Consider the following 230686-nt stretch of genomic DNA (forward strand, 5'->3'; position numbering starts at 1 on the left):
TCGCCACCCAGCGGATTCTCGACCTGGGCCTGCAATGGCCGAACACCTTTGGCGTGATCAACAGCGACGGTACGGCGGTCAGCGTTCTTGATCAGCTCAAAGGCATCAACTCCAGCCGGATCACTATCCAGCCGTCGCCACAGGCCAAGATCAACGCCCAGGACAAAGACATCAACACCCTGGCCAGCCCGGTCATTCGCGTCAGCAACCGCGAACAGGCGCGCATCCACATCGGTCAGCGCGTGCCGATCATCAGCGCCACGTCGGTGCCGTCGACCCAGGGACCGGTGATCACCGAAAGCGTGACTTACCTGGACGTCGGTCTGAAACTGGAAGTGCAGCCCACCGTGCACCTGAACAACGAAGTGGCGATCAAGGTGGCGCTGGAAGTCAGCAACGCCACGCCACTGGAACCGACCCGCCAGGGCACGATTCCGGTCCAGGTCGACACCCGCAACGCGCAGACCACCCTGCGCCTGCATGACGGCGAAACGCAGATTCTTGCCGGCCTGATGCGCAACGACCATGGTAGCACCGGCAACAAGATTCCTGGTCTTGGCGACATTCCCGGGCTGGGTCGCCTGTTCGGCAGCAACAAGGACGACGTCAGCAAATCCGAGCTGGTGCTGTCGATCACGCCGCGGATCGTGCGCAACCTGCCGTACCAGAGCCCGTCGGACATGGAATTCGCCACCGGCACCGAAACCAGCATGCACATCCAGGCGCCGGACCGCTCGAAGGTCGAAGTCGAAGAGGTGAAAGTCCGTGGCATGAACGCACCGATCGCTACCACCGTCACCGTCGGGAAGCCTTGATCATGAACGCCTCGCAACGCGGTTTTACCTTGATCGAAGTCGTGGTGACGCTGTCCCTGATCGGCCTGCTGGCCGGCATGGCCGCGCCGCTGACCGAGACCGTGGTGCGCCGGGGCAAAGAGCAGGAACTGCGCACCGCGCTGTACCAGATCCGCGATGCCCTCGACGCCTACAAGCGCGCTTTCGACGCCGGTTATATCGAGAAGTCGCTGAACAGCAGCGGCTACCCGCCGAACCTGCAGGTGCTGGTGGAAGGGGTGCGTGATGTGCGCAGCGCCAAGGGTGCCAAGTTCTATTTCCTGCGGCGCGTGCCCCATGACCCGCTGGCACCGGTCAAGCGCGACGACGAAGGTGGCTGGGGCCTGCGCTCCTACGACAGTACGGCTCAAAACCCGCGGGACGGCGAGGACGTCTTTGACGTTTACTCCAAGGCCCGGGGCAAGGGGCTCAACGGCATCGCCTACCGGGAGTGGTGAGCATATGCGTCGGGAAAAGGGTTTTACCCTGCTGGAACTGATGGTGGTCATGGCAATCATCGCAACCTTGATGACCATCGCCTTGCCACGCTATTTCAACAGCCTGGAGGCCTCCAAGGAGACCACCCTGCGCCAGAGCCTGTCGGCGATGCGCGAAGCCCTGGATCACTACTACGGTGACACCGGACGCTATCCCGACTCCATCGAGCAGCTGGTTGAACAGCGCTACCTGCGCAATCCGCCGATGGACCCGATATCCGAACGCAAGGACGCCTGGGTCATGGTTGCACCGCCTGACGGCGTGGCCGGCGGTGTCGCCGATATCAAGAGTGGTGCCACAGGGAGGGCGCGTGATGGCAGCCTTTATTCCGAGTGGTAAGCCTGCGGCAGAAGACGGCTTCACCTACCTGGGTGTGCTGTTTCTGATCATGGTAATGGGCATGGGCCTGGCCAGTGCCGGCGAGTTGTGGTCCACCGCCTCACGGCGCGACCGCGAACGCCAATTGCTGTGGGTCGGCACCCAGTACGCCCAGGCACTGCGCAGCTATTACCGCAGTTCGCCAGGCCTGGCCCAGTACCCCAAGGAACTCGCCGACCTGGTGCAGGACCAGCGCTTTCCAAATGCCAAACATCATATCCGCCAGCTGTACCCGGACCCGATCGGTGGCGGTGAATGGTTCCTGATGCGCGGCTTCGACGGACGCATCACCGGCATCAGCAGCCCGTCCACGGACCTGCCGCTCAAACAGGCGGATTTCCCCAGTCAATGGTCGGACTTCAACGGCATGGCCAGCTACAAGGACTGGCAGTTCGTGGCCGAAAAAGCTTTCCTCGATGGCGCCTCCGGCCCGGCCAATGGCCCGGCCCAATCGCCCCAGGCGGTGCAGCCATGAAGCGCTTCTGCCTGGCCATGATCCTGCTGGTGAGCACCGCCGTAACCTGGGCCGGTGAAGAGGACGAAATGCTCGGCTTCATCGTCGACGACACGATCTCGCACATCGGCCACGAATTTTACTACTCGTTCAGTGAACGCCTGCGCGCCACCAGCCCGATGGATTTCAACCTGGTGGTACGCGAACGACCTTCGGCTCGCTGGGGCAGCCTGGTGACCGTGGAATTTCAACAACGACTGGTTTACCGGCGCTTCCTGCCGCCGAACACCGTGGAGCTCAAGGACGAGGCCTATGCTGCCGCCGACTGGGTACGCGGGCAGATTGTCCAGCGCAAGCTGGAAGCCTTGTTGCAGGACACCACGGACCTTGAGAGGGACGAACTATGAAAGCGAAAACGTTTTTGCAGCGCGCCGGTGGATGCTTGCTCGGCCTGGGCGCTTGCGCCCTGGCCCAGGGCACGGAGCTGGTCTACACACCGATCAACCCATCGTTCGGCGGTAACCCGTTGAACGGCACCTGGCTGCTCAACAACGCCCAGGCGCAGAACGACTACGACGATCCCGACTTGAAGGATCGTACCTCGGTGGCCGGGACCTCGGCCCTGGAACGCTTCAGCGCCCAGTTGCAATCGCGCTTGCTGGGGCAACTGCTGGACAACATCTCCACCGGCAACACGGGGAGCCTGTCCACAGACGCTTTTATCGTCAACGTCGTCGACGACTCGGGGGCACTGAGCATTGTCGTGACCGATCGGGCGACCGGCGAAGTTTCGGAAATCCAGGTGAATGGCCTGGCCCCTTGATGGGGCGGCGGACATGGGGAGTTAAGGACATGAAAAAAATAATTGCGCTGGGGCTGATGTTGGCGGCATTACAAGGGTGCAGTCTGCGTGAGCCGATGTCGGCCGAGCAGGACTCCAAAACCCCGACCCTGACCCCAAGGGCCTCGACTTACTACGACTTGATCAACATGCCACGACCCAAGGGCCGGTTGATGGCGGTGGTCTACGGCTTCCGCGACCAGACCGGGCAATACAAGCCGACCCCGGCCAGCTCGTTTTCCACCAGTGTCACCCAGGGCGCGGCGAGCATGCTGATGGACGCCTTGCAGGCCAGCGGCTGGTTCGTGGTGCTGGAGCGCGAAGGGCTGCAGAACCTGTTGACCGAGCGCAAGATCATCCGCGCCTCGCAGAAGAAACCGAACACCCCGGTGAACATCCAGGCTGAACTGCCACCGCTGCAAGCGGCGAACATGATGCTCGAGGGCGGGATCATCGCCTACGACACCAACGTGCGCAGCGGCGGCGAAGGCGCGCGCTACCTGGGCATCGACATTTCCCGGGAGTATCGGGTCGATCAGGTCACGGTGAACCTGCGGGCGGTGGACGTGCGCAGCGGGCAGGTGCTGTCCAACGTCATGACCAGCAAGACCATCTACTCCGTGGCCCGCAGTGCCGGGGTGTTCAAGTTCATCGAGTTCAAGAAGTTGCTTGAAGCCGAGGTGGGCTACACCACCAACGAACCGGCGCAGTTGTGTGTGTTGTCGGCGATCGAGGCGGCGGTGGGGCATATGCTGGCGCAGGGGATCGAGCGGCATTTGTGGCAGGTGGCGGGGGATAATTCCGTGCCTGCGCAAAATGAGACGCTGGATCGGTACCTGACGCAGAACAGGGTGGTGCCGGAGGGTGAGGGGGAGGATGAGTGAGCCGAGGCGGCATTGCGACCCAGTTCCTGCAGATGTACCCCGTCCAATCTGCTGGCTTGTCGGGTCGCCGCATCGCAGCGAAGGCGGCCTTATAGCCGACCAGTCGCTCGCGGCTGTACTTGGACAACTGTAGGAGCTGGCTTGCCAGCGATGGCGGCCTCATTTCCGACCTGACTTTGACGGATGTACTCGAATCAACTGTGGGAGCGAGCCTGCTCGCGAAGGCGGCCTGACAGCCGACCTATTGTTTGTTGACGGAGTACATATCCATTCCTGCGGTAACGGCCACCTATGGTTTCGCTTTTACAGCGAGTCACTTGGAAGAGCCCCAAGTAACCAAGGGCTCTTGCCCCTGGCGTTCGGTGCCTCGCTAATGCTCGGCATGCCCTCGCTCCGGTCCTGCTCCGTGGGCCCGCCGCGATGGGCCATCCTTGGCCCAGCGCGGCTAAACCGGCATCCATGCCGGTTTACCCACTGCGCAGAACCTCCACTCGGCCTCTCGATGTGGCAAGAAAATCAAAAGCCAAAGCCAAAGCCAAAGCCAAAGCCAAAGCAAAAGCGAGGCGGCCTACGAGCCGACCTGATTTTGCAGGTGTGCCCGATCCACTGTGGGCCTGCCAGCGATGGCGGCCTTATAGCCGACCAGTCGCTCGCGGATGTACCCGGTCTACTGTAGGAGCGAGCCTGCTCGCGATGGAGGTCAACGATGACGCGGGGAGCCTGACACCCCGAGGTGCTCTCAGGTTTTTCGCGAGCATGCTCGCTCCTACAGGGCCCGCCGCGATCGGCCATCCATGGCCCAGGGCGTGATGGGGCAAGAAGATCAAAAGCCACAGCAAAAGCCAAAGCGAGGCGGCCGACCGGCCGACCTGATTTCGGGTTTACGTGATTTCCTGTAGGAGCCAGGCTTGCCGGCGAAGGCGGCCTGACAGCCGACCAATCTCTCACGGCTGTCCACGATCAAGGCAATATCCGTAGGAACATTCCGAGGCTACATCGTCTTGCGCCGTTGCCTACAACTACGCCAGAATCCGCCGGCTTGTGCGCCTTGCTCCCCTGGCTCTATTGTCACCCGATCGCTGCCAATTCAGCGATCGGGTTTCGCAGCCCGGATTAATCAAGGCGCTCAGCGCCACCGTTTCCTTTCAGTTGGCGCTTTTGTTCGTCTCCTGAATTGCGTTATGGCGGCTGTGCGCGGGAGGCTTTCGAGTCTGCCGGGTTCCTTGATTCCCGGTCTGCGAACCTGCGTACAGCTGCCACCTTCATCGTTTCGCAGCGAATCGTGGCAGCTCCGTCAATCAAGGAGCTTTTCCATGATCAAGCCATCACCCAATCCCCCCGAATCAGAAACTGCAGACACTGCCGCCAGTCCCCACCTCAAGCCCGCCATCTTGAAATCCTCCGCTCCCCACAATCCCAGCTCAATGTTCCTCATCGCCCCAGACATCAGCACTCAAGACCTGCTGGCCCACGCCTGCGAATCCCTGGCATCCGCCAGCATCATGGCCACCGATTTCGCAACGTTCGTAGACGGACCGCAACGGAGCATGGTGCTGGGCATCTAACAGGTGATCATGCTCGCCGACCTGGCGGTGAACCGAGCGCTGGATAACCTCGATCCGCAGGGCTGACCGCGTTTCGTTCTTCGCGAGCAGGCTCACTCCTACAGGGGGTTTGCGTACAGCCATGAAAAAAACCGCGACCCTCCCTCAAGGGCCGCGGATTTTTTTCACCCCGCGCGATTTTTTCTGCAACACAGTTGCACTGTTGCCCGTGCCGCCCTGGGTGACGTAGGCGACGGTCATGATGTCCGCCTGCTTGATGGTGATCATGTAGTCGGCGCCGAACAGCTGCGTGGTGAACGCCGGTTTGTCGTTGCTGCCTTAGTAAACAGTGCAACTATCAGTTCTGCTAGGTCACAACCTTGGCGTGGTCACAGATACTCAAGCGCTCGGACCTTAAAAGCTCGGAGTCCCCAATGCCTTTCCCTCAGCAAACCCTGCTCTGCCTCTACCGCTACGATCCTCTGAATCGTCTGATCAGCCACACCCAATCCCAAGCGTCCCCGCTCCAACGCTTTTACTGCAAAAGTCGCCTGGCCACCGAAATTCAAGGGGCGCTGCTGCACTCCATTGTCCAGCACGACGACCTGCTGTTGGCACAACAACAGCGCCAGGACGATGTGCTCGACACCACGTTACTCGCCACCGATCTACAACGCTCGATACTCCAGACCATCAAGGCCAATCAGCCACGACATTCCATCGCCTATTCACCCTATGGTCATCGCCGCCCTGAAAATGGACTGCTCAGCTTGTTGGGCTTCAACGGCGAACGACCAGACCCAGTGACTGGGCATTATTTATTGGGTAATGGCTATCGGGCGTTCAATCCGGTATTGATGCGGTTTAACAGTCCGGACAGTTGGAGCCCGTTTGAGGCTGGGGGCTTGAATGCGTATGCGTATTGCTTGGGCGATCCAGTTGGCTGGGGCGACAGAAGTGGGCACAGCATATTGTTGGAACTTGCGTTTCAAGCACAAAAACGCCGCTCAGTAACCAATGGTGCAATAAAAAATTCAACGATGCTTAAATCCATAGCTACACCGTCTCCTCCCAATAGATTTCCTAATATGAAAAACGACTATGAGTTTTCCAGGAAGCTCAAGAAATTCATGTCGAGATATTCTCTGGGAAAACCAATCGACTGGCACAACGAGCCGCTGGAGAACGCACTAAAAAAATTTCCTGATCAGTTCTCCGGGAAAGTTGTGCCTTCTCTGTTTGAACAAAGTGGGAGGCAGTTCACGGGGAATCAATTGAATAGCCTTGTTGAAGTCAAAAAATTACCGGATGCTTTAGTGAGGCAGTATGATGAGTTATTTGGTGAGGCAATTTATATGAAAAGTCGTTATAAAAAAGATATGGCGGACGGCATGGATTTCCTCAGGCTTTCCAGGGGTGATGAACCGGGCATACTTCCCCAAAGGGCCGGAAAGCAAATTCGTGAATCGTCGGATTACAAGCGTTACATCGATAAATTTGGTGAGGGTAATAGAAGGATTCCAGATCCTACAGCGTATTATAGTAAATCCTAGGCCTGGCAGTTGACCTATCTCTCGTGGCTGTCCACGATCCAGGCAACATCCGTAGGAAGAATCCGAGGCTACATCGCCTTGCGCCATTGCCTACAACTACGCCAGAATCCGCCGGCTTGTGCGCCTTGGTCTCTGTCTCTATTGTCGCCGCATCGCTGCACATTCAGCGGTCGGGTTTAGCAGCTCGGTCAATTTCAAGGCGCGCCAGTGTCACCCCGTTATGGTGGCTGTGCGTGGGGCACTTCGGTGCGCCGGGTTCCTTGATCCCTGGTCTGCTAACCCGCGTACAGTCGCCACCCATACCGTTTAGCAGCGACGTGTGGCGGCTCCACTGATCAAGGAGCTTCACCATGCCCAAGCCCAGTCCCCCCGAATCAGCATCCGAAAAACCTGCTTCCCACCTTCATCTAAAACCCGCCGTCCTGAAATCCTCCCCTCCGCACAACCCCAGCTCAATGTTCCTCATCGCCCCAGACATCAGCACCGAAGACCTGCTGGCCCACGCCTGCGAATCCCTGGCATCCGCCAGCATCATGGCCACCGATTTCGCAACGTTCGTAGACGGACCCCAGCGCAGCATGTTGCTGGGCATCCAACAGGTGATCATGCTCGCCGACCTGGCGGTGAACCGAACGCTGGATAACCTCGATCCGCAGGGCTGACCGCGCTTTCGTTCATCGCGGGCAGGCTCACTCCCGCATAGATCTTCTGTAGGAGCTGCCGAAGGCTCGGGCCGCGTTCGGACGATCTTTTGATCTTCTTTGCGCGCGACGAGAAAAGATCAAAAGAACGCAGCCTTCGGCAGCTCCTACGTCAAAAGTGCAACTATCTGTTCTGCTAGGTCACAACCTTGGCGGCATCACAGATACTCAAGCGCTCGGACCTTAAAAGCTCGGAGCACCCAATGACCTTCCCTCAGCAAAACCTGCTCTGCCTCTATCGCTACGATCCTCTGGATCGCCTGATCAGCCACACCCAATCGCAAGCGTCCCCGCTTCAACGCTTTTACTGCAAAAGTCGCCTGGCCACCGAAATTCAAGGGGCACTGCAGCACTCCATTGTCCAGCACGACGACCTGCTGTTGGCACAACAACAGCGCCAGGACGATGTGCTCGATACCACGTTACTCGTCACCGATCTACAACGCTCGATACTCCAGACGCTCAAGGCCAATCAGCCCCGACATGCCATCGCCTATTCACCCTATGGTCATCGCCGCCCTGAAAATGGGCTGCTCAGTTTGCTGGGCTTCAACGGCGAACGACCAGACCCTGTGACCGGACATTATTTGTTGGGTAATGGCTATCGGGCGTTTAACCCGGTATTGATGCGCTTCAACAGTCCGGACAGTTGGAGCCCATTTGGGAAGGGAGGGGGGAATCCTTATGCGTATTGTGTGGGGGATCCGATCAATCGGTATGATCCGAATGGACATGCTGATGTTTTAACTATCGCAAAACTGTGGCGAGCGCGTGCGACCACTAAATTGCAGCAAGGGCAGATGCTGTAAAGGAGGTTGTAAGAACCAATGTTATTAAAGTTGATAACAGAATGTACTTTTTAAAGCCTGGGGTGACTCCAGTGAAGGCTGTCAAAGCACGTGACGATTATGATTATTTGCGGAGGTTGGCCCAAGATGCGCCTACTAAAAACGCCAAGTATTATCATGATTTAGAAAGAGCTAGGTTTCAAAGTGCGCACATGGAAAAGCTAACTGGAATCCCTGCAGGTGATAATGAGCATCTTAAGTTTCTTAATTATATAAAAGGGTATGAGCCGGATACGGGGTCAGCTTTTTCGTATAGGAAATTAAGCGGGGCTATGAGGGGGAAGTATGATCCAAGGGTGCCAATTAGTGAGCGTCCAACCCCCGATTCAGCTAATCAGTTTTTTAGGGAAATAATATTGATCAAAAACCCTGATAGCGCCATGCTCAAGGCTGAAGCTAATCGAATCAGAGACTTACACTTTACCGCTGTTTAAATTTGCAGGTGAACATTATTAGTGTAGTAGTTGAGTAGTCAAACCCAACGCACGGTTCTAGATAAAACCGCGACCCTCCCCCAAGAGCCGCGGTTTTTCACGCCATGCAATTACTTCTGCATCACAGTCGCACTGTTAGCCGTACCAAACTGCTGCACATTCGCCGTCTGCGTCATACCACTCTGGTTCACGCTGGCAATGTTGCCAGTCCCCCCCTGGGTCACATAAGCGACGTTCATGGTGTCGGCCTGCTTGATGGTGATCATGTTGTCTTCGCCATACAGCTGCGTGGTGAACGCCTGGTTGCCGGTGCCTTCCTGGTTGAAGTCGGTGGTGTTGTTCGTGCCGTTGCTGCTGCCCTGGGCCAGGTTGTTGGTGCCGCGCTGGTCGGCGATGAGGATGTTGTCGGTGCCGTTCTGGTCGAAGTACAGCTCGTTGTAGGACTCGGCCTGGCTGACCGTGGTTTTGTTGCCAGTGCCGTACTGGTTAGTGGTCATGATGTGGCCGGTGTTTTTCTGGGTGAAGTTGGCGATGTTGCCGTTACCGTTCTGGTTGACGGTGGCGCGCTGGTTGCTGCCGAACTGGCCGCCCATTTGCGTCAGCGGGCCTTTCCAGTTGCTGGCGTAGACCTTGTTGTCGTTGCCCACGGAAGTGGCGTTGAGCACCTGGTCGGTGCCGGTCTGGTAGGTGAAGTGAATGTTGCTGATGCCCTGTTGATTGAGCGTCACGGTCGAGCTCAGGGACTCGAACTGGTCGGCATAGATCGCGTTGAGGTCGCCGACCTGAATCACCTGGGCGACGTTGTTGTCGCCGAAGCTCTGGTCGACGATGGTCTCGTTGGTCTGGCCGTTCTGGTCGATGGTGGTTTTGCTGGCGACCTGGGTGTCCTGCCAGACTTCGCTGCCGTTGCCATCGCCGTACTGGTTGATGGTCAGGTTGCCGCCTTCGCCGTAGCGCTGGTCGCCGTAGGCATAGTTGGTGCCACCGGACTGGTTGATGTCGATCTGGCCGTTCATGTGGTTGATCTGTTCAGCAGTGGCGTAGTTGGCGGTGCCGTACTGGATGATTATCGCGTTGTTGGCCGTGCCCAGCTGGATCTGTTCGATGTTGGCTTCGTTGCCGTCGCCGTACTGGTAGGTTTTGCCGGAGGTGTTTTCCTGGCTGTCCTGGTAGATGAACGAGAAGTTGCCGTTGCCTTCCTGTTGTTGCAGGACCTCGCCACCGCCGACCCCGATCGACTGGCTGGCATGGCTGACGTTGGTGTCACCGCTCTGGTTCTGGATGATGGTGCTGTTGTTTTCGAACAGTTGCTCGGCGTAGCCGGCGTTGTAGTTGCCGGACTGGTTCTGCTCGATGGTGCTGGTGGCGGTGTCCTGCAGGGCGGCCGCGTCGTTGCCCGCGCCGTACTGGTTCTGGGTGGTGGTACTGAGAGGTGCCGAAATCTGCTTCACATCGGCGATGTTGGTCTCGCCGAACTGGTTTTGGATCGACACGCTGTCGTCGGCCAATGCTTGAGCACTGACTATGACCAGGATGGCGGCGGTGAGGGGCGTCAGTTTGAACATGATGAAACCTCCAAGTGGTGCAGTGCTTTAGCGATACTGGGTGACCGATACGCTCATGCCATTACCTGCCTGGGTCACAGCGCTTTGCTGACCCGTGCCGGCCTGGACAATGCTGGCGTCGTTGTTGTTGCCGTTCTGGGATATCTGCGCTCGGTTGTGGCTGCCGCTCTGGGTGATGGACGCGGCGTTGCCGGAACCTTGCTGGTTGATCAATGCCATCAGGTCGCTGCCTTGCTGCAGGATGTACGCTTCCTGATTGCTGCCCGACTGCACGATCTGGCCGAGCAGCGACTGGCCGTTCTGTTGCAACAGCGCGACGTTGGCCTGGCCGTTCTGGTCGATCAGGGCTTGCTGGCCCACCGGAGGTGGCAGTTCGCCGAGGTCGACACCTGGGGCGATGTCGTCGTTCTCCATCAAATCGTCGGCACGCACGCCTGCGCTGCAGCAGAGCAGAAGCAGGCAGAGCAGGGCGGCGGTCGGCGTTTTCATGGCGTAGTCCTTTGGTGAGAGGCTTGCCCCATCAGCCGAGCTGGCCGATGGGGCGAGGGCTCAGTTCGCGATGACCTGCACTGTGCGCACGGTGCCTTGGGACGAGGTGATGGTGGCTGTCGGGTTCGCCGACGGAATCACCGTGGTCGAGTTGCTGACGGTCAGCCTCCAGCGTCCGGTCAGCGGCACCGTGGTGCTACCCAGGGTTACCAGGCCGGTCGGCGTGGTCACCTGGACGGTGATGGTGTTGCCGGTGGTCACCGATGAGGTACCCGTGAAGTCCCAGTTGAAGCGGTTGTTGGAACGGGCCGTCACTGTGGCCGCTGTCACTGCGAAGGTTTCCGCAGCAGGCCGTGGCGAGACTTGCACCGTGACCGTGGCCGGCGCCGTCGACACAGCTCCGAAGCTGTCCCTGACGAAGTAGTTGAAGGTCGTGGTGAACGCCGTGGTGACCGTGGCCGGTGGGTTGTAGGTCAGGACGGTGCCGTTGCTGGTCACCGTGCCGCGACCGGCCGGTGGTGGAGTGAAGCTGGCGACGGCGAGCGGCACGTTGTTTTCCGGATCGGTGTCGTTGGCCAGCACGTTGATCGGCATCGACACACCCAGGGTTGCAATGCTGTCGTTGACGGCTACCGGAGGCTGGTTAGGCGCCACGGTAATGGTCACGGTCGTCGCGGCGGTCGCGGCCAGGCCTTTGGCGTCCTGCGCCTTGTAGGTGAAGGTGGTGGTCAGTGGAGCATTGACCACCGCTGGCGGGGTGTAGACGACGGCCGTGCTGCCGTTCAACGCCACGATGCCCTGGCCGGTGGCCGGTTGGGTCAGTGCGGTGATGGTCAGTGGGGTGTCGCCGTCCGGGTCTTCGTCGTTGGTCAGCAGGTTGAGGGTGATCGGTACGCCGAAAGTGGTGCTGCCGCTGTCGGCGACGCCAACCGGTGCCTGGTTCTCACCGGTATCCGGTGCCGTACCGACTACCACCACGGCCTCGGTATCGCTGCCGCCGGCGGCGGATTTGATGGTGACGGTGGCGGGTGGCTGCATCAGATCGGAGACGGTCAGGCGTTGCAGCGTGCCGGTTTTGGTCAGGCGACCGTAACCCTGGGCGACCATGTCCGGCACCACCACTTCGTCAGACGAGGTGGCTTCGATCAGCAGGCTGTGGTTGCTCCAGCTGTATCGAGCGGTCTGGACTTTCACCACGTCGGTGACTTTGCTCGACGCCGCCGTTGGCCGGGTGGTGCCACTCGGGTTGGTCGCGGTGACCACCACCACGGGTGGAACGGTGGTGCCCGTCAGGCGATGGCCGAAGAACTGGCCGTTGTTGTCGCCGAGCATGTTGATCAGGCATGGCGTCGGTGGTGGTCCAGGAACCAGGGCCACGGTTTCGCGGAAGCACAGGCTCGAACCATTGGCCGATTTGCCAAAGACTTCCACCCGGGTGCTGCTGGTGCCCGGACCTGAAGAGGTGCGACGGTAAGTGGCGCGGCCGATTTCCACCGGGGTCTGCGCACGGTTGTCGAGAACCTTGCCGGATACGGTGAAGAGGTTGGTCTGGATGGTCCCGGCCGGACCCTGGATACGCAGGAAGTTAGTGTTGTTGGGGCTACCGGTGACAGCCTCGGTAAGGTTCGGATCGCCGACAAAAGTCTCGATGGCGCCAGTGTCCGGGTTCACTTCGGTGTACGGGCCGTTGACGCTGCGCAGAAATGGCCCGACCTCGCCGTTGAGGGCACCGGAGAAGTTGCCCGGTGCGCCGATGCCGATGTCACGGGTGATGTTGATTGCCCGACGGCCCGGTGCGGTGACGTTGACCGTTTCCACGCCGTAAGGGTGGGTGATGGTGTAGACCCCGGCCACGGGCACGTTCACCCGCAGCCGAATCCGCGCGAAGCTTGCCTGGTCGCCGTCGACCGGGTTCTCGGACGCGAAAGCCGCTTCGATCCCGGCCACGTAGGCATCCACGCCATAGCCGCCGACATCATTGATGGTGGTCTCGGCGAGGTACCAGAAGGTTTCCGGTGGCCAGTTATCCGGGAACACCATCGGCAGGGTGTCGTCGAAAACTCCGGGTTCCGGATTGAGGATGCACATGTAGGCAGGCGCGCCGGGAGCACCAGGTGACCGCGAACTCGTCGCCCGCGACTGGCACAGTTCCAGCGACAGCAGATTGTTGTCCTGATACCACATGGGGAATTTCCCCGTGGCAAAGGTGTAGGGGCCGGGGTCGACGGCAGCGAGTTGCGCGAATGCACTGCCGGACAACGATAGAGTCAGTCCCAGGGCGTTGAGCGCCAGGCGTGGCAATTTGTTCATGATGCCTCCTGATGAGGATCTGGGCATATGTGCGTTCATTGCACGACGACCACTTCTTCGGTGTCGCTGCCGCCATTGGATGACGTCACTCGAACCTTGGCCGGTGGAATCGGCGTGATGCCGGTCGACAGGGATTTCACCGCACCATCGCCACTGAGAGAGCCGATGGCGACCCCGGTGCCGGAGGTGGCGGTAAGGACCGGTGGCGATGTTTCATCGCTGGTCGAGGCCACGATAGTGATCTGGCCGCTGCTCAGGCTGTACTGGGCCTGTGAAATCACCACCAGGTCGGTCAGCGGCATGGACAGCGTGGTCGGCGTGCTGGTGGGAATGGCCAGGTGGTTGTCGGCGGTTACCACAAGGGTGTTCGGCAACGTCGGGTTGGTCGCGGACTGGGCGTACCAGTGGCCGGTGGTGTCGGCCTCGGTCAGGTTCAGCACCGGGCTGTTGCTGTCCAGGGTGACGGTGGCCGGTGGCGGTGGCGCCATCACGAACACATCCTGTTGCGCCACCGGTGCGCTTTCACCGGCTTTGCGCGAGTACGTGCTGCGCTCGGCAATGATCGGAGTGGGGCGGACCACCGCCGACAACTTGCCGGAAATGGTCATCACCGTCGTGCGCACATCCAGTCCATTAGGGCCTTCAATGCGGATGTAGTTGGTATTGAAAGGGCTGCCGGTGAACGCCTCTGCCAGGTTCGGATCGCCGATGAATTGATCGGCTTGACCCGTGACCGGGTTGATCTCGGTGTAGGGGCCGTTGAGGCTGCGCAGGAACGGACCAATGTCACTTCTGAGCGCGCCGTCGTAGGTTTTCGGCGAGCCGATGCCGATGTCGCGAGTCATGTTGATCGCGCGGTCTCCAGCGGCGGGAACGTCAAATATGTCTACGCCGTAGGGGTGGGTGATGGTGTAGACACCGGCAGTGGGCACGTCCACCCGAATACGGATTCGGCCAAAACTGACCTGGTCGCCTTCGATCGGTTCTTCAGCGGCGAAGGCGGCTTCGATGGCACTGACAAACGTCAGGTCGATGCCTCGGGCTGCATCGACGATTGAGCCCTCGCCGGTGAACCAGAATGTTTCACCGGGAAAGTTGCTTGGGAAAACGATGGGCTGCGTATCGTCGAAAACGCCGGGCTCTGGGTTCAAAACGCACATGTAGGTTGGCGCGCCGGGTGCACTTGGAACCCTGGAACTGACAGCTTTTGACAAGCACAAGTCGAGCGTTCGACCGTGGCTGTCCTGATACCAGGCAGCGAAGCCGCCGGTGGCTGGCAAATAGGGTCCGGGATCTACAGCAAATAGCGCCGCCTGGGCAACGCCTTGGGCCAGAGCGGTCACAGCCAGTGCGATCGCGGTTTTGGACAGTAAAGGGTGCATGAGTATTCCCTCTATCAGAGTACCTGCCCCTTGGATGTGGGTCAGTTGACAGGTCTTCGGCAACTCCCATGCCAACTGCCGAAAATGTCGGTGCGGGCCCCGGTAAACAGGCGTTTGCGACGTGCTCGAAGGTCGAACGGCAAATCCCCGGCCGGGCCTCTTTCCCCAGCATTGGGGGTAGATGGGGGCAGCAGGGGCATGGGGGAGAGAGTGAGAAGGGAATGGGCCCAAGGTCGGGCAAACTGCGAGTAGTGCGCTATAAACCTATAGGGGTTTCGCGGGAACAACGTCCATGACCACGCTTGCAAAGACACTGGCGTCCGACCAGGTCGACATTCGCTTGAGTGCGCACAAACAGGAGTTCAATCTGCTGCGCTGGTTTTCGCTCATCAGCATGGCGGTGATCGGCACCGTGGCGGTGGCGTTAGGCTCGGTGTCGACCAAGTTCGTGATTACTGAAAGCGTGGAGCGCGATGCCCTGCTGACGTCGCAATTCATCCAGGCGATAGCCTCGGCCGAGGTTCGCCATGTGTCGATTCCCAATGTGCGGACCATGGGCGAGTTGCTCGACCCGCGCAAGGACCGGGACTTTCCCGACGTCGACCCGCTGGCCCGCGCCAATGCCCGGGGCGAGTTCCTCGACCACGTTGAACATTTGCCGGATGTGATCCTGGCCAACATCTATGCCCCCGACCGCATGATCATCTGGTCGACCAACCCGGCCCTGATGGGGACCACGATTCACGCCGACGAAGATCTGGACCAGGCCTTCGCCTCGAAGATGCCTGTATCCGCCAGTTATCACGATGTCGATCACGCCCGCATGGAACAGAAGTTCATCACGCCGCCGGAATACATTTTCATCGAAAACTACATTCCGCTGTTCGATGCCGAAGGCAAGAACGTGACGGCGATGGTCGAGATCTACAAGGAACCCAAGGACCTGATCAGCCGGATGGAACGCGGCCTGGTGCTGATATGGATGGCCACGGCCCTGGGCGGCGGCCTGATTTACCTGGGGCTGTACTGGATCGTGCGGCGGGCGGCGACCCTGCTGGCGACGCAACAGAAGCAACTGATCACCAACGAAACCTTTGTGGCCCTGGGCGAGATGTCGTCGGCCGTTGCCCACAGCCTGCGCAACCCCTTGGCGACCATTCGCTCAAGCGCCGAACTGGCACTGGAGTTCGACAGTGGCCCGGCGCACAAGAACATCAACGACATCATCGGCCAGGTCGATCGCATGTCGAAGTGGGTACGGGAGCTGCTGCAATCCCTGCGCCCGCTCAATGACGACGGCGAACCGGTCAACCTGGTGGCGGCGCTGCACGACAGCCTCATGGCTTTCGAGCAGCAGATCGTCAAGGGCCGGGTCAATGTGCTGTTCGAACCCATAGGGACGCCGATGGTGCTGAGCCAGCAGGTGCAGCTGACGCAGATCCTCAACAGTCTGCTGGCCAATGCGCTGGAGGCTATGGACGAAGGCGGTACCTTGGCCATCACCATGGCGCCCATCGATGCGCAACGTGTTCGCGTTGTGGTCAGCGATACCGGCAAAGGCATGACCGAGGAGCAGCGTCTCATGGCCTTCCGGCCGTTTTTCACCACCAAGCGGGGCGGGCTCGGGGTCGGGCTGGTGCTGGTCAAGCGCATCATGGAGCGCTTTGGCGGGGCGGTGGCCCTTGAAAGCCGCGAGGGCGAGGGGACCCGCGTCAGCCTGTCGTTCAAACGGGTCCCCTGAAAATGGGTGTGAACTTTCCCCGGTAGCGGGTGCCATTCCCCAGTCGCTTTCCCCAATTATGGCACATTGATGTTGATAAGCCATTGTTTTGTAGCGTGTAAATGTTTTGTATAAAACAGTTACAAGTTTGGCCTGCTCCTTGCAAAACCCCCATCACCCCCTTCACACATACGAGGCGGCTGGTGATGGATACCGTACGCTCGCAAGCCCTGGGCATGCACTTGGTGCTGATATTGGTGGCTGGCTTGCTGGCCAGCCAGCTGCTGGTCGCCAATCCGTCCCCGTCGACACCCGCTCCTGTCTCCGACTCCCCTTGGGGTGGCGACTATTTCCCCAACACGCTGCTGACCGACCAGGACGGTCGGCAGGTGCATTTTTTCGATGACCTGATCAAGGGCAAGGTGGTGGTGATCAATTTCATCTTCACTTCGTGCAGCGACTCCTGCCCGCTGGAAACCGCCCGCCTGCGTCAGGTGCAGAAACTGCTCGGCGATCGGGTTGGCAAGGACATCTTCTTCTACTCCATCAGCATCGACCCCCTGAGCGATACGCCCGAAGTGCTCAAGGCCTATGCGCAACGCTTCCAGGTCGGGCCGGGCTGGAAGTTCCTCACCGGGGAGTTCGCCGACGTCACCGAGTTGCGGCAAAAACTCGGGTTGTTCATCGAAGGTGTCGACAACGGCCGCAGCAAGGACCACAACCTGAGCCTGATCGTCGGTAACCAGCAAACCGGTCGCTGGATGAAAGCCTCACCCTTCGAGAACCCGTGGATCCTGGCCGATCAACTGGCCAATACCTTGCATAACTGGAAACAACCGAGCATTGGCGAAAGCTACGCCAATGCTCCAGAAATCCGCCCGCCGAGCAACGGCGAAGAATTGTTCCGCACCCGTTGTGCGTCGTGCCACAGCCTCGGTCCGATGGACGGGCAGGGTATCGGCATGCGCAGCATCGGTCCGGACCTGGTCGGCGTAACCCGCCAGCGCGATCCGGCCTGGCTGAGCCGCTGGATCCGCGAGCCCGATCGCATGCTGGCCGAGAAAGACCCGATTGCCATCGCGTTGTTCGAGCGCTACGACAAGATCCCGATGCCCAACCTGCGCCTGGATGAGCGCTCGGCGCAGTCGATCATCGCGTTCCTGCAGGAAGAAACCGACCGCCAGCAGCCATTGCCCGCGCCCCTGACCCTCGGCGCTGAAGAACCGCAACAACATCACACGATCGCGGCGCCAGACAAGGCGCAGGTGCAATAGTGGCGAAATAGATTTATTGGGCAGTCAGTGACGGTCAATGCCACCTACACTGATCGGGAATGCGCTGAAAAACGCTGTATCAGCAACCAGGACGTCCCATGCAGATACTGGAAACACCACAAGGACCTGCGCCGGATACGCCGGCCGCAGAGGCCAAGGATTGGCGGACGCCGTTCAATCTGGTGCGCTGGTTTTCCGTGGCGAGCTTTTTCATCATTGCCGCCGTGGCATTGGGGCTGGGCTACATTTCCACGCGTTTCGTGGTCGAGGAGAGCATCGAGCGCGACTCCATGTTGACCGCGCAATTCGTGCAAGCCATGGGCGCGGCCGAGATTCGCCACGCCGCGATTTCGCCGAACCGAACCATGGGCGAAATGCTTGACCCACGCGCTGACGCTGCCTATCCCGACGTAGACCCGGGCGCCCGTGCCGCTTCCCGTATCGAGTTTCTCGATCATGTCGAACACTTGCCAGACATTCTGCTGGCCACGGTGTACGCCCTGGACCGCACCGTGGTCTGGTCGACCAACCCCGAGCTGATCGGTGTGCGCATCGACAATGACGAGGAACTGGACGAGTCCTTCGAAATGAAGGAATCGGTGTCCACCAGCTACCACGAGATCGACGAGGAGCGCCCCGAGCAACGCTTGCTGCATGAACCCCAATACCTGTTCGTCGAAAACTACATTCCGATGTTCAACGCCGATAAAAGCAAAGTGATTGCCATGGTCGAGATCTACAAGGAACCGGCGGATTTGATAGCGCGCATCCAGCGCGGGTTCAAGGCGATCTGGCTGGCCACCCTGCTCGGCGGTGCGGTCATCTATCTGGGATTGTTCTGGATCGTGCGGCGTGCGGCCTTGCTGTTGCAAAGCCAGCAGAAACAACTGGTCGCCAACGAAACCTTCGTCGCCCTGGGGGAAATGTCCTCGGCCGTCGCTCACAGCCTGCGCAATCCGCTGGCGAATATTCGTTCCAGCGCCGAAACGGCGCAGGACATCGCCAGCCAGACCGCGCAGAAGAACATCGGCGACATCATCAGTCAGGTCGATCGCATGTCGCGTTGGGTCCGTGAGTTGCTGGTGTCCTTGCGGCCGGTCAACGACGACTTTGAACCCGTCGACCTGGTGCTGGCCATCGACGACACCTTGAGCGCCTTCGCCCCACAGATTCAGCGTTCGAACGTCGAGGTGCGCTTCACGCCCAGGACAATTCCACCGGTCGTCAGCCAACAAGTGTTGCTCACGCAGATACTCAATAGTCTGTTCGCCAATGCCCTGGAAGCCATGCCCAAGGGCGGCGTACTGACTATCGACATTGAAACACCGGCACCCGGCCAGGTGTGCATGATTCTCAACGACACCGGCAAGGGCATGACCAAGCAGCAACAGCAAATGGTCTTCAAGCCGTTCTTCACCACCAAACAGGGGGGGTTGGGCGTGGGCCTGGCCCTGGTCAAAAGAATAATGGAGCGATTCGAAGGCTCGGTCGAACTGACCAGCCAAGAGCAGGAAGGAACCCGCGTGTGTCTCAATTTCAAAGTGGCAACGGGAGGGGAATATGGAGCACAGCATATTGCTGGTCGAGGATGATGAGCTGCTCGCCGAAAATATCCAGACCTACCTGGAGCGCAAGGACTTCGAAGTGACCGTCTGCCACTCGGCCGAAGACGCACTGTCGCAGTTGAGTACCTTCGTTCCGGATGTCGTGCTGACCGACAACTCGTTGCCGGGCATGAGTGGTCACGACCTGATCCAGAAGCTGCGCATCAGCGCGCCGGATCTGAAAGTGATCATGATGACCGGCTACGGCAACGTCGAAGACGCCGTGGTGGCGATGAAAGAGGGCGCGTTCCACTACGTGACCAAACCGGTGGCCTTGCCGGAGCTCAAGCTGTTGCTGGACAAGGCCCTGGCCACCGACCGGTTGGAGCGCACACTGTCGTTCTATCAGGAGCGCGAAGCGCAGAAATCCGGGGTGCAGGCATTGATCGGCGAATCGGCACCGATGGTCTACCTCAAGGGCACCATCGCGCAGTTGCTCGACGCTGAGCGGCGCATGGCCAACACCGACTTGCCGCCGGTGCTGGTGGAAGGCGAGACCGGCACCGGCAAGGAACTGGTGGCGCGGGCGCTGCATTTCGACGGTCCGCGCAGCAAAGGGCCGTTCATCGAGTTCAACTGCGCCTCGATTCCTTCCAACCTGGTGGAATCGGAGCTGTTCGGGCACGAGAAGGGCGCCTTCACCGATGCCAAGGACCGTCGCCTGGGGCTGGTGGAAGCGGCCGACGGCGGCACACTGTTTCTCGATGAAATCGGCGAAATGGACCTGCTGCTGCAGGCCAAGCTGCTGAAACTGCTGGAGGACCGGACCATTCGCCGGGTCGGTTCGGTGAAAGAGCGCAAGGTCGACCTGCGGGTGATCAGCGCCACCAATTGCAATCTCGAGCAAATGGTCCAGCAGGGCAAGTTCCGCCGCGACCTGTTTTTCCGCCTGCGCATCATTTCGATCAAGGTGCCGCGCCTGTATGCCCGGGGCGAGGACATCCTGCTGCTGGCCCGGCACTTCCTGGCGACCCATGGCAAACGCTACGGCAAGCCGCACCTGCGGTTCAGCGAGCAGGCCGACGACCTGCTGCTCAACTACACCTGGCCGGGCAATGTGCGCGAACTGCGCAACATGCTCGAGCAGACAGTCTTGCTGGCGCAACACGACACCATTGCCGCGCACCAGTTGAACGTCTGCCTGAGCCTGGTGGACGAGCCGGCGATGTTTACCCACGAGCTGCCGCCGAGCGAACCGCGTGCGTCCTATAACGGCAGCGAGTCGATGAACCTGCCGGAAGTGGAGCGCGACATGGTGCGCAAGATGCTCGACAAGACCGACTGGAACGTCACCAAGTCCGCACGGCTGCTGGGCCTGAGCCGCGACATGCTGCGCTACCGGATAGAGAAACTTGGCCTGGCACGCCCGGACAAGCGCCAGTGGTAGAGGAGCAGTTGCAGGGCAGGCACGAGCTTAATGCTGTTCACTTAAGACAGCAGGCAAGCAAGAAATTTGTGGCGAGGGGATTTAGCGAAACGTCGCACCGCCCCGTTGGGTCGCGAAGCGGCCCTCAGCGTCCATTCAAACAGACCGAGTTGTTCGGAATTACGACTGCTTCGCAGCCGAACGGGGCGGTGCGACGTTTCGCTAAATCCCCTCGCCACAATGTGGGGCCACACGCTTAAGTGAACAGCATTGAGGCACGAGCGGCCTTGTTACAAGGCCGGGTTCTGACCGCTGAGGCAGGCGAGCATGCACGTCGGGTCGAGGACCTCCTGGTTCACATAGACGCCGTGTTCGGCGTCGTAGGTGCGAATGAACACGTGAACGGTGGTATCGGCCACCGTTGGCAATCGGGAATCGGAGAACACGTGCTGGCTCGAAACCGGGGTAAATGTCTGGGGCGATGTCGGGATGTACGATCCCGGTGGCACCGTGCTCATGGTCGGAGGAACCGGATGGGCAAAGGGCTGATCCGCTCCGTAGTAGTTGAATTCACTGCTTGATTCTTCGGTTTGCATCGCACTGTCGTCCGCCTGTGCGCTGCTGGCAGCCAGGCAGAGGGCAAGCAAAAGCGTGGGTACGGTTGTGTTCATGGCAGCACCTGCGGCATCGGTTTTCGCGCATTTCCCCAAGGTCATTAACTATAGCGTTCCCGTGGGCGAGCGTTGGCGAGGCGCGGATTACAGAATTACAACAATGCTCCAATGGGGTGGTTACCAGCCATGGACTAGACTCGGGCCGGTCAAACCAATACCCGATTCTGGAGCGTGCAATGGAAATGCCGTCAAAACAACAAGCCATCACCAGCAACCGCGATGCCTGGAATGATTCCGCCCGTCACCACAAGGACAGCTCTGAATGGCAGGCGCTCTGGCGCGCTGTGGAACGCGCGGATTTTTCCTGCCTGGATGAAACCCTGACCGGGGTACTGAACCAGGTCGGTATCGACGGCAAGGACGTGCTGCAACTGGGCTGCAACAACGGCCGCGAAAGCCTGTCGCTGTTCGCCCTGGGGGCCCGTCATGTCGTGGGGGTCGACCAGTCCGCCGCGTTTCTCGAACAGGCGCGGGAGCTGGCGTCACGCTCGCCCCATGGGCCTGAGTTCATCGAGGCCGACATTCACCACCTGCCACAATCACTGCATGGGCGTTTCGACGTGGCCCTGGTGACCATCGGCGTGTTGAACTGGATGCCGGACATCGGCGAGTTCTTTCGCCATACGGCGCAAACCCTCAAGCCCGGTGGCGCGCTGGTGATATACGAAACCCACCCGTTCCTGGAAATGTTCGACCCCGAGGCAGCCGATCCCTACAGCCTGGCCAGCTCGTACTTTCGCAGCGAACCTTTTGTGCAGAACCAGCCGATCGTCTACGAAGGCAAGGTCGAGCAACAGGCCGCCCCGTCCTACTGGTTTGTCCACACCCTGGGTGCGATCTTCAGCGGCGCCATCGAAGCGGGGCTGCAGATCAGCCATTTTAGGGAGTACCCGCATTCCAACCGCGAGGAACTCTATGATCGCTACGAGGCGCAGGAGGCGCAGTTGCCGATGTGTTTTACCTGGGTGGCAGTGAAGCGTTGAACCGGGGGTTGGCGCGGTGCATCTGCGGCACCGCGTCATCGTTCTTCGCTATTGTGAAAGGGCCAATCGACGACGGATTCAGCCGTCGAGAAGCTTCGCCCCATGTCACTTTTTGCTTCGCAAGACGTTTGGCTTGGAGTTGCTTTAGACCGGCTTCGGCTTCTTAAAATAGCCGGGTGATTTCATTCAAGATCCGATCCTGGGTTTGAGTACTTGGCCTTTTGCGATAAGCCACTGCAAAAAAAGCAACGCCTTCATAGTCGCAGCGAATCGAAAAAGTCATACCTTCGCGCAACCCATAGACTGATCTTTCTCCTGCTTCAACAAAATATCTCGCTTTTGCAAGAGCCGCCCTGGCGTGCTCCAGACAGCCAGTTTGGCTAAATGAGTGTTGTAGCCAACTAGTCGTGACTCGCACAGACGAAGTCTCGCTGTCATCGATAGGTGGTCGAGTTATTTCTTTAGTCGGTGCCATATAGTTTTCGTCGCTGCTGCAAGCGGTCAGCCCCATTGAGATAACACCCAGTAAAAAACCATAACGAACGCTCGAATGCTGCAGTGGATTTCGCATCGTGGGGCGTACCTGTGACGATCTGCAGTGAATGAAGTGGCAGTTACTAACCTAATAGCGGGTTTCTGATCTTTTGCTAGCTATGTTCAGTAATTGCGACACAACCCAGCCGCCCGCGATAAACCCCAGGCGCACACCCCAGCCACCTCAAGCACGCCCGGTTGAAGCTCTGCACGTCGCTGTAGCCCAACCGGTCGGATATCTCGACCAGTTCCAGGTCCGCCTCCCGTAAAAGATCTTCGGCGCGGCAGCGGCGGTACTCGTCCAGCAACTCTGAAAAACTCCAGCCCAGGGTCTTCAAGCGCCGTGCCGCGGTGCGTTCAAGCATGTGGTGGCTGCTGCAGAACTGCTGCCAATGGGCGCCGACGAGGTCGGCGATCACGTAGTCGCTGACCTGCTCGAGCAGGGTCGGCTCACTGTTGCGCCGGGTTTGCTCCAGCAACTCCACGAGGGTCTGTTCCAGCTCATGATTGCCGGGCGTGAGCGCGGTGACGAACAGCTGTGGATCGAGGTGGATCGAATATTGCGCCATCCCCCAGTGTACCGGTACCCGCAACGCTTGCTCGTGGTCCTGAGGATTGGCTGAACAGGCGCCGACCAGGCTGACCGCGAGGATCGGATCACGCTCCAGGCCACTGGCCAGGAATTTTCGCCGCAGCATGCTGCACAGGCTGATGAGGATGTAGTCGGCAGTCGACGCACAGGCCTTGACGCTGCCGCTATCGAGCAGGCGCAGTTCGACACCGCCGTTGTCGCGCACGACCTGTGCCTGGAAATGCCCGTTGAAAAACGGAAAGAAACGCACGAAGTATTGGCAGGCGCTGTCCAGGGACGCCGCCACGTCGAACAGGTAAGTCAGGCCGTTGGTGGCGGTGGACACGAAACGTCGGCCGGCCGCCAGGCCGATCAACGGGTCGCCGGTCTGCTCCAGTGCAAACGCCCAGAAGCGCCGCGACAGGAACAGCGGGACCCGCATGAACGGCGTGCGCAACTCGAACAGGCTGCGACGAAACAGGCCTTCGATACGCTCCCGGGCAACGCCGCGCGCCAGCAGTTCTTCAATGGCTGGCAGTAGGGTCGGGGCGTAGAAGGCATTAAGCAATGCCTGAGGCAGCAATGGCTGATCGCTTTTTGTCATGTAGGGCTCACAGCTTGTGTCTGGACACTGGTTAGGCTGCTCGACGTTAAGCGATTTGCCGGAGCAAGACCATGCTTGATTTACGCCAGCTCGACCTGAACCTGCTGCTCGCCTTCGATGCGATCTACCAGCAGCGCAGTGTCACCCGTGCCGCCGAGGTGATGTGCCTGTCGCAACCGGCCATGAGCAATGCACTGCGCCGCCTGCGTGAGTTGTGTGGCGATCCGCTGTTCATCAAGAGTCGCCTGGGCGTGACACCGACGCTGGTCGCGCACCGCCTGGCCGACTTCGTGCGCGCCGCCCTGGAGTCCTTGCGCGAGGGCTTGCGCATGATCCCCGCCGCACGGCAAAACAATCCGCTGCTGCGCATCAGCTGCCTCGATTGCCTGCAACCGGTGCTGCTCGATGCACTGCTCGAATCGCCCCATGCCGATTGGCAAGTGCGTTACTTCCAGCCGCGACGGCGCGATGCCCTGCAGGAACTGGCGAGCGGCAAACTCGACATCCTGATCGACCTCGACCAACCGCTGGCCGGGCTGGCTGGCCTGCACAAGCAAGTGTTGCCTGCCGATCATTATGTGTTCGCCTTTGGCGCTGCCCTCAAGGACCCGCCGCGCACGCTCGAGGCCTATCTGCAGCAACCGCAGATCCAGATTTCCAGTCGCCGCGACGGCCTCAGCCCGGTGGACCTGCAGCTGGGCTTGAAAGGCCTGCGCCGGACCCTGTCGATGAGTACGCAAAGTACCCTGGCAGCGCGCTTGATTGCCGATCGCCAGCCGTTCGGCATGAGTCTGCCGAGTCGGGTTGCCAGTGCATTGGGCTTGCAGCAAGTGCCGTTGCCGTTGGAGGAACCGGTGGAGCTGAAACTGGCGTTGTACATCGAGTCGCGCTATCGCTTCGAACGCAGCCGCGAGGAGGCGGTGCATTGCCTGCTGCGGGCCCTGGGTGAGCCGCGGGCGTTGCAATCGGTGGCACGCCGCGCGTCGTAGGAGCTGCCGGAGGCTGCGATCTTTTGATCTTGATTTTAAGAGCGAAGATCAAAAGATCGTCCGAACGCGGCCCGAGCCTTCGGCAGCTCCTACATTGACCGCGCCAGCAAACGCTCGTCGACCTGCATAATCGCATCGACCATCGCCAGCGCCGCCGGCGTCAGGGAATAGCCGACGCGACTCACAATGCCGTAATGCAGGAGCAAACCGGGGTCGTCGCTGGGCACATCGACAAAGTCCAGCAGCCGTATCAGCCCCTGGTCGACCTGTTCGGCCAGGGCTTCCATGGTGGCGATGCCCACGGCGTCGGAGCGTCTGACCACGCGGCAGATGGCGTCGAATTGTGCGCATTCGACGCTGGGATTGAAGTCGGGTTCGCCCTGCACATCGGCGAGGATCTTGCGGATCATCGGTGGGATGCGCGTACCGACCACGGCATAGTCGAGCAGGGCACGCAGGGACAGATTCTGGCGGTTGGCCAAGGGGTGATCGACGCGACAAAAGAACCGACCGCGCCGTGGTCGCAGCAGCTGTACCTGGTATTGCGGATCACCGGTGAAGTACCGCGAATCGGCGACCAGGAACTCGATCTGCTGCTCGCGCAGCCACAGTGCCAATTGCTCCCAGTCACCGAGGTGGAAACGGGTGCGGATCGCCGGGTGCGCCTGGATGAATTGTGCCAGGGCTTCGGGCACCAGAAGCTGCGCCGGGTAAGGCCCACTGCCAAATAGCAGTTCGCCGCCGGTCAGGCCGTTGTATTGGGTCAGTTCGTTGTGCAACGCCTGGCTACCGGCGAGCAGACGCCGAGCGTGTTGCAGCACCAGTTCGCCCTGGCCAGTCAGGCGAAATTCGCGACTGCTGCGTTCCACCAGCACGCAATCGAGGTCCCGTTCCAGGGTCTGGATGCTGCGGCTGAAAGCCGGCTGGCTGAGATTGATCGCTTCAGCGGCGCGACCAAAATTGCGGTAATCGGCCAGTGCGACGAGGTGGCGAAGCTGTCGAAGATCCATCATGCGTCTCCTGCATTCAGCGGATACTTTTAATGCATTGGATCGATATCACAGAGGCTGGCATAAGTACACGCCTGTCTCCTTGTTGCAGTGCGCCATGACCAGTCAAACCTTCGCCTCCAGTGCATTCACCCGCACGATTCTCAGCCATGCCCGACGTTCCGGCCTGTGCCAGGAACAGCTGCTGCAACGGACCGGGATTTGTCTATCGCTGCTGGAGGGGCAAGGCTTGCGAGTCCCCGCGCACCTGGTCGAACAGCTGTGGCAAGAATGCGAGCGCCTGGGCGCCGGGGCCACCTTTGGCTGCGAGCTGGTCAATGGCATGGCAACCACCAGCCTGCAAGGCTTGAACATTCTGCTGGATTCCGCCGCGACCCTGCGCGCCAGCCTCGCGTGTTTCACCGAGTTCCTGCCCCGTGTGACCAACTACGTGCAGGCGCAACTGGAGGAGGTCGACGGGCAGGCCCGCTTGCACTTGCGCGGCGCTCACCAGTTGCCGCATTTTTTCGGGTTGGACGCGGCCACCTTGACCCTGGTGCGCAACATCGCCCGGCGACTTGGACGGGCACCAGGAGCGGTGTTTGTTGGCGTGACCTTGACGCCGGAACAGGCGGCTGGCGAATGGTTGCGCAGTGTCGGCATCGAAGTATCACAGGGACCGCATCCGAGCCTTGGCATGCCACTGGCCAGTCTCGATGAACCCCTGCTGGGCGCCAATCCGTTTCTGCATCAGAGCATGTTGCGGCATTGGCAGACTGAAGCGGCGCAACATGTTCGCAGCGACAGCCTGGAACTGGCGCGGCATTGGCTGACGGCGGGGGATCAACCCATAGAGCGGATTGCCGAACGCCTTGGCTATCGGCAGCCGAGTAATTTCATTCGGGCGTTTCGCAAGCAATTCGGGATTACGCCCAAGCAGTTTCGGTTGGGGTTGTAGGGGCTGGACCACATGCCTGCGAAAAGTCAGGCCATGCGGTAGGCCGCCTCGCTCTGGCTCTGGCTCTGGCTCTGGCTTTTGATCTTGCTCTGGCTTTTGATTTTCTTGCCCCCTCACACCGTGAGCCTGTCCGTCAACCTGTGACGACCTTCATCGGAGCCTCTACCAACGTTGATCCATGCCGCGTCGAAGCTTGTGGGAGATTGTTTTCTGAGTACATATCCATTGCTGCGGTAACGGCCACTTATGGTTTCGCCCTTACGGCGAGTCCCTTTTTCAAACGCCAAAAAGGAACCAAAAGGCTTTGCCCCACCACTCGGTGCCTCGCTGTGGCTCGGCATGCCCTCACTCCGGCATTGCTCCGTGGGTCGCCGCGATGGGCCGTCCCTGGCCCAGCGCGGCTAAACCGGCGTCCTGCCGGTTTCCCCACTGCGCAATGCCTGCGTTCGGCCAGCGTGGTTAACGGGGCACCCAAATCCAAAGCCAAAGCGAGGCGGCCTTAAAGCCGACCTGATCTTTGCAGTTACCCCCAATCCCCTGTGGGAGCCAGCCTGCTGGCGATGGACGTCAACGATAACGCGCCCTGTCTGGATGAACGCGTTGCCTGGGAGTCCATGCGAGCAGGCTCGCTCCTACAGGGGAATGAGTACAACCGCGAAATCAGGTCGGCTTTAAGGCCGCCTCGCTTTGGCTGTTGATTTGGCTTTTGATTTTCTTGCCACATCGAGAGGCCGAGTGGAGGTTCTGCGCAGTGGGTAAACCGGCATGGATGCCGGTTTAGCCGCGCTGGGCCAAGGATGGCCCATCGCGGCGGGCCCACGGAGCAGGACCGGAGCGAGGGCATGCCGAGCCACAGCGAGGCACCGAACGTCAGGGGCAAGAGCCCTTGGTTACTTGGGGCTCTTCCAAGTGACTCGCTGTAAGAGCGAAACCCTAAGTGGCCGTTACCGCAGGAACGGATATGTACTCCGTCAACAAAGTCTAGGTCGGCTGTCAGGCCGCCATCGCGAGCAAGCTCGCTCCCACAGTAGATCGGGTACAGCCGCAAGAGATGTGTGGGCTGTCAGGCCGTCTTCGCTGGCAAGCCAGCTCACACAGTAGATCGGGTACCCGATGATTGCTTTTTGTCAGTCATCGCTTGCGTGTAGACGATAAGGCTCAGGCACCGTGATCAGGCTGAGTAATCCTGACCGGAGCCTAATAATGATAAGAAAACGCTCGGCCACAGCCACAGTCCGCCAACGACTGAACCGGCTTGGCCACCCCCGCCCGCAACCCCTTGCGCTGGCGATCCTCGCGGCACTGGCGGGGCCTGTATCCGCTACCACGTTCGACATTAACGAAGACTGGAGCCTGTCGACCAAGACCGCCTTGAGCCTGGGCAGCAGCTGGTCGACGCAAAACCCCGACAAAAGCCTCATGACCCGCGCCAACGCCTTGCAGGCGCAGGGTGTGCAGGCCAACGGCAGCAGCGTCAGCGCCGACGATAACCGGCTGAACTTCGAGAGGGGCGACCCCATCTCGCAGGTCTTCAAGGGCCTCACCGATTTCAGTCTCGATGGCCAGGGCCAGGGCGCATTCCTGCGCTTCAAATACTGGTACGACCACGCCTACGAAACCCGTCAGGCACGGTTCAAGGATTTTGACGATTCGGGTTGGGACGACCTGTCGAAGTTCAAGGGCTTCGAGACGCTCGATGCCTATGTCTGGAAAGACTTCCAGGTGGCCGAGCATCCGTTGAGCGTGAAGGTCGGCAACCAGGTGTTGTCCTGGGGTGAGTCGCTGCTGATCCAGAACGGCATCAACGTGATCAACCCGCTGGACATCTCGGCCTTCAACCGCCCCGGGGTGGAAATCAAGGAAGGCCAGTTGCCGGTGGAAATGGTCTCCTTCAGTTTCGGCCTGACCGATACCACCAACCTCGAAGGCTTCTACCAATACAACTGGCGCCCCAGCGTGCTCGACGGTTGCGGCACGTTTTTCGCCAGCAGCGATGCTATCCAGAAGGGCTGCGGGCCGTTGTACCTGAGCCAGACACTGACCGATCAGCAGATGCAGGCCACCGGTTTGTACGCCACGTCCCGGGGCAACGAATCACCGTCCGACAACGGCCAGTTCGGTTTTGCCCTGCGTCAGATGATCCCGGCGCTGAACGATGCGGAAGCAGCGATCTACTTCATCAACTACCACTCACGGCTGCCGTATTTCACCCTCGATGCGAAGAACACCAGCCTGCGCGGCACGTTCCCCGGCGGCATTCAGGCGCCGAGTTATGCGGCGGCGTTTCCGGAAGATATTCGCCTGTACGGCATCAGCCTCAACGGCGTTGAACCCATCAGCGGGATTTCCCTGGCAGGCGAGTTGAGCTACCGGCCGAACATGCCGTTGGCGATCAACGCGCCGGACGTCAACGTCGCGGTGATTTCCGGTGCGGCGGGCAGTTCCTGGGTGGAGTTGCCAGTCGGGTTCAACATCAACCGTGGCGATCGTTTTGACGCATGGGAGCGCAAGGGGGTCTGGCAGATGACCGCTTCGGCAACTCAAGCCATCGACAACGTGCTGGGTGCCACGCGCCTGAGCCTGTTCGGCGAGGCCGGTGTCGTGCACATCGAAGATATCGGCGATGAGCGTCTGGGCCGCAACGCCGCGTTCGGCCGCAGCTCGACGCGCAACGGCACGCCGTGCAACACCGTTGCCTCGGGTGTGACCAACCAGTACTGCACCGACAAGGGTTTTGCCACCGACTGGTCGTGGGGTTATCGCCTGCGCGCGAGCCTGGAATACAGCGACGTGCTGCCGGGCATCAACCTGATTCCGGCGCTCAACTGGCGGCATGACGTCGAGGGTTATTCCTACGATCCGCAAGGGCCGTTCCAGGAAGGCCAGCAGGCCCTGGGCCTGAGCCTGACCGGCGTCTACATGAACGATTACAGCGTGGAACTGGCCTACAACGCCTTCTTCGGTTCCAACGACTACAGCACCCTCGACGACCGCGACTTCGCATCCGTCAGCTTCAAGGCAGACTTCTAAGGAGAACCGTTATGCGTATGCAATTGTGCGTGCTGGCCCTGGCCTGCACCGTCGGCCTGGCCCAGGCCAAAGGCACCGATTCGGCCGCCCTGGGCAAAACCCTGACACCCATGGGCTCGGAAATGGTGGCCAATGCCGACGGCAGCATTCCGGCCTGGAGCGGCGGCCTGGCGAGCAACGCCGGGACGGTCGACAGCAAGGGCGGCTATAGCGATCCGTACGCCGCCGAAAAGCCGTTGTTCACGGTCACTGCGAAGAACCTGGCGCAGTACGAGAAATTCCTCAGCCCCGGGCAAATCGCCTTGTTCAAGCGCTTTCCCGACAGCTACAAAATGAACATCTACCCGACGCACCGCAGCGCCAACCTGCCCAAGGATGTGCTGGCGGCGAGCCGTGATAACGTCGCCAAGACCAGCATGGCCGATGGTGGCAACGGGTTGCACGACTATGCGCGGGGCATCCCGTTCCCGCTGCCCACCGAAGGGCTGGAGGTGATGTGGAACCACATGACCCGCTATCGTGGCGGCAGCTACGAACGGATCAGCAGCGCCGCACTGGTGCGTGAAAACGGTGCCACCAGCTACGTGCGCAACCAGTCGCTGATCAACTTCGCCGACACCGTGGGCGGTCTGGAGGCGGGCTCGAATGTGTTGTTCATGTTCAAGAGCCGGGTGCTGGAACCGGCGCGTTTATCCGGTGAAGCGGTGCTGGTGCATGAGCCGATCGACCAGGTAGCAGAGCCGCGTTCGGCGTGGCAGTACCTGCCGGGTCAACGCCGCGTGCGCCGCGCGCCGATGATTGCCTACGACAACAGCGCCCGCTACAGCAACGGCCTGATCACCGCCGACAACATCGACGGCTACAACGGCGCACCGGACCGCTTCGACTGGAAACTGGTGGGCAAGCAAGAGCTGTTCATCCCCTACAACAGCTACAAGATCGGCAGCCGTGACATCAAGTACGATGATGTGATCAAGCCCAACCATGTCAACCAGGACCTGGCGCGCTACGAGAAGCATCGGGTGTGGGTGGTCGAGGCCACGCTCAAGCCGGGCGCCCGGCACATCTACGCCAAGCGTCGGTTCTACGTGGACGAGGACAGTTGGCAGATCGCCCAGTCGGACCAGTACGACAGCCGCGGGGAACTGTGGCGCAGCGGTGAGCTGCACGCGATCCAGCAGTACGACCACGGCTTCACCTACAACGTGCTGGAAACCTCCTATGACCTGATTTCCGGGCGCTATTACGCCGGTGGCCTGGCCAACGAAGAGACCGAACCGATGCGCGTCGGCTTCGCCGCCAAGACCGACGACTACACGCCGTCGGATTTGCGGCGCTGGGCCAAGTAACCGCAAGTCACCGCAAATCGATCGTTCCCACGCTCCGCGTGGGAATGCAGCCCGGGACGCTCCGCGTCCCAAAGCGTGACGCAGAGCGTCACAAGAGGCATTCCCACGCAGAGCGTGGGAACGATCATTCACGGGCTGATGTTTATCTGCAAGGAGACCTACCGTGCGCCACTGGATATCCGCACTGGCCCTGGGCGCAAGCCTGGGCTCTGTTCATGCTGCAACCCTCGATCAATCGCAGGCAAAGGCGCTAGCCCAGGAGGCCTATGTGTTTGCCTTCGCCACCGTCGAGCACGACAAGGTGCTCAACGCCATCGCCGCCAAACTGCCATTCAACCGTCTCTACAGCGAGCCGCGGTTGCTCGGCCCGCAGGACAACAAAGTGGTATCGCCCAACAACGACACCTTCTATTCCCGCGCCTTGCTCGATCTGCGCGGCGAACCGCAGGTGCTGCAAGTGCCGGCGGTGCAGGGGCGCTACTACAGCTTTCAACTGGTGGACATGCGCACCGACAACCTCGACTACATCGGCACCCGTGCCACCGGTGATCAGGCCGGGCGTTACCTGATCACCGGGCCGGACTGGGAGGGCGATCTGCCGGCGGGTTTCAGCGGCTTGATTCGCTCGCCGAGTCGCCTGGTGTTTTTGCTCGGGCGCACGGAAGTCAAAGGTGAGGCCGACCAGAAAGAGGCGGCAAAAGTGCTGACGGGTTATGCCTTGCAGCCGCTGTCCAAAGTGATTCTAGGGACATCTCCCGAGGTTCTGCCAGCGCTGCAACTGCCGGCCTATCAGGACACCCGACAAGGTCCGGCCGAGGCACTGTTCGACACCTTCAATGCCCTGGCGCCGTTGCATCAATGGAACCCCAGCGAACAAGAAAAACTCGCCCGATTTGCCGCCATCGGCATTGCGCCCGGTGGAACGTTCGAGCCGCCAACAGGGCTCAGGGAAGCGATTGCCCAAGGCGCAGAAGCCGGCCGTGAGCAGGTGCGCGCCGCCTCCAGCCAAGTCTCGGTGGAGCAGCAAGGCTGGTTTCGCTCACCGACCAATGTCGGAAAATTCGGCGACGACGACCTGACCCGAGCAGCAGTAGCCTGGCGCTATATCTACGCCAACGATCCGCTGGAAGCGGTTTACCCGATGGCCTTGCACGATGTTCAGGGGCAGGTGCTCGATGGCCGCAACAGCTACCGTCTGCATTTCCCTGCCGGGCAATTGCCACCGGTGAATGCCTTCTGGTCGTTGACCTTGTATGACGGCAAGACCCAATTGCTCGTGGCCAACCCGATCCAGCGTTACTCGCTGGGTGATCGCAGCCCCGATCTGCGCTACGACGCTGACGGCGGATTGACCCTGCTCTTGCAAACCCACGCACCGGAGGCAGCGCAGCAGGGCAACTGGCTGCCGACGCCGGAAGGTCCGTTCAACTTGCTGCTGCGTTTGTACCTGCCCAAGGCTGGAGCGCTGGATGACAGTTATCGCTTGCCAACTATCGCGAGGGTCGAGCCATGAACGGGATCTTCACCCGTCGCCGTTTGTTGGGCTGCATGGGCGTGCTGGGAGGCAGTCTGATGTTGCCACGCGGATTGCTCGCCGCCGATTCCGCTGACCTTCGGGCAATTGCCCGGGAGGCCTGGATCTATGCCTACCCGATGCTCATGCATTACCAGACCATGGAAAAACAGGTGCTCAACCCCGCCGCGCCGGAATACGTTGGCGGCTTCAATCGCTTTCGTCACTACAGCGAGCTGTACACGCCGAACAACCGCGAAATCGTCACGCCGAACAACGATACCCCATACTCCTGGGCCTGGCTCGATCTGCGCAGCGAACCGCAGGTGTTGAGCGTGCCGGCGGTCGCTGACGACCGCTACTACGTGCATCAATTGGTCGACCAATACACCCATAATTTTGCCTATGTCGGCGTACTCAGCACCGGTCGCGAGGCGGGCAATTACCTGATCGCCGGGCCGGATTGGCAAGGGCCGACACCGGCCGGGATCAAGGCGGTGCTGCGTAGCGAAACCGAGATCGTCATGCTGCTCGGGCGCACCGGTCTGAAATACGCTGACGACCTGCCGGCCGTGCGCGCGTTGCAGCAGCAGTATCGATTGCGCGCCTTGCATGAATACACCGGCAGTCCCGCGCCCAGTGCCGCGCCTGCGATTGCATGGCCAGCGTGGGACAGTAAAGCCGGGTTGGGACCGGACTTTATCGCGGTGTTGAATCACATCCTCACGCTGTGCCCGACGCAACCATCCGAGCAGGCCTTGCGCGCACGTTTTGCACGGATCGGCATCGTGCCCGGTGAAGATTTTGATGTCAGCGCTTTACCGCAGGAAACCCGCCAGGCATTGACCGCCGGCATCCACGACGCCCAGGCGCAACTGCAAGCGGCAGTGGGGCGGGTACGTACCACCTTCGGCCTGTTTGGCAGCCGCGAGGCGATGCAAGGCAATTATCTCAACCGAGCGGTCGCCGCCCATGTCGGCATCTATGGCAACAGCCTCGAAGAGGCGTTCTACACCGGCACGCGGCAGGACAATCAAGGGCAGCCGTTGCAGGGCGGCCGAAGTTATCGACTGCGCTTTGCACCGGGGCAACTGCCACCGGCCAGCGAGTTCTGGTCGTTGACCCTGTATGACTTGCCGGACCGGCAGTTGGTGGCCAATCCGATCGATCGTTACTGTTTGAGCAGTCGGGATCGTTTGCAGGTGGATGCGGACGGTGGGTTGACCCTGGTGATGCAGGCCTCGGCCCCGCAAGCACAGAGCAACTGGTTGCCGACGCCTGCGAGTGGGGCATTTACCCTGGTTTTGCGTTTGTATGGGCCGGAGCGGCAGGTGATCGAGCAGCAGTGGCAAATGCCGGTGGTTGAGAAGGTTTAAGAGCAAAAGATCGCAGCCTGCGGCAGCTCCTACTTTGGAACGCGATTTCCTGTAGGAGCTGCCGCAGGCTGCGATCTTTTGATGTTTACGGCGTAACGATATTGAACTGCGGCCCAAAGGTGTCGAGGCTGCCCATCAACTCCCCAAGCTTCTTGCCATTCCCCTGTAACTTGATCAAACCCTTCTGCATCGCCGTCGGGAAATCCAGCTGCTTCAGACTGATCTGTTCCAACGTCGCCTTACTCAGAGTGACACTGGCATCCGCCGCCGGATTGAGCCCGGATCGGTGCGTCAGCACGCCGTTGCGCAGGGTCAGGTTGAAGTCCTGGTTTTGATCCTCGAAGGTCCAGTTCAGCGTCAGGTCGTGGCCAGCGGCTTTTTCACTGTCTAGCCGGATCGCCAGGAAATCGAAGAACATATCCGGGGTCATTGCCCGCACCATGTCCACCGACACCGTGCTGCCGGCATGTTGCGGCACGCCATCGCGCAGTTCCATCGCTCCGGTCAGGTACATGTTGCGCCAGGTAGCGTTTTCGCTTTGATAACCCAGTTGCTCCAGCGTCTCGGCCTGCGCCTTGCGGGCGTCGCCGTTGTCCGGATCGCTGAACAGCAACTGATTGCCCAGTTGCGCGGCCCAGCGGTAATCACCCTTGGCCATCGCGGCGCGCATCTTCTCCAGCACCGCGGCATTGCCACCCATCGCCTCGACACTGCGCCTGGCGGTTTCCACTGGCGGCAACGGGTTGAGGTTGGCCGGGTTGCCGTCGTAGAAACCCAGGTAGCGCTGATACACCGCCCGCACGTTGAAACTCAGGGAGCCGTAGTAACCACGGGTGTACCACTTCTGGTCCAGCGCCCCCGGCAGTTTCTTGATGGCGTCGGCGACTTCCAGCGGGGTCAGGCCCTGGTTCAGCAGGTGCAGGGTGCGGTCGTTGAGGAAGGCGTACATGTCGCGCTGGTCGGCAAGGAACGTGCGAATCCGCTCGCCGCCCCAGGTCGGCCAGTTGTGCTGGGCGAACAGCACGTCGCTCTTGTCGCCGTAACGCGCCAGGCTGCTGTCCAGGTATTGCGCCCAGGCCTTGGCATCTCGCACTTGCGCACCGCGCGGGGTGAGGATGTTGTGCATCATTTGCGTGGCGTTTTCCGCCATGCACAGGGCACGCAATTGTGGCAGGTAGAGGTTCATTTCCGCCGGGGCTTCGGTGCCCGGGGTCAACTGGAACTCCACCTCCAGACCGGCAATGGTGCGGGTCTGCAGTTCCTTGTCGATCAGGTCGGTGGGTGGGATCAGGGTGATGGTGCCGCCGCTTGGCGTGCTCTTGCCCAGGCCGGCATCCACCTGGCCCTGTTCACCACGGGGCAGCAGGCTGCCGAACTGGTATTGCGCACGGCGGCTCATGGCGTTGCCGGCGAACACGTTCTCGCTCATCACGTGTTCCATGAACCCGGACGGCGCGAACACCTTGACCTTGCCGGCCTTGACGTCGGCCTCGTCGATCACCCCGCGCACGCCACCGAAGTGGTCGACGTGGGTGTGGCTGTAAATCACGGCCTCCACCGGTTTGCGCGGGCGATTCTGGTAATACAGATCGAGCGCCGCTTTGGCGGTTTCGGCCATGGTCAGCGGGTCGATGATGATCAGCCCGTCTTCACCTTCAATGATCGTCATGTTGGCCACATCGAGGCCACGCACTTGATAGATTTTCGGGCTGACTTCGAACAACCCGGCATGGGCATTGAGCTGGGCCAGGCGCCAGAGGCTCGGGTTGACCGAGTCGGGGGCCTGATCCTTGAGCAGGAAGTCATAGGCCTGGACGTCCCAGATGACCTTGCCGGACGCGTCCTTGACCTGGCCCTTGAACGGCGCGATCAAGCCCCGGCTGACCGACTCGAAATCGGTGCGATCGCTGAAGGGCAGTTGTTGCAACACGGCGCTGTTGCTGGCCGCGGTCTGCGCGCTGGCTGCGACAGGTGCATCGGCGGCGCTCACCGATTGCGCGAGGCACGCGGTGATCAGGCAGGCCAACAGGCCGCGGGGGCTCAAAGTGAAACGAGGCATGGCGTCTCCGTTTTTTATCGTTATGGTTAGACCAGCCTCGAGGGTAGGGCGGTGGCCAGGCAGGGTCGCAATCGGCAACGGACAAAAACCATTCCGGACCGCTATCCTTGGCCCAGGCTTATCGAACGGGTTCTCCCATGCTTGAAGTCCAGGGTGTCTTCAAAAGCTACGCCACCCCGCAAGGCCCATTGCCGGTGCTGCAGGGTGTCGACCTGACCCTCAAACCCGGCAGCAGCCTGGCGTTGATGGGCGAGTCGGGCAGTGGCAAGAGCACTTTGTTGCACTTGATCGCCGGGCTGGACAAGGTCGATCGCGGCAGCATCCGCAGCGGTGAACATCGGCTGGAGCAGATGAACGAAGGGCAACTGGCGAGCTGGCGCCGCAGCGAGATAGGCCTGGTGTTCCAGCAGTTCAACCTGATCGGCAGCTTGCGGGTGGAGGACAACCTGGCGTTTCAGGCGCGTCTGGCCGGCCGCCATGATCCGCGCTGGCAGGCGCATCTGGTGCAGCGCTTGGGCTTGGGCGATTTGCTGCGACGCTATCCCGAACAGCTCTCCGGTGGCCAGCAACAACGGGTTGCCCTCGGCCGGGCTCTGGCGTCGCAACCTAAGCTGCTGTTAGCCGACGAACCCACTGGCAGTCTCGATGAAGCCACCAGCGCCGAAGTGCTGAAGTTGCTCCTGGAACTGCTCGACGATACTTCGACAACCCTGCTGATGGTCACGCACAGCCCCAGCGTTGCGGCACGAATGGCCGAAAAGGTGGTGCTGCACGGCGGTCGACTGGCGGCTGTGGACGAACGCTGAGATGCGCATTTTTCGCGAAACCCTACGCGCGCTGCTCAGTCATTGGCGACAGCACCCGGTACAGTTTTTCAGCGTGCTGACCGGGCTGTGGCTGGCCACCAGTCTGTTGACCGGGGTGCAAGCGCTGAACAGTCAGGCGCGGGACAGCTATGCCCGGGCCAGTCAGCTGATCGGCGGAGAACCTCAGGCCAGCCTGAGTGCGCCCGGCGGGGGGACTTTCTCCCAGCAGTTGTTTGTCGACCTGCGTCGCGCCGGTTGGCCGGTGTCGCCGGTGTTGCAGGGACGGCTGACGCTCAAGGGCCATGAGGATCAGCGTCTGCAACTGATGGGCATTGAGCCCGTGTCGCTGCCGACCGGGTCCGAGGTGGCGGGGCAGGCATTGGCCATCGAGCAGGTCGTCGAGTTTTTCACCCCGCCGGGCAGCACCTGGATTGCGCCGCAGACCCTGCAGGCCTTGGGGTTGGCGCAGGGCGAGAGGCCGCTGGCGTTGAACGGTCAGGCATTGCCACCCTTGCACGCCCAGGCTGACATGGCGCCGGGCGTGTTGCTGGTGGACATCGGTTTTACCCAGCAGATTCTCGGTTTGCCCGATCAGTTATCACGTCTGCTGCTGCCCAGGGATTTCACCGCGACACTGCCCGATCCGTTCAAGGGACAACTTCAGCTCAAGACCAGCGGCGAAGAAAACAATCTGGCGCGCCTGACCGAGAGCTTTCACCTGAACCTGGACGCCTTGGGGTTTCTGTCGTTCGTAGTCGGCCTGTTTATCGTGCATGCCGCGATCGGGCTAGCGCTGGAACAGCGTCGGGGTTTGCTGCGGACCCTGCGCGCCTGCGGCGTCAGCGCGCGGATGCTGATCGTCAGCCTTGCCGTCGAACTGGGCGGCCTGGCCTTGATCGGCGGCGTGGCCGGAGTGGTCAGCGGTTACCTGCTGGCCAGCGTGTTGCTGCCGGATGTCGCCGCCAGCCTGCGCGGCTTGTACGGTGCCGAAGTGGCGGGGCGGTTGAGCTTGAGCCCGCTGTGGTGGCTCAGCGGCGTCGGCTTGAGCCTGCTCGGCGCCGCGCTCGCGGGTGCCAACAGTTTGTGGCGTGCAGCGCGTTTGCCGTTGCTGGCCCTGGCCGATCCGCAGGCCTGGCATCAGGCCCATGCGCGCTGGTTGCGCCGCCAGGGCTGGGTGGCGGCGCTTGCCTTGGGTATTGCGTTGCTGGCATTGCTGCTCGGTGACAGCCTGGCCAGCGGATTCCTGCTGATGGCCGCGCTGTTGCTGGGCGCCGCGTTGGCGTTGCCGGTGGTACTCAATACCGTGCTCAATGGGCTGACGAACCGTACTTCTTCGGTGCTCGGTCAGTGGTTTGTCGCCGATTGCCGCCAGCAACTGCCGGCCTTGAGCCTGGCGCTGATGGCGTTGTTGCTGGCCCTGGCGGCCAACATCGGTGCTGGCAGCATGACCGCCGGTTTTCGCCAGACCTTCAGCAACTGGCTGGAACAACGGCTGACCGCCGAGCTCTACCTCAACCCGCAAAACCCGGCCCAGGCTCGGGAGCTGTACGACTGGCTCAAGCAACAACCGCAGCTTACGGCGGTGTTGCCCAACTGGCAGGTCTCGATTCAGTTGCAAGGCTGGCCGGCGGATGTCTTTGGCGTGATCGATCACCCGACCTATCGTCAGCACTGGCCGTTGCTGGAAGCCCTGGACGACAAGCCCTGGGACAGCCTGGCTGCAGACGACGCGATGATGCTCAGCGAGCAACTGGCGCGGCGCTTGAAGGTCAAGCTCGGCGAGCACTTGACGATTGCCACGCCCAACGGTCCCTGGTCGCCACGCATTGTCGGGATCTACGCCGACTACGGCAATCCCAAGGGTCACCTGCTGGTCAACGTCAATCACTTGCTGCGCGGCTGGCCACAACTGACGCCGAACCGCTTCAACCTGCGCATCGAGCCGGCATTGATCACACCGTTCGTGACCGCGCTGCAAGCACGTTTTGCGCTGGAGGACAGTCGCATCGTCGATCAGGCCCGGCTCAAGGGTTGGTCGACGCAAGTGTTCGAGCGCACCTTCGCCGCCACTGCCGCGCTCAATAGCCTGACCCTTTGCGTGGCGGGCGTGGCGTTGTTCATCAGCCTGTTGACCCAAAGCCAGAGCCGACTTGGGCAACTGGCGCCGCTGTGGGCGCTGGGCGTGACGCGCCGGCAACTGATGCTGCTCAACCTCGGGCAAACCTGGCTGCTGGCGGTGCTGACGCTGGTGTTGGCGTTGCCGCTGGGCATTGCGTTGGCCTGGTGCCTGGACACCGTGATCAACGTCCAGGCTTTTGGCTGGCGCCTGCCGCTGCGGGTGTTTCCCCTGCAATTGCTGCAGTTGATGGGGCTGGCGTTATTGGCGACTTTGCTGGCGTCGGCGTGGCCGTTGTACTCGCTGTATCGCACGCAACCGGCGGACCTGCTGAGGACGTTTGCCCATGAGGATTAAGTTCGGGGTATGGCTGGTCGCAGCGTTGCTCGCCGGTTGTGATCAGTCGGCGCCGGATGAAAAGGGTTTCGCCGGCCTCGGTCATCAAGCGTCCGCTTTTACCCCGGTGGTGCCCGGCCGGGTGTTCAGCTTCCCGGCGGATCACGGCCCTCATGATGGCTTTCGCATCGAATGGTGGTACGTCACCGCCAACCTCAAGGATGAGCAGGGCCGCGAGTTCGGCGCACAGTGGACGCTGTTTCGCAGTGCCTTGAAAGCGACGCCCGAGGCGGCTGGCTGGGGCAACCAGACGATATGGCTGGGCCACGCGGCGGTGACCTCGGCCTCGGTGCATCACGCCGCCGAGCGTTATGCTCGTGGCGGTGTGGGACAGGCCGGCGTGAGCCTGACACCGTTCAATGCGTGGATCGACGACTGGCATTTCAACAGCCAGGCAACGGGCTCTGATCCTCTGGCCGACCTGCAACTCAGCGCCCGCGACAAGGCGTTTAGCTATCAACTGCGGCTGACCTCGAATCGACCGCTGGTGCTGCAAGGGGACAAGGGTTTCAGTCAGAAATCCGAACAGGGCCAGGCGTCGTATTACTACAGCCAGCCGTTTTTCCAGGCCAGTGGCACGCTGGAAATCGACGGCAAGCGATTTCAGGTCAGTGGGCCCGCATGGCTCGACCGTGAGTGGAGCAGCCAACCCCTGACCGCCAACCAGAGCGGTTGGGACTGGTTTTCCCTGCACCTGGACAGCGGCGAGCAGGTGATGCTCTATCGCATGCGGCAAAAGGACGGCGCACCTTACCTGACGGGAACCTGGATCGACGCCCAGGGCCAGACGCAAATGCTCAGCGCCGACGACATCCACCTCACCCCGCAGGACACCGCCAAGGTGGCGGGGCGTTCGATGCCGGTGCGCTGGTCGATCCAGATCCCCGGCAAACACCTCGATATCGTCATCAGCGCCCTGAATCCCGATAGCTGGATGGATCTGCGCATTCCCTATTGGGAGGGGCCGGTGCGCTTGAGTGGCAGTCATGGCGGGCAGGGGTATCTGGAAATGACCGGTTATTAGAATCAAAAGATCGCAGCCTTCGGCAGCTCCTACAATGGAATGCGATTTCCTGTAGGAGCTGCAGGCTGCGATCTTTTGATCTTCATCTTCCTCCAATCAACCGGAACTCCGCCCAACGTCCACCTCTCTACCGTACGAATGCCTCTGTTGGAGCCCCGCCATGCGCGAAGACCTCACACCGCCCGACCTTGACGCGTGGCAGCGCCTGTTTGAAGACGAGACCTACTGGCAGCAGTCTCCCGACTCCTATTACATGGATTTACAACGCCTGGCAGACGATCTGCTGGGACAGGGCGCCATTGATCTCGAACAATGGCAGGAGCTCAAAGCCAGGGCGGAGCAATCTCACAAGGACTCACCGGCGATCAACGTCGCCCGGGAACTCGATGATCCCCAAGCTTGAGGAAAATGCCCATGAAACCCGCACCCGATACAAAGCACCCTGACGAGCCTCGGCCACCCGGAGAAACCGAGCGCGACAACGACGCTTTGCGTCCCACCGATCCGACCCGGCGCAAGGAAAGCGGCAAAGGCACCGCCAGTGGCGAATCGACCGCGCAAGAAACTGCGAAGACTCGCTGATCAGCGTCTATGCTCATCCCACACACGGCGTCGGACCTTGTTGCGGCGCCGTTTGTCGTCATTCATCACAGGGAATGTTCTGCCTATGAAACTTCACGCACTGACCAAAGCCGTCACCCTCGCCACCTTGCTGTCTGCCGCCAGCTTTAGCGCCGTTGCTGCAGATATCCCGTTGTCCGCCGTCGTGGAAGCTGATGAAGTCAGCACCAAAGTCGTTTCGGTCGATGCCGCCAAACATCAAGTAGTGCTTGAGGGGCCGGAAGGTCGTCAGGTCCATGTGCAACTGACCGAGAAGGCGAAAAACCTCGGCCAGCTGAAAGCCGGTGATCAGGTCGACATCAAGGTCACCCGCTCCGTCGCGGCCTACCTTGACACCGATGTCGACAAGGGTTTGCCGGGCAGCTCGGAGCGTGCCGGTGAAGCCCGCAACGCACCCGGTAACGCCCCTGGCGGCGAAGCTTATCGTCAGGTTCAAGTCCAGCTGCAAATCACCGACATCGACCAGAAGAAAAACCAGGTGTCCTTTAAAAACCCGGCGGGGCAGACCAAAACCATCACTGTCGAAGATCCGAAAGTTCAAGCCAAGCTGAAGGACCTTAAAGTCGGGCAAAGCGTCTACGTGACATACACCGACGTACTGCAGGTGACCAGCAAATCCGGAAGTTGAGTGATCTACCCATTGATTGTTCCTGTACAACTTTTGTATAGGAACAATCAAAAATTTTGGTCGAACTAGTGGGTTTAAGTTGTTGGTTTGAATTATATTTTGGCCGGCATCTTATAAACCATGTATCGGCAAATTTCATGTTTAAAGCGCGGACATATTCATAAACATCTATTAAAATACGCCCCGTTCGCCCAGTGTCAGGGTTCTTTACCAGTGCATGGATTGCCGAGGCCATAGCACTGGGCGAACACTTTTTCTCCAAGTACGACTGCACTTTCAATCGAATGAATGGCGCAGTTTGTAGTCTGCTCTGCAATATCCCCCGGGCTTAAACTTGTAACTGACTGTTATGTGTTTTGCCTGCCTCCCCGAGATGGAGTGACGACGACATGAAAATCCTGATGGTTCTAACGTCCCACGATCAATTGGGTAACACCGGCAAGAAAACCGGCTTTTGGCTGGAAGAATTCGCTGCACCCTATTACGCCTTCAAGGACGCTGGCGCTCAACTCACCCTGGCCTCGCCGAAGGGCGGCCAGCCACCGCTGGATCCCAAAAGCGACGAGCCGGATGCACAAACCGATGCCACCGAACGCTTTCGCCAGGACCCTGCGGCTCAATCCGCTTTGGCCTCAACCGTCGTGTTGGGCACGGTGAAGGCCGGGGACTATGACGCAATCTTCTACCCAGGCGGCCATGGTCCCCTCTGGGACCTGGCCGAAGACCGTGATTCGATCGCGCTCATCGAAACGTTCTACAACGCCGGCAAACCGGTCGCGGCCGTCTGCCATGCGCCGGGTGTATTGCGCCATGCCAAAGACGCCGACGGCCAGCCACTGGTCAAGGGCAAGCGGGTGACGGGGTTCACCAACAGCGAAGAAGAAGCGGTACAACTGACCAAGGTTGTGCCGTTTCTGGTGGAGGACGAGCTCAAGGCCAAGGGCGGGATTTATTCCAAAGGGGCTGATTGGGCCAGCTACGTGCTGACCGACGGCCTGCTGCTGACGGGACAGAATCCGGCGTCCTCACAGGCCACGGCTGAAGCCCTGTTGGCAAAACTGAAATGAACACCACACCATTGTAGGAGCCAGGCTTGCCGGCGAACCGGACGCTGCGGTGTTTCTGTTGAACCGCGTTATCGTTCTTCGCGGGCAAGCCTCGCTCCTACAAGGGAGGTATTCAGTAGCCCAAGGCGGCAAGACACTGCTCGATCGAGCGCTGTTGCGTTTGTGCATATAACTGCAATTCATCGATCGTCGAGCGCCCCAGGGCTTTTTCGAACGCCTGCTGGTTAGAGTGCACGCCGTAGTGGGTTTGCGCGGCATCCCCCAGGTTTGACTGGAAAATCCCCGCCGCACTGACCGGCAGGAAATCCTCGTAGACCAGCGGTTCAACTTGCAGATACCCGCCGCTGACCAGATCTTCGAGCGTCAAGGTTTTCAGTTCAGCCGCAGCCAGGCCTTTTTCCGTCACAAAGTAGCGAAAGAACGCCAGCTCCTGTTGGCGCATGCCCTCATAGGTGTCAGGAAATTCGCTGAAATGTTGCGCCATCAACCCGTTGTAGCGGGCGGCGTTGGCTTCATTGGGGAAGTCCTTGAGTTCGTCCCGCGCGGCATTGAGCAAGCGGTCGTACAGCGCCCGGCCTTTGGGCGTCAGTGCGGCGCCGCGTTGTTCGATTTCACCAAACCGGGCGCTGTGGCTGCCGCGCGTGTCGGATTGATCGATGAAGGCGACCGGTTCATCGAGCGCCTTGAAGCTGGTCTGGCGCAGCAGGATAGGGCACTGCCGACGGGGCGGACCTTCGATCACCGCTTTGGGGGTGATACCGTGCGCCGGCATCTGCGCCTGCACGATGTCGATGTCCAGGGTGCGCGGCGTCAGGTGATTGATGTGCGGTCCCTTGAACGCCACCACATCGGCAATCAGGCGATGCTGGGCGCTGAGTTTCTGATATTGCTCGGCGGTCACCGTGGCGCTGTGGTGCCAGCGGAAAGTTTCCAGTGCCTGCTCGACGAATGTCCCGGCTTCCTCCTCAGTCAGGCCGCCTTGGCTCTCGGCGCGATCGATGAGGGCCAGGGCAGTGGGGGTGAAGATCGAACGCCTGTCCAGCACCGACTGGGCAAAGGCTCGCAGTTCCAGGTCTTCGATCAGTTCCAGGCGCAGCAGCGAGGTGAACACCCGGAACGGGCTGACCTGCAAAGACGCTTCATGCACCGCACGGAAAGCGGTCGAATGCACTGGCACTCCGGCCGGGGTCAGGTCGTAATAACCCACCGGCTGCATGCCCATGACCGCGAACAGGCGGGCGAGGGTGGCCAGTTCAGCGGCGGTGCCGACCCGGATTGCACCATGGCGCTCAAGGTCGAGGCGCTCGATTTCTCCGGTGCTGTTCAACCGTTGGGCCACCTGCGGGTCGTTGTCCAGCACGTGGCGGTTGGTCTGTTCCACCAGTTCCATCAGCGCGCCGTACAGCGGCACTTCTTCGCGGTACATGTCGGACATCGCTTTGGAGAAGCGTTGGCGGATCAGGTCGGGGCAGACGAAGCTCGGGTGGCTCATGAATGGAATTCCTGGCGCGTTGACGTGAAGGATGGAGAAAAGATCGCAGCCTTCATCGACGCCGGCAAACGAAGTTTCTGACGAACTTCATTCTGCAAAGGACTGCCAGTTCAGTGCAGTCGTTGATCCTGGGGGCTTTCCGAGCGCAGCGATGCCAAAAACTCCCGATACAGGTGCGCCGAACCGGCAGGCGCTTCGACCATCGGCATGTGCCCGATGCCTTCCCATATTTCCACGCGCAAATCCGCCAGGCCTTTGCTCCAGATGGCCACGCTGCTGACATCGATCAAGCGATCCTTGCGGCCCCACAGCAACAGCGCTGGCGCCTTGATCGCCGGCAGTTTCGGTTCCATGGGCGGGCTTGCGCGAAAGTCGCGGAAAATTTCTTCCAGTTCGTCGCGCGCCTGTTGATAGCGATGGGCGATGGCGTCCAGCACCACGCGCGGCACCCACGGTGGTTCGGCCATGGTCATGCCGTAGAAATACTTGAATTCTTCCCGTGAGTGGATCAGGAACGGGTTGTGGCCCTTGGCCAAATGCCGCTCCAGGTCACTGGGTTCTGGCTCGGCCACCCCGGCAGGGTCGAACAGGGCGAGCGAGGCAATGCGCTCCGGATAGTTGGCCGCCAGCCATGCCGCGATGTAACCGCCCATCGAGTTGCCGATGACATGGACCTTGTCGACCCCGCAGACATCGAGCAGCTGGATCATCCGCTTGGCCTGCAGCGCAATGTCGTAGCCGCCCCCCGCCTTGAAGCCGGTTTCGCCATGCCCGGCGATGTCGGGGATGATCACCCGGTAGTTGCCGACAAAGTGCCGGGCAAAACGCATCCACAGGTTCTTGTCGGCACTGAAGCCGTGGAGCATCAACACATTGCTGGACGCTTCATACGGCCCGCCTTGCCAGGTCGAGACGGTCATTTCGGGGATGGGCACGACGATCTTGTGCAGTTTGTATAACCTGGCCTCGACGGCCACGCTCAAGTCATACACCCAGTATCCAATGGCCGGGTAGCTCAACCAGCTCCAGGCGGCGAAAACCGCGATAGCGACAACCAGTAAAAGCATCAGCGTCTTCCTTCTATCTGATCAGGACACTATGTGATCGGCCGGTTTCAGGGTTCGGGTCAAGCGGTGAAAGCTGAAACTGAACCCGGGAAACATGGCAATCACATGACCGCTCTTGCTTTGATACCAACTGTGGCAGCCTCCTGACTTCCACACTGTGCGTTCCATTTCTCTATGGATCATTTCAGTGTAGGTACGTTCTGCCTCGGAGCGTACTTCGATGCTGCGCAAACCGCGTGCTTTTAACGTGCGAATGCAATCGAGGATGTAGTTCATCTGCGATTCGATGATGAACAGTGCCGATGTGTGGCCGATCCCGGTGTTCGGCCCGGTGACGATAAACAGGTTGGGGAAGGCCGGCAGGCTGGTGCCGAGGTAGGCCCTCGGGTACTGCGCCCAGACGTCTGAGAGGCGGGTGCCGTTCTTTCCCGTTACGGGGTAGGAAATCACCCCGTCGGTGGCGTCGTAACCGGTGGACCAGACGATCAGATCCAGGTCGATGTGCTGGCCGTCCTGCATGACGATACCGGTTTCATCGATGGCTTTGACGCCCTGCTCGCGGCTGTGCAAGGTCACGTTGGGGCGGCCCAGCGCGGGGTAAAGCGTGCTCGACAGAATCACCCGTTTGCAGCCGAGCGTGTAGTCGGGGGTCAATTTTCGCCGCAGTTCGGCATCCGGCACCTGGCGTTTGAGCAAACGTAGCGCTTGCTGCTGGACCAAACGCACTGCAGGCCTTGAGTATTTGAAGGCAATCACCCGGGTTTCAAATTGCCAGTAGATCATCCAGCGCAGCAGTTTGTAGGCCGGTTTGAGCCCGAGCAACCAGCGCTGGAAACGGCCGAAGGTGCGGTCCGCCCGTGGCAGTACCCAATGCGGCGTGCGCTGGAATACATGCAGGTGCTCGACGTCCGCGGCTATCGCCGGAATCACTTGGGCCGCACTGGCGCCACTGCCGACGATGGCCACGCGCTTTTGCCGGTAATCGTAGGAATGATCCCAATTGTTGGTGTGAAAGGCTTTGCCCCCAAAGCGTTCCTGGCCTTCGAAGTGCGGGACCACCGGTTGGCTCAGGGGACCGGTGGCATTAATCAGGAACTGCGCATGAAACGTGCCCTTGGCGGTGTGCACCGCCCAGCGCTTTTGTGCTTCGTCCCATTCGACGCGCTCGACATTGGCCTGCAGTTCCACCCTGTCGAGCAGGCCGAAGTGCTCCACCACGTAACGGGTGTAGCGGTGCAGTTCAGCCTGTTCGGCGAACATCTGCGTCCAGCGGTAGGGGGCGAAAGACAGCGAATAGAGCGGCGAGGGCACGTCGACCGCGGCGCCCGGGTAGGTATTCTGGCACCAGGTGCCGCCGAAGAAATCCCGTCGTTCCAGCAGGCGAAAGTCGGTGATGCCGGCCTTGAGCAAATTGACAGCCGCGCACTGGCCGCCAAAACCGCTGCCGATGATCAGCACTTGAAAGGTCTGCATGGGCCTCCTTTTCAACGTTGTGAATCAATCCTTATCTTCATGTATAGCCGTTTCTGCGGGAGCTCGTCCCGCCAGCCGGTGATGGCTATTTGACGTTGCCCTGTTAGACTTCGGGCACACCCTGCAATCGCGGTGTGAACAGGTTTCGTTCTGTGGTGCAGAGGTCCCAATGGGAAAGATGGGAGGAAAAGGACTTTCACTGGCCAGGAGGCTCTACACATCGCGCATCCTCGGCCTGGTGTTGGGTTTGATCTGCGTGAGTGTGGCGATGTACCCGCTGGACCCGGCTCCCTGGGTGTGGGGGTTGATGCTGTTCAACGGCCTGCTTTGGCCGCACCTGGCCTATCAATGGGCGCGTCGGGGCAAGACGCCCTATCATGCCGAACACCGCAACCTGTTGGTCGACGCGTTTATGGGCGGCTTCTGGGTCGCCGCGATGCAGTTCAATCCGCTGCCCAGTGCAACGACTATTTCCATGATGGCGATGAACAACGTGGCCATCGGCGGACTGCGTTTTCTGCTGGTGGGCACTGTCGCGCAGGTGCTCGGGATCGGCGTCGGCTGGTTGATCTTCACGCCGCTGTTAATCCCTGAAACAACCCGGCTTCAGCTCTACGCCTGCTTGCCCCTGATGTGTTTTTACCCGCTGGCGTTGGGCTTGATCTGCTTCCGCCAGGCGCATACCCTCGGCCAGCAAAAGCGCGAGCTGCTCGCCCTGAGCCGCACAGACAGCCTGACCGGCCTGCTCAATCATGGCGCCTGGAAGGATCAGCTGGAGATCGAATTCCAGCGCTGCCAACGCCAGCATCAGGGCGGGGCCATCGCCCTGATCGACATTGACCACTTCAAAAGCATCAATGACACCTACGGCCACGTTGCCGGTGACATCGTGCTGCGCCAACTGAGCAAGATGCTCAAGCAGAACCTGCGGGCCACCGATGTGGCCGGGCGTTATGGCGGCGACGAATTCTGCGTGATTCTTCCCGACCTTCCCCTGAGCAGCGCCGCTGCGGCCATGGACGCCTTGCGTGATCGTTTCGCGACCCTGGGCTACGAGCAAAACCCGGCACTGAAAGTCAGCTTGAGCATCGGCCTGGCGGCCTTCAACGCACACCACACCGACGCGACCCTGTGGCTCAACGACGCTGACCAGGCGCTGTACGAGGCCAAGACCACGGGACGCAATCGCGTTATCTGCTGCAGCAATGACCGACCTCGTCACGAACTGCTCGACTCGGTCTGACCTGCTTGCAGGCGCCGGCTTGCCGGCGAAGGCGGCCTGACGGTATGACTCACCCACATAGGTACTGAAAATGAACAAAAAAAAGGGCCACCGCAACCCGACGTTGCGGCGACCCGAGGGTGATACATAACTAGCGGTCCACTGGCATGGACCTGAAAAATCAATGCGCCCCGGCAGCCTTGTTCAAATCGCTCTCGGCCCATTCGGTATAGACGCAGGCATCCGCCGTCGCCCAGCGCACACGTACAGGATCACCTGCCTTCATTGGCATGCCGGCGGCTGAGAGTGCTTTGACCGTCATCGACGTACCGCCCGAAGTCACCACGCTGCAAGTCTGGCTTTCACCCAGGAACAACACTTCCACAACCTTGGCCGTCACTTCATTCCAGCCCGCGGCCAAAGATTCCTGAGCGGCTTGCTCGATGCTCAATGCCAGCGCCTTTTCCGGGCGCACCATCAGCAACACATCCTGATTGGTTTGCAAGCCGGCCGTCAGGCGGATCGACAGCGACTGTCCTTCAAACGAAGCCACCGCATTGCCCTGAGCCTTGAGCTTGAGGAAGTTCGAGTTACCGAGGAACGAGGCGACAAAGGCATTCGGCGGATTCTGGTACAGGTCAAAGCCGCTGCCCAGGCCGACGATCTTGCCGTGGCTGAAGATCGCAATGCGCTGGGACAGGCGCATGGCTTCTTCCTGGTCGTGGGTCACGTAGACGATGGTGATGCCCAGGCGCCGATGCAGCTGGCGCAGTTCGTCCTGCAAATCTTCACGCAGTTTTTTGTCCAGTGCGCCCAGTGGTTCATCCATCAGCAGGATGCGTGGTTCGTAGACCAGCGCCCGGGCGATGGCGACGCGTTGCTGCTGGCCGCCGGAGAGTTGCGAAGGTCGGCGATGGGCGAATTGTTCAAGCTGCACCAGCTTGAGCATCGCATCGACCCGGCGTTCACGCTCGGCCGTGGCCAGTTTGCGAATCGCCAACGGGAAGGCGATGTTGTCGCGCACAGAAAGATGCGGGAACAGCGAGTAGCGCTGGAACACCATGCCGATGTCGCGTTTGTGCGGCGGCACGTTCACCAGCGACTGGCCGTTGACCAGGATCTCGCCGCTGCTGGGTGTTTCGAAACCGGCGAGCATCGACAACGTGGTGCTTTTACCGGAGCCGCTGGAGCCGAGGAAGGTCAGGAATTCACCGTCCTTGATGTCCAGCGAGATGTCGTCCACGGCGGCAAAGTCGCCGTAGTATTTGTTCAGGTTGCGCAGGCTCACCAGAGGCTTGTCATTTTGCTGCGCGGAATCTTTGATCACTGCACTCATGTCGTACTCCTGCGCTTAGGCGCTGATTTCATTGCGCCGGCGCAGTGCGGCGGCGATCACCATGACCAATACCGAGAGGCCGATCAGCAGCGTCGAGGCGACGGCAATCACGGGCGTCAGGTCCTGGCGCAGGGTGGTCCACATTTTCACGGGAAGGGTTTGCAGGGTCGGGCTGGCCATCATCACGCTCAATACCACTTCATCCCACGAGACGAGGAAGGCGAAGAGGGCGCCGGCCACCATCCCCGGACGGATCGCCGGGAAGGTCACCTTGAACACCGCTTGCAGGCGCGAGGCACCACAGATCACCGCGGCATCTTCGATCGACTGGTCGAACAGCTTCAGCGAATTGATGATCGAGATGATGGTGAACGGCAAGGCGACGATGACGTGGCTGACCACGAACGCGAACATGGTCCCGGTGTAGCCCAGTTTCAGGAACAGCGCGTACACCGCCACGGCGATGATCACCAGTGGCACGATCATCGGCAGGGTGAACAGACCGTAGAGCATTTCCCGGCCAGGGAAGCGCCCGCGTACCAGGGCGAAAGCAGTGGGCAGGCCAAGGGCCACGGCAAAGAACGTGGTCAGTACCGCGACTTTCAGACTGGCCATGGCCGCGTTCATCCAGTCGGCGTTGGAGAAGAACTGGCCGTACCATTTCAACGTCCAGCCCGGCGGCGGAAACACCAGCCACTGGGACGAGCCGAACGACAGCAGGACGATGAACACGATCGGCAACAACAGGAACAGACCGATCAGCCCGGTGGTGGCATACAGGCCGAAGCGCATCCGGCGGCTCATGGCATTGGGGGTCAGGAGCATGACGGCTTACCTCGCGTTGCTGGCGCCAACCGGGGATTCCGGCTGAAGCTTCAGGTAGAAGTAGAACAGCACCAGCGTGATGACGATCAGCAACGCGGCGCCGGCGCTTGCCAGGCCCCAGTTGAGGAACGACTGCACCTGCTGAATGATGAACTCGGGCAGCATCATGTTCTGCGCACCGCCCAGCAGCGCCGGGGTGACGTAGTAACCGAGGGACATCACAAACACCATCAAGCCGCCGGAGAACAGCCCCGGCCGGCACAGCGGCAGGAACACCCGGAAGAAGTTGGTCCAGGGGCTGGCCCCGCAGATCGAACCGGCCTGCAGGATCATCGGGTCGATGGCCTGCATGGTCGCCTGCAGCGGCAGCACGATGAACGGGATCATGATGTAGCTCATGCCGATCACCACGCCGGTGAGGTTATGCACCATCTCCAGCGGTTGATCGATGATGCCCATGGCCATCAGCGCCTTGTTGATCACCCCGGAGGCTTGCAGCAGCACCAGCCAGGAATAGGTGCGGGCGAGCAGGCTGGTCCACATCGACAACAGCACGATGTTGAGAATCCAGCGACCCCAGCCACGTGGCACCAGAGTGATCGCCCAGGCCAAAGGGAACCCCAGCAGCAGGCTGAACAGCGTCACCAGGCCGGCCACCGAGAAGGTGTTGAGCAAGACCCGGGCATACGCCGAGTTGGCGAACAGCTGCTCGTAGTTGCCCAACCCCGGAGTCGGTTCCAGCACACCGCGCAGCAGAAGGCCGATCAATGGTGCCAGGAAGAACAGGCCGAGGAACAGCAGGGCGGGGATCAGGTTGCTCGATCCGCGCCAGCGTTGCGCAAGGGTAGGGGTTTGCGTCATCGCAGCCGCCTTGCCGGCAGCGCCGGAGGCGCTCCCGACGGGCGTGGATGGACGGGACGCGGTTGCCGTCATTTTCATTTGACCAGCCATTCGTTCCACCGTGTGGCGATAGCAGGACCGTTCTTGGCCCAGTACGCGAAATCAAGAGTGATTTGATCCTTGGCGTAGGCAGTCGGCAGGTTAGGGGCCAGCGCCGAGTCCAGGCGCGCCACGCTGTCGACGTTGACCGGCGCATAGGCGGTCAGGTTGGAGAAGTCGGCCTGGCCTTTGGCACTGCTGGCATTGGCCAGGAACTTCATCGCCGCGTCCTTGTTCTTCGAACCCTTTGGAATGACCAGGATGTCGGCCATGACCAGATTCTGTTTCCAGCTCACACCAACCGGAGCGCCGTCTTCTTGCAGGGCATGGATCCGGCCGTTCCAGAACTGGCCCATGCTCGCTTCACCAGAGGCCAGCAGCTGTTGCGACTGAGCGCCACCGCCCCACCAGACGATGTCTTTCTTGATGGTGTCGAGTTTCTTGAAGGCGCGATCCAGGTCCAGCGGATAGAGCTTGTCGGCGGCGACGCCATCGGCCAGCAGCGCCAGTTCCAGCACACCAGGACTTGGCCATTTATAGAGGGCGCGTTTGCCGGGGAAGGTCTTGGTGTCGAACAGCGAGGACCAGTCCTGGGGTTTGTTGGCACCGAGCTTGCCTTCGTTGTAGCCGAGTACGAAGGAGAAGAAGAACGAGCCGACGCCGTGATCGGAGACGAACCGCGGGTCGATCTTGTCGCGATCGATGACTTTGAAATCGAGGGGTTCGAGCAGGCCTTCGGCGGCAGCGCGCAAGGCGAAGTCGGCTTCGACGTCGACCACATCCCACTGCACGTTGCCGCTTTCGACCATGGCCTTGAGCTTGCCGTAGTCGGTGGGGCCATCCTGGACCACGGTGATGCCGCTGGCCTTGCTGAACGGATCGGCCCAGGCCTGCTTCTGTGCATCCTGGGTGCTACCGCCCCAGCTGACGAAGTTGACGCTTTCAGCCGCCAGGGCCACATGACTGACCGTGGCCAACAAGCCGGCGAACAGTACTGCGGATGCACGTTTGTTCAACACCATTTTCACGCCCTCATTTGTTGTGTTTTTGAGCGGGCTTGGTAATGCCCGCCTATCGGGAGCAGTAGGTCCATCTGGCCTTGAAAGGCGACCGTGCCAAGGGCTGTTGTGGGTGCTTTCCCTTGCGGGCGCCCTTGGTCGAATCGTTCGGTCTATGGAATATCATATTATGGTATTCCAAACTTTGTGCAAGCACTTTGCCTTACCGGCTATCAGCCAAAAATGCTTTTTTAGAGCTGCGGGGCGTACCCGGTACCGCGCAAACGACGCAATCCCTGTGGGAGCGAGCCTGCTCGCGAAGAGGGCGTGTCAGTCGACATACATGTTGCCGGGTACATCGCCTTCGCGAGCAGGCTCGCTCCCACAGGGAATTACGCAAATCCGAGGGTCACTGGGTGAACGGAATACTCTCCACCACTTCCAGGTCGTACCCGGTCAAACCTGCGTATTTCAATGGCGGCCCGAGATGCCGCAGCTTGCCGACGCCAAGGTTCTGCAGGATCTGCGCACCGGTGCCGACTTCCGAATAGATCCGTGACTGCGAACGGCTGAATTGCCGCGGCGCCTGGGTCAATTGCGGCACCCGCTCCAGCAACGCTTGCGACGATTCGTGATTGGCCAGCACCACCACCACGCCGCGACCTTCTTCCGCCACTCGCTGCAACGCGGCCCATAACGTCCAGTTGGAAGGGCCGCTGTATTCGGCACCGACCAGATCGCGCAACGGGTCGATGACATGCACGCGCACCAGCGTCGCTTCATCGCGGCGCAGATCACCCATGACCATTGCCATGTGGACACCGCCTTCGATGCGATCCTCAAAGGTGATCAGACGAAAGGTGCCATGCACGGTCGGCAGCTCGCGCTCGCCGATGCGCACCACCGTGTGCTCGGTACTCAGACGATAGTGGATCAGGTCGGCGATGGTGCCGATCTTGATCCCGTGCTTGCGCGCGAACACTTCCAGGTCGGGGCGGCGAGCCATGGTGCCGTCATCGTTCATCACTTCGACGATCACCGAGGCGGGGGTGAAGCCGGCCAGGCGCGCCAGGTCGCAGCCGGCTTCGGTGTGACCGGCACGGGTCAATACACCGCCCTCCCGGGCGCGCAACGGGAAGATGTGGCCGGGCTGCACGATATCGGCGGCACTCGCGCCTTGGGCGACGGCGGCGGCCACGGTGCGCGCGCGGTCGGCGGCGGAGATGCCGGTGGTCACGCCAACAGCCGCTTCGATCGACACCGTAAACGCGGTGCTGAACACGCTGCCATTGCTCGGCACCATCTGCTCCAGGCCGAGGCGCTGGCAATGCTCGTCGGTCAAGGTCAGGCAGATCAGGCCGCGTGCTTCACGGGCCATGAAGCTGATAGCGTCGGCGCTGCAGCGGTCGGCGGCCAGCAACAGGTCGCCTTCGTTTTCCCGGTCCTCGTCGTCAACCAGGAGCACCATCTTGCCTTGGCGGTAGTCTTCGATGATTTCTTCGATGCTGTTGAAGGCCATGTAGGGATTCTCGGTGTTTGATGGATAGATACTGTGGTATACCATAATACAAAACAAGCAGAGAGGTCACTATGAAGGCGTACTGGATTGCTCACGTGGATATCACCGACCCCGATCAATACAGCCAATACACGCAGCGGGCACCGAAGGCGTTTGCCCAATACGGTGGTCGGATGTTGGCTCGAGGTGGGCGCAGCGAAGCGATGGAAGGTCGGCCGACGCCGCAACGCAGCGTGGTGATCGAGTTCGACTCTTACGAACAGGCGTTGGCCTGTTATCGGTCCGATCTGTATCAGGAGGCGAAAGGGCACCGCGAGGGTGTGGCGCAGGTAGAAATCATCATCGTCGAGGGTGTGGCGCCGCTCTAACAAACGCTACTTTACCCTGTGGGAGCGAGCTTGCTCGCGATGAGGGAGTGTCAGTCGGCATTTATGTTGGTTGATGCGACGCCATCGCGAGCAAGCTCGCTCCCACAGGGGGAGATGCCGCACCCGGAAATTACGCCCAGTGATGATCAATGTAGAGGTGGGGAGTCTTCAGCGGATGAAGTGGATTTTGCCGCTGTCGTCGTTACCGATGTAGATACCGTAGACCCCGGCCTGCCGCTCCTCGATGTAGCGTTCGAGAATCTGCCGGATCGCCGGGTAGTAGATGCTGTCCCAGGGAATGTCCTCGGGCGCGAAGAATTTGTAGTCGAGGGTTTCCGGTCCGTACTGCCCGGTGATCTCCAGGGCGATGGCGCGGAAGATGATGTACACCTCGCTGATCTTCGGCACGCTGAAGATCGAGTAGGGCGAGAGGATTTCCGCGCGCACGCCGCTCTCTTCCCAGACTTCACGCAACGCCGCCTGCTCGGTGGTTTCGCCACCTTCCATGAAGCCCGCCGGCAAGGTCCAGGTGCCGGGGCGCGGCGGGATGGCGCGTTGGCACAGCAGGTACTTGCCGTCCTGCTCGATGATGCAGCCGGCGATGATTTTCGGATTGACGTAGTGGATGTAGCCGCAGCCGCGGCACATCAGGCGCTCGTGCGTATCGCCCGGTGGCAGCTGTGACTTGAGGTCATTGCTGCCGCACTTTGGACAATAGCTCGGGCTGAACATGATCAACGTCCTATACGGGGTTCTTTGAGCGCGATGGGCTGGGTGATCTCGGGGATTGCCCCGGTCTCTTCCTGCTTGCGCTTGAGGTAATCGAGGGCGACGGTAGCGGCGGCGCGGACGTGGTCGACGCAAGCCTGGTGAGCGGCCAGCGGATCACCACTCTTGATCGCTTCGACCATGCGTTCCATTTCCTGGTTGCTGGCGCCACGACGGTTTTCCTGGGACACCGACGTCGCCCGCAGGTAGCTGATGCGCGCCTGCAACTGACGCAACTGGGTAGCGGCGACGTGGTTGCCGGAGCCTTCGAGCAGTACATCGTAGAAACCCTGCACGGAATCGATGACCTGTTGCAGTTCACCTTCCTTCAAGGCCTGGCGGTTTTCTTCCAGGGCCTTTTCCAGGGCCTTGATGTCCTTGGCCTTGGCACGCAGGGTGAACAGTTGAACGATCAGGCCTTCAAGTACGCAACGCAGCTCGTAGATATCGACGGCATCGGCCAGGGTGATGATCGCTACCCGTGGGCCCTTGGCGTCGGCGAACTCCACCAGGCCTTCGGACTCCAGGTGACGCAAGGCTTCGCGCACCGAGGTGCGGCTCACACCCAGGCGATCGCACAGATCGCGTTCGACCAGTCGATCTCCCGGCAGAAGCTGGAAGTTCATGATGGCGCTTCGCAGTTTATCCAGCACGATTTCGCGCAGGGTAACGGGGTTGCGATTGACCTTGAAGCTGTCGTCGAGTGGCAGGCGTTTCATGGGGTCCGCTCTGAATGTGGCTGTCCATGCAAAAAGAGCACTTCGATCGCAATAATCTTAGTGCTCATTCAATCAGACAGCCAAGGGTTAACTGGAGGCCTCGGCATCGGCTTCGGCGAACGCTTCACGGGCGAGCCGGAAACTGTCTACGGCCGCGGGGACACCGCAATAAATACCGACCTGAAGCAGAATTTCGCGTATTTGTTCACGACTCAGCCCGTTACGCAAGGCACCACGCACGTGCAGCTTGAGTTCGTGAGGCCGATTGAGGGCCGAAATCATCGCCAAGTTTATCATGCTGCGCTCTTTAAGCGACAAACCCTCACGGCCCCAGACGTGGCCCCAGCAGTACTCGGTGACCATCTCCTGCAGGGGGCGGGTGAAGTCGTCGGCGTTCTCGATGGAGCGGTTCACATAGGCTTCGCCCAGCACCTGGGTGCGGATCTTCAGGCCTTTTTCGTATTTTTCATTGCTCACTTCAATGATCTCCTGGAAGACTCTGTCCTGTAGGAGCCGGCTTGCTGGCGATGGCGTCCTCAAGTACGCCATCGCCAGCAAGCCGGCTCCTACAGGTATTCATTCACAGCCCGCCCATTAGTGTGTATTTGAGTTCCAGATAGTCCTCGATGCCGTACTTGGAGCCTTCACGGCCCAGGCCTGAAGATTTGATCCCGCCAAAAGGTGCGACTTCGGTGGAAATCAACCCTTCGTTGATCCCGACCATGCCGTACTCCAACGCCTCGCTCATGCGCCAGGCGCGGCCCAGATCGCGGGTGTAGCAGTAGGCAGCCAGACCGAACTCGGTGTCGTTGGCCATCTGCACGGCCTCGGCTTCGCTGTCGAATCGGAACACCGCTGCGAGAGGGCCAAAAGTTTCTTCCTGGGCGACTTTCATTTGCGTGGTGATGCCGGCCAATACCGTTGGCTGGAAGAAACCGTGACCCAGCGCGTGACGCTCGCCGCCACAAAGCAACTGGGCACCTTGCGCCAGTGCGTCCTGCACATGGTCTTCAACCTTGGCCACGGCGCGCTCGTTGATCAGCGGACCCTGGGTGACGCCGTCAGCGAAACCGCTGCCAACCTTGAGTTGCGACACCCGTTCGGCCAGGCGCGCGACAAAGGCGTCGTGAATGCCGTCCTGTACCAGGAAGCGATTGACGCAGACACAGGTCTGGCCGGCATTGCGAAATTTGGCAATCAGCGCGCCGTCCACCGCACGCTCCAGATCGGCATCGTCGAAGACAATGAACGGCGCATTGCCGCCCAGTTCCAGCGAAACCTTTTTCAGCGTCGGCGCGCACTGCGCCATCAGCAACTTGCCAATGGCCGTGGAGCCGGTGAACGACAGTTTGCGCACCAATGGGCTTGAAGTCAGCTCGCCACCGATGGCAATAGCGTCGCCGGTAATCACGTTGAAGATGCCCGCCGGGATGCCGGCTTGCTCGGCCAGCGCAGCCATGGCCAGTGCCGAGAACGGAGTCTCCGGTGCCGGCTTGACGATGCACGGGCACCCGGCGGCCAGTGCCGGGCCGGCCTTGCGGGTGATCATCGCCGCCGGGAAGTTCCATGGGGTGATCGCCGCGACGACACCGATCGGCTCTTTGCTGACGACAATGCGTGCATCGCCCTTGTGGCTGGGAATGGTGTCGCCGTAGATGCGTTTGGCTTCTTCGGCGAACCACTCGATGAAGCTGGCGGCATAGAGAATTTCTCCCTTGGCTTCGGCCAACGGTTTGCCTTGTTCGAGGGTCAGGATTTCGGCGAGGGCATCGGCGTTTTCCAGCATCAGCGCGTGCCAACGCTTGAGTGTGTTGCTGCGTTCCTTGGCGGTCAGGGCACGCCAGGCCGGCCAGGCGTTGTTGGCGGCGACGATGGCCTGCCGGGCTTCGACGGCGCCCAGGTTCGGCACCTGGCCGATCAGTTCGCCGGTGGCCGGGTTGAAGATGTCCTGTTGCGCACCGTCGGGCGCATCCAGCCATTGGCCATTGATGTACGCCTGCTGGCGGAACAGTTGCGAGGCTGCTGGGCTCATGCCGGCTCCTGATGAAAAGAGAAAGTGGCTGCGCTGCTTTACCTGTGGGAGCGAGCCTGCTCGCGATAGCGGTTTGTCAGTCGACATTAATGTTGAATGTCAGTCCGTATTCGCGAGCAGGCTCGCTCCCACAAGGTTTATCCCACAGGGTTTTGTGTGAAGCCGATCAGGCCAGGGCGGGCAGGGGGCCGAGCTTGCCTTTGTGGTAGATCATCGGCGTCACCGGTTGCTCGGGCAGGATCAGGTTCTTCACCGCGCCGACGATGATGGCGTGGTCGCCGCCATCGTATTCACGCCACAGTTCGCACTCGATGATCGCCGTGGCTTTGCGCAGCAACGGGTTGCCCAGTTCGCTCAAGTGCCACTCGATGCCGTTGGCCTTGTCCTTGCCTTTGCCGGCAAACGCATAGGCTTCGGCGGTCTGGTCGGCGGACAGCAGGTGAATCGCGAACCGCTTGCTGTCGCGCAGGATCGGGTAAGTGTCAGAGGCGTAGTTGGGGCAGAACAGCACCAGTGCCGGATCAATCGACAGCGCACTGAAGGCGCTGGCGGTAATGCCGACGATCGCGCCATCCGGGTCGAGGGTGGTGACCACCGTGACCCCGGAAGGAAACGAGCTCATGACGTCTTTGTAAATGCCGGGTTCGATCATTTCTCAGGACTCCTAGCGCATCACAAACGGATCAGGCATCGGTGCCTGGGAAAGATTGATCCACACCGTTTTCAGCTCGGTGTAGGCCAGCACGGAATCGATGCCGCTTTCGCGTCCATAGCCACTGTTCTTGAAGCCGCCGATCGGCGCCATGGCCGACACGGCACGGTAGGTGTTGACCCAGATGATCCCCGAGCGCACGTCCCGGGCCAGGCGATGGGCGCGGCCCAGGTCGCGGGTCCAGATGCCGGCGGCGAGGCCGAACTGCGAGTCGTTGGCGATCGCCAGGGCTTCGGCTTCGTCCTTGAAACGGATGACCGAGGCCACCGGGCCGAACACTTCTTCCTGCATGATCTTCATCGAGTTGCGGTCGCACTCGAACAAGGTCGGCTCATAGAACCAGCCTTCGCCCAGATTCTCTGGACGCTTGCCCCCCAAGCGCAAACGCGCACCTTCGGCAATGGCATCCGCCACCAGACCTTCAACCACGGCCAGTTGCTGCGCAGTGGCCATCGGGCCCATTTCGCTGCTGTCTTCCTGTGGGTTGCCGATGCGGATGCGCTGGGCGCGTTCCACCAGGCGAGCGACGAATTCGTCGTAGATTTCGTCCTGCACCAGCAGACGCGAACCCGACACACAGCTTTGCCCGGACGCGGCATAGATCCCGGCGATAGCACCGTTGATCGCGCTGTCGAGGTCGGCGTCGGCAAAAATGATGTTCGGCGATTTTCCGCCCAGTTCCAGCGACAGCTTGGCGAAGTTTTCGGCGCTGCTGCGCACCACATGCCGCGCCGTGGCCGCGCCGCCGGTGAAGGCGATCTTGCGCACCAGCGGATGGCGGGTGAGGGCGGCGCCGGTGCTCGGGCCGTAACCGGTGACGACGTTGACCACCCCCGGTGGAATCCCGGCTTCCAGTGCCAGTCGCGCCAGTTCGAGAATGGTCGCCGAGGCGTGCTCGGATGGCTTGATCACGATGGTATTGCCAGCCGCCAGGGCCGGCGCCAGCTTGATCGCGGTCAGGTACAGCGGACTGTTCCACGGAATGATCGCGGCGACCACACCCATGGCTTCGTGCACGGTGTAGGCAAACAGGTCCGGTTTATCGAGGGGCAGGGTGCCGCCTTCGAGCTTGTCCGCCAGGCCTGCGGTGTAATGGAAAAACTCTGGCAGGTAGCCGACCTGACCGCGGGTCTCGCGGATCAGCTTGCCGTTGTCGCGGCTTTCCAGCTGCGCCAGTTGTTCCTTGTTTTCGGCGATCAGGTCGCCCAGGCGCCGCAGCAACTTGCCGCGGGCGGTGGCGGTCAGGCCGCGCCAGGCCGGGCTGTCGAAGGCGCTCTGCGCAGCCTGTACGGCGCGCTCGACGTCGGCTTCGTCGGCATCGGGCAGTTCGGCCCAAGGTTCGGCCAGGGCCGGATTGAGGCTTTCAAAAGTCTTGCCGGACAGGGCATCGACCCATTCACCGCCGATGCACATCTGGAAGCGTGCGAGAGTCATGCAACGATCCCCTTAATCTGGTTTTGTCGGGAGTGCGCCGTGTCGAGAAACTCCAGCAACAGCTGGTTGACCAGGCGCGGCGATTCTACGGGCATCATATGCCGCTGCTCGGCGAGTACGGCAACGGTTGCGCCGGGAATGCGCTGGGCCAGTTGCTCGGCCATTTTCGGGGTCGACCCCGGGTCGAGTTCGCCGGTAGCGACCAGCGTCGGCACCTGGATGCTGGCCAGATCCTCGGCGCGGTACATGTCCTGGGTGGCGAACAGTTCATAAGTGGTCAGGTAACCCTGCGGATCATTCTGCGCGAGCGTCTGACGCAAAGCGGCGATCTGCGCCGGATTGGCCGCCTGGTATTCACGGCTGAACCAGCGTGACAGTGCCGCCTCGGCGTTGGCGTCCGGCCCGTGTTCGGCGGCCTGGCTGGTGCGTGCGATCACGCCGGCACGTTGTTCAGCGGTGCGATTGAAGACGCTGTTGAGCACCACCAGGCTTTGCAGGCGTTGCGGGTAATGCAGGGCGAAGGCCCGCGCCACCAGCCCGCCCATGGAGAAACCGATCACTGCCGCCTTGGGCAATTGCAGATGATCGAGCAGCTCCAGCAGCTGGTCGGCATAGCCGAGCAACGGCGTGCCGCTTTCCGGGCGCGGGCTGGCGCCATGACCGAGCATGTCGTAGGCGATGACGCGGTATTTCGTGGCCAGGCCAACGATCTGGCCGCCCCACATTTCTTTATTCAGGCCCACGCCGTGGATCAAGACCACGGGCTGGCCTTGGCCGGTCGCCAGGTAACTGGTGCCAGCCGGGGTACGTTCAGCGGTGAGCCGAATCATGGAGCGCTCCTGCATACCTTTTTGTTGTAGTGACCGACCGGCTTACTGGGCTTTTTCGGCGGCCAGTTCTTCCAGGTCGATATAGCGATTGCCGATGCGTGGGTGCAGGCGGCCGCCATCGGCGCAACCCAGGACCACGACGATTTCGTCGGCACGCGGCGCGTCTTCGATCTGCATTTCCAGGGTGATGTAGTGCGAACGCAGGCCTTCATCGTCCTTGTGCATCATCGGGATCTGGATCGAAGTGCCCGGGCCGCCGCGCTTGTTGGTGAAGCTCAGGTAACTCTTGGCTTTCACCGCTTCGCGGTAGTGGTTGCCGAAGCGCAGGGTGTGGATCACCGCGGACGCGTGTTCGATTTCACCGTCGGCGCCGACCACGGCGGCCTTGCCGTACGCTTCGATCTTCTCGGCACCGCCGATGATGCCCACCAGGCGCTCGACCATCAGTGCGCCGAGGTCGGAGCAGTTGGCGCGGATTTGCGGCTTGAGGTCTTCAACGAAGCCGTTGCCCAGCCAAGGGTTCTTCATCACCACGGCGAGCCCGACCATGGTCACGGGCTTGTCGGTGGCCTTGCCGCCTTCAATGAAGGTTTCTTCGACATAGCTGACGATCTTGCGGATTTCGAAACTCATGAGCTGCTCCGTATCAGGGTGAAAGGTGTTTGTGCGTATGATGGTATACCATAATACCGGATGCGCAATAGCCTGATGGGAGTTTCTGGTCGGACGGTGATAAAAAGAGGGGAGGGCTGTGGTGCTGGCCGTGGCGGCTATTGTTTCTTGACTGTGTACATATCCATTTCTGCGGTAACGGCCACTTATGGTTTCGCCCTTACGGCGAGTCCCTTTTTCAAACGCCGGAGTGCCGGCCCAGCAAAAAGGAACCAAAAGGCTTTGCCCCACCACTCGGTGCCTCGCCTAGGCTCGGCATGCCGTAACGAAGGCATTGCTCCGTGGGTCGCCGCAATGGGCCATCCCTGGCCCAGCGCGGCTAAACCGGCGTCCTGCCGGTTTACCCACTGCGCAATGCCTGCGTTCGGCCATCGTGGTTAACGGGGCGCCCAATCTAAAGCCAAAGCGAGGCGGCCTGACAGCCGACCTGACTTTTACGGCTGTACCTGATCCCCTGTGGGAGCGAGCCTGCTCGCGATGGACGTCAACGATAACGCACCCTGTCTGGATGATCGCGTTGTCTGGACGTTCATCGCGAGCAGGCTCGCTCCCACAATAGGATCGCGGACAAGCCTGCAATCAGGTCGGCTGCCGGGCCGCCTCGCTCTTGCTTTGGCTTTTGATTTTCTTGTCCCATCGAGAGGCTTCGTTTCGGTTCTGCGCAGTGGGCAACCCAGCATGGATGCCGGGTTAGCCGCGCTGGGCCAAGGATGGCCCATCGCGGCGGGCCCTGTAGGAGCATGCTCGCTCCTACAGGCTCTTCAAAGTGACCCGCTGTAAGAGCGGAACCATAGGTGGCCGTTACCGCAGGAATGGATATGTACTCCGACAACAAACAATAGGTCGGCTGTCAGGCCCCTATGGCTGGGCCTCAAAGATGATCCGCATCGATCACCGCCTTGGCGAACGCCTGCGGATCTTCCTGCGGCAAGTTGTGGCCGATGCCGCCGCTGATCAGGCGGAATTCGTACTTGCCGGTAAAGCGCTTGGCGTAATCCTCGGGGGCCGGGTGCGGCGCGCCGTTGGCATCGCCTTCCAGGGTGATGGTCGGCACGCTGATGGAAGGCGCGGTGGCCAGTTTCTGCTCCAGCGCTTCGTATCGGCTCTCGCCCTGCACCAGGCCCAGGCGCCAGCGGTAGTTGAACACGGTGATGTCGACATGGTCGGGGTTGTCCAGCGCCTTGACGCTGCGGTTGAAGGTGGCGTCGTCGAAGGCCCATTTTGGCGAGGCCAGTTGCCAGATCAGCTTGGCGAAGTCATGGGTGTTTTTCTCGTAACCGGCGCGACCGCGGTCGGTGGCGAAGTAGAACTGGTACCACCACTGAAGCTCAGCCTTGGGCGGCAGCGGGTTCTTGCCGGCGGCCTGGTTGCCGATCAGATAGCCACTGACCGAGACCAGTGCCTTGACCCGTTCCGGCCACAGCGCCGACACGATGTCGGCTGAACGCGCGCCCCAATCATAGCCACCGAGCACGGCTTGCTTGATCTTCAGGGCGTCCATGAAGTCGATGACGTCGCTGGCCAGCGCGGCCGGTTGGCCATTGCGCAGGGTCTTGTCGGACAGGAAATGCGTATCGCCGTAGCCTCGCGCATAGGGCATCAACACGCGATAACCCCTGGCTGCCAACAAGGGCGCGACCTCGTCATAGCTGTGGATGTCGTACGGCCAACCGTGCAGCAGAATCACCACCGGTCCATCGGCCGGGCCCGTTTCGGCGTACGCCACGTTCAGCAGGCCGGCGTTGACATGCTTGAGCGGACCGAACGCCGACGTCGCCGCTTGCGTGACGCCAGCCGGGGTCGCGGCAGGCTGCGCGGTAGCGGACGTTTGCCCGTGCGCCGCACCCAGAACGCCAAACAGACTCAGCGCGAGGATCGAAGTGCCGACCAGACTGCGGCGGGGTTTACCGGTTTTGTCGTTCTGCTGTGCCATCTTCATGGTGAGTCTCCTTTGCAAGCCGCTGGCCAGGGGATCCGGCCGATCCCCTTCAAACCCTGCCTGCATTTGAGCGCGGTGACGTATCTGGCCTGTGTCGAAGGGCGGGACGGGTGCAAGCCCCTGTATCCCGCCGTTGTCCAGATACACAGTGATACACAGCGTCGATCAAGCCTGCGCTGCACTCACCTCGCCACTGACCGTGGACTTCCTGCGCACCGATTGATACAGCAGGCTGGACACCATGAAGCCAACGATCGCCAACCCGCTCATCAGGCTGAACACATAGTTATAGCCTTGCTGGCCGGGGAAGTGGTCGAGGATGGCGCCGTAGACCACGTAGGCGAACATGCCCGGTGCATAGCCGATCAGGCAGCCGATGCCGAAGGCCGAGCCGGTGATGTGCTTGGGGATGCCGACTTCACCCATGGGCGCCCAGAACACGCCACGCATGGAAAACACGATCAGCGCGAAGGACAGGGTGGCGGCCATGCCGGCATAGATGAAGCTCGGGCTTTTGGGAATCAGCAGGATGACGCCCATCAGCGGCAGCAGCGCCAGGAACGCCCACTTGAGGTAGCGGCTGGTGCTCTTGAACTGCTTGTCGGCGATGAAGCCGCCGGCAGGGCCGCCGAGGATCTTGAGGAAGTACTGGTTGATGATGCCGTAGGCGCCCACCAGTGCCACGGGCAGGCCGTACATTTCCTTGAGGTAGGGAATGAAATAGGTCAGGCCGCAGTAGACGATGTAGACCATGAACACATTGAGGCTGACCAGCCAGATGCCCGGCACCTTGATGGCTTCGTACAGGTTCGCCAGGCCGTTCCCAGGCTTGGCGGTCGGCTGTGTGCCGCCGCTTTTGAGCAGGAACCAGGTCAGGGTCCCGGCCAGGATGTCGATCACCGAGTAGAACAGGATCGCCGACTTCAAGCCGGCTTCGCCCGAGCCCATGGCGACGAACACGCCCAGGGCGCAGAAGGCCACCAGGGTATCGACGACACCACGCCCGCCTTCCAGCAGGCCGAACAACCGACCCTGTTCCTGATCGTCACCCAGGTTGCGGATGGCCTTGAGCAACGACGGCCAGAAGATGCAGTCGGCACACACCGCCAGCAGGCTGAACACGATCAGCAGGTTGCTGAAGGGCGGAAAGGTCGCCAGGTACAACCCCAGGCCACCGGTGCCGATCAGGCCGATGGGGATCAGCTTGCGGGTGTCATAGCGATCGGCGAGCAGGCCGCCGACCACGAACAGCGCGGTGGCGATGATCGCGTTTGCACTCAGCAACAGGCCGATTTCAGTGTGGCTCAAGCCCATGAATTCCTGCATGGGCACATAGAAGGCGTCCTTGAGGTTGGCCAGCTTGTAGATGGTGCCGCCACCAAGGATGAGTATCAGGAATCTGAGCCATTTGGCCTTGTTTTGAGTTGTCATTATTGTTCTCCGGGCGTAATCGGTTCGTAGCGTCGGGTTCAGGCTTGGGGGTTCTTTGCCAGGATTAGCTAGGCCAGGGTTAGCTCGGCCAGGGTGCGTAACTCGGCCAGCAGGCCGCGGACGTAGGCAACCTGGTTGTTCGCCCAGCGGTGTTCGTCGGCCAGCATTCGCTCCAGCGAGTAGCCGTCGGGCAGTGGCGTTTCACTCATTTCCCGGTAGGCAATGAAAGGGTCGGCCGCCTCGAGGGTCTGCCGGAACGCCGGGGCCACGTAGTGGTTTTCCTGCTCGAGGATGAAGGCGATCACCTGCGGGCTCGTTTCGCCAAGCATCAACAGTTCGAACAGCAGGCGGGCGCTGGGCAGGTCGTCTTCGGCGCTGCCCTGCAGTACGCCGTAATGCCCGAAGCCGTTTTGCTCGGGGACCACGCGCACGCCCTTGAGGTGCGCCTGGCGGATGTGCGGCGCCAGGTTGCGCAGCGCCTGCAGGGGTTGTTCGCAGGCATTGATCATGTTGCCGAAATCAAACAGGGCATGCAGGCGCGGGTGGTTAAGCCGGTTCAGCAGTTGTGCGATCTCGCCGCTCTTGAGCTCTTCATGCTGCTCGAAGTCGAAGTACAGGTCGTGCTCGTCTGCCTGCCGCGCGAGGTAGCGCAGATCGGTTTCGATCACGTCCAAGACCCGCGACAGCGTTCCCTCGTAGCGTGAGTAAACGCGGATGTTGCGCACACCCAGAGCGAGGGCGATGGCGATCACCTGGTCGACATCTTTTTTCAGCGTGCTGCTGATTTCCAGATGCACATCCAGTCCCAAGGCACGGGCCTTGTCGGCAAACACCTGCAGTTGCGCAGGTGTCATCTGGCTCAGGCTGTTGGCCTCGCCGTCGAGCAAGTGCAGGCTCAGGCCTTGCAGCTCGTGGCGATAGGCGAAGTCGAGCAGGTCGGCAGGGGTGACACGGCCGTGGGTGAGGTTGGTCAGTAGCGGGTAGGCGTGGGCAAACAGGCGCAGTTGCGCCAGTCGTTCGAGCAACTGCCGGGCCAGTGCGTCAGTCAGCACGGGCGCGGTGCCGTCCTCGACCACGTTGTGGCCCAGCAGGGCGTTGAATCGTTCCTGGATCTTATTGTTCATTCGAGTCGTTCCTGGTTCAGACACTGGGTCTTGCGACGCAGCCTTTATCGCGCCAGTCAGGAACTCTCGATAGATCCATTATCAGTTAATTGATAAGACCACTTGCCGTGCTTCAAGTGGCCTGCGTCAGGCACCCCATCGCGTCCAGGGCCCGGGCCAGCGCCGCGACGCGTTCCCGGGCCTGGTGTTCGGGGGTGCCGGCAAAACCGATCAGCAGGGCAGGCGGCAGGACGTGATCGATGCAGTAGTCGCTCAGGGCGTAGGTATGGATGTTGTGGTGCGCCAGTTGCTTGGCAATGGCGTCGTCATCGAGCGCCGGGGGTAGCCATGCGATCAGGTGCATGCCGGCGTCCACCGGGGTGACCCGCAAGAAGCCGCCGAGCTGTTGTTGCAGCTGCTCGACCAGGGCCTGCTGGCGAGCTTGGTACAACGCGCGCAGGCGGCGGATGTGCCCCAGGAAATGGCCTTCGACCATGAAGTCCGCCGTTGTCGCCTGCAGTAGGGTGGGCGGGCTGCGATCCATGACCGCGCGCAAGGTGCAGAAGGGTTCGACCAGGGCCTGGGGCAATATCACGTAGCCCAGTCGCAGCGAGGGGAAGAGCACTTTGCTGAACGTTCCGACGTAGATCACCCGGGCCATCTGGTCCATGGCATAGAGCGCGGGAAGGAGGCGGCCGCTGTAGCGCAGTTCACTGTCGCAATCGTCCTCGATGATCCAGCTCTGCTGGCGTGCAGCCCAATCGATCAGTGCCTGGCGTCGCGCATAACTGAGGGTCACGCCCAAGGGATGCTGGCGAGAGGGCGTGGTGAACACCAGCCGCGCATCAGGGCATTGGGCTAGGCCTTGCTGAACATCGATCCCCTGTTCATCGATGCGCAGCGGCACCACTTGCGCGCCCTGGGCCTGCAAGGCGATGCGCGCCGCGATGTGCCCCGGGTCCTCCATCCACACGCTGTCCTGCGGATTGAGCAGCAGCATGCCCAGCAGATTGAAGGCTTGCTGAGCGCCGGAAACGATCACCACTTGCCCGGCGTCACAGTCGATGCCGCGTGCGTCGATGCCGCGTGCGTCGAAGACGTACTCGGCAATGGCCGTGCGCAACGCCTGCAACCCTTGCAGTTCGCCATAACCGAGCATGGCCTTGGTCGGCTTGAGCAGGTGACGATTCATCAGACGCCGCCAGATCGCGTGCGGGAACGCGTCGTAGGTGCTGTGGCTGGGCAGGAACGAGGTCGGTGTCGCCGGGTCCCAGTCGGCATAGGACACCCCGCGAAAATGATCGCTGCGCAGCGATAGCATCGACTGGCTCAGGTCGGACAGGCGAGGGGGCTGGCGCGCTTGCCCGTCGTCGACAGTCGTGCGGCGCTCCCACTCGGTACCGACGTAGGTGCCGGCGCCGGTGCGCGAGGCCAGGAAACCTTCGGCGATCAACTGATCGAAGGCATTGAGGATGGTGATCCGCGACAACGCCAGTTCCTTGCTCAAGGTGCGGGTCGACGGCAGACGCACGCCCCCCTGGATCCGGCCACCGAGGATCTGCTTGCGAATCTGCAGATACAGCTGGCGGTACAAGGGGATGGCGCTGGCACGGTCCAGCTCGATGGCCGACAGCAACAAACCTGCGGGGGATTTCATGAAGCGCTCGTCTGGACGGAGTGTCGTGCTGTGCAGGGTAGCGAGCGGCACTGGATAAGTCATCCACCGCCGAGAGCGCCACGGCGAGCACTGTCATGAAATGAAAAGCCATTGTCGTCTGATGAGAAGCGGCTGTTTGGGCGGCATCCTACAGTCCAATCAGCGCAAATCGACGCAGCAGCCAATATTGCAGACTGGAGAATAAGAAAAATGGCCAAGGCCGTACGCTTCTACGAAACCGGTGGTCCCGAAGTCCTTCGCTATGAGGATGTCGAAGTCGGCGATCCAGGTCCCGGTCAGGTTCGTCTGCGTCATGTGGCGGTCGGCCTGAACTATGCCGACACCTACTTTCGCAACGGCACCTACCCGATCCCGATGCCCAACGGCATGGGGGTCGAGGCGTCCGGTGTGGTCCAGGCCATCGGCGAAGGCGTGAGCAACGTTCAGGTGGGGGACCGCGTTACCTATACCGGTTTCCTCAACACCCTTGGCGCCTACAGCACCGAACGGCTGATCGCGGCCGCGCCGCTGATCAAACTGCCGGAAACCATCAGCTTCGAAACCGCGGCGGCGATGACCATGCGTGGTCTGACGTCGTCGTACCTGATGCGTCGCATCTACGACTTCAAGGAAGGCGACAGCATCCTGTTGCACGCCGCCGCCGGTGGTGTCGGCCTGATCGTCTCGCAGTGGGCCAAGTTGCTCGGCCTGAACGTGATCGGCACCGTATCGACCGAGCAAAAGGCTGAAATCGCTCGGGCTCACGGTTGCGACCATACTATCAATTACAGCCATGAAGACGTCGCCGCGCGGGTTCGCGAATTGACCGACGGCGTCGGCGTCAACGTGGTGTTCGACAGCGTTGGCAAGAACACCTTCATGGGTTCGCTGGATTCGTTGAAACCCCGTGGCCTGATGGTCTGCGTGGGTACCGCATCCGGGCCGATCCCGGCGTTCGACCCGGTGATGCTGGCGATGAAAGGTTCGCTGTACCTGACCCGTCCAGCCCTGGCCAACTACATCAGCGACCCTGCGGAAAAAGCCGCCCTGGCCGGTGAGTTGTTCGACCACGTCGGCAGCGGCCGGATCAAGATCGAGATCAACCAGCACTACGCCTTGCAGGATGCGGTGCAGGCTCATCGCGATCTTGAGTCGCGCAAGACTACCGGCTCGTCGATTTTCGTCATTTAAGGAGCTGCCAGCCATGAAAGTCGAACAATTGACCTGCAGCATCGGCGCCGAACTGATCGGCGTGAACCTCGCCGACGCGGTGCATGACGACGGTCTGTTTGCCGAGATTCGTGCCCAGTTGCTCAAGCACCGCGTGGTGTTCCTGCGTGACCAGGACATCACCCGCGCCGAGCACGTGGCATTCGCCCGTCGCTTCGGCGAGCTGGAAGATCATCCGGTGGCCGGCAGCGATCCGGAGCATCCGGGGCTGGTGCGCATCTACAAGAATCCTGACCAGCCGATGGACCGCTACGAGAATGCCTGGCACACCGACGCCACCTGGCGCGAAGCACCGCCGATGGGTTGCGTGCTGCGCTGCGTGGAATGCCCGCCAGTGGGCGGCGACACCATGTGGACCAACATGGTCCAGGCCTATGCGAACTTGCCGGAAGACGTAAAGCTCAAGATCGCCGACCTGCGCGCCCGCCACAGCATCGAAGCGAGCTTCGGCGCGGCCATGCCGATCGAGAAGCGCCTGGCGCTCAAGGCGATGTACCCGGACGCCGAGCACCCGGTGGTGCGCACCCATCCGGAAACCGGTGAGAAGGTGCTGTTCGTCAACGCTTTCACCACTCACTTCAGCAACTACCACACCCCTGAGCGGGTGCGCTTCGGCCAGGACGCCAACCCTGGCGCCGGCGAGTTGCTGCGCTACCTGATCAGCCAGGCGTACATCCCTGAATATCAGGTGCGCTGGCGCTGGAAGCCCAACAGCATCGCCATCTGGGACAACCGCAGTACCCAGCACTACGCCGTCATGGACTACCCGCCGTGCCATCGCAAGATGGAGCGCGCCGGGATCATCGGCGACAAGACCTACTGATCGACCCTTTCTGCATACGCACTCGTAAACACGTCTGCCCGGCACGATCCCGGGTGGACGGGACAATCATAAGAACTGGAGTAACCCATGCAATTCTTCGACGATTCCCTGCACCCCGAAAACATGGAAAAAGTGGTCATCACCGTGGCCCCGTATGGCCCGGAATGGATGCCGGAAGACTTCCCGGAAGACATCCCGCTGACCATGGACGAGCAAGTCCAGAAAGCGGTCGATTGCTATGAAGCCGGCGCCACGGTCCTGCACCTGCATGTGCGTGAACTGGACGGCAAGGGCTCCAAGCGCCTGTCCAAGTTCAACGAGCTGATTGCCGGCGTGCGCGAAGCCGTGCCGGACATGATCATCCAGGTCGGCGGCTCGATTTCCTTCGCCCCGGAAAGCGATGGTGAAGCGGCCAAGTGGCTGTCCGACGACACTCGCCACATGCTGGCCGAGCTGACGCCGAAACCGGACCAGGTCACGGTGGCGATCAACACCACCCAGATGAACATCATGGAGCTGCTGTATCCGGAATACCTGGAAGGCACTTCCCTGGCTAACCCGATGGTCCAGGCTGCCTACAGCGAAATGACCGTGCCAGCGGGCCCTGCCTGGGTCGCCGAGCACCTCAAGCGCCTGATGGACAACGGTATCCAGCCGCATTTCCAGCTGACCGGCATGCACGCAATGGAAACCCTTGAGCGTCTGGTTCGCAGGGGTATCTACAAGGGCCCGTTGAACCTGACCTGGATCGGCATCGGCGGCGGTTTCGATGGCCCGAACCCGTTCAACTTCTTCAACTTCATCCACCGCGCGCCGGATGGCTGCACCCTGACCTCCGAATCGCTGCTCAAGAACGTCATGCCGTTCAACACCATGTCGATGGCCATGGGCATGCACCCACGCGTGGGCAATGAAGACACTATCATTGATCACAAGGGCGATCGTTTCGGCTCGGTGGCGCAGATCCAGCAAACCGTGCGTATCGCCCATGAACTGGGTCGCGAAATCGCCAGCGGCAAAGAAGCCCGCGAGATTTATCGCATCGGTGTGAAGTACGACAGCATCGAAGAAACCCTGTTGGCCAACGGAATGTCCCCCAACCGCAAGGCTGGGCAGAAGGGTGTGCCGCAACGCGGCTGACCCGTGGTCCGGACGAGAGGCCGTGACCTTTCGTCCGCACTGCAAAACGCTTGATAACAAAAATAAATAAAAGCTTTGAGGAGGCTGCATGGCCTTTCACCCAATCGCCGACGATGACGACTCCGGTTGCGTCAACGTTGCGCGTAAATATGCCTGGATTGTCTTCGCCCTGACGTTCGGCCTGTTGATTTCCGATTACATGTCACGCCAGGTGCTGAACGCGGTGTTCCCGCTGCTCAAGAGCGAATGGGCCCTGAGCGACGGTCAGCTTGGCCTGCTCAGTGGCATTGTCGCCCTGATGGTCGGCCTGCTGACATTTCCGCTGTCGCTGATGGCCGACCGCTTCGGCCGGGTCAAGAGCCTGGCGCTGATGGCGATGCTCTGGAGCGTGGCCACCCTGGGCTGTGCGTTGGCGCAGGATTACCAGCAAATGTTCATCGCGCGATTCATGGTTGGCGTTGGTGAAGCGGCCTACGGCAGCGTCGGCATCGCGGTGGTGATTTCGGTGTTTCCGAAACACATGCGGGCTACCCTGGCCAGCGCCTTCATGGCAGGCGGAATGTTCGGCTCGGTGTTGGGTATGGCGTTGGGCGGTGCTATCGCCGCCAAGCTCGGCTGGCGCTGGTCGTTCGCCGGCATGGCGCTGTTTGGCCTGCTGCTGGCGATGCTTTATCCGATCATCGTCAAGGAAGCGCGCATCGCTCCACAACGGGCTGCCAAGGCTGTCGCGGGGGCCAAGCGCCCGCTGCGTACGCTGTGGTCCAGCCGTTCGGTGGTGGCGACCTACGTCGGTAGCGGCTTGCAGCTGTTCGTCGGCGGCACGGTGATGGTGTGGATTCCCAGTTACCTCAATCGCTATTACGACATGCCCACGGACAAGGCTGGCGGCATGGCCGCGATCATCGTGTTGTGCAGCGGCACCGGGATGATCCTGTGCGGCATGCTCAGCGATCGGCTGTGCCGTAATTCGCCGGAGCGCAAGGTCAGCCTGGCCATCGCGTTTTGCCTGGGCAGTTGCCTGCTGCTGTCGGCGGCGTTCGCGCTATCGGCAGGGCCTTTGCAGCTGGCGCTGATCTGCCTGGGCATGCTGATTGCCACCGGTACCACCGGCCCCGCTGGCGCGATGGTTGCCAACCTGACCCATTACTCGGTCCATGGCACGGCCTTCGCCACGCTGACATTGGCCAACAACATGCTGGGACTGGCGCCGGGGCCGTTTATCACGGGGCGCGTGTCGGACCTGATCGGCCTGCATGCCGCTTTCCAACTGGTGCCACTGGTCAGCCTCGCGGCAGCGGCCGTGTTCTTTTACGCCAAGTGTCATTACCACAAAGATATTGCCCGCCTTCAGGGTCAGAGCGTGCCTGACCCCGTCAGTCAAGCCGGGTTAGAGGTGAAGTTGTGAGTCGTCGTCTACAAATTGATGTGTTTTTCGATTTTATCTGCCCCTGGTGCCTGATCGGCAAACGCCAATTGGAGCATGCGCAGGTACAGTTTCGCAGTCGCCATCCGGATGTGCAGATCAGCACCGTGTGGCATGGCGTGCAGTTGCTGCCTCAGTTGCCGGTAGAAGGGGAGCCCTTCGCCGATTTCTACCGCAAGCGCCTGGGCAATGCCGACGCCATGACCATGCGTCAGGCCCAGGTTCAGCAGGCAGCCGCGGCGGTTGGGCTGACCATCGACCTCAGCCAGATCGAGACGATGCCCAACACCGCAGACGCCCATCGCCTGTTCGAGCGGGCCAGCGCACTGGGCAATGCTGCTCAGCGTGAAATGCTGCTCGAGCGACTGTTCGCCGCTTATTTCCGCAAGCGCGAAAACCTCGGCTGCGGCGAGACCTTGCTCGCCATCGCCCGTTCCTGTGGCATCGATGCGGATGCGTTGCGCGATTGCCTTAAGGGCGACGCCACGCCCTTCAAGGGATCTCCCGGTGCGACCAGTGGCGTGCCGAGCTTTCAGTTCAACGGCCGCATGACGGTGATCGGTGCACAACCTGCCCAGGCGCTGCTCGGGGCCATGCACGAAGCACTCAAGGAACGTGAGCGCGAGCGGCAACCGGCATGACCCGGCGCATTCCCGTACCCGTCGGCAAACACCCGCAGGCCGGTGGCCGGGCGCTGTTCGAGTTCGAAGACAAGAGCCTGGCGTTGTTCAACGTCGACGGGCAGCTGTTTGCCATCGACGACAGCTGCCCGCACCAGGGCGCCTCGCTGTGTGGCGGGCGTCTTGATGGGCGGGTGATTCAATGTTGCGCCCATGGTTTGCGCTTCGATTTGCACAGCGGCTACCTGCTCAATTCCAGGCTGGTCAAAGTCAACAACTACCCGGTCGAGATCATCGACGGCCAGGCGTTCATCGTCATTGTTCCCGAGGAGGCCGCGCCATGAGCGCCATCGCTCTTACCCGCATCCATAGCCGCACGCGCGAATTGGCCCCGGGGTTTATCGTCAGTCTGATCGTCGCGGCCGCCGCGTCGTTTTTGTCCGAGCATTACGGTGCGCCCGTCATGCTGCTTGCCCTGCTGTTGGGCATGGCCCTGAATTTCCTCGCCGGTGACGGCGCCTGCAAGGCCGGCATCGAGTTCACCGCGCGCACCGTGTTGCGTATCGGCGTGGCGCTGCTGGGCATGCGCATCACCCTCGAACAGATGGCGGCGCTGGGCTGGAAACCGGTGGCTCTGGTGGTGATCCTGGTGGTGGTGACCATCGGCGTGTCGGTGATCGCGGCCAAAGCGCTGGGCTTCCAACGGTTGTTCGGCATGCTCACCGGTGGGGCCACGGCGATCTGTGGTGCATCGGCCGCGTTGGCGCTGGCGGCTGCGCTGCCTAACCATCCGCAGAAAGAACGCGCGACGTTGTTTACGGTGATCGGTGTCTCGGCGCTGTCGACGATGGCGATGATTGTCTACCCGATGATCGCCAACTGGCTGGAATTGTCGCCGCAGGTGGCCGGAGTGTTTCTCGGGGCGACCATCCACGACGTGGCCCAGGTGGTCGGCGCCGGCTACAGCATGTCCACCGAAACCGGTGACACGGCCACTGTGGTCAAGCTGATGCGCGTCGCCATGCTGCTGCCGGTGATCGTCACCGCCGCGATGATCACTCGTATGCAGGGCGCCGATCCCACCGGCAAACGACCACCGTTGCTGCCGTGGTTCGCCGTCGGTTTTCTGATACTGGCGTGCATCAACAGCACCGGATGGATAGCCCCGGTGGTGCAGGGTTCGGTCAATGAACTGTCGCGCTGGTGCCTGGTGGTATCCATCAGTGCCCTGGGCATGAAGACCCAGCTCAAGGAGCTGGCGGCGGTGGGTATCAAACCGATCCTGCTGATGGTGGGGGAGACGATGTTCCTCGTCGTGCTGGTGCTGTTGTTGCTGCACTGGGGCCTTTGACACCCGACGCAAAACGCTTTCTGGCAGAGGGCTGCACCGCGGTTGGCTCCTAGCTGCGGTGGTGTTCTCGACCGGTGTGAACAACACCGGTTTTTCACGGCGACTGTACCAGCAGTCGCCGTTTTTTTTGCCAGGGGTGAGCTCGTGCGCGAAGAACTAGAGGTCAGGCTTCCCACGTTATCGTTGATCTCCATCGGCGCCTCTACCAACGGTGATCCATGCCGCGTCAAAGCCTGTGGGAGATTGTTGTCTGAGTACATATCCATTGCTGCGGTAACGGCCACTTAGGGTTTCGCCCTTACGGCGAGTCCCTTTTTCAAACGCCAAAAAGGAACCAAAAGGCTTTGCCCCACCACTCGGTGCCTCGCTAGGGCTCGGCATGCCCTCACTCCGGCATTGCTCCGTGGGTCGCCGCGATGGGCCATCCTTGGCCCAGCGCGGCTAAACCGGCGTCCTGCCGGTTTACCCACTGCGCAATGCCTGCGTTCGGCCATCGTGGTTTAACGGGGCGCCCAAATCTAAAGCCAAAGCGAGGCGGCCTGACAGCCGACCTGATTTTACGGGTGTACCTGATCCCCTGTGGGAGCGCGGACAGACCTGCAATCAGGTCGGCTGTCAGGCCGCCTCGCTTTGGCTGTTGCTTTGGCTTTTGATTTTCTTGCCCCCTCGAGAGGCCGAGTGGAGGTTCTGCGCAGTGGGCAACCCGGCATGGATGCCGGGTTAGCCGCGCTGGGCCAAGGATGGCCCATCGCGGCGGGCTCTGTAGGAGCGAGCATGCTCGCGAAAAACCTGAGAGCACCGCGGGGTGTCAGGCTCCCCGCGTCATCGTTGACCTCCATCGCGAGCATGCTCGCTCCTACAGGCTCTTCCAAGTGACTCGCCGTAAGGGCGAAACCCTAAGTGGCCGTTACCGCAGGAATGGATATGTACACCTGAAAGATAATCATCGGATGCCAGGACGCCTTCGCCGGCAAGCCTGGCTCCTACAGGCTTTTCCAAGTGACTCGCCGTAAGGGCGAAACCCTAAGTGGCCGTTACCGCAGGAATGGATATGTACACCTGAAAGATAATCATCGGATGCCAGGACGCCTTCGCCGGCAAGCCTGGCTCCTACAGGCTTTTCCAAGTGACTCGCTGTAAGAGCGAAACCTTAGGTGGCCGTTACCGCAGGAATGGATATGTACACCTGAAAGAAATTGGTCGGCTGCCAGACCGCCATCGCGAGCAAGCTCGCTCCCACAGTAGATCGGGTACAGCCGCGAGAGATTGGTCGGCTGTAAGATCGCCATCGCGAGCAAGCTCGCTCCCACAGTAGATCGGGTACAGCCGCGAGAGATTGGTCGGCTATAAGATCGCCATCGCGAGCAAGCTCGCTCCCACAGTAGATCGGGTACAGCCGCGAGAGATTGGTCGGCTATAAGATCGCCATCGCGAGCAGGCTCACTCCCACAATAGAAGCGATATCAGTAGGACTTGGGTGGGGCAGCGTCCGTCGGGGCTTTTGCCGAACCCTGCTTTTGCGCGCGCCACGTCGCCGGCGGCATGCCGAACTGGCTGATGAACCACCGCGTAAACGAACTCGCCATTGAGTAGCCAAGCATGTCGGCAATGCGACTGAGCGAGTAATTCGGGTTGTCCAGATAACGCAGCACCAGGTCGCGGCGCACATCGTTGATCACATCGTTGAACGCACAGCCATCATCCTTGAGGCGACGCTGCAAGGTGCGCACGTTCATGCCCTGGCTCTGCGCGACTTGCTCGATGGTGGCGCGGCCCATGGGCAGCAGCAGGTAGATGGCCTTGCGCACTTCGAACAGCATCGAAGTGCCTTGATGGCTTTGCAACGAGTCGAGGTAGCTCTGGGCGTAGCGGGCCATGGCCGGGTCGGCATTGGGGTTGGTCATGTCCAGGCTGGCACCTGCGCAGACGATGCCGTTGAACTCACTGCCGAACTCCAGGGTGCAGCCGAACAGCCGACGGTGCAGCTGCAGGTTGTCGGGGGCCTGGTGGGTGAAATTGACGCTGTAGGGATGCCAGTGTGAGCCGAGGAGGGCGGCGCACAGGCGGAACATCACGCCGATGGCAAGCTCGGTGGCCTGTCGGCTGGGCGTCGGCGATTCGGTGACCACCTCTTCGCGAATGATCACCATCTTGCCGGCTTCTTCGATGAAGATCGCCAGCGAATCATTCATCAAGTGCCGGTAATGCACCACCACCTGCAAGGCATCACGCAGCGTGCGCTGATGGCTGAGCAGCAGGCTGACCACACCGAAGTCCGAGAGCTGGCGTGACTCGGCCATGCTCAGACCGAAGGTCTGGCAGCCACTGGCAGCGGCCGAATCCTCCAGCAGGCGCACGGCTGAATCAATGGGGATGCGGTGCTCAGGAGCCTGCAGCAGGGTCTTGGTCAAGCCGACGCCGGCCAACACATCGCGTGGGTTGAACCCCAGGTATTGAGTGACCTCCAGGTAGTTGGTCAAGACAGCGGCGCGAACAAGCTTGGTCATGCGAAGGTCTTTCCTGGGCCGATTGCGATTCAAAAAAGCGTGGCGACTATATCCAGCACATCAGCAATTGAACAGCTGTGAAGTGATCGAGATCACTCGCCCATTGCTGTCCGATTTACCACTGTTGCACAAGCCTCGTCGAGGCTCACCCATTGATTACAGTGACCCGCACAGAACCTGCATGGATTTTCGACCGGTGGTCGCACCGCGCCACCACCGGAACATTTGTCATGAAAAGAAAAGTGCCTGACGTCCAATGAAAAGCAGCTCGGGTGGGCGCTCTTTAATGTCAGTCCTACAAAAAGCCCCTGGCGACAGAGCCAGTCGAGTCATCGAGAAAGCGTAGGTGTTGAAGTGAACAAACTGCAAACTGCCGCAACCGTTCTGATCGTACCGGGCCTGCGCGAGCACGTTGCCGAACATTGGCAAACGCTGCTTGAAGCCAGGCTGAGCAAGGTACGCAGTGTGCCGCCGCTGGAAGCCGACAAGCTCGACTGCAACAAGCGCGTGCAAGCGATCCAGCACGCGCTGGAGCAGATCGACGGGCCGGTGATCCTGGTTGCCCATAGCGCCGGCGTACTGATGGTCGCGCACTGGGCTGCGCAGCACAGCCGGCCGATCAAGGGCGCGCTGCTGGCCGCTCCACCTGACCTCGATGCCCCTTGGCCGTCCAGCTACCCATCGCCAGAAACCCTGCGCACTCAGGGTTGGGACCCGCTACCCAAAGGCCCGCTGCCGTTTCGCAGCCTGGTGGCCGCCAGCACCAACGACCACCTCGCCAGCCTCGACGCCGTTACGCACATGGCCGACGGCTGGGGCAGCGAGCTGCTCAATCTGGGTGACGTGGGTCATCTCAATCCTGCTGCCGGGTATGGGCACTGGCCGCAAGCCGAAGCCCTCATCCTCGAGCTGGATCGCTAGTTCAGGCGCCGGTTGGCCCGCGCCATCCGGCATTCACCCTCACTCCTGAAAAACGTAAACCCCTGGAACAAGGGGTTACGCGGGGGCTGCTGCGCTTAAAACAAATACAAAAAGGCGGAGACAACGCAATGCACAACAACAAGAGTCACGGGTTCACCGCTTCACGCTACACCTTACTGGCCTCGGCCATTCTCGCGGCAACGGTGCCGATGGCCCATGCGGGCGAGATCGAGACGGGTAACCCGGACTGGAACGTTCGCCTGGATAACACCGTCAAGTACAACTACGGCGTACGCACCGAAAGCGCCGACAAGCGCATGTTGGCCACGCCCAACAACAACGACGGTGACTACAACTTCCGCAAGTCCGGCACCAACATCACCAACCGTGTCGACCTGCTGACCGAGATGGACGTGGTCTACCAGAACCACATGGGCTTTCGCGTCAGCGCCGCCAGCTGGTACGACAAGGCCTACGCGAACACCGGCTCCAATTCCAACCCGTTCGTTAACGGCAACGGTTCGACCTCGGACCTGATCGCCAACGACCCGCGCCTGGCCGGGGTCACCAGTGACAACGTCGGCAACGGCAGCCCGCACCTGAGCAACTATGCCCAGCGTTACTACAGCGGCCCGTCCGGCGAAATTCTCGATGCCTTCGTGTTCTACAGCACCGAAGTGGGCGAGGAGTCGCTGCTGAGCTTCAAGGCTGGCCAGCACAACGTGTTCTGGGGCGAGACCATTCTCAACCCGGTGCATTCGATCAGCTACGGCCAGTCCGGCCTGGACCTGGCCAAACTCGCCGCGTCGCCAGGCACTGAAGCCAAGGAACTATTTGTTCCACGCAACCAGCTGTCGATGACGTTCACCGTCAACCCGGAATTGACCGTGGGTGCCCAGTATTTCCTCGATTGGGATGCCGCGCGCTTGCCAGAAGCGGGCACCTACTACGGTGGTTCCGATCTGATCGGTTTCGGTGCGCAGTCGTTCCTGCTCGGCAACACCAACGGCGTGGTCCCGGGCAGCCCGCTGGGCTGTGGCCTGGCGCCGTGCAACGGCTTGACCAACGTGCGTCGCGGGCATGACCTGACCCCGGACAAGCGCGGCGACTGGGGCATCATGGCCAAGTGGTCGCCAGCCTGGCTGGACGGCACCCTCGGCGTCTACTACCGCGAAACCTCGGAAATCCTCCCGCAAGCCTGGCTGGATGCCCGAGGCCTGAGCTCGGCCAACCCCAACGGCACCCGTCCGGCCGGGCAGGTGCCCGCGGTAATCAATACGCTCAACTCGCTGAGCACCGCCACCTATCAAATGGCCTATGCCGACAACGTCAAGATCGTCGGTCTGAGCCTGTCCAAGGACGTCGGCGGGGTGAGCGTGGGTTCGGACCTGAACGTGCGGCACAACATGCCGCTGGCCAGTATTCCGGCGATCGTCAGCACCAACAGTCCGCTGGGCCTTGGCCAGGGTCTTGGCCTGTTGCCGGCGCGCACGCCCGGCACCGGTGTGATCTATGACACCCCGGAAAAGGGCGACAGCATGGCCGCCACCGGCGACACCCTGCACTGGACGGTCAACGGTCTGATGACCATGCCGAAAACCCCCGTGTTCGATTCGGCGACCCTGCTCGCCGAGTTGTACTACAGCAACTTGCTCAAGCTCGATAGCAAGAACGAGGCGCTCTACAAAGGCAAGGGCACCTACCACGGCATCGATCAGCCGACCCGGGACAACTGGGGCATCGCGGTCAACTTCACACCGACCTGGTACCAGGTGTTTCCCGGTGTCGACCTCAACGCACCGATGTCCATCAACCTCGGTCTCGATGGCGTGTCACCGGTCTCCGGTGGCGGTGCCAAGGACACCGGTAACTACGCAGTCGGCCTCGGGGCCGTTGTGTACAACAAATACTTCGTCGACCTCAAGTACGTGGACTCTTTCGGCAAGGCCGACAAGTGCAACGTCAGTGGTGTGAGCACCGGCCCGACTGGCGGTGACGGCGCTACGCCGAACGCTTTCAGCGGCAACGAAAACTACGCCTGTTACGCCGGTGGCTACTCGTCCTTTTCCGGAGGTGGTGCCACGACTGAGGACCGTGGTGCCGTGTACCTGACGATGAAAACAACCTTTTGATTCACCACTGATTTGCTCGATGCAAGCAGGAGAATAACAAGATGAAATTCGTGAAAACCGTGTTGGCCGCTTCGCTGGCCATGGTCCTTGCCGCCCAGCTACAGGCCGCTGTTTCAACCCAGGACGCTGCCAAATTGGGCAGCAGCCTGACCCTGGTGGGCGCCGAAAAGGCCGGGAACGCTGATGGTTCCATTCCCGCCTACAACGGTGGCCTGACCACCCCGCCGGCCAGTTTCAAATCCGGTGACAGCATGCGCCCGGATCCGTTTGCCAGTGAAAAACCCTTGCTGGTGATCGACGGCAAGAACGTCGATCAGTACAAGGGCTTGCTCAGCGCCACCACGGTGGAATTGGCCAAGCGTTTCCCGACGTTCCGTGTCGACGTGTACCCGACCCACCGCACCGTTTCGCTGCCCAAGGCCATCCTCGATAACGGCGTGAAGAACGCCAGTGGTGCCAAGTCCCTCGAAGGCGGGTTGGCCATCGATAACGTGCTGCCGGGTGTACCGTTCCCGATCCCGCAGTCGGGCAACGAAGCGATGTGGAACTTCCTGCTGCGTTATCAGGGTGTGAGCATCAACTCCAAGTACGACTCGTGGAACGTTGACTCCGCCGGCGTGCCAAGCCTGGCCACCACCGGGCAGGCGTTCATTTCCTACCCGATCTACGAAAACCTCACGCAGCCGATCAGCAGCGCCGACGTGTACTACCAGATGAAGCTGTCGTACACCGGCCCGGCGCGTCGCGCTGGCGAAGCGGTGATGCTCAAGGACGCCGCCAACCCGCTGCAGCAACCGCGCCGCGCCTGGCAATACCTGCCGGGTCAGCGTCGGGTCAAACTGGCGCCGAACCTGGCGTACGACACGCCGAACCCAGGGACCGCAGGCGCAGGCACCTACGACGACGTGTTCGTGTTCAACGGTGCGCTGGATCGCTACGACTGGAAGCTGGTGGGCAAGCAGGAAATGATCGTGCCCTACAACACCTACAAGCTGACCTACGCCCAGGATCCGAAGTCGCTGACCACCGCCAATCACCTGTCTCCGGACTTCGTGCGCTGGGAAAAACACCGCGTCTGGGTCGTGGAAGGCAACCTCAAGGCGGGCGCTCGGCACATCTATGCCAAACGCCGCTTCTACCTCGACGAAGACAGCTGGAGCGCTCTGGCCTCGGATCAATATGACGCCCGTGGTCAGCTCTATCGCGGTTCCTTCGCCTTCCTCAGCCAGAGCTATGACAAGCAGGTTCCGGACTCCACGCCGTTCATGATCTACGACCTGGTGGGCGGCTCCTACAACATCAACGGTGTAGTCGGCCCTTACGGCGGCATCAAGTACATCGAACCGCTCTCCAAGGCCCAGTGGTCCTCGGAATCCCTGGCCGGCAGCGGCATTCGCTAAGCCAACCGCAAGCAGATGCTCGCACGATCCACTGTGGGAGCGAGCCTGCTCGCGATGGACCAGAGGGCGACGCGGGCATCCAGACAGCACGCGTCATCGTTGACGTCCATCGCGAGCAGGCTCGCTCCCACATGACCTGCATGGCGCAAGGTTTGAACGTCAGGCACACCGATGTGTGTCCCGGCGCGGTTTTCCGAAGAGGACGCGGTATGTGTTCATACAAGAATTTCAAGCACGTGGCGTTTGCCCTGGCGCTCGGCCTGTTGCAGGGCGTCACCCACGCGGCCGATTACGTCGATGTGCTGGACCTGCCTGCCAGGGTCAGTGCCTTGGCCATCAACAGCCCGTTGTCCGGCATGGCCCGCACCGGTGATCGCGTGATCGCCGTTGGCCAGCGAGGCCATATCCTGTTTTCCGATGATTCCGGCAAGCACTGGCAACAGGCCGCCGTGCCGGTCAGTGCCGACCTCACCGCCGTGAGTTTTCCTGGCGCCGCCGAAGGCTGGGCGGTGGGCAATGACGGCGTGGTGCTGCACAGCAGCGACGCTGGTGCGACCTGGAATAAGCAACTCGACGGCCGCCAGATCGGCGCTTTGCTGATCAAGCATTACACGGCGTTGGCCAGTGCCGAACCGGGCAACGAACAATGGCCGCTGCTGGTCGCCGAAGGTCAGCGCCTTGTCGAACAGGGCGCCGACAAACCGCTGCTCGGCGTCTGGTTCGCCAATGACAAAGTCGGCTATGTGGTCGGTGTGTTCAACCTGATCCTGCGCACCGAGGATGGCGGCCAGAGCTGGACGCCATTCCAGGATCGCACCGACAACCCGCAAGGCTTGCACCTCAACGCCATCGCTTCCACCGGCGACAGTCTGTACATCGCCGGCGAGCAAGGCCTGTTGCTCAAATGGGATGACCACGCCCAACGCTTCGCCGCCGTGTCGACGCCTTATCAGGGCAGCTTCTTCGGCGTGCTCGGCAAGCCTGGCGAAGTGCTGGTCTACGGCTTGCGCGGCAACGTGCTGCGCAGTAGCGACGGCGGCCAGAACTGGACCGCGCTGGAGACCGGCCTGCACGTCAGTATTACTGCCGGCCTCGTTGATGCCCGTGGCAATTACCGCCTGTTCACACAGGGCGGGCAGATGCTGGTCAGCCAGGGCACTGGCGCGCAATTGCATCTGGTGCAGCAACCGGCACGCACCCCGGTCGCCGGTGCCACCCAGTCCGCCGCTGGCGTGTTGGTAGTTGCGGGCAGCCGTGGCGCCCAGACGCTAGCCGCCGATCCAGCCCTCGAATTCTAAGAGCGAGAACCCAGACATGGGCAATATCAAACAAGACGCCATGCCGGTGATCCGCGAGCTGCGCGACTTCGACCGCCGCTCCGGCAACCTGCTGGAACGGCTGGTGTTCAACTATCGGCCGCTGTTCATGCTGCTGATGGCCCTGGCCACCGTGGTCCTGGGCTACATGGCCGCGACGCGCCTGGAGCTGCGGCCGAGCTTCGAAAAAATGATCCCGCAGAGCCAGCCGTACATCCAGAATTTCCTGGAGAACCGCCAGTCTTTGCGTGGCCTGGGCAACTCGGTACGGGTGGTGGTCGAGAACACCAAGGGCGATATTTTCGACCCTGAGTACCTGGACGTACTCAAGCAGGTCAACGACCAGCTGTTCCTCACCGAAGGTGTCGACCGTGCCTGGATGAAGTCGTTGTGGAGTCCGGCGGTGCGCTGGACCGAAGTCACCGAGCAGGGCTTCCAGGGTGGCCCGGTGATGCCTGATACCTATGAGGGCAAACCCGAGCAAATCGAACAGCTGCGCCAGAACATTTCCCGCGCCGGTATCGTCGGCAGCCTGGTGGCCAGCGACTACAAGTCGAGCATGCTGATCGTACCGCTGCTGGACAAGTCCGCCGCCGGCGGCCAACGCATCAACTACCACGCCTTTTCGCAGATGCTCGAAGAGCAGTTGCGCGACAAGATCGAATTCGCCGGTGACAGCGCGGCGCGAAAATCCGGGGAAGAGGGCAAGGGCCAATACAAGGTGCGGGTGATCGGTTTCGCCAAACTGATGGGCGACCTGATCGACGGCCTGATCCAGGTGATGATGTTTTTCGGCCTGGCTGTGGTCACCTCCCTGATCATCATCTACGCCTATACCCGTTGTGTGCGCAGCACGCTGTTGGTGGTCGGTTGCTCGCTGATCGCGGTGGTCTGGCAACTGGGCATCGTTGCCTGGCTGGGTTACGCCATCGATCCGTACTCGGTGCTGGTGCCGTTCCTGATCTTCGCCATCGGCGTGTCCCACGCGGCGCAGAAGATGAACGGGATCATGCAGGACATCGCCCGTGGCACCCATAAGCTGATCGCGGCTCGCTATACCTTCCGCCGTCTGTTCATTGCCGGGGTCACCGCGTTGCTGGCTGACGCGGTGGGCTTTGCCGTGCTGATGCTGATCGATATCCCGGTGATCCAGGACCTGGCGATCACCGCCAGCATTGGCGTTGCGGTGCTGATCTTCACCTCGCTGTTGCTGATGCCGGTGGCGCTGTCCTACATCGGTGTCGGGCGCAAGGCGGCCGAGCGCGCGCTGAAAATCGACACCCGTGCCGAACACCACAAAGGCTTCGGCAAACTCTGGGACCTGCTCGATCGCTTCACCACACGCAAGTGGGCCACGGGGGCCGTGCTGGTCGCGGTGTTGATGGGCATCGGCGGCTTCATGGTCAGCCTGCAACTGAAAATCGGCGACCTTGAAAGCGGGGCGCCGGAGTTGCGCGCCGACTCGCGCTACAACCGCGACAACGCCTACATCACCAGCCACTACGCGCTGTCCAGCGACCTGTTCGCGGTGATGATCAAGACCGCGCCGGAAGGCTGCCTGAACTACAAGACCTTGATACTCGCCGACCGCCTTGCCTGGGAACTGCAACAGTATCCGGGCGTGCAGGCGACCGCTTCGCTGGTCAACGCGGTACGCCAGATCACCGCCGGCACCTATGAGGGCAACCCCAAGCTCAACAGCATCCAGCGCAACCAGGACGTCTTGAACTACGCCGCGCAACAGGCCTCGGTCAACTCGCCGGAGCTGTTCAACACCGACTGCTCGTTGATGCCGGTGATTGCCTTCCTCAAGGACCATAAAGCCGAGACCCTGGATGCAGTCGTGGCCATCGCCGACCAGTTCGCCCGGGAAAACAGTACCGAGGATCGCCAGTTCCTGCTGGCGGCCGGCAGTGCCGGGATCGAAGCCGCGACCAACATCGTGGTGCGCGAGGCCAACCGCACCATGCTGCTGTACGTCTACCTGGCGGTGACGCTGTTCTGCCTGATCACCTTCCGCAGCTGGCGCGCCACCCTGGTGGCGTTGCTGCCGCTGGTGCTGACTTCGATCCTCTGCGAAGCGCTGATGGTGGCCATGGGCATTGGCGTAAAGGTCGCGACCTTGCCGGTGATCGCCCTGGGTGTCGGGATCGGCGTTGACTACGCCTTGTACCTGCTCAGCGTGCAATTGCACTTCCAGCGCCAGGGCCTGCCGCTGTCCCAGGCCTACCGCAACGCCGTGTCGTTCACCGGCCGGGTGGTCGGGCTGGTGGGCATCACCCTGGCGGCCGGCGTGGTGTGCTGGGTCTGGTCACCGATCAAGTTCCAGGCCGACATGGGCATCCTGCTGACCTTCATGTTCCTGTGGAACATGCTCGGTGCGCTGATCCTGATCCCGGCCCTGTCCTACTTCCTGTTGCGCGAACGGGCACCGCAGCCCGGTTCTGTTGCGGCAGCCGAAATCACTGAATCCACTGAACGTCCCGGCATGCCGCATGCCGTGACCACTTCCGAGTAAGCCAAGATGTCTGATTACAAAGCTCCCCTGCGCGACATGCGCTTCGTACTCAACGAGGTTTTCCAGGTGTCCCGGCTCTGGGCCAGATTGCCTGGCCTGTGCGACGCGATCGATGAAGAAACCGCCGCCGCGATCCTCGAAGAAGCCGGCAAGATCAGTGGCGAAGTCATCGCACCCTTGAACCGCGCCACCGACGAGCAGGGCTGTACCTGGAGCAATGGTTCGGTCACCGCGCCAGACGGTTTTGCCGAGGCCTATCAAGCTTTCGCCGAAGGCGGTTGGGTCGGTGTCGGCGGTGATCCGCAGTACGGCGGCATGGGCATGCCCAAGGCGATTTCGGCGCAGGTCGAAGAGATGGTCAACGCGGCCAGCCTGTCGTTTGGCCTGTACCCGATGCTGACCGCCGGCGCCTGTCTGTCGATCAAGGCTCACGCCAGTGAAGAACTCAAGCAGCGTTACCTGCCCAACATGTACGCCGGCACCTGGACCGGTTCGATGTGCCTGACCGAGGCCCATGCGGGCACCGACCTGGGGCTGATCCGCACCAAGGCCGAGCCCCAGGCCGACGGCAGCTACAAGATCAGCGGCAGCAAGATCTTCATCACCGGCGGCGAGCACGACCTGACCGAAAACATCATCCACCTGGTACTGGCGCGGCTGCCGGATGCACCGGCGGGGCCGAAAGGCATTTCGCTGTTCCTGGTGCCCAAGGTGCTGGTCAATGCCGACGGCTCCCTGGGCGAGCGTAACTCGCTGTCCTGCGGTTCCATCGAACACAAGATGGGCATCAAGGCCTCCGCCACCTGTGTGATGAACTTCGACGGCGCCACCGGCTGGATCTTCGACGCACCGAACAAAGGCCTGGCGGCGATGTTCACCATGATGAACTACGAGCGTCTAGGCGTGGGCATCCAGGGTCTGGCCCAGGGCGAACGTTCCTACCAGAACGCACTGGCGTACGCCCGTGATCGCCTGCAGAGCCGTGCGCCAACCGGTGCGCAGTGCAAGGACAAGGCCGCCGACCCGATCATCGTCCACCCCGACGTGCGGCGCATGCTGTTGACCATGAAGGCCTTGAACGAGGGCGGCCGGGCGTTCTCCAGCTACGTCGCCCTGCAACTGGACATCGCCAAATTCAGTGAAGACCCGACGGAGCGTACCCGCGCCCAGGAACTGGTGGCCTTGTTGACCCCGGTGGCCAAGGCGTTCCTCACCGACATGGGCCTGGAAACTACCCTGCACGGGCAGATGATTTTCGGCGGCCATGGTTACATTCGCGAGTGGGGCCAGGAGCAACTGGTGCGTGATGTGCGCATCACGCAGATCTACGAAGGCACCAACGGCATCCAGTCCCTGGACTTGGCCGGGCGCAAAATCGTCGGCAGCGGCGGGGCGCTCTACCGTTTGTTTGCTTCGGAAATTCGCAACTTCACTGCCAGCGCCAGCGCTGACCTCGGCGAGTTCACCCAGCCGTTGAACGCCGCCGTGGACACCCTCGACGAACTCACGGCCTGGCTGCTGGACCGGGCTCAGGGCAACCCGAATGAAATCGGCGCGGCCTCGGTCGAGTACCTGCAGGTGTTCGGCTACACCGCGTACGCCTACATGTGGGCGCGCATGGCCAAGGCCGTCGTGAGCGGCGATGCCGAGGACGATTTCTACACCAGCAAACTGGCCACCGCGCGTTTCTATTTCGCCCGGTTGCTGCCGCGTATCCACTCGTTGAGCGCATCGGCCAAAGCCGGTAGCGACTGCCTCTACGAGCTGCAAGCCGACCAGTTCTGATCGAAAGGACAAGGAACCTCAATCATGATGGCGACAAAAATAATTCCACCCGCCGACGGCGCCTATGCCTATCCCTTGCTGATCAAGCAATTGCTGCTGTCCGGGGTGCGCTACGAACCGGGCCGGGAAATCGTCTACGCCGACAAACTGCGCTACAGCTACCAGACCCTCAACCAGCGTATCCGCCGCCTGGCCAATGCGCTGACCGCGGCCGGGGTCAAGGCCGGGGACACCGTGGCCCTGCTCGACTGGGACAGCCATCGCTACCTGGAATGCTTCTTTGCCGTGCCGATGATCGGCGCGGTGCTGCACACGGTGAACATTCGCCTGTCGCCGGAGCAGGTGCTGTTCACCATGAACCACGCCGAGGACGACCTGGTGCTGGTGCATGACGATTTCCTGCCGCTGGTGGAGCAGATCCAGGGACGACTGACCACGGTCAAAGGCTTTGTGCAGCTCACCGATGACCAGGCATCCGACACTTCATTGCCGGTACAGGGCGAGTACGAGCAGTTGCTGTCCCAGTGCTCGGACCAGTACGACTTTCCCGATTTCGACGAGAACTCGGTGGCGACGCTGTTCTACACCACCGGCACCACCGGCGACCCCAAGGGCGTGTATTTCACCCATCGCCAATTGGTCCTGCACACCTTGAATGCGGTGGGGACATTGGGCGTTTACCAGGGGACACCCCTGCTGCGTTCCGACGACGTGTACATGCCGATCACGCCGATGTTCCACGTGCATGCATGGGGTGTGCCTTACGTCGCTACCCTGATGGGCATCAAGCAGGTCTATCCCGGCCGCTATGAACCCAACAGCCTGGTCCGGCTTTATCAGGAGGAGAAGGTGACCTTTTCCCACTGTGTGCCGACCATCCTGCAAATGATCCTCAACTGTGAGCAAGGCAAGTCCGCCCGTTTCGACGGCTGGAAAATGCTCCTGGGTGGCAGCGCGCTGCCCTTGGGCATTGCCAGCGAAGCCAGTGCCAAAGGCATGGTGGTGCACGCCGGCTACGGCATGTCGGAAACCTGCCCGCTGCTGTGCCTGACTTACCTGCGCGATGAAGACCGCAAGCTATCCACCCAGGCCCAACTGCCGACGCGCATCAAGACCGGCACCCCGGTGCCGATGGTCGACCTGAAAATCATCGATGCCAGTGGCAACGATGTTGCCCACGACGGCGAATCCCTGGGCGAGATCGTGGTGCGCGCGCCCTGGCTGACCCAAGGCTATTTGAAGGAGCCGCAAAAAGGCGCCGAGCTGTGGCAAGACGGCTGGTTGCACACCGGCGACATGGCTTCGATCGACCCGTTGGGCGGTGTGGAAATCAAGGATCGCATCAAGGACGTGATCAAGACGGGCGGGGAGTGGATCAGCTCTCTGGAGCTGGAAAGCCTGATCAGCGAACACGAGGCGGTGCTGTCGGTCGCGGTGGTGGGCATTGCCGATGAGCAATGGGGCGAACGGCCCATGGCCCTGGTGGTGTGCGAACCGGGGCAATACCTCGACCGCAAGATCCTCGAGGCGCACCTGCAAGGGTTTGTCGAGCTCGGCCGGATCAATAAATGGGCGATCCCCAAGCAGTTCAAGTTCGTCGCCGAGATTCCCAAGACCAGCGTCGGCAAAATCAACAAGAAGCTGATCCGGGAACAGGAGCTTGTCTAAAGTTTTGCGATCGGCTTGAACTGTAGGAGCCAGCGGTGCGGCGATCCGACTTGCCGGCGAAGAGGCCCGAGAGGTCAGCGCAATATTCGAGGGCGCCTTCGCCGGCAAGCCTGGCTCCTACAGGACCACCGCGGATGATCCGCAGGCGTCATGGCACGCCCGATTTCGATGAAAATCCCCCCGATCGTTTTGCAAAAACCATGAGGTTGCGTACCTCATTGCGACAACTCTTATCCCTCTACGGAAATTACTTTCACCTCGTTTGAAAGTCGCGCCTCGAAATGTTCTAAGAGTTTCACAAATATTTCGACGTGACCCTCCCGAGGAGTACCGCATGTTCAAACGAGCAATCCCCACCGCCATCCTGCTGTTCAGCGGTTCGATGGGCGCACAGGCAGCCGAGCCTGGCGCACGCGGCTTTCTGGAAGACAGCAAGGCCAGCCTTTCCATGCGCACCCTGTACTTCAACAGCGATAACCGCGACGGCAGCGCCGACCCTTCCAGGACCGAAGAGGCCGCCCAGGGTTTCGTGCTGCGTTATGAATCGGGGTTCACCCAAGGCACCCTGGGGTTCGGGCTCGATGCTCAGGCGTTGCAAGGGATTACCCTGGACAGCGGCGCCGGTCGCCACGTCGGCAGCGGCATGATTCCCTCGAAGGGCGACGGTGCTGCCGATGCCTGGAGCAGCTTCGGTCCCACGGCGAAGATGCGCATCGCCAGGACGGAATTGCGTTACGGCACGCTGTTGCCGAAGCTGCCGATACTGCTGTCCAACGATGCCCGAGTGCTGCCGCAGTCCTTCACCGGTGGCCAGGTCACGTCCAAAGACATCGATGGCCTGACTCTGACTGGTGGGTTGCTGGAGCACGCGGTCGGTCGTGCCTCGACCGATCGAACCGGCTTGTCGGTTGCTGGCGGAACCCAGGACAGCAACAAGTTCTACTTCGCCGGGGGCGACTACGAGGTGACCAAGGCGCTGAAAGCGCAGTACTACTTCGCGCAACTGGAAGATTTCTACAACCAGAACTTTATCGGCCTGACACACAGCCTGGCCATCGACAGTGCAAGCGCTATCACCACTGACCTGCGTTATTTCCGCACCACCTCGAGCGGTGCCAACAGCTCCGCCGCTGGCCGGGCGCAAGGCTATCGCGTGTCGGGTTATACCGATGACAACAACGGTGAAATCGACAATGACACCTGGGCCGCCATGATCACCTATGCCAACGGTGGACATGCCGTGGCGCTCGGATACCAGCAAGTGGGTGATGGCAGCAACTTTGTCCAGCCCAACCAGGGCAGCCTGGTGGACAAAGGCGCAGGCGGCGGCAGCGTCTACCTGCCCACCGACCGCATGATCCAGAGCTTTGCCCGCGCCGGCGAGCAAACCCGCTTCGGACAGTACACCTATGACTTCGCGCCCTTGGGAATCCCGGGCCTGAAAGCGTCAGTGGCGTATCTCAAGGGCACGGACATCAAGGTGCAAAACGCTGCGGACCAGTCCGAGTGGGAGCGTGATATGACCCTGGACTACGTGATTCAATCGGGTGCGCTCAGGGGGCTTGCCTTTAGTGTGCGCAACGGCAAGTCGAACACCGACGCCGGTCGCAACGTTGACCAGAATCGCTTCATCATCAACTACACCCTGTCGCTGCTGTAACGGCCGTTCCCAGCGAAGACGGCCGTATATCCAACGAGTCGCTTGCGGCTGTACCTGATCTACTGTGGGAGCGAGCCTGCTCGCGAAGGCGGCCTGACAGCCGACCTATGTTTGTTGTCGGAGTACATATCCATGACTGCGGTAACGGCCACCTATGGTTTCGCTTTTACAGCGAGTCACTTGGAAAAGCCCCAAGTAACCAAGGGCTCTTGCCCCTGGCGTTCGGTGCCTCGCTGTGGCTCGGCATGCCCTCGCTCCGGTCCTGCTCCGTGGGCCCGCCGCGATGGGCCATCCTTGGCCCAGCGCGGCTAAACCGGCATCCATGCCGGATTGCCCACTGCGCAGAACCTCCACTCGGCCTCTCGATGTGGCAAGAAAATCAAAAGCCAAAGCAACAGCCAAAGCAACAGCCAAAGCGAGGCGGCCTACCGGCCGGCCTGATTTTGCGGGTGTATCCGATCCCCTGTGGGAGCGAGCTTGCTCGCGATGGACGTCAACGATTACGCGTCCTGTCTGAAGGATCGTTTTTTCCAGACGTTTTTCGTCGGAACGCCACCCGGAGCAATCTCGCTCCTACAATGTGTATGGCGTCCACGCTTAATGAGATGGCCAAACTGACCGTATCAGCGTGACGGCCACTCAGTACACATCCCGCAAGTAACGCTTGTGCTCACTCATCTGGCGCCAGTAGTCCGCAGCGCCTTGCGGGTCCAGTCCACCGTGGTGCTGCGCGACCTGGCGCAGGGCCTGGTCGACGTCCTTGGCCATGCAGCTGGCATCGCCACAGATGTACAACCGGGCGCCGTCCTGCAGCCAGCGCCAGAGTTCGGCGCCTTGTTCGCGGATGCGGTCCTGCACGTAGATTTTCTCGGCCTGGTCACGGGAAAATGCCAGGCTCAGTTGCGTCAGCAGGCCATCGTGTTGCATGCCTTGCAGTTCATCGCGGTAGTAGAAATCGCTGGCGGCGTGCTGTTCACCGAAGAACAGCCAGTTCTTGCCCTGGTCGCCCCGCGCCCGGCGCTCCTGCAGGAATGCGCGGAAGGGCGCTACCCCAGTGCCGGGGCCGATCATGATCATCGGCACATCACCATCGGTTGGCACTCGAAAGTGTTTCGACGGCTGGACGAAAACCGGTACCTCGGCGTCCTGCGCGCGGTCGGCGAGGAAGGTCGAGGACACGCCCTTGCGTTTGCCGTAGCGCACCGCGGCCACGGTGAGATGGACTTCCCGTGGATGCGCCTTGGCGCTCGAAGCGATTGAATACAAGCGCGGTTGCAGGCGTTTGAAGGTGCCCAGGAGCTCGCTCGCCGAGCAGTCCAGCGGATACTCCTGCAGCACGTCCGCCAATTGCCGTCCCCACAACCATTCTTTCAACTGAGCCTTGTGCTCATTGCCCAGCAGCTGTTTCAAGCCGGGGTTGGCGCTGCGCTCGGCGATGAAGGCCAGGGTGTCGCTGTTGGGCCGGGCGATTTCAAAGTGTTCGGTCAGAGCCCGACGCAACGACACCTCGCCGCCTTTATCGACGCTCACCGTCGTCTCGGCATTCAACCGGGTCAGGTCGAGCAACTCGTCGACCAGTTCCGGGCAGTTGCGCGGATAAACGCCCAGCGCGTCACCTGCTTCATAGCCCAGTCCCGAATCCGCCAGGTCCAGGGAAAACATGCGGGTTTCCTTGTGCGGACTCTGGCGGTTCAGGTGCAGATTGGCCAGCAGCCGCGAAGCATGAGGTTTGGTCTTGCCGGGTGTCTTGGCGGCACTGTTGTCATGCACCGGGGCGGCCACCGCAGGCTCGGGCTTGAGGGTCTTCTGTAACTGTGCCAGCCAGGTATCGGCGCGCTCCTCGAATTCGGTGTCGCAGTCGACCCGTTCCAGCAGGCGGGTGGCGCCCAGTTCCTGCAGGCGCTGATCGAGTTGCTTGCCGTGCTTGCAGAACTGGTCGTAGGCCGGGTCACCCAGGGCCAGCACGGCAAAGCGCAGCGATTCCAGGCGCGTCTGGGCGGTGCTGAGGGTGTGCCAGAAACCTTCGCCATTGTCCGGCGGATCGCCATCGCCGAAGGTGCTGCTGATCAGGGCCAGATTCTGCGTGCTGGCCAACTTGCTGGCGGGAAAGTCGGCCATCGCGCTCAGCTCCACGGCGAAACCGCCATCGCGCAGGCGCGCGGCAAGACGCTCGGCCAGGGTTTCGGCATTGCCGGTTTGCGACGCCCAGAGCAAGGTCACGGCGGGGGCGTTTTCTGCGGTGACGGGCAACAAGGTTCCTGCCTGGTCAGCTACACCCGCATCGACCCGACTGAACAAACCACCCAGGAGCCCATCCAGCCACAGCCGAGTCTCGGTAGCCAGCGGCGCGCTGGGTGGCAGCACCGGCACGCCAGCGGCCTGGCGACCGGCCGGGGATTGCAGGCCGCTGAGAAAACCGGCGAGGTAGGTGCGTTCACTGTCGTTCAATTGCGGGGAGGGCAGGCGACGGATGCCCGCGAGATCAGCGAAGGTCTCGATGCTCGACATGGCGAGTTCCTCTGGTAAGGGGGATGAGTCGACGGTGGCAGGCGCTGGCGTTTGCAGGAACTGATGGTCGATCAGTTCGACACGTTGCAGGGCGACCGCACAGAATTTGAATTCAGGCTGCTGCGATATCGGGTCGACGGCATCGTTGGTCACGGCATTGATCGCCAGGTTCTCGCCAAACACATCGTTCCAGTGAAAAGGCGCAAAACAGTTGCCCTGGCGCACGCGGTCGCTCACCACCGCCGGCAACACGGCGCGACCTCGCACTGAGCGTACCTCGACCGGGTCCTTGTCCTTGATGCCCAAGTGGCTTGCATCCTCGGGATGGATCTCGACGAAGGGGCCGGGATTGAGCTTGTTCAGGGTCGCCACCTTGCCGGTCTTGGTCAGGGTGTGCCACTGGTGCTGCAAGCGTCCGGTGTTGAGCACGAAGGGAAAGGCTTCATCCGGCATCTCCGCCGGCGCCATGTGCGGCCGGGCGAGGAAGATGCCCTTGCCGTGCTCGGTGGCAAAGACGATCGCCGGCTGGCTGCCATCGGCTTCGATCTTGAGTGTCTGGCTCACGCCATTGTTGAGGTAGCGAATCGGATTGCGCTCCAGCGCGGCATCGGAGGCGCAGGGCCATTGCAAGGGTTTGTCGCGCAGGCGTGGGTAGCTGGCGCCGCGAATGTCATAACCGGTCTTGGGGTTCCAGGCGCGCTTGATCTCTTCAAATACCTCGTCGGCACTGTTGTAGGTGAACGCCGCGGCGAAGCCCATCTCGCAGGCCACCCGCGCGATGATCTGCCAGTCGGGCAGCGTCTCGCCTGGAGGCTCCACGGCTTTTTGCATCAGCGTCAGGTTACGCTCGGAGTTGATCATCACGCCCTCGGCCTCGGCCCAGAGCGCGCCGGGCAGCAGGATGTCGGCGTAACGGTTGGTTTCGGTGTCGAGGTAGGCATCCTGGGTGATGACCAGTTCGGCCGCCTGCAGGCCGTCGATCACTTTCTGGCGGTTGGGCCCCGACGCCACCGGGTTGGTGCAGATGATCCAGCAGGCCTTGATCCTTCCTGCGCTCATGTCTTCGAACATGGCCACGGTGCCGCCACCGACGTTGCGCGGCAGGCTGTCGCGCGGGATGCTCCACAAGTCCTCGATGAACGTGCGGTCCGCCTCCACCAGCACCGAACGCTGGCCGGGCAGGCCTGGGCCCATGTAGCCCATCTCGCGACCGCCCATGGCGTTCGGTTGCCCGGTCAGGGAAAACGGCCCGCTGCCTGGTCGGCAGATCGCGCCGGTGGCCAGGTGCAGGTTGCACAGGGCATTGGTGTTCCAGGTGCCGTGGGTGCTTTGGTTCAGCCCCATGGTCCAGCAGCTCATCCACTGCGCGGCCTCGCCGATCCATTGCGCGGCCTGGCGAATGTCCGCCTCGGGCAGGCCGGTGATGTGCGCGACAGTGGCTGGCGGATAGTCCTCGAGGAATTCGGGCATGGCGTCCCAGCCTTCGGTGAACGCCGCGATGAAGGCCGGGTCGGTGTGGCCGTTTTTCACCAGCAGGTGCAGCAAGCCATTGAGCAACGCCAGGTCGGTCCCAGGCAGGATCGGCAGGAACAGGTCGGCTTTGTCCGCGGTGGCGCTGCGCCGTGGGTCGACCACGATCAGCTTCGCCCCGGCTTTGACCCGGTCCATCATGCGCAGGAACAGGATCGGGTGACAGTCGGCCATGTTGGCGCCGATGACGAAAAACAGGTCCGCATGATCGAAGTCCTGATACGAACCCGGGGGGCCGTCAGAACCGAGGGAGAGCTTGTAGCCGCTGCCGGCGCTGGCCATGCACAGGCGGGAATTGGACTCTATGTTGTGGGTCCCGACAAAACCCTTGGCCAGTTTGTTGATCAGGTATTGGGCTTCCAGGGACATTTGCCCGGACACGTAGAACGACAACGCATCGGGGCCGTGGCGATCGAGGGTGTCGCGTAGCCGGTTGGCCGTCTCGCTGATGGCCGTGTCCATGGCGATACGCACCGGATCGCGGCGGCGTTCCTGGCGCAGGTAGGCATGCTCCATCCGGCCCGACTCGGCGATGGCCTGGCCGCAGGTCGTGCCTTTGGTGCAGAGTCTGCCGGCGTTGGTCGGGTGCGCCTTGTCGCCGCTGACCTTGACGACCCGGTTGTTTTCGACCTGCATGACGATGCCGCAGCCCACACCACAATAGGGACACACGCTGCGTACGGTTTTGCTTGCCATTCTCGCCCCTCGAATCTCTTGCCGGCCGTTGCCGATGCCGGAAACAAAAAAGGCGCCATGTGACCCACCGTCAGAAAAAACGGGGGACACACGGCGCCTTTGTCGTATGCATGCAATCAGCGTTGACTGCAGGGTTGAGGTGTTCCTAGCAAGTCACGCGCCAGAAATGCCCTACAGGTCGTGATCGTTGCCGATACCAGGGCGGGCGGGGCTGTGCGGGCGGCTTTGCCGGGTGAAAACCGCGGTCTTGTGCGGCTCTTGGGCGAGGGGAATGCAGGTGGGAGATCGTCGACAGGCGGTTTAAATGAAAAGTGCCTGCACTTTTATAAAGCGCCATGTGCACCCGGGTGCACCAGTCGGTGGCGGTGCCGGGACTGGCGCCTGTAGTGCTCCAGTCCCGCCCGCGCTATCACTTGCCCAGCGCTGGGGTACGCGGTGGGATCAAGCGCTTCGAACCTGTGGCCTCGAACGCCGACGCCAGGCGCAGCAGGGTCGAGTCGTCATAGGCGCGACCGGCAAAGGTCAGCCCCACGGGCATGCCGATGTCCGGCATGACACCCATCGGCACGGTGACCGTTGGCACACCCAGATGGCGTATCGCGAGGTTGCCGTTGGCTACCCAGACACCGTTGCTCCAGGCGATGTCCGCCGCTGCCGGATCGACGTCGGCATTGGCCGGGCCGACATCGGCGACCGTCGGGAAGATCACCGCATCGAGCCCCAGCCGATCCATCCACTGCTCAAGATCGAGCTGGCGGGTCTGTTCAAGGCCGCGCAGGCCGTCAGGCACTGTCGGGATCTGGTCCCACGGCGTGATCCCGCGCTCGGCCATGCGCACGTACTCGTCCATGCCAGCGGCAAGGTCGCCCTCGCGGTTGGGCAGGGTGCCCGGGTCATGGGGAAAAATCAGTGGTCCGTCGACATCGACCAGGCGGTTCAATTGCGGATCGCCGTTGGCCTGCAGGAAATCGTCGAACGCCCAGGCCGTCAGGTCCCACAACTCGTGATGCAGGAACTCCTTGGACACGATCCCGCGGTTGAACACGGTCGGCGCACCGGGACGATCGCCCTCGCAGTTGGAGACAAGCGGGAAATCCACCTCGATGACTTCGGCGCCGGCGGCTTGCAAGGCCTGGCGTGCCTGTTCCCAGAGCCCGATCACCGAAGCCCGGGTGTGGATGCGCTGCCCGGTCGGGCCGCCGATGCCAGGGGCTTCGCTGGTGCCGGCTTCGGGATCGGCGTTGATGTACATGCGCGGAACGCCCAGGCGCTTGCCGGCCAATGCCGCGGCATTGGCCGGCAGGTCCTGGTAAGAAGCGGGGCGCACCGAGGCGACAGCCGGAATCGGCACCCAGGGTTGCATGCGCCACAGATCGCCGCGGGTGTCGGGGTCCTCGGCCACCACCACGTCGAGCACCTCGAGCAGGTCCGCCATGGTTCTGGCAAACGGCACGACGACGTCCATGGTCGGCGTCAACGGCCAGTTGCCGCGCACCGAGATCACCCCGCGCGAAGGCGTGTAGGCACACAAGCCATTGTTGGACGCAGGGCCGCGACCGCTCGACCAGGTTTCTTCAGCCAGGCCGAAGGCGGCAAAACTGGCGGCGGTGGCCGTCCCTGCACCGTTCGAAGAGCCCGAGGCGAAGGGGGCGGTGAGATAGTCGGCGTTGTACGGGCTTTCTGCGCGGCCGTATACGCCACGCTGCATGCCGCCGTTGGCCATCGGCGGCATATTGGTCTTGCCCAGGCAGATGGCACCGCCAGCGCGCAAGCGTTCGACGGTGAATGCATCGCGATAGGCAACCAGGTCCTTGAAGGCAGGACTGCCGGAGGCGGCGGTGAGCCCCTTGACCAGATAACTGTCCTTGGCCGTATAGGGAATGCCATCGAGCGGGCCCAGTGCCTGGCCCTTGGCTCGACGGGCATCGCTGGCCTGTGCCTCTTTCAACGCATCGGGGTTGCGCACCACCACCGCGTTGAGCGCGGTAGGCGTCTGGGGCGTGTCGTAGGCATCGATCCTGGCCAGATAGGCCTGGACCAGCTCAACGGCAGTGGTCTGGCCGGATTCGAGCGCAGCGCGCAGTTGGGCAATGGAAACTTCGGTGACTTCGATCATGCGGTGACTGCCGGCTGTTGATGGGGGATGCACAGGGTGAGGCATCCGGGTACGCCCGTCATGTTAGCACCGCGATCGCCGAAGTCAGCTGTCGACTTGAGCAAGCAGGCGCTGGCTCACCGGACTGAAACATGTGCGCAAACGGTCGATGACCTGGTCGATCGAAGGCCCTTCAACGACCGGTGGTTGTGGGCTCTCGCCAAATTCACGCCAGATGAACAGGGTCATTTCCGCGCCATCGGTCAGTGTGTGCGCCATGGCACTGGAGCCGAAGTTTTCCAGCAACCTATAGCGCTCATCCTGCCAGAACAGGTCCTCGACCCACGGATACACCGGTATGTAATGGAAATGGATGGGGAAGCGCGGATCATGGCCGAATCGGCTGATGTAGAGCCACTTGGGCTTCAACTCCGACTGCAGGGTTTTCTGGATCCTGGCGAGCAGCACGCCCATCTCGGCCAGGGCCTGCTCGGGGAGGTCGGACAGCGAATTGGCGTTGTGCCGGGTTCCCAGGACCAGATAGCCGGGGAGCGCCGAAGACATATGGTGGTTGAGGATCCAGTGGGCGGTTTCATGAATGATGAAACGGGGTGCGATGTCCATGGGTCAATGTCCGTTGGCGGAGCTGCCGAAAGGGGCGAGTGGGTTGGCCACGACAGATTCTAAATCCAGCAAAGCTTCGTGCGATACGCTTTTTGCGCTGAAGCCGTGAGCAAGGTCCAAAGGGCTTATGGCACGGTTCCCTTTTGGCGCGGGCAATGTAGGGGCAAACCCTGCCGCCGGCCACTAGACAAGGGTGTGGCAGGTTAACGCTTTGGTATGAGGCCGGGGAACAGGGTAGGCCCGCCGATCATTGCCAAGGCTTTCAGAGGTTCAGGTCAATCACATGGGCGGCGTTGAATTGAGCATTTTCATTGACGCCATCCTTGGCATAGCCCCGGGCGTTGCAAATGACCCGGGTCTTGCCGATCCGGTAATCGAAGCTGCCATGGGTATGGCCATGCAGCCAAAGCGCGGGCTGCCACTGCTTGATCCGCTCTTCAAGGTCTGAAACGAAACTCGAATTGATCGGCGAATCGGCGAACGTCGGACTGATGCTCAGCCGTGTCGGTGCGAAATGGGAAATCACCACCGTGGGGATGCTGCGGTCGGCGGCAAAACATTCTTCCAGCCAGGCGACTGTCTGCATGAAAATAAGCTGGGAAATGGCCGGCGTGAACAGGTCTGGAAAATCAGGCGAAACCCTGATGCGGCTGAAGTCGCGGATGAGCCGGGTGGCCAGTTCGATACCCTGCGCCCGATCTTCTGCTCGATCACAGAGACGGTAATCGGACCACAGGGTACAGCCGAGGAACCGTACGCCGTCGTGAACGTGCACCGTGCGTTCCAGTACGCGGATCGATGTGCCTTGCGTCAACCTGTGCAACTGCTCGTAGGTAGAGATCAGGTCACTGCCATAAAATTCGTGATTGCCGGCCACGTACAGCACCGGTGTCGGGCATGCCCTGGCCCACTCGATGGCGGCGGCCGGCCGGGAAATGTCGCCGGCCAGGACCAGGATATCGGCCTCTACCGCCGGGAAAGGCAGGGCATCGACGGACAAGTGGATATCGGAAAGCAAGGCGATGCGCATGGAACGGTTCCTGGAAGTCATGAATGTTGGTGGCTACTTACTTGAGGGGATGACGCACCAGGATCGATTCGTTGATCTGATCGATCGAGGTGACCCCCGTAAGGGTCATGGCCACGCGCATTTCCTTGGCGAAAATATCCAGCATGTTTTCGACCCCGCGTTGACCATCGGCCGCCAGTGCATAGGCCATGGAGCGTCCCAAGAGTACCCCCTTTGCTCCCAGTGCCAACATGCGCACCACATCCAGCCCCGAGCGGATCCCCGAGTCGACCAGTACCTTGAGGTCATTGCCGACCGCTTGCATGATGGGCGGTAAGGCTTGGGCGGTGGAGAGCACACCGTCCAGCTGCCGGCCGCCGTGGTTGGAGACGATAATGCCGTCCGCGCCAAAACTGATCGCATCTTTGGCGTCCTCGGGGTCGAGAATGCCCTTGATGATCATCGGGCCCTTCCAGAAATCGCGAATCCACTCCAGATCACTCCAGCTGATCGACGGGTCGAAGTTGTTGGCCAGCCAGCCGATGTAATCTTCGAGCGTAACGGCCTTGCCCAGATACTTCGATACATTGCCCAGATCATGGGGGCGGCCCAGGAGGCCGACGTTGAAGGCCCAATCGGGTTTGGTCATGGCCTGCAGCATTCGCCGCGACGATGCGTAGGGGCCGGACATGCCCGAATGGGCATCGCGATAGCGGGCGCCGGGCGTGGGCATATCGACCGTGAACACCAGGTTCTGCACACCGGCGGCCTTGGCGCGTTCCAGGGCATTTCTCATGAAGCCCCGGTCCTTGAGCACGTACAGCTGAAACCAGATGGGTTGTTGAGTGTTGGCGCGGACTTCTTCGATCGAGCACACCGATACGGTGGACAGGCACAGCGGAATGCCTTTGTTTTCGGCGGCTTTGACCGCCTGCACCTCACCCCGGCGGGCGAACATGCCAGTCAGGCCTACCGGCGCCAATACGATGGGCATCGACAGTTTTTGATCGAACAGTGTGGTTTCAAGACTCAACGCTTCGACGTTCTTGAGGATGCGCTGGCGCAGGCTGACGTCCGCCAGATCGGCGCTGTTGGCCCTCAGCGTATGCTCGGCATAGGCTCCGCCATCGATATAGTCGAACAAAAAACGCGGAAGCTTGCGACGTGCTGCCTCGCGATAGTCGGATGCGGACGAAATGATCATATTGCCGATGCCTTGATCTGATGAGGGACGGTGACGCTGTCGAGCCTGAAGGCAGATTAGCCCATGCCATCGCAACCCTGTTGAAAAGCCGTTCAAACCTTTTGTGGCTGCAACATGGACGAAACATAACGCGCCTATGATCCGCCTCAACCAAAACTCAAGGAGCGACCAATGAATCGGCCAACAAGAAGCATGCGCAAACTGCTCGACTCCGTCGCCGCCAACAATGAGGGCGCGGCGCTGGATGTGATGCGCGCAGCTGAACAGCTCAAGGACGAAGTGCTGCGCCAACGCTTGCTCAACCTGATTCATCGTCTCAACCAGGACGCCATCGACTTGCGGATCGCCCGTGACGAGATCCAGGGTGGCAGCATCAAGCTCGCGTGACTGGCGCCCGTCAAACTGCTGAAAGGGCGCCAGGGGGCAGGGGTCTGGGTAAAAGTCGATCCAGGCCCTGTCACTGGGTTTTCGCGCTGGCCAGGTGGTAGGCAACCAGAGCGTTGGCGTGGCCATGACCCAAGCCGTGCTCGGTCTTGAGCCAGGCGACCATTTCCATGTGCTTCTTGCTGCTGACTGTCTTGAGCAGATCAAGCCAGTGGGTGACCGGGTGCCCGTACTTTTTTTCGATTGAAGGGAAGTACGAGGCGGGCCCTTTCGTTTGTGTCTCTTCAGTCACGTTCAAAACTCCTTTTTTGCCGGGTTAGCAGGGGATGTGCCGAGCGCACTGGAAAGTCGGGTAATGCTCCCAACGCAGCACTACGTTACTTTTTAGCCTGCGCTGAATCCGCCGTCCACTCCTGGCGCAAGGAGGGTCCTGCCTTGATAGTCGATGATTGTCTTTCAAGCGTACATATCCATTCCTGCGGTAACGGCCACCTAGGGTTTCGCTCTTACATCTATGGTTACCCCCTTTTCTGCAATACTGTTTTTGATGCGTGTTTGGCTTGCTTTCATCTATTCGGCGTCTGAGTGGGGGTGTCGCCCCGCGCCTCGATGAGAATCGATGCCCAACGATCCTTATTAGCGAGACGGCCTTTCAGCCGTGTAAGAGCCCAGGGTTGTCGTCAGGCCGGTTGGCCGTTCACGTCATCAGTTATCCAGCATCGCAAAACCAGGTGGGTGGTGCTCGGGTGACAGCAGGGTCAGGCGTTCATCGCGCTTGGCCCTGCATCGAATTCAGTATGGTGTGCCGCAATCGCCCAGGCGATCCTCGCCAGCTTGTTGGCCAGCGCGCAAACCACGTGGTTGGAATGATGGCGGGCCAGTAGCTGCCGGACCCAGTCCGCCAGCCAGCCTTTCTGGTGGTCCAGATGCATCAGGTACACCCGGGCGCACTGGACCAGCAAGCGTCGCTGGTTGCGATCTCCGCGCTTGCTGATGCCCAACAACACGCTCTTGCCACCCGTGGAATGCTGCTTGGGCACCAGGCCGATTGAGGCCGAGTAGCCTCGGCCGCATTTGAACTGTTTGCCATCGCCCAACTCGGCGGCCAGGACGGTGGAGGTGATCGGGCCGACGCACGGCATGGTCATCAAGCGAGATGCCAGATCATCTTCAGCGGCCTGGCATTGCAACTCCTTGTCCAGCGACTTGATCTCCTCTTCCAGATTCTTGAAATGTCGATACAGCCTCGTCAGATTTTTTTTGAAGGGCTCAGACATTGAACTCGCCTCAAGCAGCGCCGGCAGAGTGTTGATCGATTTGAAGCCGGGGGCCAGGCTGACGCCAACCTCCAGAAGGGCTGCATGAATCCGATTGGCGGTTGCGGTGCGATCCTTGATGAACGCATCGCGTATCGAGTTGGACATGGCCAGCACCTGCTGGGTCTGGGTTTTGGGCGGCACAAAGCGCATCGTCGGGCGAGTCGCTGCCTCGCAGATCGCTTCGGCATCGGCGAAGTCGTTTTTGTTGCTTTTCACGTAGGGACGTACAAGATGAGGGGCAATGAGCTTGGGTAAATGTCCAAGCTTTGCGACCTCCTGTGCCATGAAATGGGCTCCGCCACAGGCTTCCATCACCACGGTGCAAGGCTCGACATTTGCCAGATGCTGGATGAGCGCGGTACGCGTAAATTTTTTGCGGTAGAGCTCATGCCCGCGATCATCTTGAGCATGCAAATGAAAGGTGTGTTTTCCCAGGTCGATGGCGGCAATAGCTACTTTGTTCATGGCAATGGTCTCCGGTGAGCCCCCGGTGAAAGCTTAGTGGGCGATCACCGGGGGCGGCGGGGGTAGCCATTTCATTAGCGAGTCACTTGGAAAAGCCCCAAGTAACCAAGGGCTCTTGCCCCTGACGTTCGGTGCCTCGCTGTGGCTCGGCATGCCCTCGCTCCGGTCCTGCTCCGTGGGCCCGCCGCGATGGGCCGTCCCTGGCCCAGCGCGGCTAAACCGGCATCCATGCCGGGTTGCCCACTGCGCAGAACCTCCACTCGGCCTCTCGATGGGGCAAGAAAATCAAAGCCAAAGCAAAAGCGAGGCGGCCTTATAGCCGACCTGATTGAAGGTCTGTCCGAGATCCAACTGTGGGAGCGAGCTTGCTCGCGATGGACTTCCAGACAACGCGTTCATCCAGACAGGACGCGTTATCGTTGGCGACCATCGCGAGCAAGCTCGCTCCCACAGGGGATCAGGTACAGCCGTAAAGTCAGGTCGGCTTTAAGGCCGCCTCGCTTTGGCTTTAGATTTGGGCGCCCCGTTAACCACGATGGCCGAACGCAGGCATTGTGCAGTGGGTAAACCGGCAGGACGCCGGTTTAGCCGCGCTGGGCCAGGGATGGCCCATCGCGGCGACCCACGGAGCAATGCCGGAGTGAGGGCATGCCGAGCCCTAGCGAGGCACCGAGTGGTGGGGCAAAGCCTTTTGGTTCCTTTTTGGCGTTTGAAAAAGGGACTCGCCGTAAGGGCGAAACCCTAAGTGGCCGTTACCGCAGCAATGGATATGTACTCAGACAACAAATCTCCCACAGGTTTTGACGCGGCGTGGATCAACGTTGGTAGAGGCGCCGGTGGAGGTAGTCACGGGTTGACGGACTGAGCCCTGTGGAATACAGAACACGATCCGCTGGCTAGCGACAAAGACCGTCCAACATTTGGGGGTCAGTTCAAACGCGTGTCAAAGGCCGTATGATGCTGGCTTCATTGTCGATAAGGACGTCGCCATGTCACCGAACAAGGCTTGCCCCGTCATCCTCTCCAGTACTGCTGGGCCACGCATCCTTCTGTTTCGCCATCCCCTGGCAGGCGTGCAACTGGTCAAAGGCACCATCGAGTCAGGTGAAACACCCGCCGAGGCCGCTCTTCGTGAATTGAGCGAGGAGTCTGGAATTGACGATGCCGCGGTTGTCAGTGATCTGGGTTGCTGGAACGCCGAACATCTCGAGCAAGTATGGTCATTTCAACTGTGCCACGCACAGGCACCGCTGCCGGAGCAATGGACCCACCAGACGCTCGATGACCATGACCATGCCTTCAGCTTTTTCTGGGCCCCGCTCGATGAATTGCCGATGGTCGATTGTCATCCGGTCTTCCGCCGGGCATTACGGTACCTGACGGCCACGCTGTCGGCCTGAAGCACAGGAGCGTTGATGAATGAAACTACCAAGAATTCGCGAGCTGAAAAGTACGGATGCTCAAGCGTTGCTCGCCTTCGAAATCCGCAACCGTGAATGGTTCGAATCTCATATCGATGCGCGCGACCCTGCTTTTTATTCATTTCAGGGTGTCGCCGACCACATTGAAGGCTACTTATCCGATTTCGCCATCGGCGTTTGGCATCCGTTTGTCATTGAAGACTGCAGCGGAACAATAGTGGGACGAGCAAATCTTAAAAGCATCAACCCATCGACGGGTTCCGCGGAGGTTGGCTATCGGGTTGGTCGCGACGCTTGCGGCCAGGGGCTGGCGACACAGGCGCTCAGACATCTGATCCAGGAGGCTCAGGAGCGTTGGCAACTGACGCAACTGGTGGCTTATGTATTCAAGGAAAATGTGGGCTCAAGAAAAGTACTGGACCGGTGCGGATTCGTGCTTGAACAACCCTCCAGCAACGAAGAATCGGGGGCCGAATGCCGATTCGTCCTTTCGGTTTTTCCAGCCACTAATGCACGGTGATCGCCCAGGTGATAAACCCTGCAATTGCCGTTGTACAGGTCAAGGCGGTCAGGAAAAGACCGTCGACCAGTTTTTCCAAAAAATGATTACGGTTCAAGTTGCTGGTGCGCAGCGCCCAGTAGGATAGAAGTGTGGTAATCAAATACAGGATGGCGTTTATCGCAAGAAAGTCGTCACCCAGGGAATCTTCACTTCTGAGCGTGGTAACCACTTGGAAAATACCGATGACCGTAATGCATACGCCCACCATGGCCGCTGAAGCGGTAAAAATATGAACGCAGATATCTTCATTCAAACTGATCGGCGACTTTTTATCGTTCATGTCATGTCCCGTCAGCCAGCGCAGTGACCACCTGTTGCTCTATTTCCTTCTCATCCATCCCTCGCCCGAAGTGCTTGAGGTAGCGACCCTGACTGTCGAGTAAAAACAGGATGGTCGAGTGGTCCATCATGTACTGGTCCGATTTATCGCCGAACGGCACTTTCTTGTAATACACGTGGTAGGCATCCGTGATGTGGGCGATTTCTTGCGCCGAGCCGGTCAAGCCGACGAAATCGCTGGCGAAGTATTTCACGTACGCCTTGAGTTTACCGGGGGTGTCACGCTCCGGGTCGATGGTGACGAAGACCGGCCGCACCTTGATGCCTTGCTGTTGTTGCAATTGGCGGCTGATGCGAGCCATTTTCGCCAGGTCAGTGGGGCAGATGGCCGGGCAGGTCATGAAGCCGAAGTAGAGCAACACCGGCTCGCCGAAACTGCGCTCGTTGACCCGCTGGCCATTCTGATTGGTCAGCTGGAACGGCCCGCCAATGTCGCTGCGAGTGGCGGCGCCGGTACTCATCACCAGCCCCATCAACAGCAGCGCGCCTGCCGCGCATAGCCACTTCATCGATCAATATCCTCCGGAATAAGTCAGCGCCAGGCCGACGAGTTCGGACATCTGGCCATCCTCTTTCTGAGTGCCGGCTGACAGCCCGAGCTTGATCTGCCCGGTGATGTTGTAGGTCAGGCTCAACTCGTTGAGGTAGTCCTGGCGATCCGCGCCCCCCGTCGATTCGCGATGCTTGTCGGTGCGGGTCGCGCCCAGGGCCCAATCGCCGAAATCGAAGGTCAGCGAGGTGGTCAGGTAGCGGGTGTCATTGCCTTGAATCCCGTCTTCGTTGTCGACATCGGCGAACTCGATGAAGGGCACGATATCGAAATAACGCCCGGCCAGTGTCGGCTCCAGATCGGTACTCGGCTCATAGGCCCAGATGTAGCGGGCAGAGGCGATCTTGATGGTTTCATCGTCTTCGCCAGGTGGATTGGCCTGTGTCTCATCTTCGGCCTTTTTGTTGAACATGTAGCCGGCCTGCATTTCCAGATAAGGCACCGCTGGAATGGCTAGCCAGTTCACCGTCACTGCGTAGGAATCGAGCTTGCCGGTATTCGATGGGCCGCCGTCGCTGCGCTGCAGTTTCTCGCCATGGCGCAGATACGGTCGGCCGAGGAATGAATTGTCCGCGGTATAGAGACTCACGTTCGGCTCGATCATGCCCAGGCGCTGGTCGAAAAACCGATACGCCACGGTGCCGCCAAGCATGCCGTCGAGGTCGTAGGTACTGACGAAATCTTCGGTGTATAGGCCGGGCGCCTGGTCCTGGGCGCGGCCGAACGGCACGTGGTATTTGCCGACCGAAAAAGCTGAGTTGGCGTTGTTCTGGTAATAGTTGAGGTCGTTGATCACCAGGCCCACGTCTTCAAAAAAACGCTTCTGCCCGGGTTCAGGCCCGTCGACAGGATTGATCTCGGTGGATAGCTGGATCTGCTGATCATGGGTGAAGCGAAAGTAGAACGTGCTGTTGATGTCCGGGTAGGCGTCCGTGCTGTTGCGATTGCCGCCCTGGGGCAGGTCGCCATGCAAGTGGTCGTATTGAAAGGTCGCGTCGTAATCCATGCCGACATTGGGGTACTGCCCGTCATCGGCCAGCGTCGCCTCGACACCGCACACCGATCCCAGCATCAACACAGCCAAGCGATAGTTGCTCATGGCGCCCCCCCCTTTATTTGATCAACGGGCTGGACGCTTTCGGGTCCTGTCCGGTGTTGCGCAGGTAGGAGCACAACTGGTTGTTTTCACCGTACAGGCCACCCAGGGGTTCGAGCTTGACCGCCTGCTCGTAGTCCTCGGGCTTGACCACCTGGATCGTCTGCATCATGCCGCCGTCCTCGTGTTCGAGGATGTGGCAGTGGTAGACGAACTTGCCGAGGATCACCGGATCGCGAAAAGGGATGCGCACGGTGATCGAACCCGTGGCGGGGATGAACACGTTGTCCCGATAGCCGCTGAATTGCACCGGTTTGCCATTGATCTCGGTGACCTGGAAATCCACCTGGTGAATATGAAACTGGTGCAATTCCTGGGACGGATTGAACAGCCGCCATTCTTCGACGTCACCGAGCTTGACCGTGGTGTTGACCCGGTCCAGCTCGAAGCGTGTGCCGTTGATCAAGAACGCATTGGGGTCGGTGTCCGAGTCCTGAAAGGCGAACTGCCGCGTCTTGTTCACCGCGATCTTGCCGAAATCCTCGGCGGGCGGATAGGCGCTGGTGATTTGCCGGGTCGCGACCCGCTCGCCGCTGGAGCGCAGCACGGCAAGCCTGGCCGCCGGGTAATCATCACCCGCCGGGCCGGTGTTGCCGGAACCCGTTTCGACTTCGTAGGACCCGGCCGGTGGCCCGACCACTAACACACTGAAACGCGCCGACGGCCCGATCAGCACTTGGTCAGCGTCGACCCGGCGCGTAACGGTATTGCCGTCGCGCGACAACACCTGCATCGACTGGCCGTTGATGCGAATCCGGAAGTACTGGTTGGCGGCAATGTTGATGAAGTGCCAGAGCTGGGTCTCGCCGGGCCTGATGTCAATGACGGGCACCTCCTGGCCATTGATCGTGCGAATCGACGGGGCGCTGGTGATGATCTCGCTGGCCACTTTGCCGGTCAGGGTTTTCTGGAAATTGCGCAGGACCAGCACTTGCTCCTTGATGCCCTTGAGTTCGGGAAACGGATCGAGCATGCCATCGACCAGGATCGGTCCGGCAATCCCGGCTGACACCTGGCGCTGCGAACCACCATGAAAATGGCTGTGATACCAATAGGCGCCAGGGCTGTGCTCGAGCGGCAGCTTGACGTTGTACTCACCGACCTGATGAGGCTGGGTCACGCGGAAAATGTTGTCCCCTTGGTCCAGGGGCGACACCTGCATGCCATGGAAATGCAGGTTGGTAATTTCGTCCATGCGGTTATCCAGACGGATCGCCATGGTGCCGCCGGGTCGCGTTCGAATCAGTGGCGAATCGTAATCGCCGTTGAACACCAGGGAGACATAACGTTCGTTGCCCACATTTACCTGCTGCTCGGCCGCCGTCAGCGTGGCGTGGGTCACGCCGCTGGCATCGTAGGTGAATTCGGGATTCTGTCGCAGAGGCTGGGACGCAGGTTCAGCGGAGTGCTGGTTGGCACAACCGCTCAATGCAAGAGCGACTGCGCTTGCGCAGAGTGCAAAGGAACGGACGCTGAAAGCTCTGGGCATGATCGCGACCTTCGGTAGCTTGGCGAGGAACGACCTGTGTGGTCCGCCTGTGCGTTGCCGAAGATGATCAGAAGATACACTGGGCAATGCGCAAGGCCACGTCAGGTGTGGCCCTCAGTGTAATTGCGAACTGTTCGCAGTGTAGAACAGGCCGGGTGGCTCGCAAGTTTTTTGGATCCAGCGTTACGCCAAAGCGATGAAATGCGCTTTTATACCCAGGAAATACCGTCATTCGGCGATTTTCGACCGTCAGAGATGCTTTTTCTCTTCTTTATCCAGATGACGATCTTCCTTGTGACGTTCCTTATCCAGTTCCTTGGCTTCCTTATCAATATCCTTGCCGTCGCGGTCGACATCCTTGTCCACGTCACGAACGCCATCCCTGACGTCTTTAGCAGCATCACCTTCGGCCTGCGCGGTGCCCGTGTAAGCAATCAGCCCTGCGCCCAGCACTACAGTCACGAGAATTGCCTTGAGGATTGGCATGGGTTGGTTCCTGTTTCGTCAACGAGGAGCTGAAAAAATAGGTGCAAAGACCCGGTATTTCCATCCCGCTGGTCGTTTGTCCGGGCCGACTCGGGTCTCACCCTTTGGCCCGGTGACGCAAGCGCGAGTAGGAAATCAGCATGCTGGTCAGTTCCTGTGTCACTTGGGTGAAAGGTGACACTCGGCGGCTGATCAGGCACACCTCACTCGACTCCAAAGGCTCGCGAATCGCAATGCTGACAAGCGACGAGGAAAACAGCTTCATGTCGGCAAGCATGCCGGGCTCAATGGTCAGGTAATCCGTCTCGGAGATGATGTGCAGGATTTCCAGGAGCGATTCGGTCGTGATCGCGATCTTTGGTGGTGGCAAGCCTTGGGCGCTGAACAACTCGAGCAGATGCTTCTCTGCGCTACCTGCAACCCCGGCCGGGCGGACGCTGACCCATTGGCAATCGACCAGGTCGAGTAGCGAGCGGGCATTCGCCAGGGGATGCCCCTTGCGTGCAATGACGCTGGTTTTGGAGCGGTAAAGCCGCTCGATGTGCAGGTCGATATCGCAGACGTTGGGCGTCAGGGGGCACATCACGAAGTCGAGTCGGCCAGCGCGAATCATCTCGATCAGCATCCGCGTCTTGCCACTGGCGACGTGTAGCCGCACCTGGGGAAATCGGCGGGTAAAGCTGCTGAAGACCGGCATCAGGCAAGCCGCCAAGGGTTCCGCCGTGACACCCAATGCGATCTGGCCTTCAGGCATGCCATTGCACTGGCGGACGTCTTGTACCGCGCGATCGCAGTCCAGGATGATCGAGCGGGCCCGGATCAGGAACACCTTGCCGGCGGTGGTCAGGCTGATGCCCTGATTGGAGCGTACCAACAAGGTTGCCCCCAGTTCTTTTTCCAGGCTTTGGATCGACTCAGTCAACGTGCTTTGGGCCGCGTCCAGTTCTCGTGCCGCCGAACGAAAGCTGCCCATGTCGACCACTGAGCAGAAGGCTCGAAGCTGAACCAGCTTCATGCGGCACAGCCTCTGGGACGGTTATAGGGTGCAGTGATCCAGTTGTTGCCGTTGTGGGCAAGGGAAGCGTCGGTAGGGATAAACATTTTGAGTCTGGTGTTCATGGCTGAATTCCCAAAGGGTAAGCGTTGCGATCTGTTTCTACCGCTATCGATAAGATCGCATGCGATGGAGTTATATTCATCCAAAGACTTCATGATGTCAAAGCTAATGTGGCGCGTTGACGACGAGCGGTGGAGCAGCGGTGGTGGGCGGAAAAGGCGAAGGAGATCGGTTTTTCCGTTCTATTCGCGCTGCAGTCGTGACTATAAAATCAATCCAGTCAGTTAGTTAGCTGACGTTGTTAAATTTAAATCTCATTAAAACCTACAACAGTGGCCAATCAAAAGTTGGCGCCTGCGTATCACTTCGCGCCCAGGAATCTTGACGCTATGACCAATACAGACAATACCGCTGCAATACGTCCCTTTCATTTTTACGCCCAGGAAGCCGAACTTGCAGAGTTGCGCAGACGTATTGCAGCAACCCGCTGGCCGGACAAGGAAATAGTCAATGACTCCTCGCAAGGCGTACAAATGGCGACGATCCAGAAACTGGCCAAACACTGGGCAACCCAGTATGACTGGCGCGGCATTGAATCGAAAATAAACGCAGTTCCAAACTTCATCACCCATATTGATGGCCTTGATATCCATTTCATTCATGTCCGCTCGAAACATGAGAACGCGTTGCCACTATTGATGGCGCACGGATGGCCTGGGTCGGTGATCGAGTTGATGAAAGTCATCGGGCCACTCACCGATCCGACGGCGCACGGTGGCACTGCCGCCGATGCGTTCAGCCTGGTGATTCCATCGATGCCTGGTTATGGTTTCTCGCAAAAGCCGACCGAGGCCGGTTGGAATCCTGAGCGAATCGCCGATGCCTACATCGAGCTGATGAAGCGTCTGGGCTACACCCGCTATGGGGCACAAGGCGGTGACTGGGGATCGATTGTCGTTGATCTGATGGCTGTAAAGGCGCCAGCTGGCTTGATCGGCATTCACTCGAACATGCCTGGGGTCATCCCGCCTGAAATCGATGCGGCGTTGTTTCGCGGCGAACCGGTACCCAGTGGTCTTTCCGAGGAGGAGAAGCGCGCGGCCGATCAGCTCGCCTTCACCTACAAGCACATCGGCTACGCAATCATGATGGGGGACAGGCCTCAGTCGCTGACAGGCCTCACGGATTCCCCTGTCGGCTTGGCGGCCTTCATGCTCGATCACGATCCTAAAAGCTACGAGCTGATCGCGCGTTCGATTGACGGACAAGCGGAAGGCCTGACACCCGATGACGTCCTCGACAACATCACGCTGTTCTGGCTGACCAACACGGCCATTTCCTCCGCTCGGTTGTATTGGGAGAACAAGTCGACCTTCTTCGCGGTCAAGGGCGTCAAGATCCCGGTTGCGGTGAGCGTGTTTCCTGATGAACTCTATGCGGCGCCGAAAAGTTGGTCGCAGCAGGCCTATCCCAACCTCGTGCATTACAACGAAGTGCCCAAAGGCGGGCACTTTGCTGCATGGGAGCAGCCGGCGCTTTTCTCACAGGAAGTCCGGGCCGGATTCAAGTCGCTGAGGTAAGCCTGTAGGCGCAAGCTTGCTCGCGATGGACGCCAACGATAACGCGGGAAACCTGACGCCCCGCGGTGCTCTCAGGTTCTTCGCGAGCAGGCTCGCTCCTACAGTAATCGCGGCAAACGCATTCATCGCGATCTTGCCCGGAACCCTGTAGATACTCTGTTCACGGTCAAGCTTTCGCGAGATGTTTTTTGCTAAAAAGCTTGGCCGTATTAAATTCTTCTCCGGAGCGCATGCATGCCCATAACCCGGTTAGGTATTTGCGCATGACCGCGCCGATGGCTTGCATTTTCTTCTTGCCGCGCGCTACCAGTGCCTCGTAGAAGGCCTTCACATTCTCATCACAACGGATTGCCGTCATCGCCGGCATGAACATCGCTGCACGCAAGTAAGCATTACCGCACTTGGACATTCGTCCTGGCCGGTTCACGCTGGTGCCTGACTGGGTCAGTCTGACATCCAGGCCTGCATAGCGGCTTACCTGTGCCGATTTAAGCGTCACTGGAAGGGTCGTCAGCTCAGCCAGTGCGGCGATGGCCGAGGCCTCTCCAACGCCGGGCGCCGCCATCATGCAGCGAAACTGCAAACTCAGATCCGGGCATTTGGCGATGGCCTCACGTGCGGCTTTCTTCAAGCGATCAATCCGGGAGTCCAGTCCTGCAATCGCCTCCTTCTCATCCTCGATCAGCAGCTCCACACTCGTTTCTGTTGCTTGTAGGGCGTGTAATTCGTTTTTGGCTCGTGTTCGATGGCCAATCAGTCGGTTGATGTGGCGACCAATCGCACGCAGCATCATCTGTTCCGCAGTGGGCGGGACCCACAGCCTAGGCCCCATACGCTCGCCGTATTCGGCCAGCAGTTGGGCATCGATCTGGTCAGTCTTGCTGTTTTGCAACATCAGCTTGGCAAAGTTGTGGAAGCTTTTGGGATTGATCACCGAGACCGGCAAGCCGGCGGCGTGCAACTCCATCGCAAGATCCAGGTAGTAAATACCGGTGGCCTCCATGACAACGCTTAGCGGCTTGAGACGTAGCAGCTTTTCCACAGCGGCCTTGCGACCTTTGGGTGTGTGCTGAATGTCTCCATTGCCTGCTGCTTTGCCGTTCTGCCGCCATCCCATGGCTGAACTGCGAGCACTGATATCTATGCCGACATGCGCATTCATTGCTTTTCACTTCCTTGGCTTTAGGTAAGATTGCACCTGGTTCCCCCGACCTCGAACTTCATGCCACTGCAACCTTGTAATGCGAAGTCCGACTTGTCGGCTTCTCGATACTCTTCGTGGTGGGCAATGAGGCGGGGGGGCCTCTCTACAGACAAGGTCAGGAGCAAATCCTGCCTTCAGGAGCGATCGGCCTCCCCCAGAAACGCACTTACTTGTGTGTACGCTGCCGAGCTTAACCTCTCTCGCTGGGTACAGGGACAACATACAAGGAGCAAGCTTGCTCGCGATGGACGCCAACGATAACGCGGGAAATCTGACGCTCCGCGGTGCTCTCAGGTTCTTCGCGAGCAGGCTCGCTCCTACAGTAATCGCGGCAAACGCATTCATCGCGATCTTGCCCGGAACCCTGTAGGAGCAAGCTTGCTCGCGATGGTCGTTAACGATGACGCGCTCAGCCTGACACCCCGTGGTGTGCTCAGGTTTTTCGCGAGCAGGCTCGCTCCTACAGTAATCGCGGCCAACGCATTCATCGCGATCTTGCCCGGAACCCTGTAGGAGCAAGCTTGCTCGCGATGGTCGTTAACGATGACGCGCTCAGCCTGGCACCCCGCGGCGTGCTCAGGTTTTTCGCGAGCATGCTCGCTCCTATAGTGATCGCGGCAAACGCATTCATCGCGATCTTGCCCGGAACCCTGTAGGAGCAAGCTTGCTCGCGATGGTCGTTAACGATAACGCGCTCAGCCTGACACCCCGTGGCGTGCTCAGGTTTTTCGCGAGCAGGCTCGCTCCTACAGTAATCGCGGCAAACGCATTCATCGCGATCTTGCCCAGAACCCTGTAGGAGCAAGCTTGCTCGCGATGGTCGTTAACGATGACGCGCTCAGCCTGACACCCCGTGGCGTGCTCAGGTTTTTCGCGAGCAGGCTCGCTCCTACAGGATTTCAATACAACCCGCGCCAGCGGGTTTGTCAGTAGTCCCAGACCGCCGCTACCCAGCGAAAGGCGTCACCGTTGACGGCCACCCGGCCAACGGAGGGGAAGGGCAGGTGCGTGGCGACCAGCAGTTCACCGCTTGCCGCTGCCTCTTGCATGAGTCGGACTCGAACGCGAACCGACTCCTCAGGGTCATGTTCAAAACCGTTGTGCCAGTCGGGGTGCTCGAAGGCGACGGGGAACAGGGCGTCGCCGGCGAACGTCAACCGCTCACCGCCGGAAGTGACGTAGACCACGCTGTGCCCCGGGGTGTGACCGCCGGTGCGCTTGACGAGCACGCCCGGTGCCACCTCATGCTCCTCATCGAAGGTGCGCAGCTTGCTGTGATATTCCTGCATGAACTGCTCGGCGGTTGCCCGCAGGACATCAGGTACCGGCGACGGCATGGAGGTGAGGGAAAAATCGGGCGAGGCCCAGAACTCGACCTCGGTCGCCGCCACGTGGATCCGCAGGTCCGGGCGCAGCCGGTTCTTCACCTCGTCGACCAGCAGTCCGCCGATGTGGTCCATGTGCATGTGGGTAATCACCACGTCGGTCACGGACGAAAGATCGATACCGGCGGCCTCCAGTCGCTTGGGGAACTGCCCGGCCCGTGGAAAACCAGGGAACTGGCCACCCAGTCCTGCGTCGACGAGAATGGTCTGGTCGCCACTGCGTACCACCAGCACGTTCAACGCCCAATCGAACGCGTCCGGCCCCAGGAACATTTCCTTGAACCAGGCCACGCGGGCGGCTGGGTCGGCATTGGTGGACATGGTAGCGGTCGGCAGCGGCAGGACTCCATCGCTGATCACCAGCACGTCGATCTCGCCGACCCGCAGCGCATAGCGCGAAGGCACCAACTCCTGCGACCCCGATCCAGCGGAGTATGAAGTGTCTGGCAAACTCATGCCTGACGCTGGTTGACCGCTACTTTCCTGATGTGTACCGGCCTTTGGGGTGGGGTAATCCAGATGCGTTGCCATGGTCGTTCACCTGTCGCTAACGGATCGTTCGGGGAATCAGTGTGCAACGCCACACACCGCGCCCGATACCATACCCGCGTATAGTGGGCTTGCACTTTAGCGTGATCCTTTCCAACCAAAAGATACGCGCCTTCTCTGAGGCCAGGCATCACTGAGCGACCTGGCAGCAAGGAACACACCGCCATGATTCAGTGCAAAAGTGCTTATGCTGACGCGACTCAAGGAGACGGAAACCGTGTGCTGGTTGACCGCCTGTGGCCGCGCAATTGTCCAAAGGACAGTCTGCAATTGGCGGCATGGCTCTCCGATGTCGCCCCCTCCACGGAATTACGCCAAGCCTTCACCAGCAAAAAAATGAGTTTTGCGCAGTTCACCCTTGCCTATCGGCGGGAGCTGGCGGCCAATCCACAGAGCTGGTGGCAACTGTTGCTGCTCGCCGAAAGAGGCACGCTTACCTTGATTTTTGCGGCCAAGGATCTGCAGGCAAACAATGCCATTGTCCTGGCTCAATGGCTTGAAGATGAGTTGGATCGGCACGCGGAACCTAACTCGCCAGTGTGTTATCTGGGCGATTTTCCTGATTATTAGACCCGAGTGCTGCCGACGCTTGCCGGAAAGCGATCCCTGCAATGAAATCCTCGGAATTCATAGAGGTTCATCGCTGGCAAAAGTCTGATCGACCAGGCGAATACTGTCTCGCCCGCCACGCTTGGATTGATAGAGCGCCGCATCGCCTTGCTCGATCAGTGCCGCCAGGCTGGCCGGCGGATGGTCGAACAGGTTGGCGCCGATGCTCAGGGTCACCGCTTCGGGTGTAGCGAACGTCTGTGCGGCAGCGTGGTGAAACTGCTCACGCAACGCGCTGCCCAGCCCGACGATTTGCTCATTTGATGCATTGCTCAGCAGGATCACGAACTCGTCACCGCCCAGCCTCGCCGCCAGTGCGCCTTCGGGCAGGACCGAACGAATCATCCCGCTCAGCGTGACGAGCAGGCGGTCGCCAGCGGTATGGCCATACAGATCGTTGACCTGTTTGAAGTTGTCGATATCGATCAACAGTAACGCGCCGGGTCGAGCCGTGGAGACGTCCTCGAGCAGGCGCGTTGCTCGTACTTCGAGGGCACGGCGGTTGTACAGGGCGGTCAACGGGTCACGCGCGGCCAGCCGGGCTATGCGTTTCTCGCGCCTGTAGCGTTCGGTACCGGTCATGGACAAGGCGATCAGCATGATCGCCATCACGCCCTCGACCAGTGAAATCTGAATGATCTCGCCACGAAACGCGGCAAGATCGATCAGCGTGCCGGGAACGACGGCCGTTATCGACTTGGCAAGATAGAACAGTCCATGGACCAGCAACACATAGCGCAGTTGCACCGCCCCCACGCTCAAGGACTTGCCATGGGGACGCAGGAGGAAACTGGCCCTGAGTGTCACCAGGGCCACCAGCAGCGAATTGGCCAATAGAATGACCTTCGACCAGGATGGCTCGTCCGGCAACAACAGCAAGGCCATCCAGGCGATGAAGATCAGGTACCAGGCACGCGACAGACGCGTCTGCGTGAAGCGCGCGACACCCAGCAGGAAACACCAATGGGCCACCACCAGCAGGCCATTGGCAAACCAGATGCCGACCAGCAAGAGGCCGTACCCGCGCAGCAAGGCGAGTGTCGACCCCAGGGTGATCGTTGCGAAACCCGCGCTCCAGAACAACAGCGAGGGCTCGCGAATGCTCCGCCATTCGATCGCCAGGTACAGCGCGGCGGCCGCTGCGAGGGCGATCGAAAGTGTCAACATCGTGGGAGGGTCGAGCGCCATAACCTGTAGAACCTTTCTGATCTGCGGTGAAAGGCGGGATTGTAAAGGCTTGAGCCGGTTTTTTCGCAGATCTCACCGCATTGGAAAAAGGTGCTGCCAGGATCGCGCGCTGCCCATTAATGATTCAGCGGGCCTGCCAATCACGCAACCATTGCAAACCCTCGCTGGTGTTGCCGCGCGGCCGGTACTCGCATCCCACCCAACCGCTGTAGCCCAGCTTATCAATCAGATTGAACAGGTAGGGATAATTCAACTCGTTGCGCATGTCCGGTTCGTGGCGATCCGGCACTCCCGCGATCTGGATATGCCCGATGCCGGCGAAATCCCGACGCAGCTTCGTCGCCACGTCGCCCTCTACGATCTGACAATGGTAGATGTCGAACTGCACCTTGAGATTGGCCTTGCCGACCGCTTTGCAGATGGCCTGTGCCTGATGCTGGTGGTTGAGGAAAAAGCCCGGCATGTCACGGGTGTTGATCGGCTCCAGCAACACGGTGACGCCGACCTTGGCCGCTTGCGTCGCCGCGTGGCTTAGGTTTTCCAGGTAGGTTTCGTGGTGTCGGGCACGGTCTGCTTCGCTCGCCAGCAGCCCGGCCATGACGTGGATGCGGTCATTGCCCAGGATCGCGGCATACTCCAGGGCCTGGTCGAAACCTTCGCGAAACTCCGATTCGCGGCCAGGCAGGGACACGGTGCCTTTTTCGCCCGCCGCAATATTGCCGGGCGGCGCGTTGAACAGGGCCTGGACCAGGCCATTGTCGTCCAACTGCTGTTTAAGCTGTTGCGCGCTGTAGTCGTAGGGGAACATGTATTCCACCGCCTGGAAACCATCGGCGGCGGCCGCGGCGAAGCGGTCAAGAAAATCGTGTTCCGGGTAGAGCATGCTGAGGTTGGCAGCGAAACGAGGCATGGTTACTCCTGAAATCAAAAATACTGTGGGAGCGAGCCTGCTCGCGAAAAACGTCCGGACAACGCGATCATTCAGACAGTGCGCGCCATCGTTATCGTCCATCGCGAGCATGCTCGCTCCTACAAGGACTGCGCGGTACCTGTGGGAGCGAGCCTGCTCGCGAAAAACCTGAGAGCGCTGCGGGGTGTCAGGCTGCCAGCGTTATCGTTGTCGTCCATCGCGAGCAGGCTCGCTCCTACAAGGGTAAGGCCCGGGGGGTTACCACTGCACGCCAAAAACTTCGCGCAGTTCTTCCAGCGCGGCCTGGTCGAGCGGGGCCGGCTTGGGGTTGCTCATCAGCCAGAGGCGCGCCGTTTCTTCCAGCTCTTCCAGGGCATAGCTCGCCCTCGACACCGAGCTTTCCCATACCACCGGACCCAGCCGCTCGAGCATGACCCCGCGCACGCTGTTGGCCAGTTGCGCAACCCGCTCGGCCACCTTCGGCGAGCCGGGACGTTCATAAGCGATCAACGGGATGTGCCCGACCTTCATCACCTGATAGGGGGTCAGCGGCGGCAAGATGTCATCCTCCTGCCAGACCCCGGCCAACGTCAACGCCACCAGATGCGTCGAGTGGGTGTGGACCACGCCGCCGACATCCGGGTTGCGATCATAGACCTGACGATGCAAGGCCAGAGTCTTTGACGGTTTGTCTCCGCTGACCCATTCCCCTGCCAGGTTGACCTTGGACAAGGCGGCCGGATCCAGACGGCCCAGGCAAGCGTCCGTGGGCGTGATCAACCAACCATCGTCGAGCCGGGCGCTGATGTTGCCGGCACTGCCTACCGTGTAGCCACGGCTGTACAACAGGCCGCCGACGTCACAGATTTCTTCGCGCAGGGCGTTTTCGTTGTTCATGCCTGAACTCCCGCCAGATGCTTGAGCGCCTTGGCGAAGAAGTCAGGGCCACCGAAGTTGCCGGACTTGAGCGCCAGGGCCAGTGGTTCCCCGGGCGTGCTGACGCAGGCGGGCACGCCCGGGTCGATTTGCGCACCGATCTGCAAAAGCTGGATATCCAGGGCTTGAACCACGGCCCCGGAGGTTTCCCCGCCGGCGACCACAAAGCGCCGCACACCGGCCTGGTGCAGCCCGCTGGCTATCCGGCCCATGGCCTGCTCGACCATATTCCCCGCGCGCTCGGTACCCAGCTCACGTTGTACGGTCTTGACCTCATCCGGGGAGCTGGTGGCGTAGATCAATACCGTTTCTGCAGTGTCAGCGGCGAAGGCCAGTGCCTGCTCGAGGACCGGCTCTCCCGCAGCCAACGCCAGCGGGTCGATCCGAAAGGCCGGACGACCTGCCTGCAGCCAGCTCGCCACTTGCCCGTTGGTGGCTTGAGAAGCGCTGCCCGCGAGCACCACTTCGCCGCCTTCGACCGCAGGTATCTGAGCGGCGTCCAGGTCACGCAGTTTGCCGGCCCGACGGAAGTTGTCCGGCAAGCCCAACGCCAGCCCCGAACCACCGGTAAGCAGCGCAAAATCGGCGCAGGCTTCGCCCAACAGATGCAGGTCCGCATCGGACACGGCATCGGCGACCGCCATGCGCACACCCTCGGCCCGAAGCTGCGTCATGCGGGTGCGAATGCTCTCGACGCCCTTGGACACAGTGTCATGGCGCAGCAGGCCGACTTTGCCTTGGCTCTGCGCTTGCAGCACCCGAACCAGATTCGCGTCAGTCATCGGTGTCAGCGGGTGATGCTGCATGCCCGACTCGCTGAGCAACTCGTCCTGGACTAACAAATGCCCGCGAAACACCGTGCGCCCGTTTTCCGGGAAGGCGGGGCACGCGAGGGTGAAATCACTGTCCAGCGCGTCCAGCAGGGCTTCGCTGACCGGGCCGATGTTGCCGGCAGCGGTAGAGTCGAACGTCGAGCAGTACTTGAAGAAAATCTGTTCGCAACCACGCTCACGCAGCCAGTGCAGCGCTTCGAGCGACGCTTTCACGGCATCGGCCGCCGGCACCGTCCGGGATTTCAGGGCGATGACGATCGCGTCGGCGTCGAGTCGTTCGGCGACCTCGGCGCCGGGTATGCCGATGCTCTGCACGGTGCGCATACCGCCGCGCACCAGCATGTTGGCAAGGTCTGTCGCACCGGTGAAATCGTCAGCGATGCAACCCAGCAGAGGGCGGGCAGGGGCATTCAACATGTTGAGCTCCTCAATCGGGTTCATCCGGGCAGATATTCAGTCATGAACTGCTTGATCACGGCGCTGAAATCCTCATCCGCGGTGAACCCCAGATCCCGGGAATAGGTGGCGAAAAAGGCCCCTGGCCACGAACCGACGATGCGCTCGATCGCCGGATTGCGCTCCATGCGAATCCGTTCGACCACTTGCGCGCCGGCGATCTGCCGCAGGGCATCGATCATCCGTTCGACGGTAATCGACAGGCCCGGCATGTTGATCACCCGACCCTCGGTCAATTGCTCGCCTGATAGCTCATGACCATGGATCAGGTTTTCAATCGCAAGCCTTGGCGACATCAGCCACAGCCGCGTATCGAGGGCCACTGGACACACGCTGGGCTGACCATTGAGCGGTTCGCGGATGATGCCGCTGGCAAAGCTCGAAGCGGCCAGGTTGGGTTTGCCCGGGCGCACCACGATGGTCGGCATGCGCAGGCTGCGGCCATCGACGAAGCCGCGTCGGCTGTAGTCCGCCAGCAGCAGATCGTTCATGGCTTTCTGCGTGCCGTAGGAGCTCTGCGGCGCCCAGACTTGATCATCCCGGACGCGTTCCGGCAGTTGCCCGCCGAACACCGCAACGGAGCTGGTCATCACCCATTTCGGGCAGGTGCCGAGCAGGCGAATGCGTTCGAGCATATTCTGGGTTGCCGTGAAGTTGATGCGCATGCCCAGTTCGAAGTCGGCCTCCGCCTGGCTGGAAACCACCGCCGCCAAATGGAAGATGCTGTCAGTGGTTTCGTCGATCAAACTGCCCAGCACTTCAGGGTTGGCGATATCGCCACACACCACCGTTAACCGCGGATCATCGATGCCCTCGAGCGCGACCATGTCGAAGGCGACGATTTGCCCGATGGGTCGGGACTGGCCTGCGCGGTCGGTGAGCGAGCCACGCAGCAGCAGGGCTTCGATCAGACGGCGGCCAAGGAAGCCGGCTGCACCGGTCACGAGAATTTTCATGAGTTACTCCAAACGTCAACGGTTGACGAGTTTTCCGGGAATTCTGAAGACCAGCAGGGCGCCGAGGAACAGCGCGCTTGCCATCACATACATGCCGATCGTGGTGCTGTGGGTCGTGTCTTTGAGGAAACCCATCAGGTACGGCGAGACGAAGCCCGCCAGGTTGCCCCAGGAGTTGATCAGGGCAATGCCGGCGGCCGCGGCGGTGCCGCCGAGGAAGGCAGTTGGCAGGCTCCAGAACAGCGGCAGGGTGCTCATCGCTCCCATGGAGCCAAGGGTCAGGCCGATCATCGACACCGTGAAGTTGTCGCTCCAGGTGGCGGAAATGAACAGGCCGATACCGCCCAGCACCGCGGTCAGCGCCAGATGCCAGCGACGTTCGCGCAGCCGGTCCGCGCTACGCGACACCAGGATCATGGTCATTGCGGCGGCGGCATAAGGGATGGCGGTGAGCATGCCGACCTGCAATACATCGCTGACGCCGGCCTGGCGGATCAGCGTCGGCAACCAGAAGCCCACGGTGTAGAAGCCGGCGATCATGCAGAAATAGATGGCCGTCAGCAGCCAGATGCGCGGCTGCAGGAACACCTCTTTCAGGCTGTGTTTCTGGTGGCCGGCGGATTCCGCGTCGATGCGCGTCTGCAGCAGGTTTTTCTCTTCCCGGGTGAGCCAGCCGGCACTGGAGATACGGTCGCTGAGGCAGAAGATCACCAGGATGCCGACGGCGATCGAGGGCAGCCCTTCGAGAAAGAACAGCCACTGCCAGCCGGCAAACCCATGGTCACCGTTGAAGGCGCTCATGATCCAGCCGGACAGGGGCGCACCGATCAGTCCGGACAGCGGCACTGCCGTGGCGAACAGGGCATACATCTTGCCGCGGCGATGGGTCGGGAACCAGTAGGACAGATAGAGGATGACACCCGGGTAGAACCCGGCCTCGGCGATCCCCAGCAGAAAGCGCATGATGTAGAAGGACATTGGCGTACTGACCAGTGCCATGGCCGAGGAGATGATGCCCCAGGTGATCATGATGCGCGCGATCCACAACCGCGCGCCGACGCGATGCAGGATCAGGTTGCTGGGAATTTCCACGAGGAAGTAGGCAATGAAGAAAATCCCTGCGCCAAGACCGTAGACAGCTTCGGAAAATTGCAGATCGTCGGACATCTGCAATTTGGCGAAACCCACGTTCACCCGATCCAGATAGGCGACGAGGTAGCACAGCAATAACAGCGGCAGTATACGCCACGCGACCTTGCGATACGCCAGGTCCTCGAAGCGATCAGCGGGCGCGATGGCACCGGTTTGAATCACTGATTCAGTCATGTGTTTCCCCCATCCTTATTTTTGTAGTGGGTGACGTTATTTTTATCGGACTTACATGAAGATCGGTTTTTTATCATAATACGTCATACGAATTCAAGGAGCATAAACCAAAGAGGACGACGGGTACTAAAATGCAGTACCGTTCACCGATTTGAGCCCAGAGATGCCTATGCCCACTCCTGATAAATCCCCCTGTTCCGCCGAGGCGCTGGCCGTTCTGAAGGATGCAGCCAAGGGCACGCTGTCCGATCAGGTGACGGCGGCCCTGAAGGCCTACATCGCCAATGGCGAAGTGCTGCCGGGCGCGCGCCTGCCCACCGAGCCCGTGCTCTCGGAGCGTTTCGGAGTCAGCAGGACAGTCATCCGCGAGGCGATCTCGCGCCTGAAATCAGCCGGCCTGGTCGAGGTCCGCCAAGGCAGCGGTACCGTCGTCAGCGAAGGCGCGCACATCAAGGCATTCACCATCGACCTGGATGTCAGCGGGTCGATCGAGGCGGTATTGCGCGTTACCGAACTGCGCCGCGGTATCGAAGGGGAGGCGGCGGCACTCGCGGCACAGCGCCATTCGCCAGCGCAGCTGGAGGCCATCCACCAGGCGCTCAAGGCCATCGATGCCGCCGAGCAGGCGGGGCGCGATGGCGTCGAGGAAGACCTGGCGTTCCATCACTCCATTTCCAGGGCAACGGGTAATCCGCTGTACCCGTCACTGCACGAATTTATCGCTCAGTACATCAAGGAGGCGATCCGCATCACCCGCTCCAACGAGGAGCGCCGCCGCGACCTCGCCAAGACGGTGCATGTCGAACACTCTGCCGTGTACGCGGCCATCGCCGCACGAGACCCTGAAGGCGCGCGCCATGCCGCGCTCAACCACATCAACAATGCGGTCGAGCGGCTCAAGAGTGCCGATCCCGCGTTCTGGCAGAATCCGGGGGCGAGAACCTTGTAGCTCCGCGCGCGGTTGCCTGTGCGGATCAGGCATCACCTCGGTCCTGTAGGAGCCCGGCTTGCGGGCGAAGGCGTCCTGGAATATTGCGTTGTCCTTTCGGGCCTTTTCGCCGGCAAGCCTGGCTCCTACGACGTTTTGCGCAGGGCGTGGATGCGTGGTCGCCGCGGACCTGTAGGAGCCCGGCTTGCCGGCGAAGGCGTCCTCGAATAGTGCTTTGATCTTTCGGGTCTCTTCGCCGGCAAGCCTGGCTCCTACGATATTTGCGCAGGGCGTGGATGCATGTTCGCCTCCAGCCTGTAGGAGCCCGGCTTGCCAGCGAAGGCGTCCTGGAATATTGCGTTGTCCTTTCGGGCCTCTTCGCCGGCAAGCCGGGCTCCTACGATATTTGCGCAGGGCGTGGATGTGTGGTCGCCGCGGACCTGTAGGAGCCCGGCTTGCCGGCGAAGGCGGCCTCGAATATTGCGTTGACTTTTCGGGCCTCTTCGCCGGCAAGCCTGGCTCCTACGATATTTGCGCAGGGCGTGGATGCGTGTTCGCCTCGAGCCTGTGGGAGCCCGGCTTGCCGGCGAAGGCGTCCTCGAATAGTGCATTGATCTTTCGGGCCTTTTCCCCGGCAAGTCTGGCTCCTACGACGTTTTGCGCAGGGCGTGGATGCGTGGTCGCCGCGGACCTGTAGGAGCCCGGCTTGCCGGCGAAGGCGGCCTCGAATATTGCGTTGACCTTTCGGGCCTCTTCGCCAGCAGCCTGGCTCCTACGATGTTTTGCGCAGGGCGTGGAGCCTCGGCTGCAAGCCAGAGCCTCACAGCAGGCTCCACGACACCCCGACATACACCCCCAGACCTTCACCCGGCGTCGACCGCGCCGCATCCAGCCCTTTGTCGTCATAGCCCGGAGTGACGGTGGCGGCGTAGTGCTTGTCGGTCAGGTTGCGCATGTCCAGCCACGTCTGCCAGTCACCCTTGGGCGCGTTGTAGCCCAGGGTCGCGCCGAACAGCGCGTAGGGATCGGCGTAGTAGCTGTTGGCGTAATCGACCGCCACCTTGGACACCCATTGCGTGTTGAGCGCGGCGAAGAAGCCTTGGGGCCAGTCGTAGCGCAGTTCGCCCTGGTAGTAGTGCATCGGCAGGCCCGGCAGGCGGTTGTCGCCGAAGCGCTCGTCGTCGCGGTAATGGAAGTCGCTGAAGGTATAGCTCTGGCGAAGGCTCAGTTGACCGCCATCGTCGCCAGACCAAAGGTTGCTCAGCAGGCTGGCTTCTACGCCCTGGTGTACGGTAGGGCTGGCGTTGAGCTCGTAGGGCGTGGTGGCGTTGGCATCCGGCAACACCGAGAGCAATTCGTGGCGCACCTGGGCGTAGTACCAGGCCAGGCTCCATTGGCCCATCGCGCTGTCGCCGCGACCGCCCAGCTCAAGGGTGGTGGCGGTTTGGTTCTGCAGCTCGACCGGATCGCGCTGGGTGCCGGTGGCGGGGCCGCTGCCTGCCGGGAATCGTACGTTGGAGCTGTAGATCAGCGACCAGGGGTGCGGCGCCTCGACCGAACGGCTGAGATTGCCGAATAGTTGCAGGTCGGGTGTCAGTTGGTAGCGCAGGCCCAGGCGCGGGGCGTAGTCCCAGTCGCCCTGACTGGTCTTGCCACCCCCTTGCGGGTAAGTCACCGCGCTTTCCCGGCGGGTGTAGATGGCTGCCAGGCCGGTGGTCAGCCACAGGTCGTCGGCGATCTCCAGGTCATTGCCCATGTGCAGGACGCTGTCCGAACCCTGGTAGGTGAAGTTACGCATATGTGTGCCCGGCGCATAGCCTGCGGTGTTGCCAGTTGGGATGCGCACCAGCTCACTGGCGCCGGCATTGGGCAGGTGCTTGGTCACGCGCAGGCCCAGCGTGCTCTGGCTCTGCAGGCCCCAGATAGTGTCGCGACGCTTGTAGTCGAACGTGCCACTGACATCCGTGTACGCCACCTTGAGGCGGTTGGGGCCTTCGCGTAAGTCCATGGGATAGTCATGGTAGGCAAGGCCGGCCTCGATGCTCGAATCGTCATCGATGTAGTAGGTGGTCTTGTTGCCGATAAAGGTGCTGCCCGGTTGTTCACGGCGATCGTCGCGCGCCACGTAAGCGGGGTTGGCCGCCCGCGGGTCATGCTCGATGGAGTGCTTGGTGACCCGGCCGGCGAGGTCGTTGTCGGTCTGGCGATAGCGCAGGTAGAAGCGCGTTTCCAGGTTCGGGTTGAAGCGGTAACCGAAGTTGGCGATGACGCCCTGGCTCTCGCTGGCGGTGTGATCCTGATAGCCGTCCGCGCGCGCGTCGGTCAGGGCCAGGTAGTAGTCGAAGTCGCCCAGCACCTGCCCGGAGCTGACCTGGCGTTGCTGATAACCGTGGCTGCCCGTGGCGTAGCGCACCTGCAACCGCGGTGCGTTGTAGCCGGTATGGCTGACGTAATCGATGGCCCCGCCCAAGGCCAGGGCGCCCCGGTCGAAACCGTTGGCGCCGCGCAGCACCTCCACATGGTCAAGCCAAAGCGGCTCGAGCAGCTCATAGGGCGTGCCGCCGGGACCGGTCAGCGGCAGGCCGTCGAGCATGGCGTACAGGCCCGAGGCATGGGCGCCCGGCGCACGGTTGATCCCCGACCCGCGAATCGAGATCTTCACCCCTTCGTTGCCCGCCGACTGGGCATAGATGCCTGGCTGATAAGCCAGCACATCCTGATTGCTCGCCACCCGGCCCTGCAGTGGGCGGCGCATGTCGACCACGTTGGTGCCGCCAGGTACCTGGTCGAGCCGCGCCTTGGCGTCCTCGATCGCCTGGTCCTCGTCACTCTGGTCCTCGGCCCCGATCAGCACTTGTCCCAGCTCCAGGCCCTGGGCGTTGGCCATCGCCGGACAGACAAGGGCCAGGCCGAGCAACGCGGCGGACAGGGATTGGGGCGAGGGCATTGAGAAAACTCCAGACAAAGGGAAGCGGGCAGTGAAGTCTGCGACGTATGAAAGAACGAAGTGAGCACATGGCGATTTGGCTATTTTGCCAGGAATAGGCTCATCGGCAGGGGCCAGCCTGCGGTGAAATTGCGACCGCCGATGTCGTCGCGCAAAGAACGGGGAGAGTGCGGAAGGGGCGCCTACTGGCGATCAGGCTCAAGGTTCACTGTAGGAGCGAGGCTTGCCCGCGAAGAACGATAACGCGGTGCATCTGTTGCACCGCGTTATCGTTCTTCGCTGGCAAGCCAGCTCCTACAGGGTTCTGGCGCGCATCCGGCTGGACTTCAGCGCTTGTCCAACGCCGCCTCAGCCGCCGCGATTTCAGCCTGGCGCTTGACGATCATGTCGCCCATCGGCGGTCCCTGGAAGCGTCGCGCTTCAAAACCGAACCAGACGATGGCCGTCAACACCAGGAAGCCGATGGTGATGTACAGCGCCCAGTCGTTCGGTGGCTGGATGCCGATGACGAAAATGATCACCATCGACAGGACCGAGAGCAGGGCGAACACGGTGTACCAGAAGCGCCCCATGTTCCACGGCCCCATGGTCGGCCACTTCGAGGTCCCGTAGGCAAACAGGCCCAGCACGATGGGAATGACGAAGGAGAAGAACAGGAAGATCACCGTGCAGGAGACCACGATGGTGTAGACCGGTGTCTCGCCAATCGATATCACCGACGATCCCCAGACGAACAGCACCGCGAGTGTGGCACCGGTCCAGATGGCTGCCACCGGACTGCGAAAGGTCGGCGAAACCGAGGCCAGCGCTTTCGAGCAAGGCAGGCCGCCGTCGCGGGAAAACGCGAAGATCATGCGTGAAACCGAGGTCACGGTAGCCAGGCCACAGAGCACCTGCGAGATGAAAATCGCCACGTACAACCCGTCCTTGAGCAGCGGGTTCACCTGGGTATTCATGGCCCAGAAGAACACGCTCCAGCCTTGCTTGGCCGCTTCGTCCATACTCGGTAGCATCAGCACGAATGCACTGAGCATCACCCAGCCGAACAGCAGCGACCAGACCACCGACATGACCATGCCCCGTGGCACCGACACGGCGGCATTGCGCGTTTCCTCGGAGGTGTGCGCGGAGGCGTCGTAGCCGGTGATGGTGTAGATCGGCAACAGTAGGCCGAGCATGAAGATCCAGCCGTTGGACACCTGTGGCCAGACGCTGCCGCCAGCCTCGCCGGAATAGTTGCCGAAGGTCACCAGCCGAGAGAACTCGAAACTGGGGGCCGAGATCAGGCAGACAATGGTCAGCGCCAGCGCGGTGGCGAAGATCAGATAGCCGGAGAAATCGGTGAGCCTGGCGGTCAGGCCGATGCCCAGGTGATTGCACAAGGCCTGGAGCCCAGTGAGGATGGCCAGGAAAATCACCCGGGTCGTGGTGGTGTCCTCCATGCCCAGTGCCGGGCCGAAAGCGCCGAAGAAAAAGTAGTAGGTGCCGACGTTGATCGCACCGAGCACCGTGACCAGCCCCAGCAGGTTGAACCAGGCCGTGAGCCATCCGGTGAAACGATTGCCGAGAATCGAGCCCCAGTGATACAGGCCGCCAGCGGTGGGGTAGGCCGAGGAAATCTGCGCCATGGCCAGTGCGAATACCCCGGAAATCAGGCAACCGATCGGCCAGCCGATGCCGATCGCCGCACCGCCGGCGCCCGAGGTGCCTTGGGCGAGTGAGTTGATACCTCCGGAGAGGATGCAGATGATCGAAAAGGAAATCGCGAAGTTGGAGAAAACCCCCATTCGTCGCGAAAGCTGCTGGGCATAGCCCATGCTGTGCAGCACCTTGACGTCATCGTCGTGCGGCGCGTCGGCGCCGGGCTGGCTTGCTGGGTTCATCATTTGTGCCCCTTCAGGTTTTGATACGCAGCCATCCGGGTCTCCGGATGGGTTGGCTTTCAACCCCTTGTCGTACTGCTCCTGTTTCCCACTTGCCTGCTTTTCTGTAGGAGCGAGCCTGCTCGCGATGGACGTTAACGATAACGCGGGGTGTCAGGTTCCCAGCGTTATCGTTGGCGTCCATCGCGAGCAGGCTCGCTCCCACAGATGACGCGGGGTGTCAGGTTTCCCGCGTTATCGTTGGCGTCCATCGCGAGCATGCTCGCTCCTACAGAAGGCGGCCGTGCCAGGCCGCCTGGAAAATTTCTGCCACGCTGGCCCGGGTCAAGGGCACCGGGTTGCCACCGGCCGACGGGTCGACAATCGCCATGTCGGCGATCAGGTCGGCTTGTTTGTCATCCACCCCCAGCTCGAACAGCGTATGCGGCACGGCGATGTCCTTGCGCAATTTGAGGACGAAGGCCAGGAAACTGTCGAAACCCGGGGAGGGCAGGTGCAGGTACGCGGCCAGGCGCGTGATGCGTTCCTCAATGGCCGGGCGATTGAACTTCAGCACGTAGGGCATCAGGGTTGCGTTGGTCATGCCGTGGTGGGTGTCGTACAGCGCGCCGATCGGATGCGCGAGGGCGTGCATCCCGCCCAGGCCTTTCTGGAAGGCGGTGGCGCCCATCGCCGCGGCCGCCAGCATTTGTCCTCGTGCATCGAGGTCCGAAGGGGTGCGTACGGCACGCACCAGGGCATTGCTCACCAGGCGCATGCCTTCGACTGCGATGCCATCGGCCATGGGGTGGAAGCCGGGGGCGCAGTACGACTCCAGGCAGTGCGCCAAGGCGTCCATGCCCGTGCCGGCGGTGACTTTGGCCGGCATACCGACGGTCAGGGCCGGGTCGCTGATGACCACGCGCGGCATCATTTTCGGGTGGAAGATGATGCGCTTGGTGTGGGTGCGATCGTCGATGATCACCGCCGCGCGGCCCACTTCGGAGCCCGTGCCCGCGGTGGTCGGCACCGCGATGACCGGGGCGATGCGGCTTTCATCGGCGCGGGTCCAGTAGTCGCCGATGTCTTCGAAATCCCAGACCGGGCGGGTCTGGCCACTCATGAAGGCGATGAGCTTGCCCATGTCCAGGCCGCTGCCACCGCCGAAGGCCACCACGCCATCGTGGTTTCCCGCACGCCAGGCGTCGAGCCCGCCTGCCAGGTTGGCTTCGACCGGGTTGGGCTTGAGGTCGCAGAACAGCGCGGCACCCAGCCCTGCATCGCGTAAAGCGTCCAGCGCAGCGGTGGTGATCGACGCTCGCCCCAGGCCGCTGTCGGTAACCAGCAGAGGGCGCTGGATACCCTGGCTGCGACAGGTCTCAGCCAGTTCCGCGATGCGACCGACACCGAAGCGGATGCTCGTGGGGTAGTTCCAGTTTCCAGTCAGGCTCATGGCTCAGATCTCGTGGCGCAGATGGAAGGATTTGGCGCGGGTCAGCTGTTCATAACCCAGGGCCGACAACGTGACGCCGCGCCCACTGTTCTTCACCCCGGTCCAGGCCAGTGCCGGGTCCAGGTAATCGCAGCGATTCATGAACAGGGTGCCGGTGTCGATCTCGTCGCCCAGGCGTTCGGCGGCGGCCAGGTCCCGGGTCCAGATGGACGCACTGAGGCCGAACTCGCTGTCGTTCATCAAGGCCACGGCTTCGTCGTCGCTGGCCACCGGCATGATGCCGACCACCGGACCGAAGCTTTCATCGCGCATGACCGACATTTGATGGTTGACGTTGACCAACACTTGCGGGGCGAGGTAGGCGCTGCCCGGCACGTCGGCGGCAAATGCCCGTGGGTCGATCAGCGTTTTCGCGCCCAAGGCCTGCGCATCGGCAATCTGCCCGCGGACGAAATCCGCCGCGCCCGGATTCACCAGTGGCCCGAGGGTGGTGGCTTCGTCCAGGGGGTTACCCAGCACGTACTGACGAGTCAATTCGGCGAAGCGTTCGACAAACGCCGGGTAGATTTTTTGATCGACGTAGATACGTTCCACGGCGCAGCAACTCTGCCCGGAATTGAAGAAACTGCCGTCCACCAGGTTCTCCACCGCATGTTCAAGGTTGGCGTCTGCCCGGACGTAGGCCGGGTCTTTGCCGCCGAGCTCCAGGCCGACGCGCAGGAAACCGTCGACTGCAGAGCGTTGCATTTCCAGGCCGGCCGCCACCGAGCCGGTGAAGTTCACCTGCTGCACCTGTCCGGAGCCGATGACCACTCCGGTATGGATGTGACTGAGCAGCAGGTTCTGGAACAGCCCTTCAGGCAGATTGGCGCGGCGCATGGCCTCGGCAAAACGCTCGCCCACCAGCAGCGTTTGCGAAGCGTGTTTGAGGATCACGCTGTTGCCGGCCATCAGCGCCGGAATAATCGTGTTGACCGCTGTCAGGTAGGGGTAATTCCACGGCGCGACAACCAGCACGGTACCCATTGGCTCACGTTTGACATGCCGGCGAAAACCCGCGACCGGATCGGATTCGAGCGCCGCCAGGGCTTGCGGCGCAATGGCGATCATATGCCGGGCACGCTCTTCGAAGCCGCGCAACTCGCCGGCGCCATAGCGCACCGGGCGGCCCATTTGCCAGGCCAGTTCCGGGACGATTTCATCCTTCATGGCCAGCAGCGCGTCCACCGCGGCGCTGCAAAAAGCCGCGCGTTCGCTCAGTGGTCGGCGCTTCCATTGCGCCTGGGCGGCGGTGGCCGCCGCCAGTGCGTGCTCTATCTGCACGATATCGGCGTACTGACGTTCGGCGTAGAGACGGCCATCGACCGGCGAGATGAGTTGAACAGTGTTTGTCATGGTGCTCTCAGTAGCGCTCGAAGCCGCGCTGCAGTTCCCAGTCGGTGATTCGCCGGTCGTACTCTTTCTGTTCCCATTCGGCGGTGTGCACGTAGTGGTCGATCACTTCATCGCCGAATGCCTCGCGCAACATGCTCGATTTCTGCAATGCGGCAGTGGCTTCACGCAAGGTCTTGGAGACCTCAGGCAAATGCTCGTCTACGTAGGCATCGCCCTCGAAGGGCGCGGCGAGCTCGAGCTTTTCATCGACGCCCGCCAGCCCCGCAGCGATCAGGGCGGCGAAAGCCAGGTAAGGGTTGAGATCGGCACCGCCGATGCGGCATTCGATACGGATCGATTTGCTGCCCTCGGCGCACAAGCGAAAGCCTGCGGTGCGATTGTCCCGGCTCCACACCGAACGGGTCGGGGCGAAGGTGCCAGACTGGAAGCGTTTGTAGGAGTTGATGTAGGGGGCGAGAAAACAAGTAATGTCGTTGGCGTACTTGAGCTGTCCGGCCACCCAGGCGCGCATCAGTTTGGACATGCCGAACTCGGCCTTGGCATCGAAGAACAACGGCTTCTTGGCGTTCTTGTCCCACAGCGAATTGTGGATGTGGCTGCTGGAACCGGCGGCGTCATAGCGCCACTTGGCCATGAAGGTGATCGCCTTGCCCTGGAGTTGGGCGATCTCCTTGCACGCGTGCTTGATGATGACGTGATGATCGGCCATGGTCATGGCGTCGGCGTAGCGGATATTGATTTCTTCCTGGCCCGGGCCCCATTCACCCTTGGAGTTTTCCACTGGAATGCCGCTGGCCTGCAGATGCTTGCGAATCGCCCGCAGCACCGGCTCTTCGCGGGTGGTCTGCAGGATGTTGTAATCCTCGATATAGTGCCCGGCGGTTTTCGGCTTGTGGTAGTTGCGCCTGTGGATGGCCTCGTAGCTCTCGTCGAACAGGTAGAACTCCAGTTCCGAGGCGAACATGCCGGTGTAGCCGCGTTCACGCAGGCGCTCGACCTGTTTTTTCAGGATCGCCCGCGGGCTGTGGGGCAGATCCTCTCGATGGTGATGGTCCAGTACATCGCACAGCACCAGCGCCGTGCATTCAAGCCAGGGCACCTTGCGCAAGGTGCGCATGTCGGGCTTGAGCACGAAGTCGCCGTAGCCTTTGCTCCAACTGGCGGCGGCATAGCCCGGCACCGGCTCCATGTCGATGTCGTCGGCCAGCAGGTAATTGCAGCAGTGGGTTTCTTCATGGCCGCTGTCGATGAAAAACTCGACCTGGAATCGCTTGCCAACCAAGCGTCCCTGCATGTCGACCATGCACACCAGTACGGTATCGATCTCGCCTGAGGCGGCAGCACGCTTGAGTTGGTCAAAACTGAGTAACGGCTCGGTCATCACGGCAATCCTGCGCAAATTGTTTGGGTCTGTCTGAGATAGCTGTTGCAGACGCTCTCCAGATAAAACCAAACACTGCCGCCGCGAGCATCGTGGGCAATAAGCTGAACGTAAGCTTAGCCTACTGTCGCTTTTCGCAAGTTTTTGCTGTGATGGGTGTGTGAGCCTCTACAGTCGTTGAACGGCTACTTTCAAATTCTTGAAGAGGAGGTGAGGCATGCACCGATTTACTGGCGGTTGCCTGTGCGGCAATGTCCGGATTGTGGCGTCGGGGCTGCCTTACCGGGTCGGTCTCTGTCACTGCCTGGACTGCCGCAAGCACCACGGGGCACTCTTTCACGCCTCGGCGATATTCCCTGAGGACGCGGTGACGATCGAGGGCGAAACGCGGGATTACGCCGGGCGCTATTTCTGTCCTCGCTGTGGCTCGTCAGTGTTTGCCCGCAGCGACGACGAGATCGAAGTGAACCTGGGCTCACTCGATGCCCCTGACCAGTTGATGCCAACCTACGAAAGCTGGACTGTGCGGCGCGAGTCCTGGTTGCCGGCGTTCCCGCTTACACGGCGATATGAGCGTGATCGTGAAGGCAGCGGTAGATTTGAGGGATAGTTCGCGCTCCTTGTAGGAGCGAGCCTGCTCGCGAAAAACCTGAGCACGCCACGGGGTGTCAGGCTTACAGCGTTATCGTTAACGACCATCGCGAGCATGCTCGCTCCTACAATGGATCAGGTGGTCGTCGTCCTGTCCGTTAGGCGATATCTCCTGGCTTTTTAGCGTTAGTCGGCAATCAGCGAGCGCGCTAGAGTGGTCGCAACGTTCCCAGCAGCCTGGATGACCCTGATGACTCGCCCCCGTTTCTTGCCCGACAACTTCACCCTGACCCTGATCGGCGTGGTCCTTCTCGCCAGCCTGCTGCCCGCCAGTGGCCAGGTGGCCGTGGGCTTCGGCTGGTTGACCAACAGCGCCATTGCGCTGCTGTTTTTCCTGCACGGCGCAAAACTGTCCCGCGAGTCGATCATTGCCGGTGCCGTTCACTGGCGCCTGCACTTGCTGGTGTTCGGCCTGACCTTCGTCCTGTTCCCGCTGCTCGGCCTGGCGCTCAAGCCTTTGCTGTCACCGATGATCGGCGCTGACCTGTACATGGGCATGCTCTACCTCTGCGCGCTGCCGGCCACGGTGCAGTCGGCGATTGCCTTTACCTCGTTGGCGCGAGGAAACATTCCGGCGGCGATTTGCAGCGCGGCAGCGTCCAGCCTGTTCGGGATCTTTCTCACGCCGTTGCTGGTGACCTTGCTGCTGGACGTGCATGGCGATGGCGGCTCGACCCTCGACGCGATCGTGAAGATCAGCGTGCAGCTGTTGCTGCCATTCATTGCCGGGCAGATCGCTCGCCGCTGGATCGGCGCCTGGGTGGCGCGCAACAAGAGCTGGCTGAAATTCGTCGATCAGGGCTCGATCCTGCTGGTGGTGTACGGAGCTTTCAGCGAGGCGGTGATCGAAGGCATCTGGCAGCAGATTCCGTTGCGCGACCTGGCCGGGCTGGTGGTCGCCTGCTGCGTGGTGCTGGGGCTGGTGTTGCTGGCGTCCACCGTGCTGGGCAAGGCCTTGGGTTTCAACCAGCAAGACCGCATCACGATCCTCTTCTGTGGCTCGAAGAAAAGCCTGGCCACGGGCGTGCCGATGGCCCAGGTGCTGTTCGCCGGCAGCACCATCGGCGTGTTGATTCTGCCGCTGATGCTGTTCCACCAGATTCAGCTGATGGTCTGCGCAGTGCTCGCCCAGCGGTTCGCCAATCGCCCGGAATCGGTGCCCGAACTGATGGGGCAGGTCGACCCTTGATGGTAAGTCGCTGTTTTAAAATAAAATAATGATGCGTGGGGGTTCCCAGGCGGCGCGAAAGTTGATAAATTGCCGGCCATTCCTGCAGAGGGCCTTCCCTGGCGCTCCAGGCAGCAGCTACAGGGGCGTCGCCAAGCGGTAAGGCAGCAGGTTTTGATCCTGCCATGCGTTGGTTCGAATCCAGCCGCCCCTGCCATATTTCTGATCAGCAGCACTCGCGCATTGCGCGAGTGCTGCTGATTGCATTCTGAATATCCCCCCGCAACAAAACATCTTCCCACGGCACCGTGTCTCCTTCGCAGGCTCGCGACAGCTCGTTCGCGCGACCCGTGTGCGCGTGATGGCGAGTGGATATCTGCAAGAAGCCGATTATGCTTGAGGAAACCTTGCAGCGATGCGAGGCCGTCAGCCTGTGTGCATGCTTTGCGCAATCCGTAATCCGATGACATCAGCCCCAGGGCCTGGGTGCGGCAAGAGGAAAGTGGGGTACTCCGGCCTATAACAAGAGAAAGACGGAGAAGACTCATGGCCGCAATCGACAACACCACCACGGGCAGCGCGCCCAATCACGGGGTCACCAAGGAGGAGCGCAAGGTCATTTTCGCCTCGTCCCTGGGCACCGTGTTCGAATGGTACGACTTCTACCTTTACGGCTCCCTCGCCGCGATTATCGCCAAGCACTTCTTCGCCGGCGTCAATGAGACAACGTCCTTCATCTTTGCATTGCTCGCGTTCGCCGCCGGCTTCGCCGTTCGCCCCTTCGGCGCCATCGTGTTCGGTCGACTGGGTGACATGATCGGACGCAAGCACACCTTCCTGATCACCATTGTGATCATGGGTATCTCTACGGCCATCGTGGGTTTCCTGCCCGGTTACGCGACCATTGGTGTGGCAGCGCCGATCATCCTGATATCCCTGCGCCTGTTGCAAGGCCTGGCCCTGGGTGGCGAGTATGGCGGTGCGGCGACGTACGTGGCCGAACATGCACCGAAAGGCAGGCGCGGCTACTTCACCTCGTGGATCCAGACCACCGCCACCCTCGGCCTGTTCCTTTCGCTGCTGGTGATCCTCGCCTGCCGCACCATCCTCGGCACTGAAGCGTTCGAAGCCTGGGGCTGGCGGATTCCCTTTCTGCTGTCGATCCTGCTGTTGATCATCTCTGTCTACATCCGCCTGCAGCTCAGCGAGTCGCCAGTGTTCTTGAAGATGAAGGCCGAAGGCAAGTCCTCCAAGGCACCGCTGACCGAATCCTTCGCCCGCTGGGACAACCTCAAGATCGTGATCATGGCGCTGCTCGGCGGTACCGCCGGCCAGGCCGTTGTCTGGTACACCGGGCAGTTCTACGCGTTGTTCTTCCTGCTGCAGACGCTCAAGATCGACGCGCAGACGGCCAACCTGCTGATTGCCGGTTCGCTGCTGATCGGCACGCCGTTCTTCGTCATATTCGGTAGCCTGTCCGACCGTATCGGCCGCAAGGGCATCATCATGGCCGGCTGTATCCTCGCGGCGCTGACCTACTTCCCGATCTTCCATGCGTTGACCCAATACGGTAATCCCGACGTGTTCATCGCGCAGGAGAAGAACCCGGTTACGGTGGTCGCCGATCCCGACCAGTGTTCGTTCCAGTTCGACCCGGTGGGCAAGGCCAGATTCACCAGCTCCTGCGACCTGGCCAAGACCGTGTTGGCGAAAAGGGCCATCCCCTACAAGAATGAGAAGGCAGAACCGGGCACCGTCGCTCAGGTTCGTATCGGCGACAAAGTGATCCCGAGCTTCGAAGGCACCGGCATGCCGGCCGCCGACTTCAAGACCCGCAACGACGCCTTCGTCGCGACCCTCGGCACCGCCCTCAAGGACGCCGGCTACCCCGAGAAGGCCGACCCGGCCAAGACCAACTACCCGATGGTGCTACTGCTGCTGACCATCCTGGTGATCTACGTGACCATGGTCTACGGCCCGATCGCCGCCTGGCTGGTGGAACTCTTCCCGGCGCGCATTCGCTACACCTCGATGTCGCTGCCTTACCACATCGGCAACGGCTGGTTCGGCGGGTTCCTGCCGACGGTGGCCTTTGCCATGGTCGCGGCCACTGGCGATATCTACTATGGGTTGTGGTATCCGATCGTGATCGCGGTGATGACGGCCATCCTGGGTACCTTCTTCCTGCCCGAAACCAAGGACCGGGAGATTCATCACACCTGAATCGCTCCACTCGCCCTTTCCTGCAGGGGAAAGGGCGATGCCCGATGAACCTTCCTGCCCCAATATTGTTCACTTAAGCTTGGGGTTTTATATCCGATCTGGATTGGGGGGATATCCATTGCTGCGGTAACGGCAACTTATGGTTTCGCCCTTACGGCGACTCACTTTTCCAAACGCCGGAATGCCGGCCCAGCGAAAAGTAAGCAAAAGGCTTTGCCCCACCACTCGGTGCCTCGCTTAGGCTCGGCATGCCCTCACTCCGGCATTGCTCCGTGGGTCGCCGCGATGGGCCATCCTTGGCCCAGCGCGGCTAAACCGGCGTCCTGCCGGTTTACCCACTGCGCAATGTCTGCGTTCGGCCATCGTGGTTTAACGGGGCGCCCAAATCCAAAGCCAAAGCGAGGCGGCCTGACAGCCGACCTGACTTTTGTAGATACCCCCAATCCCCTGTGGGAGCGAGCCTGCTCGCGATGGACGTCAACGATAACGCGCCCTGTCTGGATGATCGCGTTGTCTAAACGTTCATCGCGAGCAGGCTCGCTCCCACAGTTGGATCGCGGACAAGCCTGCAATCAGGTCGGCTGTCAGGCCGCCTCGCTTTGGCTGTTGCTTTTGATTTTCTTGCCACATCGAGAGGCCGAGTGGAGGTTCTGCGCAGTGGGTAAACCGGCATGGATGCCGGTTTAGCCGCGCTGGGCCAAGGATGGCCCATCGCGGCGGGCTCTGTAGGAGCGAGCATGCTCGCGAAAAACCTGAGAGCACCGCGGGGTGTCAGGCTCCCCGCGTCATCGTTGACCTCCATCGCGAGCATGCTCGCTCCTACAGGCTCTTCAAAGTGACCCGCTAATGAAATGGCTACCCCCGCCGCCCCCGGTGATCGCCCACTAAGCTTTCACCGGGGGCTCACCGGAGACCATTGCCATGAACAAAGTAGCTATTGCCGCCATCGACCTGGGAAAACACACCTTTCATTTGCATGCTCAAGATGATCGCGGGCATGAGCTCTACCGCAAAAAATTTACGCGTACCGCGCTCATCCAGCATCTGGCAAATGTCGAGCCTTGCACCGTGGTGATGGAAGCCTGTGGCGGAGCCCATTTCATGGCACAGGAGGTCGCAAAGCTTGGACATTTACCCAAGCTCATTGCCCCTCATCTTGTACGTCCCTACGTGAAAAGCAACAAAAACGACTTCGCCGATGCCGAAGCGATCTGCGAGGCAGCGACTCGCCCGACGATGCGCTTTGTGCCGCCCAAAACCCAGACCCAGCAGGTGCTGGCCATGTCCAACTCGATACGCGATGCGTTCATCAAGGATCGCACCGCAACCGCCAATCGGATTCATGCAGCCCTTCTGGAGGTTGGCGTCAGCCTGGCCCCCGGCTTCAAATCGATCAACACTCTGCCGGCGCTGCTTGAGGCGAGTTCAATGTCTGAGCCCTTCAAAAAAAATCTGACGAGGCTGTATCGACATTTCAAGAATCTGGAAGAGGAGATCAAGTCGCTGGACAAGGAGTTGCAATGCCAGGCCGCTGAAGATGATCTGGCATCTCGCTTGATGACCATGCCGTGCGTCGGCCCGATCACCTCCACCGTCCTGGCCGCCGAGTTGGGCGATGGCAAACAGTTCAAATGCGGCCGAGGCTACTCGGCCTCAATCGGCCTGGTGCCCAAGCAGCATTCCACGGGTGGCAAGAGCGTGTTGTTGGGCATCAGCAAGCGCGGAGATCGCAACCAGCGACGCTTGCTGGTCCAGTGCGCCCGGGTGTACCTGATGCATCTGGACCACCAGAAAGGCTGGCTGGCGGACTGGGTCCGGCAGCTACTGGCCCGCCATCATTCCAACCACGTGGTTTGCGCGCTGGCCAACAAGCTGGCGAGGATCGCCTGGGCGATTGCGGCACACCATACTGAATTCGATGCAGGGCCAAGCGCGATGAACGCCTGACCCTGCTGTCACCCGAGCACCACCCACCTGGTTTTGCGATGCTGGATAACTGATGACGTGAACGGCCAACCGGCCTGACGACAACCCTGGGCTCTTACACGGCTGAAAGGCCGTCTCGCTAATAAGGATCGTTGGGCATCGATTCTCATCGAGGCGCGGGGCGACACCCCCACTCAGACGCCGAATAGATGAAAGCAAGCCAAACACGCATCAAAAACAGTATTGCAGAAAAGGGGGTAACCATAGATGTAAGAGCGGAACCATAAGTCGCCGTTACCGCAGCAACGGATATACACCCAATCCAAACACCTGCGCATGCCACTCGTCTATTCGAACGCACGCTATCCCCCGGGCACCTTCAAACCTGTACGAATCCGGAAAACCCGGACCTGGTTTGTGAGGTGAGATATGTCCAGCGATTCGATTTTCCAGGACAACAGTCAAGACCCGGACAAGTCGCAAGGCTCTGTCAAACCCGCGCCGGACGATCCGGGCAAATACGATCCCCTGACCCAGCCCGACCTCGAAGATGACGAGAGCGCGCAGGATTGGAATGAGCCCGACAGGAAGCTTCCCGAGGCAGATGAGCAGTCACCTTTGTCCGACGACAGACGATAGAAAGAGGCGCCCGCTGATAGCCCGATACACTGCCCAGGAGAACAGCCAATGACACTCTTCACGCCCTTGTCGGGTTCGCCTTCGACGCTTTCGGTCGCTGACGCGGATGGCCAGTACCGCGAACTTTACGGTTTGCTGTACAGCAACGGCCCGCAAGCAGGCGCTCGGGGCGAAAAGTTCCTGCGCGAACAACAGGCCCTTGCCGCCGAACTCCCCTGTGATCTGCCTGAAGCACCCGGCCAGTTGTCGGCATGGACGGAGAAACATTGCGCCGACGTGGCGCGCGACTATGCCCTCTACCTCGAGGCGCGCAAGCAGGGCGGGGCACGTCGATATTTTTCGAACAAGGCCCATGCGCTGTATTTCCTGCAACGGGTGGCGCCGACCAAGGAGGTCGACGGCGCATGGCTGGCCGGGGTGCTCGAGCACTGGCAGGACTTACGTTATGACGGGTTGCTGAGCACCTATCTGGAAGAGTTGGGCAGCGGCGATCCCCGGCAGAATCACGTGGTGATCTACCGCAAGCTGCTGGCCGCTCACGATTGTGGCGATAGACAGGGACTGCTCGACGAACATTTTCGCCAAGGCGCGATTCAACTGGCATTGGGGCAGTGCAGCGCGATGTTCATGCCAGAGGTGATTGGCTACAACCTCGGCTACGAGCAACTGCCGCTGCACCTGCTGATCAGCGCCTATGAACTGCGTGAGCTGGGGATCGATCCGTACTATTTCACCCTGCACGTGACCATCGACAACGTCAGCAGCGGTCACGGGCGCAAGGCGATTGAATCATTGCTCGAACTGATGCCCATGGAGCAGGGGCGGGACGAGTTCTATCGGCGTGTCGCCGTCGGCTATCGACTCAATGATCTGGGGCCGGGCTCGACGGCGGTGATCGCAGGCTTCGATCTGCAGCAGGAAGTGGTCGCCATGCTCGAGCGCAAACGCTGCTTTGGCCAGCACATGCATTCCGATTACTGCCAGGTCGAAGGCCAGACCGTCAATCAGTGGCTGGCGACGCCTGGCCAGATCGAAGAGTTTCTCGGCGCGCTGCAACGCAAGGGCTGGATCAAACGGCATGGCCCGCCCCGGGAAAGCCGTTTCTGGCAATTGATCGAGGGCAATAGCGCGGCCATGTTCGGTGTGTTCAGTGGCTACGAAAAACAACTGCTGCACGACTGGATCGCCGGTGACTGGCAAGAACCGCAACGTCGGGCAGCGATACGCCGGGCGCCAGCCGACGATGCCTGCGCCGATGAAATCGGCGCGAATGACACCGAGCTCAAGGCGTTGCAAGACTCCCTGCACAACCAGTCACCGCGACAACAGCTGCAATTGCTGATCCCGTGGCTCTCGGCACAGCGCCATTGTCGCCCCGCCGGACTCTACGCCACCCGGCGCTTTATCGAATGCGTGGCCCGTTTGCGCTGATATCAGGAGTGTCATGCATGTCAGTACAAGAGATCGCTGATCGGACTTTGCTGGAACTGGGCAGGCGCCTGGCTGCCGAGGGCTACCGTTTCATCACCCCGACGCCCTTGACCCATGAACGGGTGTGCCAGCGCTTTGCGCCGCCCTTGGCGAAGGACCTGCGTGATGTGTTCGGTTGGTCGATGCCGTTCGAACACACGCTGTTTTCACAGGAAGAACTGGCTGACCTGGAACAGGCGGCCATCGTCGAAAAAGAGGGCGCGCTGTGGCGTAGCACGGTGCGCTGGTCAAGCCTTGGGCACTTGCTGATTGCACATTCGGCGTACCCGACCTCGCAGACCGACGCGGTGTTTTTCGGCCCCGACAGCTACCGCTTTGCGCAATTGATCGAAGCTTATCTGCAGCAGTGCTCACAGCCTATGCGGCGAGTGGTGGACATTGGTTGTGGGGCGGGCATCGGCGCATTGGTCGTCGCCCGTGCCCGGCCGAACGCCGACGTGCTGGCAGTGGATATCAACCCGCGGGCGCTAAGGTTGTCGGCGGTGAATGCCGAGTTGGCTGAGGCCAGCAATGTCAGCGCTTACCACAGCGATGTACTGGGCAGTGTCGAAGGGCTGTTCGACCTGATCATCGCCAACCCGCCTTATATGAACGACAGCCAGCAACGCGCCTATCGTCATGGCGGTGGCGCTCTGGGGGAAGGCTTGTCACAGCGCATCGTCCGCGAATCGCTGCCGCGCCTGCAAAAGGACGGCAGCCTGCTGCTGTACACCGGGGTGGCAATGGTGGCCGGGGCTGACCCTTTTCTCGAATCCATCCAGCCACTGCTTGGGGACGACAGGTTCAGCTGGACCTATCGAGAACTGGACCCTGACGTGTTCGGCGAGGAGCTGCTCAAGCCCGGGTATGAACGGGTAGAGCGTATCGCCGTCGTGGCGTTGACGGTGACGCGGCGGCATTGATGCGACGCCGGTTCAATTGCCGTCCGCCACTTTGCGTTCTATCTCGGCAACTTTCCGTCTGAGATCCTCGGCTTCCTCCTCAGTGGTTTCGGGGGGAGAAGTCGTCTCATCATCCTCAGTGGGTGGGGTGTCGGCAGGGGTGATGCGGTCATCGTTGTTCATGGCGCTTGCCTCCGGTGTGTACACATTGGATCGAGGCCTGGGCTTCGAGTTCGAGATTTTTATCGGCAACTACCCAGTGCAGGCCTGGCTTTTCGACCAATACTCGCTCACCGCGCCGTGGGCACCTTGCACCGGGTCCTGCTCGGGGAACGGCAGCGTATCGATGTCCTGCAGTTGCGCGGCGCTCGGCGCTTCACGGCAAATGTCGGCATGCTGGCCCGGCGGATAGGCGCCGACCACCAGAAAATCGTCGCTGGAATCCAGGTTGCAGTGACCGGTGCCGGCCGGCAACAACAGCACATCCCCGGCACTGACTTCCAGCACCAGGCCATCGGGGCCGCCGAGCATCAGGCGTGCCTGCCCGCTGGCCACCCCAAGCACTTCATGGCCTTCGGTGTGGTAGTGGTGAAAGTCGTAAACGCCATAGCGCCACTGCGGCGGCCAGCCGTTGGCACTGAAGGTTTGCTCGAACAGGGCCGCGGGATCGTCGCCCTGGACAGCGATGGCCTTGGGATAAACAAGCACCGGCAGGCGAGGATTGTTCGGCACCCAGCCATTGCGTTCAAACATCAATTTTTGCGCGGGAGCACCCGCTTGCGACCTGGTCATCTGAGCTCTCCGCCTTTGCCCATCGCTGTCAAGGCAAGCTTTTGCAGGGACTATTGATGAGAGACATTGCCGGGGTAGGGGTGGTTCTAAAAACTCGCATCTGCAGGTGCAATGAACTCCTGCAGGCCGCCTGCCTCTCAACTTCAAGCGCTGTACATCAAGAGCACTCGTTCGCGACAAGGGAGAATGGGCCATGAGCAACGCGGCAACCCTCGAAAGTCTGCTGCAGCCGTTTGCCTGCCGCCCCGCGATAGGCACCGCGGACGCTGCGCTGCAACCGTTGATGCAGCAACTCATCAGGGCTGGATTTGCCGACCTGCCAATGCCCGGGCAAGGCCGAACCCTGGATCGCTGGCGCACCCTGGCCGCCGTCTCCGCCAGCGATCTGGCGCTGGCCAAGCTGTTCGAAGGTCATACCGATGCGCTGGCAATCATGGCCGAGCTCGAGCCAGACGAGCCACCGGCCGCGGGCAGCTGGGGAACCTGGGCGGCCGAGCCGGCCTTTGCCCGGCTCGACATTGTCGATCGCCAGGCAGGAAACGTTTACTTGCAGGGTCGCAAGGCCTGGTGTTCCGGCGCAGCCGTGCTTGATCGCGCACTCGTGACGGCATGGGATGAACAGCGGCGACCGCAGTTGGTGGCGGTCACGTTGCAGCAACCCACGATCAGGATACTCGACGAGGGCTGGGAGGCGGTTGGCATGGGCAGTACGGCCAGCGTCGATGTGCTGTTCGAAGGTACGCTTGGCCGTTGTGTCGGGACCCCGGGGCAGTATGTCGACAGACCCGGCTTCTGGCACGGTGGCGCGGGGATTGCCGCGTGCTGGTACGGCGCCGCTTGCGCGCTCGCCGGTTACCTTCGCCAACACTGTACGCAGCCGTACCGCGACGTCCATGCCGAGGCGCATCTGGGGGCCGTCGATGCGTCGCTGTGCACAGCCCGGGCTGCGCTTCGGGAAACGGCCATGTGGATCGATGACAACCCCCGACGCTCAGCGCAACTTCCGGGCCGGCGCTTGCGTGCCCAGGTCGAAGTCGCGGTCGACAGCGTGCTTGCACATGTCGGACGCGGGTTGGGTGCCACACCGTTCTGTCGTGACAGTCACTTCGCCAGGCTCGCCGCCGACCTGCCGGTATTCGTGCGCCAGAGCCATGCTGAAAAGGACTTGGCGCAGCTTGGGCAGCAGATTGCCGCGCAGCCGCTCGAGGGGTGGCGGCTGTGATCGCCGAGCCGGTTTCCCAAGGGCAAAATCTCATCCAGAGCCCGGGGACAACGCTGGCCGAATGGCAGGCCAGTGACTGGCTGGCGCACGTGCCAGCCATCACCCACCACCACCTGGTCCCTGCGGGACAGCGCCTGGTGGTGGTCGCCCCGCATCCCGACGATGAAGTCCTCGGTTGCGCCGGCATCCTCGCAGGGATGAAGGGCAACGAGGCCAACGTCATGATGATTGCGGTCACCGATGGCGAAGCCAGCCATCCGCGGTCGCAGCACTGGACACCGACACGCCTGCGACGGCAGCGCCCGGTGGAAAGCACGCGCGCGCTCGCCCGGATGGGGCTCGATGTCGATGCACTGGACTGGCAACGCCTGGGTTTGCCCGACAGCGCTGTAGCGGAGCAGGAGGCGATGTTGATCGAGCGGCTGGTGGCATTGATTCGCCCGGGAGATCGCGTGATCACCACCTGGCGCCTGGACGGACACTGCGATCACGAGGCGACTGGCCGGGCGACCGCCTGCGCGGTTGCGCAGCAGCAGGCCTGCCTGATGGAAGTGCCGGTCTGGGCTTGGCATTGGGCGCGACCGCACGATGCCCGAGTCCCCTGGGCACGGGCGCACAAATACCTGCTGGACCCGCAGGTGTTGGCGCGCAAGCGCCAGGCCATCGCCGCCCATGCCTCGCAGATCAGCCCTGAGGGCCAGACCCCCGCGGTGTTGAGCCGAGAAACCCTCGAACGACTACTGCAGCCTTTTGAACTGGTGTTTTTATGAGCCTGTCCCCCGACTACTTCGAGCAAATGTTCGAGGCCAGCGATGACCCTTGGTCCTTTCGTACCCGTTGGTATGAAAAGCGCAAGCGCGAGCTGACGCTGGCAAGCCTGCCGTGCCAGCGTTACCAACGTGTTTTCGAGCCAGCCTGCGCCAACGGCGAACTCAGTGCGCGGTTGGCCGAGCGCAGCGACGCGTTGCTGTGCCAGGACATGAACGCGAAGGCGGTGGGGCTCGCGCGCCAGCGCTTGAGTGCCCTGCACCATGTCCGCGTCGAGCAGGCCCGTATTCCGCAAGACTGGCCGGACGGTGACTTTGACCTCATCGTGCTCAGCGAAGTGGGCTACTTCCTCGATGCAGGCGAATGGCACCAGGTCATCGAGCAGACCTTGCGCAGCCTGGGCCCGGCGGGCGGCGTACTGGCCTGTCACTGGTTGCATCCGATCGAAGGCTGTTCGCAGGACGGTCGCGACGTCCACGCGGCGCTTGCCGAGCGCCTGCACCTGCATCGTCTGGTGCGCCATGAAGAAGCGGATTTCCTGCTTGAATACTGGAGCCGTACAGCGACCTCGATCGATCTTGCCGAGACCTGCCGGTGAACACTCAGGCGATTTTCACAGGGTGTGCCGGATGGAGCCTGGGCAGGGAATATTCGGCCGCCTTTACGTCTGAGGGGACCCACTTGCAGCGCTATGCGGCGCGACTGAACTGCGTTGAGATCAACAGCTCGTTTCATCGCCCGCATCGTCAGCAAACCTACCAGCGATGGGCCGCCTGCGTGCCGGCCGGCTTTCGTTTCAGCGTCAAGGTGCCCAAGCTGATCACGCACGAGCAGCGCCTGCAAGGCTGTGACCAGGCGCTCGATGAGTTTGTGCAGCAATGTTCCGGGTTGGACGAGCGCCTGGGCTGCCTGCTGGTGCAGCTGCCGCCGTCGCTGGCGTTTGTCGAGCCGGTGGCCGAGGCGTTTTTCATCAGCCTCAGGCGGCGTTTCCCCGGGCATGTGGTGCTCGAGCCCCGGCACGAGTCCTGGACAGGTGCCGAGGCAATGCTGGTGCACCATCACATCGCTCAGGCCGCGGTGGATCCTTCGCGTATCAGCACCGACTCAACGCCACGGGGCTGGCCGGGGCTCAAATACTGGCGGCTGCATGGGTCGCCACGCATTTACTACAGCCCCTATGACCTGCTTCGCCTGGAGCGGCTGGCGGTCGAGCTGCAGGCAGCCAAGGCCGACGGGCTCGCAGCCTGGTGCATTTTCGACAACACCGCCGGCGGCGCGGCACTGGGTAATGCCTTGACGCTGGCGCATTGCCTGGCCCAGCACTAAACCCCTTTGGTAGACGGCAACAGGATCGTCAGGATGCCCAGCAACGGCAGGAACGAGCACAGCGTGTACACGTATTCGATGCCGTGGATATCCGCCAAGTGCCCGAGCAGCGCGGCGCCGATGCCGCCGAAGCCGAACATTAGGCCGAAGAACACCCCGGCGATCATGCCGACGTTGCCGGGCACCAGTTCCTGGGCGAAGACCACGATGGCAGAGAAGGCCGAGGCAAGGATGAAGCCGATGATCATGCTCAACACGCCCGTCCAGAACAGGTCGACATAGGGCAGGGCGAGGGTGAAGGGCGCGGCACCGAGGATCGAGAACCAGATCACCTGCTTGCGCCCGATCCGGTCACCGATCGGCCCGCCGAAGAAGGTGCCGGCGGCCACGGCGCCGAGAAACAGGAACAGGTACAGCTGCGAGCTGGCCACCGACAGGTCGAACTTCTCGATCAGGTAGAAGGTGAAGTAGCTGGTGAAGCTGGCCATGTAGAAGTACTTGGAGAACACCAGCAATGCGAGGACCACCAGGGCGAAACTCACCCGCCTCCTCGACAGCCCATGGGTGGCCTTGGTGCCTTGCTTGAGTTTGAACAGGTTCAGATGGTTGCGGTACCAGCGGCTCAGGCCGTATTGCACGAGGATGGCGAATACCGCGAACAGGCCGAACCAGGCGACGTTACCCTGGCCGTAGGGGATGACGATGGCCGCTGCCAGCAGTGGACCGAAGGCGCTGCCAGCATTACCCCCGACCTGAAAGGTCGACTGGGCCAGGCCGTAACGCCCGCCCGAGGCCAGGCGCGCGACGCGGGAAGTCTCCGGGTGGAAGGTCGACGAGCCAATGCCCACCAATGCCGAGGCCACGAGAATCGCCCCGAAACTGCCGACCATTGCCAACATCAGGATGCCGATCAGGGTGCAGACCATACCGGCCGGCAACAGCCACGGCTTGGGGTGGCGGTCGGTGTAGTAACCGACCCAGGGTTGCAGCAGCGATGCGGTCAGCTGGAAGGTCAGGGTGATCAGGCCGACCTGGGTGAACGTCAGGCCATACGTGGCCTTGAGCATCGGGTAGATCGACGGCAGCACGGCCTGGATCAGGTCGTTGATCAGGTGCGCCAGGGCACAGGCACCGATGACGCGCATCACCAACGGGCTGGCTTGGCTGGCCACCGAGGCGGTGGCCTGGGTGGTGGTATTGGGGGAGGCGGCGGTACTGATGGACATGGGATCCTTCCAGAGAAAAAAACGCACAGCGGGCGCTGGCTGCCAGGCTCGAAAGCGCTAGCCATTTCAGGGTTCAGCGGTATCCTAAATGCCGTCCGATTGCCTGTCTCGCGCAATTCGGGAATCGACTATCGCAAAAAGGGCATCATGATCAAGTCGCTGGATGAATTCCTCAGAGAGATCGACGAGCGTGCCTGCGACGTGAGCAGCAGCGCCACCGACTACCCGGAAAACTGGGTGATCGAAGCGCATTCCCATGAAGCCCACCAACTGATCTACGCCATCGAAGGCGTGATGGTGGTGCACTCGGGATTGAGCCAGTGGACGGTACCGCCCAGCCGCGGGATATGGATGCCGAGCAGGCACATTCACTCGATTCGCTGCGTCGGTCCGTTGAAAATGCGCAGCCTGTTCGTGCGTCCTGACCCCTTTCCGGATATGCCGCGCGAACCCAGGGCGGTCAGTATTTCGGCATTGCTCAGTGAGTTGATCAAGGTCGCGGTGGATATCAGCGCACCCTACGACGCGGACTCGCGTGAAGGCCGGGTCATGCGCCTGATCCTCGATGAACTGAGGATCTTGCCCACCCTGCCGCTGCACCTGCCTCAGCCCTCGGATCCACGGATCAAGGTGGTGTGTTCAGCGCTGCAACGCGATCCCGGCGATGGCTCGACCCTGGCGCACTGGAGCGCTCGCCTGGACCTCGACGAGAAAACCATCCAGCGCCTGTTCCGCAAGGAAACCGGGATGACCTTCGGCCAATGGCGCCAGCAGGCGCGTTTGCTACTGGCCCTGGAGCGCATCGCCGTCGGTGAGAAGATCATCGACATTGCCGGGGAGCTGGGCTACGACAGCCCCAGTGCGTTCACCAGCATGTTCAAGAAACAGTTCGGCAAGACGCCCAGTCATTTCTTCAGGTAGGAGCGAGCATGCTCGCGATGGAGGCCAACGATAACGCGGGCTACCTGATACCCGCGCAGTTGTAGGAGCGAGCATGCTCGCGATGGAGGCCAACGATGACGCGGGCTTCCTGATACCCCGCGCAGTTGTAGGAGCGAGCATGCTCGCGATGGAGGCCAACGATGACGCGGGCTTCCTGATACCCGCGCAGTTGTAGGAGCGAGCATGCTCGCGATGGAGGCCAACGATGACGCGGGCTTCCTGATACCCCGCGCAGTTGTAGGAGCGAGCATGCTCGCGATGGAGGCCAACGATAACGCGGGCTACCTGACACCCCGTGGCGCTCTCAGATTTTTCGCGAGCATGCTCGCTCCTACAGGGCATCCAGCAACGCCTCGTGAAAGTAAGCCTTCGATGCCCGGTCGCAGAGGATGAACAACCTCGGCTGCTGCTCGGACGTGGCGTTGATCACGATCACGTTGATGCGCGCCGCCGAGGTTTGTGCCACGGCACCGGGGCCGAACGCCTGGGTGCTCATGTCGACGCCGCAGAGTTTGGCCATGACCTCGGGCAGGTGCTGACCACTGAGCTGGAACCAGGCATGGCTGTCCTGGCGCGGCAGCAGGTAATTGGCCTGATGGTCCAACGCCCAGCGGGCTTCTTCCTCGGCAATGCGTTCGCCTTGATCCTGCCCACTGCCCAGCAGCAGGTATTCGGTCTGGGACAGACGCACTGCGCAGCTGCCGTCAATCTGGGTAACGGCGCGATTGGGCGCGTCCGGCAGCACAAAGTGCCGACTCTGCAAGTATTGCGCGCTGTCGGCACCGCGAAACCCGACCCGGGGCAGATCGGTCAAGTCGGTCAGCGCACAGGTGGGCAGGAGGGCAAAGGCCGGCTGCCCGGCGCTGTGTTGTTGTCTCAGGCTGGTCATGGCTCAAAGCTCCTGGCGCAGGTTGGTGGGGTCGAAAAAGGGTAACGGCACCACATCGGCGTGAACCACGCGGCCACCTTCGACGCGGATCGCAATCCGTTGCCCGGGTGTGCTCTGGTCGATGCCGGCGTACGCCAGGCCGATGATCTTGCCCAGGCTCGCCGAGTACTCACAGGACGTGACGTTGCCGCTGATGTCCGGGCCGTTGAGCACCAGATGACCTTCCAGCGGTTGCGGGCTGGCCTTGGGCAAGGTGAAACCCACCAGTTTGCGTGTTTGCGGCTGGGCTTCGAGGATGTCCACCGAGCGCCGCCCGACGAAGAACGGCTTGTTGCGACTGACCGCCCAGCCCATGTCGATTTCCGAAGGATGGGTCATGCCATCGGTGTCCTGGCTGATGATCACATGGCCTTTTTCCAGGCGCAGCAAACGCTGGGTTTCCACGCCGAAAGGGCGGATGTCATGGGCCTTGCCGGCCTCCATCAGCGCGTCCCACAGCTTGAGACCATGGCGCGCCGGTACGTGGATTTCATAACCCAGCTCGCCGACAAAACCGACTCGCAACAGCCGGGCCTTGATCCCGGCCACGGTGCCTTGACGCACGCCCAGGTAGGGGAACGCTTCAGCGCTGAGGTTGAGGTCGGTGCAGACCTTTTCCAGCACTTTGCGCGAGTCGGGACCGGCGACATTGACCGCGCAGATCGCCGCCGTGACGTTGGCGACGTCCACGTCCAGGCGCCATTGCGCGTTCCACTTGAGCATCTGCTGGTAGATGCGATCCACGCCGCTGGTGGTGGCGGTGACGTAGAAATGATTGTCGGCGAAACGTGCGCAGACGCCGTCGTCGATCACCACTCCGTGTTCATTGGTCATCAGCGCATACCGGGAGCGACCGATCGGCTGCTTGAGGAAGGCAAAGGTGTACATCCGGTTGAGCAGTTCGGCGGCGTCCGGGCCGCGCACATCCAGGCCGCCCAACGTCGAGACGTCGATGATCCCGACCTTGTTGCGCACATGCAGGGCTTCGGCTTGCATGCACGCCTCACGGTTGCTGGCATCGCCGTAGTAGGCCGGACGCTGCCAGATGCCCGCCGGCATCATCTTCGCGCCGGCTTGCAGGTGCCGGGCATGCATGGGTGTTTGTCGATACGGATCGAACGCTCTACCTGCGACGTGGGCCAGTTTCTCCGCGACAAAGGGCGGGCGCGCGGTGGTCACGCCGGTTTCGCTGATGTTGCGCTGGGTGGCCCAGGCGACCAGGCGCGCGGTCGGCAGTGCCGAGTGACGCCCTTGCGAGGGCCCCATGCCCACTGTGGAATAGCGCTTGACCAGTTGCACGTCGCGATAGCCGATGCGCGTGGCATTGACGATGTCCGCCACTTGCAGGTCCTCGTCGAAATCGACGAAGTCCTTGCCCTTGGGGTGAGGGAAGATCGGCCAGTTGAAGTTGACACGCAGCTCGCTGTCCAGGGGCGCCCGGTGCACACCGACCGCCAGCCCCAGCGCAGACGCGGCGTCGGCACCGGCATTGACGCCGTCGGCGATCACATTGTCGAGGCGGTGACGGCCATTGACGTCGCCTGCGACCGCGAGGTTTTGAGGCAGTCCGCTGAGGGTGAATTCGGCGCGCTGATCGTCGTAGGACAGCTTGCCGCCTGCCTGACAGAGCAGTTGATAGACCGGCATGTAACCGGCGGACATGCACAACAAGTCGCAGTCCAGGCGCTGCCCGCTCTCGGCGACCTGGCCCTGGGCGGTGATCTTGCGCACGTCGACGCCGTTGACATGGCGCAGGCCTTTTTCGTGCAGGGCTTCATACACGGTGCTATTGCGCTGGCAGGGGATCTTGCGTTGCGCCAGCGCTCCCAGCAGGGCCTCATCACCCGGACCATGGCGCAGGTCCACCACCGCGGCGACTTCCACGCCCTGATCAAACAAGTCCAGGGCGGCGAGGTAACCGTCATCGTTGCCCGTCAGCACCACCGCGCGCTTGCCCGGCTTGACCGCGTACAGCTTCATCAGGCGCTGCGCGGCGCTGGTCAACATCACGCCGGGCAAGTCGTTGTTGCGAAACACCACCGGCTGGTCGAACGCACCGCTGCACACCAGGCACTGTCGGGCGCGCACCTTATACATCCGTTTACCCTGGATCACTGGCAGGTAATTGTCGGTGAACCAGGCGTTGCAGGTCGCCTCGGTGAGGATGCGAATATTGGCGTGCTGCTGCACCGCCGCGAGCAGTTCGCGGCGCAAGGCGTCGGCGCGAATGCCTGCGATATCGAAGCGGGCATAGGTCAGCGAACCGCCGAGGACCGGCTGTTGCTCGATGAGCAACACCTTGGCCCCGGCATTGGCCGCGGTCAGGGCCGCGTGCAGCCCGGCGGGACCGGCGCCGATCACGGCCAGGTCGGTGAACAGGTAGGCCTTGTCGTAGTATTCGGGCTTAAACGTCAGGTCCAGTACACCCAGGCCGGCCTTCTTGCGAATGATCGGTTCCCAGACTTTCCACATGCCCTTGGGCTTGTAGAATGAGCGGTAGTAGAAGCCCACCGGCATGAACCTGGAGAACTTGCCCAGATAAGCGTCGCGGTCGTTGTCCAGCGAGCCGCTGACGTTCTGCGCCGTCACCTGCAAACCGGCCGCCAGCGCGTGCGCATCGGCCAGAACGTTGGGCTCCTGGGGCAATTGCACCAGGCTGTTGGCGTCCTGCCCGGCCATGGTCAACGGACCACGCGGGCGATGGTATTTGAACGAACGGGAAATCAGGAAACGTCCGTTGGCGAGCAGGGCGCTGGCGATGCTGTCACCTTGCAAGCCCTGGTAGGGTCGGCCATCGAAACTGAAATCGAGCGGCTGGTCACGGTCGATCAACAGGCCCATCGGGGCGGGTAGGCGGTTCATCCGGCGATCTCCTTGGCGGCGTTGAAGTCGACGCGGGCGGTGAAAAGTTCTTTGGGGTCGAAGGTGCGCAGGATTTCGTCGGTCACGGTGTGCCGTTCCGCGAGAAACCAGTAGCTCGAGGGCGTGTGCATCCACCATTCGCGGACCACACCGGCGAGGTTGTCGGTGTTGAACACGTAGTCGGCCCACTCGGCATCGGTACACGTCACCGGATCGGGCATGGGTTTGAATTCACCGCCGTAGGTGAACTCGCTGATATTGCGTGGCCCGTTGAGCGGGCAATTGATGATTTTCATGGTCCGCTCTCCCTCAGTGACTGGCCGCCGTAGCGCCCATTTCGTTGACTTGCCGGAAGGTCGAGAAACGCTCCAGCCCGAAGGGCTTGATCAGCTCCGGCACCTTGCCGCCGCTGGCCACCAGTTCGGCCATGGTCTTGCCGCAGATAGGCGTGGCCTTGAAGCCCCAGGTGCCCCAACCGGCGTCCAGGTAGTAATTCTTTACCGGCGACAGGCCCATGATCGGGCTGTAGTCCGGGGTCATGTCGGTGATCCCGGCCCACTGACGCATCAGCTTGGCGTTGGCCAGGAACGGGAACATCTCGATGGCGTGGGCCAACAGGCTTTCCTTCAGATCGAGGGTGGAGCGGGTGTTGAACAGCGGGTACGGATCGGAGCCGCCGCCGAACACCACTTCGCCGCGGCTGGTCTGTTGCACATAGCAATGCAGCGCCGAGGAGCTCACCAGCGGATCGAGAAAGGGCTTGAATGGCTGGGTGACCATGGCTTGCAGCGGGAAGGTCTGGATCGGCGAACGAATCCCGGCCTTGGCCATCAGCAGCGAACTGTGCCCGGCAATCGCCTGCACCGCGCAGCCGCACTTGATGGTGCCGCGATTGGTCTTCACGGCGGTGATTGCGCCGTTCTCGATGATCAGGTCCTGCACTTCGGTGAGCTGATGAATTTCCACGCCACGCTTGGCCGCCTGCTTGGCGTAGCCCCAGGCCACCGCGTCGTGGCGCGCGGTGGCGCCGTCGATGTGCCAGAGGCCGGCGATCACCGGCAGGTGGCCGGGGTCGAGGTTGAGGCTGGGCACCAGTTCGCGGATCTGCTGGCGGTCGATCATTTCGGTGCGACCGCCGAAGTGCTTGTTGACCTCGGCCCGCTGGCGGAACGAGCGCACGGTGGCATCGGTGTGGGCCAGGGTCAGTTGGCCGCGCTCGGAGTACATGATGTTGAAATCGAATTCATTGGACAGGCCCTGGAACATCCGCACCGATTCGGCATAGAAACGTACGCCTTCGCTGGTGAGGTAGTTGGAGCGGATCACCGCGGTGTTGCGCGCGGTATTGCCACCGCCCAGATAGGACTTTTCCAGCACGGCGATGTTGGTAATGCCGTGATACTTGGCGAGGTAGTAAGCGGTGGCCAGGCCATGACCACCGGCACCTATGATCACCACGTCATAGCTTGATTTCAAATCGCACGGTGGCGGCAGATCCACTTCGACCGGGTACTCGGAACTCAGCCCGTACTTCAAGAGATTGAACGGCATACGGCCTCCGATTGGCTGTGGTGTTGCATAAGGGCCGCGGTCACGGTGTTTTTCATCAGGAAGGCTATGGTCATCGGCCCGACACCACCGGGTACCGGGGTGATCGCCGCGACCTGGGGCAGGGCACTGTCGAAGTCGACATCGCCGACCAGGCGGCTGCGACCGGCGTCGTCGATGCGATTGATGCCGACGTCGATCACCACCGCGCCGGCCTTGAGCCAACTGGCGTCGATCAAGCGGGGACGGCCGACGGCGGCGATCACGATGTCTGCCTGACGGCACAGAGCCTGTGGATTCGGGCTGCGCGAATGCAACACCGTCACCGAGCAGTCGGCCTTGAGCAGCAGCGCCGCCATGGGCTTGCCGACGATGTTCGAGCGGCCGATCACCACCGCGTGCTTGCCGCGCAGATCGCCGCAGGTTTGTTCCAGCAAGTACAGGCAACCGCTGGGCGTGCAGGGCGCGAGTACAGTGCGGCCCTGACTGAGGCCACCGACGTTTTCACTGTGGAAACCGTCGACGTCCTTGCCTGGATCGATGGCTTGCAGCGCCCGCAGTTCATCGACGTGAGCGGGTAGCGGCAACTGCAAGAGAATGCCGTGGATCGAGTGATCTGCATTCAGGCAGGCGATCAGATCGAGCAGCTGTTCGGTGCTGGTGTCCGTGCTCAGCCGATGTTCCAGGGAGCGGATGCCGACCTCTTCTGCGCGCAGAATCTTGTTGTGCACATAAACCTGGCTGGCCGGGTCGCTGCCGACCAGGATCACCGCCAGGGCCGGCTGGATGTCACGCGCGCGCAGGCTGTCGACGTCCTTGCGGACCTCGATCAACACCCGGGCGGCGGCGGCTTTGCCGTCAATCAGTCGGGGTGTGTTCACCGGAAGATCACCGTTCTGTCCTGGTTGAGGAAAACCCGGTGTTCCAGGTGGTACTTGACCGCCTTGGACAGGGCCACGGTCTCGGTGTCACGGCCGGTGGCCACGAGGTCGTCCGGCATATAGACGTGATCGACCCGCTGCACCTCCTGCTCGATGATCGGACCCTCATCGAGATCGCTGGTGACGTAGTGGGCGGTGGCGCCGATCAACTTCACGCCGCGCTGGTAGGCCTGGTGATACGGCTTGGCGCCCTTGAAACCGGGCAGGAACGAATGGTGGATGTTGATCGCCCGACCGGCGAGTTGTCGGCACAGGTCGTCGGAGAGGATTTGCATGTAGCGCGCCAGCACCACCAGTTCGGTGCCGGTGTCGTCGACCACCTTCATCAGCTCGGCTTCCTGGCGGGCCTTGGTGTCCTTGGTGACCGGCAAGTAGATGAAGCGAATACCCTCGCGCTCGGCCATGGGCCGCAGGTCGAGGTGGTTGGAGACAATGGCGGTGATGGTCATGTCCATCTCGCCTTTGTGGTAGCGGTAGAGCAGGTCGGTCAGGCAGTGGTCGAACTTGCTCACCATCAGCAGCACGCGCATGGGCTCACGGGTGTCATGCAGTTCCCAGTGCATGTCGAAAGCCTGGGCGACGTCGCTGAAACCGTCCTTGATTTGCTGGATATCCCCCGCGTGGCCATCGTTGAAACGGAACACCGCGCGCATGAAAAAGCGCCCGCTGAAGTCGTCGTCGAACTGCGCCATCTCCCCGATGTAGCAACCGTTTTCCGCCAGATAGGTGGTGACGGCAGCGACAATGCCGGACACCGCGGGACAGGTGATCTTGATGATGAAATGGTTCTTTTGGTGTTGCATGACACGTCCTCGGGATGATGGCGGCAGCTCATCGCATAGCGAAAAAATGTCAGCGGACAGCGAGGCTCATTCCTTGAGCGCGTTTTCTTGTTAGGAATAAAATATTCCTGTTGGTGGTTTTATATGGGGAATGGTGCAGCGCGTCCAGAGGTTTTGTGAAATTTTTTTAACTGGTGGGAATTTTATTGGGCGTTCACGTCCTGTAGGAGCCAGGCTTGCCGGCGAAGGCGCCCGATAGCCTGACGCAACATCCAACGGCCCATCGTCGCCGCCCGCAGCAAGTCGGCTCCTACAGGGGAAATGCATACGGCTTCCGATCAGGCCGGCCGGTAGGCCGCCTCGCTTTGGCTTTTGCTCTGGCTTTGGCTTTGGCTTTGGCTTTTGATTTTCTTGCCCCCTCACGCCCTGAGCCTGTCCGTCAACGTCAACGCCTGTGGGAGATTGTTGTCTGAATACATATCCATTGCTGCGGTAACGACCACTTAGGGTTTCGCCCTTACGGCGACTCACTTTTGAAAGAGCCCAAAAGTAAGCAAAAGGCTCTTGCCCCACCACTCGGTGCCTCGCTTAGGCTCGGCATGCCGTAACGAAGGCATTGCTCCGTGGGTCGCCGCGATGGGCCATCCCTGGCCCAGCGCGGCTAAACCGGCGTCCTGCCGGTTTCCCCACTGCGCAATGCCTGCGTTCGGCCATCGTGGTTTAACGGGGCGCCCAGATCTAAAGCCAAAGCGAGGCGGCCTGACAGCCGACCTGATTCAAGTGAGCACGCCCTCCTGTAGGAGCGATGCTTGCTCGCGATGGACATCAACGATAACGCGCCCTGTCTGGATGAACGCGTTGTCTGGACGTTCATCGCGAGCAAGCTCGCTCCCACAGGGGAATGCGGACAGACCTGCAATCAGGTCGGCTTTAAGGCCGCCTCGCTCTGCTTTGGCTTTTGATTTTCTTGCCCCATCGAGAGGCCGAGTGGAGGTTCTGCGCAGTGGGCAAACCGGCATGGATGCCGGTTTAGCCGCGCTGGGCCAAGGATGGCCCATCGCGGCGGGCCCACGGAGCAGGACCGGAGCGAGGGCATGCCGAGCCCCAGCGAGGCACCGAACGCCAGGGGCAAGAGCCCTTGGTTACTTGGGGCTTTTCCAAGTGACTCGCCGTAAGGGCGAAACCCTAAGTGGCCGTTACCGCAGGAATGGATATGTACTCCGACAAAAAATAATAGCCCGCCATCGCAACAAGGCCGACAACCTTGCACTCATGAAATTAAACATGTATTTTTTCATGAAATTAAAACTATAAAATTTCATGGAGCCGGTATGTTTCAGCAATCCACCCAGCATGTCTCCAGCTATTACGCCCAAACGTGCGCCGGTCGCCTGGTCAATCGAGCGGTATTGGAAGGCGAGCAGGACACCGAGGTGCTGATCATCGGTGCCGGCTTCAGCGGATTACACACGGCGCTGCGCCTGGCGCTGGCCGGCAAGCGAGTGACCTTGCTGGAGGCCAGCCGGGTTGCCTGGGCCGCGTCGGGACGTAATGGCGGCCAGGCCATTCTCGGTTGGTCCTGTGACATGCCGCCGCTGGAAGCCGCGCTGGGTCATGAGCGCGCGCGCCGGTTGTGGGACGGCATGCGCTGGGCAGCACAAGAGTTGCGCGAATTGCCCATACGCCATGGTTTCGATTGCGACTACCGGCCCGGCCATCTCTGGACTTCGGTGATGCCACGGCGGGTCAGCCTGTTGACCCAATGGCAGCACGAGGCCAGCCACAAATGGGGGCATGACGGTTTGCGCTTCATCGAGCGCGCCCAGTTGCCCGAGTGGGTGGCCAGCGAGCGTTATCAGGCCGGCTTGTTCGACCCCGAAGGCGGGCATTTGAACCCGCTGAAACTGGCGCTGGGACTGGCCGCCGCGATTGAGCAGGCCGGTGGCGTGATTCATGAACAAAGCAAAGCGTTGAATTATCGCGAGGACGCAAACGGCTACGTGGTGACGACTGAACGCGGTCGCATCCGCGCCGATGTCCTGGTATTGGCCTGCAATGCCTATCTTGACCGGCTCGACCCGCAGCTATCGAGTTGCGTATTGCCCGTTGGCACGTATCAGGTGGCCACGGCGCCGATGTCCGAGGCACAGGCAAGCGCGCTGCTACCCAGCAATGCCTGCGTCACCGACAACCAGTTCGTGCTCGATTATTTCCGCCGCACGCCGGACAACCGGCTGCTGTTCGGCGGCGGCTGCACCTATCTGGGTGGCATGCCCAAAGACATCGCCGGCGCCACCCGGCCGTGCCTGGAAAGGGTGTTTCCCCAATTGAAGGGCATTGAATTGGAGTTCGCCTGGGGCGGTCACATCGACCTGACGCTCAAACGCACGCCCGACATCGGTCGACGCGGCGACCTGTACTGGTTACAAGGCTATTCCGGGCACGGCGTGCTGCCGACCCTGGCCGGGGCGCGGGCGGTGTCCGACGCCATTCTCGGCCTGCCGGATGAGCTGGCGTTGTATCAGGGTTTGACCAACGCCAGCTTTCCCGGCGGCAAATACATGGCAGCGCCGCTGGAAGCCATCGGCAAAGCCTGGTACCGGCTGCGCGACAGCATTTGAATCGGCACTTTCTGGAAGCCTTTAGATGGACATGCAAGAAGAGATTTCGGCGCTGGCGATCCTAATCCAGGACCTGCGCAAGCACAAGAAGTACACCTTGAAGGATCTGGCCGATAAGATCGGCCGTTCCGTGGGTTTTCTTTCCCAGGTCGAGCGCGGCTTGTCCCGCCCCACGGTGGCGGACTTGACCGCCATCAGCGAGACCCTCGGCGTGCCGACTACCTATTTCTACAGCCTGCCCAAACCCATGGCTTTGCCCTGGGTGACCCGGCCAGATGAGCGCCGCACGTTGTATTACGCCGATGGCATCACCGACATCATGGTCTCGCCAAAAATGCGCGCGTCCTTTTCCATGCTCGAAAGCCAGCTGGAGCCCGGTGCCAGCAGCGGCGACCGGCACATGAAGGACAGCTCGGAGCAGGGCGGCTATGTCCTGGAAGGGGAGCTGACCCTGTGGCTGGATCAAGACGAACCGGTGACCCTGCGCGCCGGCGACAGCTTTCAACTGGCCAGCCATGCCCACTGCCGCTACGGCAACCGTTCGGACCAACTGACCCGCGTGCTCTGGGTCTACACCTGATAAAAACACCAAGGAACAAAACGATGGATGCTGTGTGCTCTGATTTGTTGGCCGAAGTGCGTGGGTTTCGTCAGCGCTACCCCGATGTGCGCTACGTCGACCTGATTTCCCTGGACATTCCGGGGCATTTCTACGGCAAGCGCTACCCGATCGAAATGCTCGAAAAAGTCGCCGCTGGCAGCGCCCTCAAGCTGCCGCAAAACTGCGTGTTGCTCGGCACCCAGGGCGGGCTGTTCAAGATCGGCGACTACTGCTTCAACGATGGCGATCCGGATGCGCTGCGGCGCCTGGTGCCGGGCACGCTCAAGTTGGTGAGTTGGGAGAAGCAACCGCTGGGGCAGATGCTGATTACCTCCGATGGCACGGAAAAACCGATCGTCTTCGAACCGCGTGAAGTGTTGGCGCAGGTACTACAGCGGCTCGCTCGCAAAGATATTTTTCCCGTGGTGGCGTTCGAGCTGGAGTTCTATCTGTTCGATAGCCAGTTGCGCGATGGATTACCGCAGTTTGCCCGCGACCCGCTGACCGGCGATGCGGACGATCAGCCGAACATGCACATCGAACGACTCTCGCGATTTGCCCCGGTACTCGACGAAATGGTCGAGACCGCGCGTGCGCAAGGCATCGATGCCACGGTGATCACCGCCGAATTGGGCCCCGGTCAGTTCGAGATCAATTTCGGTCATCTGGACGATGGCCTGCGCGCCGCCGACTGGGCCGCCTTGTTCTGCCGCAGCACGCGAGGCGTGGCACTCAAGCACGACTACCGCGCCAGTTTCATGGCCAAGCCTTACTTGCAGCACCCCGGCAGCGGCATGCATGTGCATGTGAGCCTTTACGACGAGGCGGGCAATAACCTGCTGGCGGCGAACGGGCAACGAGCGTTGCGCCATGCGGTGGCCGGTTGCCTGGATGTGTTGCCGCACTGCATGCCGATCTTCGCGCCGAACCACAACGCGATGCGTCGTTTGAGCGCCACGGTCAACGTCGCCTCGCGCGCCAGTTGGGGCTTTGAGGATCGAGATGCCTGCCTGCGGGTGCCGGAGTCGGACGCCAGAAACCTGCGGGTCGAACATCGCCTCGCTGGCGCCGATGCCAACCCGTATCTGGTGCTCGCCGCGATCCTGGTGGGGCTGGAGCAAGGCCTTGAACAAGGTCACGAACCGATCGCACCGCTCAACGAAGACCGCAACAGCGGCATCGACTTTCCGCTGGAAATGCTCGAGGCCGTGCGTGCCATGCAAGGCAATCAAAAACTCCGTGAAGGTTTGGGCGCGGAATTCGTCGATGTGTACTGCGAGAACAAGCGCCAGGACCACTTGGCGTTCCTGCATGACATCAGTGCGCGGGAATATCGCTGGTTCCTGTAGTTAAGGTGGTTTCGAGGTTAACCGTAAAAAACATCTGGATATTTAGCAGGTTAGCGTTTTTAGTAACTGAACAGTTAATTAAAATATCTTGTTACAGGGCGAAACATTGCGTAATATTCGCCCCGCGTTCACCACCACGGTTTATGCATTTTTAAGTCCCGGGCGTCCATCAGCTGCCCGGGATTTTTTTTGCCTGAAATTCAGAAGCATGATTGTCCCGGCTGACGAGCTTAATATGCCTAAAAGATATAAATAGATAATTATATATTCCTTTTAATATCTATGAAGGCAGTGCACTTTGAAGGCCTGCCCTTCATTCGCAAGGGCTCGACATCAGACAGGAAGCCTCATCATGACCATCAAAGCGATCAACGTCCGCAACCAGTTCAAGGGCGTCATTAAGGAAATACTGGAAGGCGAAGTGGTCTCCGAAATCGACGTGCAAACGGCATCGGGCATCGTCACCTCGGTGATTACCACCCGTTCGGTGCGTGATCTTGAATTGAAGGTCGGGAGCGAAGTGATCGCCTTCGTGAAATCCACCGAAGTCTCGATTGCCAAGCTATGAGTCCAGGCGCAGGCATAAAAAAGCCCGGCTGATCAGGCCGGGCTTTTTTATGGTGCGGTGAAGCGATGGGGTCAGGCGACGGTGTTGCCTTGTAGGCGGTCGGAGCCATCGGCGGCAACGGTGTTGCCATGCAGGCGGTCGGAGCCATCGGCGGCGACGGTGTTGCCTTGCAGGCGGTCGGAGCCATCAGCCGCGACAGTGTTGCCTTGCAGGCGGTCAGAACCATCGGCAGCAACGGTGTTGCCTTGCAAACGATCCGAACCATCAGCAGCAACGCGATTTTCGATCAGGCGATCCGAACCGCCTTCAGCCACACGATTCTCGATCAAACGATCCGAACCACCTTCAGCCACCCGGCTTTCAATCAGACGATCCGAGCCACCTTCAGCCACCACAGGCTGAACGGAGGTAGCGGCAAAAGCGTTAGCTGCAAAAACCGAGAAAGCGATGCTGAGGAGGGTTTGGCGTTTCATGATCGTGTGCTCCGGGGTGTTGTTGGTTGGTATGGAGCCAATGTTACGCCGTGGAGTTTTTAAGAGAACTTCATTGAGTTAATGGTGACTATTGACGTAGTCAATGGTTGGAAATTCCTGTGGGAGCGAGCTTGCTCGCGATGAGGTCGGCACATTCGAAATTCATGTCAGCTGATACGACGCCATCGCGAGCAAGCTCGCTCCCACAGGTTTCGAGGCGTTAGCGGGAAATGAGCCCATGATCGATCGCGTATTTGACCAGCGCCGCCGGCTTGTCGATGTTGAGCTTGCGCCGAATGCTCAAGCGGTGTGTCTCCACCGTACGCACGCTGATATCCAGTTCCCGCGCCATTTCCTTGTTGTTTAACCCTTGCGCCATCTTCGACAGCACCTGGCTTTCCCGGGGGGTCAGCTCGTTGTCAGTGTTTTTGTCGGCGATCAGCCGCTGGGCGATTTCGGCGCTGTAGAAAGTTCCGCCGCTAGAGATGGCTTCGATCGCGGCGATAATTTCCCGTGACGGGGCATTCTTCAGCACATAACCGCTGGCGCCCGAGCGCAGCGATTCACTCACGTACTCATAGTTATCGTACATGCTCAACACCAACACCTTGAGCGACGGGTACTGGCTGCGCAACACGCGGGTCAGTTCCAGGCCGTTCATGTCCCGCAGGCTGATGTCGACCAGCAGCAGGTCCGGCTGGCAGCGCCCGACCATCTCGATCGCCTCGGCGCCACTTTCGGCTTCGCCCACCACTTCCAGGGGCGCCATGACGGACAGCAGCGCCTTTATTCCGTCGCGGACCAGGGAGTGATCGTCGACCAGGGCGACACGGATTGGGGAGGGCAGGTTCATTCAAGTCTTCACTCTTGTTTTTTGAGCATCAGCGTTTGCTGGCGGGCAGTTTCATCGGCAGCAGAACATCGAGCTCACTGCGTCCGGGGGTCGAGATCAGTTCGAAGCGGCCGCCAAAATGTTCGACGCGTTCACGAATATTACGCAAGCCAATGCCGACGTGACGACGTTCGACCTGGGCGACGTTGAAACCGACACCGTCGTCGACCACCGTCAGCCGCACCGATTGTTCGCAGCCGCGCAGGGTAATGGATACGTGCCTGGCCCGGGCGTGGCGTTCGATATTGGTCAGGCCTTCCTGGACGATGCGAAACAACGAGACAGCTGCCCCATCGACCAGTTGGCAGTCGAATTCATTGTCGTCATAGGTCACGGTGAGGCCGCTGCGCTGTTCGAACTCAGCGGCCAGTTGACCGATTGCCGCCGATAGGCCGAGGGTGTCGAGCAACGATGAGCGCAAGTCGTGGGAGAGGCTGCGGACTTCGCCAATGGCATCCCCCAGGCGCGCGGTGGCATCTCTCAACGTGCCCAGGCCCTTGTCGTGGTTTTGTCCGCTTTCCAGCAAGTGGCTGGCCAGTTCGAACTGAAACTTGATCGATACCAGCACCTGGCTGATGCCGTCATGCAGCTCACGGGACACCCGCGAGCGCTCTTCCTCCTGCAGGCTGACGATACGCTGGGTCAGGCGCTGCAGTTTCTTGTCCGCCAGGCGATGTTCGCTGACATTGAGGGTCATGCCGGTGGCGAAGACAAACAGCACCGCCACCAGCGCCACCACGGCAATCGCCATCATGGTCTTGCGGATGCCCTGGGCCACTTCGGCACGGGCTTGCTGGGTGGCGCGCTCGACATCCTCAAGGTAGATGCCGGTACCGAGCATCCAGCCCCAGCGATCGAGCATCACCACGTAGGCCAGTTTGTCGGTCACCTGGCCGGAGGAGGGTTTGTTCCAGGCGTAGCGTTGAAAACCTTCGCCCGATTGCGCACTTTTGAGCAGCGCCTGGATTACCGGCAGGCCGTGCGGGTCTTTCATGTCCCACAGGTATTTGCCCACCAACTCCGACTGGCGCGCGTGCATCAGGCTGCGGCCTTCATGGTCGTAGACGAAGAAATAGCCGTTGATGCCAAAGCTGAGCTTGCGCAGTTCTTCCAGCACTTGTTGCTGGGCGCGTGCGTCACCCTGACCGTTGTCGTACAGCGGCTCGATCAGGCTTTTCGCCATTTCGACGTAGTTTTTCAGTTCCGCGCGCTTGCTCATCAGGATGCTGTCTTCGATCAGCTGCGCCTGTTGATCACCCAGTTGGCGGTTGAGGGAAATCACCAGTGCGCAAATGACGGCAATGGCCAACACCAGCGGCAAAATGCCGAGCGCGACGATCTTGTGTTTGAGCTGCATGTTTACTCCTGCCCGCGCGAGGGCCCGGCATCATATGCCAATGTGGCGAGGGGATTCATCCCCGTTGGGCTGCGAAGCGGCCCCAGCATTTCATGGTTGAATCGCATCTGCAGATTTTACGACTGCTACGCAGCCGAGCGGGGATGAATCCCCTCGCCACAAAGGCACATCCCACAGAGAAATCAGGGGCGTCTACGTAGAACTACGTAGACGCTGCGTACGTAGTAACGCGGATTTATTTGTGGACGACATGCGCGGATATTGGGCCAGCTCCGCACAGCGGACACAATTATAAAAATTACCGCCGCAGTCCACTGGCTGTCGGCAGGAGAACCCATTATGCCCCGTCTGGCTAAACACCTCGCCTGGTTTGCCGTGGCTGTCCTTGGAGCGATTGCGCTGAGTGTCGTGGCCCTGCGCCGCGGCGAAGCGATCAACGCCCTGTGGATCGTCGTCGCAGCTGTCGCCATCTACCTCGTCGCCTACCGTTACTACAGCCTGTTCATCGCCAACAAAGTGATGCAGCTGGACCCCAATCGAGCCACTCCCGCCGTGCTCAACAATGATGGTCTGGACTTCGTGCCGACCAACAAGCACGTACTTTTCGGTCACCACTTCGCGGCCATCGCCGGCGCGGGGCCGTTGGTCGGTCCGGTACTGGCGGCGCAGATGGGCTATCTGCCCGGCACACTGTGGTTGATCGCCGGCGTGGTGCTGGCCGGTGCCGTCCAGGACTTCATGGTCCTGTTCATGTCCACCCGCCGCAACGGCCGCTCCCTGGGCGACATGGTCCGTGAAGAAATGGGCCGCATCCCTGGCACCATCGCGCTGTTCGGCTGCTTCCTGATCATGATCATCATCCTCGCGGTGCTGGCGCTGATCGTGGTCAAGGCCTTGGCCGAGAGCCCGTGGGGCATGTTCACGGTCATGGCGACGATCCCGATCGCGATGTTCATGGGCATCTACATGCGCTACATCCGTCCGGGCCGCATCGGTGAAATCTCGATCATCGGCGTGTTTCTGCTGCTGGGCTCGATCTGGCTGGGCGGGCAGATTGCCGCTGACCCGGTGTGGGCCAAGGCCTTTACCTTTACCGGTATCCAGATCACCTGGATGCTGATCGGATACGGTTTCGTGGCTGCCGTTCTGCCGGTTTGGCTGATCCTGGCACCGCGTGATTACCTCTCCACCTTCCTGAAAATCGGCACCATCGTCGCCTTGGCGATCGGCATCCTGGTGACCATGCCCGAGCTGAGAATGCCGGCACTGACCCAGTTCGTCGACGGCACGGGCCCGGTGTGGAAGGGCGGTATGTTCCCGTTCCTGTTCATCACCATTGCCTGTGGCGCGGTATCGGGTTTCCACTCGCTGATCGCTTCCGGCACCACGCCTAAGTTGCTGGCCAGCGAAGGTCATGCCCGTTACATCGGTTACGGCGGCATGCTGATGGAGTCGTTTGTGGCGATCATGGCCATGGTTGCTGCATCGGTGATCGATCCGGGCGTGTACTTCGCCATGAACAGCCCTGCGGCGATTGTGGGTTCCGATGCTGTTTCGGTTGCTCAGACTGTCAGCAGCTGGGGCTTTGCGATTACCCCGGAGGCGCTGCAAGCCGTGGCCAAGGACATCGGTGAAACCACCATCCTGGCCCGTGCCGGCGGTGCGCCGACCCTGGCTGTCGGCATCGCGCAGATCCTGCACCAGCTGCTGCCGGGTGAAAACACCATGGCGTTCTGGTACCACTTTGCGATCCTGTTCGAAGCGCTGTTCATCCTGACCGCGGTGGACGCCGGTACCCGTGCCGGGCGCTTCATGCTGCAGGACCTGCTCGGCTCTTTCGTGCCATCGCTCAAGCGCACTGAATCCTGGACCGCCAACCTGATCGCCACCGCCGGTTGCGTGGCCATGTGGGGTTACCTGTTGTACCAGGGCGTGATCGATCCGCTGGGTGGCATCAATACCCTGTGGCCATTGTTCGGCATCTCCAACCAGATGCTGGCCGGTATCGCGCTGATGCTCGGCACCGTGGTGCTGATCAAGATGAAACGCCAGCGCTACGTTTGGGTCACCTTGCTGCCCGCCGTGTGGTTGCTGATCTGCACCACCACTGCCGGCTTCATCAAGCTGTTCGACGCCAACCCGGCGATCGGCTTCCTGGCCCTGGCGAAAAAATACAGCGATGCCCTGGCCAACGGTCAGGTGCTGGCGCCGGCCAAGAGTATCGACCAGATGCAGCACGTGATCTTCAACGCCTACACCAACGCCACGCTAACCGCGCTGTTCCTGTTCGTAGTATTCAGCATCCTGTTCTTTGCGCTCAAGGTCGGTATCGCCGCCTGGGGCACCAAGGAACGTACGGATAAAGAAGCGCCGTTCCACGCGCTGCCGATGCCTGATCATGTTCAATGACCTGAGTCGTCTGGGCAAATACCTCGGTCAGGCCGCGCGCCTGATGGTGGGGATGCCCGATTACGACAACTACGTCGAGCACATGCAAAGCAAGCACCCGGACAAGCCGGTGATGGACTACGAGGCGTTCTTTCGCGAGCGCCAGGAGGCCCGTTACGGCAGCAAGGCCGGACCGAAGTGTTGTTGAATAAATAAAGAAACCCGGCCGAACAAGCCGGGTTTTTTGTTTGGGAAGTTGCGTGTGGGATTGGGCGCACCCAGTTCAAATGTGTGCGAGCCGGCTCGCTAAGGCGGCCTGACAGCCGACCTATTATTTTTTGACTGAGTACATATCCATTCCTGCGGTAACGGCCACCTATGGTTTCGCTTTTACAGCGAGTCACTTGGAAGCACGGAACGCCGCCCGGAGCATGCTCGCTCCTACTGGGCCCGCCGCGATGGGCCATCCTTGGCCCAGCGCGGCTAAACCGGCATCCATGCCGGTTTACCCACTCCGCAGAACCGGAACGAAGCCTCTCGATGTGGCAAGAAGATCAAAAGCCAAAGCAACAGCCAAAGCGAGGCGGCCTGACAGCCGACCTGATTACAGGCTTGTCCGCGATCCTATTGTGGGAGCGAGCCTGCTCGCGAAAAACGTCCAGACACCGCGATCCTTCAGACAGCACGCGTTATCGTTGACGTCCATCGCGAGCAGGCTCGCTCCCACAGGGAATTGGGGGGTATCTGCAAAGTCAGGTCGGCTGTCAGGCCGCCTCGCTTTGGCTTTAGATTTGGGCGCCCCGTTAAACCACGATGGCCGAACGCAGGCATTGCGCAGTGGGTAAACCGGCAGGACGCCGGTTTAGCCGCGCTGGGCCAGGGATGGCCCATCGCGGCGACCCACGGAGCAATGCCGGAGAGAGGGCATGCCGAGCTTAAGCGAGGCACCAAGTGGTGGGGCAAAAGCCTTTTGCTTACTTTTCGCTGGGCCGGCATTCCGGCGTTTGGAAAAGTGAGTCGCCGTAAGGGCGAAACCATAGGTGGCCGTTACCGCAGGAATGGATATGTACTCGGTCAACACAACACAACACAACACAACACAACACAACACAACACAACACAACACAACACAACACAACACAACACAACACAACACAACACAACACAACTCAGGTCGGCTGTCAGGCCGCCAAGCCTCGGCTACAGGCTGAACCGCTGCAACATGACTCCCAGGCCGTCGGACATCGCCTTGAGCTCCTGGGTGGCATCGACGATGTTCACAGCATACAGGTCGGCGATTTTCTTCAGGTCCCGCAAGGGCACGACTCGATCGAGGTAGACGGTTTCCAGGCTGTGCACGGCCGATTGCATGCCCAGCAGTCCAAGGCCACCGACGCACAACAATCCCAGTAATAAAGCGGTGGTCAGCAGCAGAAGGTGAGTCCTGATTTTCCAGCTTTCCATAGTCCGGTATTCCTAAGTCGACTTGTCCAGTCAGCAATTGAAGTGGGGGGTTGTTCGCTCCATCCTGTGCACAAGGCACATTGCTATCATGTACTGGGCCAGCAAAAAAAGGCACGGCTTTACCGGCGAGAATTTACGAATTAGCGCCGTCTGACAGAGCGCGCTGAAGGTGGCTTTCAGACAGGCTGCTTGCCGATCACAGAGATCAGCCTCGAGAAGAGCATCGTTGGGCGCTGTTTCTGATCGCCACTGATCAAAACCGGCGTTGAAGGTAAAGCGGGATAGCCGTTTGCCAGGCGTATCGGTATGCTCTGCGCACAGCCCGAATGCCAATGATTAACAACCACAGTGACGTCATGAGCTCATCAGAAACGCGTGCGAATATCCTAGCGCTGTATCCGGAAGACTCTCGCGAGGCGGCGGCCCTGCTCAAGCAAGCCGTGCCCCTGATGGTTCGCCATAACATCCCGCCCAATCCCGTGCACTATGCACTCTGGTACACCTACAGCAAGGGCCAGGACCCGGAACTCATTCGCCACCTGGACCGCGTGGTCAGAGACTTCGACGGTTGCCCGCCAGAGGCTGCGACCCGGCTGTTTCGCCAGTACATCATTCGTGATGAGCTGGAGGAGGCCCGCGCCGAACAGCATCAGGTCATCAGCCTGGTCGATGGCATGGAGCGCGACGTCTCGCTCAGTGTGAAGGGCAGTGTCAATTTCCAGAACCGTCTGGGGCAGTGCCTGGAAATGCTCGACGAACCGGCCAGTGATCGCCTGCCGGGCATCTTGAGCGAGCTGCAGCAGAGCACCCGGTTGATGCAGAGCCAGCAGGAGCACTTCCTCGCGCAGCTGCACTCGGCGCAGGACGAAATCAAGACCCTGCGCGACAAACTGCAGCGCGCCCAATTGGCCGCGACCCTCGATGGCTTGACCGAACTGCTCAACCGCACGGCGTTCACCCGCCTGCTGGAACAGGCGTTGGGCAAGGCTTCCAGCGGGGTGGCCCTGTTGATCCTGGATATCGACCACTTCAAGCAATTCAATGACCAATACGGTCATCCGCTGGGCGACCGGGTCCTGCAGCATGTCGCCCAGGTGCTGCGCGGCGCATTGCCAGCCAATGCTTTCGCGGCGCGTTACGGCGGCGAAGAGTTCTGTGTGGTCCTGCCCGATTGCGCCGACCTGGGCAGTGCCTGTGCCTTTGCCGAGCATCTGCGCCTGAAGGTCCAGTCCTTGCGAATCAAGGCGCGCGGCACCGACACCGTGCTGGACACCGTGACCGCCTCTTTCGGTGTCGCCCTCGCGCAGCCCGCTGACAACCTGGAAAGCCTGCTGACCCGCGCCGATGACGGGCTGTACCAGGCCAAGCGCAACGGGCGTAACCAGGTGTTTGCCTTGCAAATAGGGGCGGCGACCACCTTATCCTGACCGGACCCTGAGAACCTGTTGGAGTGGGCTTGAACTGGTAGAAACCGGGGACATGCTTCTCTACCATCGGCGCGCGTCCTAGTCCATTTCCTACAAATTTGTGGGATCTCGCCGACTTGAGATAGTTGCCTTCCGTCTGTAATTTGCTAACTCACTGAATCGGTCAATTCTTCACGGCTGGCTTGGATATTGGCTAGTAGTAACTTTTGAATAAAAGCTTTGTATTGGAACCCCATTCGTTACCGAATAGGTAATGTGGGCAGACGAGCATAACCCACGGGCAAACACAGGCAGTGCCAAAGGAGTTGTCATGCTCGACATTTTGCGTGGTACACCACTGTGGGTTTACGCAGTGTTTTTTATCGTGACGTATTACGGCGTCATTGCCTGCTTCGAGAATCATGAAACGAAAAAATCGCTACTACTGACACCGGTGATATTCGTCGCCATCTCCATAGCCTCGCTGAAAATCTCCCAAGGATTCGCGGTTCCGCTTTCGGTTTATGCGCTGGGGTTGCTGGTCGGGTGGTTGCTGGCCTTGCGCTTTTACTCGTATGACAACGTGAAACATGAGGGTGAGAGGCTGGTGCTGGATGGCACGATCAGAGTGCTGATTGTGTATTGGTGCTTCTTCGCCTGGCGTTACTACAGCGGTTACCAGGAGGCGGTGCATCCGGAACTGGCCAATGAAGTCCCGTTAGTAGTCTGGTCATCACTGGGGTCTGGGCTAATCAATGGTTTGATCGTTGGACGGAGTTTCAGGTTATTGCGTTTTTTCAAGTCCGATAATGTTTCGCGCCTGGCATAAATCCAATATGAGAGCGGGCTTGCTCCGGGCGGCGTTCCGACGAAGAGGGAATGTCAGTCGACATCAATTAACCTGACACTCCCTCTAATCGCTTATTGACCCTCCAGGCTACGCGGCACGCCGAGCGGGTTGCTGTCGCGCAGTGCCTCGGGCAGCAACGCATCGGGAAAGCCCTGGTAGCACACCGGCCGCAGAAAGCGCTCGATGGAGGTCATGCCCACCGAGGTGAAACGGCTGTCCGACGAGGCCGGAAACGGTCCGCCGTGCACGCTGGCGAAAGACACCTCTTGTGGATGGGCGAAGGCGTTGACGACAATCCGCCCGGTGCGTCGCTCCAGGATTGGCAGCAAACGACGGGCCAGTCCCAGGTCCTCTTCTTCAAGGTGCATGGCGGCGCTGAGCTGACCGCGAAGTGCTCGGGCGACCGCGAGCATTTGCGCCTCGTCTTCGACCTTCACCAGCAGGGCCGCCGGGCCGAAGACTTCCTGGGCCAGGGCTGTTTCGTCGAGAAAGCGCTGGCCATCCACCTCAAGCAGGGCGGCCTGGCCGTCCAGCGCTGCCGTGGCGGCCAAGCCTTCGGCGACGGGCCTGGCGCCGGCGCCGTGCAGTTTGTCGAGACCGCTCAAGTAAGACCCATGGATGCCCGGGGTCAGCATCGGACGGGCCGGTGCCGTCGTCACGCGGCTGATCATGGCGGCGCGCAAGGGTTCGAAGCCGCTCCCGGCGATGGCGATCAGGATCGCCGGTTTCAGACAGGCTTGCCCGACATTGACCAGCATGCGCTCGATAAAACCGTCGCCGATCTGTGCGCCACGCTCAGCCAGGGCCTGGGGCAGGATGAACGTGGGGTTGACGCTGGCCATCTCGGTGAACACCGGGATCGGCTCAGGGCGTTGCTGCGCCCGGCGATACAGCGCCATGCCACCCTGTTCGGAGCCGGTGAAGGTCACCGCCTTGATCAACGGATGATCGACCAGGGCTTCGCCGATCGCGTTGCCGGCGCCGCGCACCATCGAGAACACGCCTGCGGGCAAGCCGCTGTCCTGCACCGCCTTGCGGATGGCCCGTGCCTGGATTTCCGAGGCCCCCGGGTGCGCGTTGTGGGCCTTGACGATCACCGTCGCGCCCGCCGCCAGCGCCGCGGCGGTGTCGCCCCCGGCCACCGAATAGCTGATGGGGAAATTGCTCGCGCCAAACACCGCCACCGGGCCGAGGGCGATGTGCTGCAGGCGGTGATCCATGCGCGGGCGTGGCTGGCGTTCAGGCTGGGCCGGGTCGATGGCCGCTTGGAGGAAGCGTCCCCGGCGCACGACCTCGGCGAATTGCCGGAACTGGGTGGCGGCCCTGGCCGCTTCGCCCTGCAGTTGTGCTTCGGGCAGACCCGTTTCCAGTGCGGCCCGTGCGGCAAGCGGCTGGGCGACGGCATCGAGATTGTCGGCGATGCGCTCCAGCAATGCCGAACGCTCGGCGAGCGAGGTATGGCTGTAGTGGTCAAACGCGGCGTCGGCGAGCTTGGCCGCCATGTCCACTTCGACGGCGCCACCGAAGGCGAAGTCCGGCTCGATCAGCTCATGGGTAGCGGGGTTGAGCGCTTTCATCGTCCCTTCGCTGGCGGGGACTTCGTTGGCGCCGAGTAACAGGTGTCCAGTCAGTTTCATTGGGTCGTGCTCACTGCTTGAGGGTGGCGATGAGATGCTCGGTCGTCACAATCGAATGGGCGAAGGTCGGGCCGTTCAGTTCATGGGCGGCGCGCATCATTTCCGGCTTGAAAGCGGCGGTGGCGTCGCGCACCAGGGTGACGTGGTAGCCCAGTTCCTGGGCGTAACGGGCGGTGGCCTCGATGCAGGTGTTGGCCAGCAGGCCGACGATGATCACGTGGGTGATGCCTTTCTGCTTCAGGCGAAAGTCCAGGTCGGTGTTGGCAAAGCCGCTCGACCCCCAATGCTCCTGGACAACGATATCGCCTGGCTGGGGCGCGAAATCGGGATGCCATTCGCCACCCCATTCGCCGCGAGCGAAGTGGTGCATGTGCTGGATCTTGCATTGGGTGGGACTTGGGTGATCCCAGTTCTCGTAGTCGCCTTGTTCCCAGCGACGGTGCGGTACGATGAACACCGGCATGTCCAGGGCGCGGACCGTACGGTCGAGGGTGCGCAGGTTGTCGAGCAGGCCGACTTGCCGGGCGATTGGCTCGAGCAGCGGGAAGATCTTGCCACCTTCGGACAGAAAGTCGTTGTAGGGATCGACCAGCAGGTAGGCGGTTCGAGCCAGAGGGTAGGGGGTGTTGGACATGACGAATGCTCCAGTGAAATGGGCTGAGCGCTGCCATGGGCTTGCCTTGGCAGTGTGTAGATATGATAATCATAGTTACTTGGAAAGAGGCAAGCCCCTATGGCGTTAAAAAAGACTAGCCCTGAAACCTTGTGTCCGATTGCCCGGGCCGAGGACGTCGTCGGCGATCGCTGGACCGTGCTGGTGTTGCGCGAGTTGTTCATGCGCAATCATCGCTACGATGAGATCCAGGCGCAGACGGGCGGCACCCCACAGATGGTCGCTGCCCGCCTGAAAAGCCTGGAGGCCGACGGGATGGTCGAGCGCCGCGCCTACAGCGAGCGGCCGCCACGTTACGAGTACCACCTCACGGCCAAGGGGCAGGCGTTTTATTCCGTGGTCCTGGCATTGCGTGCCTGGGGTGAAACCTGGTGCAAGTCGCCGCAAGAGGGCTTGGCCGTGCGCTACACCCACCAGCGTTGCGGGCAGCCCGCCGGGCTGGGGCCGCTGTGCGAGCATTGCGGCGAAGTGTTGCGCCGTGATGAGCTGACCAGTGAACCGAGTGCGACCTATGCCCTGGAGCGCCAGGAACGACGCGAGGCCTTCAAGCGCGGGCCGGTGGTCAAATCCGGGCAGTGAGGGTTTCGTCTTTTACTATTCGTTGCACTGATAGTGATCATCATCCATCACAAGTTCTGTTGCTGCCGGCAAACAAGGAACATGGCGTGCATTGAAAACGCCTTTGCGGAACCCTGTGATGAAGATGTTGACTCGACTGGTGCTGGTCGCCCCCTTGCTGTTGTCGGGGTGTGCCTCTGCACCCAATGACCCGACGCTGACACTGCAAACGAAAAAGGCACCGGCGGACTACGCCCAGTGTGTCTTGCCGAAATTGCAGGAAGACGCGCTGAGCGCAACGATCTCGCAAACCCAGCGCAGCTATCGAATCGTCGTTTCGAGCAAAGTCGCCGCCGACGATGTGCTCGAGGCGTACAAGGCCTCGAACGGCGGCAAGGTGTTCCTCTACGAACGCACGTTGCTGGCCTCGACGTTCGGGCCATCGCGCCTCGAACGTGCGGCCCAGGATTGCCTTTGAACAAGCCACCCGGCCTGTTTCCCCCCCGCATCGGTGCGTTTCAATAGTGCGCCGAGGCTGTCTGGCATCGCGTTTTCCCCGCGCTTTTTTTCCAACTGATCGATCGTTCAATTGTGTTGCATCGGGCATGTTCGCCTCGATATAGTGGCTAAATAATATCAACTATAAATAACCCGCCAGCAGAGCTGTGGCACGTTGTGCTGGCTGACGTATCGCTCATTCGAGAATGCTCATGCCTAATCGCTCCCTGCACTTCAAGCTGTTCTGGACCGCGTTGATCGGCACCGTCGTCGTCATGGCACTGCTCCTGGGTTCCATCGCCTATATCGCTTATGGCTCCTCCGTCAAGGAAACCGCAGCCCTGGTCGAGACCATCGTCAAGGCCAATGCCAAGGAAGTGGAAGTCGAACTCGGTGCCGGGTTTACCGTGGCCGAGTCGCTGGCCAGTGTCGCCACGGCGATGCAGCAGCAACAGGTCGACCGCAAGACCGCCGATGCCCTGACCCGGCAACTGTTCGAAGCCAATCCCAGGCTCGCCGGGCTTGGCCAGTATTGGGAAGCCAACGCCTACGACGGCAAGGACAGTGAGTTTGCCAACCAGCCGCACCACGACGCCACGGGCCGTTACCTGACCTACTGGAACCGTGTCGGTGGCTCGGTTAAAGCCGAGGCATTGAGCGGTTACACCCCGGAAAACGCCGACAACCAGTATTACTACCGGCCGCTGCACACGCGTCAGCCCTGGGCCTCCGAACCCTTTGCCTACAGCAGCGGCAGCGGTCAATCGGTGATGATGGTGTCGATCATGGTGCCGCTGTTGCAGGGGGGGAAAGCGCTGGGTGTGGCCGGGGTGGATATCTCGCTGGAAAGCATCAACCGCCAGCTCTCGACCATCGATGCCTTCAAGGGCTATGGCGCCCTGGTTTCCAGCGATGACCTGTATGCCAGTCATCCCGACGCCAAACGCTTGAGCCGGCCGGCCGACGACTTGCCGAGTGCCGCCAAGGAGGCAATCAAGGAGGGCCGCTCCTACAGTTTTCAGCGCGATGGCTGGGGCTATGTGCTGCAACCGGTGCGTATTGGCAAGGCGCCGAACAACTGGGCGTTGATGGTTGCCTATCCGCTGGCCGAAGCCATGGCCGGCATCAATCACTTCCTCTACACCGCGGTGGTCATTGGCCTGGTGGCGTTGCTGGTGCTGGCCATTGTGCTGTGGCATTTGCTGGCGTGGCAGATTCGTCCGCTGTCGGGCCTGACGGTCGGCATCCAGGCCTGGGGCGGCGAGCTGGGCTTGCGTTTCGAACAGCGCAGCGGCGATGAAACCGGCAAGCTGGCGGGGGCGTTCAACCAGTTCATCCAGCGCCTGGGGGATCTGGTGGGATCGATCCGTCACAGCAGTACAACGTTGATGCAGATTTCTAATCACCTGGGCGATACCACCCAGGCCGTTGCCGAACGGGCGACCTCGCAACACACCGCCACCGAAGAGATGGCCAGCGGCGTCACGGCGTTGGCGCACTCGGTGACCGAGATGTCCCAGCAAGCCGAAGACGTGGAGCAACTGGCGCGCAACACCGAAGTACTGACCACCAACATTTCCGGGGAGATGAGCCAGACCCTGGCCGGGATTACCCACATCGACCAGACCATGGACGTGGTGGCCGGCGCGGTGGGCGACCTGGAAAAACGCTCGCAACAGATTGCCGGGATCATCGCGGTGATTCGCAGCATCGCCGACCAGACCAACCTGCTAGCCCTGAACGCGGCGATTGAAGCGGCGCGGGCAGGGGAGCAGGGTCGTGGGTTCGCCGTGGTGGCCGACGAAGTCCGGCAGCTGGCGGAGCGTACCAGCCGCTCGACCGGTGAAATCGGCGAGATGATCGGCGCCATCGGTTCGGACGTGCGCAACACCGTAGCCAATGTGCAGCAGGTCGGCGAAGCGGTTCGCCAGGGCGTGGTGCAACTGACCACCTCGGCCCAGGGCGTCGACCAGATCCGCCAGCATGCCCAGGACATTCTCACGCGCATCAGCGAAGTGGCGCGCCAGACCCAAAGCCAGGCGGCGACGGGCGAGCAACTGTCCGTGGCGATCCAGGGCGTCAGCCGAATCTCCGAGCAGAACGACCACGCGATCCGCAGCCTGCTCGAACAGTCGGTGCAACTGCGCGATCAAGCCGGGTCGCTTAGCCAGCAACTGACGCAGTTCAGGGATTGAAACACAGCGCCGGAGCCGGAGCCGATAATGTCTCAGGTTACTCCTCTTCAGTGAATACAAAAACCAGCCACGGAGCAGACCCACTGTGGGAGCGAGCCTGCTCGCGATGAGGCCGGCACATTCAGCATGGATGTTGCCTGACCCACCGCCATCGCGAGCAAGCTCGCTCCCACAGTTTTATCTTCAAGTGAGCACGAAATAGGTGGCCGCCACAGATCCACTGTGGGGCGAGCTTGCTCGCGATGAGGCCGGCACATTCAGCATGGATGTTGCCTGACCCACCGCCATCGCGAGCAAGCTCGCTCCCACAATTTGATCTTCAATGAGCACGAAATAGATGGCCGCCACAGATCCACTGTGGGGCGAGCTTGCTCGCGATGAGGCCGGCACATTCAGCATGGATGTTGCCTGACCCACCGCCATCGCGAGCAAGCTCGCTCCCACAGTTTGATCTTCAGTGAACACGAAATAAGTGGCCGCCACAGATCCCCTTGTGGGAGCGAGCTTGCTCGCGATGAGGCCGGCACATTCAGCACGGATGTTGACTGACCCACCGCCATCGCGAGCAAGCTCGCTCCCACAGTTTTATCTTCAAGTGAGCACGAAATAGGTGGCCGCCATAGATCCCCTTGTGGGAGCGAGCTTGCTCGCGAAGAGGCCGGCACATTCAGCAAGGATGTTGACTGACCCACCGCCATCGCGAGCAAGCTCGCTCCCACAGTTTGATCTTCAGTGAACACGAAATAGGTGGCCGCCACAGATCCACTGTGGGAGCGAGCTTGCTCGCGAAGAGGCCGGCACATTCAGCACGGATGTTGACTGACCCACCGTCATCGCGAGCAAGCTCGCTCCCACAGTTTGATCTTCAGTGAACACGAAATAGGTGGCCGCCACAGATCCACTGTGGGGCGAGCTTGCTCGCGAAGAGGCCGGCACATTCAGCACGGATGTTGACTGACCCACCGCCATCGCGAGCAAGCTCGCTCCCACAGTTTTATCTTCAAGTGAGCACGAAATAGGTGGCCGCCACAGATCCCCTTGTGGGAGCGAGCTTGCTCGCGAAGAGGCCGGCACATTCAGCACGGATGTTGACTGACCCACCGCCATCGCGAGCAAGCTCGCTCCCACAGTTTGATCTTCAATGAGCACGAAATAGATGGCCGCCACAGATCCACTGTGGGAGCGAGCCTGCTCGCGAAGAGGGCGGCACATTCAGCATGGATGTTGACTGACCCACCGCCATCGCGAGCAAGCTCGCTCCCACAGTTTGATCTTCAGTGAACACGAAATAGGTGGCCGCCACAGATCCCCTTGTGGGAGCGAGCTTGCTCGCGAAGAGGCCGGCACATTCAGCACGGATGTTGACTGACCCACCGCCATCGCGAGCAAGCTCGCTCCCACAGTTTTATCTTCAAGTGAACACGAAATAGGTGGCCGCCACAGATCCCCTTGTGGGAGCGAGCTTGCTCGCGAAGAGGCCGGCACATTCAGCATGGATGTCGACTGACCCACCGCCATCGCGAGCAAGCTCGCTCCCACAGTTTTATCTTCAAGTGAGCACGAAATAGGTGGCCGCCACAGATCCCCTTGTGGGAGCGAGCTTGCTCGCGATGAGGCCGGCACATTCAGCACGGATGTTGACTGACCCACCGCCATCGCGAGCAAGCTCGCTCCCACAGTTTGATCTTCAGTGAACACGAAATAAGTGGCCGCCACAGATCCCCTTGTGGGAGCGAGCTTGCTCGCGATGAGGCCGGCACATTCAGCACGGATGTTGACTGACCCACCGCCATCGCGAGCAAGCTCGCTCCCACAGTTTGATCTTCAGTGAACACGAAATAGGTGGCCGCCACAGATCCCCTTGTGGGAGCGAGCTTGCTCGCGAAGAGGCCGGCACATTCAGCATGGATGTCGACTGACCCACCGCCATCGCGAGCAAGCTCGCTCCCACAGTTTGATCTTCAGTGAACACGAAATAAGTGGCCGCCACAGATCCCCTTGTGGGAGCGAGCTTGCTCGCGATGAGGCCGGCACATTCAGCACGGATGTTGACTGACCCACCGCCATCGCGAGCAAGCTCGCTCCCACAGTTTGATCTTCAGTGAACACGAAATAGGTGGCCGCCACAGATCCCCTTGTGGGAGCGAGCTTGCTCGCGAAGAGGCCGGCACATTCAGCATGGATGTCGACTGACCCACCGCCATCGCGAGAAAGCTCGCTCCCACAGTTTTATCTTCAAGTGAGCACGAAATAGGTGGCCGCCACAGATCCCCTTGTGGGAGCGAGCTTGCTCGCGAAGAGGCCGGCACATTCAGCAAGGATGTTGACTGACCCACCGCCATCGCGAGCAAGCTCGCTCCCACAGTTTGATCTTCAGTGAACACGAAATAGGTGGCCGCCACAGATCCACTGTGGGAGCGAGCTTGCTCGCGAAGAGGCCGGCACATTCAGCAAGGATGTTGACTGACCCACCGCCATCGCGAGCAAGCTCGCTCCCACAGTTTGATCTTCAGTGAACACGAAATAGGTGGCCGCCACAGATCCACTGTGGGAGCGAGCTTGCTCGCGAAGAGGCCGGCACATTCAGCACGGATGTTGACTGACCCACCGTCATCGCGAGCAAGCTCGCTCCCACAGTTTGATCTTCAGTGAACACGAAATAAGTGGCCGCCACAGATCCCCTTGTGGGAGCGAGCTTGCTCGCGATGAGGCCGGCACATTCAGCACGGATGTTGACTGACCCACAGCCATCGCGAGCAAGCTCGCTCCCACAGTTTGATCTTCAGTGAACACGAAATAGGTGGCCGCCACAGATCCCCTTGTGGGAGCGAGCTTGCTCGCGAAGAGGCCGGCACATTCAGCATGGATGTCGACTGACCCACCGCCATCGCGAGCAAGCTCGCTCCCACAGTTTGATCTTCAATGAGCACGAAATAGATGGCCGCCACAGATCCACTGTGGGAGCGAGCCTGCTCGCGAAGAGGGCGGCACATTCAGCATGGATGTTGACTGACCCACCGCCATCGCGAGCAAGCTCGCTCCCACAGTTTTATCTTCAAGTGAGCACGAAATAGGTGGCCGCCACAGATCCCCTTGTGGGAGCGAGCTTGCTCGCGAAGAGGCCGGCACATTCAGCATGGATGTCGACTGACCCACCGCCATCGCGAGCAAGCTCGCTCCCACAGTTTGATCTTCAATGAGCACGAAATAGATGGCCGCCACAGATCCACTGTGGGAGCGAGCCTGCTCGCGAAGAGGGCGGCACATTCAGCACGGATGTTGACTGACCCACCGCCATCGCGAGCAAGCTCGCTCCCACAGTTTGATCTTCAGTGAACACGAAATAGGTGGCCGCCACAGATCCACTGTTGAAGCGGGCATGCTCGCGAAGAGGGCGGCACATTCGGCATTACTGTCGGACTGCCGTGCTGCTGCGCAGCGTCAGCTCGAATGGCAACACCACATGCCGCTGAGGCAGCGGTTTCTTTTCGATCAGCGCAATCAGCATCTCGACGGCTTTCTGGCCGAAGACTTCGGCGGGTTGCGCGATGGTCGTCAGCGGTGGGTCGCAGTATTTTGCAAAGGGAATGTCGTCAAAACCTACCAGCGAAATGTCCTCGGGCACCCGTAAACCTTGCTGCTTGATGCGTTTCAACGCGCCGATGGCCATTTCATCGTTTTCACAAAACAGTGCAGTGGGCCGCTCGGGAAGTTGCAGCATCGCGGCTGCGCCGTCATCACCGGCCTTCAGACTGAAATCACCGTGACAGATCAGCGCCGGGTCGCTATCGATCCCTGCCTCAAGCAAGGCATCCTGGTAACCGGCCACGCGATCGCGGGTCAGCGGGCTGCTTTTCGGGCCCTTGATCAGGCCGATCCGGCGGTGGCCCAGTTCGATCAAGTGTTCGGTCATGGCCTTGGCGGCCGCGCGATTGTCCAGGCTGATCGTCGGATGACGGCCGCCTTGAATCACCTCGCACGCGTTGACGATGGGCGGCAACTCGGCGTTGGGGAAGGGTGCCTCGAACGGGTCGTAGGCGCGCAATTGAATCACGCCGTCGGCCTGATGGTTGTACACCAGCTCGGCGAACTCCCGTTCGATCTCCTCGCGGCCCTGGGTGTCGCACAGCAGCAGCCGATAGTTGGCCGCCTGGGCTGCCTGTTGCGCGCCACTGATGACCCGGGCGAAAAAAGTGTTGGCGATGGCCGGCACCAGAATCACCAGGTTGCCGGTACGGCGCGAGCGAAACTGCACCGCCATCAGGTTCGGCCTGTAGCCGGCCTGTTCCACGGCCGCATTGACCTTGTCCCGCGTCTCGGGCAGCACACGCTCAGGCGATTTCAGGGTTCTGGACACCGTGGCCACCGAGACGCCGGCCAGCCTGGCTACTTCACGGATATTGGACAAAATCACCTCGTTATCGAACCGCGCGGCCGGCGAGCTTAACGCAGTTAGCCATGAGCTGAAATGTTCATGGATTCTAATTCCTGGTTTGACAGGCGCCAAAACTGAGCCTAAATTTCTGCAGCGATGTAACCGGTTACATCATAGCCGGGATTTAAGTCAGAAAAGCCCGCTTCAAGCAGAGAAAATTACGATGAACGCTGCAGTGCCAAAAATAAGAATGGGATTTGTCGGGGGCGGCGAGGGCGCATTCATCGCTCAAGCCCACCGTCAGGCCGCCGGGCTCGATGGCCGTTTTGAGCTGGTGTGCGGCGCTTTCAGCCGCGACCCGCAGAACAACCGGAACACCGGCGTGGCACTGGGCTTGCCGGTCTCGCGCTGCTACAGCGACTGGCAGCAGATGATCAAGGCCGAGCGTGCGTTGCCCGCCGAGCAGCGCATGGAGCTGTTGGTGATCGTCACTCCCAACCACTTGCACGCTCCGGTTGCCAGCCAGGCGCTGAGCGCGGGCTTTCACGTGTTCAGCGAAAAACCCGCAGCGCTGAACCTGGCCGAATTGCTCGCACTCAAGGACGTGGTCGAGCGCAGCGGGTGCCTCTACGGCCTGGCCCATACGTACCTGGGTTACCCCATGGTCTGGCAAGCACGGGAAATGGTGCGCAGCGGCGTGATCGGTGCAGTGCGCAAGGTCATTGTCGAGTACCCCCAAGGCTGGCTCAGCCAGGATGTGGCCGGGCAGGGCAACAAGCAGGCGCAATGGCGTGACCGACCTGAGCAGTCCGGCTTGGGCGGCTGCATCGGTGACATCGGCACCCATGCCTTTTCCCTGGCCGAGTTTGTCGCGGATCAACCGATCCAGCACCTGTGCGCGATGTTGGGCGTGCACATCGCGGACCGTCAGCTGGACGATGACGCCTCGATGCTGTTCAAGATGGCAGACGGCGCCAGCGGCGTGTTGATCGCCAGCCAGGTCTGCGCTGGCGAGGAAAACCCGCTGAAAATCCGCGTCTATGGCGACAAGGGCGCACTGGAATGGCGTCAGGAGGAACCCGCGAGTCTGATCCACCGTGCCCTCGATCAACCCATGCGCATCTTGCGCTCCGGTGTCGGCCAGTCATGGCTGTGCGCAGCCGCCACCCAGCGCATGCGGTTGCCGGCCGGGCATCCCGAAGGCTATCTCGAAGCCATGGCCAATCTCTACGGCGATTTTGCCTACGCCATCCGTGGCGAGATCGCGGGCCCCAATGCTCCTGGCGTACCCGGGATCGACATCGGCCTGCGCGGCATGGCGTTCATCGAAACCGTGATCGCCAACCATCGTGGCGACGCCAAGTGGACCGAACTGGTCTGCACCCCATGACTCTGGAGACTTCCGTGACTGACACTACCCCAACCGGCATGCGTGGCCCGGGGATTTTCCTCGCGCAGTTCATGTCCGCCGAAGCGCCCTTCGATACTCTGGCGAACATCGCCCGGTGGGCGGCATCCCAAGGTTACAAAGCCATTCAATTGCCGACGCTGGGCACACAGTTCATCGACCTTGCGCGCGCCGCCGAAGACCAGGACTACTGCGACGAATTGACAGCGGTCTGCGCCCAGGCAGGGGTCGAAATCAGTGAACTCTCGACGCATCTGCAAGGCCAACTGGTGGCGGTGCATCCGGCGTTCGACACGCTGTTCGATGACTTCGCGCCGGTACATTTGCGCGGCCAACCCCTGGCACGCACCGACTGGGCCATCGAGCAATTGAAGCTGGCGGCACGCGCCAGTCAGCGTCTGGGCCTGAAAGCCCACGCGACCTTTTCCGGCGCGCTGCTCTGGCCCTACATCTACCCTTGGCCGCAGCGACCGAGTGGTCTGGTCGAGCAAGGTTTTGCCGAACTGGCCAAGCGCTGGTTGCCGATTCTCGATTGTTTCGAAGAGGCCGGCGTCGACCTTTGCTATGAGATTCACCCCGGCGAAGACCTGCACGACGGTGCCTCGTTCGAACGCTTCCTGGAGGCAGTCGATCACCATCCCCGTGCGGCGATTCTGTATGACCCGAGCCATCTGCTGCTGCAGCAAATTGATTACCTGGGCTTCATCGATCGCTACCACGAGCGCATCCGCATGTTCCACGTCAAGGACGCCGAGTTCCGACCCGACGCCCGTTCCGGTGTCTACGGCGGTTATCAGGGTTGGGTCGAGCGGCCGGGGCGTTTCCGCTCATTGGGTGATGGCCAGATCGACTTCAAATCGATCTTCAGCAAACTGACCCAATACGACTACGCCGGGTGGGCAATTCTGGAGTGGGAATGCTGCCTGAAGGATTCCGCGCAGGGCGCCGCAGAAGGGGCGGCGTTCATCGAACGACACATGATCAGCAAGACCCGAAAGGCCTTCGATGATTTCGCCAGCGTGTCCTCCGACGAGGCTTTCAATCGACGACTGTTGGGGCTGCCTGACGCCTGAACCCATTTCTCTCGCACAAAAACAACAATAAGACGGTGACTGTCATGACCACGATGACCGCGCGGCTAAGCGCAATGATGTTCCTGCAGTTCTTTATCTGGGGTGGCTGGTTCGTCACCCTCGGTACCTTTCTCGCCAGCAATCTGGGCGCCACTGGCGGGCAGATCGGCATGGCGTTTTCGACCCAGTCATGGGGTGCGATCATCGCGCCGTTCGTGATCGGTTTGATCGCCGACCGCTTCTTCAATGCCGAACGCATTCTGGCAGTGTTGCACCTGGTGGGCGCGGTGTTGCTGTATCAACTGTATCGAGCGCCGGACTTCAGCACGTTCTATCCGTTCGTGCTGGCCTACATGATGATCTACATGCCGACCCTGGCCCTGGTCAATTCCGTCGCGTTCCGCCAGATGAGCGACCCGGCGCTGGAGTTTTCGCGCATACGCGTGTGGGGCACCATCGGCTGGATCGTGGCCGGCGTGGTGATCAGTTTTGTGTTTGCCTGGGACTCGCAAGCGGCGATTTCGTCAGGCGGGTTGCGCAACACCTTCCTGATGTCGGCGATTGCGTCACTGTTGCTGGGGCTCTACAGCTTCACCTTGCCGCGCACCGCACCGGTCAAAGACGAATCCACCGGCGGCCTCAAGCAGATGCTCGGGCTGGATGCCTTGGGTTTGCTCAAGGATCGCAGCTACCTGGTGTTCTTCATCGCCTCCATCCTGATCTGCATTCCGCTGGCGTTTTACTACCAGAATGCCAACCCGTTCCTGGCGGAGATCGGCGTGACCAACCCCACGGCGAAAATGGCCATCGGTCAGGTCTCCGAAGTCCTGTTCATGCTGCTTCTGCCGCTGTTCATCCATCGTTTCGGAATCAAGATTGCGCTGTTGGTGGGGATGCTGGCGTGGGCCTTGCGCTACCTGTTGTTCGCCTATGGCAACAACGGCGACCTGGCTTTCATGCTGTTCACCGGCATCGCCTTGCACGGCATCTGCTATGACTTCTTCTTCGTTTCCGGACAGATCTACACCGACGCCAAGGCTTCGGAACGCTTCAGGAGTTCCGCCCAGGGTTTGATTACCCTGGCGACCTACGGCCTGGGCATGCTGATCGGTTTCTGGGTAGCGGGGCAGGTAACCGACCACTACGCCGCGACGGCGGGTGGCCATGACTGGAAAAACATCTGGCTGTTCCCGGCCGGTTTTGCCCTGGCGATCTTTTTCTGTTTTGCCCTGGCGTTCAAGGGACGACAGGCGGGGGCGGTGCAAACCACGGTCTGACCCTTGTAGGAGCGAGCTTGCTCCTACGACAAACAAACGCCGAGCCGTCTTTAGCGGTTACTCCGGCAACCCGGCCAGCCGCAGGCCATCGGCGAACCGGGCGAAATCCTCGGGCCGCTGGATCGGCAGCCAGTCCTTGAGGTTGGAGACGCGCAAAGAGGGGTCCAGTTCGTGCAGGCGTTGCATCGCCAGTTTCGCCTTGTCCATGCGTCCGCTCAGTGCATGACTGGCCGCCACCAGGGCTGCCGGGGGTAGCAGGCTGGGCAGGTTGCCCAAGGCTTTTTCCGCCCATTCCGCTGCGGCATCGAAGTGCCCGGCAAAGAAGTGCGCCAGGGACATTCCGATCTGCATCCGGAACATTTCCGGGTCCAGCGGACTCAAGCGAACGGCATGGGTCAGGTCCTTGATGGCGGCGTCCGTTTCACCGTGCAGCGCGCGCAGGATGCCGCCCAGGTACCAGGCGGGGGCGAGGTTGGGATTGAGCAGGCGTGCCCTGTCGAGCAGCGCAATGCCGTTGTCGACTTCGCCCGCCAGGTGGCTCAGTGCATGTCCGCCCCGAGTCAACGCGACCGCATCATCGCGCCCGAGCGATATCGCCAGACGCGCCAGCCGTATGCCCTCGGCGATCTCGGCAGGGCGATCGCCCATCCAGCCGTTGAGCTTGCGCCAGAAGTGGCACCAGGCAGCCATGCCGTAGGCCGAGGCAAATTCCGGATCGAGTTCGATGGCCGTGTAGAACATCGGTAGCGCCTCCTCGATGGCTTCCCGGCTGCCACTGTGCAGCTTTGCCATGGCGCGCAGATAGTAGTCGTAGGCGTCCAGGCTTTCCGTCGGCTTGCGTTTGGCGCGTTCGATTTCTGCCCGTTCCAGTTGCGGAGCGATGGCACCGACGACGCTTTCGGCGATCTGGTCCTGCAGCTCGAAGATATCGTCGAGCAGGCCTTCGAAACGCTCCGCCCAGATATGCGTGCCGCTCGTGGCATCGATGAGCTGCCCGGTGATGCGCACCTTGTTCGCGGATTTGCGCACGCTGCCTTCGAGCACGTAGCGCACGCCTAGTGCCTGGCCGACGCCCTGGGCATCCACATCCCGGCCCTTGTAGGTGAAGCTCGAATTGCGCGCGATGACGAATAACCAGCGGATGCGCGACAGTGCGGCGATGATGTCCTCCACCACGCCATCGGCGAAGTATTCCTGCTCGGGATCGCCACTCAGATTCTGGAAGGGCAGGACAGTGATCGAGGGTTTGTCCGGGAGCACAAGGGCGGGTGCTGACTTCAGGGCGGCGGGCGAGGGTAGGTCAATGTCAGGCGTTCGCGCTTGTTCGCCATTGTCGACCCTGACCTGCCCGACGAAACGGTAACCCTTGCGGGCGACGGTGCGCACCAGGCGCTGTTCCTCGCCGCTATCACCGATGGCCTTGCGCACCGCATTGATGTGGCTGGTAATCGTCGATTCCGAGACGATCCGGCCGCTCCACACCGCCTCGAGCAAGTCATCCTTGCTGACCACGTGCTCGGGATTGCTGACGAACAGCAGCAATAGATCGAAGACCTGCGGCCCGACGGCCACGACCTGCCCGCGCCTGGTCAGCTCCCGGCGCTCCTGATCGAGCACGTAGTCTTCAAACGCGAATGGCAAGATGAAATCCCCTGGCGAAGCGCCCCCGACTCCGTGTCCCAGGCGACTGGCGATGAGTACGTGATGCCGATCATACGGCAGCTCGAAACCCTCTGCACCGTGTACGACAAGTGAGGCTGGACGAACGACGGCAGCTTTGGACGTAAATTCAGGCTTGCGCCAAGCCAAACCCAAGCCCGGCGCAAGGACTTGCCTCACGCGGGCAGGCAATCTCCCTCTACACCGACGCAATGGTTGCAGTCGACAAGTGGAGAAAGCCCATGAAGATCGTCGTCATCGGAGGCTCCGGCCTCATCGGATCGAAACTTGTAAATACCCTTGGCGAGCGCGGTCATGAGGTGCTCGCCGCCAGCCCGAGCACCGGGGTGAACAGCATCACCCGCGAAGGCCTGGCCGCAGCGATGGATGGCGCCGATGTGGTGGTCGACGTGGCGAACGCGCCGTCGTGGAAGGACCAGGCCGTGCTCGAATTCTTCGAAACCTCGAGCCGCAACCTGCTGGCCGCCGAAGCCGCAGCCGGGGTTCGCCATCACGTGGCCCTGTCGATCGTGGGCAGTGAACGCCTGCCGGAGAACGGCTACTTCCACGCCAAGGTCGCCCAGGAAAACCTCATCAAGGCCTCCGGCATTCCCTACACCCTGTTGCGTGCCACGCAGTTCTTCGAATTTGTCGGCGGCATCGTCCAGTCGTTCGCCGTCGGCGAGGAGGTCCGCGTTTCGCCGGCGCTGATTCAACCGCTCGCGTCCGCCGACGTGGTGGCGGCCCTGGCCGATGTCGTGCTGGCAGCGCCTGTGAATGGAACGGTCGAAGTCGCAGGGCCCGAAGCCATGCCGATCGATGACCTGGCCAGGCGCTTCATGCAGGCAACCCAGGACAACCGAAAGGTCGTGCCGGACGTCAACGCGCGCTATTTCGGTTCGGTGCTTGACGATCGATCGCTGACCGCTGGCAAGGACGCGCGCCTGGGCACGATCCGCTTCGACGACTGGCTCGCTCAGTCGACGACCCGGTAACGGCTCGCGCCACCCCATCCCCAATCACGAAGGAGCATTGCCATGGTTACCCGATTAGTATTGGCCGCGGTTTTCGCGGCGCTGACGGTCAGCGCCGTGTCGGCCGCCGAGCCGCTCGCCGGCAAGGTGACAGTGGTGTTCGACCGGCCTATCCCCAACATACCTGGCAAGAGCATGAAGGGCGTGGTCGTCGAGTATGGGCCGGGCGCCGCCTCACCGGCCCACACCCATCCGCAAACGGCCTTCATCTATGCAACGGTGCTGGAGGGTTCGTTCCGCATCAAAATCAAAGGCGAGCCGGAAAAGGTCTACAAGGTCGGCGAAAACTTCGTAGAGGAGCCTGGCTCCGTGCACGAAGTCAGCGCCAACGCCAGTGACACCGAACCTGCACGCCTGTTGGCCGTGTTCGTCCTCGATACCGATAAAACGCCCCTGGTTACACCCATCAAGCATTGAGCCGCTCACGCGTTCACGTACGCTCGAGAGCAGGGCGGCAGGCCACTGCCGCCCCGTGGCTGCTGCAGTTCCAGGCATTGCACAGGAAATGAATAAATGAACTCGCTCCAGGACAAGTCCGCCATTGCCGCCGGCGCAAGTACCGGGGCCCCAGTCGTCGTGGTGTGGCACAGCAAGCGCAAGACCCTCGGTGTTTTGCTGTGTGTGGGGGCCGTGGTGGTCGTGGCGGCCTGGGGCGCCATGGCATTTTCCAGCGGCGTGACCTCGACCGACAACGCCTATGTCCGCGGTGACGTCACCTCGCTCGCCGCCAAGGTCGCCGGCTATGTCACGGCGTTGGAGGTCGGGGACAACCAGACCGTGCGCGCCGGTGATGTGCTGTTCCGCATCGATGACCGCGACTATCGCGCCAGGCTAGCGCAAGCGGTGGCCAATGTCAGTGCCGCCCAGGCGCGTCTGAGCCATGTCGATGCGCAGATCCAGCTGCAACGGGCGTTGATCCGCCAGGCCGAAGCCCAGCGACGCTCGGCCAGCGCCGACATGAACCTGGCAACCAAGACCCACGAGCGCAGTCGCAAGCTGATCGTCAGCAACGCGGTCAGCCAGGCCCTGGTGGATGAAACCGGTACCGCGCAATCCAGGGCCGCGGCATCGGTATCGGCCGCTGCGGCAACGGTCGAGGCGCAACAGCAACACATCGCCGTGTTCGTGGCGCAAAGAGAGGCGGCCGTGGCCGCCGTGACCCAGGCGGAGGCGGCACGCGAGCTCGCCCGGATCGATCTCAACCACACCGTGGTGCGCGCGCCTGTGGATGGCGTGGTCGGTAACCGGCAGATTCGTCTCGGCCGCTTCGTGACGCCGGGGGTCGCCCTGCTCGATATCGTGCCGGTCAACGATGTGTGGGTCGTGGCCAACTTTAAGGAAACCCAGCTCGAACATATCCGCCCCGGCCAGCACGTGCGCATCACGGTCGATGGCTACCCCAACGCGGCATTGGACGGTGTGGTCGACAGCTTTGCACCGGGCAGTGGCGCGGCGTTCAGCCTGCTGCCGCCGGACAACGCCACCGGCAACTTTGTGCGCGTCGTGCAACGGGTTCCAGTGAAGATCCGCCTGGCCGATAATCCACTGCCGGGGCGCATCGTGCCGGGCCTGTCGGCGCGGGTGGAGGTGACGCAAGGGGAAGGCTCGTGAACAAACCTGCCGGCGCCAGGGCCACCACCGGTGTCCTCCTCATGCTGGGCATCGTGCTGGCCACGCTGACGGAGGCGATCGCCAGCACGGTGCTGGCGCTCGGGCGCAGCGACATTATTGGCGACACCTATGCCACGCCTGACGAGTTCGCCTGGCTGGATGTCGGCTACATTGCGCTCAAGCTGATCGGGTTCATGACCGCTCCCTGGCTGATGCAGCGTTTTTCTGCGCGACATGTGCTCATCGGTGCAACCCTGGTCATGGGCCTGGCATGCTGCATTGCCGCGGTCACCGCTCGGCTGGAGCTGCTGATCGCGCTGCGCCTCATTCAAGGCTTCGCCGGTGGCGCCCTGTTGGTGGCGGGGCAGGCAATCATTTTCCGCGCTTATCCGCGTTCGCTGCAGCCGATCCTGCAAGCGCTGTTTGCCATGGGCTCGGTGGTCGCGCCCGGAACCCTCGCACCCGCCCTGCAAGGGTGGTTGATCGACAGCCAGTCCTGGACCTGGATTTTCTTCAGCGTGGTGCCGCTGGCCCTGGCGGCGAGCGGTCTTTTGCTCATCGCCGACCACCCCGCGCCTGCCAGGGTGCGGCAACGTACCTTCGACTGGCTCGGCTTCTCCCTGATCTGTGCGACCCTGTTCTGTTTCACCTACGTGCTCAGCCAGGGCAGCCGCTGGGACTGGTTCGAGGAACCGCGCATCCAGTGGCTGACGGTAATCGGCAGCGCCGGGCTGCTGGCCTTTCTCGGCCAGCAAGTGTTGGCCAAAAAAGGCGACGGTCTGTTCGATTTCACGGTGTTCAAATCAAGCGATTTCACCTTTGCCTTTATCGTCAGTTTCGTCGCCGGTGCCGCGTTGTTCGGCAGCGCATACCTGATTCCGGCGTTCGCCCTTTCGGTGCTCGCGTTCACACCGACCGATGCCGGCCTGCTCCTGTTGCCCAGTGGCGGTTTGTTTGTCGGCTCGCTGCTGATCACGGCCATGCTCATCAAAGTCGGTCGCGTTCCACCGGTCGCGACCGTGCCTTTTGGCATCCTGCTGATCATGGCGGCGATGTGGATGCTGTCCGGTTCCACCAGCGAAAGCGGCAGCGACGACATGATGGCGGCCATCCTGCTGCGCGGCCTGGGCCTGGGCTTGCTGTTCCTGTCGATCACCCTGATCGCGTTCAGCGACCTCAACAGCCGCAACCTGGCCGCTGGCATCGGCCTGTTCAATACGGGACGGCAATTGGGTGGCTTGATGGGCGTCGCCGGGCTGCAGACCCTGATCGAGCACCACGTCGTCAGCAATGCCGCGGTACTCGGCGCCAACGTCACCCCCGGGGGAAGCGCGCTCATCGAACGGCTGATCTCCAGTACGGCAATGCTGGCGGCCAAGGGCATGGATCAGCTGGCCGCTGCCCGGGCGGCGACCAGCCTGCTGGGCAAGGCGGTGACGGGTCAGGCCACGGTGATTGCCTTCGATACGGCGTTTTTCAGCGTGGCCCTGCTGTTTGTCGTGGCCGCGCCCATGCTGGTCGCTATCAAGATTGGTCTGGGTCGCTACGCGAAAGCACACGGCCATTGAAAGTTCATGTCCACGGGGAAATGCCGGATTGAGAAGGGATTGTTGAATTCGAATCGGCGTCAGCTCAGGAGAAAGGTATGCGGGTTTTCAGTGCAGCAGGTACACCGCGGCGTCTGGTTCGCCTGTAGGAGCGAGCGGGCGGCGATCCGACTTGCCCGCGAAGAACGATAACGCGGTGCAGCAGATACACCGCTGCGTCCGGTTCGCTTGTAGGAGCGAGGCTTGCCCGCGAAGAACGATAACGCGGTGTAACAGATACACCGCAGCGCCTGGTTCGCCGGCAAGCCTGGCTCCTACAAAGCGAAGAACGATAACGCGGTGCAGCAGATACACCGCAGCGTCCGGTTCGCTTGTAGGAGCGAGGCTTGCCCGCGAAGAACGATAACGCGGTGTAACAGATACACCGCAGCGCCTGGTTCGCCGGCAAGCCTGGCTCCTACAAAGCGAAGAACGATAACGCGGTGCAGCAGATACACCGCAGCGTCCGGTTCGCTTGTAGGAGCGAGGCTTGCCCGCGAAGAACGATAACGCGGTGTAACAGATACACCGCAGCGCCTGGTTCGCCGGCAAGCCTGGCTCCTACAAAGCGAAGAACGATAACGCGGTGTAACAGATACACCGCTGCGTCCGGTTCGCTTGTAGGAGCGAGGCTTGCCCGCGAAGAACGATAACGCGGTGTAACAGGTACACCGCAGCGCCTGGTTCGCCGGCAAGCCTGGCTCCTACAAAGCGAAGAACGATAACGCGGTGCAACAGGTTCACCGCAGCGTCCGGTTCGCCGGCAAGCCTGGCTCCTACAGAGGTTTACCGTCCCAAGGGATGCAGCCGATCATCGAACTGACTCAAACGTGGGTATTCAATGGGATCATCCGCTTCGATGTTCTCCAACCGCTGGCGATAGCCGAGCAAAAATGCCTGTCGCGCCTCAGCACTGATGTACGGCACATGCCAACCGACAAAAGGCTGCAGCACCTCTAACCCGACATAGGCCAACGTCCCGCGCAGGAGCGGGCGCAACATGTCTTCCAGGGGACCGTGGATCGCCTCCTCGCCGAACATGTGTTCACGTCCACCCAACGTCACCGTCACCAGGGCTTTCTTGCCGCTCAGGCCACCTTGGTCGTAGAAACGCTTGCCGCCGTAGCAGATGCCGGAGACCAGTACGCGATCAATCCAGCCCTTGAGAATGGCTGGCGTCGAGAACCAGTAGATCGGAAAGTTGAGGATCAGCAGGTCTGCCCACAACAGCTTGTCCAGCTCTTGCTGGATATCGGCGGCGAGCGTCTGCTCCTTGCTGTTGCGTCGTTGTTCGAGCGCGTAGATCAGGTACTCGGGATTTTCCCTGACGCAGAAGTCCTCGGCCCTGGCCACCGGGTTCCAGTTCATGGCGTACAGGTCGGATACCCGCACCTCGTGCCCTTGGGCTTGCAGGGTTTCAACCGCTTGATCGCGTAGCGCAGCGGTAAAGGACTTCGGTTCGGGGTGGGCATGCACGATTAAAACGTTCATGGTAAATCCTTGGAAATCAGCGGCAGAGTGATCAGAAATAGGTCGGCCACGTACGCATTTCATGGCGTCCGATACCGTTATTGAAGCCGCGCCGTTGCGCCGCCAGTGCCTCGACCAGAAAGCGCCGGGTTTCTCCCGGTGCAATCACCTCGTGCGTGCCCATGGCACCGGCCAGGGCAAAGGCCGAGGTATCTTTTGCGAATTCAGTGTGCAGGCGGTCGTAGCGTTCGGGGTCGCTCTCGCGTGTCACGCCATGCACGACGCTGACCGCAACGCCGGGGTCGACGAAGCTGACGTCGGCCATGCACCAGGCGGCCGACTGGTCGCTGTTGCGGCCACCGCCGAAATTCAGATAGGCCTGACCGAAACTCTTGCGCACGATCACCGACAGCTTCGGCACCGAGCAGAGTTGCACCGCGTGAATCATGTTCATGATGTGTGCGGGCGCACTGCGTTTTTCGCCTTCGATGCCCACCAGGAAGCCGGGCGTATCGACGAGAAAAACCAGCGGGATGTTGAACGAGTCGCACAGGGCGATGAAGCCAGTGGCCTTGCGGCAGGCATCGGCGTCCAGCGCCCCGCCTTTGAATTGCGGGTTGGAAGCGACAATGCCGATGCTGGCACCCTCGAGACGAGCCAGGGCAGTGACCACCGAGCGCCCGAAGCGGTCCTTGAGTGGAAACAGGCTGTCGCGATCGACCAGCGTAGCTAGAAGCTTGCGCATGTCGTAGGTCTTGCTGCGCTCGACCGGGACGATGCGTTCAGGCTCCGATGCATCGGGTCGGTCTTCGGGTCCACAAGGCAACACGGTTGGTGTTTCATTCGAATGAGAGGGCAGGTAGCTGAGGAAACGCCGGATCGCAGTCAACGCTTCCTGGTCATTGTTGACCACCATGTCGGCCAGCCCGGTGATTTCGGCGTGCATGCGCCAGCCACCGAGTTCTTCGGTATCGGATGTCTCGCCGATCGCCACCGAGGTGACCTTCGGGCTGGATACGGCGAGCAGTGCGCCCTTGCGCATCACCGTGAAGTCGGACAGGCACGAGTACCAACTCGCTGAGCCAAAACAGGCGCCGAGTACCGCACTGACCCACGGGGTCTCGCGGCGCCGGCAGTATTGCTGGGCATCCTGACCGCCACCGGCCATGCTGCCCGCGCCCATCGCGTCCTGCATGCGCTGGCCCGACGATTCGCCGAGGAAAATCAGCGGCATGCCATTGCGGGTGGCGCATTCCTTCATGTAGGCGATCTTGCGCGCATTGATCCATGAGGACGACGCGCCTTTGACCGTCATGTCGTTGGACACCACGGCGACCCGGCGCGAGTCGATGCGGCCAAAGCCGGTGATCTTGCCGTCGGCGGGCGTGCTGTCCCGATCTTCGGGGCGGGCAGAGTGGGCCAGCATGCCGATTTCGCTGAACGACTGCGGGTCCAGCAGACCCTCCAGCCGTTCACGTGCGTTGAGCACGCCGGCTTCGCGACGCGCCTGGAGCCTGACTTCACCGCCCATTTTCAAGGTGGTTGCGCGGCGCGAGTGCAGCGCTTGTTCGGGTGTAGTGTGTTCGCGGGTCATCAGTCAGTCTCATTGGGAACGATGATGGCACGTCCGACGATTTCGCCGCGACGCATTTGGCGCAGGACCTCTGGCACTTCGTCCAGCCGGTGGCGCTTGAGATGGATCGGTAGGCGGCCGGTGGACGCCAGCGCAATGAGTTCGATCAGCTCGGATTTGCTGCCGCCGAAGGTGGTGCTGATCATCGCGCCATACGGTAGCGAGCCATTGCGTAGCTCGAACGCACCGCGTCCGCGTCCGACTACCACGATGTGACCCAGGGGACGAATCACGCCGGCTGCCAGGCGCAGGGTGTCGCCGCTGCCGACAAAATCCAGGACCGCATCCACCCGACCGATACGTTTGAGGAAAAGCTCGGGAGTTAAATCGGTGGCATCCAGCACACGATCGACCCCTTGGCTGACAGCAAGCCCCAGGGCTTCGACGCGTGTATCGATGGCGGTGACGTGGGCCGCCGTGATTGCGCGAAGCGTGGCAATCGCGATATGCCCCAGGCCGCCGACACCGATCACCAGTACGCTGCTGCCGGGTTGCAGCAGCGGCGCGACGCGCTTGACCGCGTGGTAGGAACTCAGCCCGGCGTCGGTCAGCGGTGCGGCTTTCCAGGGTTCGAGATTGCCGATGTCCACCAGGCAGTCCTCACGGACCACGACGTATTCGGCGAGCCCGCCGTCATAGCCGCCGCCATAGACGCGTCGCGAGGCGGAGCAATAGTTGTTCCAGCCGTCGATGCAGGCCCGGCAATGACCACAACCGGGGATGCTCACGGCGCACGCCTGACCGACCGCCCAGCCGCTGACACCCGGCCCGGGCAGGTCGACCCAGCCGGCGATCTCATGGCCGAGGGTCATCGGCAGTTGCACATCCAGGTGCGGGGGTGAGCAGCACAGGTCGTCCAGCGCATGCAGGTCCGACTGACAAAGGCCATTGCCGCCGACCCGCAGGCGTACTTCACCGGGGCCGGGAACCGGTACAGGCGTTTCGCACAGGCGGCCGCCGTCGTGCCAGTCGAACATGCGAAAGGCGCGCATGGTGCGTATCGGGGTTGGCGTATTCATATCAATCACCGGGCCCGTTCGCCAACACCATGTACATGAAGGCCGACATGACGAGTCCGCCGGACTGGACCAGGCAGCTGCTGGCATTGGCGACCTGGCGTTCGCCGCATTCGCCACGCAGCTGTCGCACGGACTCGATCATCAGTTGCATGCCGAACTGACCGGAGTGGTTGAAGGCCAATCCACCGCCTGAAGTATTCACCGGCAAAGCACCGCCGGGCGCGGCAATGCCGCTGCGCAGGAACGCGCCAGCCTGGCCGGGTTCGCACAAACCCATGGACTCGAGCGCGACCAGTACATTGATGGTGAAGGCGTCATAGATCTGCACCATGCTCAACTCGTTGCGCGCGATACCTGACATGCCCAGTGCACGCTCGACGCAGGCGCCGGTAACGCCATCGTCGAGCCAGTCGAAGGTATTGATCGGGGTCACGTGGCCCCGATAGGTATCGGCGAAACCGCGGATGAAGACGGGCGGCTTGGCCAGGGTGCGGGCGTGTCCGGCTTTGGTCAGGATCAACGCACCGGCACCGTCGCTGACCAGGCAGATGTCGGCCTTGCGCAAGGGGTCGCAGATCAGCGGCGAAGCCAGGTACTCCTCCATCGTCAGTGGTTTACGCAGCGTGGCCTGGGGATTCAATTGCGCCCAGCGCCGCGCGTTGATCGCCACCTCGCCAAGATCTTCTGCTCTCGCCTGATAGCGATGCAAATACTGCTGCGCGTGCATCGCGTACCAACTGATCGGACTGAGCACGCCGTAGGGCGCCACGAACTGGCCGGACGGCGAGCGCGGGTCGGTGACCACGCCGCCACGCTGGCGACTGTGATCCAGGCGTTGGGTACTGCCGTAGGTGACCAGCGCCACCGAGCACAGGCCGGCATCGATCGCGGCCATGGCGTGGATCAAGTGAGTGAGGGGCGAGCCGCCACCCACCACAGTGCTGTCTACATAGCGTGGTGTGATCCCCAGGTATTCGCTCACCAGCAGCGCGTTGGCGCGGTCGTCCCAATGGGCGAAAACCCCATCGACATCGGCCAGCGTGAGCCCGGCATCCAGCAGGGCGTCTCGGGCCGATCGGCATTGCAGCGACAGCGCGGTATCACCAGGCTGAGCCTTGCCAAGACCGGCTTCGCCCACGCCTACAATGGCGTAACGGCCGGCCAGGCGGGAAGCATCAATGGTCATGGTTGAGGCTCCTGCGCGACGAGCAGCAGACGCACATCTTTTTTCAGCACCTTGCCGACCGGGCTGCGCGGCAGGCTCTCCCAGAACAACACGTGTTTAGGCGTCTTCAGGCTGCCGAGTTTTTCGCGGCAGGTCGCCATGAACTCTTCGGCGGTGGCGCTGGCACCTGCCTTGAGTTCGATGACCGCGATGACTTTCTCGCCCCAGTCGGGATCGGGAATACCCACCACGGCGCAATCCATGACAGCCGGATGCGCCCATATCACCTGTTCGATTTCGCTCGGATAGAGGTTGAAGCCACCGGAGATGATCATGTCCTTGGTGCGATCGACGATGTACAGGTAACCGCCTTCATCGAACACGCCAATGTCACCGGTGTGGTGCCAGCCGAACCGGCGTGCCTCTTCGTTGGCTTGCGGGTTGTCGTAGTAACCCGGGGCGACCAGTTCGCCCCGGGCGACGATCTCGCCGCGTTCGCCGGGCTCGACGATCCGTCCCTCTTCATCCATCAGGGCTACTTCGCAAGCACCGGTGGGACGGCCGGCGGAACCCAGGTGCTTACCGTCACGCATGTGGTCTTCGCGGGTCAGTACGGTGATCACCCCGGGCACTTCGGATTGACCATAACACTGCACGAACACCGGTCCCCACAGGGCGATGCCTTCACGCAGCTTGTCCACGGACATCGGTGCGGCGCCGTAGATCACGTACTCGAGTGACGAGCAGTCGCGGGTTTTGACGTCCGGATGCGACAGCAGTCGATAAATCAGGGTCGGCGGCAGGAACAGGTGGGTGATGCGTTCCCGTTCGATGGTTTCCAGAACGGCGCCCGGATCGGCGGACGCTGCAATCACGTTGCGCGTGCCGAAACTCGACAGCGCCATGGCAGTCGCGCCTGCCGCATGGGTCAGCGGTGCCACGACCAGGTGCGCGGGGCTTTTTGCCGGCGGCATGAACTGGTTGCCGATGCGGTAGCAGGCGAGTAGCGCGCGATGGCTTTGCATGATTGCCTTCGGCCTACCCGTGGTGCCGCCTGATGATTTGATCAGGGCGGTGTCGTCGAGGGTTCGGCGCACTGTGCAACGCTGGCCCACGTGTTCGCGGCACCAATTGGCGATGCTCAGGCCGGCCATGGGTTCGTCCAGGCCGATCAGGGTTTTCAAGGTGGGCACGCCCGTACGAATGCGTTCGGCATGCTCGAAGTACTGCGAGTGCAGCACTAGCACGGACACCCGGGTGAAACTCATGAACCAGATCAGGCTGTCGATCGAATCACGTGCGTTCAGGGGAATGAAGGTAGCCCCGGCGCGCAAGGCGCCCAGCATGGCGACGAAGCTCAGCGGGTGATTGGGCGCCAGTACGCCGACATGAGCACAGCTCAGGTCCAGCAGCGTCAAGGCATGGCCGATGGCATGGGAGTCGGCCTGGACTTCGGCGTAAGTGAGACTGAAACCTGGGCCTTGCAGGCAGACGTTATCCGGGTGGCGATCGGCGCCAGCATCGAAGTGGTCGGTAATCATTTCCATGGTGACGGCTAATCCAAAAGAGTGAACTGGGGCAGCGTGCAGGATTCGCTGACGGACTCGAAACAGACGTTGACACGGGCGCCGATGGCGACGCGCTCAAGGTCGGCATCGAGGATGTTGGCGACCAGGCGAACACCTTCATCGAGGTCGATCAGCGCAACGACATAGGGCAGCCGGGATTCGAAGGCCGGCGAGGGCGCGATCCGGCAGACCGAGTAGGTGTAGATGCGCCCATGGCCGCAGGCGTTGATCCACTCGAGGCTGTCGGACAGGCAGCTGATGCAGAATGCCCGTGGGTAAAACTGGCAGGTCCCGCAGCCACTGCAACGCTGGATCAGCAGTCGGTGTTCCTGCGCGGCCGCCCAATAGGCGGCCGTTTCGGCGGTGGGTTGCGGCAGTGGCCGTGCAGAGAGGGGAGTCGACATGGCAACCTCAACGAGTACGCAATTCGAAACCGGCCATGGCGATGTGCACATGACGTTGTTCCGGGAGCCTGGCCAGGCCGGCGATCAGTTCGTGCAGCGGACGGCGCACGCTGAAGGTGTCGTCGACCACGGTAGGGACCAGCCCGGTGATTTTTTCGTCGCCGTACATCGCGCGCAGCAGCAGTTCATCATCCGACAGGCCGGGGTAGCGACGACGCAGCTCTGGAACTTTTGGCGCCAGCACTGGTGGCGTGGTCGCAATCTCACGGGAGCCGTTGGCGAGCACGCGATCCTTGATGTCGGGATCGACCGGCAGCGGCAGGGCGCCGAAGTAGCCGCACACGTACTTTTTCACTTCGTCCGGTACCACTTTGTAGCGCTCGCCGCTCAGTACGTTCATCACCGCCTGGGCAGCGATCATGGCGGGGAAGGGTGTTGCCATCACCGGCGAGCCCAGTTCCACACGGACGCGGCCGATCTCCTCGAGCACCACCGGCAACTTGTCGGCGATGCCCGCCAGCTGAAGCTGCGATTGCAGGTTGGACATGGCACCGCCCGCGTACTGGGTGACGAAGTGAGCCGGGTCGTACTCCGCCGGAACGCCCACAGGGAAGCCGTGCTCTTCGGCGACGCCGGCGAGGTAGTCACCGATCTCGTCTGCCGCGCGGTCATCGAAACTGACCTCGAAGCCGATCTCGCGCAGGTTGCGAGCCAGCATCTGTGCCGAGGGTCCGGCATTGCCGTTGGCCAGCGGATCGATCGAGCACAGCAAGCGATCGGCACCGTGCACGGCTGCTTCCAGCGCCACCAGCGAACCGGTGGCATTCAGGCAGTGAGTGAGTACTTCGAGCGGTCGATCACCGATCACCGCCTTGATCGCCGGCACAATGATGCGTACCTGCTCCACGGTCAGGCTGCCGCCGGCGTCGCCAAAGGTAAAGGCGTCGATTTCGAAGCGTTCGATGGCCTCGCGCGCCTTGGCGGCGTAGAACGGCGCGTCGTAGCCTGGGGCGAGGTTGTAGATCATGGCGAGGTTGGTGGTGACGCCGAGGCGCTTGGCCGTGGTGAGCGCCGGTACCAGGTTATCCCAGCAGTGCAGTGAATCGAGAAAGCCGATGTCGCGGGCACCGTTGGCAACCAAGCGCTCGACGTACAGTTCGCTCAGGTCGTCCGGTTCGGGATAGAAGCTGCGCAGCATATTGCTGCGCACGATGCCGCGCAGCGGTGTGTGGCGGATGCGCTCGGACAACAGGCGTAGCCGTTCCAGTGGACTCTGATTGAGGAACAACACGCTGGCGTCGAACTGCACCAGCGCAATGGCTTCTATCGCATCGAAACCCAGGGCATCCAGGCGCTCGGCCATCGGCAGCATGTGTTCGGTGCGCATGCGCGTCGCCCACAGGCACTGGTGCGCGTCGCGCAGGGTGGCATCGACCAGCTGGATGCGGCGACGTTTGCCGGTACGGGCAAATTCCGCATTGACTTTTTCGCGTAGTTGATTCAGCACATGTCACCCCTTGCTGTGTTCGAGATGGATGGACAGGCCGGGGCCTGTGACACTCAATACGGTGTAGTCGGGCCAGCGTTGCAGCAGGCCTTGTGTCAGGGCTTGCTCGGGCGTGAGAACTTCATAGTGAAGTGTGTGCAGCGGCGGCAGCGCAGGGCAGCCGCAGATCAGTGCCGCCAGCGCCTCATCGGAGGCGGGCACGTCGATCGCACGGCACGGGTGCGCAACCGCGCCGATGCGATGTTGCAGGCGGGTCAGCGACGTATCGATCGGGCCGTAGCAGCCTTGCAGCCAGCGGCGCAAGACTGGCTGCAATGTGGCGAAACGTGGGCCGGCATCGAGATGCTCGAGTGCCTGTCGCGCAATAGCCTGTGCAAAGGGTTGCAACATCGGCGGATTACCCAGCTCCTGGCGAATGCGCGTGCACTCGCGGGAAAACTCGAACAGATCGGCCAGGCGTCCGCGTTTGCGTAACGCTTGCATGGCCTCGGTGGCGATTTCGCCCGGCAACTGGTGTTCGTAGGGAGCCAGATCGAAGGCCCACGGCAGGCTCTCGGGGAATCCTTCCTGGTCCGCCACGGCACTCAGCTGAGCCTCGGCGTCTTTTATACGATCCTGATCCGGGGTTTGCAGAGGCAGTTGGAGCAGCGCCGCAGAACGGCTCAACAGTGCCAGCGAAGGCGTCGATGCACCGTTGGCAACGCAGGGCAGCGCGGCATCGAGGCGGTCGATGCCCAAGCGAATCGCCTCCAGCGCCACTTGCGGGCCGAGGCCGGTGTGGCAGCGTGTGTGCAGGTCCAGCGGTGTTCCATCGACGCCGCTGCGCAGCGCCGCGAGCAAACCGGGCAGGCGATCGATATGCAGCAGGCCGGCTTCGTCGCGCAGCATGATGCGCTGCGCACCTGCCTGGACAAGCCGAGCAGCACAGGCCGAATAATGGGCGTTGCCATGCGCATGATCGTCTACATAGGGCAGGGCAGCGATGGCGGTCAGGCCGTTCGCCAATGCCAACTGCACGGCGTCACCCAGGCGCTGGAAGTCCAACTGCGGATCGATCAACACGACCTCGCTGATGCCGGACCGGGCGAGCACTCGAAGCCAGCCGTCCAGCGCTTCGCCTGTGAGCACATCGATAAGGCCATGGGCAGGCAGCAGGTTCACCGTTGCGCGCAGGGGCGTGCCATTGGCGCGCTCGCGCAGCGCAGCGACGCGTTGCAGTGGGTTTTCACCACGGTTGAGGCACTGCGCGATCACGGCGGGACTCAACACCTCGATTGCCGCCAGCCGAGCGTGCCCCAGTGAATTCATGGTCCCGAGCAGCATCGCCGTGCCGGGGGCGCCGCCCCAGGCTGCGGTCTGGCCGTCGCTCAGGCTGACATCGACCAATGTTGTCATGTTCATGCGCGCTCCTTGGCTTGTTTCAAAGCCTGTTTGCGGGCCGGCACAAAGACGTCTTCAACCCAGCGTGTGGTGACCCTGCCTGCGACGAAGTCCGGGTGGTCGAGCACGGCATGGTGGAAGCTGGCGGTGGTCGACAGGCCCACGACTTTCATGTCCTCCAGCGCCTTGCGCATCAGCACGATCGCCTCGCTGCGGGTCGGTGCGTGCACGATCAGCTTGGCCAGCAGGGAGTCATAAAACGGTGGCACGGTGGCGCCGCTGTAGCAGTGGGTATCGACCCGTACGCCTTTGCCTTTGGGTGGCAGCCATTCGCTCACCAGGCCAGGGCTTGGCAGGAAGTTGCGGTCCGGATCTTCGGCGTTGATCCGGCACTCGATGGCATGGCCGACCAGTTTGACGTCTGCCTGGCTGAACGACAGCGGCAGGCCGGCGGCGATGCGAATCTGCTCGGCCACCAGGTCGAAGCCGGTGATCATCTCCGTCACCGGGTGTTCGACCTGGATGCGGGTGTTCATTTCCAGGAAATAGAATTTGCCATCGCGGTCATCGACCACGAATTCGATCGTACCCGCGCCGAAATAGCCGACATTCTTCGCCAGACGTACGGCGCACTCGCCCATTTGAGCGCGGGTTTGCGGCGCGAGGCTGGGGGAGGGTGCTTCCTCGATCAGTTTCTGGTGCCGGCGCTGGGTCGAGCACTCGCGCTCACCCAGATGCACCACGTTGCCATGCCGGTCGCCCATGATCTGGATTTCGATGTGGCGCGCCAGTTCGATGAACTTCTCGACATACAAGGTCGGATCGCCAAAGGCGGCTTGCGCTTCCGAAGAAGCCGAGCGGAAGGCCGCCTCGGCCTCTTCATCGCTGCGCACGATGCGCATGCCGCGCCCGCCGCCCCCGGCGGTGGCCTTGAATAGCACCGGATAGCCGATGTCGCTGGCGATGGCGCGTGCGGTCTCTGCATCGGCCACGGCGTCCGAACCCGGTACTCGCGGCACTTCGGCTTTTTCCGCCAGACCAACGGCGGTGATTTTGTCACCCATCGAGTCAATGATTTCAGCCGATGGACCGATGAACGCAATGCCGGCGTCTTCGCAGGCCTGGGCAAAATGCGAGCGTTCGGAAAGGAAGCCGTAGCCCGGGTGGATGGCGTCACAGCGCTGTTCCAGTGCCGTACGCACCAGCAGGTCGGCGCACAGATAGCTTTGCGCTGCCGGCGCCGGGCCGATGACGACGTACTGGTCGGCCAGACGCGCGGCCAGGCTGTCCTGATCCGCTTCGGAGACGGCGGCAACCGATTCGATGCCCAGGGTTTTGCAGGCACGCACGATGCGTACCGCGATTTCGCCACGATTGGCGATCAATACCCGGCGAATGTCGCGGGTTGCCACGGGAATGCTGCTCATCAACGTGCCTCCGGTTCGATAATCATCAATAGCTGGTCTCGCTGCACCATCTGCAGGTCCTGGGCGACGATGCGCACAACCCGGCCTTTCACTGGCGACGGTAGGGTGTTGAACAGTTTCATGGCTTCGACCAGGCACAGCGGCGTGCCTGTCTCCACCAGCGCGTTCTCTTCCACAAAAGACGGTTGGTCAGGGCTGGGTTTGCGATAGAAGGTACCCATCATGGTGGCGCGGACGGCGACCTGGCCCGCGGCGACTTCAGGTTCGCTCGTGGCCGCCACGGACGCGGCTGGCTGTGCCGGTTTTGCCGGCGTGGCGCCTGGTGCAGGCGCCTGTGACCGCTCGATCGTGCCTGACTTGCTGGCAGTCAGGGTGGTGTCACCGATGCGGACTTCAAGGAAGTCCAGATGGGTCGTGTGATCCAGTATTTCCAGGATTCTTCGTGCTTCTTTATGAGTGAGCGACATGCCTTCTGGCCTCTTGTTGTTCGAATTGCCTTGACCGATAAAAACATCGAAACGTAGGATTGTCAACAATCAGACAATGATGTACTTTACTGATCATCACCCAAGGCGCTTGCGCAGCGATTGATAGAAAAAGCGTAGCGTGCGCCGATCAAGGGCCCGGCAATTTCAGAAAAACAGTTGTGTTTTGGAGGGGGCGAGAATGAGTACAATCGCGGTTAAATCAGATGTCGCCGGTACGGTCTGGCAGATCCATGTCCGCGAGGGCGACATCGTCGAAGAAGATCAGATACTCATCGTCATGGAATCCATGAAAATGGAAATTCCGTTGATGGCTGTCGAACCGGGGCGCATTGTCAGCATCCTCGTTGCCGAGGGCGACGTGGTGAAAGACGGTCAGGATGTTTTGCTTATGGAGTGCGATTGAAGGCTATGTCAATGAATGCAGGTTCGGCGTCGACCGCCAAGGGCGGTAGTGCAATAGGTATCATGCGGGCTGGTCGCCAGCGCGTACTGACGATGCCGGAGCAGATTGCCGAAAGCATTACGCTTGCGATTCTGCGGGGTGAATACGGGCCGGGAGATTCGGTGCGTGAGCAGGAGCTGGCCGACCACTTCCAGGTCAGCCGCGGTCCGATTCGCGAAGCCCTGCGCATTCTCGAGAAAGTGGGCGTGGTGACCATCGTGCCGCAGCGCGGCGCGCATGTGACCTCATTGAGCAGGCAGGAGATCGACAATCTGTTCGAGATCCGCGCGGTACTGGCCGGTTTGTTGGCCAAATACCTGGTCGATCTGGATGCGTCGGTCGTCAATCAGATGGACGCCATCGTCACCCGGCTTGAGCTGATTGCTTTGCAAGCGGATGCCCTGGACGAGTATGCACAAGGCAGTTATCGCTTGAGCACGCTGTTGTTCCAGTCCTGCGGCAACAAGCAGCTGGCAGAACTCATGGGTGCATTGGGCATTCAGACCGCACGCTACACGCGGTTGGGATTGCGTTCACCGGAGCGTCGTCAGGCTTCCGTCACACATTGGCGGCAGTTGGTCGAAGCCCTTAGACAAAACAGCAGCTCGGTCGCTGCCAACATGATGGTCGAGCTGATCAACGCTTCCCATCAAGCCGCATTGATCCAGCTGGAATAAATAACAGGACACGGGGGCACAACACTCCCGAGTGCTGTGTCAAATTGTCGACAATAAGACAAAATATCATGACAAAAAAACGCACCGCAGGACTCATGCTTAGTTGGGCAGCCCGGCAACACCGAGGCCGCACCGCCCTGATCTTCGGCGACAACGGCCTGACGTATGACGAGGTCGAGGCGGCCAGTAACCGTCTTGCCCACGCCTTGATTGCCCTTGGATTACAGGTTGGGGAGCGCGTCGCTGTGCTGCTCAACAACTCGCCCGAGGCGATCGAGAGTGTTTTCGCGGTCGAGAAGGCCGGTCTGGTTTACGTGGCACTCAATGCCCGGCACACGTTGGCCGAACAGATCGCGATCCTCGACGACGCCGGTGCCAGCCTGTTGGTGGTGGGCCCGGAATTTCGCGAGATCGGCGAAGGCGTTGGTGATCGCGTGAGCGGTTTGCGCCATGTGATAGCGCTCGATTGGCAGTCATCGCAGGTACTGGATTACCGCCAGTTGCTCGCCTCGATGCCAGTCCACGCCCCCAATATTCAGGTGTCGCCCGACGCATTGCTGCGCATTGCCTATACCTCGGGCACGACCGGCAAGCCCAAGGGCGTCACCTACACGGTCAAGCGCTGGTATGAACGCCTGACCAACCATTTCTACGCCATGGAATACCGCCTGGGCGTGGAGGATGCGATGTTGCACGTCGGTCCCTTGACCCATGCCGCCGGCGTGCATCTGTTGCCCTGCTACTTGCGGGGGGCGCGCAACGTGATTCTCGAGAAGTTCGAGCCACTGGACACGCTGCAACAGATCGAGCGCCACCGGATCACGCAAATGATGTGTGTGCCGACCATGCTCACGCGTTTGCTCGACACCCTCGACAGCGGGGCCTGCGCCGATCACTCGTCGCTCAAGTGCATCCATTACGGCACCGCTCCGACCTCTGTTGATTTGATTCACAGAGCCATTGCGCGATTTGGCCCGGTGATGCGCCAGCAGTACGGAATGACCGAAGCGGTGCAGCCGTTGGCAGTGCTGTATCCGCACGAACACGCCGAAGACGCTGTGCTGCGTTCCTGCGGCAAACCGACGGCCAATGTGCAGATCACCGTGCGTGATGCACAGGGCGAGGAGCTGGCGGTGGGCGAGATTGGCGAGATCGCGATCGCCACCGACGGTATCGGCGAAGTGGCGTTCTGGCGTCGCCCGGATCTGGAGGCCGAAGCCATTCGTGATGGCTGGTACTACTCGGGCGATCTCGGCTACCTCGATGCGCAGGGCTTTCTTTATATCGTCGGGCGCAACAAGGACATGATCATTTCCGGCGGCTTCAACGTCTACGCGCGAGAAGTCGAGGATGCCCTGGAAAGCCATCCGCATGTCGTCGAGGTCGCGGTCCTGGGCTTGCCCGACCCGGAGTGGGGCGAGCGTATCGCAGCGTTTGTCGTGCGGCGCGAAGGCGCCAAGGTCGACAGCGAGACCCTGGGCAGTCATTGCGCGGCACTGATCGCCGGCTACAAGAAGCCGCGCCTGATCGAATTCGTTGAGGCCCTGCCGCGTAACAACGCCGGCAAGGTGGTGAAGAACATTCTGCGCGATGACTATCTCGCGCGCCTGGAGAGGACATCATCATGAGCACGCCTGTTGCCCCTGAATGGTCGCTGGAGCTGGCCGACCTCCGCGCTCGTCGTGAAATCGCCCACGCGTTGGGCGGTCCGGAAGCGGTGGAAAAGCATCATGCCCAAGGCAAGCTCACCGCGCGCGAGCGCATCGGGCACCTGCTCGATGGCGAGAGCTTCGAGGAGTTCGGCATCCTGGCCGGCGCGGTGAAGTACACGGCGGAAGGCAAGATTGCCTCCGCCACACCGAGCACGGCAGTGGTGGGCGTCGGTCAGATCGAGCAACGGCGCACGGTGGTGGCGGCCGATGATTTCACCATTCGCGGTGGTTCGTCGGAGGCGGCGGTCGCCGAAAAGTGGATCTATGCCGATCGCTACGCCTGGGAATACAAGTTACCGATCATCCGCATGATCGACAGTGCCGGCGGCAGTGTGAAGCTGCTCGACAAGCTCGGTCACACCAAGATTCCGGGTTATGCCTTGTTGCCGATCACCAACCTGTTGGGCGCCGTGCCGGTCGTCGGCATTGCCCACGGTGCCTGCGCAGGTCTGGGTGCGCTGCGGGTTGCCGCTTCACACCTATCGATCATGGTGCGTGGCCAAAGCCAGGTGTTCGCGGCTGGCCCGCCGGTGGTCAAGCAGGCGTTCGGTATCGATATCGACAAGAACGATCTCGGTGGTTACGACCAGGTGCATCGTCACAGCGGCATGATCAATCTGGCTGCCAACAGCGATGCCGACGCCCTGGATCTGGCCAAGCGCTTCTTGTCCTATCTGCCGGGCAATGTCTGGGAGCAACCACCGCGGGTGGCTTCGCAGGATTCTCCCGGTCGCCGTGACGCCTGGCTCAACGATGCCATTCCCCATGACCGGCGCAAGATCTTCAACCCGCACAAGATCCTCAAGTCGCTGGTCGACAAGGACAGTCTGTTCGAGATGTCCCCGGATTTCGGCGCGTCGACCATCACCGCGTTCGCCCGTATGAATGGCTATTCGGTCGGGATCATCTGCAACAACCCGCGCGTCGGCGGCGGTGCGCTGACCCGTGCGGCGGCGCTCAAGCAGACTCGCTTCATCGACCTGTGCGACACCTTTCATCTGCCGCTGATCTATCTGGTGGACCAGCCGGGTGTCATGACCGGGCAAGAGGCGGAAATGCAGGGCACGCTGATTGCGGCCATGCAGGCTGTGCATGCGATCGAGCAAGCCAGCGTACCGGTCATCACCATTGTGCTGCGCCGCTGCGTCGGACTTGCCGGTGCCATGGTCAGCCCGTGGCATGGCCCGACGGGCACGGCATTGCCGCACCGGTTCGCCTGGCCTTCGGCGCAGTGGGGTTCGATCCCGATCGAGGGTGGTGTCGCGGCCGCCTACAAGCAGGAAATTGCTGCAGCGGATGATCCGTTGGTGCGGCGCAAGGAACTGGAGGCCCATTACCAGGCCCTGGCTTCACCGCTGCGCACGGCCGAGCGCTTTGGCGTGATCGACATTATCGAGCCGGACAGTACGCGTCCGTTGCTGTGCAACTGGGTGGGTGACGCGTATCGCATCACCGCGCTTTCCCTTGGGCCGAAGCGGCGGACCATGCGCTAGTCCTCATGGGACGGGTGGCATCGAGCCTTACCTTCATAAAAACAATTCAAAGGTACTGACGAATGTTCTGGAAAAAGAGTCCCTGTGCCGTTCTTGCGACGCTGATGGTGATCCACCTGTTGGCCCAGGTGGACCGAAATATCCTGCTGGGTTTCGCCCCGCAAATCACTGGTGAGCTGGCGATCAACAATGCGCAGTACGGTTTTCTGGTCGGCGCGGTGTGGGTGCTGAGCTACGGCGTGATGGCGGTATTTCTTGGTGCGTTGGCCGATCGTCACAGTCGGCCACGGGTGATCGGTGCAGGCATGCTCGTCTGGAGCGTTTGTACGGTGGCCTCCGGTTTGGTCCAGAACTTCGAACAAATGGTCGCGGCGCGTTTTCTCGTAGCCACCGGCGAAGCAGCGCTGGTGCCAGCCGCCACGGCGCTGTTGATGGAGCTGTTCTCGCAGAAGCGCCGGGGCACGGCGGTGGGACTGTTTTACCTCGGTATTCCGTTGGGCATTGGCTGCAGCTTTTTGCTGGCGGGCACACTCGGCGCCGCCCATGGCTGGCGCACCACGTTTTATGTCCTGGGGGTGACCGGCGTTGTCATTGGCCTGCCGTTAATGCTGCTGGGCGACAAGCGCAGCCACGACGCCCAACAAGAACCTGGTGCACCGCTCAAGTCCCAGCTGGCGGCGGTGCTCGAGGAACTGCGTAGCAACCGCGTCGTGCGCTACACCGTGACCGGATTTGTGCTGGCGCATCTGGTCTACCCGGGCATTTCATTCGCGCAGCTCTGGATGACGCGGGAGAGGGGTATGGACCCGGCCACGATTGCCATGACCCTGGGCGCCATGCAGATCGTCTTCGGCTCGTTGGGTGCGTTGGCCGGCGGCATCTTGAGCGACCGCCTGGCCCCTCGTTTCAAGGGTGGCCACGCCAGTGTGCTGGCGTTGCTCATGCTGCTGTGCGCGCCATGCATGATCGCTTATCGCCTGGTACCGACGGATTCACCGTTGTTTTATGTTGGGATGGCGGTTGGCATCTTTATGCTGATGTCGCTTTACGGATCTGCAACCACGGCGATTCAAGGCGCGGTCCCGGTGCGTATGCGGTCGACGGTCATGGGCTTCTCGATGCTGCTGCTGAACCTGATTTCGGTAGCGCTGGGCACCTTTATTGTCGGCTGGATCAGCGACGCCTTGACGGTTGCCGGAGTGGACTCGCCGCTGACCCATGTGTTGCTGGTCAGCGACATTCTCGCGCTGGTGCTGGGTGGCTTTTTCTTTGTGCTGGCGGCTCGGGTCAAGCGTGAGAGCGCCTGTGCACTGCCAGCGATGGGTATGAAGGTTTAACGATGTCCAGGTCCGCCGTCATTCAACTTCAGTCGGTTGCCAGCCAGTACCTTCCGGGTGTGCTGGCGAGCATCGTGGTCGCCATTGCCGCGCGCTTTCTGGCGGACCAGTACCACGCACCAGTGATGCTGTTGGCACTCTTGCTCGGCATGGCCATGAACTTTCTGGCGGCGGGGCCGAGCAAGGCCGGTATCGATTTCAGTGCCCGGGAAATCCTGCGTGTGGGCGTGGCCTTGTTGGGGCTGCGCATCTCGCTGGAGCAGATCGTGGCGCTGGGCTGGCATCCGGTGTTGATCGTCGTGGTGTCGGTGGTGGTGACCATTGTGGTGTCGATGCTGGCGGCGCGTGCCCTGGGCTTCAATGCGCTGTTCGGTCTGTTGTCCGGCGGGGCCACCGCGATCTGCGGCGCGTCGGCGGCACTGGCTTTGGCGGCGGCGTTGCCGGCCCATCAGGCCAAGGAGCGGGCGACGCTGTTCACGGTCATTGGCGTGTCCAGCCTGTCGACCCTGGCCATGATCGTCTATCCGGTGATTGCCCGGGCGCTGGGCCTGGACCCGTTGCAAGCCGGGGTGTTTCTCGGCGCCACTATCCATGACGTCGCCCAGGTGGTCGGTGCCGGATACAGCATGTCCCATGACATCGGCGATACCGCCACGGTGGTGAAACTGATGCGTATCGCCATGCTGCTGCCGGTCATCGTCTGCGCGGTGTTGATCACCCGCGCTCAGGGCGGGCAGGGGACGGGTGAGCGTCCACCGTTGTTGCCCTGGTTTGCCGTGGCTTTCGTGGTACTGGCGACAGTGACCAGCCTGGGTTGGCTGCCATCCGTGGTGCAGGGTCTGGGCAATCAGTTGTCCAGCTGGTGCCTGGTCGTGGCCATCAGTGCGCTGGGTATGAAAATCCAGTTGAAGGAACTGGCCACGGTGGGCTTCAAACCCATTCTGTTGATGGTCGGTGAAACCGTGTTCTTGCTAGGGCTGGTGTTGATGATGATACGACTCGGTAGTTGAGTCTGGTCGTTCAATAACGCGGGATGTGCTGACGCCGGCGCTATTGACTGGATCACGTTGCATGAATTGAACGCTCCCCTGACGGGGTTATGAGTGGTGGGCACTGTCATGCCCGATTTTGAATAGCCAGGTGCATTTCCATGAACGCAAAACAACAACAAAAACAGCGGAGACAACATATGCGGGTAAACAAGACTCATGGTTCTGGCGTGTTCGAGCCAACGCTGCTGGCCTCGGCGCTGTTCATCGCCATGTTGCCGGCGGCACAGGCCTTCGAATTGAACACCGGCAGTGAAGACTGGGCCGTGCGCTTCGATAACACGTTGAAGTTGAACTATGCCCAGCGTGTCGAGAGCCCCAACAGCAAGTTGGCCAACTCATGGAACAATAATGACGGCAACCGCAACTTCTCTTCCGGCAGTGCGGTGTCGCAACGCCTGGATGTGCTGTCTGAACTGGATGTAACGTACAAGCAAAAGGCCGGTTTTCGCGTCAGCGCCAACAGCTGGTACGACCATGCCTACGACAATGTCGGCAGTGATAACGCGGCGACCAACCAACTCAACAATGGCCGGCCGGATTCACGCCATATCAGCGGTTACGCCGATCGCTACTACAACGGCCCGTCGGCCGAAATACTCGATGCTTTCGTCTTCGGTAGCGCAGAAGTCGGCGAAGAGTCGATCCTCAGCGCCAAGCTTGGCAAGCACACCCAGTACTGGGGCGAAAGCATCCTGGCCTTTGCCCACGGCAACAGCTACGGCCAGTCCGGCCTGGACATTTCCAAGGCGCTGGCGGTACCTGGCACTGAAGCCAAGGAACTGTTCATCCCGCGTAACCAGTTGTCCGCCAGCTTCACGGTCAACCCGGAACTGACGCTCGGCGCGCAGTACTTCCTCGACTGGGACGCTTCGCGCCTGCCGGAGTCCGGTACCTACCTGGGGTTCAACGACGGCATCCAGAACGGCGGGCACAACCTGTCGCTGATCGGCGGGCAGAATCCGTTTTTTGGTGCTCCTGGTCCGATCGGTGCCAATCAGTTCCTGCGCCTGAGCAATGGCCATACCTTCAAACCGGACAAGCGCGGTGACTTCGGCCTGATGGCCAAGTGGAGCCCGGAATGGCTCGACGGTACCCTCGGTGTCTACTACCGCAACACGTCCGACATCCTGCCCAACCTGGTGCTGCAGCCGACCGCCGTCGGCCCGGCGCAGCTGATCTCCGGCAACATCGGCAGCTACAACCAGTTCTACGTCGATGACATCGATATCTATGGCATCAGCCTGTCGAAGAGCGTCGGCGGAGTCAGCGTCGGTTTCGACCTGAACTACCGCGAAAACATGCCGCTGGCCAGCGTGGCGGGCACTGTCAGCCCGGCTGCAGCCGCTGCCGGCTTGCCAGGCTTCATCGGCGGCTTCAATGGCGAAGACGGCGTGGCCCGAGGCAACACCGTGCATGCAGTGCTCAACGGCCTGACCACTTTTGGCGACACACCTCTCTGGGACAGCTCATCGTTACTGGTCGAACTCGGCTACAGCCGCTGGCTGAAGGTGACCGACAACAAGCAGCTGTTCAAGGGCGAGGACTGGTACCGCGGCACCGACAAGGTCACCAAGGACAACTACATCATTGGGGTCAACTTCAACCCGACCTGGTACCAGGTCTTCCCGGGCATCGATATGTACCTGCCGATGACCTACAACGTCGGCCTCAATGGCAACTCCGCCGTCCAGTTGGGCGGCAACGAAGACTCCGGCAGCTACTCGGTCGGCGTCGGCTTCGATGTGCACAACCAGTACCGCTTCGACCTGAAATACGTGGACAACTTCGGTCCATTCGACACGTGCAGTTCGCCAGGCAGCGCTGGCAGCCAGGGAGACGGCGCTGCGCCGGGTGCCAACGGGCAGTACAACTGCGTGCCCGGGCAAACCACCGCCTTTGGCGGTACCCCGGCCCAGCTCAAGGATCGCGGCATGGTAACGGCCACCTTCAAGACAACTTTCTGATTCGCGATTGCTTAAAAACAATCAGGAGAACGACACCATGAAATGCATGCAAAATCTGTTGACCGCCTCCGTTGCGCTGGCCTTCGCCGGTCTCGTCCAGGCCGCCGTGCCCGCCGCCGACGCCAATAAGCTGGGCAGCAACCTCACCGCCGTCGGCGCCGAAAAAGCCGGTAACGCCGATGGCTCCATCCCGGCCTATACCGGCGGACTGACGACCGCGCCAGCGGGTTATAAAACGGGCGACAGCTTGCGTCCCGACCCTTACGCCAGCGAGAAGCCAGTGCTGGTGATCGATGGCAAGAATGTCGCGCAGTACAAAAATCAGCTGACGGCCGTCACTGTCGAACTGGCTACGCGTTTTCCGAGCTTCCGCGTCGAGGTCTATCCGACCCATCGCAGCGTGGCCCTGCCGCAGAGCGTGCTGGACAACACCTTGAAGAACGCCACCGGCGCCAAGTCGCTGGAAGGTGGCAACGCCATCGAGAACGTCCTGCCGGGTGTGCCTTTCCCGATTCCGCAGTCAGGTGCCGAAGCCATGTGGAACCACCTGCTGCGTTATCAAGGGGTGGCATATTCGACCAAGTATGATTCCTGGAACGTCGATTCCTCAGGCGCGCAAATCCTCGCCACCAGCGGCGAGATCGTCAACTCGTTTCCGATTTTCGAAGACCCGAGCAAGGTCATCGATGGCAAGGACACCTACTTCCAGACCCGTTTGTTCTACACCGGCCCTGCGCGCCGGGCGGGGGAGGCGATCATGCTCAAGGATGCCGCCAACCCACTCGCGCAGGCACGTCGCGCCTGGCAGTACCTGCCGGGGCAACGCCGGGTGAAGCTGGCGCCGACACTGGCCTATGACACGCCAAACCCGGGCACCGCAGGTTCGGGCACCTATGACGACGTGTATGTCTTCAACGGTGCGCTGGATCGCTATGACTGGAAACTGGTCGGCAAGCAGGAAATGATCGTGCCGTACAACACCTACGCGCTGAGCTACATCAAGGACCCGAAAGCCTTGACCACACCGAACCACCTGGCGCCGCAATACGTGCGTTGGGAGAAGCACCGTGTGTGGGTAGTGGAAGGCACGCTCAAGGCCGGTGCCCGTCACGTCTATGCCAAGCGTCGCTTCTATCTGGATGAGGACAGCTGGGTGGCTCTGGCATCCGATCAGTACGATGCCCGCGGCCAACTGTACCGTGGCTCTTTCAGCTTCCTCTCGCAAAGCTACGATGTGACCACCCCCAACACCACGCCGCACGTGATCTATGACCTGGTGGGCGGGACCTACAACATCAACGGCTTGTCGGGCGCCTACGGCGGCATCAAGTACATCGCCCCCCTCACCAAGGCGCAGTGGTCACCGGACGCACTGGCCGGTAACGGTATTCGCTAAGCGCGGTACATCAGGAGGCCGGCTGCACCCTGGGTGCGGCGCGGCCCGGTTTTGCCAAGAGGACGCACTATGTGTTCATTGAACAAGCGCAGGTTGCAGGCGCTGGTGATGCTGTTGGCGCTGTGGCAGACAGGTGCCCAGGCGAACGGCTACGTTGATGTGCTGGATCTGCCCGCCAAGATCAGTGCCCTGGCGGTGCGCAGTCCCATGCTCGACGTCGCGAATGCTGGGCAGCGTCTGATCGCCGTTGGGCAGCGCGGCCATATTCTGTATTCCGATGACGCCGGCAAGCAATGGCAGCAGGCCAGCGTACCGGTCAGCAGCGACCTGAATGCCGTTTACTTTTCTTCCCCGGAACAAGGCTGGGCCGTGGGCAACGATGGCGTCATTCTGCACAGCAGCGACGCCGGCGTGACCTGGAAAAAGCAACTGGACGGTCGAGAGATCGGTGCGTTGCTGGTCAAGCATTACTCGGCGTTGGCCAATGCCACGCCTGCCAACGAACAGTGGCCGCTGCTGGTCGCTGAAGGTCAGCGGCTGGTGGAAGAGGGCGCTGACAAACCCTTGCTCGACGTCTGGTTCGCCAATGACAAAGTCGGCTATGTGGTCGGTGTGTTCAACCTGATCCTGCGTACCGAGGATGGCGGCCAAAGCTGGACCCCATTCCAGGATCGCACCGACAACCCGCAGAACTTCCATTTGAACGCGATCAACTCCACCGGCGATGCCTTGTACATCGCTGGAGAGCAGGGGTTGTTGCTCAAATGGGATACCTCGCAGCAGCGTTTCACGGCGCTGAGCACACCGTATCAAGGCAGCTATTTCGGCGTCGTCGGCAAGCCTGGCGAAGTCGTGGTCTACGGCCTGCGCGGCAACGTCTTGCGCAGCACCGACGGCGGCCTGAGCTGGACCCCGTTCGAAAGCGGATTGCAAGTGAGCATCACCGCCGCTGCTGTCGATGCTCAAGGTCACTATCGGTTTTTCACCCAGGCAGGGCACATGCTGGTGGCAAAGGACGACAGCGTCCAATTGCAGTGGGTAGCGCAGCAAACCCCGTCACCGGTGGCGGGCGCGACATTGATTGGCGATGGTTCGCTGGTCGTTGTCGGCAGCCGTGGTGCCCGCACGCTTCTCGAAGAATAAGAGCCAGAACAATAAAGCGAGTACTCAGACATGGCCCATACCAAGCAAGACAACATGCCGGTAATTCGCGATCTGCGCGACTTTGATCGGCGCTCCGGCAACCTGCTGGAGCGGCTGGTGTTCAACCATCGGCCGCTGTTCATGCTGCTGATGGCCCTGGCCACCGTGGTCCTGGGTTTCATGGCCGCGACCCGCCTGGAGTTGCGCCCCAGCTTCGAAAAAATGATCCCGCAGAGTCAGCCGTACATCCAGAATTTCCTCGAGAACCGCCAGTCGTTGCGTGGCCTGGGCAACTCGGTGCGAGTGGTGGTGGAAAATACCCAGGGCGACATCTTCGATCCGCACTACCTGACGGTCCTCAAGCAGGTCAACGACGAGCTGTTTCTCACCGAAGGTGTTGATCGCGCCTGGATGAAGTCACTGTGGACGCCTGCGGTGCGCTGGACGGAAGTCACCGAGGAAGGTTTCCAGGGTGGCCCGGTGATGCCTGATACGTATGAGGGCAAACCCGAGCAAATCGAACAGCTGCGCCAGAACATTTCCCGTGCCGGCATCGTCGGCAGCCTGGTGGCCAGCGACTACAAGTCGAGCATGCTGGTCGTGCCGCTGCTGGACAAAGCTTCGTCCACGGGCCAGAGCATCAATTACCATCAGTTTTCGCGGATGCTCGAAGAGCAGCTGCGCGACAAGATCGAGTTCGCCGGTGACAGCGCTGCGCGTAAATCCGGGGAAGAGGGCAAGGGCCCGTACAAGGTGCGGGTGATCGGTTTTGCCAAGTTGATGGGCGACCTGATCGACGGCCTGATCCAGGTGATGATGTTTTTCGGCCTGGCCGTCATCACCTCGCTGATCATCATCTACGCCTATACCCGTTGCGTGCGCAGCACCCTGTTGGTGGTCGGCTGCTCGCTGGTCGCAGTTGTCTGGCAACTGGGCATCGTCGCCTGGCTCGGTTACGCCATCGATCCGTACTCGGTGCTGGTGCCGTTCCTGATTTTCGCCATCGGCGTGTCGCACGCGGCGCAGAAGATGAACGGCATCATGCAGGACATTGCCCGTGGCACCCATAAACTGATCGCTGCACGCTACACCTTCCGCCGTCTGTTCATTGCCGGCGTCACCGCTTTGCTGGCTGATGCCGTGGGCTTCGCCGTGCTGATGCTGATCGACATTCCGGTGATCCAGGACCTGGCAATTACTGCCAGCATCGGCGTCGCGGTACTGATCTTCACCTCGTTGCTGCTGATGCCGGTGGCGCTGTCCTACATCGGCGTCGGGCGCAAGGCGGCCGAGCGTGCGCTGAAGATCGACACCCGTGCCGCCGAGCATCGTGGCTTTGGCAAGCTGTGGGATTTGCTCGACCGCTTCACCACGCGCCGGTGGGCCATCGGTACCGTGTTGGTCGCCGTATTGTTGGGGGTGGGCGGTTTCGTGGTCAGCCTGCAACTGAAAATCGGCGACCTCGACAGCGGTGCTCCAGAGTTGCGCGCCGACTCGCGCTACAACCGCGACAATGCCTACATCACCCAGCATTACGCGCTGTCGAGCGACCTGTTTGCGGTGATGATCAAGACCCCGGCGGAAGGCTGCCTGAATTACCAGACGTTGGTGCTGGCCGACCGCCTGGCCTGGGAGTTGCAGCAGTCTCCGGGCGTGCAGGCGACTGCATCGCTGGTCAACGCGGTGCGGCAGATCACCGCGGGTACCTACGAAGGCAACCCTAAACTCAACAGCATCCAGCGCAACCAGAACGTGCTGAACTACGCCGCGCAACAGGCCTCGGTCAATGCCCCGGAGCTGTTCAACACCGATTGCTCGCTGATGCCGGTGATCGCTTTTCTCAAGGACCATAAAGCCGAGACCCTGGATGCAGTCGTGGCGATTGCCGACAAGTTCGCCCGGGAAAACAGCAGCGACGATCGCCAGTTCCTGCTGGCCGCCGGTACCGCCGGGATCGAGGCGGCGACCAACATCGTGGTGCGCGAGACCAACCGCACCATGCTGCTATACGTCTACCTGGCGGTGACGCTGTTCTGCCTGATCACCTTCCGCAGTTGGCGGGCGACACTGGTGGCGCTGCTGCCGCTGGTACTGACCTCGATCCTCTGCGAGGCCTTGATGGTGGTCATGGGCATCGGCGTGAAGGTGGCGACCCTGCCGGTGATCGCCCTGGGCGTGGGGATTGGTGTGGACTACGCCTTGTATCTGCTCAGCGTGCAATTGCAGTACCAGCGCCAGGGCCTGCCGCTGTCCCAGGCCTACCGCAATGCCGTGGCCTTCACCGGCCGGGTGGTGGGGTTGGTAGGAATAACCCTGGCAGCCGGCGTGGTGTGCTGGGTCTGGTCGCCGATCAAGTTCCAGGCCGACATGGGCATCCTGCTGACCTTCATGTTCCTGTGGAACATGCTCGGGGCGCTGATCCTGATTCCGGCGCTGTCGTACCTGCTTCTGAACGGTGAACGGCGCAAGCACGCAGCCGTCACGCTGCCTGTGAGCCCCGTTGTCCTGCAGGGTCAAGGCTAAGTCTCCTGACATTAAGGTTGAGCGGCCAGCATGGCCGCTCAATTGAAGTGGGTGTTAGAAGAGAATAAAAGCAGATGCGGTTGTTTGATTCAGGTTGATGTTGCCGACTTCCAGTACTTCATATTCAGCACGGACGCCGATGTTGCGAAATACATCCAGTTCAACGCCAGCACCGTAGGTCAAGTTGACGCCCGTATCGTCGTCGGCAGCATTGCCGTCCGCATCCCAGGCATGAGCACCGACACTACCGAAAATTCGCACCCGATCTCCCAGCGGAAAACCGACATGGGCACTGGCCTGAACAGATTTACCATCGAAATCCAGATTCTTGTCCTTGAACTGGCCGAGATCCACGAGTGCGCCCTCGAAGGCCAGATAGCCGTTGAGACGGTAGCCTGCAAAAGCCTTATAACTGGAGTCTTCATCGCTCAATTGGGTTTTGTCGGTTTCAATGTTGCTTACGCCTGCTCCAAGATAAAAACCTTTGTCATCAGCGAGCGCCTGAAAAGACAGCAACGAGAGCAGCGAAACGAAGCCAAGGTTTCGAAATAACATGTGAGGTGAGGTCCTTGTACGGGTTGTTGGTTGTGAGGTGTAAGGCGTTAATAAGCGTCAATAATCCAGGCTAAGGCGACGCCACATAAATAGGCGGCAATGCAAAAGATGATTTTCTGTTTGAGTGGCAGCGTGTTTAATCGATAGCGCATGCTTATCCCCTTGGGTAGAAATAAACAATCCTGGCGATTCAGGTTGTTGGCTGAAAATCATTGATTGTTATTTTTTTGGCCGTTGCCGGTTTTGTGCTGTTGCGCCTGGCCGTTTCCGAGGGTGTCTCACCATAAGCATCCTGATACGCCTTGGAAAACCTGCTTAGATGGTGGAAATTCCAATACATTGCGGTTTCGGTGACCGTAGGCCAAGTGTTGCGGATCAAGTCTCGGCGGACACGGGCGAGTCTCAGATTTCTAATGTAAGCGATCGGCGAAGTCCCGAAGGTTTCAATGAAACCATGATGCAAACTGCGGGTTGTGGTTTTCAGTTGTTTTACCAGTAACTTCATGTTAATCGGCTTGTTTGTATTTTGATGAATGTACTCTATTGCCTCTGTCGCGATCTTTCTTCTTGTCGGGGGCTTGTGCGCGGAGCGGCCAACAGGTGTCATGGCCCGTAGCAGAGAAGTCAGCAATGCACTTTCAGCGGCTGATTTTTCACCGCAGTTGCGCTGTTTCAAAGGACGCTCATTGACGTCGATAACGAAAGCGTTGATGGCCTGAGTGGCAGATTGTACCAGTTTGAAATTTGCGACCTGAAAGCGCTGCTCCTTTCGTTTTGCAAGTACATCGATCAATGCATGACTTTCGACGCATTGTGCGTAGTGTTCTAAAGTCGTGGCCAGGGTGAAAAGAGTTTCATTCGGCTCGCAGGTGTAATGCACGGGCTCACCGCTATACAACACGATGATTTCGTTAGGCCGCAACTCACGGTTATTGACAGTGGGTCGACCAACGCAAGACTGTGATACGGCCAGGGTTACACAGCCAGGAGGAACAGTTGCGACCAGAGTGACGGATGAATCAAATTCCAGTCGACTGCATTGGAGCCTGGAACCATGAACGAGTTTATGCTGGCTAATGCTTGCTTCGCGCTCTGATGGGGACAGACTCATCTCCCACCGGCCAATTGTTCTATTGGATTTGTCCGCAGGAGCAGAGGTTACATGAAAGATTTCATCAGGGATCATGATACTCATGGAATGCAACGCTCTTCAGCTAAATGGATAGTGTCAGGATTTGTTTTCAGGCATCGACGTCGATGACTGCGGCATGATCTCCAATGCCGCTGCAAAGACGTATGCGTCGCTCGAGGATAACTCCACCAGGCTTTGAAGTTTGCACGGCGCTATGTGCGAGCCAAAGATTGCCGACTTCTCGCTTGCCGGGCCGAGGGCAGCAGCATCAAAAGCAAAAAAATCATCAACGCGATAGTCTGTAAAAATCTTATAACTGGATTTTTCGTCGTTCTGCTTCTTTTTGTTGCTTTCAATGCGCGTCAGGTCGGCGCTATAGAGTTCCTTGTCATCGGCCAAGGCCTTGAGAGAAAGCAATACACCAAGGGATACGCTTGCGAGGTTTTTAAGCAGCATTGAGGTGCTTTCCTTGTTGAGGATTTTTCAGGCAGTGCAGTGTGTCAGCCATATCACTGTCACGGCTTGGCCTTTGGATAGTCCTGCTCCTTTGATGCTTGTTAAAGTCAAAAATTAGTATTTTTAAACTGGGGTCAGCGAAACGTCTTGGCTCTCATTTTCATTGTTGTGTGGTGGGGGAGGCAAGGTGTTATCAAGCGCCCCTTCACCTTCATTGCGTTCATTCTCAGAGTAGATTTTCAGGTGTTTCAATTTGATATTTTCGTTCGGGCTCAGTTCAATTTCGTAGAATTCGATTTCCGTGCTACCGATGGAGTATTCATTGTGGGCCACTGAATGAAAAGGTAGTGCTGCTAGAGATAGAACGGCCAGGATCTTGGTTATCATCGATTTGACGGCTCGCGAACAGTGTGTTTCAACAGGCGCGTGGAGCCGGCATTTTTGCTGAATGTCAGCAGGCACGGCTCCGAGCACTATAAAGGCGGGATCTTGATGGGGGAGAGGGTTTGATTCAAATTAGTAATTATTATTTTTATTGTGATGTGAATCGCGGCAAATGCCTCAGTGGTTCATGCAGCGCAAACGGCCAATATCATGCACATAAAAACACACGCTGTTTTTATCGGAGGTGGGGAGGAGTTCGTAGTTTAGAACGGCGCCTTCTTGTAGAACGAATTGACGTCTGAAAAACAGATCCGGAGTCTTTTCAATGGCGAATAATTCGTTATCCTGGCTAAGTTTAACGTTGCTGACTTTGATCTGAACATGATGATTGCTTTCCCGGATAACCTCCGCCGAAATGGTAGCGTTACGGATTTTTCCGTTCAGGCTTTCCAGAGTGGTTTGTGTCAGTCGACCGTGCCCGATGGTCAGATACTCTTCAGTGTTGAGTTGATTCGAGTCCTCCAGCCATTGTCGGGTAATTGTTTGATAACTGATATTTTCCATGTAATAAGATGGCGAATACAGTAAGGAAAAGATACAGGCGGCGTTGATGATGGCAAGTACAATCCATTGAGCAGTCGAAGATGTCATTGGCTTCATAAGGTGGCTTCCAAACATTGCCGGATCATCAGCGCGAGGTCTTTTTGCTCGCTGTTCATTTGCAGGTTTGCAGTGCTTAGATCCGGACGAACGCAAGAAACAGAGTAGTTTGATTTAAACAGGTTCAGCCAGACCTCGCCTTTTAAATTTGGCGAAAGTTGTTGAGTCTGTGTCGCCGAAAGATCCCTCAACTCCTGAGCCTCAGCGACGCTGTGGCCCACTCCATGGATGACCAGCTCGTTCTGTTTTATGCTGGAAACTTCTATTTTCTGTCTGTCGAATCCAGAGTGGAAGCCAGTAAGGGCGCAGACTCCCAAAGTCAGGACCCAGCCGATTAACTGGGCTTTGGTAATGTAGGATGACTTTCTGGTTTTTTCTGAAGACACCGGCAGATCATCATTGCCGTTTGGCGCCAGCTCTTCAATGGCGGGCACAGGCGCGGCTTCATCGGAAGGCGTCGGCAAATCTGCCGGTGTATCGACTACATAGAGACGGTTGAAGCAATAGCCTCTTCGCGGAACCGTCATCAAGATCTCGTGATCTCGACTGTCGTTGAGTATGTTTCTAAGGGAGAAAACCGCCTGGTTCAAACTACCGGAGGCGACGACGCGGTCATTCCAGGTGTAGTCGATGATCTCCTCACGGCTTTTAGTCTGACCGGGTTCCATGAGCAGCAGGTCCAGTAGACGCGATTCGGCTCTACCGATCGTAGTGCTTTGAACTTCTCCATGGGTTGTCGTGATGGTAAGCAAGGCGGTATCGGGATCGAAAAGGGTCATGGCACCATTTTTCAATTTGAAGGCGTAGCGCATGGGTATCCTCCGTTCAGGTGGTTCTGGCTGAGTATAGAGACGGTTTTGACAGGCCGGATTTGACGCAGTTTTCGGGGAGTGAACGGCTATGAGCGGGCAAGCGCGGGCGGTGCAGAGAGAAGCACTAGACAATGCTGGAGTAGCCCATCAAAAATCTCACTGGAATCAAGCAAGGGTAATCCACGGGGTTTCAATCGGGGGCGATGATGATGCTCGGATCGAGTGATCCGCGCTATCCGAAAACTGCAAGGCAGGGGTGGGAAGGTCGGTACAAGGAAAGGGAGAATGAAGTTACTTCAGAGGCAGGGCGAGCTTACAGGCGTAACGCTCAACCGCTCTCACAATCTGCATCAAGAGTGCCTAGCTCTGGCAGTGAGCGGCTGGATCAAGGCGACACGTTGTAGCCACGCTGTTGCAGACAACTGCTGTATACGGAGTTGTTGGCGGTGATGTTTCGCTCGGTGGCTTCAAGGTTCTGTCTGCGTTCCTGACGTTGTCTTGATGCCCCGACCACCGCGCCAGCCGCCGCGGCGCTACGCGCACGGTTCTGGCGATAGTCTTGCTTGATATCGTCGTCGATCTGGTCATAGACATTGTCATGTTGCCGGCCCCGAATTTCCGCCGCGGTGGCGCCGGCGACCGCGGCGGTCATGGCGCCTTTAACCCGGCCACCGGATGGCACCGTGTTTTGTGTCGGGAATTGAGCATTGGCCTGTGATTGGCAGGCGCTGGTGTCTTGCTGGATCGTCTGGGAGGTCTGGCCTTTCAGTGGAACCACCGTCACCGCCAAAGCAGCAGAGCTGGCGAGCAATACAAAGGCCGATAAGGCAAAGGTCAGTATTTTCATCAAGTCGGACTCTCGTTAAACGACATTACGTTCTCAAACCCCACGCGCGTCTGCATCGCGATGCAATCCGTGACAATGGATGGCAGGCAATTCAACGTTGGCAATGGGGTTGCGCGCGGTTAAAAGAAGTTACTGCCCGGACAGCAGTGCTTGCATGTCGTTCGTCATGTCTTTGAATGCGGCCTTGAAGTCATTGGCGACAATTGGCTGGCTGGCATTCTTCACTGTCTCGCCGAACACCTTGCGTACCACCTTGGCGACCGGCAAACCGGTTTTGGCATCGACCAGGTCGGCCTCCAGATACAGTTCGGCGGTCTGATCGCGATGGCCGGTGGCTGCTTGTGTCGCCCCGACAATGGCGGCGATCGGTACGGCCTCATACCAATGCATGCCTTCGTTGTTGGCGCTGACGTGGGTGATCGCCGCTTGCAGGATCAACGTCCGTGAATCGGCGGGTGCCCGCGGCACCTTGGCGGCGATGGTGTAGTAGGGGGCCAAGGCAGTCCTGACACTGTTGCTGGCCATGGCCTGTACGTCTTGCAGGGTTTGCAGATTGACGCGCTCGGTCGGTACAGGCGCGGGATACAGCTCTACCTGCTTGAACACCACAGTGGAGTAGGCGTGTGGATCAAACCCTGGCGCCATCCAGCGCAGTACCTTCTGTTCACTCGGCGTAGTCTGCTCTTGCAGCCCCTGGTAATTGGCGAGGAAGCCCGAATATTGATCTTGCTGCGCCACCTTCGAGACACAACCGACCTGAAATACGCAGCTCAAGGCAATACCCGCAATCCATCGATTCGACATGCTCATGTGTTCTGTTCTCAAGTGATGAAAGTTATTGATCAGGTTGCCCGCCGTGGCCGGTTAATCCGAATCAATAACTCTCAACAACTATTAAACTTGACCGCCAATGGGTATCAGCTTGCATGTCATGGGACTGCGCGGATCAGCTCTGGCAGAAGCGGATCCGGTTGCCGAACGGATCATAGACTTCCAGGACTTGCCCCCAGCCCTGCTGGACAATATCCGGACGTCCGTAGCCGTAGCGCTTGGCAAGTAACTCATCGCGAAGCAGTTCGATATTGTTCATCGGGACAAAAACCGTCGAACCCGGACTGGCGTCGCCATGATGTTCCGAAAGGTGCAGTTGCAGGCCGTTGCGGCTGATGCCCAGGTACAGCGGCAGGTCGGCTTCGAACCGGTGCTCGAATTCGACGCTGAAGCCCAGGAAATCGAGATAGAACTCACGCGCCTTGGCTTCGTCGAACATCCGCAAGATGGGAATGGGTTTGTCGAATGTAACGGTGGATACGGGCTGGGGGGCTGTCGGGGGAAGCATCGCCGAGGCGGTGTTCCAGTCCTTGTAACCCAGTTGCTGCGCGACCAGTTCCAGCGCGGTGGAGTGAGACAGGCTCTGATTGCGTTCCTCCAGTGAGGCGCGCAACGTTTTGGCCATCTGTTTGGCTTGCTCGATTGAAAACATCGTTGCTCCTGTAGCCGAGATCCTTTGGTGCTCGCGTTGCCAAACCTCGACCGTCAAGAGATACGACAGGGTTCGTATGAGGAAGCGATGCTTTCACCTTTCCCATCGGGAGCGAGCGGCGGGCAGCATCGGCCCGACGCCGATATTACAGAGCCGCTACTGTGTCGGGAAGACCTGCGGGGCATATGTATCGCTGTGTATCCAGACCTGTCGTACGCAGACTGGCTTACAAATGCCCCTGCAACCGGATACATCCGGGATACACGGTTGCAGTCAAATAGCCCTGCCTTAGCGAGAAAGCAACCGCGCCTCGCACCACGGCTTATAGCCCTTGTGGCATGACCCACGCGGCTTGGCCGCACACAGTATCCGGAGAATCACCATGTCCCGTATGTCGAACAAATCCCGTATTGGCCTGATCGCTGTTGCACTGGCCGGCAGCCTCAACCTCGCTTCGACCGCCTTTGCCGCAGACGCACTGCCTCAGGGCTACCAACTGGCCTCGGCGGAAAAAACCAGTGAAGGCAAGTGTGGCGAAGGCAAGTGTGGCGAAGGAAAGTGTGGCGCTGACGAAGCCGGCGCTAAGGTGACCAAGGCCGGCGAAGGCAAGTGCGGTGAAGGCAAGTGCGGCGATGCTTCGTTCGCCCGTACCGACACCGACCACGACGGCCGCGTTTCGCTCAAGGAACTGCTGACCGTAGCCCCGCAGGGCGGTGAAGAGTTCAAGGCCATGGACACCAACAACGACGGTTTCCTCTCCGAAGGCGAAGTCTACAAATTCCGCACCAACCAGTTCACCTCCAATGGCAAGAAAGTGCCTACCGAGTTGTTTACCCAGATGAGTAAGGCGAAGAGCTGATTAGGTGATGCGGCGGTAAGTAACCTCCCTGGGTTTTTCTTGGGGAGGTTTTTTTGGTGTACATATCCATTGTTGCGGTAACGGCGGCTTATGGTTTCGCCCTTACGGCGACTCACTTTTCCAAACGCCGAAAAGTAAGCAAAAGGCTTTTGCCCCACCACTCGGTGCCTCGCTAGGGCTCGGCATGCCCTCTCTCCGGCATTGCTCCGTGGGTCGCCGCGATGGGCCATCCCTGGCCCAGCGCGGCTAAACCGGCGTCCTGCCGGTTTACCCACTGCGCAATGCCTGCGTTCGGCCATCGTGGTTTAACGGGGCGCCCAAATCTAAAGCCAAAGCGAGGCGGCCTGACAGCCGACCTGATTGCAGGCTTGTCCGTGATCCTCTGTGGGAGCGAGCCTGCTCGCGATGAACGTCCAGACAACGCGATCATCCAAATAGGGCGCGTTATCGTTGACGACCATCGCGAGCAGGCTCGCTCCCACAGGGGAATGAGTACATCCGCGAAATCAGGTCGGCTGTCAGGCCGCCTCGCTTTGGCTGTTGATCTTGATCTGGCTTTTGATTTTCTTGCCCCATCGAGAGGCCGAGTGGAGGTTCTGCGCAGTGGGTAAACCGGCATGGATGCCGGTTTAGCCGCGCTGGGCCAAGGATGGCCCATCGCGGCGGGCCCACGGAGCAGGACCGGAGCGAGGGCATGCCGAGCCACAGCGAGGCACCGAACGCCAGGGGCAAGAGCCCTTGGTTACTTGGGGCTCTTCCAAGTGACTCGCTGTAAGAGCGAAACCATAGGCGGCCGTTACCGCAGCAATGGATATGTACTCCTGCAAGAAAATGGTCGGCTGTCAGGCCGCCTTCGCAGGCAAGCCGGGCTCCTACAGGGTTTTCACCTGCCGTCAGGGCGAAACCATAAGTAGCCGTTACCGCAGCGTATGGTTATGGGTTGATCATCACTCGAAGGCGCTACGGTAGGCGAACAGCCCAGGCATGCCGCCGGTCATCACAAACAGCAGATTGCTGCCCGCCGGGTAGTCGCCTCGGCGTACGGCGGCGAGCAGACCGGCGAAGGCCTTGCCGCCGTAGACGGGATCGGTGAGCAAGCCTTCCTGGGACGCGAACATGCGCACCGCTTCGAGCATCGCTTGGGTTGGTGCGCCATAGGCATCGCCGCGTTGGCTGCCATCGACGCGAATTGAGTGGTCGACCAGGGTTGTGGAGCGGTCCAGCAGTTGTAGAACCTGTCGGGTTTTTTCCAGGGTGGTGGTCGTAGCCTGTTCCTCGGTCGCCAGCACCGAGTAGCCGAGGATTTGCGTCGATGCGCCAGCCAAGGTGACACCGGCCAATAGCCCTGAGTGCGTGCCGGCGCTGCCATTGGGCACGATGATTTGCTCGAAATGCACACCCAGTGCATCTGCCTGGCGCAGGACTTCGGCCGCGCAAGCGGCATAACCCAGGCTGCCCCGGGGGCTGGACCCGCCGAGGGGCATCACGAAGGGCTTTTTACCTTGCCCCCTGAGCGTGTCGACCAACTCCGCCGCGTAGGTATCGGGCACGACTCCCCGGGGTAGCCGATGGACCGTCGCGCCAAACAGTGCATCCAGAATCACATTGCCGTTGTGGCAAAAGTCGTCATCGGTGCGTACGGCCGAGGGTGTCAGGATCAGCTCGCAGGCGAGGCCGTGACGGGCCGCCACGGCCGCGGTCAGCCGCGCATGATTGGACTGAAAACCGCCCCAGGTGACCAGTGTATCGGCGCCTTCGGCCAGTGCTTCGCCAAGCAGGAATTCCAGTTTGCGCAGTTTGTTGCCACCGCCGCCGAGACCGGTCAGGTCATCGCGTTTGACGTAGAGGTGACAGCCATTGAGTTCGGGCAAGCGGCTCAATCGGGACAGTTTCTGGATCGGGGTCGGGCCTTCGAGCAGGGCCACCCGAGGGTAGGCGGCCAGCGCGGCATCAAGATTTTTCAAGTCGTGGGGCATGAAGGTTCGCTCATGGAGTGATAGAAGCTCGGTGGGCTCGAACGCCATCTGGCACTGTAGAAAGCCACGCCTTGAAGATATACCGCTGGTTAGGAATTACAGTTGATACACCGTGTAATGAATTACGATATCTCTTATGCAGATAACTGTGATCTTGATAATTCGTTTCTTGAGATACCTGCGCGCGAGATAAGGTCTGCCCGACTGAAGAAGGGCAGGGCAGACGATGAACAGTGTAGAGCCAACGACAACTGGCATAGCGCCACACCCCGTCAGCCCCTGGCGGGCCACTGTGGCCGGTTTTTCGGCGAGCCTGGTGGGGATCGGCCTGGCGCGCTTTGCCTACACGCCGCTGCTACCGGCGATTGTCGGCGCCCACTGGTTTGACCCATCCAGGGCAGCCTATCTTGGCGCGGCAAACCTGGCGGGGTATCTGGCCGGAGCGATTTTCGGCCGCACACTGGCGGCGAAAACTTCAACCCGATCGACCCTCAGGGCCATGATGTTACTGGCCAGCATCGCCTTTTTCGCCTGCGCCTGGCCCCTGTCCTTTGCCTGGTTCTTCGCCTGGCGATTCCTCTCGGGTGTGGCTGGCGGGGCGCTGATGGTCCTGGCCGCGCCAACGGTGCTGGCGCACGTGCCGCTCTCGCGCCGGGGCCTGGCTGGTGGGGTGATCTTCATGGGCGTGGGCGTCGGGATCGCGGCGTCCGGCACCTTGGTGCCGCTGCTGCTGCAACAGAGCCTCGCGCAAACCTGGCTGGGCCTGGGTGTGATTGCGCTGTTGCTCACCGCCATTGCCTGGCGCGGCTGGCCGACTGAAAACTCTCCGGTGGCCAGCGCTGTCCATCACCGTCGCCCAGCATCCAACGGCACCCTCAAGGCGCTGTATGTCGAGTACGCGCTGAACGCCGCCGGGTGGGTACCGCACATGATTTTCCTGGTGGATTTCGTTGCTCGGGGCCTGGGCCAGGGCCTGCAAACGGGCGCGCAGTATTGGGTACTGTTCGGCCTTGGGGCCACGGTCGGCCCGCTGCTGGCTGGGGTGCTGGCAGACCGGGTCGGCTTCGGTCGCGCGTTGCGGGTGTCGTTCATCATCGAAGCCATCGGCGTCGCTGTACCGGCTTTCCAACCGGGCAGCCTCTGGCTGATGGGGTCCAGCGTGACCGTCGGAGCCTTTGTCACCGGGACAGTGCCGCTGGTGTTGGGACGGATCCAGGAAATTCTCGCCCGGCATCCTGCCCAGCAAAGCGCGGCCTGGCAAACCGCCACGGTGGGTTTCGCCCTGTTCCAGGCGGTCGCCGCCTATGGCCTGTCGTTCCTGTTTGCCTACAGCGGTGGCAACTACAGCCTGCTGTTCCTGATCGGCACCGCGGCCATGTTGATCGCCTTTGTCATTGATCTGCTCGCGGTTCTGCGCAGCGCGCCAACCCCGGAACAATCCGTTCTTTGACCTTCGCCTGTGGAGCACGTGTCCAGATGAATTATGCCGAGCGCAATCTTGCCTATTGGCGTCGCAACCTGGCTGTTTGTGTGTTCGGCTCGTTCACCACCCTGGTGAGCCTGAGCATGCTGTTGCCGTTCCTGCCGCTGTATGTGCAACAACTGGGTGTCACGGCTCAGGCCGACGTGGTGCAGTGGTCCGCCGTGGCGTTCGGTGCCACGTTTTTTGGTACCGCGATTACCGCGCCGCTCTGGGGTCGGTTGGCCGATCGATATGGGCGCAAGCCAATGCTGGTCCGCGCGGCCATCGGCATGGCGGTGGTGATGTCGCTGATCGGGCTGGCGCGGGATGTTACCGACCTTGTGGTGCTGCGCCTGGTCGCCGGGCTCATCGGTGGTTATGCCTCGGCTTCGATTGTGATGATCGGTTCCCAGGTGCCACGGGAAAAGGCCGGTTGGGCACTGGGCGTGCTGTCGACGGGGGCCTTGTCCGGCAACCTGATCGGGCCGCTGGTGGGTGGTTTCCTGCCGCAATGGGTCGGCATCCGTGGCACTTTTTTCGTCGGTGGCGCGATGATTGCGGTGGCCGCGATCACCACCCTCGTGCTGATTCGCGAGGACTTCAGTCGGCAGTTGGACGGAGCGCGACGAGTAAACACATCTGAACAGCAGGATGACGGTTCTCGCTGGCCGATCATCGCGGCGTTACTGATGACGGCAATGATGGTGCTGCTGGCCAATATGTCGATCGAGCCGATCATCACCGTCTACATCGGTCATCTGGGCGTGGCGTTGGATGATCAGGCGCGGATTGCCGGAGTGGTGATGGCCTGTTCGGCGCTGGGCAGCATCTTGACCGCCGCCCGGCTGGGAGCGTTGGCCGACCGTGTCGGCAGCTGGAATGTGATCATCGCTTGCCTGGTGCTGACCGGCATTGTCATGCTGCCCCAGGCATTCGTCACGCAGTGGTGGCAACTGGCAGTGTTGCGCGGCTTGATGGGCATGACCCTAGCCGGGCTGTTGCCGGCGATTGCCAAGCTGATCCGGCAATCGGTAGAGGAGCACAACAGCGGAAAAATCCTCGGCTACCTGCAATCGGCGCAGTTTTCCGGGCAGGTGATCGGGCCGCTGATCGGCGGCCAGATCGGTGCGCATTTCGGATTGCACCACGTGTTCCTGGTGACCGGCGCGCTGTTGGTGTTGAGCGCCGGGATCAACGGCTGGGTGAAAAGTCGCTTCTATGCGCTGTCAGCCGCTACAGCGCCATCCAGATGAACGCTGTGCAGAAAGGTGGCCAGCGCGCTGGAGTAATAACCATCGATGCGCCGGACAAACACGGTCTCGACTTGCGCTAATTCTGCGGGTAGTTCGTGCACGGCCACCAATCCCTCGCGCGCTGCGTTCGCGATCACGCCTCTGGGTAACAACGTAATCCCGACCCCGGCCGACACGCAGGCAATAATCGCCTCGATCGAGCCAAACTCCAGCGGCTCGGGCGCCAATACGCCGAGGCTGGTCAACAGCGTATCCAGACGCTGGCGATAGGAACAGCCGAGGCGAAACACAACGGTCTTCAGGTTTTCGATGCCGGCGACATCTTCCAGGCGGTTCAGGGCCGGTGAGGTGACCAGCACCAGTTCTTCGCGGAAGGCGACTTCAGCGTGCAACTCCGGGTGATTGACCGGTCCGACCACGAACGCACCTTCGAGCTTACAGTCGATGACGCCCTGGATCAGGCTGCACGTAGTGCCGGTGCGCACCACCGGGCGAACCTCGGGATAAGCCTTGGCAAACCGGGCGATCAGGTGTGGCAGACGCAGAGCGAGGGTGGTCTCCAGCGTACCGATTTCCAGCACGCCTTTGGGATGGCCGTCATCGCGGGCGGCGCTGGAAGCATCGAGCAGCAATTTCGCAAGCCGGGCGGCGAAGGGCAGGATGCGACGTCCTGCGGGTGTCACCTGCACACCCTTGGCGCTGCGTTGAAATAGCGCCACACCGAGTTCGTCCTCTAGCGAGCGAATACGCGCCGACACGTTCGACTGCACGGTGTTCAGTTCGCTGGCGGCCTTGTTCATGCTGCCGTGGCGCGCCACCGCATCTACCACCTTGAGATCCGTTACATCCATCGCGCTCACCTATCTCAAAAAGTAATAACTAATGCAGAAACTAAAGCTGCAAAGAGATTAGTGCCGGCAGGAACTCAAAGGCAAGTCGGGGCATGTTTCGATTCACCAAAAACGATCAACGGAATCACAAATGATCATTTTACATGATCATGTGCCGGGCATAGGTTGATGGGGCACAGATACCGCAGCCAGTGGCGGATCGAGTCTGAATCTGAGGCTGTGGAACAACAATAACGCAACCACTGCTACACGGAGTCAACGTGAATCATGCAACCGAGTCAGCCAGAATCCGCAACCATCCCCGGTACAAGGATCTGGTCTCGCGGCAGCGAACGTTCGTCGCGAGTCTTACTGCTGCAACCCTTGTCCCGTACTTCACGTTCATCCTCGTCGCCGCCTTCGCACCCCAGCTGCTGGCAACAAAACTGTCGGCGACCAGCATCATCAGCATCGGTTGGCCTTTAGGTGCCGTGTTCATTGTCGGGGCCTGGTTGTTTACCGGGCTTTACATCCATCGCGCCAATGGTGAATTCGATGACCTGACCGCAGAAATCCGCGCGGGGGCCATCGTATGAAACGCGTCCTCCTGAACCTCATCCTTCCCGTTCTGCTGTGCGTATTCGCTGCGCGCGCCATGGCCGGCGACGTTATCCAGAACGTCGAAAAACAACCGATCAACATCACCGCGATCAGCATGTTCCTGGTCTTCGTCGTGACGACCCTGGGCATCACGTACTGGGCCGCCTCAAAAACCAAATCCATGGACGATTTCTACACCGCTGGCGGTGGCATCAGTGGCTTCCAGAACGGCCTGGCATTGGCCGGTGACTACATGTCGGCGGCGGCGTTGCTGGGGGTCACCAGCATGATTTTCTTCAATGGCTTCGATGGCGTCCTGTACTCGATCAGCTTCTTTGTCGCCTGGCCTTTGCTGTTGTTCCTGTTCGCCGAGCGCATCCGCAATCTGGGGCGCATCACCATCTCCGATATCGCCTCTTTCCGCCTCGATCAAAATCGCATCCGTACGATGACGGCCTTCGGTTCGTTGACCGTGGTGTGCTTTTATCTGGTGGTACAGATGGTGGGGGCAGGGCAGTTGATTCAGCTGCTGTTCGGTCTGCCTTACAACTATGCAGTGATTGCCGTGGGTCTGTTGATGGCGGTCTACGTCACCTTCGGCGGCATGGTCGCCACCACGTGGGTGCAGATCATCAAGGCCGGGTTGCTGCTGGTGGGCGGGACGCTGCTGGCGTTTCTGGCGCTGAGCAAGTTCGGCTTTTCCTTCGACCTGTTGTTCGAAAAAGCCGTGGCCGCGCACCGCGATGGCGAGCGGATTTTGCTGCCGAGCAAACTGGTGGCCGACCCGCTGTCGCTGATCTCGTTGTCGCTGGGGCTGGTGTTCGGCACGGCGGGACTGCCGCACATTCTCATGCGCTTCTTTACCGTGCCGGACGCCAAACAGGCGCGTAAATCGGTGTTCGTCGCCACGGGCTTCATCGGCTTTTTCTACCTGATCGTGGCTGTGCTGGGCCTGGCGGCCATCGTGATCGTCGGGCAAGACCCGGCCTTCTACGAATCAGGCAATCTGGCGGGCAAGTTGATCGGCGGCGGCAACATGCCGGTGATGCACCTGGCCAAAGCCGTGGGTGGCGACCTGCTGCTGGGCTTCATTTCCGCCGTGGCGTTCGCGACGATTCTGGCGGTGGTGTCGGGGCTGACCATGGCTGGCACGTCGGCGATCTCTCACGACTTGTATGTGATGGTGGTCAAAAAGGGTAAGGCCGATGCCAAGGACGAACGCCGTGTATCGCGCATTGCTTCGGTGGGCATCGGCATCGTCGCGGTGGTGCTGGGGATTCTGTTCAAGGATCAGAACATTGCCTTTCTGGTCGCGCTGACGTTCGGTGTGGCGGCCTCGGTCAACTTCCCGATCCTGGTGCTCTCGATGTACTGGAAAGGGCTCACCACTCGCGGCGCGTTGATTGGCGGTGTCGCCGGGTTGGTGAGTGCGGTCGGGCTGGTCATTCTCTCTCCGGCAGTGTGGGTCAAGGTGCTGGGCAATGCCGAGGCGATCTTCCCGTATGACTACCCGGCGATAATCTCGATGAACGTGGCGTTCCTGTTCACCTGGCTGGGCTCGGTCACTGACCGCAGCCATGGGGCGGTGCTCGAGCGCGAGCGTTTCGATGATCAGTTGATCCGCGCCCAGACCGGGCTCGGCGCCGCGCAGGCGGTCAACCACTAAGACCTTCGCGGTCATCCTTTCCTGATTTGCGCACTCTGCAAAAGGAGTCAGCCATGCAACTACGAGACAATGGCCTGAGATTTTCACCCATCACCGTCGCCCTGCACTGGGTCGTGGCTTTTTCGCTGCTGGCGATTTTCGGCCTGCAACTGTTGATCGGCCACGCCTCCAGCGAGGCGCAGCAACTGGAGCTTGGCCGGGTGCAAAACCTGCTGGGCCTGATTCTGTTCCTGGTATCGATTTATCGGTTCTGGGCCCGGATCACCTCCTACCATCCGTTGCCGGTGGGCACGCCGAACCCCATTGAAGTGATCATCAGCCGCTCGGTGGCGGTCTCGCTGGCCCTGGCGATGGTGCTGCTGCCGATTGCGGTGTGGGCTTCACGCGCCGCCGCCGGCGAGGTGCTGCAACTGCCTGGCGGCTTGTGGATTCCGTCGCTCCTGCCGGCCAACCCGACCTTGAAGCATGTGGTCGATGTGCTGTTCGACATTGGCGCCTCGGCGTTTCTTGCCGGTCTCGGACTGCATGTCTTCGGCGCGGTGAAAAATCACTTTCTCCTGAAGAACAACACGCTCAAGCGGATGCTTGGGAAACATGTGGAGCTGTGAGTCATGAACCAGGAAAAAATCGATTTTGCGGGTAACGTCGTCACCCGGCTCTGCGGCGTGAACTACCCGATATTCCTCGGCGGCATGGCCGCCATTTCCGGCCCTCAGCTGGTCGGGGCAGTGGCCAACGCCGGGGGCATGGGCGTCCTCGGCGGCTTGCGCCTGCCGCCACTGGCCTTGCGCCGCTGGATCGAGGAAACACGGGCGCTGACCGACCGGCCCTTTGGCGTGAACCTGGTGCCGCAGTTTGGCGGCCCGGAGGTCTTCGAAGCGCAGTTCCAGGTGATCCTCAAGGAAAAGCCCAGGCTGCTGTCGCTGTTTTATGCCGAGAAGTATGCCGCCGACATGATTCCCCGGGCGAAAGATGCCGGGATGCTGGTCATGGTGCAAGCGGGGTCGGTGGAGCTGGCCCGCATCGCCATCGCCCAGGGCGCGGACATCATCATTGCCCAGGGCAGTGAAAGCGGCGGGCACCTCAATCGCGGCACGATCGGCATCATGCCGTTGTTGACGTCGATCCTGGCCGTCGCCGAGGGGAAGCCGGTGCTGGCGGCCGGTGGCATCACCCACGGCGACGATGTGCGCGCACTGATGTCGCTCGGTGCATCAGGGGTGGTGGTGGGCACGGCGTTCATTGCCACCGATGAGTCGAACGCCCATCCGTTGTACAAGCAGAAGATCGTCGAGGCGACCACCGATGACACCGAGTACCGCACCGGGTATTCGTTCGGCTGGACCTACGGCACGCCGCACCGGGTGATCCCCAATCGGGACAAGTGGAACCTGCTGCGCTTGATCGGCGGCGGCGCGCGGGCGATCGACAAGCCGCGAATGGCAGAGAAGCTGTCGCTGTATGCGGGGCAGGGGGTGGGCAAGATCCACAGTGTCGTGCCGGCTGCCGAGCGGGTGGCGGAACTGGCTAGTGGTCTGTCGCCGATCACCCGCCTGGCGTTCGGCGAAATCAGTCGTGCCAGCGGCCCCCTGTAGGAGCCAGGCTTGCCGGCGAAGAACGATAATGCGGTGCGGCAGATACACCGCAGCGCCCGGTTCGCCGGCAAGCCTGGCTCCTACAGGGGAATGCGTGCGGTCGCTGGTCGGGCGATCTGCTGCTGCGCCAGGCCGATGAATGCGCTCATCGCCGAGGTGATCATCGTATCGTTGCGGCGGATGAACACCGTGGAGACCTTGGCGAACTCCGGCGGCAGGGTGTGGCAGCGGATGGCATGGCGCACGCTGCAATTTTCCGCGATGGCCTTGGGCAACAGGGTCACGCCCATGCCCGCCGCCACGCACGACAGGATGCCGTCGAGTGTGCCCAGTTCCATGATCTGGTTGGGCACCAGTCCTACCTGGTAGAACCAGTTTTCCAAGGTCGAGCGATAGAAGCAGCCGGTGCGGAACACCAGCACGGTCTGCTGGGGCATTTTCTCGATCAGCGCGGGCAGCGTTTCGAACTGGTTGCTGCTGACCAGCACCAGCTCTTCGCAAAACACCTCTTCCTGCGCCAGCGCCGAGTTCTGGTGGAAGCCGCCGACGAAGGCACCGTCGAGGCGATGGGCTTCAATCGCCTTGATCAACTCGACCGTCGTTCCGGTCAGCAACGACAACTGCACTTCGGGATACTGCTCGCGGTACTTGGTCAGCACTTGCGGCAAGCGAATGGCGGCGGTGGTTTCCATCGAGCCCAGGCGCAGCAGGCCCGTCGGGCTGCCGGTGTCCATCAGGGCGCTGCGGCTCTCGTCGGTGAGTTGCAGGATGCGCCGCGCGTAGCCGAGGAACGTCTCGCCCGCCGAGGTGAGGACAACCCCGGACTTCTTGCGGATGAACAGCTCGCGATTGAGTTCGGCTTCCAGTTCCTTGACGCGCATGGTGACGTTGGACTGCACGGTATTCACCTGCAACGCGGCGGCGGTGAAGCTGCCCAGTTCGGCCACGGCGCAGAAAATCTTCAGTTGGCGCATTTCCATGATCGTCACCATCCATCAGAAAAAGTGATTCTTGACATGCTTAACGATCACTTTACGACCTTTCTCGGTGATTAGTAAAGTGGCCCAAACCAAGTAAATGAGTGCAGTCCGACCCATGACACTGACTTCGAAAATCGACCATGTCTTTGCCGGAGGCCTGGGGGTGTTGCAGCCCGAAGGGCAGCGCACGGGCATCTTCAAGCTACGCCAGGCAGGCCCGGTGCGCGTGGAGCGGCAGGGGATCGTCGGCGACCAGCACGGCGACACCCGGGTGCACGGTGGCCCGGAAAAAGCCGTGCATCAGTATGCGGCGCAAAACTACCAGCGTCTGGCGCAGGCCTTTGATCCCAGTGCCGCGCAGCTGGTCGCGGGGAGCCTGGGGGAGAACATTTCGGCGTTCGGGCTTTCGGAACTCAACGTGCACATCGGCGACGTGTTCCGCATCGGCAGCAGCGTGTTGCAGGTGTCCCAGCCGCGCAGCCCTTGCTGGAAGATCAACCACCGGTTTGACGCCGAGCACATGTCGATGTTCGTCGCCCGGGAGCGGATCACCGGCTGGTATTACCGGGTGCTCGAGCCGGGCTTGCTGGAAGCGGGGGACCGCATTGAACTGCTGGAACGGCGTGACGAACGCTTTTCCATTGACCAGTTTTGGCAGGTGCAATTGTCGCACCGGCCGC

The 230686-nt window shown here is 61.0% G+C and carries 196 protein-coding genes, 1 tRNA gene and 5 pseudogenes (2 of these 202 only partly in view); 106 read left to right on the top strand and 96 right to left on the bottom strand.

Annotated elements, in window-relative coordinates; all coding sequences use genetic code 11:
• The 8 genes and pseudogenes from ACA054_RS11780 to ACA054_RS11815 all read left to right on the top strand — a co-directional run.
• A protein-coding gene (locus ACA054_RS11780) for a secretin GspD/PilQ domain-containing protein (protein ID WP_497689523.1) crosses the window boundary here: on the top strand, positions 1–815 show its end. The gene continues 1018 nt to the left of window position 1, outside the view; the window shows 815 of its 1833 coding nt (coding positions 1019–1833); its start codon lies off the left edge, out of view; its stop codon occupies positions 813–815.
• A gap of 2 nt (positions 816–817) precedes the next feature.
• Complete coding sequence (locus ACA054_RS11785) at positions 818–1291, top strand: type II secretion system protein (RefSeq protein WP_497689524.1); 474 nt, start codon at positions 818–820, stop codon at positions 1289–1291.
• 4 nt (positions 1292–1295) lie between these two features.
• A complete protein-coding gene (locus ACA054_RS11790) occupies positions 1296–1670 on the top strand; it encodes a type II secretion system protein (protein WP_497689525.1) in 375 nt (124 codons plus the stop codon).
• Complete coding sequence (locus tag ACA054_RS11795; protein WP_497689526.1) at positions 1645–2184, top strand: type II secretion system protein; 540 nt, start codon at positions 1645–1647, stop codon at positions 2182–2184. The genes ACA054_RS11790 and ACA054_RS11795 overlap by 26 nt, the downstream gene beginning before the upstream one ends.
• Positions 2181–2570: a curli production assembly/transport protein CsgE gene (gene csgE / locus ACA054_RS11800; protein ID WP_497689527.1), complete on the top strand. Its 390-nt coding sequence runs from the start codon at positions 2181–2183 to the stop codon at positions 2568–2570. The genes ACA054_RS11795 and csgE overlap by 4 nt, the downstream gene beginning before the upstream one ends.
• Positions 2567–2986, top strand: coding sequence for a curli assembly protein CsgF (locus tag ACA054_RS11805; RefSeq protein ID WP_497689528.1), 420 nt, complete (start codon positions 2567–2569; stop codon positions 2984–2986). The genes csgE and ACA054_RS11805 overlap by 4 nt, the downstream gene beginning before the upstream one ends.
• A 29-nt stretch (positions 2987–3015) precedes the next feature.
• Entirely contained in the window at positions 3016–3888 is an 873-nt protein-coding gene (locus ACA054_RS11810; protein ID WP_497689529.1) for a CsgG/HfaB family protein, read from the top strand.
• Between the two features lie 1313 nt (positions 3889–5201).
• A pseudogene (locus ACA054_RS11815) lies at positions 5202–5519 on the top strand (DUF6124 family protein).
• Between the two features lie 78 nt (positions 5520–5597).
• Here the strand turns inward: ACA054_RS11815 and ACA054_RS11820 are convergent.
• Positions 5598–5720, bottom strand: a complete 123-nt coding sequence (locus tag ACA054_RS11820; RefSeq protein ID WP_497689530.1) for a hypothetical protein — start codon at positions 5718–5720, stop codon at positions 5598–5600.
• Between the two features lie 146 nt (positions 5721–5866).
• On the opposite strand from ACA054_RS11820, the gene ACA054_RS11825 reads away from it, so the two are divergent.
• The 4 genes from ACA054_RS11825 (at position 5867) to ACA054_RS11840 (ending at position 8968) form a co-directional block, all read left to right on the top strand.
• Positions 5867–6985, top strand: a complete 1119-nt coding sequence (locus ACA054_RS11825) for an RHS repeat-associated core domain-containing protein (protein WP_497689531.1) — start codon at positions 5867–5869, stop codon at positions 6983–6985.
• 350 nt (positions 6986–7335) lie between these two features.
• Positions 7336–7647: a DUF6124 family protein gene (locus ACA054_RS11830; protein WP_497689532.1), complete on the top strand. Its 312-nt coding sequence runs from the start codon at positions 7336–7338 to the stop codon at positions 7645–7647.
• 242 nt (positions 7648–7889) lie between these two features.
• A complete protein-coding gene (locus ACA054_RS11835; protein WP_497689533.1) occupies positions 7890–8495 on the top strand; it encodes an RHS repeat-associated core domain-containing protein in 606 nt (201 codons plus the stop codon).
• 71 nt (positions 8496–8566) lie between these two features.
• Positions 8567–8968 carry a hypothetical protein gene (locus ACA054_RS11840; RefSeq protein ID WP_497689534.1) on the top strand — a complete coding sequence of 134 codons (402 nt, stop codon included), beginning with the start codon at positions 8567–8569 and terminating at the stop codon, positions 8966–8968.
• Between the two features lie 110 nt (positions 8969–9078).
• Here ACA054_RS11840 and ACA054_RS11845 read toward each other — a convergent pair whose 3' ends face one another.
• The 4 genes from ACA054_RS11845 to ACA054_RS11860 are packed head-to-tail and all read right to left on the bottom strand — an operon-like array spanning position 9079 to position 14714.
• Positions 9079–10533 carry a curlin gene (locus ACA054_RS11845; protein ID WP_497689535.1) on the bottom strand — a complete coding sequence of 485 codons (1455 nt, stop codon included), beginning with the start codon at positions 10531–10533 and terminating at the stop codon, positions 9079–9081.
• Between the two features lie 27 nt (positions 10534–10560).
• The gene (locus ACA054_RS11850; protein WP_497689536.1) at positions 10561–11022 is read right to left on the bottom strand and encodes a curlin; all 462 of its coding nucleotides are present in this window, start codon (positions 11020–11022) and stop codon (positions 10561–10563) included.
• Between the two features lie 60 nt (positions 11023–11082).
• Positions 11083–13332, bottom strand: a complete 2250-nt coding sequence (locus tag ACA054_RS11855; protein WP_497689537.1) for an Ig-like domain-containing protein — start codon at positions 13330–13332, stop codon at positions 11083–11085.
• Positions 13333–13367: 35 nt separating this feature from the next.
• Complete coding sequence (locus ACA054_RS11860) at positions 13368–14714, bottom strand: hypothetical protein (RefSeq protein WP_497689538.1); 1347 nt, start codon at positions 14712–14714, stop codon at positions 13368–13370.
• Positions 14715–15006: 292 nt separating this feature from the next.
• Here ACA054_RS11860 and ACA054_RS11865 point away from each other — a divergent pair, with 292 nt between their 5' ends.
• The 4 genes from ACA054_RS11865 to ACA054_RS11880 all read left to right on the top strand — a co-directional run bounded on the left by ACA054_RS11865 (position 15007) and on the right by ACA054_RS11880 (position 20699).
• Positions 15007–16455 (top strand): sensor histidine kinase, encoded by a 1449-nt coding sequence (locus ACA054_RS11865; RefSeq protein ID WP_497689539.1) that lies wholly within the window; start codon positions 15007–15009, stop codon positions 16453–16455.
• Positions 16456–16640: 185 nt separating this feature from the next.
• A complete protein-coding gene (locus tag ACA054_RS11870) occupies positions 16641–17708 on the top strand; it encodes an SCO family protein (RefSeq protein ID WP_497689540.1) in 1068 nt (355 codons plus the stop codon).
• Positions 17709–17806: 98 nt separating this feature from the next.
• On the top strand, positions 17807–19300 hold the full coding sequence (locus ACA054_RS11875) for a sensor histidine kinase (protein ID WP_497689541.1): 1494 nt from the start codon (positions 17807–17809) through the stop codon (positions 19298–19300).
• Positions 19269–20699: a sigma-54-dependent transcriptional regulator gene (locus tag ACA054_RS11880; protein ID WP_497689542.1), complete on the top strand. Its 1431-nt coding sequence runs from the start codon at positions 19269–19271 to the stop codon at positions 20697–20699. Before ACA054_RS11875 ends, ACA054_RS11880 begins: the two co-directional genes overlap by 32 nt.
• Before the next feature lie 269 nt (positions 20700–20968).
• Here ACA054_RS11880 and ACA054_RS11885 read toward each other — a convergent pair whose 3' ends face one another.
• Positions 20969–21349 (bottom strand): hypothetical protein, encoded by a 381-nt coding sequence (locus ACA054_RS11885; protein WP_497689543.1) that lies wholly within the window; start codon positions 21347–21349, stop codon positions 20969–20971.
• A gap of 179 nt (positions 21350–21528) precedes the next feature.
• On the opposite strand from ACA054_RS11885, the gene ACA054_RS11890 reads away from it, so the two are divergent.
• Positions 21529–22335, top strand: a complete 807-nt coding sequence (locus ACA054_RS11890; RefSeq protein ID WP_497689544.1) for a class I SAM-dependent methyltransferase — start codon at positions 21529–21531, stop codon at positions 22333–22335.
• Between the two features lie 163 nt (positions 22336–22498).
• On the opposite strand, the gene ACA054_RS11895 is transcribed toward ACA054_RS11890, so the two are convergent.
• Positions 22499–22906 (bottom strand): hypothetical protein, encoded by a 408-nt coding sequence (locus ACA054_RS11895; RefSeq protein ID WP_497689545.1) that lies wholly within the window; start codon positions 22904–22906, stop codon positions 22499–22501.
• A gap of 76 nt (positions 22907–22982) precedes the next feature.
• The gene (locus ACA054_RS11900; RefSeq protein ID WP_497689546.1) at positions 22983–24044 is read right to left on the bottom strand and encodes a helix-turn-helix domain-containing protein; all 1062 of its coding nucleotides are present in this window, start codon (positions 24042–24044) and stop codon (positions 22983–22985) included.
• Positions 24045–24115: 71 nt separating this feature from the next.
• On the opposite strand from ACA054_RS11900, the gene ACA054_RS11905 reads away from it, so the two are divergent.
• Positions 24116–25033 carry a LysR family transcriptional regulator gene (locus ACA054_RS11905; protein WP_497689547.1) on the top strand — a complete coding sequence of 306 codons (918 nt, stop codon included), beginning with the start codon at positions 24116–24118 and terminating at the stop codon, positions 25031–25033.
• An 89-nt stretch (positions 25034–25122) separates the two neighbouring features.
• Here ACA054_RS11905 and ACA054_RS11910 read toward each other — a convergent pair whose 3' ends face one another.
• Positions 25123–26043, bottom strand: coding sequence for a LysR family transcriptional regulator (locus ACA054_RS11910; protein WP_497689548.1), 921 nt, complete (start codon positions 26041–26043; stop codon positions 25123–25125).
• A gap of 97 nt (positions 26044–26140) precedes the next feature.
• Here ACA054_RS11910 and ACA054_RS11915 point away from each other — a divergent pair, with 97 nt between their 5' ends.
• The 5 genes from ACA054_RS11915 (at position 26141) to ACA054_RS11935 (ending at position 34248) form a co-directional block, all read left to right on the top strand.
• On the top strand, positions 26141–26980 hold the full coding sequence (locus tag ACA054_RS11915) for an AraC family transcriptional regulator (protein ID WP_497689549.1): 840 nt from the start codon (positions 26141–26143) through the stop codon (positions 26978–26980).
• Positions 26981–28183: 1203 nt separating this feature from the next.
• Positions 28184–30010 (top strand): DUF1302 domain-containing protein, encoded by a 1827-nt coding sequence (locus ACA054_RS11920; protein ID WP_497689550.1) that lies wholly within the window; start codon positions 28184–28186, stop codon positions 30008–30010.
• Positions 30011–30021: 11 nt separating this feature from the next.
• Positions 30022–31359: a DUF1329 domain-containing protein gene (locus tag ACA054_RS11925; protein ID WP_497689551.1), complete on the top strand. Its 1338-nt coding sequence runs from the start codon at positions 30022–30024 to the stop codon at positions 31357–31359.
• A 163-nt stretch (positions 31360–31522) separates the two neighbouring features.
• Positions 31523–32872, top strand: a complete 1350-nt coding sequence (locus ACA054_RS11930; RefSeq protein ID WP_497689552.1) for a DUF1254 domain-containing protein — start codon at positions 31523–31525, stop codon at positions 32870–32872.
• Entirely contained in the window at positions 32869–34248 is a 1380-nt protein-coding gene (locus ACA054_RS11935) for a DUF1254 domain-containing protein (protein WP_497689553.1), read from the top strand. The genes ACA054_RS11930 and ACA054_RS11935 overlap by 4 nt, the downstream gene beginning before the upstream one ends.
• A gap of 85 nt (positions 34249–34333) precedes the next feature.
• On the opposite strand, the gene ACA054_RS11940 is transcribed toward ACA054_RS11935, so the two are convergent.
• Positions 34334–36307 carry an alkyl/aryl-sulfatase gene (locus ACA054_RS11940; RefSeq protein WP_497689554.1) on the bottom strand — a complete coding sequence of 658 codons (1974 nt, stop codon included), beginning with the start codon at positions 36305–36307 and terminating at the stop codon, positions 34334–34336.
• 137 nt (positions 36308–36444) lie between these two features.
• On the opposite strand from ACA054_RS11940, the gene ACA054_RS11945 reads away from it, so the two are divergent.
• The 7 genes from ACA054_RS11945 (at position 36445) to ACA054_RS11975 (ending at position 42965) form a co-directional block, all read left to right on the top strand.
• A complete protein-coding gene (locus ACA054_RS11945) occupies positions 36445–37113 on the top strand; it encodes an ABC transporter ATP-binding protein (protein WP_497689555.1) in 669 nt (222 codons plus the stop codon).
• Position 37114: 1 nt separating this feature from the next.
• The gene (locus tag ACA054_RS11950; RefSeq protein ID WP_497689556.1) at positions 37115–39586 is read left to right on the top strand and encodes an ABC transporter permease; all 2472 of its coding nucleotides are present in this window, start codon (positions 37115–37117) and stop codon (positions 39584–39586) included.
• Positions 39576–40649: a lipocalin-like domain-containing protein gene (locus tag ACA054_RS11955; RefSeq protein WP_497689557.1), complete on the top strand. Its 1074-nt coding sequence runs from the start codon at positions 39576–39578 to the stop codon at positions 40647–40649. The genes ACA054_RS11950 and ACA054_RS11955 overlap by 11 nt, the downstream gene beginning before the upstream one ends.
• 160 nt (positions 40650–40809) lie before the next feature.
• Positions 40810–41052 carry a hypothetical protein gene (locus ACA054_RS11960; protein ID WP_497689558.1) on the top strand — a complete coding sequence of 81 codons (243 nt, stop codon included), beginning with the start codon at positions 40810–40812 and terminating at the stop codon, positions 41050–41052.
• An 11-nt stretch (positions 41053–41063) separates the two neighbouring features.
• Positions 41064–41231 carry a hypothetical protein gene (locus ACA054_RS11965; RefSeq protein WP_497689559.1) on the top strand — a complete coding sequence of 56 codons (168 nt, stop codon included), beginning with the start codon at positions 41064–41066 and terminating at the stop codon, positions 41229–41231.
• Between the two features lie 85 nt (positions 41232–41316).
• Positions 41317–41898, top strand: coding sequence for a hypothetical protein (locus ACA054_RS11970; protein ID WP_497689560.1), 582 nt, complete (start codon positions 41317–41319; stop codon positions 41896–41898).
• 389 nt (positions 41899–42287) lie between these two features.
• Positions 42288–42965 carry a type 1 glutamine amidotransferase domain-containing protein gene (locus tag ACA054_RS11975; protein ID WP_497689561.1) on the top strand — a complete coding sequence of 226 codons (678 nt, stop codon included), beginning with the start codon at positions 42288–42290 and terminating at the stop codon, positions 42963–42965.
• A gap of 112 nt (positions 42966–43077) precedes the next feature.
• Here ACA054_RS11975 and hglS read toward each other — a convergent pair whose 3' ends face one another.
• The 3 genes from hglS to ACA054_RS11990 form a co-directional block, all read right to left on the bottom strand.
• Complete coding sequence (gene hglS / locus ACA054_RS11980; RefSeq protein ID WP_497689562.1) at positions 43078–44457, bottom strand: 2-oxoadipate dioxygenase/decarboxylase HglS; 1380 nt, start codon at positions 44455–44457, stop codon at positions 43078–43080.
• 110 nt (positions 44458–44567) lie between these two features.
• On the bottom strand, positions 44568–45524 hold the full coding sequence (locus ACA054_RS11985) for an alpha/beta fold hydrolase (protein WP_497689563.1): 957 nt from the start codon (positions 45522–45524) through the stop codon (positions 44568–44570).
• A 21-nt stretch (positions 45525–45545) separates the two neighbouring features.
• Entirely contained in the window at positions 45546–46997 is a 1452-nt protein-coding gene (locus ACA054_RS11990; RefSeq protein ID WP_497689564.1) for a flavin-containing monooxygenase, read from the bottom strand.
• 169 nt (positions 46998–47166) lie between these two features.
• On the opposite strand from ACA054_RS11990, the gene ACA054_RS11995 reads away from it, so the two are divergent.
• Entirely contained in the window at positions 47167–48240 is a 1074-nt protein-coding gene (locus ACA054_RS11995; RefSeq protein ID WP_497689565.1) for a diguanylate cyclase, read from the top strand.
• A 160-nt stretch (positions 48241–48400) separates the two neighbouring features.
• Here the strand turns inward: ACA054_RS11995 and ACA054_RS12000 are convergent, their stop codons facing one another.
• The 5 genes from ACA054_RS12000 to ribBA form a co-directional block, all read right to left on the bottom strand.
• Entirely contained in the window at positions 48401–49555 is a 1155-nt protein-coding gene (locus tag ACA054_RS12000; RefSeq protein ID WP_497689566.1) for an ABC transporter ATP-binding protein, read from the bottom strand.
• 15 nt (positions 49556–49570) lie between these two features.
• Positions 49571–50380: an ABC transporter permease gene (locus tag ACA054_RS12005; RefSeq protein WP_007976227.1), complete on the bottom strand. Its 810-nt coding sequence runs from the start codon at positions 50378–50380 to the stop codon at positions 49571–49573.
• 6 nt (positions 50381–50386) lie between these two features.
• Positions 50387–51319 carry an ABC transporter permease gene (locus tag ACA054_RS12010; RefSeq protein ID WP_497689567.1) on the bottom strand — a complete coding sequence of 311 codons (933 nt, stop codon included), beginning with the start codon at positions 51317–51319 and terminating at the stop codon, positions 50387–50389.
• On the bottom strand, positions 51316–52341 hold the full coding sequence (locus ACA054_RS12015) for an ABC transporter substrate-binding protein (protein ID WP_497689568.1): 1026 nt from the start codon (positions 52339–52341) through the stop codon (positions 51316–51318). Before ACA054_RS12015 ends, ACA054_RS12010 begins: the two co-directional genes overlap by 4 nt.
• Positions 52342–52726: 385 nt before the next feature.
• Positions 52727–53836, bottom strand: coding sequence for a bifunctional 3,4-dihydroxy-2-butanone-4-phosphate synthase/GTP cyclohydrolase II (gene ribBA, locus ACA054_RS12020; RefSeq protein ID WP_497689569.1), 1110 nt, complete (start codon positions 53834–53836; stop codon positions 52727–52729).
• 71 nt (positions 53837–53907) lie between these two features.
• On the opposite strand from ribBA, the gene ACA054_RS12025 reads away from it, so the two are divergent.
• On the top strand, positions 53908–54204 hold the full coding sequence (locus ACA054_RS12025; RefSeq protein WP_497689570.1) for a DUF1330 domain-containing protein: 297 nt from the start codon (positions 53908–53910) through the stop codon (positions 54202–54204).
• A 168-nt stretch (positions 54205–54372) separates the two neighbouring features.
• Here ACA054_RS12025 and ACA054_RS12030 read toward each other — a convergent pair whose 3' ends face one another.
• The 12 genes from ACA054_RS12030 to pdxR form a co-directional block, all read right to left on the bottom strand.
• Positions 54373–54936: an NUDIX domain-containing protein gene (locus ACA054_RS12030; protein ID WP_492641138.1), complete on the bottom strand. Its 564-nt coding sequence runs from the start codon at positions 54934–54936 to the stop codon at positions 54373–54375.
• Between the two features lie 2 nt (positions 54937–54938).
• Positions 54939–55691 (bottom strand): GntR family transcriptional regulator, encoded by a 753-nt coding sequence (locus ACA054_RS12035; protein WP_020800935.1) that lies wholly within the window; start codon positions 55689–55691, stop codon positions 54939–54941.
• Between the two features lie 87 nt (positions 55692–55778).
• Positions 55779–56168 (bottom strand): carboxymuconolactone decarboxylase family protein, encoded by a 390-nt coding sequence (locus ACA054_RS12040; protein WP_008059553.1) that lies wholly within the window; start codon positions 56166–56168, stop codon positions 55779–55781.
• A 103-nt stretch (positions 56169–56271) separates the two neighbouring features.
• The gene (locus ACA054_RS12045) at positions 56272–57723 is read right to left on the bottom strand and encodes an NAD-dependent succinate-semialdehyde dehydrogenase (protein ID WP_497689571.1); all 1452 of its coding nucleotides are present in this window, start codon (positions 57721–57723) and stop codon (positions 56272–56274) included.
• A 166-nt stretch (positions 57724–57889) separates the two neighbouring features.
• Complete coding sequence (locus tag ACA054_RS12050; protein ID WP_497689572.1) at positions 57890–58375, bottom strand: flavin reductase family protein; 486 nt, start codon at positions 58373–58375, stop codon at positions 57890–57892.
• Between the two features lie 12 nt (positions 58376–58387).
• The gene (locus ACA054_RS12055; protein WP_497639260.1) at positions 58388–59869 is read right to left on the bottom strand and encodes an aldehyde dehydrogenase; all 1482 of its coding nucleotides are present in this window, start codon (positions 59867–59869) and stop codon (positions 58388–58390) included.
• On the bottom strand, positions 59866–60699 hold the full coding sequence (locus tag ACA054_RS12060) for an alpha/beta fold hydrolase (protein ID WP_497689573.1): 834 nt from the start codon (positions 60697–60699) through the stop codon (positions 59866–59868). Before ACA054_RS12060 ends, ACA054_RS12055 begins: the two co-directional genes overlap by 4 nt.
• A gap of 42 nt (positions 60700–60741) precedes the next feature.
• Positions 60742–61332 carry an amino acid synthesis family protein gene (locus tag ACA054_RS12065; RefSeq protein ID WP_007978708.1) on the bottom strand — a complete coding sequence of 197 codons (591 nt, stop codon included), beginning with the start codon at positions 61330–61332 and terminating at the stop codon, positions 60742–60744.
• Positions 61333–62242: 910 nt separating this feature from the next.
• Positions 62243–63310, bottom strand: coding sequence for an alpha/beta fold hydrolase (locus tag ACA054_RS12070; protein ID WP_497689574.1), 1068 nt, complete (start codon positions 63308–63310; stop codon positions 62243–62245).
• A gap of 165 nt (positions 63311–63475) precedes the next feature.
• Positions 63476–64741, bottom strand: coding sequence for an MFS transporter (locus ACA054_RS12075; RefSeq protein WP_497689575.1), 1266 nt, complete (start codon positions 64739–64741; stop codon positions 63476–63478).
• Positions 64742–64809: 68 nt separating this feature from the next.
• Positions 64810–65865, bottom strand: coding sequence for a sugar phosphate isomerase/epimerase family protein (locus ACA054_RS12080; RefSeq protein ID WP_497689576.1), 1056 nt, complete (start codon positions 65863–65865; stop codon positions 64810–64812).
• A 112-nt stretch (positions 65866–65977) separates the two neighbouring features.
• Positions 65978–67501, bottom strand: a complete 1524-nt coding sequence (gene pdxR, locus ACA054_RS12085; RefSeq protein ID WP_497689577.1) for a MocR-like pyridoxine biosynthesis transcription factor PdxR — start codon at positions 67499–67501, stop codon at positions 65978–65980.
• Between the two features lie 210 nt (positions 67502–67711).
• Here pdxR and ACA054_RS12090 point away from each other — a divergent pair, with 210 nt between their 5' ends.
• The 7 genes from ACA054_RS12090 (at position 67712) to ACA054_RS12120 (ending at position 74088) form a co-directional block, all read left to right on the top strand.
• Positions 67712–68692 carry a quinone oxidoreductase family protein gene (locus tag ACA054_RS12090; protein ID WP_497689578.1) on the top strand — a complete coding sequence of 327 codons (981 nt, stop codon included), beginning with the start codon at positions 67712–67714 and terminating at the stop codon, positions 68690–68692.
• A 13-nt stretch (positions 68693–68705) separates the two neighbouring features.
• Positions 68706–69554 carry a TauD/TfdA dioxygenase family protein gene (locus tag ACA054_RS12095; RefSeq protein ID WP_497689579.1) on the top strand — a complete coding sequence of 283 codons (849 nt, stop codon included), beginning with the start codon at positions 68706–68708 and terminating at the stop codon, positions 69552–69554.
• A gap of 87 nt (positions 69555–69641) precedes the next feature.
• Entirely contained in the window at positions 69642–70694 is a 1053-nt protein-coding gene (locus tag ACA054_RS12100; protein WP_497689580.1) for a beta-keto acid cleavage family enzyme, read from the top strand.
• An 88-nt stretch (positions 70695–70782) separates the two neighbouring features.
• A complete protein-coding gene (locus ACA054_RS12105) occupies positions 70783–72099 on the top strand; it encodes an MFS transporter (RefSeq protein ID WP_497689581.1) in 1317 nt (438 codons plus the stop codon).
• Positions 72096–72758: a DsbA family oxidoreductase gene (locus ACA054_RS12110; RefSeq protein ID WP_497689582.1), complete on the top strand. Its 663-nt coding sequence runs from the start codon at positions 72096–72098 to the stop codon at positions 72756–72758. Before ACA054_RS12105 ends, ACA054_RS12110 begins: the two co-directional genes overlap by 4 nt.
• Complete coding sequence (locus tag ACA054_RS12115) at positions 72755–73081, top strand: Rieske (2Fe-2S) protein (protein WP_497689583.1); 327 nt, start codon at positions 72755–72757, stop codon at positions 73079–73081. The genes ACA054_RS12110 and ACA054_RS12115 overlap by 4 nt, the downstream gene beginning before the upstream one ends.
• Positions 73078–74088, top strand: coding sequence for a YeiH family protein (locus tag ACA054_RS12120; protein WP_497689584.1), 1011 nt, complete (start codon positions 73078–73080; stop codon positions 74086–74088). The genes ACA054_RS12115 and ACA054_RS12120 overlap by 4 nt, the downstream gene beginning before the upstream one ends.
• A gap of 1463 nt (positions 74089–75551) precedes the next feature.
• Here the strand turns inward: ACA054_RS12120 and ACA054_RS12125 are convergent.
• Positions 75552–76595, bottom strand: coding sequence for an AraC family transcriptional regulator (locus ACA054_RS12125; protein WP_497689585.1), 1044 nt, complete (start codon positions 76593–76595; stop codon positions 75552–75554).
• A 354-nt stretch (positions 76596–76949) separates the two neighbouring features.
• Between ACA054_RS12125 and ACA054_RS12130 the strand changes: the two genes are divergently transcribed.
• The 8 genes from ACA054_RS12130 to ACA054_RS12165 all read left to right on the top strand — a co-directional run bounded on the left by ACA054_RS12130 (position 76950) and on the right by ACA054_RS12165 (position 89995).
• Positions 76950–77516: an RBBP9/YdeN family alpha/beta hydrolase gene (locus ACA054_RS12130; protein WP_497689586.1), complete on the top strand. Its 567-nt coding sequence runs from the start codon at positions 76950–76952 to the stop codon at positions 77514–77516.
• 128 nt (positions 77517–77644) lie between these two features.
• Complete coding sequence (locus ACA054_RS12135; protein ID WP_497689587.1) at positions 77645–79648, top strand: DUF1302 domain-containing protein; 2004 nt, start codon at positions 77645–77647, stop codon at positions 79646–79648.
• A gap of 41 nt (positions 79649–79689) precedes the next feature.
• Positions 79690–81048 carry a DUF1329 domain-containing protein gene (locus tag ACA054_RS12140; RefSeq protein ID WP_497689588.1) on the top strand — a complete coding sequence of 453 codons (1359 nt, stop codon included), beginning with the start codon at positions 79690–79692 and terminating at the stop codon, positions 81046–81048.
• Positions 81049–81257: 209 nt separating this feature from the next.
• The gene (locus tag ACA054_RS12145) at positions 81258–82346 is read left to right on the top strand and encodes a WD40/YVTN/BNR-like repeat-containing protein (protein WP_497689589.1); all 1089 of its coding nucleotides are present in this window, start codon (positions 81258–81260) and stop codon (positions 82344–82346) included.
• A 16-nt stretch (positions 82347–82362) separates the two neighbouring features.
• Entirely contained in the window at positions 82363–84882 is a 2520-nt protein-coding gene (locus tag ACA054_RS12150) for an efflux RND transporter permease subunit (RefSeq protein ID WP_497689590.1), read from the top strand.
• Positions 84883–84888: 6 nt separating this feature from the next.
• Positions 84889–86667, top strand: coding sequence for an acyl-CoA dehydrogenase C-terminal domain-containing protein (locus tag ACA054_RS12155; RefSeq protein WP_497689591.1), 1779 nt, complete (start codon positions 84889–84891; stop codon positions 86665–86667).
• Between the two features lie 24 nt (positions 86668–86691).
• The gene (locus tag ACA054_RS12160; protein ID WP_497689592.1) at positions 86692–88335 is read left to right on the top strand and encodes a fatty acid--CoA ligase; all 1644 of its coding nucleotides are present in this window, start codon (positions 86692–86694) and stop codon (positions 88333–88335) included.
• 334 nt (positions 88336–88669) lie between these two features.
• A complete protein-coding gene (locus ACA054_RS12165; protein ID WP_497689593.1) occupies positions 88670–89995 on the top strand; it encodes an OprD family porin in 1326 nt (441 codons plus the stop codon).
• A 639-nt stretch (positions 89996–90634) separates the two neighbouring features.
• On the opposite strand, the gene ACA054_RS12170 is transcribed toward ACA054_RS12165, so the two are convergent.
• The 5 genes from ACA054_RS12170 to lldD form a co-directional block, all read right to left on the bottom strand.
• Positions 90635–94729 carry a bifunctional nitrate reductase/sulfite reductase flavoprotein subunit alpha gene (locus ACA054_RS12170; RefSeq protein ID WP_497689594.1) on the bottom strand — a complete coding sequence of 1365 codons (4095 nt, stop codon included), beginning with the start codon at positions 94727–94729 and terminating at the stop codon, positions 90635–90637.
• A gap of 409 nt (positions 94730–95138) precedes the next feature.
• A complete protein-coding gene (locus ACA054_RS12175) occupies positions 95139–96845 on the bottom strand; it encodes an amidase (protein WP_497689595.1) in 1707 nt (568 codons plus the stop codon).
• 84 nt (positions 96846–96929) lie between these two features.
• Positions 96930–97448, bottom strand: a complete 519-nt coding sequence (locus tag ACA054_RS12180; protein ID WP_497689596.1) for an HIT family protein — start codon at positions 97446–97448, stop codon at positions 96930–96932.
• A 262-nt stretch (positions 97449–97710) separates the two neighbouring features.
• Positions 97711–98478 (bottom strand): metallophosphoesterase, encoded by a 768-nt coding sequence (locus ACA054_RS12185; RefSeq protein WP_497689597.1) that lies wholly within the window; start codon positions 98476–98478, stop codon positions 97711–97713.
• Between the two features lie 37 nt (positions 98479–98515).
• Positions 98516–99661: an FMN-dependent L-lactate dehydrogenase LldD gene (gene lldD, locus ACA054_RS12190; RefSeq protein ID WP_497689598.1), complete on the bottom strand. Its 1146-nt coding sequence runs from the start codon at positions 99659–99661 to the stop codon at positions 98516–98518.
• 171 nt (positions 99662–99832) lie between these two features.
• Here lldD and ACA054_RS12195 point away from each other — a divergent pair, with 171 nt between their 5' ends.
• Positions 99833–100048: a hypothetical protein gene (locus ACA054_RS12195; protein ID WP_497689599.1), complete on the top strand. Its 216-nt coding sequence runs from the start codon at positions 99833–99835 to the stop codon at positions 100046–100048.
• Positions 100049–100118: 70 nt separating this feature from the next.
• Here ACA054_RS12195 and ACA054_RS12200 read toward each other — a convergent pair whose 3' ends face one another.
• Both ACA054_RS12200 and ACA054_RS12205 read right to left on the bottom strand, forming a co-directional pair.
• Positions 100119–100337 (bottom strand): DUF4287 domain-containing protein, encoded by a 219-nt coding sequence (locus ACA054_RS12200; protein WP_497689600.1) that lies wholly within the window; start codon positions 100335–100337, stop codon positions 100119–100121.
• A gap of 466 nt (positions 100338–100803) precedes the next feature.
• Positions 100804–101829, bottom strand: a complete 1026-nt coding sequence (locus tag ACA054_RS12205; RefSeq protein WP_497685641.1) for an IS110 family RNA-guided transposase — start codon at positions 101827–101829, stop codon at positions 100804–100806.
• A gap of 989 nt (positions 101830–102818) precedes the next feature.
• On the opposite strand from ACA054_RS12205, the gene ACA054_RS12210 reads away from it, so the two are divergent.
• Both ACA054_RS12210 and ACA054_RS12215 read left to right on the top strand, forming a co-directional pair.
• Positions 102819–103229 (top strand): NUDIX hydrolase, encoded by a 411-nt coding sequence (locus ACA054_RS12210; RefSeq protein WP_497689601.1) that lies wholly within the window; start codon positions 102819–102821, stop codon positions 103227–103229.
• A gap of 19 nt (positions 103230–103248) precedes the next feature.
• A complete protein-coding gene (locus ACA054_RS12215; protein ID WP_497689602.1) occupies positions 103249–103770 on the top strand; it encodes a GNAT family N-acetyltransferase in 522 nt (173 codons plus the stop codon).
• Here ACA054_RS12215 and ACA054_RS12220 read toward each other — a convergent pair.
• From ACA054_RS12220 to ACA054_RS12245, 6 genes are all read right to left on the bottom strand, one after another.
• Positions 103757–104092 (bottom strand): hypothetical protein, encoded by a 336-nt coding sequence (locus ACA054_RS12220; RefSeq protein WP_497689603.1) that lies wholly within the window; start codon positions 104090–104092, stop codon positions 103757–103759. The two genes, ACA054_RS12215 and ACA054_RS12220, sit on opposite strands and share 14 nt — an antisense overlap.
• Position 104093: 1 nt before the next feature.
• A complete protein-coding gene (locus ACA054_RS12225) occupies positions 104094–104660 on the bottom strand; it encodes an SCO family protein (RefSeq protein WP_497689604.1) in 567 nt (188 codons plus the stop codon).
• Positions 104661–104663: 3 nt separating this feature from the next.
• Complete coding sequence (locus ACA054_RS12230; protein WP_497689605.1) at positions 104664–105800, bottom strand: hypothetical protein; 1137 nt, start codon at positions 105798–105800, stop codon at positions 104664–104666.
• 13 nt (positions 105801–105813) lie between these two features.
• On the bottom strand, positions 105814–107346 hold the full coding sequence (locus ACA054_RS12235) for a multicopper oxidase family protein (protein ID WP_497689606.1): 1533 nt from the start codon (positions 107344–107346) through the stop codon (positions 105814–105816).
• A gap of 249 nt (positions 107347–107595) precedes the next feature.
• On the bottom strand, positions 107596–107832 hold the full coding sequence (locus ACA054_RS12240; protein WP_497689607.1) for a hypothetical protein: 237 nt from the start codon (positions 107830–107832) through the stop codon (positions 107596–107598).
• Positions 107833–107929: 97 nt separating this feature from the next.
• Entirely contained in the window at positions 107930–108847 is a 918-nt protein-coding gene (locus tag ACA054_RS12245) for a LysR substrate-binding domain-containing protein (protein ID WP_497689608.1), read from the bottom strand.
• 431 nt (positions 108848–109278) lie between these two features.
• Here ACA054_RS12245 and ACA054_RS12250 point away from each other — a divergent pair, with 431 nt between their 5' ends.
• Positions 109279–110469 carry an epoxide hydrolase family protein gene (locus tag ACA054_RS12250; protein ID WP_497689609.1) on the top strand — a complete coding sequence of 397 codons (1191 nt, stop codon included), beginning with the start codon at positions 109279–109281 and terminating at the stop codon, positions 110467–110469.
• Between the two features lie 166 nt (positions 110470–110635).
• Here ACA054_RS12250 and ACA054_RS12255 read toward each other — a convergent pair whose 3' ends face one another.
• Positions 110636–111631 carry an IS110 family RNA-guided transposase gene (locus ACA054_RS12255; RefSeq protein ID WP_497685826.1) on the bottom strand — a complete coding sequence of 332 codons (996 nt, stop codon included), beginning with the start codon at positions 111629–111631 and terminating at the stop codon, positions 110636–110638.
• 429 nt (positions 111632–112060) lie between these two features.
• Here ACA054_RS12255 and ACA054_RS12260 point away from each other — a divergent pair.
• Positions 112061–112159, top strand: a pseudogene (locus tag ACA054_RS12260) (outer membrane lipoprotein carrier protein LolA); the annotation flags it as partial.
• 187 nt (positions 112160–112346) lie between these two features.
• Positions 112347–112445: pseudogene (locus tag ACA054_RS12265) on the top strand (outer membrane lipoprotein carrier protein LolA); the annotation flags it as partial.
• Between the two features lie 154 nt (positions 112446–112599).
• On the opposite strand, the gene ACA054_RS12270 reads toward ACA054_RS12265, so the two are convergent.
• Positions 112600–113589 (bottom strand): MBL fold metallo-hydrolase, encoded by a 990-nt coding sequence (locus tag ACA054_RS12270; RefSeq protein WP_497689610.1) that lies wholly within the window; start codon positions 113587–113589, stop codon positions 112600–112602.
• Positions 113590–113772: 183 nt separating this feature from the next.
• Here ACA054_RS12270 and ACA054_RS12275 point away from each other — a divergent pair, with 183 nt between their 5' ends.
• Positions 113773–114177: a DUF488 domain-containing protein gene (locus ACA054_RS12275; RefSeq protein ID WP_497689611.1), complete on the top strand. Its 405-nt coding sequence runs from the start codon at positions 113773–113775 to the stop codon at positions 114175–114177.
• Positions 114178–114234: 57 nt separating this feature from the next.
• On the opposite strand, the gene ACA054_RS12280 is transcribed toward ACA054_RS12275, so the two are convergent.
• From ACA054_RS12280 to ACA054_RS12305, 6 genes are all read right to left on the bottom strand, one after another.
• On the bottom strand, positions 114235–115404 hold the full coding sequence (locus ACA054_RS12280) for a GGDEF domain-containing protein (protein ID WP_497689612.1): 1170 nt from the start codon (positions 115402–115404) through the stop codon (positions 114235–114237).
• A gap of 124 nt (positions 115405–115528) precedes the next feature.
• Positions 115529–116314, bottom strand: coding sequence for a 2-oxo-tetronate isomerase (gene otnI / locus ACA054_RS12285; protein WP_497689613.1), 786 nt, complete (start codon positions 116312–116314; stop codon positions 115529–115531).
• Positions 116315–116572: 258 nt separating this feature from the next.
• Positions 116573–117211: a 3-oxo-tetronate 4-phosphate decarboxylase gene (otnC, locus tag ACA054_RS12290; RefSeq protein WP_497689614.1), complete on the bottom strand. Its 639-nt coding sequence runs from the start codon at positions 117209–117211 to the stop codon at positions 116573–116575.
• Positions 117208–118500 carry a 3-oxo-tetronate kinase gene (gene otnK / locus ACA054_RS12295; protein WP_497689615.1) on the bottom strand — a complete coding sequence of 431 codons (1293 nt, stop codon included), beginning with the start codon at positions 118498–118500 and terminating at the stop codon, positions 117208–117210. Before otnK ends, otnC begins: the two co-directional genes overlap by 4 nt.
• Positions 118501–118520: 20 nt before the next feature.
• A complete protein-coding gene (gene denD / locus ACA054_RS12300; protein WP_497689616.1) occupies positions 118521–119495 on the bottom strand; it encodes a D-erythronate dehydrogenase in 975 nt (324 codons plus the stop codon).
• 15 nt (positions 119496–119510) lie between these two features.
• Complete coding sequence (locus ACA054_RS12305) at positions 119511–120821, bottom strand: MFS transporter (protein WP_497689617.1); 1311 nt, start codon at positions 120819–120821, stop codon at positions 119511–119513.
• 163 nt (positions 120822–120984) lie between these two features.
• Here ACA054_RS12305 and ACA054_RS12310 point away from each other — a divergent pair, with 163 nt between their 5' ends.
• Entirely contained in the window at positions 120985–121770 is a 786-nt protein-coding gene (locus ACA054_RS12310; protein WP_497689618.1) for a FadR/GntR family transcriptional regulator, read from the top strand.
• 799 nt (positions 121771–122569) lie between these two features.
• On the opposite strand, the gene ACA054_RS12315 is transcribed toward ACA054_RS12310, so the two are convergent.
• The 5 genes from ACA054_RS12315 to ACA054_RS12335 form a co-directional block, all read right to left on the bottom strand.
• Entirely contained in the window at positions 122570–124696 is a 2127-nt protein-coding gene (locus tag ACA054_RS12315; protein WP_497689619.1) for a TonB-dependent receptor family protein, read from the bottom strand.
• Between the two features lie 326 nt (positions 124697–125022).
• Entirely contained in the window at positions 125023–126579 is a 1557-nt protein-coding gene (locus ACA054_RS12320; RefSeq protein ID WP_497690287.1) for an amino acid permease, read from the bottom strand.
• A gap of 268 nt (positions 126580–126847) precedes the next feature.
• Complete coding sequence (locus ACA054_RS12325) at positions 126848–128011, bottom strand: iron-containing alcohol dehydrogenase (RefSeq protein ID WP_497689620.1); 1164 nt, start codon at positions 128009–128011, stop codon at positions 126848–126850.
• Positions 128012–128014: 3 nt separating this feature from the next.
• Positions 128015–129406 (bottom strand): aldehyde dehydrogenase family protein, encoded by a 1392-nt coding sequence (locus ACA054_RS12330; RefSeq protein WP_497689621.1) that lies wholly within the window; start codon positions 129404–129406, stop codon positions 128015–128017.
• Between the two features lie 7 nt (positions 129407–129413).
• Positions 129414–130787 (bottom strand): glutamine synthetase family protein, encoded by a 1374-nt coding sequence (locus ACA054_RS12335; RefSeq protein ID WP_497689622.1) that lies wholly within the window; start codon positions 130785–130787, stop codon positions 129414–129416.
• 217 nt (positions 130788–131004) lie between these two features.
• On the opposite strand from ACA054_RS12335, the gene ACA054_RS12340 reads away from it, so the two are divergent.
• From ACA054_RS12340 to ACA054_RS12375, 8 genes are all read left to right on the top strand, one after another.
• Positions 131005–131397 carry a GFA family protein gene (locus ACA054_RS12340; RefSeq protein WP_497689623.1) on the top strand — a complete coding sequence of 131 codons (393 nt, stop codon included), beginning with the start codon at positions 131005–131007 and terminating at the stop codon, positions 131395–131397.
• 231 nt (positions 131398–131628) lie between these two features.
• Positions 131629–132627 carry a bile acid:sodium symporter family protein gene (locus ACA054_RS12345; RefSeq protein WP_497689624.1) on the top strand — a complete coding sequence of 333 codons (999 nt, stop codon included), beginning with the start codon at positions 131629–131631 and terminating at the stop codon, positions 132625–132627.
• A 121-nt stretch (positions 132628–132748) separates the two neighbouring features.
• Positions 132749–132823 (top strand) — tRNA-Gln (locus ACA054_RS12350).
• 329 nt (positions 132824–133152) lie between these two features.
• Positions 133153–134829, top strand: coding sequence for an MFS transporter (locus ACA054_RS12355; protein WP_497689625.1), 1677 nt, complete (start codon positions 133153–133155; stop codon positions 134827–134829).
• Positions 134830–135750: 921 nt separating this feature from the next.
• The gene (locus ACA054_RS12360) at positions 135751–136776 is read left to right on the top strand and encodes an IS110 family RNA-guided transposase (RefSeq protein WP_497685641.1); all 1026 of its coding nucleotides are present in this window, start codon (positions 135751–135753) and stop codon (positions 136774–136776) included.
• A gap of 408 nt (positions 136777–137184) precedes the next feature.
• Complete coding sequence (locus tag ACA054_RS12365) at positions 137185–137394, top strand: hypothetical protein (RefSeq protein WP_497689626.1); 210 nt, start codon at positions 137185–137187, stop codon at positions 137392–137394.
• A gap of 48 nt (positions 137395–137442) precedes the next feature.
• On the top strand, positions 137443–138825 hold the full coding sequence (locus tag ACA054_RS12370) for an iron-containing redox enzyme family protein (RefSeq protein WP_497689627.1): 1383 nt from the start codon (positions 137443–137445) through the stop codon (positions 138823–138825).
• 17 nt (positions 138826–138842) lie between these two features.
• On the top strand, positions 138843–139787 hold the full coding sequence (locus tag ACA054_RS12375) for a methyltransferase (RefSeq protein ID WP_497689628.1): 945 nt from the start codon (positions 138843–138845) through the stop codon (positions 139785–139787).
• Between the two features lie 12 nt (positions 139788–139799).
• Here ACA054_RS12375 and ACA054_RS12380 read toward each other — a convergent pair whose 3' ends face one another.
• Both ACA054_RS12380 and ACA054_RS12385 read right to left on the bottom strand, forming a co-directional pair.
• Positions 139800–139949 carry a hypothetical protein gene (locus ACA054_RS12380; protein ID WP_497689629.1) on the bottom strand — a complete coding sequence of 50 codons (150 nt, stop codon included), beginning with the start codon at positions 139947–139949 and terminating at the stop codon, positions 139800–139802.
• Positions 139950–140018: 69 nt separating this feature from the next.
• On the bottom strand, positions 140019–140558 hold the full coding sequence (locus ACA054_RS12385; protein WP_497689630.1) for a cupin: 540 nt from the start codon (positions 140556–140558) through the stop codon (positions 140019–140021).
• A gap of 193 nt (positions 140559–140751) precedes the next feature.
• Here ACA054_RS12385 and ACA054_RS12390 point away from each other — a divergent pair, with 193 nt between their 5' ends.
• From ACA054_RS12390 to ACA054_RS12405, 4 genes are read left to right on the top strand one after another with little or no spacing between them, the layout of a single operon-like run.
• On the top strand, positions 140752–141780 hold the full coding sequence (locus tag ACA054_RS12390; protein WP_497689631.1) for an acyl-CoA dehydrogenase family protein: 1029 nt from the start codon (positions 140752–140754) through the stop codon (positions 141778–141780).
• Positions 141777–142550 (top strand): PIG-L deacetylase family protein, encoded by a 774-nt coding sequence (locus ACA054_RS12395; RefSeq protein WP_497689632.1) that lies wholly within the window; start codon positions 141777–141779, stop codon positions 142548–142550. The genes ACA054_RS12390 and ACA054_RS12395 overlap by 4 nt, the downstream gene beginning before the upstream one ends.
• Entirely contained in the window at positions 142547–143146 is a 600-nt protein-coding gene (locus ACA054_RS12400) for a class I SAM-dependent methyltransferase (RefSeq protein WP_497689633.1), read from the top strand. The genes ACA054_RS12395 and ACA054_RS12400 overlap by 4 nt, the downstream gene beginning before the upstream one ends.
• Positions 143143–143874, top strand: coding sequence for a DUF72 domain-containing protein (locus ACA054_RS12405; RefSeq protein ID WP_497689634.1), 732 nt, complete (start codon positions 143143–143145; stop codon positions 143872–143874). Before ACA054_RS12400 ends, ACA054_RS12405 begins: the two co-directional genes overlap by 4 nt.
• Here ACA054_RS12405 and ACA054_RS12410 read toward each other — a convergent pair.
• Positions 143871–145100, bottom strand: coding sequence for an MFS transporter (locus ACA054_RS12410; RefSeq protein ID WP_497689635.1), 1230 nt, complete (start codon positions 145098–145100; stop codon positions 143871–143873). The genes ACA054_RS12405 and ACA054_RS12410 overlap by 4 nt on opposite strands.
• A 99-nt stretch (positions 145101–145199) precedes the next feature.
• Here ACA054_RS12410 and ACA054_RS12415 point away from each other — a divergent pair, with 99 nt between their 5' ends.
• Positions 145200–146021 carry an AraC family transcriptional regulator gene (locus tag ACA054_RS12415; protein WP_497689636.1) on the top strand — a complete coding sequence of 274 codons (822 nt, stop codon included), beginning with the start codon at positions 145200–145202 and terminating at the stop codon, positions 146019–146021.
• A 352-nt stretch (positions 146022–146373) separates the two neighbouring features.
• Here ACA054_RS12415 and ACA054_RS12420 read toward each other — a convergent pair whose 3' ends face one another.
• The 6 genes from ACA054_RS12420 to purU are packed head-to-tail and all read right to left on the bottom strand — an operon-like array spanning position 146374 to position 153124.
• Positions 146374–146931, bottom strand: a complete 558-nt coding sequence (locus ACA054_RS12420) for a sarcosine oxidase subunit gamma (RefSeq protein WP_497689637.1) — start codon at positions 146929–146931, stop codon at positions 146374–146376.
• A 3-nt stretch (positions 146932–146934) separates the two neighbouring features.
• Positions 146935–149832, bottom strand: coding sequence for a 2Fe-2S iron-sulfur cluster-binding protein (locus ACA054_RS12425; protein WP_497689638.1), 2898 nt, complete (start codon positions 149830–149832; stop codon positions 146935–146937).
• On the bottom strand, positions 149829–150128 hold the full coding sequence (locus ACA054_RS12430; RefSeq protein ID WP_497689639.1) for a sarcosine oxidase subunit delta: 300 nt from the start codon (positions 150126–150128) through the stop codon (positions 149829–149831). Before ACA054_RS12430 ends, ACA054_RS12425 begins: the two co-directional genes overlap by 4 nt.
• A 13-nt stretch (positions 150129–150141) precedes the next feature.
• Positions 150142–151383: an FAD-dependent oxidoreductase gene (locus ACA054_RS12435; protein ID WP_497689640.1), complete on the bottom strand. Its 1242-nt coding sequence runs from the start codon at positions 151381–151383 to the stop codon at positions 150142–150144.
• On the bottom strand, positions 151365–152261 hold the full coding sequence (folD, locus tag ACA054_RS12440) for a bifunctional methylenetetrahydrofolate dehydrogenase/methenyltetrahydrofolate cyclohydrolase FolD (RefSeq protein ID WP_497689641.1): 897 nt from the start codon (positions 152259–152261) through the stop codon (positions 151365–151367). The genes ACA054_RS12435 and folD overlap by 19 nt, the downstream gene beginning before the upstream one ends.
• On the bottom strand, positions 152258–153124 hold the full coding sequence (gene purU / locus ACA054_RS12445) for a formyltetrahydrofolate deformylase (protein WP_497689642.1): 867 nt from the start codon (positions 153122–153124) through the stop codon (positions 152258–152260). The genes folD and purU overlap by 4 nt, the downstream gene beginning before the upstream one ends.
• Before the next feature lie 788 nt (positions 153125–153912).
• Here purU and ACA054_RS12450 point away from each other — a divergent pair.
• The 5 genes from ACA054_RS12450 (at position 153913) to ACA054_RS12470 (ending at position 158242) form a co-directional block, all read left to right on the top strand.
• Complete coding sequence (locus tag ACA054_RS12450) at positions 153913–154065, top strand: hypothetical protein (protein WP_497690411.1); 153 nt, start codon at positions 153913–153915, stop codon at positions 154063–154065.
• Between the two features lie 369 nt (positions 154066–154434).
• Entirely contained in the window at positions 154435–155724 is a 1290-nt protein-coding gene (locus tag ACA054_RS12455) for an NAD(P)/FAD-dependent oxidoreductase (protein WP_497689643.1), read from the top strand.
• A 25-nt stretch (positions 155725–155749) separates the two neighbouring features.
• Positions 155750–156304: a helix-turn-helix domain-containing protein gene (locus tag ACA054_RS12460; protein WP_497689644.1), complete on the top strand. Its 555-nt coding sequence runs from the start codon at positions 155750–155752 to the stop codon at positions 156302–156304.
• A gap of 23 nt (positions 156305–156327) precedes the next feature.
• The gene (locus ACA054_RS12465) at positions 156328–157674 is read left to right on the top strand and encodes a glutamine synthetase family protein (protein ID WP_497689645.1); all 1347 of its coding nucleotides are present in this window, start codon (positions 156328–156330) and stop codon (positions 157672–157674) included.
• Positions 157675–158026: 352 nt separating this feature from the next.
• On the top strand, positions 158027–158242 hold the full coding sequence (locus ACA054_RS12470; RefSeq protein ID WP_007904463.1) for a TOBE domain-containing protein: 216 nt from the start codon (positions 158027–158029) through the stop codon (positions 158240–158242).
• A gap of 71 nt (positions 158243–158313) precedes the next feature.
• On the opposite strand, the gene ACA054_RS12475 is transcribed toward ACA054_RS12470, so the two are convergent.
• The 3 genes from ACA054_RS12475 to ACA054_RS12485 form a co-directional block, all read right to left on the bottom strand.
• Positions 158314–158715: a hypothetical protein gene (locus ACA054_RS12475; RefSeq protein ID WP_497689646.1), complete on the bottom strand. Its 402-nt coding sequence runs from the start codon at positions 158713–158715 to the stop codon at positions 158314–158316.
• A 220-nt stretch (positions 158716–158935) separates the two neighbouring features.
• The gene (locus ACA054_RS12480; protein ID WP_497689647.1) at positions 158936–159568 is read right to left on the bottom strand and encodes a response regulator; all 633 of its coding nucleotides are present in this window, start codon (positions 159566–159568) and stop codon (positions 158936–158938) included.
• A gap of 28 nt (positions 159569–159596) precedes the next feature.
• Entirely contained in the window at positions 159597–160964 is a 1368-nt protein-coding gene (locus ACA054_RS12485) for a cache domain-containing protein (RefSeq protein ID WP_497689648.1), read from the bottom strand.
• Between the two features lie 339 nt (positions 160965–161303).
• Here ACA054_RS12485 and ACA054_RS12490 point away from each other — a divergent pair, with 339 nt between their 5' ends.
• A complete protein-coding gene (locus tag ACA054_RS12490; protein WP_497689649.1) occupies positions 161304–163373 on the top strand; it encodes a carbon starvation CstA family protein in 2070 nt (689 codons plus the stop codon).
• Positions 163363–163560, top strand: coding sequence for a YbdD/YjiX family protein (locus tag ACA054_RS12495; protein ID WP_008051268.1), 198 nt, complete (start codon positions 163363–163365; stop codon positions 163558–163560). Before ACA054_RS12490 ends, ACA054_RS12495 begins: the two co-directional genes overlap by 11 nt.
• 992 nt (positions 163561–164552) lie before the next feature.
• On the opposite strand, the gene ACA054_RS12500 is transcribed toward ACA054_RS12495, so the two are convergent.
• Positions 164553–164816 (bottom strand): MCP four helix bundle domain-containing protein, encoded by a 264-nt coding sequence (locus ACA054_RS12500; protein ID WP_497689650.1) that lies wholly within the window; start codon positions 164814–164816, stop codon positions 164553–164555.
• Between the two features lie 356 nt (positions 164817–165172).
• On the opposite strand from ACA054_RS12500, the gene ACA054_RS12505 reads away from it, so the two are divergent.
• Both ACA054_RS12505 and ACA054_RS12510 read left to right on the top strand, forming a co-directional pair.
• Positions 165173–166243, top strand: a complete 1071-nt coding sequence (locus ACA054_RS12505) for a GGDEF domain-containing protein (protein WP_497689651.1) — start codon at positions 165173–165175, stop codon at positions 166241–166243.
• Positions 166244–166553: 310 nt separating this feature from the next.
• Positions 166554–167051, top strand: coding sequence for a hypothetical protein (locus ACA054_RS12510; protein WP_497689652.1), 498 nt, complete (start codon positions 166554–166556; stop codon positions 167049–167051).
• Between the two features lie 92 nt (positions 167052–167143).
• Here the strand turns inward: ACA054_RS12510 and ACA054_RS12515 are convergent, their stop codons facing one another.
• Positions 167144–168709, bottom strand: a complete 1566-nt coding sequence (locus ACA054_RS12515) for an aldehyde dehydrogenase (NADP(+)) (RefSeq protein WP_497689653.1) — start codon at positions 168707–168709, stop codon at positions 167144–167146.
• A 10-nt stretch (positions 168710–168719) separates the two neighbouring features.
• Positions 168720–169343: a cysteine hydrolase family protein gene (locus ACA054_RS12520; RefSeq protein WP_497689654.1), complete on the bottom strand. Its 624-nt coding sequence runs from the start codon at positions 169341–169343 to the stop codon at positions 168720–168722.
• A gap of 99 nt (positions 169344–169442) precedes the next feature.
• Here ACA054_RS12520 and ACA054_RS12525 point away from each other — a divergent pair, with 99 nt between their 5' ends.
• The 4 genes and pseudogenes from ACA054_RS12525 to ACA054_RS12540 form a co-directional block, all read left to right on the top strand.
• The gene (locus tag ACA054_RS12525) at positions 169443–169961 is read left to right on the top strand and encodes a winged helix-turn-helix transcriptional regulator (protein ID WP_497689655.1); all 519 of its coding nucleotides are present in this window, start codon (positions 169443–169445) and stop codon (positions 169959–169961) included.
• Positions 169962–170079: 118 nt separating this feature from the next.
• Positions 170080–170418 carry a hypothetical protein gene (locus tag ACA054_RS12530; protein WP_497689656.1) on the top strand — a complete coding sequence of 113 codons (339 nt, stop codon included), beginning with the start codon at positions 170080–170082 and terminating at the stop codon, positions 170416–170418.
• Positions 170419–170878: 460 nt separating this feature from the next.
• Positions 170879–171772: pseudogene (locus tag ACA054_RS12535) on the top strand (PDC sensor domain-containing protein); the annotation flags it as partial.
• Positions 171773–172096: 324 nt separating this feature from the next.
• Positions 172097–172633, top strand: a pseudogene (locus ACA054_RS12540) (methyl-accepting chemotaxis protein); the annotation flags it as partial.
• 3409 nt (positions 172634–176042) lie between these two features.
• Here ACA054_RS12540 and ACA054_RS12545 read toward each other — a convergent pair.
• Positions 176043–177041: a LacI family DNA-binding transcriptional regulator gene (locus ACA054_RS12545; RefSeq protein ID WP_497689657.1), complete on the bottom strand. Its 999-nt coding sequence runs from the start codon at positions 177039–177041 to the stop codon at positions 176043–176045.
• Positions 177042–177231: 190 nt separating this feature from the next.
• Here ACA054_RS12545 and ACA054_RS12550 point away from each other — a divergent pair, with 190 nt between their 5' ends.
• The 3 genes from ACA054_RS12550 to ACA054_RS12560 are packed head-to-tail and all read left to right on the top strand — an operon-like array spanning position 177232 to position 180766.
• Positions 177232–178398: a Gfo/Idh/MocA family protein gene (locus tag ACA054_RS12550; protein WP_497689658.1), complete on the top strand. Its 1167-nt coding sequence runs from the start codon at positions 177232–177234 to the stop codon at positions 178396–178398.
• 38 nt (positions 178399–178436) lie between these two features.
• Positions 178437–179489 (top strand): sugar phosphate isomerase/epimerase family protein, encoded by a 1053-nt coding sequence (locus tag ACA054_RS12555; RefSeq protein ID WP_497690288.1) that lies wholly within the window; start codon positions 178437–178439, stop codon positions 179487–179489.
• 44 nt (positions 179490–179533) lie between these two features.
• Positions 179534–180766 carry a nucleoside permease gene (locus ACA054_RS12560; RefSeq protein ID WP_497689659.1) on the top strand — a complete coding sequence of 411 codons (1233 nt, stop codon included), beginning with the start codon at positions 179534–179536 and terminating at the stop codon, positions 180764–180766.
• Positions 180767–180823: 57 nt separating this feature from the next.
• Here the strand turns inward: ACA054_RS12560 and ACA054_RS12565 are convergent, their stop codons facing one another.
• Positions 180824–182407, bottom strand: coding sequence for a winged helix-turn-helix domain-containing tetratricopeptide repeat protein (locus ACA054_RS12565; protein WP_497689660.1), 1584 nt, complete (start codon positions 182405–182407; stop codon positions 180824–180826).
• Between the two features lie 260 nt (positions 182408–182667).
• Between ACA054_RS12565 and ACA054_RS12570 the strand changes: the two genes are divergently transcribed.
• The 4 genes from ACA054_RS12570 (at position 182668) to ACA054_RS12585 (ending at position 186638) form a co-directional block, all read left to right on the top strand.
• Positions 182668–183420 (top strand): SDR family oxidoreductase, encoded by a 753-nt coding sequence (locus ACA054_RS12570; RefSeq protein WP_497689661.1) that lies wholly within the window; start codon positions 182668–182670, stop codon positions 183418–183420.
• A gap of 42 nt (positions 183421–183462) precedes the next feature.
• A complete protein-coding gene (locus ACA054_RS12575) occupies positions 183463–183876 on the top strand; it encodes a cupin domain-containing protein (protein WP_497689662.1) in 414 nt (137 codons plus the stop codon).
• A gap of 96 nt (positions 183877–183972) precedes the next feature.
• Positions 183973–185070 (top strand): HlyD family secretion protein, encoded by a 1098-nt coding sequence (locus ACA054_RS12580; RefSeq protein ID WP_497689663.1) that lies wholly within the window; start codon positions 183973–183975, stop codon positions 185068–185070.
• Positions 185071–185111: 41 nt separating this feature from the next.
• The gene (locus ACA054_RS12585; RefSeq protein ID WP_497690289.1) at positions 185112–186638 is read left to right on the top strand and encodes a DHA2 family efflux MFS transporter permease subunit; all 1527 of its coding nucleotides are present in this window, start codon (positions 185112–185114) and stop codon (positions 186636–186638) included.
• 804 nt (positions 186639–187442) lie between these two features.
• Here the strand turns inward: ACA054_RS12585 and ACA054_RS12590 are convergent.
• Genes ACA054_RS12590 through ACA054_RS12635 form a run of 10 tightly spaced genes read right to left on the bottom strand, consistent with a single transcriptional unit; the run spans position 187443 to position 198696 of the window.
• Positions 187443–188147 (bottom strand): NAD(P)H-dependent oxidoreductase, encoded by a 705-nt coding sequence (locus tag ACA054_RS12590; RefSeq protein ID WP_497689664.1) that lies wholly within the window; start codon positions 188145–188147, stop codon positions 187443–187445.
• Positions 188148–188178: 31 nt separating this feature from the next.
• Positions 188179–189720 carry an acyl-CoA carboxylase subunit beta gene (locus ACA054_RS12595; protein WP_497689665.1) on the bottom strand — a complete coding sequence of 514 codons (1542 nt, stop codon included), beginning with the start codon at positions 189718–189720 and terminating at the stop codon, positions 188179–188181.
• Positions 189720–190778, bottom strand: a complete 1059-nt coding sequence (locus ACA054_RS12600) for an alcohol dehydrogenase catalytic domain-containing protein (protein WP_497689666.1) — start codon at positions 190776–190778, stop codon at positions 189720–189722. The genes ACA054_RS12595 and ACA054_RS12600 overlap by 1 nt, the downstream gene beginning before the upstream one ends.
• A gap of 1 nt (position 190779) precedes the next feature.
• Positions 190780–191964, bottom strand: coding sequence for a thiolase C-terminal domain-containing protein (locus ACA054_RS12605; RefSeq protein ID WP_497689667.1), 1185 nt, complete (start codon positions 191962–191964; stop codon positions 190780–190782).
• Positions 191961–193490, bottom strand: coding sequence for an AMP-binding protein (locus ACA054_RS12610; protein ID WP_497689668.1), 1530 nt, complete (start codon positions 193488–193490; stop codon positions 191961–191963). The genes ACA054_RS12605 and ACA054_RS12610 overlap by 4 nt, the downstream gene beginning before the upstream one ends.
• Before the next feature lie 8 nt (positions 193491–193498).
• Positions 193499–193915, bottom strand: coding sequence for a Zn-ribbon domain-containing OB-fold protein (locus ACA054_RS12615; protein WP_497689669.1), 417 nt, complete (start codon positions 193913–193915; stop codon positions 193499–193501).
• A gap of 7 nt (positions 193916–193922) precedes the next feature.
• Positions 193923–195422 carry a hypothetical protein gene (locus ACA054_RS12620; protein ID WP_497689670.1) on the bottom strand — a complete coding sequence of 500 codons (1500 nt, stop codon included), beginning with the start codon at positions 195420–195422 and terminating at the stop codon, positions 193923–193925.
• Between the two features lie 3 nt (positions 195423–195425).
• Positions 195426–196823 carry an acetyl-CoA carboxylase biotin carboxylase subunit family protein gene (locus ACA054_RS12625; RefSeq protein ID WP_497689671.1) on the bottom strand — a complete coding sequence of 466 codons (1398 nt, stop codon included), beginning with the start codon at positions 196821–196823 and terminating at the stop codon, positions 195426–195428.
• Positions 196820–198229, bottom strand: coding sequence for an acetyl-CoA carboxylase biotin carboxylase subunit (accC, locus tag ACA054_RS12630; RefSeq protein ID WP_497689672.1), 1410 nt, complete (start codon positions 198227–198229; stop codon positions 196820–196822). Before accC ends, ACA054_RS12625 begins: the two co-directional genes overlap by 4 nt.
• On the bottom strand, positions 198229–198696 hold the full coding sequence (locus ACA054_RS12635; protein ID WP_497689673.1) for an acetyl-CoA carboxylase biotin carboxyl carrier protein: 468 nt from the start codon (positions 198694–198696) through the stop codon (positions 198229–198231). The genes accC and ACA054_RS12635 overlap by 1 nt, the downstream gene beginning before the upstream one ends.
• Before the next feature lie 199 nt (positions 198697–198895).
• On the opposite strand from ACA054_RS12635, the gene ACA054_RS12640 reads away from it, so the two are divergent.
• The 10 genes from ACA054_RS12640 to ACA054_RS12685 all read left to right on the top strand — a co-directional run bounded on the left by ACA054_RS12640 (position 198896) and on the right by ACA054_RS12685 (position 212456).
• Entirely contained in the window at positions 198896–199120 is a 225-nt protein-coding gene (locus tag ACA054_RS12640; RefSeq protein WP_497689674.1) for an acyl-CoA carboxylase biotin carboxyl carrier protein subunit, read from the top strand.
• Between the two features lie 11 nt (positions 199121–199131).
• The gene (locus tag ACA054_RS12645) at positions 199132–199836 is read left to right on the top strand and encodes a GntR family transcriptional regulator (RefSeq protein WP_497689675.1); all 705 of its coding nucleotides are present in this window, start codon (positions 199132–199134) and stop codon (positions 199834–199836) included.
• A 68-nt stretch (positions 199837–199904) separates the two neighbouring features.
• A complete protein-coding gene (locus ACA054_RS12650) occupies positions 199905–201464 on the top strand; it encodes a class I adenylate-forming enzyme family protein (protein WP_497689676.1) in 1560 nt (519 codons plus the stop codon).
• Positions 201461–203041, top strand: a complete 1581-nt coding sequence (locus ACA054_RS12655) for an acyl-CoA carboxylase subunit beta (protein ID WP_497689677.1) — start codon at positions 201461–201463, stop codon at positions 203039–203041. Before ACA054_RS12650 ends, ACA054_RS12655 begins: the two co-directional genes overlap by 4 nt.
• Before the next feature lie 62 nt (positions 203042–203103).
• Complete coding sequence (locus ACA054_RS12660; protein WP_497689678.1) at positions 203104–204378, top strand: spinster family MFS transporter; 1275 nt, start codon at positions 203104–203106, stop codon at positions 204376–204378.
• Positions 204379–204380: 2 nt separating this feature from the next.
• Entirely contained in the window at positions 204381–205388 is a 1008-nt protein-coding gene (locus ACA054_RS12665) for a YeiH family protein (protein ID WP_497689679.1), read from the top strand.
• 179 nt (positions 205389–205567) lie between these two features.
• Positions 205568–207394 (top strand): DUF1302 domain-containing protein, encoded by a 1827-nt coding sequence (locus tag ACA054_RS12670; protein WP_497689680.1) that lies wholly within the window; start codon positions 205568–205570, stop codon positions 207392–207394.
• A 37-nt stretch (positions 207395–207431) separates the two neighbouring features.
• Positions 207432–208790, top strand: coding sequence for a DUF1329 domain-containing protein (locus ACA054_RS12675; RefSeq protein ID WP_497689681.1), 1359 nt, complete (start codon positions 207432–207434; stop codon positions 208788–208790).
• Positions 208791–208859: 69 nt separating this feature from the next.
• Positions 208860–209933: a WD40/YVTN/BNR-like repeat-containing protein gene (locus tag ACA054_RS12680; protein WP_497689682.1), complete on the top strand. Its 1074-nt coding sequence runs from the start codon at positions 208860–208862 to the stop codon at positions 209931–209933.
• Between the two features lie 30 nt (positions 209934–209963).
• Positions 209964–212456 carry an efflux RND transporter permease subunit gene (locus tag ACA054_RS12685; protein ID WP_497689683.1) on the top strand — a complete coding sequence of 831 codons (2493 nt, stop codon included), beginning with the start codon at positions 209964–209966 and terminating at the stop codon, positions 212454–212456.
• A 54-nt stretch (positions 212457–212510) separates the two neighbouring features.
• On the opposite strand, the gene ACA054_RS12690 is transcribed toward ACA054_RS12685, so the two are convergent.
• From ACA054_RS12690 to ACA054_RS12730, 9 genes are all read right to left on the bottom strand, one after another.
• Positions 212511–213011: an outer membrane beta-barrel protein gene (locus ACA054_RS12690; protein ID WP_497689684.1), complete on the bottom strand. Its 501-nt coding sequence runs from the start codon at positions 213009–213011 to the stop codon at positions 212511–212513.
• 190 nt (positions 213012–213201) lie between these two features.
• Positions 213202–214206 (bottom strand): helix-turn-helix domain-containing protein, encoded by a 1005-nt coding sequence (locus tag ACA054_RS12695; RefSeq protein ID WP_497689685.1) that lies wholly within the window; start codon positions 214204–214206, stop codon positions 213202–213204.
• A gap of 33 nt (positions 214207–214239) precedes the next feature.
• On the bottom strand, positions 214240–214599 hold the full coding sequence (locus ACA054_RS12700) for a hypothetical protein (RefSeq protein WP_497689686.1): 360 nt from the start codon (positions 214597–214599) through the stop codon (positions 214240–214242).
• Positions 214600–214722: 123 nt separating this feature from the next.
• The gene (locus tag ACA054_RS12705; RefSeq protein ID WP_497689687.1) at positions 214723–215061 is read right to left on the bottom strand and encodes a hypothetical protein; all 339 of its coding nucleotides are present in this window, start codon (positions 215059–215061) and stop codon (positions 214723–214725) included.
• A gap of 99 nt (positions 215062–215160) precedes the next feature.
• Complete coding sequence (locus ACA054_RS12710; protein ID WP_497689688.1) at positions 215161–215643, bottom strand: hypothetical protein; 483 nt, start codon at positions 215641–215643, stop codon at positions 215161–215163.
• The gene (locus ACA054_RS12715) at positions 215640–216455 is read right to left on the bottom strand and encodes a winged helix-turn-helix domain-containing protein (protein WP_497689689.1); all 816 of its coding nucleotides are present in this window, start codon (positions 216453–216455) and stop codon (positions 215640–215642) included. The genes ACA054_RS12710 and ACA054_RS12715 overlap by 4 nt, the downstream gene beginning before the upstream one ends.
• Before the next feature lie 385 nt (positions 216456–216840).
• The gene (locus tag ACA054_RS12720) at positions 216841–217302 is read right to left on the bottom strand and encodes a hypothetical protein (RefSeq protein WP_497689690.1); all 462 of its coding nucleotides are present in this window, start codon (positions 217300–217302) and stop codon (positions 216841–216843) included.
• Positions 217303–217431: 129 nt separating this feature from the next.
• A complete protein-coding gene (locus tag ACA054_RS12725; protein WP_497689691.1) occupies positions 217432–218112 on the bottom strand; it encodes a DUF3313 domain-containing protein in 681 nt (226 codons plus the stop codon).
• Between the two features lie 136 nt (positions 218113–218248).
• Positions 218249–218785, bottom strand: coding sequence for a glyoxalase superfamily protein (locus tag ACA054_RS12730; RefSeq protein ID WP_497689692.1), 537 nt, complete (start codon positions 218783–218785; stop codon positions 218249–218251).
• 382 nt (positions 218786–219167) lie between these two features.
• Between ACA054_RS12730 and ACA054_RS12735 the strand changes: the two genes are divergently transcribed.
• Positions 219168–219644 (top strand): HvfA family oxazolone/thioamide-modified RiPP metallophore, encoded by a 477-nt coding sequence (locus tag ACA054_RS12735; RefSeq protein WP_497689693.1) that lies wholly within the window; start codon positions 219168–219170, stop codon positions 219642–219644.
• 947 nt (positions 219645–220591) lie between these two features.
• Here the strand turns inward: ACA054_RS12735 and ACA054_RS12740 are convergent.
• Entirely contained in the window at positions 220592–221620 is a 1029-nt protein-coding gene (locus ACA054_RS12740) for a D-cysteine desulfhydrase family protein (protein ID WP_497689694.1), read from the bottom strand.
• A 292-nt stretch (positions 221621–221912) separates the two neighbouring features.
• Here ACA054_RS12740 and ACA054_RS12745 point away from each other — a divergent pair, with 292 nt between their 5' ends.
• The gene (locus ACA054_RS12745) at positions 221913–223070 is read left to right on the top strand and encodes a YbfB/YjiJ family MFS transporter (RefSeq protein WP_497689695.1); all 1158 of its coding nucleotides are present in this window, start codon (positions 221913–221915) and stop codon (positions 223068–223070) included.
• A 26-nt stretch (positions 223071–223096) separates the two neighbouring features.
• On the top strand, positions 223097–224335 hold the full coding sequence (locus ACA054_RS12750; RefSeq protein ID WP_497689696.1) for an MFS transporter: 1239 nt from the start codon (positions 223097–223099) through the stop codon (positions 224333–224335).
• On the opposite strand, the gene ACA054_RS12755 is transcribed toward ACA054_RS12750, so the two are convergent.
• Entirely contained in the window at positions 224299–225186 is an 888-nt protein-coding gene (locus tag ACA054_RS12755; protein ID WP_497689697.1) for a LysR family transcriptional regulator, read from the bottom strand. The two genes, ACA054_RS12750 and ACA054_RS12755, sit on opposite strands and share 37 nt — an antisense overlap.
• Positions 225187–225446: 260 nt before the next feature.
• Between ACA054_RS12755 and ACA054_RS12760 the strand changes: the two genes are divergently transcribed.
• The 4 genes from ACA054_RS12760 to ACA054_RS12775 are packed head-to-tail and all read left to right on the top strand — an operon-like array spanning position 225447 to position 229026.
• Entirely contained in the window at positions 225447–225761 is a 315-nt protein-coding gene (locus tag ACA054_RS12760) for a DUF485 domain-containing protein (RefSeq protein ID WP_497689698.1), read from the top strand.
• Positions 225758–227431: a cation acetate symporter gene (locus ACA054_RS12765; RefSeq protein WP_497689699.1), complete on the top strand. Its 1674-nt coding sequence runs from the start codon at positions 225758–225760 to the stop codon at positions 227429–227431. Before ACA054_RS12760 ends, ACA054_RS12765 begins: the two co-directional genes overlap by 4 nt.
• 53 nt (positions 227432–227484) lie before the next feature.
• Positions 227485–228039 (top strand): cytochrome b, encoded by a 555-nt coding sequence (locus ACA054_RS12770; RefSeq protein WP_497689700.1) that lies wholly within the window; start codon positions 227485–227487, stop codon positions 228037–228039.
• A 3-nt stretch (positions 228040–228042) separates the two neighbouring features.
• Complete coding sequence (locus tag ACA054_RS12775; protein WP_497689701.1) at positions 228043–229026, top strand: NAD(P)H-dependent flavin oxidoreductase; 984 nt, start codon at positions 228043–228045, stop codon at positions 229024–229026.
• Positions 229027–229106: 80 nt separating this feature from the next.
• Here ACA054_RS12775 and ACA054_RS12780 read toward each other — a convergent pair whose 3' ends face one another.
• A complete protein-coding gene (locus ACA054_RS12780; RefSeq protein ID WP_497689702.1) occupies positions 229107–230006 on the bottom strand; it encodes a LysR family transcriptional regulator in 900 nt (299 codons plus the stop codon).
• Between the two features lie 115 nt (positions 230007–230121).
• Here ACA054_RS12780 and ACA054_RS12785 point away from each other — a divergent pair, with 115 nt between their 5' ends.
• On the top strand, positions 230122–230686 hold the 5' portion of the coding sequence (locus tag ACA054_RS12785) for an MOSC domain-containing protein (protein ID WP_497689703.1). The gene runs 104 nt beyond the window's last position; the window shows 565 of its 669 coding nt (coding positions 1–565); it begins with the start codon at positions 230122–230124; its stop codon lies off the right edge, out of view.

The organism is Pseudomonas sp. LBUM1653, from assembly GCF_059716115.1.

What these genes read in the sequence shown, in the direction of transcription:
- ACA054_RS12775 (WP_497689701.1), top strand. Translation starts at nt 228,043, where the DNA reads ATGAACCAGGAAAAAATCGATTTTGCGGGTAACGTCGTCACCCGGCTC.
- ACA054_RS12340 (WP_497689623.1), top strand. Translation starts at nt 131,005, where the DNA reads ATGCACCGATTTACTGGCGGTTGCCTGTGCGGCAATGTCCGGATTGTG.
- otnC (WP_497689614.1), bottom strand. Translation starts at nt 117,211, where the DNA reads ATGAACAACGAAAACGCCCTGCGCGAAGAAATCTGTGACGTCGGCGGC.
- ACA054_RS12310 (WP_497689618.1), top strand. Translation starts at nt 120,985, where the DNA reads ATGCCTATGCCCACTCCTGATAAATCCCCCTGTTCCGCCGAGGCGCTG.
- ACA054_RS11970 (WP_497689560.1), top strand. Translation starts at nt 41,317, where the DNA reads ATGAAACTTCACGCACTGACCAAAGCCGTCACCCTCGCCACCTTGCTG.
- ACA054_RS11830 (WP_497689532.1), top strand. Translation starts at nt 7,336, where the DNA reads ATGCCCAAGCCCAGTCCCCCCGAATCAGCATCCGAAAAACCTGCTTCC.
- ACA054_RS12335 (WP_497689622.1), bottom strand. Translation starts at nt 130,787, where the DNA reads ATGACCGAGCCGTTACTCAGTTTTGACCAACTCAAGCGTGCTGCCGCC.
- ACA054_RS11915 (WP_497689549.1), top strand. Translation starts at nt 26,141, where the DNA reads ATGACCAGTCAAACCTTCGCCTCCAGTGCATTCACCCGCACGATTCTC.
- ACA054_RS11860 (WP_497689538.1), bottom strand. Translation starts at nt 14,714, where the DNA reads ATGCACCCTTTACTGTCCAAAACCGCGATCGCACTGGCTGTGACCGCT.
- ACA054_RS12505 (WP_497689651.1), top strand. Translation starts at nt 165,173, where the DNA reads ATGAGCTCATCAGAAACGCGTGCGAATATCCTAGCGCTGTATCCGGAA.
- ACA054_RS12010 (WP_497689567.1), bottom strand. Translation starts at nt 51,319, where the DNA reads ATGAAAATGACGGCAACCGCGTCCCGTCCATCCACGCCCGTCGGGAGC.
- ACA054_RS12030 (WP_492641138.1), bottom strand. Translation starts at nt 54,936, where the DNA reads ATGTTCAGCCCGAGCTATTGTCCAAAGTGCGGCAGCAATGACCTCAAG.
- ACA054_RS12595 (WP_497689665.1), bottom strand. Translation starts at nt 189,720, where the DNA reads ATGACCCGCGAACACACTACACCCGAACAAGCGCTGCACTCGCGCCGC.
- ACA054_RS12600 (WP_497689666.1), bottom strand. Translation starts at nt 190,778, where the DNA reads ATGAATACGCCAACCCCGATACGCACCATGCGCGCCTTTCGCATGTTC.
- ACA054_RS12580 (WP_497689663.1), top strand. Translation starts at nt 183,973, where the DNA reads ATGAACTCGCTCCAGGACAAGTCCGCCATTGCCGCCGGCGCAAGTACC.
- ACA054_RS12270 (WP_497689610.1), bottom strand. Translation starts at nt 113,589, where the DNA reads ATGGCAACGCATCTGGATTACCCCACCCCAAAGGCCGGTACACATCAG.
- ACA054_RS11905 (WP_497689547.1), top strand. Translation starts at nt 24,116, where the DNA reads ATGCTTGATTTACGCCAGCTCGACCTGAACCTGCTGCTCGCCTTCGAT.
- ACA054_RS12560 (WP_497689659.1), top strand. Translation starts at nt 179,534, where the DNA reads ATGACCACGATGACCGCGCGGCTAAGCGCAATGATGTTCCTGCAGTTC.
- ACA054_RS12675 (WP_497689681.1), top strand. Translation starts at nt 207,432, where the DNA reads ATGAAATGCATGCAAAATCTGTTGACCGCCTCCGTTGCGCTGGCCTTC.
- ACA054_RS12435 (WP_497689640.1), bottom strand. Translation starts at nt 151,383, where the DNA reads ATGCCGTTCAATCTCTTGAAGTACGGGCTGAGTTCCGAGTACCCGGTC.
- ACA054_RS11895 (WP_497689545.1), bottom strand. Translation starts at nt 22,906, where the DNA reads ATGCGAAATCCACTGCAGCATTCGAGCGTTCGTTATGGTTTTTTACTG.
- ACA054_RS12025 (WP_497689570.1), top strand. Translation starts at nt 53,908, where the DNA reads ATGAAGGCGTACTGGATTGCTCACGTGGATATCACCGACCCCGATCAA.
- ACA054_RS12230 (WP_497689605.1), bottom strand. Translation starts at nt 105,800, where the DNA reads ATGAGCAACTATCGCTTGGCTGTGTTGATGCTGGGATCGGTGTGCGGT.
- ACA054_RS12365 (WP_497689626.1), top strand. Translation starts at nt 137,185, where the DNA reads ATGTCCAGCGATTCGATTTTCCAGGACAACAGTCAAGACCCGGACAAG.
- ACA054_RS11825 (WP_497689531.1), top strand. Translation starts at nt 5,867, where the DNA reads ATGCCTTTCCCTCAGCAAACCCTGCTCTGCCTCTACCGCTACGATCCT.
- ACA054_RS12325 (WP_497689620.1), bottom strand. Translation starts at nt 128,011, where the DNA reads ATGAGCCTGACTGGAAACTGGAACTACCCCACGAGCATCCGCTTCGGT.
- ACA054_RS12050 (WP_497689572.1), bottom strand. Translation starts at nt 58,375, where the DNA reads ATGATCGAACCCGGCATTTACAAAGACGTCATGAGCTCGTTTCCTTCC.
- ACA054_RS12585 (WP_497690289.1), top strand. Translation starts at nt 185,112, where the DNA reads ATGCTGGGCATCGTGCTGGCCACGCTGACGGAGGCGATCGCCAGCACG.
- ACA054_RS12175 (WP_497689595.1), bottom strand. Translation starts at nt 96,845, where the DNA reads ATGATCGAAGTCACCGAAGTTTCCATTGCCCAACTGCGCGCTGCGCTC.
- ACA054_RS12065 (WP_007978708.1), bottom strand. Translation starts at nt 61,332, where the DNA reads ATGAGTTTCGAAATCCGCAAGATCGTCAGCTATGTCGAAGAAACCTTC.
- ACA054_RS11900 (WP_497689546.1), bottom strand. Translation starts at nt 24,044, where the DNA reads ATGACAAAAAGCGATCAGCCATTGCTGCCTCAGGCATTGCTTAATGCC.
- ACA054_RS12755 (WP_497689697.1), bottom strand. Translation starts at nt 225,186, where the DNA reads ATGGATGTAACGGATCTCAAGGTGGTAGATGCGGTGGCGCGCCACGGC.
- ACA054_RS11855 (WP_497689537.1), bottom strand. Translation starts at nt 13,332, where the DNA reads ATGAACAAATTGCCACGCCTGGCGCTCAACGCCCTGGGACTGACTCTA.
- ACA054_RS12685 (WP_497689683.1), top strand. Translation starts at nt 209,964, where the DNA reads ATGGCCCATACCAAGCAAGACAACATGCCGGTAATTCGCGATCTGCGC.
- ACA054_RS12250 (WP_497689609.1), top strand. Translation starts at nt 109,279, where the DNA reads ATGACCAATACAGACAATACCGCTGCAATACGTCCCTTTCATTTTTAC.
- ACA054_RS12460 (WP_497689644.1), top strand. Translation starts at nt 155,750, where the DNA reads ATGGACATGCAAGAAGAGATTTCGGCGCTGGCGATCCTAATCCAGGAC.
- ACA054_RS11810 (WP_497689529.1), top strand. Translation starts at nt 3,016, where the DNA reads ATGAAAAAAATAATTGCGCTGGGGCTGATGTTGGCGGCATTACAAGGG.
- ACA054_RS12425 (WP_497689638.1), bottom strand. Translation starts at nt 149,832, where the DNA reads ATGAACCGCCTACCCGCCCCGATGGGCCTGTTGATCGACCGTGACCAG.
- ACA054_RS11960 (WP_497689558.1), top strand. Translation starts at nt 40,810, where the DNA reads ATGCGCGAAGACCTCACACCGCCCGACCTTGACGCGTGGCAGCGCCTG.
- ACA054_RS11990 (WP_497689564.1), bottom strand. Translation starts at nt 46,997, where the DNA reads ATGCAGACCTTTCAAGTGCTGATCATCGGCAGCGGTTTTGGCGGCCAG.
- ACA054_RS12165 (WP_497689593.1), top strand. Translation starts at nt 88,670, where the DNA reads ATGTTCAAACGAGCAATCCCCACCGCCATCCTGCTGTTCAGCGGTTCG.
- ACA054_RS12510 (WP_497689652.1), top strand. Translation starts at nt 166,554, where the DNA reads ATGCTCGACATTTTGCGTGGTACACCACTGTGGGTTTACGCAGTGTTT.
- accC (WP_497689672.1), bottom strand. Translation starts at nt 198,229, where the DNA reads ATGAGCAGCATTCCCGTGGCAACCCGCGACATTCGCCGGGTATTGATC.
- ACA054_RS12525 (WP_497689655.1), top strand. Translation starts at nt 169,443, where the DNA reads ATGGCGTTAAAAAAGACTAGCCCTGAAACCTTGTGTCCGATTGCCCGG.
- ACA054_RS11985 (WP_497689563.1), bottom strand. Translation starts at nt 45,524, where the DNA reads ATGCTTTTACTGGTTGTCGCTATCGCGGTTTTCGCCGCCTGGAGCTGG.
- ACA054_RS11965 (WP_497689559.1), top strand. Translation starts at nt 41,064, where the DNA reads ATGAAACCCGCACCCGATACAAAGCACCCTGACGAGCCTCGGCCACCC.
- ACA054_RS12485 (WP_497689648.1), bottom strand. Translation starts at nt 160,964, where the DNA reads ATGCAGCTCAAACACAAGATCGTCGCGCTCGGCATTTTGCCGCTGGTG.
- ACA054_RS12055 (WP_497639260.1), bottom strand. Translation starts at nt 59,869, where the DNA reads ATGACTCTCGCACGCTTCCAGATGTGCATCGGCGGTGAATGGGTCGAT.
- ACA054_RS11945 (WP_497689555.1), top strand. Translation starts at nt 36,445, where the DNA reads ATGCTTGAAGTCCAGGGTGTCTTCAAAAGCTACGCCACCCCGCAAGGC.
- ACA054_RS12280 (WP_497689612.1), bottom strand. Translation starts at nt 115,404, where the DNA reads ATGGCGCTCGACCCTCCCACGATGTTGACACTTTCGATCGCCCTCGCA.
- ACA054_RS12615 (WP_497689669.1), bottom strand. Translation starts at nt 193,915, where the DNA reads ATGTCGACTCCCCTCTCTGCACGGCCACTGCCGCAACCCACCGCCGAA.
- ACA054_RS12375 (WP_497689628.1), top strand. Translation starts at nt 138,843, where the DNA reads ATGTCAGTACAAGAGATCGCTGATCGGACTTTGCTGGAACTGGGCAGG.
- ACA054_RS12570 (WP_497689661.1), top strand. Translation starts at nt 182,668, where the DNA reads ATGAAGATCGTCGTCATCGGAGGCTCCGGCCTCATCGGATCGAAACTT.
- ACA054_RS12320 (WP_497690287.1), bottom strand. Translation starts at nt 126,579, where the DNA reads ATGAACCCAGCAAGCCAGCCCGGCGCCGACGCGCCGCACGACGATGAC.
- ACA054_RS12550 (WP_497689658.1), top strand. Translation starts at nt 177,232, where the DNA reads ATGAACGCTGCAGTGCCAAAAATAAGAATGGGATTTGTCGGGGGCGGC.
- ACA054_RS12590 (WP_497689664.1), bottom strand. Translation starts at nt 188,147, where the DNA reads ATGAACGTTTTAATCGTGCATGCCCACCCCGAACCGAAGTCCTTTACC.
- ACA054_RS12115 (WP_497689583.1), top strand. Translation starts at nt 72,755, where the DNA reads ATGACCCGGCGCATTCCCGTACCCGTCGGCAAACACCCGCAGGCCGGT.
- ACA054_RS11910 (WP_497689548.1), bottom strand. Translation starts at nt 26,043, where the DNA reads ATGGATCTTCGACAGCTTCGCCACCTCGTCGCACTGGCCGATTACCGC.
- ACA054_RS11850 (WP_497689536.1), bottom strand. Translation starts at nt 11,022, where the DNA reads ATGAAAACGCCGACCGCCGCCCTGCTCTGCCTGCTTCTGCTCTGCTGC.
- ACA054_RS12180 (WP_497689596.1), bottom strand. Translation starts at nt 97,448, where the DNA reads ATGGACATCGCACCCCGTTTCATCATTCATGAAACCGCCCACTGGATC.
- ACA054_RS11875 (WP_497689541.1), top strand. Translation starts at nt 17,807, where the DNA reads ATGCAGATACTGGAAACACCACAAGGACCTGCGCCGGATACGCCGGCC.
- ACA054_RS12650 (WP_497689676.1), top strand. Translation starts at nt 199,905, where the DNA reads ATGACAAAAAAACGCACCGCAGGACTCATGCTTAGTTGGGCAGCCCGG.
- ACA054_RS12500 (WP_497689650.1), bottom strand. Translation starts at nt 164,816, where the DNA reads ATGGAAAGCTGGAAAATCAGGACTCACCTTCTGCTGCTGACCACCGCT.
- otnI (WP_497689613.1), bottom strand. Translation starts at nt 116,314, where the DNA reads ATGCCTCGTTTCGCTGCCAACCTCAGCATGCTCTACCCGGAACACGAT.
- ACA054_RS12410 (WP_497689635.1), bottom strand. Translation starts at nt 145,100, where the DNA reads ATGTCCATCAGTACCGCCGCCTCCCCCAATACCACCACCCAGGCCACC.
- ACA054_RS11950 (WP_497689556.1), top strand. Translation starts at nt 37,115, where the DNA reads ATGCGCATTTTTCGCGAAACCCTACGCGCGCTGCTCAGTCATTGGCGA.
- ACA054_RS11885 (WP_497689543.1), bottom strand. Translation starts at nt 21,349, where the DNA reads ATGAACACAACCGTACCCACGCTTTTGCTTGCCCTCTGCCTGGCTGCC.
- ACA054_RS12770 (WP_497689700.1), top strand. Translation starts at nt 227,485, where the DNA reads ATGCAACTACGAGACAATGGCCTGAGATTTTCACCCATCACCGTCGCC.
- ACA054_RS11925 (WP_497689551.1), top strand. Translation starts at nt 30,022, where the DNA reads ATGCGTATGCAATTGTGCGTGCTGGCCCTGGCCTGCACCGTCGGCCTG.
- purU (WP_497689642.1), bottom strand. Translation starts at nt 153,124, where the DNA reads ATGCAACACCAAAAGAACCATTTCATCATCAAGATCACCTGTCCCGCG.
- ACA054_RS12220 (WP_497689603.1), bottom strand. Translation starts at nt 104,092, where the DNA reads ATGAACGATAAAAAGTCGCCGATCAGTTTGAATGAAGATATCTGCGTT.
- ribBA (WP_497689569.1), bottom strand. Translation starts at nt 53,836, where the DNA reads ATGGCCTTCAACAGCATCGAAGAAATCATCGAAGACTACCGCCAAGGC.
- ACA054_RS11865 (WP_497689539.1), top strand. Translation starts at nt 15,007, where the DNA reads ATGACCACGCTTGCAAAGACACTGGCGTCCGACCAGGTCGACATTCGC.
- ACA054_RS12730 (WP_497689692.1), bottom strand. Translation starts at nt 218,785, where the DNA reads ATGTTTTCAATCGAGCAAGCCAAACAGATGGCCAAAACGTTGCGCGCC.
- ACA054_RS12075 (WP_497689575.1), bottom strand. Translation starts at nt 64,741, where the DNA reads ATGACAACTCAAAACAAGGCCAAATGGCTCAGATTCCTGATACTCATC.
- ACA054_RS12305 (WP_497689617.1), bottom strand. Translation starts at nt 120,821, where the DNA reads ATGACTGAATCAGTGATTCAAACCGGTGCCATCGCGCCCGCTGATCGC.
- ACA054_RS12695 (WP_497689685.1), bottom strand. Translation starts at nt 214,206, where the DNA reads ATGAGTATCATGATCCCTGATGAAATCTTTCATGTAACCTCTGCTCCT.
- ACA054_RS12355 (WP_497689625.1), top strand. Translation starts at nt 133,153, where the DNA reads ATGGCCGCAATCGACAACACCACCACGGGCAGCGCGCCCAATCACGGG.
- ACA054_RS12530 (WP_497689656.1), top strand. Translation starts at nt 170,080, where the DNA reads ATGAAGATGTTGACTCGACTGGTGCTGGTCGCCCCCTTGCTGTTGTCG.
- ACA054_RS12725 (WP_497689691.1), bottom strand. Translation starts at nt 218,112, where the DNA reads ATGAGCATGTCGAATCGATGGATTGCGGGTATTGCCTTGAGCTGCGTA.
- ACA054_RS12690 (WP_497689684.1), bottom strand. Translation starts at nt 213,011, where the DNA reads ATGTTATTTCGAAACCTTGGCTTCGTTTCGCTGCTCTCGTTGCTGTCT.
- ACA054_RS12105 (WP_497689581.1), top strand. Translation starts at nt 70,783, where the DNA reads ATGGCCTTTCACCCAATCGCCGACGATGACGACTCCGGTTGCGTCAAC.
- ACA054_RS12400 (WP_497689633.1), top strand. Translation starts at nt 142,547, where the DNA reads ATGAGCCTGTCCCCCGACTACTTCGAGCAAATGTTCGAGGCCAGCGAT.
- ACA054_RS12145 (WP_497689589.1), top strand. Translation starts at nt 81,258, where the DNA reads ATGTGTTCATACAAGAATTTCAAGCACGTGGCGTTTGCCCTGGCGCTC.
- ACA054_RS12575 (WP_497689662.1), top strand. Translation starts at nt 183,463, where the DNA reads ATGGTTACCCGATTAGTATTGGCCGCGGTTTTCGCGGCGCTGACGGTC.
- ACA054_RS11935 (WP_497689553.1), top strand. Translation starts at nt 32,869, where the DNA reads ATGAACGGGATCTTCACCCGTCGCCGTTTGTTGGGCTGCATGGGCGTG.
- ACA054_RS12555 (WP_497690288.1), top strand. Translation starts at nt 178,437, where the DNA reads ATGCGTGGCCCGGGGATTTTCCTCGCGCAGTTCATGTCCGCCGAAGCG.
- ACA054_RS12155 (WP_497689591.1), top strand. Translation starts at nt 84,889, where the DNA reads ATGTCTGATTACAAAGCTCCCCTGCGCGACATGCGCTTCGTACTCAAC.
- denD (WP_497689616.1), bottom strand. Translation starts at nt 119,495, where the DNA reads ATGAAAATTCTCGTGACCGGTGCAGCCGGCTTCCTTGGCCGCCGTCTG.
- ACA054_RS12680 (WP_497689682.1), top strand. Translation starts at nt 208,860, where the DNA reads ATGTGTTCATTGAACAAGCGCAGGTTGCAGGCGCTGGTGATGCTGTTG.
- ACA054_RS12045 (WP_497689571.1), bottom strand. Translation starts at nt 57,723, where the DNA reads ATGAGCCCAGCAGCCTCGCAACTGTTCCGCCAGCAGGCGTACATCAAT.
- ACA054_RS12070 (WP_497689574.1), bottom strand. Translation starts at nt 63,310, where the DNA reads ATGAAGATGGCACAGCAGAACGACAAAACCGGTAAACCCCGCCGCAGT.
- ACA054_RS12740 (WP_497689694.1), bottom strand. Translation starts at nt 221,620, where the DNA reads ATGCCCCACGACTTGAAAAATCTTGATGCCGCGCTGGCCGCCTACCCT.
- ACA054_RS12430 (WP_497689639.1), bottom strand. Translation starts at nt 150,128, where the DNA reads ATGAAAATCATCAATTGCCCGCTCAACGGGCCACGCAATATCAGCGAG.
- ACA054_RS12170 (WP_497689594.1), bottom strand. Translation starts at nt 94,729, where the DNA reads ATGGCAAGCAAAACCGTACGCAGCGTGTGTCCCTATTGTGGTGTGGGC.
- ACA054_RS12625 (WP_497689671.1), bottom strand. Translation starts at nt 196,823, where the DNA reads ATGAACATGACAACATTGGTCGATGTCAGCCTGAGCGACGGCCAGACC.
- ACA054_RS12255 (WP_497685826.1), bottom strand. Translation starts at nt 111,631, where the DNA reads ATGAATGCGCATGTCGGCATAGATATCAGTGCTCGCAGTTCAGCCATG.
- ACA054_RS12060 (WP_497689573.1), bottom strand. Translation starts at nt 60,699, where the DNA reads ATGATTCGGCTCACCGCTGAACGTACCCCGGCTGGCACCAGTTACCTG.
- ACA054_RS12205 (WP_497685641.1), bottom strand. Translation starts at nt 101,829, where the DNA reads ATGAACAAAGTAGCTATTGCCGCCATCGACCTGGGAAAACACACCTTT.
- ACA054_RS12195 (WP_497689599.1), top strand. Translation starts at nt 99,833, where the DNA reads ATGAATCGGCCAACAAGAAGCATGCGCAAACTGCTCGACTCCGTCGCC.
- ACA054_RS11995 (WP_497689565.1), top strand. Translation starts at nt 47,167, where the DNA reads ATGGGAAAGATGGGAGGAAAAGGACTTTCACTGGCCAGGAGGCTCTAC.
- ACA054_RS12100 (WP_497689580.1), top strand. Translation starts at nt 69,642, where the DNA reads ATGCAATTCTTCGACGATTCCCTGCACCCCGAAAACATGGAAAAAGTG.
- ACA054_RS12475 (WP_497689646.1), bottom strand. Translation starts at nt 158,715, where the DNA reads ATGAAACGCCAAACCCTCCTCAGCATCGCTTTCTCGGTTTTTGCAGCT.
- ACA054_RS12015 (WP_497689568.1), bottom strand. Translation starts at nt 52,341, where the DNA reads ATGGTGTTGAACAAACGTGCATCCGCAGTACTGTTCGCCGGCTTGTTG.
- ACA054_RS11785 (WP_497689524.1), top strand. Translation starts at nt 818, where the DNA reads ATGAACGCCTCGCAACGCGGTTTTACCTTGATCGAAGTCGTGGTGACG.
- ACA054_RS12090 (WP_497689578.1), top strand. Translation starts at nt 67,712, where the DNA reads ATGGCCAAGGCCGTACGCTTCTACGAAACCGGTGGTCCCGAAGTCCTT.
- ACA054_RS12495 (WP_008051268.1), top strand. Translation starts at nt 163,363, where the DNA reads ATGTTCAATGACCTGAGTCGTCTGGGCAAATACCTCGGTCAGGCCGCG.
- ACA054_RS12645 (WP_497689675.1), top strand. Translation starts at nt 199,132, where the DNA reads ATGAATGCAGGTTCGGCGTCGACCGCCAAGGGCGGTAGTGCAATAGGT.
- ACA054_RS12135 (WP_497689587.1), top strand. Translation starts at nt 77,645, where the DNA reads ATGCACAACAACAAGAGTCACGGGTTCACCGCTTCACGCTACACCTTA.
- ACA054_RS11835 (WP_497689533.1), top strand. Translation starts at nt 7,890, where the DNA reads ATGACCTTCCCTCAGCAAAACCTGCTCTGCCTCTATCGCTACGATCCT.
- ACA054_RS11880 (WP_497689542.1), top strand. Translation starts at nt 19,269, where the DNA reads ATGGAGCACAGCATATTGCTGGTCGAGGATGATGAGCTGCTCGCCGAA.
- ACA054_RS12490 (WP_497689649.1), top strand. Translation starts at nt 161,304, where the DNA reads ATGCCCCGTCTGGCTAAACACCTCGCCTGGTTTGCCGTGGCTGTCCTT.
- ACA054_RS12665 (WP_497689679.1), top strand. Translation starts at nt 204,381, where the DNA reads ATGTCCAGGTCCGCCGTCATTCAACTTCAGTCGGTTGCCAGCCAGTAC.
- ACA054_RS12385 (WP_497689630.1), bottom strand. Translation starts at nt 140,558, where the DNA reads ATGACCAGGTCGCAAGCGGGTGCTCCCGCGCAAAAATTGATGTTTGAA.
- ACA054_RS12465 (WP_497689645.1), top strand. Translation starts at nt 156,328, where the DNA reads ATGGATGCTGTGTGCTCTGATTTGTTGGCCGAAGTGCGTGGGTTTCGT.
- ACA054_RS12735 (WP_497689693.1), top strand. Translation starts at nt 219,168, where the DNA reads ATGTCCCGTATGTCGAACAAATCCCGTATTGGCCTGATCGCTGTTGCA.
- ACA054_RS12480 (WP_497689647.1), bottom strand. Translation starts at nt 159,568, where the DNA reads ATGAACCTGCCCTCCCCAATCCGTGTCGCCCTGGTCGACGATCACTCC.
- ACA054_RS12245 (WP_497689608.1), bottom strand. Translation starts at nt 108,847, where the DNA reads ATGAAGCTGGTTCAGCTTCGAGCCTTCTGCTCAGTGGTCGACATGGGC.
- ACA054_RS12605 (WP_497689667.1), bottom strand. Translation starts at nt 191,964, where the DNA reads ATGACCATTGATGCTTCCCGCCTGGCCGGCCGTTACGCCATTGTAGGC.
- hglS (WP_497689562.1), bottom strand. Translation starts at nt 44,457, where the DNA reads ATGAGCCACCCGAGCTTCGTCTGCCCCGACCTGATCCGCCAACGCTTC.
- ACA054_RS12710 (WP_497689688.1), bottom strand. Translation starts at nt 215,643, where the DNA reads ATGAAGCCAATGACATCTTCGACTGCTCAATGGATTGTACTTGCCATC.
- ACA054_RS12380 (WP_497689629.1), bottom strand. Translation starts at nt 139,949, where the DNA reads ATGAACAACGATGACCGCATCACCCCTGCCGACACCCCACCCACTGAG.
- ACA054_RS12140 (WP_497689588.1), top strand. Translation starts at nt 79,690, where the DNA reads ATGAAATTCGTGAAAACCGTGTTGGCCGCTTCGCTGGCCATGGTCCTT.
- ACA054_RS12120 (WP_497689584.1), top strand. Translation starts at nt 73,078, where the DNA reads ATGAGCGCCATCGCTCTTACCCGCATCCATAGCCGCACGCGCGAATTG.
- ACA054_RS12520 (WP_497689654.1), bottom strand. Translation starts at nt 169,343, where the DNA reads ATGTCCAACACCCCCTACCCTCTGGCTCGAACCGCCTACCTGCTGGTC.
- ACA054_RS11845 (WP_497689535.1), bottom strand. Translation starts at nt 10,533, where the DNA reads ATGTTCAAACTGACGCCCCTCACCGCCGCCATCCTGGTCATAGTCAGT.
- ACA054_RS12185 (WP_497689597.1), bottom strand. Translation starts at nt 98,478, where the DNA reads ATGCGCATCGCCTTGCTTTCCGATATCCACTTGTCCGTCGATGCCCTG.
- ACA054_RS12095 (WP_497689579.1), top strand. Translation starts at nt 68,706, where the DNA reads ATGAAAGTCGAACAATTGACCTGCAGCATCGGCGCCGAACTGATCGGC.
- ACA054_RS12720 (WP_497689690.1), bottom strand. Translation starts at nt 217,302, where the DNA reads ATGAAAATACTGACCTTTGCCTTATCGGCCTTTGTATTGCTCGCCAGC.
- ACA054_RS12275 (WP_497689611.1), top strand. Translation starts at nt 113,773, where the DNA reads ATGATTCAGTGCAAAAGTGCTTATGCTGACGCGACTCAAGGAGACGGA.
- ACA054_RS12225 (WP_497689604.1), bottom strand. Translation starts at nt 104,660, where the DNA reads ATGAAGTGGCTATGCGCGGCAGGCGCGCTGCTGTTGATGGGGCTGGTG.
- ACA054_RS12005 (WP_007976227.1), bottom strand. Translation starts at nt 50,380, where the DNA reads ATGCTCCTGACCCCCAATGCCATGAGCCGCCGGATGCGCTTCGGCCTG.
- ACA054_RS12470 (WP_007904463.1), top strand. Translation starts at nt 158,027, where the DNA reads ATGACCATCAAAGCGATCAACGTCCGCAACCAGTTCAAGGGCGTCATT.
- ACA054_RS12635 (WP_497689673.1), bottom strand. Translation starts at nt 198,696, where the DNA reads ATGTCGCTCACTCATAAAGAAGCACGAAGAATCCTGGAAATACTGGAT.
- ACA054_RS12315 (WP_497689619.1), bottom strand. Translation starts at nt 124,696, where the DNA reads ATGCCCTCGCCCCAATCCCTGTCCGCCGCGTTGCTCGGCCTGGCCCTT.
- ACA054_RS12640 (WP_497689674.1), top strand. Translation starts at nt 198,896, where the DNA reads ATGAGTACAATCGCGGTTAAATCAGATGTCGCCGGTACGGTCTGGCAG.
- ACA054_RS11805 (WP_497689528.1), top strand. Translation starts at nt 2,567, where the DNA reads ATGAAAGCGAAAACGTTTTTGCAGCGCGCCGGTGGATGCTTGCTCGGC.
- ACA054_RS12035 (WP_020800935.1), bottom strand. Translation starts at nt 55,691, where the DNA reads ATGAAACGCCTGCCACTCGACGACAGCTTCAAGGTCAATCGCAACCCC.
- ACA054_RS12330 (WP_497689621.1), bottom strand. Translation starts at nt 129,406, where the DNA reads ATGACAAACACTGTTCAACTCATCTCGCCGGTCGATGGCCGTCTCTAC.
- ACA054_RS12215 (WP_497689602.1), top strand. Translation starts at nt 103,249, where the DNA reads ATGAAACTACCAAGAATTCGCGAGCTGAAAAGTACGGATGCTCAAGCG.
- ACA054_RS12700 (WP_497689686.1), bottom strand. Translation starts at nt 214,599, where the DNA reads ATGCTGCTTAAAAACCTCGCAAGCGTATCCCTTGGTGTATTGCTTTCT.
- ACA054_RS11920 (WP_497689550.1), top strand. Translation starts at nt 28,184, where the DNA reads ATGATAAGAAAACGCTCGGCCACAGCCACAGTCCGCCAACGACTGAAC.
- ACA054_RS12160 (WP_497689592.1), top strand. Translation starts at nt 86,692, where the DNA reads ATGATGGCGACAAAAATAATTCCACCCGCCGACGGCGCCTATGCCTAT.
- ACA054_RS12390 (WP_497689631.1), top strand. Translation starts at nt 140,752, where the DNA reads ATGAGCAACGCGGCAACCCTCGAAAGTCTGCTGCAGCCGTTTGCCTGC.
- otnK (WP_497689615.1), bottom strand. Translation starts at nt 118,500, where the DNA reads ATGTTGAATGCCCCTGCCCGCCCTCTGCTGGGTTGCATCGCTGACGAT.
- ACA054_RS12345 (WP_497689624.1), top strand. Translation starts at nt 131,629, where the DNA reads ATGACTCGCCCCCGTTTCTTGCCCGACAACTTCACCCTGACCCTGATC.
- ACA054_RS11820 (WP_497689530.1), bottom strand. Translation starts at nt 5,720, where the DNA reads ATGATCACCATCAAGCAGGCGGACATCATGACCGTCGCCTACGTCACC.
- ACA054_RS12370 (WP_497689627.1), top strand. Translation starts at nt 137,443, where the DNA reads ATGACACTCTTCACGCCCTTGTCGGGTTCGCCTTCGACGCTTTCGGTC.
- ACA054_RS12655 (WP_497689677.1), top strand. Translation starts at nt 201,461, where the DNA reads ATGAGCACGCCTGTTGCCCCTGAATGGTCGCTGGAGCTGGCCGACCTC.
- ACA054_RS11955 (WP_497689557.1), top strand. Translation starts at nt 39,576, where the DNA reads ATGAGGATTAAGTTCGGGGTATGGCTGGTCGCAGCGTTGCTCGCCGGT.
- ACA054_RS12000 (WP_497689566.1), bottom strand. Translation starts at nt 49,555, where the DNA reads ATGAGTGCAGTGATCAAAGATTCCGCGCAGCAAAATGACAAGCCTCTG.
- ACA054_RS12750 (WP_497689696.1), top strand. Translation starts at nt 223,097, where the DNA reads ATGAATTATGCCGAGCGCAATCTTGCCTATTGGCGTCGCAACCTGGCT.
- ACA054_RS11975 (WP_497689561.1), top strand. Translation starts at nt 42,288, where the DNA reads ATGAAAATCCTGATGGTTCTAACGTCCCACGATCAATTGGGTAACACC.
- ACA054_RS12210 (WP_497689601.1), top strand. Translation starts at nt 102,819, where the DNA reads ATGTCACCGAACAAGGCTTGCCCCGTCATCCTCTCCAGTACTGCTGGG.
- ACA054_RS12240 (WP_497689607.1), bottom strand. Translation starts at nt 107,832, where the DNA reads ATGCCAATCCTCAAGGCAATTCTCGTGACTGTAGTGCTGGGCGCAGGG.
- ACA054_RS12080 (WP_497689576.1), bottom strand. Translation starts at nt 65,865, where the DNA reads ATGAACAATAAGATCCAGGAACGATTCAACGCCCTGCTGGGCCACAAC.
- ACA054_RS12715 (WP_497689689.1), bottom strand. Translation starts at nt 216,455, where the DNA reads ATGCGCTACGCCTTCAAATTGAAAAATGGTGCCATGACCCTTTTCGAT.
- ACA054_RS11870 (WP_497689540.1), top strand. Translation starts at nt 16,641, where the DNA reads ATGGATACCGTACGCTCGCAAGCCCTGGGCATGCACTTGGTGCTGATA.
- ACA054_RS11790 (WP_497689525.1), top strand. Translation starts at nt 1,296, where the DNA reads ATGCGTCGGGAAAAGGGTTTTACCCTGCTGGAACTGATGGTGGTCATG.
- ACA054_RS11940 (WP_497689554.1), bottom strand. Translation starts at nt 36,307, where the DNA reads ATGCCTCGTTTCACTTTGAGCCCCCGCGGCCTGTTGGCCTGCCTGATC.
- ACA054_RS11890 (WP_497689544.1), top strand. Translation starts at nt 21,529, where the DNA reads ATGGAAATGCCGTCAAAACAACAAGCCATCACCAGCAACCGCGATGCC.
- ACA054_RS12235 (WP_497689606.1), bottom strand. Translation starts at nt 107,346, where the DNA reads ATGCCCAGAGCTTTCAGCGTCCGTTCCTTTGCACTCTGCGCAAGCGCA.
- ACA054_RS12150 (WP_497689590.1), top strand. Translation starts at nt 82,363, where the DNA reads ATGGGCAATATCAAACAAGACGCCATGCCGGTGATCCGCGAGCTGCGC.
- ACA054_RS12610 (WP_497689668.1), bottom strand. Translation starts at nt 193,490, where the DNA reads ATGGAAATGATTACCGACCACTTCGATGCTGGCGCCGATCGCCACCCG.
- ACA054_RS12780 (WP_497689702.1), bottom strand. Translation starts at nt 230,006, where the DNA reads ATGGAAATGCGCCAACTGAAGATTTTCTGCGCCGTGGCCGAACTGGGC.
- csgE (WP_497689527.1), top strand. Translation starts at nt 2,181, where the DNA reads ATGAAGCGCTTCTGCCTGGCCATGATCCTGCTGGTGAGCACCGCCGTA.
- ACA054_RS12515 (WP_497689653.1), bottom strand. Translation starts at nt 168,709, where the DNA reads ATGAAACTGACTGGACACCTGTTACTCGGCGCCAACGAAGTCCCCGCC.
- ACA054_RS12360 (WP_497685641.1), top strand. Translation starts at nt 135,751, where the DNA reads ATGAACAAAGTAGCTATTGCCGCCATCGACCTGGGAAAACACACCTTT.
- ACA054_RS12660 (WP_497689678.1), top strand. Translation starts at nt 203,104, where the DNA reads ATGTTCTGGAAAAAGAGTCCCTGTGCCGTTCTTGCGACGCTGATGGTG.
- ACA054_RS12765 (WP_497689699.1), top strand. Translation starts at nt 225,758, where the DNA reads ATGAAACGCGTCCTCCTGAACCTCATCCTTCCCGTTCTGCTGTGCGTA.
- ACA054_RS12455 (WP_497689643.1), top strand. Translation starts at nt 154,435, where the DNA reads ATGTTTCAGCAATCCACCCAGCATGTCTCCAGCTATTACGCCCAAACG.
- pdxR (WP_497689577.1), bottom strand. Translation starts at nt 67,501, where the DNA reads ATGAAATCCCCCGCAGGTTTGTTGCTGTCGGCCATCGAGCTGGACCGT.
- ACA054_RS12125 (WP_497689585.1), bottom strand. Translation starts at nt 76,595, where the DNA reads ATGACCAAGCTTGTTCGCGCCGCTGTCTTGACCAACTACCTGGAGGTC.
- ACA054_RS12670 (WP_497689680.1), top strand. Translation starts at nt 205,568, where the DNA reads ATGCGGGTAAACAAGACTCATGGTTCTGGCGTGTTCGAGCCAACGCTG.
- ACA054_RS12420 (WP_497689637.1), bottom strand. Translation starts at nt 146,931, where the DNA reads ATGACCAGCCTGAGACAACAACACAGCGCCGGGCAGCCGGCCTTTGCC.
- lldD (WP_497689598.1), bottom strand. Translation starts at nt 99,661, where the DNA reads ATGATCATTTCGTCCGCATCCGACTATCGCGAGGCAGCACGTCGCAAG.
- ACA054_RS11795 (WP_497689526.1), top strand. Translation starts at nt 1,645, where the DNA reads ATGGCAGCCTTTATTCCGAGTGGTAAGCCTGCGGCAGAAGACGGCTTC.